We start from the raw sequence: 230,686 nt of genomic DNA, 5'->3' as shown, positions 1-230,686 counted from the left end.
ATAGCCGTGGTGTTGAGCACGGCGTCGTTGTAGATGGTCAGAATGCCTGGCAGATCATCCGGCAGCGCATCGCGAATCACGTCTTGCATGATCATTCCTTCAGGCAATCGGCTGGTGCACGGTGACGAGTTTGGTGCCGTCCGGGAAGGTGGCTTCCACCTGAATCTCCGGGATCATTTCCGCAATACCTTCCATGACCTGATCGCGGCTCAGCAGTGTCGTGCCGTAGTGCATGAGATCGGCAACGGTCTGCCCGTCACGCGCACCTTCCAGCAGTGCCGCAGAGATGTAAGCCATGGCTTCCGGGTAATTGAGCTTCACGCCGCGCGCCAGACGCCGTTCGGCAACCAGTCCGGCGGTGAAAATCAGCAGCTTGTCTTTTTCGCGTGGCGTCAGGTCCATAGGTTTTCCGCTTCTTCATATTCGGTGGTTGATCGTTCCCGAGCTGGCGCGGGAATGCCGCCCTGGACGCCATGCGTCCAGCCATCATGTATTCCAGATTCTCGGCGTTACCGCCTCTCGGCCCAACAAGGCAGGGCGCAGTCGTTTCCAGACTTCTATCAGCCAGGCCCTTGCATGCAGCGCTTCGTCTGCCAGGCAGCGCGCCACTACAAGCCCCGGCAATTGGGTCAGGTCGCCCTGGACCGGGTTGAGCATCGCCAGCGACCGGCAGGCTTCAAGCAGATCACTGCCCGGCTCGCCCGTCATAAGCAGGGTAGCGAACACCGTTTTACCGTTCAGGCCGATGGGCGAATCCAGCAGCCCGTCGCCACCGATAATGCGTTGCCGCTCATGCCAGAGCAATGCGCCGTCGCGATGGATATCCAGGTGCGACTGAAAATGTCCGTGCTCGAAGCGCTCGCCACTGGCTGGCCTGCCCAGTGCCACAACATCCCAGTAGCATAGCTTCGCATCACCGTGCAGTTCTATGCGAGTGGTCAGTTCGGCCTGGGCATTGCTGAATACGATGGTTTCCTGCGGCAGCCACTCCAGCGTTGCACCGGGCTGCACGTGCAATTCCAGTTGCTGAAAGGCCGGGCTGGCGGCGCGATACCATTTGGCCGCACCGGGGCTGGTCAGCTGTGCCCAGGCACCGCCACCGACATTGGCTGAAATATCCAGCCGGTCACCCCCGGCGATGCCGCCCGGTGGATGAACGATGATGTGTTGGCACACTTCAGGCCCTTCGGCGTAGAGATGCTTCTGGACCCGCAGCGGCCCCTTGTGACGACGCTGCGTCGGGCGTGTGCTGTCATCGAAACGGCCGTAACCCAATTCCAGCTCGGCATGCCAGTTGGGGGTGAAAAGGGCGGTGTTGGCAGGCAGATTCATGATGTCTTCATTGGCTTGTCGAGTGCTGCACGATAACGGATTGGCGCATCAAATAGTGACCAGACCGCGAACCCCTTCGCTCTCCATGTTTTCGCCACGGCCGTGCTGAACGATTTCTCCTCGCGACATCACCAGGTACTGATCGGCCAGTTCTGCCGCAAAGTCGTAGAACTGCTCGACCAGCAGAATCGCCATGTCGCCCCGTTCGGCCAGTTTTTTGATCACCGCGCCTATCTCCTTGATAACCGAGGGCTGAATACCTTCGGTGGGCTCGTCGAGAATCAGCAAGCGGGGACGGCTCGCCAGCGCCCGGCCTATCGCCAGTTGCTGCTGCTGGCCGCCGGACAGGTCGCCGCCACGACGATGCTTCATCTGTAGCAGCACCGGGAATAGCTCATAGATAAAGGCCGGCACTTCCTTTGCCTCGGAGCCGGGAAAGCGTGACAGGCCCATCAACAGGTTTTCCTCGACCGTCAGCCGGCCGAATATTTCCCGGCCCTGCGGCACGTAAGCGATCCCGGCATGCACCCGCTGATGTGTCTTGAAGTGGGTGATCGCCTTGCCTTCCCAGTGCACCGAACCTTCCTTCGACGGCAGCAGGCCCATCAGCACGCGCAGGAGCGTGGTTTTGCCCACGCCGTTGCGCCCCAGCAGGCAGGTGACTTCACCGACCTTCACGTCAAACGACAGGCCGCGAAGAATATGGCTGCCGCCGTAGTATTGGTGGAGTTGGCTAACAGTGAGCATGGGAGCCTCATAAATTGCAATTGAGCTTCAAGCCGCAAGCTTCAAGCTTCAAGAAAAAGCAGACGTTGTTCCAGCTTGCTACTGATCGCGCTAGCGCCCCAGATACACTTCGATGACGCGTTCGTCGGCCTGCACGTCGTTCAGCGAGCCTTCGGCCAATACGCTGCCCTGGTGCAGCACGGTGACGTGGTCGGCAATCGAACCGACGAAGCCCATGTCGTGCTCGACCACCATCAGCGAATGCTTGCCGGCCAGGCCTTTGAACAGCTCGGCGGTGAATTCGGTTTCGGCGTCGGTCATGCCCGCCACGGGTTCATCGAGCAGCAGTAATTGCGGGTCCTGAACCAGTAGCATGCCGATCTCCAGAAACTGCTTCTGGCCATGGGACAGCAAGCCCGCCGGGCGGTGCATCGAATGGGTCAGGCGGATCGTTTCCAGCACCTGATTGATGCTGTCCTGCTGTTCCCCGTTCAACCGTGCACGCAAGCTGGCCCATACCGATTTGTCGGTCTTCTGTGCCAGTTCAAGGTTTTCGAACACGCTCAAGGCCTCGAATACCGTCGGCTTCTGGAACTTGCGGCCTATACCGGCCTGGGCGATCTGCACTTCGCTCATCTGCGTCAGGTCCAGCGTTTCGCCGAACCAGGCCTTGCCGTGGCTGGGCCGGGTTTTGCCGGTGATGACATCCATCAGCGTGGTCTTGCCTGCGCCGTTGGGCCCGATAATGCAGCGCAGCTCACCCACGCCGATGTACAGATTCAGGTCGTTCAGTGCCTTGAAACCGTCGAAGCTGACGCTGATATCTTCCAGGGTGAGGATTGTGCCGTGACGGGTGTTAAGGCCCTTGCCAGCGCTTTTACCGAGCCCCACAGCGTCGCGGCTGGTGCCCGCATCGGAATTGGGTGCCAGAATCGGTTCAAGCATGAACGACGGGGTCGGGGTGGTTTTCATTGCTCGCTCCTTTTCTTCAGCAAGCCGATCACGCCCTTGGGCAGGTACAGCGTGACGATAATGAACAGCGCGCCGAGGAAGAACAGCCAATACTCCGGGAAAGCCACGGTGAACCAGCTCTTCATGCCGTTTACCAGGCCCGCGCCCAGCAACGGTCCGATCAACGTGCCACGGCCGCCCAAGGCTACCCACACAGCGGCTTCGATGGAGTTGGTCGGCGACATTTCGCTGGGGTTGATAATGCCGACCTGCGGCACATACAAGGCTCCAGCCAGGCCGCACAGCACGGCGCTCAGAACCCAGACGAACAGTTTGAAACCGCGTGGATCGTAACCGCAGAACATCAGGCGGTTTTCCGCGTCGCGCAGCGCTGTCAGCACCCGGCCAAACTTGCTCTGCGCCAGGCGCCAGCCGATATACAGACTGGCCACCAGCAATACGACCGTCGCCAGAAACAGCGCGGCTCTGGTCCCTTGTGCACTGATGCTGAAGCCCAGAATGCTGCGAAAGTTGGTGAATCCGTTATTGCCACCGAAGCCGGTCTCGTTGCGAAAGAACAGCAGCATGCCGGCAAAGGTCAGCGCCTGGGTCATGATTGAAAAGTACACACCCTTGATCCGCGAGCGGAAGGCGAAGAAGCCGAACACCAGCGCCAGCAGCCCGGGTGCCAATACCACCAGACACATTGCCCAGAGGAAGTTGTCGGTGCCTGCCCAGTACCACGGCAGCTCGGTCCACGACAGGAAGGTCATGAACGCAGGCAAACCCTCGCCTGCCGCCTGGCGCATCAGGTACATGCCCATGGCATAGCCACCCAGCGCGAAGAACAGGCCGTGGCCCAGCGACAATAGCCCGGCGTAGCCCCAGACCAGGTCCAGCGCCAGGGCAACAATGGTGTAGCAGAGGATCTTGCCCACCAGTGTCAGGGTGTAGGCCGATACTTGAAAGCTGTTGTCGGCAGGCAACAGCGACAGCAGCGGCAGTGCCAGCAGCACTGCCAAAATCAAAATGCCTGCGGTCAGCGTGCCTTTCGGGCCGGCTTTTTGCGCGGCAGTTACGATCAATGGCTGGCTCATCAGTCGATCACCCGTCCTTTCAATGCGAAGAGGCCTTGCGGACGTTTCTGGATAAACAGAATGATCAGCGCCAGAATCAGGATCTTGCCCAATACAGCGCCGATTTGCGGTTCGAGAATCTTGTTGGCAATACCCAGCCCGAAAGCCGCCATCACACTGCCTGCCAGTTGCCCGACACCACCGAGCACCACCACCAGGAACGAGTCGATGATGTAGCTTTGGCCAAGATCAGGGCCCACGTTGCCGATCTGGCTAAGGGCGACGCCTCCCAGCCCCGCGATACCTGAGCCCAGACCGAAGGCCATCATGTCGATGCGTCCGGTCGGCACGCCGCAGCAGGCTGCCATGTTGCGGTTCTGGGTCACCGCCCGTACGTTCAGGCCCAGTCGGGTTTTGTTCAGCAACAGCCAGGTCAACACCACCACGAACAGTGCAAAAGCAATGATCACGATGCGGTTGTAGGGCAGTACCAGGTTCGGCAACACCTGCAGGCCGCCAGACAGCCATTGCGGGTTGGCGACTTCGACGTTCTGCGCACCAAAGGCCAGACGCACCGCCTGAATCAGCATCAGGCTGATGCCCCAGGTAGCAAGCAGGGTTTCCAGTGGGCGGCCATACAAATGACGAATCACCGTGCGTTCCAGGGCCATGCCGATAGCCGCGGTGACGAAAAACGCCACCGGCAGCGCGATCAGCGGGTAGAACTCGATGGCACCTGGCGCGTAGCGCTGCAGCATCAATTGCACAACGTAGGTTGAATAGGCGCCCAGCATCAGCATCTCGCCATGGGCCATATTGATCACGCCGAGCAGACCGAAGGTGATCGCCAGGCCCAGCGCCGCCAGCAGCAGGATCGAGCCCAGTGACATGCCGCTGAACGCCTGGCCAAGGATTTCGCCGATCATCAGCTTGCGTTTGACCTGCGCCAGACTGGTTTCAGCGGCCACGCTTACCGACGCGTCGGTTTCAACGCCCGGTGTCAGCAATGATTCAAGGCGGGTACGCGCCAGCGGGTCGCCGGTTTCGCCCAGCAGTCGTACCGCGGCCAGACGCACCGTCGGGCTGGAATCGACCAGTTGCAGGTTGGCCAGCGCCAGGGTGAGTGCGCTTTTAACACTGGAGTCGGTTTCGCTGGCGACACGTTCGGTCAGCAGTTCCAGTTGTGCAGGGCGAGCGCTCTTTTGCAACTGCAGCGCGGCCGACATGCGCAGGCGCGTATCGGCTGCCAGCAACTGGTGGCTGGCCAACGCCGTTTCAACCAGGCCGCGCAGCCGGTTGTTCAAGCGCAATTTGCGTGGTTCGTCAGGTGTCGGTGCGTCGGCGGCAGCAGGGGCCTGTGCATCGACGGCCACGTATTGATCGTTGTTTTCGATCCAGGCGCGCTTGCTGCTGTCGGCGGCAACACGGCCATCGCGCAACGCTTCGAGCAGCTCGACGCGCTCCGGTGCGGGTTTGGCTGCCCAGGTCTCCAGTAGTTCTGCCTGTTGCGAAGAACTGGCTGCTACAAAATCACTGGCATCGCCGGCTTGAACGGTTAAGGGTAGCAGCAGGCTGATGGCGAAGGTCAAACGGTAAAAATAAGAAGGCATATCAATATGGCCTTGATTCAGTGTGGTGCCGCCTGCTCTCTAAATCGTTCTCACGCTCCACGCTCAGCGTGATACACACGCCCGGATGGGGCTGGAAAGCAAGGCCGGGTGGGAGCGGACAAGTCCGCTCCTGCAAAATCGTTCTCACGCTACGCTCAGCGTGATACACACGCCCGGATGGGGCTGGAAAGCAAGGTCGGATGGGAGCGGACAAGTCCGCTCGTGCAAAATCGTTATCACGCTCCACGCTCAGCGTGATACACACGCCCGGATGGGGCTGGAAAGCAAGGTCGGGTGGGAGCGGACTTGTCCGCGAAGGCGGTGTCATGAGCGCTAGATCCTCTGCGAATGTAATGCTCTCTTCGCGGACAAGTCCGCTCCTACAAAAAATGCGTTCCACCCTGAGGTCGAGCGAGCGTGTGCGTAACGACTAGCGCTGGAGCGTAGGGGCGAGAGTTAATGTGCTTTCAGCCCCGTCACATCAGTTGCTCTTCGCCGGTGAGTCCGGCTTCTTGTCGTTGCCAGGGATGTACGGGCTCCAAGGCTGCGCGCGGATCGGCTCTTTGGTCTGCCATACGACGTTGAACTGGCCGTTGTCCTCGACTTCGCCAATCATCACCGGCTTGTGCAAGTGGTGGTTGGTCTTGTCCATGGTCAGGGTAAAGCCTGACGGTGCGGCAAATGTTTGTCCGGCCATGGCTTCACGTACTTTGTCCACATCGGTGGATTTGGCCTTCTCGACTGCCTGAGCCCACATATGGATGCCGACGTAAGTGGCTTCCATAGGGTCGTTGGTTACGGCTTTGTCAGCGCCTGGCAGGTTTTTCTTTTTGGCGTAGGCAGTCCAGTCAGCGACGAACTTCTTGTTGACCGGATTTTCCACCGATTGAAAGTAGTTCCAGGCAGCCAGGTGGCCTACCAGTGGTTTGGTGTCGATGCCGCGCAGCTCTTCTTCGCCTACCGAGAAAGCGACAACCGGTACGTCAGTGGCTTTCAGGCCCTGGTTGGACAGTTCTTTATAGAACGGTACGTTGGAGTCGCCGTTGACAGTCGAAATAACGGCTGTCTTGCCACCTGCAGAGAACTTCTTGATGTTGGCCACGATGGTTTGATAGTCAGAGTGACCGAACGGGGTGTAAACCTCTTCGATATCGGTATCTTTCACGCCTTTGGAATGCAGGAACGCGCGCAGAATCTTGTTGGTGGTGCGTGGGTAGACGTAGTCGGTACCCAGCAGGAAGAAGCGCTTGGCCGAACCGCCATCTTCACTCATCACGTATTCGACGGCAGGAATGGCCTGCTGGTTAGGCGCAGCACCGGTATAGAAAACATTGGGCGACATCTCTTCGCCTTCGTACTGCACCGGGTAGAACAGCAGGCCATTGAGTTCTTCAAACACCGGTAATACGGATTTGCGCGACACCGATGTCCAGCAGCCGAACACCACGGCAACCTTGTCCTGAGTCAGCAACTGACGGCCTTTTTCTGCGAACAAAGGCCAGTTGGACGCCGGGTCCACAACCACTGGCTCCAGCATCTTGCCATTGACGCCGCCTTTGGCGTTGATTTCATCAATGGTCATCAGCGCCATGTCTTTGAGCGAAGTCTCGGAGATGGCCATGGTGCCAGACAACGAATGCAGGATGCCGACCTTGATGGTCTCGGCAGCCTGAACGGTCCAGGTCAGCCCCATGGCTGCGATCGATGCGGACAAGGTGAAGGCTTTGATTAGGCTGCGACGCTTCATTGACTGGCTCCCTTAGTACATTTTTTTGATGGTTCTGCGGTGGTGCGTACGTTGCTCTATTCAAGCGTAAGCAAGGTCGGGCCAATGCACGGACGTCGCAAAATGGAACGAATGTGTCGCGCAGCAGAGAGGCTGCGCACCACGCTGGATCGGCATGAGGCGAGGGGTGCATCGGATGCGCTGCAATGGTGCGTAGGGTGAAAGTCTAGCGTTGCCTGTGCGGGCTTTGATCGGGTGGTCAGCTGTCCCATGCCTGACGCTCCTGCGTTTTCGAGCGCGCGACGCTGATTCGTGCGCCGGATAAACGATCCGCTGAAGGCGTAGGCCAAGTGTTTGATTTGATGGCGTCAGGGGTGACGAAGCAGCGCTATCCAGGCCAAAGCCGGTCGATGAATGCAGCAAGGCGATCCGGAACGGAGGAGGTATCGATTACACGAGCGATATAAGGCAGGACGGGGCCTGAAACCGGGTATGAGGAGGAATTCATCACAACGCCACTCAGTGGTCTCAGGCCCCGCAGGAAGCAATCTAAGCTGTTGCCGCTGTTTTGGCAAAGCGTGAGAGCACTATTCGATCAAGCACCCAGACAATCAGCATCGAAATACCTACCAGAGGGAATATCACGCCCAGGGCAATCATCACCACGGTCGCCATTTTCCAGCGGGGCAGGTCGTGACGCAATGGCGGTACGCCCAGCCCGCGTTGAGGCCGACGCTTCCACCAGATCACCAGACCGCTGACCGAACTGAGCAGTACCATCAGGCAGACCAGCAGAATCAACAACTGGTTGACCCAGCCGAAAAACTTGCCTTCATGCAGCATCACGCCCAGCTCGGTGGCCTTGGATACCGCGCTGTAATCGACGTAGCGTACATCGGCCAGCACTTTGCCGGTGTACTGGTCGATGTGCAGCGTCGCGTCATCGCGCGGATCGTCAGCGAACACCGACACCGTGAACACGCCATCAGCGGTCTTGGGCTGGGTGATGCTATAGCCCGGGACGATCTCTCTGGCGCGAGCAATGTCGACGATGCGCTGTAATGACACTGTCGGCGCTGCCGGTGCGCTGGACATATGCATGTGGTCCATGTGCTCGGCATGTTCCCCGGTTGAAACCGGCATCGGCGTGTTTTCCATGGCCCACGGTACCGTCTGCACGCTGGCATTGTTCAGCTCACCAGCCTGCTTGTCGGACGTGGGTACGTCGGTCCACATGGCTGCCGGGAAGGTATTCCATACCGCTGCATATTGCTTGCCCCACAGTCCGGTCCAGGTCATGCCACTCAACAGCATGAACAGCAGCAGCAACGCGCCCCAGAAGCCGGTAACCGCGTGCAGATCACGCCATAGCACGCGTCCCTTGGCGGTCAGGCGCGGCCAGAATACGCCCGCAGCCGAACGGCCTCGGGGCCACCATAGATACAGTCCGGAGACCACCAGCACGATGCCCCAGCCTGCCGCCAGCTCGACAAGCCGGTCACCCAGCGTGCCGATCATCAGTTCGCCATGCAGGGCGCGGGCAATTGCCTGGAGGTTCTTTTTGGCGTCCTGAGTGCCAAGAATCTCGCCGCGATAGGGATCAACAAAAATATTCATCTCCCGGCCCTGCTCGCTGACCACAAACTGCGCGCTGCCCTCGGCGCTCAACGGCGGGAAATACTTGCCGATGCTGGCTTGCGGGTAAGCAGTCAGCACCCGCTGTTGCAGCTCGTCGGCAGTGAGGCGGTGCTCGGCCGGTGCCACGCTCAGCAGATCGCGGTACATCAGGTTGTCCAGTTGCGGTTTGAACAGGTAGACGATGCCGGTCAGCGATAACAGGATCATGAACGGTGCTACGAACAGGCCTGCGTAGAAATGCCATCGCCACGCAAGGTTGTAAAAAGAGACATAGGATTTGGACACGATAAACGCTCCCCAGTCAGGGATAACACAGCACGAATGGCGCGCAGCCTTGAGCTGCGCGCTGTCGTGGAATCTTTTTCGGGTTATGCCGTGGTGAGCGCTGGCGGTGCCCGGCTTCGGGCATTGGGGAAGATGGCCTTGTGTGCATGCCCTTGCAGGGGCTGCAGGGCGAAGAAGTCACCGGGACGTGGGGGCGGGGCGGCGATCAGCTCCAGTACGTGGGGCAGCGCCGGGCAACTGAACAGCAGTGTGCAATAACCGCATTTCGCCCACAGCGCGTGATCGCTCATGCCTGCGTCGGCGGGCATGGCGTGCTCGCCGCCGTGATGGGCATGGCTGTCGGCCGACATGTCCATGCTGGCCGGCATGGACATCGACATGCCGGCGTGCTGATCCATCGGCATCGACTGGGAAACCAGTGGGCCGATAAAGATCATCAACATGGCGAACAGACTCAGCCATGCACCCTTTCTGTTGCAGGGGGCTGGTCTGTGGCGAACGTGGCGCAGGGTGCTCACTCTGTAAAACTACTCAGTGCTGGTGCTCCGGAGCCTGCTTTTGTACCACGACCTGCACCTCTACATCTCCCGCCTTTTCAAAATGCAGGGTCATCGGGAAGCGCTGCCCGACGACCAGCTTCGAGCGGTCTTTCAGGTTCAGCAGCATCACGTGCCAGGCCATCGGCGCAAAACTCACCTTCGCACCGGCCGGGATGTCCACCGCCTGAACGTGCTGCATCTTCATCAGCCCGTCGGCGTGCACATGCTCATGCAACTGCGCTTGTCCGGCGATGGGTGTTTCGACGCTGATCAGACGGTCGGCGCTGTCACCCTTGTTCTCGATAGTGAAATACGCCGCCACCGTCGGTGCGTTGGGCGGTAGTTCCATTGACCAGGGGTGGCCAATCAGCAATGGCCCTGCCTTGTACTCATGGGCCTGGACAAAGCTGGCTGAGACCATTAATGCGGCCAGCAGGAGTGCTTTTTTGAGCATCGAGGGGGATTCTCCGAAGGATTCTAAAAAGGAGTGACAAGTAGCTCGCCTGGACATCCGCAATACGCAGGCAAACCTTCAAGCACTACTGAGTGGGCCGGTTTTTTAGCGCCGTTCTTCCAGCCCCAGCGCCTCAAGTACCTCACCCACCGTCCAGAATACCCGGTCCACATCAGCCAGCAGCGGGCGTTTCAGGATCAGGACGGGCAGGCCCAGGTCGCGGGCGACTTCAAGTTTGGGTTCGGTGGAGTGGCCGCCACTGTTTTTGCTGATCAGTACATCGATCCGGCGTTGTTCGAACAAATGGCGTTCGTCTTCGAATACGAACGGGCCGCGTGCGCCAATGACCGCGCAGCGGTCGTTGCCGGGGTAGCTGTCCAGGGCTCTGAGTGTCCAGAACTGGTGTGCCGGAATTTCACTCAGGTGCTGCAAGGGCTCACGACCCAACGTGAACAGCGGACGCTTGAACGGGGCCAGTGCAGTGGTCAGTTCTGCCCAGTCGGCCACTTCGCGCCAGTCATCACCCGCACCGGCCTGCCAGGCACTGCGGCGCAAGGCCCAGCAGGGAATGCCAGCCAGCCTGGCCGCACGCGCCGCGTTGTGGCTGATCTGCGCGGCATAGGGATGGGTCGAGTCCAGCAGTAAGTCTACGCCCTGTTCGCCAATGTACTGCGCCATGCCCTCGGCACCGCCATAACCGCCGACCTTCAACTGACAGGTCAGATCCGACGGCACCCGTCCCACGCCCGCCAGGCTGTAGATATGCTCAGGCCCGAGCGTTCTGGCAATCGCCAGGGCCTCGGTAATGCCGCCCAGCAGCAGAATTCGTTTCATGCGTGTTTCCCCTCTTGCAAGACGCCCGCCTGACCGACGATTCCACCCTGGCGGTCGATGGCAAAGACCTCGACCCGGACCTGCGCAGGCACCACGCTGCGGGCAAACGCCAGCGCATGACGACACACTTCATCACCCAGCGGCACACCCGCCGCAGCGCTCATCGCCAGCGCCTGCTGACTGGTATTGGCATCGCGAATCTGCAGTTGCAGGCCTGCGTCCGCGCCGATATCCGCTGCCCACCGGGCCAGTTGCGGCAAATCGATGCTCGAGTGGCGGCTGTGCAGGTCCATGTGGCCGGCTGCCAGCTTGCTGATCTTGCCGAAGCCGCCACACAGGCTCAACTTATCCACAGGCACCTTGCGCAGGTGCTTGAGCACTGCGCCGACAAAATCGCCCATCTCGATCAGGGCGATATCGGGAATGTTGTACACGCGGCGCATGGTGTCTTCGCTGGCGTTGCCGGTGCAGGCGGCAATATGCCGGTAGCCGTTGGTGGTGGCGACGTCGATACCCTGGTGGATTGACGCGATGTAGGCCGCGCAGGAGAAGGGGCGAACAATTCCGCTGGTGCCGAGAATCGAAAGCCCTCCGAGAATGCCGAGGCGCGGGTTCATGGTCTTGAGCGCCAGTGCTTCACCACCCTCGACACCGATCGTGACCTCGAAACCGCCGCTGTAGCCTTGTTCTTCAGCCAGCCGCAGCAGGTGCTCGGTCATCATGCGCCGGGGCACCGGGTTAATGGCCGGCTCACCCACCGCCAGCACCAGGCCAGGGCGGGTCACGGTGCCGACGCCGGTGCCTGCGATGAAGTGCACACCAGGTGCGTCTTTCAGCCTGACGCGCGCAAATACCAGCGCGCCGTGGGTCACGTCAGGATCATCGCCGGCGTCCTTGAGCGTTCCGGCTTCGGCAACGTTATCCACGACCCGGCAGAACTCCAGACGCATCTGCACCTGTTTGCCCTTGGGCAACACGATCTCCACCGCATCGCTGACCTGCCCACTGAGCAACAGTCGCGCCGCCGCGAGGCTGGTTGCGGTGGCGCAACTGCCAGTGGTCAGGCCACTGCGCAATGGCGCAGGCTGTTCGGCGGTTTCTTCGCGCATCAGGGTTTGACTACGTCCAGCAGAGTGATCGGCAAGGCCTGGCGCCACGTGTCGAACTCGCCAAGGGGTTGCGCGTGGGCGACGTGAATACGCGTCAGTTCGCCGCCATGCCGCTCGCGCCAGGCCATGAGTGCAGCTTCGCTTTGCAGGGTGACGGCATTGGCGACCAGCCTCCCGCCGGAGCGCAACTGCTCCCAGCAGGTTTCCAGTACGCCGATACGGGTCACGCCGCCGCCGATGAAAATCGCATCCGGTCTTTCCAGACCGTTCAGCGCCTGTGGCGCGCTGCCACGTACCAGTTGCAGGCCGGGCACGCCCAATGCGTCGCGATTGAATTCGATCAGTTGCTGACGGCCCTCGTCCGCTTCGATGGCCATGGCCCGGCAGGTCGGGTGCGCACGCATCCATTCGATGCCGATAGAACCGCAGCCCGCGCCGACATCCCACAGCAGCTCGCCCGGTACTGGCGCGAGGCGGGCCAGGGTGATAGCCCGCACGTCGCGTTTGGTGAGCTGACCGTCATGCTCGAACGCACTGTCCGGCAGGCCCGCCAACGTGCTCAGGCGCAGTGCGCTGGCGTCGGCGCGGCAATCAATGGCAACCAGGTTCAGCGCAGCAATATCGGGATTACCCCATTCACTGGCCAGCCCTTCGACGCGCCGCTCGGCTTCGCCACCCAGATGCTCGAGGACGCTCATGCAGCTCGGGCCAAAGCCTCGCTCGCGCAACAAACCGGCGATCATTGCGGGGCTGCTGCCATCATTGCTCAGCACCAACAGACGCACGCCATGATGGAAGTGCGCGTTCAGCGCGGCCACCGGTCTGGCAACCACCGACAGGGTGACAACGTCCTGCAGCGGCCAGCCCAGACGGGCGGCAGCCAGTGAAAAGGAGGAGGGCGCAGGCAGAATGCGCATTTCATCAATGGCGACCACGCGTGCAAGGCTGGCTCCGACGCCGAACAGCATGGGATCGCCACTGGCCAGCACGCAGATTTCGGCACCGCGTTGCTCCAGCACCGGGTTCAGCGAGAACGGACTGGGCCACGCACGCCGTTCTGCACGGATGCACGGCGGCAGCAACGCCAGCTGGCGCGGACCGCCGAACACCTGATCGGCGTGCAGCAGGGCGTGTCGGGCGTTCTTGCCCAGGCCCTTGTAACCGTCTTCTCCGATTCCCACGACTGTCAGCCACGGTGACATGTAACTACCTCAATCCGAACTTCCGACAGAGCGCCTTTTCATGCCTGCGGACAAAGCAGGCATAATACCGCGCCCGACGGGGTACAAGTGCTCTAATCCACGTCCAGTTCATACCGGGTGATCCATTTGAACGAGCCGCAGTCCGCTCGCACATCCTCTGCAACGCTACGCCCCTCGGCCTGTCCGGGGTTGCTGCGTATCGTCCCGGCACTGGACGGCGGGATCTGCCGGATCAAGCTGGCGGGCGGAGTTATCACCAGCGCTCAGGCCACGGCGGTCGCCGAATCTGCGCAGACTTATGCGCAGGGTATTATCGAAGCCACCAACCGCGCCAATCTGCAGATTCGCGGCATCGGTGCCGATCACGACGGGCTGATAACATCGCTGATGGCGGCCGGGCTTGGCCCGGCCAACCCTGCCAGCGACGATGTGCGCAACCTGATGCTCAGCCCGACCGCCGGACTGGACCCGCAGATGCTGTTCGATGCCCGGCCGCTGGCGGCGCAGATTCTCGATGTGCTGGAAAGTCACCCGCGTTTTCATGAGCTGTCACCCAAATTCGCGTTGTCGCTGGATGCAGGTGAAGCACTGATAATGCTGGAACACCCACATGATGTATGGCTGTCGGCGTTGAAACTCGATGACGAGGTGCTGCTGGCGTTCGGCCTGGCCGGTTGCCCGGCCCATGATCAGCCAGTTGCCGCTGTGCCTCTGGCTCACGGAAAGAAGCTGGTGATCGCGCTGCTGGAGCTGTTTCTCGATCTGGCCCGTCCACAACACACGCGTATGCGCCATCTGCTGGCCGAGGTAGCGATCGACGATGTGTTGCGCCGGCTTTCGACCCGACTCGACTGTACGTTGCGGGTTGATCACGCGATCACCCGGTGGCGGCGTCCGGCAACTCAGGGCAATCGCCATATCGGCGTTTATCCACAGGCACAGCCGGATCAAGTGGCAGTGGGCGCTGTTGTACCGTTAGGGCGCCTTGATGCGTCGACGCTTTCCAGTGTCGCGCAACTGGCTGCCGATCAGGGCGACGGCACCTTGCGCCTGACGCCCTGGCAGAGCGTGTTGTTGCCCAATGTGCCGGTCGAGCGAGCGGCTGTGGTGATGGATGCGTTGCAGGCTGCGGGTCTCCTGTGTTCGGCCCGGCAACCGCTGGCGCAGATGCTCGCGTGCACCGGCTCTGCCGGTTGCGCAAAAGGACTGGCCGATACCAAGGCTGACGCACTGCAACTGGCTGCCGGTCTGACGGCCAGCCAGGCCGTCCATCTGAGTGGCTGCACGCGCTCCTGTGCCGCGGCCCACGTCGCGCCAGTCACCCTGCTGGCCGTCTCGCCCGGCCGTTACGATCTTTATTTTCGCGACGTAGCGCATTCCGGTTTCGGTGTGCTGCGCGCGCGTGACCTTACTATTGAAGCAGTCGGTGCGCAGTTGAACGCCGACTCACGGAGCAGCATTGCATGATTGATTACATCCGCGATGGTCAGGAGATATATCGCAACTCCTTCTCGATCATTCGCGCCGAAGCGCGCCTGGACACGATCCCCGCCGACCTGGAAAAACTCGCCGTGCGCGTGATCCATGCCTGCGGGATGGTCGAAGTCATCGAAGACCTGCGCTTCTCGCCAGGTGCCGGTACGGCCGGGCGCAATGCCCTGGCGGCGGGTGCGCCGATCCTGTGCGATGCGCGCATGGTCTCCGAAGGCATCACCCGTACCCGGCTGCCCGCTAACAACCCGATCATCTGCACATTGCATGACGACGGTGTACGCGAAATGGCCCTTGAACTGGGCAACACGCGCTCCGCCGTGGCGCTTGAACGGTGGCGTCCGCACCTGGAAGGCAGCGTGGTAGTGATCGGCAACGCACCCACCGCGTTGTTCTACCTGCTGGAAATGCTTGATGCCGGAGCGCCGAAACCTGCCTTGATTCTTGGCTTTCCGGTCGGCTTTGTCGGTGCTGCCGAGTCCAAGGCCATGCTTGCCGCAGACAGCCGGGGTGTACCGTTCGTGATCATGCAGGGCCGTCGTGGCGGCAGCGCTATGGCTGTGGCCGCTGTCAACGCATTGGCCACGGAGATCGAATGATGCAGGCTCGCGGTCGATTGATTGGCCTGGGCGTCGGTCCCGGCGACCCGGAACTGATCACCGTCAAAGCTCTGCGTCTGCTGCGTGAGTCGCCCGTGGTGGCGTACTTCGTGGCCAAGGGTAAAAAGGGCAATGCATTCGGCATTATCGAAGCGCACCTGCAGGACGTTCAGACCCTGATGCCGCTGGTCTACCCGGTTACCACCGAAGCATTGCCTGCACCGTTGTCCTACGAAAAAGTCATCAGCGACTTCTACGACGAGTCCAGCCTGCACATTGCAGCACACCTGGACGCCGGACGTGATGTGGCGGTGATCTGCGAAGGCGATCCGTTTTTCTACGGTTCTTACATGTACCTGCACGATCGTCTCGCCGAGCGCTACGAGGCGGAAGTGATCCCGGGCGTGTGTTCGATGCTGGGGGGCGCTTCGGTGCTGGGTGCGCCACTGGTGTATCGCAACCAGAGCCTGTCGGTGCTGTCCGGCGTGCTGTCCCATGACGACCTGAAACGCAAGCTGGCCGACGCCGATGCGGCGGTCATCATGAAACTGGGACGCAACTTCCACAAGGTACGCGAGGTTCTGACCGAACTGGGCATGGCCGGGCGTGCGCTGTATGTCGAGCGCGCCACGATGGCCAATCAGAAAATCGTGCCACTGGATCAGGTAGACCCGATGTCTTCGCCGTATTTTTCGCTGATTATCGTCCCTGGCGACAGGTGGCAAGGCTGATGACTCTCAATACTCCGGCCATCGTCATCCTCGGCAATGGCAGCCTTGCTACTGCGCGGCGCATTCAGCAGATGTTTCCCGATGCGCTGATTCATGGCCTGGCCGAGCGCGTGCAGGGTGCCGACAGCACTTACAGCGAGTTTGGCGCGCTGCTGCGTCAGTTGTACCAACACAACACTCCCATCATTGCCCTGTGCGCTGCGGGCATCGTGATCCGCACGCTGGCCCCGTTGCTGCTGGAGAAAGGTGCCGAACCGCCGGTCCTCGCCGTCGCCGAAGACGGCAGCGCCGTGGTGCCCTTGCTGGGCGGCCTTGGCGGGGTGAATGTCCTGGCGCGCAGTATCGCGAGCGGGCTGGGTGTTTCGCCCGCAATCACTACCAGCGGCGAGTTGCGTTTCGGCACCTGCCTGCTCAACCCGCCGAGCGGCTATGCACTGGGCGATCTGGAGCTGGGCAAACGTTTTGTTTCCGACCTGTTGTCCGGCGAGCCCGTGCGCATCGAAGGCGAGGCTCCGTGGCTGGCCCAGGCGCAATTGCCCGAGGATCCACACGCCGCGCTGGCGATCCATGTTGGCAGTATGGTGCGCGAGCCTTCGGCCAATGAATTGCTGATCTACCCGCGAAATGTACTCGTTGCAGTGACTGACATTACCGATGAACTGGCTGACAGCGTACGCTCGGCCCTGCGCGACGCACGTATTGCGCCTCAGTCCCTGGCCTGCCTGCTGGCCGCAGAGGAGCAGATGGCCAATGGGCATTTGCATCTGGCCGCTGCCGAGTTGAATGTGCCTGTGCGGTTTGCCACTGCCGGCTCGGCCCGCGAGATGGCGATGAACGCTGTACCGCAACTGCTGCCACCGGTCTGCGTCAACGACAGCCTGTCGATTGCCGTGGCCACTCAACCGCTGGACGTGCAGAGCATCGGACGCAAGCGCGGCCGGCTTGCCGTCATTGGTCTGGGCCCCGGTGCGGCAGACCTTATGGTGCCTGCGGTCAAGACTGAGCTGGCCGGTGCCAATGATGTGCTGGGGTATGAAACCTACGTTCGCATGGCGGGGCCGTTTCGTGCCGATCAGGTGCTGCACTGCACCGATAATCGTGAGGAAATGATGCGTGCCCGGCATGCCTTTGAACTCGCCGCGCAGGGCCGCTCGGTGGTCGTGGTGTCGTCCGGTGATCCGGGCGTCTTCGCCATGGCTTCGGCGGTACTTGAAGCGCTGCATGAGTCAGACAACGAGCACTGGCATGCCGTCGAGCTGGAAATTCTGCCGGGTGTCTCGGCTTCTCTGGCAACGGCAGCCCAGGCGGGCGCTCCGTTGGGGCATGATTTCTGCGTGCTGTCGCTCTCCGACAACCTCAAGCCCTGGGAAATCATCGAAAAGCGTCTGGACCTCGCCTGTCAGGCAGATCTTGCGCTGGCCTTCTACAACCCGATTTCCCGCTCCCGACCCTGGCAACTGGGGCGGGCGCTGGAGATTGTCCGCCAACATCGTACTCCTGAAACACCCGTTACGCTGGGGCGCGACATCGGCCGACCTGGCCAGACACTGCGCGTCATTACGCTGGGTGAACTGACACCGGAACAGGTGGACATGCGAACCATGGTGTTGATCGGCTCTTCTCTGACGTGCACGTTTCCTCGCAGTGAAGGTGGCAAGTGGGTCTACACGCCGCGTTGGTATGGCGAAAAACCTACAGCATGAGCCCGGTGGGCTGTCATGCATGCGTTGGATTTGTTGTGAGAAAGTTCTGAAACCCCTAAGCGGTACAGGCATTCAGGCCGTACATTTTGGCTTGGGTGCCTGAGTGAATTGGCGCTGTTCAAACTGCCAGGCTTGTGGCCAATTTCCCTGTCCTGCCATCGAATTTTCTCTCCTCCGCGATTTACCGGGCGCGGCACGCTGGTTGAATTTTGAGCACGTTATCGGATGAAGCCCGACCCGTCTTGACGACGTCAGTGTGTCGTCTGCATGTGCTTGAAAAACAGCCTGATTTATTTCGTTAGTCTCGTTTCGGTCTCTCAGGACTCATGAATTAAAGGACTAATGAAATGAACCAGGAAAATACAATGAGCACTACTGACAATCTTGATTACCTTGCCGCCTGTGAGCTGGCTGAATGCCCAGCATCGTTGATCGCGTACGCAGCTTCCAGACAGCCCGAATTGCTGCGGGCAAGCGACGTGACTGATTCCGTCTCCGACGATGAACGTTCCCAGGGCGCAGTGGTTGCGAGCAATCTGGTGGCGTTTGCCGAGGGTATGTCGCGCCAGAGCAAGGAAGACGTCATGGACTCCTTTCTGTTCGCCACCCTTGCGGCCAACAAGGCGTTCAACGCTGAAACCCAGGCCGAGAAGTGGTATGGCAAATTCAACGAAGCGCTCTCGAGGGCTGGCTGGCTCTCCACCCGCTGGAACTATGCCCGTTATCGCGCTACCCAGCAGCGTTTCACCATGGACGAAGTCGGCCTCGAGATCCTCGGCTCGGCCGTTACGGCTGCCGCATTACCAGGGCCTGCATCGTTGCTGATGCTCAAAGTCGCTGCGGATGCCGTCGCTGCGCTGAAAGCCAGAAAAGAGCCTCTGCGCCTGTTCGAAGGCCAGACCAAAACACACCGCGGTGGCAGTTTCCGGATTGCCTCTTGTATCGAATCCGATGACAAGGCCGTGAACCTGGCCATGGGTGCGGTCAGTTTCCAGGCCGACAGTGATGTCACCAATGTCCTGTTCTGGGAGTGGCAGGATACCCATGTCAATACCTGGAAGGGCGAGGACAACCTGGTGCTCAATGCGAGGCTGTATGCGCGTCATCGTGATCTGATCCAGAAAATGCTGGGCGACAGCGCCAGGCGCGCGATCGCAGAGTTTGAGCTCTGATTTTTTTGCGGAGGCACAGGTTGCCTCCGCGTTCGGGATAAAAGGAATTTTCCCATGAAGCAGGAACTGGATGCCGTTGTCGTCAACGCAGGCTGCGTGTTGTTTTTTTCCGCTGCTCAGCAGGCTGCCTCGAAAAACGATGTGCTGGATTCGCTGCTGTATGTGCAGTTGGCCGCATCAAAGCAGCACCCCAAGTTTGCCGAATTCGAAAAATGGAATGAAACCCGTCTCGCTGCGGCCCTGCGTTTCGGCTGGGTATTGAATGCCAGCGAACATGTCAGCGAGCCCTTGCGGGTCGGGGATGCCTGGACAATATGGAGTTGCATGGCGCAGGCTCTCACACCGAGCTTGCCACCGGAGGTTCTCCAGCGCGCAGAGGTCTTGATGCGCAAGGTTTGCAATCAGCGGGTCAGTGATACAGCACTTCGGTTGTTACGCAATCAGACGCTACAGAGCGGCTTGAATCATGCGGGAAAGTTGCAGGTCAACGTGGTACTGCAACTGGGTTTTGTCGATGCTCAGCGCAACCTGACGCTGGCGCAGCTTAATGTCGCCACACGCCAGCCGTTGTCATCCGGCTTTCTTTTCGAGGTGCTTGAGCCGCAAAGTATCTATGGCAACGTCGCTGTGACCGTGTATGCCATGCAACTGCTCGAACAGCTCTATTCACGGTTTCGCGAAAGTATCGACACGGCGCTTTCGAGCAAGCGTGCGGGTCTGATCATGTCGCTTGGGGGGCAACCCTGATGTCTGATCCGGATGACACTCTGCTGGCAGGCTCCAGCCTGCTGACCTTTGCCCGGAACGTCGAGCCTGATTTGCGCGAGGACATACTGAGCTGTCTGCAATACGCCCGGCTTGTCGCAACGGATCGCTACTCCCCTGTCAGGACTTGGCGTGCATGGCTGAATGCTTACCAGCACGCCATTCTTGCCAATGGCGGGCGGCGCAGCGCAGCGCTCAACGACGTACATCTGAAAATTCACAGTTTCAGAGATGTTGGCAAATTGCAGCTTCCAGTGATCGATAGCACTGTTGAGCTTGGCCAGTTATACCGCAGTTCGTTCGACAGGCTACTGAGCAGTGATCACGCGAAAACGTTTTTCAGCAGTTGGTTTACGTCTGGACGTTCTGAAAGCTTTGAACTCATGCCCTGCTTAATGCACAGCGAAGACGAAGTGACGATTCTCATGTGCAGTCTGCAGATGACAACATTGGCGTTGAGACCTGCGCTTCATTTCTGGCAGGTACTTGCAGGGGAAATGCGCGTGCATGCGGTCGGTACGGCGTTCCGGTTCAGTCGCCAGAGCTTCGAACCTTTTCGCCAGACTGTTCAGGACGCCCTGACTGATCGTGCCGTAGCCGAAATAATCAGGCTCTAGCAGTGTGGCCAGGCGCCCAAGGAAGGGAGTAACGCAAATGAATGCAGAAGCAGGCAATGCAGCGTATCTAGGTGATATCCCCAGTATGGTGGCATTTCTTCCGGGGCTTTCGAGCGAGGAGCGCACGGACATTCAGGATGTACTTCTGGATGCGCAATTGTTCGCAGGCAGGCAGTTTGATTTCAAGACGCAGTGGAACAGCTGGATGCATTACTACCGCAGCCGACTCAAGGCTCGTGGCATACAGCAAAGAGGTTTGGTGCTGGGCGACTCACTGGTCGTGAGCAACGTCGACGATCTGTTGCAGGCGACCTTCAGCGTCAGCAATCCTGCAGATCGCAAGCGAGTCGGCAGCCTGGTACAGCGTGCCGTCAAGGCGATGGGGGTGAATCAGGCGGCAGAGTCCTACTTTCAAAACGGTTTCGATAAGGGGCGTCTGGGCAGTTTTCAGGTAGTGCCCTGTGAAAAGTATGAGCCTGACCGGATCCTTCTGCTGCTTTGCAGCCTGCATCTGAGTGTCGACGAGCGCGCGGCGGGCAGTCGACGCTTGCTCTTTCACTTCAAGGGCGGCAGTTACACCTTTGACAGCAAGGGTTACGCGGCACATCGCGATGACGTCATGCGTTATCTGGATGGCAGAGCACAAGGCCTGGTGCGGGCTGCGCTCATCTGAGCCGGTCAGGGCAGCAGATAGCCTCTGATACCGGTGAAAATGATTTGTGCGGCCAGCGCACAGACGAACAACCCCATCAAGCGGCTGACAATCTGCAAACCCTGATCGCCGAGGATCCGTTCGATACGGTTGGACAGGTAAAGCACTACTCCAACCGTGAGGCTGGCCAGCGCAATACTCAGGATGGCGGCGAGCTTGTCGTCCCAATGGGGCTGACTGACGCCCATGACCAGTAACGCGCCGATGGTGCCGGGGCCAACGGTAAGGGGAATGGTCAGCGGAACAATGGTCACATCCTGCTGAACAGAGTCGGTCTGGACGGCCGACTTGCCCTGAGCCATGCCCAGCGCCGAGATGAACAGCACGCTGCCAGCACCGATCCTGAATGCATCGACGGTGATTCCGAAGACATCGAAAATCACTCTTCCGAACAGATAGAGCAGTACGCTTGACACCAGCGTTGCAAGCGCGACCTTCCAGGCTAGGCGCCGTTGCTCCTTGCGCGAGTGACCACGGGTCAGACTGATGAAGCAGGAAAGAACGAAAAACGGGCTGTAAAGCACCAGCATTTTCAGATAGACGCTGAACAACACGTGAAGCATGGCTTCGACTCGACAGCAGGTGGATGGCATCGTCAGTCTATCAGGCCACTCGCTGCCTTTCCCGTTGCTGTCATTTGTGCCGATACTGCTCGCCGCTCGACGCAATACCGCGAGCCTTGTCTCGGTGAGCTACCCAGTGTTCGACCAGCTCGCGCAGTTGGGACAGTTCGATGGGTTTGGCCATATGGCCGTCCATCCCGGCCTGGCGTGCGCGGTCCTTGTGCTCGGTGAGAATATGCGCGGTCAGTGCAACGACCGGTGTGCGCACCCGCTGGTTGCCGACCTCCCAGGCACGTAATTGCTCGGTGGCCGAGAACCCGTCAAGTATCGGCATTTCACAGTCCATCAATACCAGGTCGTAACGTTGTGCCTTCATGGCACGCAGCGCTTCTTCGCCATTGCTTGCCGTATCGGGGTTCAGGTTGAGCTTGCCGAGCATGCCGCGAATCACTTTGGTCGAAATACTGTTGTCTTCGGCCACCAGAATCCGGAAGTCGCCGGGCACACTTACCGGTGTATTCATTACCGGACCCGGTTTGTGCAAGCCAACGCCCTTGTTCAGTTGGGTCAGTTCGTCTGCCAGCGTCGTCTTCAGCGTGTAGCCCGCCACCGGTTTCGCCAGAATGCGTTTGATGCCGGAGTTGCGAGCGATGATCTTGCTGGGCGCATTGCTGATGCCGGTGAGCATGATCAGCAGAATATCGTGATTCAGGCTCGGATCTTCCTTGATCTTGGCGGCCAGTTGCATCCCGGTCATGCCGGGCATGTTCTGATCGAGAAGGACCACGTCGAAATAGTCGCGTAAATGTGCCTTGGTCCTGAGCAACGCCAGCGCCTCTTTGCCGGACGCCACTGCACTGACGTTCAGGCCCCAGGCGCTGCATTGCTGAACCAGCACTTTGCGGCAGGTATCATTGTCATCGACCACCAGCACCCTGGCATCCTTCAATGGGCTGTCCAGATCGATGGTCGGCTGTTCCAGCAACTTTGCATCCAGAGGCAGGTTCAGCCATAGCGTGTTGCCCTGGCTGCCACTGTTCTGAATACCGAATTCGCCGTCCATAAGGACAATCAACTGGCGGGCGATGACCAGCCCCAGATGGCCGCCAAGTCTGCTGCTGGCGAGGAAGTTGCGGCTGTGCAGTTCGGCGTGCAGCAATTCTTCACGCTCTTCGTCGGAAAGCGATTCACCGCTGTCCTGCACCGAAATCCGCAGGCGGGTCTTTCCGTTTTTCGAGGACTCAAGGGCGACGGCCAGCAGAATCTCGCCTTCGTCAGTCTTTTTCAGGGCATTTTCCAGAAGGCTCAACAGCGTCTGACGCAGGCGAGTCGGATCACCATTGATGACGCGCGGCACCTGGGGCTGGATCTGGCTGATCAGCTCGACCTGTTGCTGCTCGGCCTTGGCGCGGAAGATGTTCAGGCAGTCCTCGACCAGCGCACCGATATCGAACTGCACGTCGTCCAGTTCTATCTGCCCCGATTCGAGCTTGGTGATGTCCAGAATCTCGTTGATCAGCGTCAGCAGTTCATTGCCGGCGCTGTGAATGGTCTGCACATAATCGCGCTGCTTGACGGACAGTGGCGTGCCGAGCAGCAGCTCGGTCATGCCCAGCACGCCATTCATCGGGGTACGGATCTCGTGGCTGATCTTGGCCAGAAATTCGGCTTTGGCGTTGATTTCGGCGGTGCTGGCAGCCTGATCGCGGCTGATGCTGAAACGGTCTTCGGTGATGCTGCGATGGCGTTCACCGAGGGCCAGGCTCATCAGCACCCCGCTGATGCAGAACACGCTGAGCAGCGCGAGTATCAGCCATTGCGGCGGCACCAGGCTCAGCCAGAGCAGACCTGGCAGAACTACCATGTAACCAATATTGAAGGTGATCATCCCGAGCACAAACAGGCGCGCCGAACGATAGCCCTTTTGCCAGTGCCACATCGACACCGCCAGAATGCTCAATGTGGTCAGCGAAACCAGGCCAAAGGTCAGGATGTTGATCGGCAGCCTGTCGTTCAGCAGTACCAGTAACGTACCGATACCCATGAGCACGGCGTTGCCCAGCAACAGACGGTCCAGCTTGCGGGCATTGCGGTGGACGAAGAAGCAATAGGTGTAGATCAGGCCTGCTACTGCCGCCAGCAGCAACGCAATATGCGCGCTTGGGGTCTGTGAAATATTCCACGGGTCGATCGGGCGGAGCAGGTTAAGCAGCAGCAGGGCGCTGAGCCCGAGCAGTGCTTCGCAGGCGGCAAGCCATAGATTACTGCGCGACCGTGTGTGCCCGTAGCGCGTCAGGTTCTGCACGATCAGCATCGCCAGAGCGCCAAAAAGCAGGCCGAACAGGAACGGTTCGGTCTCGTTGGCAGCACTTTGGATGGCGGGCTCCAGGGTAATGCTGGGGCGCATTTTCTGGGTGGAGACCAGCTTCAGATAGATGTCCAGCGAGGCCGAGCTTTGCGGGATCGGCAGCAGGAAGTCGTTGGAGGGCAGGCGCTGATCGTCCTTGGGCACCTCGTTGCCGGTGCGCAGATGATCGATCTGCTGATCGCCGTCCATGACGTACATGTCCGCACTGGCGAGGTCCGGGGCGAATATGCGCAGAAGCTGTTCATGCTGGGTAGGTTGCAGGTGGTAATGCAACCACACCGCGCTGTCGCGATCGGCAGCAGAAACACGTTCCAGTTCGATGGGGCTGAATTGATTCTGATAGCGCGCCGAACGAATTTCATCCAGCGTCAGGTGAGCCTTTTCGTCGAGCAGCGTAGACCAGCCTGCGCCATGCTCGGCCTGCGCCGAAAGCATGAACAGCAGGGTCAGCAGTCCAGCGATTGAGGCTATGGCAATCCTGAGCCAGCGCACAATGAAATCCCTTCGTGAGTGAATGCCTGGTAAAACCGCGAATGCCGGGTCAATGGGCCTGCCCCGATTGAAAGGCTGGCCCGGTCGATTATTCCTGGTCTTCGCCACGCTCGCGGGCAATGGCACGATAGCCAATGTCCTTGCGGTAAAAACATCCTTGCCAATCAACTTTAGCGGCCAGCGCATAAGCATTTTGCTGCGCATTGTCGACGCTGTCACCCAGTGCTGTGGCACACAGTACACGACCGCCGCTGGTCACGACACGATCATCCTGCAAGGCCGTGCCCGCGTGAAAGACCTTGCCTTCCAGCTGCGCAGCAGCGTCCAGGCCTTCGATGACTGCGCCTTTGGTGTAATCGCCTGGGTAGCCACCGGCAGCCAGGACGATACCCAGGCTCGGACGCGGGTCCCACTGTGCTTCGACCTTGTCCAGTGCCTGCGCCAGCGCTGCCTCGACCAGCAGAACCAGGCTCGATTGCAGGCGCAGCATGACCGGCTGGGTTTCCGGATCGCCAAAGCGGCAGTTGAACTCGATGACTTTCGGATTACCCGCCTTGTCGATCATCAGACCAGCATAGAGGAAGCCGGTGTAAACGTTGCCTTCATCGGCCATGCCTCGGACGGTCGGCCAGATAACCAGATCCATGACACGTTGATGAACCTCGGCGGTAACTACCGGAGCAGGGGAGTAGGCACCCATGCCGCCTGTATTCGGTCCGGTATCACCGTCGCCGACGCGCTTGTGGTCCTGGCTGGTGGCCATTGGCAGCACATTCTTGCCGTCGACCATGACGATGAAGCTGGCTTCTTCGCCATCCAGAAACTCTTCGATGACGACGCGCGAACCGGCTTCGCCAAAGGCGTTGCCAGCCAGCATGTCACGTACGGCGTCTTCGGCCTCTGCCAGCGTCATGGCAACGATCACGCCCTTGCCTGCCGCGAGGCCGTCGGCCTTGATGACAATCGGAGCGCCTTTTTCACGCAGATAGGCCAGGGCAGGCTCGATCTCGGTGAAGTTCTGATAATCGGCAGTGGGGATCTTGTGGCGCGCCAGGAAATCCTTGGTGAATGCCTTGGAACCCTCGAGCTGCGCCGCGCCGGCGGTCGGACCGAAGCAGTCCAGGCCACGGCTGCGGAACAGGTCGACCACGCCTGCAACCAGCGGTACTTCAGGGCCGACGATGGTCAGCGAAACGTTCTTCTCGGCGAAATCCGCCAGTTGTTCCAGTGCCAGAACGTCGATTGCCACGTTCTCGCATTTGGCTTCGATCGCCGTGCCCGCATTGCCCGGTGCGACAAATACCTTCTGCACGCGTGGGTCCTGAGCGACTTTCCACGCCAGAGCGTGTTCACGACCGCCGCTGCCAATGATCAAAACATTCATTTCAAAAACCTCGATGACGCTGATTCTGGAGTACGCGGTGTGTCTGAAAAGATCAATACCGCAATACGAGGTCGTAATGGCGTAGGTGTATGCAAGGCGGGTGGGGCTTCGCTGAGCGGAGTTGCCTCCTGGCAATGAGCATCAGCGGAGCCCCACCCAACGCAGCAGACGCCTGCGACAGTGCGGCCGTTTTTCTGTTTAGTGCCTGAAGTGGCGCATGCCGGTGAACACCATCGCAATGCCCGCTTCGTCTGCCGCAGCGATTACTTCGCTGTCACGCATCGAACCGCCGGGCTGGATGACGGCAGTGATGCCAACCTTCGCCGCGTTATCAATACCGTCGCGGAACGGGAAGAAGGCATCGGAAGCCATGACCGCACCCTGCACCTGCAGTCCGGCGTGCTCGGCCTTGATGGCGGCAATGCGTGCCGAGTTAACGCGGCTCATCTGGCCTGCACCGACGCCGATGGTCTGACGATTGCGGGCATAGACGATTGCGTTGGACTTGACGTACTTGGCGACTTTCCAGGCAAAGATCAGGTCATGCATTTCGTGCTCGGTAGGCGCACGCCGGGTGACCACCTTGAGATCGGCCGAGGTGATCATGCCGATGTCGCGGCTCTGCACCAGCAGACCGCCATTCACGCGCTTGTAGTCCCAAGCAGGCAGGCGCTCGCTCCACTGACCACTGGTCAGCAGGCGCATATTGGCTTTGCTGGCCACAATGGCGCGGGCTTCGGCGCTGACGCTCGGTGCGATGATCACTTCGACGAACTGACGCTCGACGATGGCCTTGGCCGTTGCGGCGTCCAGCTCGCGGTTGAAGGCGATAATGCCGCCAAATGCCGATTCGGAGTCGGTGGCATAGGCCAGTTCGTACGCCTGACGAATGCCGCCTTCATCGTCCGGGCAGACCGCTACACCGCACGGGTTGGCGTGCTTGACGATCACGCAGGCCGGTTTGACGAAGCTCTTGACGCATTCCAGTGCAGCATCGGTATCGGCGACGTTGTTGAACGACAGTTCCTTGCCTTGCAGCTGGGTTGCCGTGGCAATGCCGACTTCGGCAGGTCTGGCTTCAACGTAGAACGCCGCACTCTGGTGCGGGTTCTCGCCGTAGCGCATTTCCTGAGCCTTGACGAACTGGGTGTTGAAAGTACGCGGGAACTGGCTGCGGCCTTCGGTGCTCAGGGTTTCAGCTGTCTGGTCGACGCTACCCAGGTAGTTGGCGATCATGCCGTCGTAGGCGGCGGTGTGCTCGAACGCCTTGAGCATCAGGTCGAAACGCTGTGCGTATGTCAGGCCGCCGGCCTTGAGGCTTTCCAGCACCTGGCCGTAATCGCCGGCATTCACCACGATTGCGACGTCCTTGTGGTTCTTTGCTGCGGAGCGGACCATGGTCGGGCCACCGATATCGATGTTCTCGATGGCGGTCGGCAGATCGCAGCCAGGTTTGGCAACAGTTGCTTCAAACGGATAGAGATTGACTGCAACAAGATCGATCGGCTTGATGCCGTGTTCGCTCATGATGGCATCGTCGGTGCCGCGTCGACCCAGAATGCCGCCGTGGATCATGGGGTGCAGGGTCTTGACCCGGCCATCCATCATTTCGGCGAAGCCGGTGTAGTCGGCCACTTCGACTGCCGCAACGCCGTTGTCCCTGAGTAGCTTGAACGTACCGCCAGTGGAGAGAATCTCGACGCCCAGCGCTTCAAGCTCACGGGCAAATTCAAGGATTCCTGTCTTGTCGGATACGCTGATCAGAGCGCGGCGGATCGGCAGGCGGGTAGTCTGGTCGGTCATCTCGATTTCCATCAAAAGCAAAAGAAGTCAGCAAAAAAAAGCGACCGCGGTGCAAGGTCGCCTTTTCTGTTTTGAATGCTTTAAAGCAGATCGTACTGTTTGAGTTTCTTGCGCAGCGTGCCGCGATTCAGTCCCAGCAGCTCGGAGGCCTTCGTCTGGTTGCCCTTGACGTAGTTCATCACGCTTTCAAGAAGCGGAGCCTCGACTTCCGACAACACCAGGTTGTAGACGTCAGTGACGGATGCGCCTTCGAGGTGGGCGAAATAATTGTGCAGCGCCTTCTCGACACTTCCGCGCAGGGTCTGACCCTCTTCGCTCGGCGTGTTGAGGTGCTGTTTCAAATTGACGTTGTCGCTCACGGGTGTTGTTCCACTCACTAAAGTCTCGGTCATCATCGTCATGCGGCCACCTCTTTATCATTCTCGTTATCCGGGCCCTTGCAGCCTTGGCTGAAGAACTCCCGGACGTTGGCGCACTGTGCATCCGTATCTTCCAAACGATTGAAGTGGGCGCGAAACTCTCTGGCGCCCGGCAGGGTTGCGAGATACCAGCTGACATGTTTGCGCGCAATGCGCACGCCCATCACATCTCCATAGAAAACGTGGAGCGCTGCCAGATGCTCAAGCAGAATACGTTCCACTTCACTCGACTGCAGGGCCGGGAGTGTCTCTCCGGTACGCAGAAAGTGTTCTATCTCGCGAAAAATCCAGGGACGCCCTTGGGCGGCCCTGCCAATCAGTAACCCGTCCGCGCCGGTGGCCTGTAGCACGCGCCGGGCTTTTTCGGGTGAATCGATGTCGCCATTGGCAAAGACCGGTATCGACACTGCCTGTTTGATCATGGCGATGGTGTCGTACTCGGCTTCACCGGTGTACAGGTCGGCACGAGTTCGTCCGTGTACCGCCAGTGCCTGAATGCCTGCCTGTTCGGCGATTTTCGCTACCGTCAGGCCATTTCGGTTGTCGCGGTCCCATCCGGTGCGGATCTTCAGCGTAACGGGTACATCAACCGCAGCCACCACGGCCTGCAGGATGTCGTTCACCAGTTGCTCATCTTTCAACAGCGCCGAGCCTGCCGCCTTGTTACAGACTTTCTTGGCCGGGCAACCCATGTTGATGTCGATGATCTGGGCGCCCAGTTCGACATTGGCACGTGCTGCGTCTGCCAGCATCTGCGGATCACCACCGGCGATCTGTACCGAGCGTGGCTCGGGATCACCTTCGTGGATCATGCGCAGACGCGATTTGCGGCTGTTCCACAGGCTCATGTCACTGGTGACCATCTCCGACACCACAAGTCCGGCACCGAGTCGTCGGCACAGCTGGCGGAAAGGCTGATCGGTGACGCCCGCCATCGGGGCGAGAACCAAGCCGTTTTGCACTGTATATGGGCCGATGCGTACTGCCGACATAGCCTTACCTGTTGTGGAGGCCAAATCATCCGCAGGCCATGTAAAAAAACGTTTCACCCGGTCTGCAACGGCCCGTCCTGCCAGCCGCGTGCGCCACCGTCAGATCGAACCGAGAGTTTGAAAAAGGGTTGGCATGATACCCGCTCTCGATGACTGGATAAAGGCTGAATTGGATAAAATCTGAACAACTCTTGCTGCGTTCGCTAAAGACGAATGCGCGGTGTTCGATCTGCTATTTTCCGCGATCATGCAGCGTTCTATAGCTTGAAAAGCCTGTATTGCATCAATTAAGGCCAACGCTGCGGCAGCAGCGTTGTCATTCCGGCGAACGGAAGTTCAGGCTGTAGTTCACAGCCTTGGCACCTGGATCAAGGATATCCAGCGCAATATGGATCGGCGTCTGGGGCGGCATCTCTTCCTTGCCGGCCATTTCGCCACTCAGGTATTCACCTGGCTTGAACCGACGACTGGCGATCAACTGACCGCTGGTATCGGAAAAACGTAATTCCAGCAGGGGGAATGGCTGCGAAAACGAGGCGCGGTTGTAGATGATCGCGTCTACCACCAGAGCTCCCTGAAACTCGGGATGACTGCGCACCACCAGGTTGCTGCTCTTGAGCTGGGATATATCGACCTTGGTCGGCACCTTGCAGCCAATTTGCGGGCAGATCTGCTGGAACCACGGACGATACTGGTCCTGTCGCGCCAACTGATCGAAATGGTACCAGACGTACTGGCCCGCCAGGCCTGCCAGCGCCAGCAGAATCAACAGGCCCCACGCGAAGCGTCGGCCCCAGCGCGGTTTCGGGCGTTGCCAGTCCAGTTGCAAAGGATCGTCAGTCAGGTCAAGAAGTGCCTGATCGCGTACTGCCGGTTCGTTACGGCTGCGTCTGCCGCGCGGTTCGGGTTCAGGCTCGTGGTCCTTGTCCCGATCATCCTCGTCGTCCACGGCTGACCAGCGTTCCGTTTTCTCGGCAGGCAGGCTTTTGCGTGATGGGGTAACAAGTACTACGGGCTCGTCATCGTCCAGGTGCTTGACAAGGGACAGCGACGGCTCGGTACGCTTGTCGTCCGACACAGGCTGCGGTTCGTCATGCAAGTCGGTGTCCGGGACGACCTCGGCATGCAACTCCGGCAAACGTTCGACATCATCGTTATGCAGCGTGTCGACCCACGCAGCCTCGTCGGTCTGGCGATTGTCGCGCTTCGCCGTCAGGCTTGTATCGTCATTGCCGATATCACTGGCCGGACGGCTAAAGGTGTCGGGACGTCGGGCTTCGCGCTGTTCGAGGCGAGCCAGTTCTTCGTCCAGATTCAGGTTGTCCAGATCCAGCTCGCTGACCTGCCAGGGGTCATCGTCTTCCGGCGTCTTGTCCGGCCCTGATTTCGGCTCGGGCTCGTGCGTCGACAGGAGCTCTGGTTCGGGCCTGTCGGCGACGACCGGCAAGGGGGTCCGGGCCTCCTTTTCGGAGTCGTCGATGGCGCGCTGCTCGAGCAGCTGTCGGGCCGCGTTGAAAACCTGCAGGCAGGCTCCGCATCGCACCACGCCGCGGGCCACGCTCAGTTGGGCGTGGCTGACTCTGAAACTGGTCTGGCAGTGCGGGCACTGGGTGACGAAACTGTCGGTCATGCGGCTGTCCGGTTGAAGCGGCGGTTAACGGCGGCGCCCCGTGATGCGTACCCAGCCATCTCGGTTTGCGATCGGGTCCAGATCAAAGCTGTCAGCATAGGCCGCAGCGACTTCCTCGCCCTGTTCGGCCAGAATGCCTGACAGTGCCAGGCGACCTCCGGTCCTGATCAGTGTGGCCAGTTGCGGTGCCAGGGAGACCAGCGGGCCAGCCAGAATGTTGGCGACCAGTACGTCGGCCTGCTGGTGCGGGAGGTCCTCGGGCAGGTACAGCGGGAAGCGTTCGGCAGCAATATTGTTGCGCCCGGCGTTGTCACGAGAGGCTTCCAGTGCCTGCACGTCGATGTCGGTGCCGACGGCCTGCTCGGCACCCAGCAACAAGGCCGCGATCGCCAGGATGCCCGAGCCACAACCGAAATCCAGCACGTTGCAGCCTGTGAGGTCCTGGCCATCCAGCCACTCGAGGCACAGCGCAGTGGTGGGGTGGGTTCCGGTGCCGAATGCAAGGCCCGGATCAAGCAGCAGGTTCACGGCGTCCGGTTGCGGCGCGGCATGCCAGCTCGGCACGATCCACAGGCGCTTGCCGAAACACATCGGCTGGAAGTTATCCATCCAGCTGCGTTCCCAGTCCTGATCTTCGATGACCTCGGCGCTGTGCTCGGGCAGTTCTTCTCCCGTCAGCAGGCTCAGGTGGGCCAGGGCCATCTCGGCGTTGGTGTCGGCTTCGAACAGCGCGAGCAGGTGGGTGTGTGCCCATAGCGGCGTGGTATTGAGTTCTGGCTCGAAAATCGGCTGGTCTTCGGCGTCCATGAATGTCACGGACACTGCACCGACTTCGAGGAGGGCGTCTTCGTAGGTTTCGGCTTGTTCTGGGCTGATGGCGAGACGGACTTGCAGCCAAGGCATGGCGGATTACCTTCGATCTTGAAATAAGTGCGACTTGAACGGCCGGTGCGGCCGCAGGAAGCGGGCAAGTTTACTGCTATGTGCTGCAAACAACAAAGCCGCATCACTGCGGCTTTGTCGTTCTGAAACACACTGGCTTATTGATTGGCCAGTTTGTGCTCCAGGTAGTGGATGTTGACGCCGCCTTCGCAGAAGCCTTCATCACGGGTCAGATCACGGTGCAGCGGGATGTTGGTCTTGATCCCGTCGACCACGATTTCGTCCAGGGCATTGCGCATGCGTGCCATGGCTTCTTCGCGGGTTGCGCCCCAGGTGATCACCTTGCCGATCAGCGAGTCGTAGTTGGACGGCACCTTGTAACCGCTGTACAGGTGCGAATCAACCCGTACGCCGTTGCCACCCGGTGCGTGGAAGTGCTTGACCAGGCCAGGGCTCGGGACGAAGGTTTTCGGGTCTTCGGCGTTGATCCGGCATTCCAGCGCATGACCCTTGATGACCACGTCATCCTGGGTGTACGACAGTTTGTTGCCGGCGGCGATGCTGAGCATCTCCTTGACGATGTCGATACCGGTGACCATTTCCGATACCGGGTGCTCCACCTGAACACGGGTGTTCATCTCGATGAAGTAGAAACGACCGTTCTCGTACAGGAACTCGAAAGTCCCCGCCCCGCGATAGCCGATATCGATACACGCCTTGACGCAGGCCGCCAGAACATCCGTACGCGCCTGTTCGTCGATGAACGGTGCCGGTGCTTCTTCCAGAACCTTCTGGTGACGACGCTGCAGCGAGCAGTCGCGGTCGCCCAAGTGGATCGCCTGGCCCTGGCCATCGGAAATCACCTGGACTTCCACGTGACGCGGGTTGGTCAGGTATTTTTCCAGGTAGACCATCGGGTTGCTGAACCAGGCCGCGGCTTCGGCGCGGGTCTGGGAGGCAGCTTCGATCAGGTCTTCTTCGCGATGAACCACACGCATGCCGCGACCACCACCGCCACCGGCGGCTTTGATGATCACCGGATAACCGACTTCACGACCGATGCGCAGAGCGGTTGCTTCGTCTTCCGGCAGCGGGCCGTCGGAACCCGGAACGGTGGGCACGTTGGCCAGCTTCATGGCGTCCTTGGCAGACACCTTGTCGCCCATCAGGCGGATGGTGTCTGCTTTCGGGCCGATGAAGGCAAAACCCGACTTTTCAACCTGTTCGGCGAAATCGGCGTTCTCTGCGAGAAATCCGTAGCCAGGGTGGATCGCGGTGGCGCCGGTCACTTCGGCAGCCGAAATGATCGCCGGGATGTTCAGGTAGGACAGATTGGCCGGTGCCGGACCAATGCAGACGGTTTCATCCGCCAGGCCCAGGTGCATCAACTCGCGATCTGCCGTGGAGTGTACAGCGACGGTCTTGATGCCCAGTTCTTTACAGGCACGCAAGATGCGCAAGGCAATTTCGCCGCGGTTGGCGATTAGAACTTTTTCCAACATCGCAGGCTCTCCCCGGGTCAAACGATTGTGAACAGCGGCTGGTCATACTCAACCGGCTGACCGTTTTCTACCAGGATGGATTCGATCACACCGCTGGCTTCTGCCGTGATGTGGTTCATCATTTTCATCGCTTCGACGATGCAGATGGTGTCGCCTTTCTTGACGGTCTGGCCGACTTCGACGAATGCAGGCGAAGTAGGTGCCGGGGTGCGGTAGAACGTACCGACCATTGGCGACCTGACCACAAAGCCGTTCAGTTTCGGAGCCGATGGCGCTTCTGCAGCAGCAGGCGCTGCAGCCGGAGCCGGTGCGGCAACTGGCGCGGCAACCGGGGCAGGGGCGTAGTAAGGCTGCGCTGGCGTCTTGCTGTGACGGCTGATCCGTACGGACTCTTCGCCTTCACGTATTTCCAGCTCGTCGATGCCGGACTCTTCCAGCAGTTCGATCAGTTTCTTGACTTTGCGAATATCCATCAATCATCAACTCCCAAGGTTCTGTCAGGGCATTTAGGCTGTAAGTTCAAACCGTGGGCCGGCGCGGAGCCGGATCACTCATGGCTTGGCATTTACGGCCAGTTGTTCCAGGGCGGCCTCCAGGGCCAGTCGGTAACCGCTGGCGCCAAGGCCGCAGATCACTCCTACAGCGACATCTGAAAAGTAGGAGTGATGGCGGAAAGGTTCGCGTTTGTGCACGTTTGATAAATGCACTTCGATGAATGGGATGCTCACTCCCATCAGCGCGTCACGTATTGCAACGCTTGTGTGCGTAAAAGCGGCCGGGTTGATCAAAATAAAGTCCACACCCTCACCGCGAGCGGCGTGAATGCGGTCGATCAGTTCGTACTCGGCATTGCTTTGCAGATACATCAGATGGTGACCGGCATCGCGAGCGCGTTGCTCCAGATCCTGATTGATCTGAGGCAGGGTGATAGTGCCGTAGACCCCGGGTTCCCGAGTGCCCAGCAGGTTCAGGTTGGGTCCGTGCAGGACCAGGATAGTCGCCATTGCGTGTTCCTTTTATTGTCTGCGAGCGGTTTACGCCCGGCGACTATGCCGGAAGGGCAATGGACTGTCCAGTTAACAACAGTAGCCAGCACGATGAGCGATATTCGCGCAAAGTTTGTGACTCAGGCTTTAGTTTTGGTCATTTGCCCTGTTCAGGCGCTCGATCAGCCCCGCTGCGTCGATTTCGCCGACAACCCGAACTGTTTGCAGCTCTTCGCCGTTTTTAGCGAAAAACAGCAGCGCTGGCGGACCAAACAGCTTGTAGCGATCGAGCAAGGCACGTTGCTCCGCATTGCTGTCGGTCATGTCGAAGCGGATCAGGCTGTAACCCGACAAGCCGGCGACGACCCCCGGATCCGGCAGAACTTCATGTTCGATGACCTTGCAACTGATGCACCAGTCGGCATACCAGTCGAGCAGCAGCGGTTTACCCGCGTCCCGGGCTTCCTGCATCACACGGTCCAGTTCGGCGGATGTGCTGATCGTCTGCCACTGACTCGGGTTCGAGGCGACTGTGCCATTGTTTGCCGCCAGGTATTCCCGGCCCAGCGGACGCATGGGGTCGGTCTGCCCGGACAGCGCGCCATACCAGCAGGCCAGCGCATAGACCAGCAGCGCCAGACCAAGCAGTTGGGCGAGTTTCTGTCGTGTGGTCTTTTCGGCGAATTCCAGTGCACCGAGAAACAGCGCGACGCCAGCCGACAGCAGACCCACCAGCAGTAACGTGATCTGCCCTGGCAGAACGCGGCTTAGCAGGCCGATTGCCAGTGCCAGCAGCAGCACGCCGATGGCGTTTTTGACGGTCACCAGCCAGGGGCCGCTTTTCGGCAGCCAGGTGGCACCACCGGTTGCGATCAGCAGTAACGGCGCGCCCATTCCCAGACCCAGAGCAAACAGTTTCAAGGCCCCGCCGACAGCATCGCCGCTGGCGCTGATGTACAGCAGCGCGCCGGCCAGAGGGGCCGACACGCACGGCGACACCAGCAGGCTGGAGACTACGCCCAGCACCGCCGCCCCCCACAGTGATCCGCCTTCGGTCTTGCCTGCGATACGGTCCAGACGAGAACTGATCGACTGCGGCAGGCGCAATTCGAAAGCGCCAAACATGGCCACGGCAAAAATCACGAAGAATGCCGAGAATGGCACCAGCACCCATGCGGATTGCAACCGTGCCTGAAGATTCAGGCCCGCGCCGAATACGCCCATCAGTGCACCCAGCAGGGCAAAACAGGCCGCCATCGGTAACACATAGGCCAGTGACAGGCTCAGCCCGCGCAGGCCGCCAACCTGTCCGCGCAATACAACGCCGGACAGAATCGGCAGCATCGGCAGCACACAAGGGGTGAATGTCAGGCCTACGCCTGCGAGGAAAAACAGCGCCAGTTCTTTCCAGCTCCAGGCTGCTGCGGTGGTTGTGGTGTTTGCAGATGCCGGTGCGGCCGGGCTTGCCGCCACATCACCAATGCTCAGGCGCTCGGTTTCAGGTGGGTAGCACAGGCCTTTGTCAGCGCAGCCCTGGTACGTGACTGCGAGTGTGAAAGGGCGTTGCTCGCCGGGTTTGCGTGGCAGGGTGATGTCGAGAATGCCGTGATAGACCTCGACATCGCCAAAGTACTCATCGTGTTTCTGTTCGCCTTTGGGCAGTTGTGCTTCGCCCAGACCAACATCGGCAGGCTCTGTGCGGAACTGGAAACGATGGCGATACAGGTAATAGCCATCGGTAGCGACCAGTCTCAGCATGATCGATTCAGGTGTGGTTTCGATCAGGCTCAGTTGAAAGGCCTGACGCACAGGCAGGAAGTCCTTGCTGTTATCCAGCGAGCCGCCGCCGAGGGTTGGCGACGGGCGGCTGTCCAGCAGTCCGGCACCGGAAGCGGGCAGGGCCAGGATCAATAACATCAGGCAGAGCAAACGGCGCATGGCAATCTCGAATCTCGAAAGTCCGCGCATGATAACGGAGTGTTCCACAGCCTGCTGATACGAGGTTTGTAAGGGGCAGTGTCAGTCGGGTCACGGAACAATCCAGCGAGGCTACTTGCTACCCGATGAGAAGTTGCCGCCAGCCTCCTGTTCGTAATGCTCGGGGATTGCGTACTTGTAGGTTTCAAGCCAGCGCTGCAGGCTCAGGTCACGCTCTACGGCGGTGTTTACCTGAGGCGTCGTCGAGGCGGCCTTGCCGCTGGCCTGCAGTTGCAGCCAGGTTTCGGTCTGTTTCTGCGCAGAAGGTAATTGCTCGTCGCCCGCGGCCCAGGCACTGCCGGCTATAAGCAGCATGACCATGCTGCCGATGGTTACACCTTTCATGGTTGGACTCCTGTTGTCCTGACGGACGCGAGCGGGTTGGCCGGTGTTTTGCCGATTTTCTCGGCTCGCGCCTGGGCCTCGGTGACCTGCTCGGGCGTCAGCCCGGCGCGCGATGCCAGTTCGGCGGCTTGTGTCCATTTGTTCTGGTAGATCAGCAAGGTGGTCAGATTGATTGCCGCCAGCGGATCGGACTGTTTGAGCTCCATGGCCGTCAGGAACTGAAAACGCGCCTGTTCCAGCTTCAACTGATTGAGGTACACAACGCCCAGATCGTTGCGGATCTTTTCATCAGTCGGTTGCAGCTTGCTGGCCGTCAGCAGGTGTTGCTGAGCCAGTACATTGTCGCCGCGGGCTGCGGCCAGTTGTCCCAGCCCATGCTCACCCTCGGCGGCCCGACAGGTGCCAAGCAGACTGCGATACAGCGGCTCGGCTTCACTGCTGCCCAGAAGCCGCAATACCCGCGCCTTGCGCAGGCGGACCTCGCCCAGACTGTCCGGCAGGCTTTCCAGGTTGGCGAGGCTGGCATGCAGGCGTCCTTCGTCAGCCATGTTCTGGGCCAGGTTCAGAGAGAACTCCTGATCCGATGTCAGTTTTGGGCACTGGCCGGGTCTGGCCGTGGCCTGCGTCCATAACGCACTCCCATCACTGGCACATCCGCCCAGCAAGAGTAGCCCGAGTAGTGCGATCACTGGTTTCATTGCAACGCGTCCTTTCGTGCGCGGGCGACACCGGGGTTCAACTGCCCAGTGCGCGGCTTATGGCGATAAATCCCGGCCCGGCCAGTACGATCAGCAGGGCTGGAAACAAAAACACCATCATGACCACCGACATCTTTGCCGACAGCTTGGAAATGTATTCCTGCAGGCGTGTCAGACGTCGGTCGTCAATCAATTGTTTGAGCGTGAGCAGGGACTTCAATGCGCCACCGCCCTGATGAATCAGTTGGTTGAGGATCACACAGGTGTCGCTCAGCTCGTCCACGGCCAGCAGGGCAGCGGTTTTTCTGAGTTCTTCGCCCAGTTCCAGGCCGGAATCGACCCGCATCAGCACCACGCGGATCTCTTCGGACAGCACCGGCAGCAGCTCCTTGCCTTCATCGCTCAGCACTCGCAGCGCCTGCTCGACCGCCATGCCGGACTCGAAAAGGATGCGCAGCAACGGGATAAATGTGGAAATTTCCACCACCACTTTTTTCTGTCGACGCTTCGCGACGGCCGCGAGTATTCGCTTAGGCAGCAGATAGCCGATTCCCAAGGCAAATATCGGCGCAATGAACGGCTGCTCTATGTCTTTGAAAAACAGCAGTTGGACCAGAATGATCATGGTCATCAGGCCGATTGGCACGCCGACCTGACACGCGGCAAACAGTGAGCGTTTGCTGGCACGTCGCCAACCGATGCGGTTGAGCAGCACCTGGGTTTCCGAATCCAGGCTGATACTGCGCTGACCGATGCGAGTATCGCCGAGTAACCGCAACAGGCTGCCGATACGGCTTTCGTGTATCACCCGTCCGCGCAACCGTTGAGCAACCAGGCGTTCGTTGCGTCTTTGGCGAGCCATGCCTGACAGCAGCAAAAATGCCGCAGCGGCGAGCATCAGGGCAGCGAATAGCAGCTCCATCTCAGATGCTCCTCAGCATGCGCCACAGCACCACACACCCTGTTGCCTGCAGGCCGAACGCCATGCTCAACATGACCTGTCCGCCGCCATCGCTCCACATATTCAGCAGGTAGTTGGGGTTCACCGCCAGAAAGTAACCGGCCATACCCACTGGCAGCAGCGCCAGCACTATCGCGGTCATGCGGGTTTCACCGGTCATTGCGCGCAATTGGCGACCGGCCTGTTCGCGGTCGCGAATCAGTTTGATCAGGTTTTCCATCAGCTCGCTGGCATTGCCGCCATATCGATGATTGACCCGCAGGCCAAGGGCAAACAGGTGAAACTCGTCGCGCTCATACAGCTCGGCAAAGTCCCGTGCGGCATCCGGCAAGCTGACCCCCAGTTGTACGTTACGCTCGATACGGCTCATGCCATCCTTGAGTGGCTGGTCCGTAGCGTCGATGCCGTGCAGCACGGCGTCGGCCAGGGTTCTGCCGGATTTCAGGCTGCGCACGGTATGGTCGAGCAACTGCGGCAATTGCTGGATCATGCGACGCACGCGTACTTCATAGCGCCACGAAACGAATATGCGCAGGATCACAGGCACCGCCAGCAGCGCGCTGACCGCGCCGACGACGCCGCCCAGCCCATAGCCGATCAGGATCAGCAGCGCATACAGCGACAACGCCAGGCCGATGCGTTCGGTCGGCTGGCCCAGCCCCGCACGCAAAAAAGTCCGATCCAGGTAAGTCCATCCCGCTTTCCTGGCCACTGGCTGGACTTGCCCGGCCGTCAGGCGCTGCCTGACCCGTTCACGGGCGCCCTGATTGAGCGCGAGGTAGAACATGCGAATGGACACCATCAGCAGCAGCAGGGCAATCAGACCGAGCACCATTGATGCGTTCATGCGGCCTCCCGGGTCACGTCAGTAGCCAGGCCGCAGCTTGTCGCCGGCGGCGTGGGCGGCTTCGCGCATGAAGCCGACGCCGGTGCGACGATCAAGGCGGAACAGGGTATTGGTGACATAGATGTCATCGCGCATGCCGACCACTTCAACCACTTCGCTGACACAGCGCCGACCGTCCGGCAGGCGCGCCAGCTGGATAATCACATCCAGCGCCGCGCAGACCATCTGGCGCAGGGTTTTTTCCGGGATCAGTCGTCCGGTCAGGCCGACCAGCGTTTCCAGACGCAGCAGCGCATCCTGGGCATTGTTGGCGTGAACGGTACTCATCGAGCCGTCATGACCGGTGTTCATCGCCGTCAATACATCCAGCACTTCGACGCCACGGATTTCGCCGAGGATGATGCGGTCCGGGCGCATCCGCAGCGAGTTGCGAATCAGGTCGCTGGCGCGTACCTCGCCATGCCCCTCGGCATTCGGCGGGCGGGTTTCCAGGCGAACCACGTGCGGGTGGCTGAGCTGCAGTTCGGCAACGTCCTCGATGGTGACCAGGCGCTGATTGCTGTCGATCAACTGGCTCAACACGTTGAGCATGGTGGTCTTGCCTGTGCCCGTGCCACCGCTGACTAGAATGTTGCAGCGCTTGCCCACGGCCTCCTGAAAGAATTCGAAAATCGACTGATCGATGGTTTGCATCGCTACCAGATCGGCGCTCTTGAGCATGTCCTTGCGAAATTTCCGGATCGACAGGCAAGGGCCGTCCAGCGCAATCGGCGGAATGATGGCATTGACCCGGCTGCCGTCGGGCAGGCGGGCATCGACCATGGGCGAGGACTCGTCCAGTCGCCGTCCGAGGGGCGCGAGAATGCGCTGCATCACGCGTTCGACATGGTGCGAATCGATAAAGCGCAGGTCGGTGTGGTGCAGCACGCCATCGCGCTCGACAAACACCTTGCCTGGCCCGTTGACCAGAATTTCCGTGACCGACGTGTCGCGCAGCAACACTTCCAGCGGGCCGAAGCCGGTCAGTTCATCGACCAGCTCTTCAGCCAGGCGCTCCATTTCGTAACGCGAGATGGCCAGTCGCAGCCGTGCAACGTATTCGGCCACCTTGTCGATGACAAATTGCGCCAGTGCCGGTCGCGAGCCTTCAAGCAGGTTTTTGCCGCTTTCTTCGATGCCATCGATGATGTAACGGTGCAGCACCAGTTTCAGGCCCTGCCCGTCGTCGGCCTTGCCTTGCGTGCGTGACGAGACGCCAAACAGTTTTTCCGGCATTACCTGTTCCCCCACAGTCGAGCGAGCCAGCCCTGATCAGGCTTGTCGTGAGCCTCGGCATGACGCGCCAGATGCTCGCCAAGCCGCCGCAGCCCGGTGCACAGCGCATCGCGTGACGCCAGCTCGAACAGCGTCACGCCCTGGTTCTTGGCGTTGAGGCGCAGTTCCGGGGCAAGCGGCAGTACGGCAAGCACCGGCAGGCCAAACGTTTTGCCCACGGTTTCCGAATTGGGGGCGACCGACCGCTGATAGCGATCGACCAGCAGGCCGGCGTGCTGCATCTTCATGCCTTTTTCGCGCCAGTTATTGAGTACCGTGAGGTTGCGTCGACAGCCCAGCACGCTCTGGTCGGTGTACCACAGCAACTGGTCGCAATGACTGACCAGCGAGCGCAGCGCCTCACTGTCCGGCTGCCCCACAAGGTTCACGACCACATGCTGAAAATGCTGGCGCAGGGCGCTGAGCAGCATGTAAAGCTCTGCTGCGCTGGACTGCTCCAGATGATCGTCGGCTTCGCTGTACGCCAGAATGCGCAGGCCGCTTTCGCTGGTGGTGAACGCACTGTCGATCAGCGTGGCATCCAGCCTGCGCAAGTGGCGCAACGCATCGCCGAAGCTGAAGGTTGATTCAAGGCCAAGCATCAGCAGGCTGTCACCGCGAGGCAGACCGAGGTCCAAAAGCAGCGTGCGTTGCCCGGCCTTGTGCACCACCATTGCCAGGTGCGTTGCGATCAAGGCCCCGTCGTCATCGCTTTGCGCGCCATACAGCACCGACAGGCCACTCATGTTCGGGTTGGGCGTCACGGCGGGCAGGCGCTTGCTCAGACGTCTGACCAGACCGGCAACCTCACTGGAACGAGAACCGTAGGCGACAAAATCCCTGGCCCCGGCGCGCATGGCGTTGAGCACCAACTGGTTATCCATGCCATCGCCGAGCGCAACGATGGCCAGCATCGGCTTGGCTTCCAGCGCGCTTTCGATCAAGGCGCTCTGCGTCATCAAATGCTCACGGTCCAGCCCGACGAACACCACGCTGGCGAAGGTCACGTCGACCAGCGCCAGCAGATCGTCCAGGCTGCCCGTTCCGGCACTGACCACTTGGCCCAGTGAGCCCAGTGCACTTTGCAGCCATTCCAGATCAGTATTGTTGCGGGTGATTGCCAGGAAGGTCTGGCTCAGGCTCTGACTCATTTGGATAACCCATCGCGGCGGTCGAAGTCGCCGTTTTCCAGAAAATACAGGCGTGGAAAGCTTGGGTCGTACGTGCGCAGTCCCTCACCCGGCAGCGAGGGCAATCGGGCGTTGGCAGCCAGCGGTTGAACCAGATGCGGGGTAACGATCATCAACAGTTCGCGTTCGTCGCGCTGAATTTGCGAACTGCGAAAAAATGCACCGAGAATCGGGATGTCACCCAGGCCGGGAAACTTGTCTACCGAGCCGCTGTTGCTGGAACTGACCAGCCCGCTGACCACGAAGCTTTCTCCGTCGGCAAGTGCGATGCTGGTATCGGTGCGCCGGATGTTGAGCGCGGGCACGGTAGTCCCGGCGATGGTGATACCGGCAGAGAAATCCAGTTCGCTGACTTCCGGTGCGACTTTGAGCAGAATCCGGTCCCGGCCTACGACGGTAGGGGTCAGGGTCAGGCGTACGCCGAATTCCTTGTACTCAATGGAAATACCATTGCTCTCGCCATTGGGCACCGGTACCGGGAATTCCCCTCCGGCCAGAAAGCTCGCGCTTTGCCCGTTGAGCGCGACCAGGCTGGGACGTGCCAGAGTGTACGCGTAGCCGCTGTTTTCCATGGCGTTGATCATGCCCAGCACCTTGCTGCTGCCACCGCCCCAGACAATATTGAAATTGCTGTTGCTCAGCGGAATGCTCGGCCTGGTGCCGCTTACGGTGCCGGGTGTGACATTGACGCCGGGCACCGTGCCAGGTGCGCCGAACAGAAAGTTGTTCGAGCCCTTGCCGAATATCGAGGTGCTGGCCTCCTTGAGCTTGGTGCGGCTGACTTCGATAAAGCGGATGTCGGTCTGCACCTGGCTAGGTAGTTGAGCATCGGCAGAGGGCGCGGTGACGCTCTCGACCATCGACGTCGTCGCCCGGCCGCGCACGAAAACCATGCTCTGACGCGGGGCGCTTGCGCAGGCCGTCCAGACCATCAGACTGGTCGTGCCCTGCGCCACGCCGCTCAACAGAAAACCGGCACTGCCGTTGACGTGCACGTCGGCGATTTTCGGGTCTCCCACCGCAATTCGGGTGATGGCTACCGGAGAGCGCACTTCCTGCTGAATGCCTTGATCGATTTCCATCGCGGCAGGCATGGCCGCAAGCCCGGCACAGTTGCCGGAGGCTCCCCAGGCGGAAGGCGCAGACAAGGCCGCGAAGGCTAACGCCAGCAATCCGGGTTTTGTAACTGGCACGGAACAACAGCTCATCAAATGCAATCCTTGCTCAATCAGGGAGTTTGTTGCGTGATCTGGTTGCCGCGTATGACTTCGACTGCGCGAGGCGTACGAGCGGTTGCGCCAGGCGTTGGCGAACTGGCCGGGCTCAGGCTCAACTGCCTGAAGCTCACCAACTGGCGGTTGGCGGTGTCCAGCCGTTCGGCAACATCACGGCTACTGGCTTCGTTCGCCCAGTAAGCCTGGAGATTGCCTTCGTCGGCACTGCGTACAGCCAGGCGCAGGACACCGGTCTGCGAAGCCAGCATCAGCCGCGCTACAAGCGCCTCCGGCACCGCAACGGTGACTGTTCGGGCGTTGAGCCGTTGCTGCTCCTGTTTAAGGCGTTCGTCAGCGTTGATGTCCTGCACTGGCTTACCGTTGCGATCCGGGCCGAGCAGTGCGCCAACACCGAGAATTCGCAGGGCGGGCACGGCCACCTGGCTGGAGCGATTCGGGTTACTTGTGTCCTCAGGCAGGTAAAGCAGTACATCCACGAAGTCGCCAGGGCTGAGTTGCCCGGCTGCGCCGATCACTTCATCGACCTGCAATGCCAGCGCCCGCTCATGTGGCCGAATCATCCGCGCCAACGTACCGCCGGCTTCAAAACTGCTCTCACTGAGCCAGGTTCCGGCGGTCAGCGTGCGCCAGCTGCTGCGGCCAACGACCTTGTCGATGTGCTCGAAGCCTCCAGGCGGGGCGACCTTGAGGCGTTCAATGGTCAGGTCGTCAGCCGTAATCGGGGTGTAGGCCGGTACGTCGCGGGCTATAACCACAACACTGTGGCGCAGTGCCTCCTCGACTGGCGGAGTCACGGGCGTTCGAGTCGTTGTTTCGGGGGTGACAGGCACCGTGGGCTCATTAACAACTGCAGGCGCCTCGGCCGGTTTGCTGACGGCGATGCCCAGATACCCGGCAATCAACGCCCCCAGCAGAAACAGGACCGCAAGCACCATGGTAATGCGACTGCTCATGGCAACTTTCCCTTTGTCATCGCAGGACAACCTCAACCCGGTGCGGCAACGTCGCAAACAGTGGCTGACGGACGACTTACCCGTCCGTTATGTGACGGTAGCTCATGGCATCCAGAACGCCATTATGCGTTGGTATAAAAATGCTGTTGAGTGAATGACATAGCGTTTGGCCGAGCAACGACGGGGGCTGCCGGACCTATAGCTTTCCGGTTAATGCTTTATTGAGATTGTGGGTTTTTTGATTGAAGGCAATGCTGGTATTGCAAGGGGATCCATGCGCAAGACGGTTTATCGGCGCCTTGAAGGCGCAAGGAGAAATGAGATGTTCCTTACCCAGTTGTACGTCAGCGTCTACACTCGTATTCAGTCGTTTATCAAAGATAAAGAGGCCGCTTCAGCCATTGAGTACGCCATTATCGTTGCGATGGTGGCACTGGTGTTGTTTGCAATGGTGACGCCAATGGGGACCGCGATCAAAGCAAGGTTCAATGAAATTATCACCGCACTGGGTGGCACGGCGGCGAGTTAGTTTATAATCGTGCCCTGAGTTCATTCCTGTCGAGATAACTAAATGGCTGTCCATCCTACCCGCCAACAACTGCTGTTGGTTGATGACGAAGAGGACGCAAACGAGGAGCTTGCAGAACTGCTCGAAGGCGAGGGGTTCTGTTGCTTTACGGCCTCTTCCGTGAAGGTGGCCCTGCAACAGTTGACGGCCCATCCGGATATCGCGCTGGTGATCACCGATCTGCGGATGCCGGAGGAAAGCGGCATCCAGTTGATCCGTCATCTGCGCGAACACACTTCGCGCCAGCACCTGCCGGTGATCGTGACTTCCGGCCATGCCGACATGGACGACGTCAGCGATCTGCTGCGCCTGCACGTGCTGGACCTGTTCCGCAAACCGATCTACCACGTCCGCCTGCTGGAAACCCTCAACAACCTGTTCCCCGAGCCGAAAATCTTTCAGGTCCAGTGACGGCAGGTACCGGCCCGACTGGGTCGCGGCCTGGAGCCAAATGCAGAACATCCGCACATTGCTGCCTCCAGGCGGGATGCGCAATTGTTGAAGTCGGGCTTACTCCATCACGCTGAACTCTACCCTCGCGGTCTGACCGCTTTCATCCAGCACACTTAACTGATAACGACCCGGTTTGCTCAGGGTCGGGATGAAGTCTTGCCGGGTGTCGGTGTCCGCCAAGGGGGCGCCATCGATAAACCACCAGCGGCGTCCACTGCCACCCAGGGCCGAGAGTTTCAGGCGTAAAGCCTGGCGGCTGTTGGCGGGCAGACGCAGGTTGTCGCCGTCGCGCACGCCGACGATGCTCAGGGGGGGGGCCAGGTTCAGGTTCTGTGGCGGGCATTCCGGGTCGGCGGGCGGCAGCCTTGCTTCGCGACGCTCGGCCTTCGGCAGCCAGGGTTCCAGAGGTGCAGGCCAGAGAGCGATCTCCTGTGCCTGAGCGTCCGGGCAACTGGCAGCCACGCGTAATCCCTTGGCATTCACCCAGATACGTTCCTGCAAACCCAGCCCGAGCGGTTGATCGGCTGCTTGCAGGGTGGGTGGTGTGGCGCTGTCCAGTGTCCAGGCGAAGCGTTGGCGGCGGCAATCAGGGTTGCTTTTGTTCATGGACTGCCCCAGCGGCCAGCAGATCGCCGCTACGCCGACATTCAGTGGCACCGGTTGAACCGCTGCGGCGATACCGCGCTGGCTGTCGCGATTGACCAGCACGTCGTGAACCTGAAGCATCAGTGGCGCTGCCGAGGCCAGCCCGAACTGCCCCGGCACCGGCGTGCCGTCCGGGCGCCCGATCCATATACCGACCAGAAAACGCGGCCCCACGCCAATCGCCCAGGCATCACGGAAGCCATAGCTGGTGCCGGTCTTCCAGGCCAGTTGCGGGCGCTGCACCAGCTCGGCGCGCGGGTCGATATCCGGACGCGACTGGCCGCTGAGAATGCGCCGGATGATCCATGCGGCTCCTGGCGACATCATCCGCCGCTCGCGCAGCCGGTCTTGCGGTTGCAATCGAACATCGGCGCTTCGTCCACCGCGAGCGAAAGCGCTGTACCCGGTAACCAGATCCTCCAGCCGACTGCCCGCGCCGCCGAGAATGAGTGCCAGATTCGGCTCGGCCAGCGGCGGCAGGGTCAGCGGTACGCCACCATTGCGCAGTTCGGCAGCGAAGCGTTTCGGCCCATAGACTTCCAGTAACTGCACGGCAGGCAGGTTGAGGGACATCGACAGCGCCGAGCTGGCCGCCACCGGGCCACCGAAACCGGTCGAAAAGTTGCCCGGCCGGTAGTCTCCGTAGCGTCGCGGCACATCCTGCATCAGTGACTCGGAGTGGATCAGCCCGGCGTCCATGGCCATGCCGTACAGAAATGGCTTGAGCGTCGAGCCCGGCGAGCGCAGGGCTGTCACCATGTCTACATGCCCGAAACGCCTGGCATCATTGATATCCACCGAGCCTGCGTAGGCGCGCACCGCCATGTTTTCCGCCTCGACCACCAGAATCGCTGCCGACGTGCGTTCCGGAAGGCGCGCGCGCCAGCCCATGAGCAGGTCTTCCATGCGTCGTTGCAACGATGCATCCAGCGTAGTGCGAATCAGCGGCGGGCTGTCCGGCCGATTCAGACGACGGGCGAGCAGGGGCGCAAGGCTGGGTTCCTGTCGCGGTGCCAGCCATAACGGTTCTTCCAGTGCCTCGTCCACGCTGGACTGCGGCCACACCTGAAACTCGGCCAGACGCCTCAGGACCTTGTCGCGGGCAAGCTGCGCGCGTTGCGGATGTCGATCCGGACGCAGACGGCTCGGTGCCTGTGGCAACACGGCCAGTAAGGCAGCCTCGGCGCGGGTCAGGTTTTGCGGTGATTTGCCCAGGTAGGCCCAACTGGCGGCAGCCACGCCTTGCAGCGTACCGCCAAACGGGGCGCGATTGAGATACAGGCTGAGGATCTGATCCTTGGACAAGTGCCACTCAAGCTGCAATGTGCGCCACAACTGGCGAAATTTGCCGGATAACGTGCGCGAATGAGGGTCGAGCAGACGCGCTACCTGCATTGATAGCGTACTGCCACCGGATACCACGCGAGCGCCGTGGAGGTTTTGCCAGGTGGCGCGTACCAGCGCCAGCGGGTTAACGCCGGGATGACTGTAGAACCAGCGGTCTTCGTAGGTCAGCAGGGCTTCGAGGTAATAGGGCGAAACCTGCTCGTTGCTGACCGGGTAGCGCCACACGCCGTTGGCGTCGGCAAAACGCCACAGCGGCGTACCGTCCTCGGCCAGCACGACGCGGGCCAGATCGTCTTTGGGCAGCGGTAACGGCCACAGTCGATCCGCCAGCCAGAGCAAGGTGATGATCAGCAGGATCGCGCCTGTCAGCCACGTGAGTTTTTGCCGCAGATGCAGAAGAAATTCAGGTTTCAACGCAAAGAGCCTTTATGATCCACGGAACCTGAAACGCCTTGCGACGGCCAAAGCGGACAGATCATTTTCCTCACGACCCCAATCAGGACGTACATATGCAGGTAGAAGGCTTTTTTGAATGGCTCGGGCAGGCCATCGGCGCAGTGATTCGCTTCTTCGTCGACGGTCTGGCGTGGTTGTTCAACGGGTTCACCCATGCTGGAGGAAATTTTGTCGATGGCCTGTCTCGCACATTGGGCATGGACACTTCGCTGATCAGTATCGTCGCACTGATCATCGGCCTGATGCTGCTGTACTCGGCCGTGCGGGCATTCATGCGGGCTTCGATCATCCTCGGGATCATCTGGCTGGCGCTGGGCCTCTGGTTGCTGAGCTGGATCATTCATTGATGTGCTGACTCCGTCTCCACCTGCGGGAGCGAAAGGAGCGACGCTTCGCCTGTTCGCGAAAGGAGCGACTCGGTTGGTATTTGTGGGAGCGAACTTGTTCGCGAAGGCTTTATTTCTGACGATACATCTTCAGCGGATGTACCGGCCCCTTCGCGAACAAGTTCGCTCCCACAGGTACACATTCCAACCAGCCAACCAGCCAACCAGCCAACCAACCAACCAGTCAGTTAGCGATCATTTGCCTTTCACCACCATCTGTGCGGGTGCATCACCCAGAGCCTGCCAGTTCGGGCGGTACATCGATTCGACCTGAGGCGGCGGCACCCGGTATGTACCTGGCGTGACTGCGCGCGCCAGGTAGAGCAAGTGCACGGTGCTGCTGCCGTCGATGTCCAGCGCGGCCACGTACCGATCACCGCGATATTCCTGGTGCTTGATCCCGGCATTCTCCATCGATTCACGGATCGTCTTCACCTCCTCGCTGGCGTCTTCCAGGCTGGCCGAGCTTTGTGCCAGGTTCTGGTTTTCCAGCTCAAGGCCCGCAGGCAGCAAGTCCACCACCAAGGCATCCGGCACGCGCTGTTTTGCACCGATCTCCAGATGCACCAGCAGCAGTTGCCCGGTTTTCAATGCGCCCACGTTGAGCGGTGCGCCGCTCAGGCTCAGGTATTCGCGACGAATGCTCAGGTTTTCGCCACCTGCTGCCGGGGCCTGGGCTGGATAGCCGGAGACGGTCAATTGCTGGTAAAGCGTTTCGCTGCCCTGGTTGCGCACCGAAAGCGGTGAGGCCAGCAGCGCACCGTCGAGCTTGAGGCCCGGTTGTTTGTTGCTCAACTCGCGGGTTTCAGTGCCGCTGGCGATGCTCGCGGTCCAGTCCTTCTCAGGCTTGCCCAGCAGGTTACGTCCGGCGAGGAACAACGAGTTGCTTTCCTGCGTGGACAGGTAACGATTGGCAGCCACTTCATCAGCCAGGGCAAACAGACGCTCATCGCGTTTGTCTCGAGCGATATCGTTCTCCTCCAGCAACGCCAGAATCAGCGCCTGATCCCGCAGCGAACTGCCGTAGTCGGCCAGCCACTCATTTTTGCGGCTGACTGCCAGGCCTGCCGTCAGGGCCAGATCGGCCCGCGGTTTGTCGCCCATTTTCTCCAGCGCGACCGCCAGTTGCACCAGCGGCAGGCCGGAACGCGCATCGCTGCGTCGGTCGAACAGGCTGCGCAAGGCCGCCAGCGGAGCCTGCTGACTGCGTGACAGCACCAGCCCGGCATAGGCTTGTACGGCAAAGCGCGTGTGTTCGGCGTTCTGGCTGTAATTGACCTGAATCTGACCTGCATCCTGCAAGTAGCGCAGCAGGCGTTCACTGGCTTTCTTCAGCGCGTCCGGTGGCACGGCAAAGCCCTGATCGCGAGCGCGCAGCAGGAAGTCAGTGACATAGGCCGTCAGCCAGTATTCCTCGTCGCTGTCCGAGCCCCACAGACCAAAGCTGCCGTTGTAACGCTGCATGCCCAGCAGGCGCTCGATGCCGATCTCGACCTTGCGCCTGCGTTCGGTATCCGCTTCACCGGTCAGACCAAGCCGCTTGAGGGTTGCTGCGTCGGCATAAAGCGATGGGTACAGGCCACTGGCGGTCTGCTCCAGGCAGCCGTAAGGGTAGGCCTTCAAGGCACGAATCTGTTCGCCAAGGTTCAGTGGCGGACGGCTCGACAGCGATAGCAACGCCTCACGACCGGCGGGCTCGAACGCGTCGAGCGCGCCTTCCGGCAGGTTCCAGGTCTGCTCATTGAGGGTGGCGCGGTAGTGCCTGAGCATGGCCGGGTAAGCGGGGCGCACACCGACAGTCCACTCGCGAGTGAAGGGCGGCAGACTTTCGCCGGGCAGGTCCAGGCCTTCGACCAGGACTTTGATTTTGCCCTGACCCAGCCCGCCTTGTGCCGATACCGGCACCTTCAGGGTAATGCGCTGGCCCTGCTTGAGTTGCAAGGATTTGCTCTGATCACCGCCAGGAATGCTCAACTGGCCTTCGGCGCTGATCTTCACGTCCAGCTTCTGCGCTTCGCCCGACAGGTTCGAGACATCCAGTGCGACGCTGGTCTGGTCGCCGCCAGCGAGGAAGCGCGGCGTGGACAGTTCGGCAATGATCGGGGCCGCCACAACGGTTTTCGCCTCGGCCATTCCGTAGCGGTCGTCGGTCCAGGCCTGGGCCATGACCCGCAGTTCACCGTTGAAGTCTGGAATGTCGACACTGACTTCACCTTCGCCCGCGTCGTTCAGGGTCACTGGTGCACTTTGCAGCGCCACGATGGTGACGCTGGTGTCCGGACGCTTGCCGCCTTTGGCCAGCGCATCGCCACCGAACGCCATGCTGGCCAGACGGCCCTGGCCGGCTTCGATCAACTGACCATAGATGTCCAGTTGGTCTGCGCCATACTGTTTACGGCCAAACAGGCTGGCAAACGGATCGGGCGTGGCATAGCGTGTGATATTGAGAATACCGACGTCCACCGCCGAAACCAGCACATGGACCTGTCCGGGTACGCTGCCATCGGCGTTTTTGGCGACAACCTTGAGTTTAAGCGGTTGTTTGGGGCGCATCTTTTCCGGTGCCGTTACGGTCAGCGCCAGCTTGCGTTGCGTGCGGTCCAGCGGCAGATGCAGCACGCCCACAGCGCGTTTCGGTGTGATATTGGCCTTGCGTTCGCCGGGGCGTATCACCAGGGCGGTGACGTACAGATCGTGGCGCGCCCACTTTTTGTCCAGCGGGATTTCGTACGACTTGCCTTCTGCGGGCACGTCGATCTCCTTCCACCACAGCGGACCTTCACTGGACTCGACCAGCAGATAGCCCTTGCCCGCAGCAGGCGGGGTGACAGTGACATTAGCGGTGTCGCCATCGTTGTAAGCCGGTTTGTCCAGCGCCAGCTTGACCTGATCCGGCCTGACCGCGCCGCCGTCGGTGTTGTCCTGCCAGTGATAGCCGGCCCAGAAACGCAGACTGCTCACCATGCCGGTGGACGGATCTTCCACTTCTACGCGGTACGGGCCCCACTCGACCGGGAAGCTGATTTTGGCCGTGGAGTCCTTGGTGATGTTGAGGGTTTCCTCGTTCAGGTTGAGGAATTTCTCGTTGAAGTGGTAGCTCCAGCCATCGTTGGCCGAGTAGTTCCAGTAATAGTCGCGGCGTTCGCGAATCAGACGGACTTTCAGATTCTCAGCGGCCAGCTTGTTGCCGGCGGCATCGGCCATGACGATTTCAAACTCGGCCGGGCCGTCACCGTTGGTCTGTGCTTCGCCCTTGCCGGCCTCATCGTCGTAGTCATCATTCCCCGCACTGCTGCCGAACAGCGGGCGCAGGCCAGGCAGTTGTTCGGCAGGCCAGATGGGTTGTACCAGACGGCGGGTGATCGGACGCCCGCCGGACTCTTGCAGGCTGGCCTGGAGAATCAGTTGCAGCGGCGATCTGGCTTGTGTCCATTCGCTCTTCACGGCCAGCGTCGCGTGGCCTTCGGCATCGAGCGTCACGGGCTCAAGCTCCAGGTCATGCTTGAGGTCTTCTTCGGTGATCGAGCCGAACTGGTAACCCGGCAGTTTCGCCACTGCTTCGCGCAGCGGGCGGACGTAGACCTGACCGGCAAGGGTATTGCCCGAGGCAGGCGCGCCGTACAGGTAGCGGCCGGTGATATCGAACTCGGTATTGTCGGCAGACGCAACCGGCACGTCGCTGCCCTTGAGTTCCAGGGCCAGACGCTCGGGCAGGAAGTCTTCTACCTTGAACTCGTAAAGTTGGGGCTTGCCGTCGCCCAGGTCGAAAACCAGCTGCCAGCGTCCGGTGGGCGCTTCGTCGGCAAGCTGCAATGGGTATTGGTAGAAACCGTTGCTGTCGGCTTCCCAGACGAACTTGCGGCTGACCTGATCATCGGGGCGGCGCACTTCGACGGTAATGGGCTGAGGCTTGACCTTGTTGCCGTCGCTGTCGCGCAGCAGACCGTTGAGCAGCACGGTTTCGCCGGGACGATACAAGTCCCGCGGGCCGAAGATAAAGAATTGCAGCGGATGGGCCTGAGGGCCGGAGATGGCGAACTCGGCCAGGTCCAGCGCCGAGCTGTTCAGGCGCAGCATGCTGGTCTGTTCGTCCTTGTGTGCCAGTACTACCGCGGCCTTGGCCGGCAACGGCAGTTGGGCATGGCCGTCACTGTCGGTCTTGCCTTGTGCGACGACCTTGCCGCTGTCGTCATACACGTCGACGCTCACATCGCTCAGGGCCTTGCCGCCCTCGAGCGCCTGAGTGAAGGCATCCAGACGGTTGCTGTAACGGTGTACCGACAGACCGATATCACTCAGGGTGAACAAGGTTGCCGGCTGCGAGTAGCTGTAGGTGCCCGAAGCGCGCATGACCGCCAGATAAACGCCTGGCTGCTGCAGGGGTTTGATACCGGCAATCGGCAGCAGCAGGGTTTCACGCGTATTGCGCGCAGGCTTGAGGTCGAAGCGGCCGCTGTAGACCAGCTCGGCCATGGGCAGCAGTTCTTCGGAACTGTAGCTGGACAGGCTCGACGCACCGTCCCATTGGGCGAGGAAGTTCGGCATCGAGTCGGGTTTGACCCGGAAGAATTCGACATCCACTTTGTCAACGTTCAGAGCGATGACCGGCAGGCCCTCGGCCAGACGCGTCGGCAACAGGCTGCCACGGCTGGCGAAGCCGACAGTGGCTTGCAGATCGCGGGTTTCCAGACGGCTGATGTATTCGGTGGCGAGCGCAGCCTTGTTGACGGCCTGCAGCCCGGCATCGACGGTCAGCACCAGTTTGCGCTGCGGCTCCAGGTGCCGCAGGCGCAATTCCATGAGGTTATCCGACAGCTCCCAGGCACCGTCGACCTTGCCGTTCTTGCTGTCCACCAGATGAAGTTTTTCGGCGAATGCCTGTTCCGGGTCCATCGGTACGGAAAAACTCACCGACAAGGCGCTTGCCCCGTCGATCTGGATTTCCGATACGTCGATGACCGTCAGCGCTCGTCCTGCATAGCGTTTGCTCAGCGCGGCGAGGTCGACGGCGGGTTTGGGTTTTGTGTCGGTAACCGCTGCCTGAGTCGTGGCTGCTGCGGCTGGCGCGGGTTTGTCTGTGGAGGAGGAATCACAGGCGCTCAGCAGCGCAAGCGCGCAAGCCAGAAACAATCCTTTGTTGAACATGGGGGCACTCATCGGCAACGGTAGAGAGGGGGCGACTATATAACAGTCGTGATGACAAGTATTACTGTCAGATAGGACAGGTCATCTCGGGCTACGCCTCGCCTGTTGGCGAATACGGTCTTTCAGGCGAAGCATTTTCGGTGAATATGCAGCCCTTTCGCGAACAAGCGATGCATCGCCCGGTTCGCTCCTGCGGCTTTTGGCCAGAACAAAAGGCTGACCTGTGTATAACGCTGAGCGTGGAGCTCAGGCATGAGAGTCGTTCTCCGGGACACCCCTCGTTTGATCTGGCTACAATGCCCGCCTTGCCGGGAGTCCTCATGTCCACGTTGCTCAACGATTGGCGTCATCGCTCAACCCATCGTCGTGTCTGGGCGCTGGCCGCGCCGATGATTCTTTCGAATATTTCCGTTCCGCTGGTGGCGCTGGTCGACAGTGCAGTGATCGGTCATCTGCCGCACGCCCATCAGTTGGGTGCCGTCGCGGTAGGCGCGACGCTTTACACCTTTCTGGCCTGGGCCATGGGCTTTCTGCGCATGGGCACCACCGGTTTTGCCGCGCAGGCGGCAGGGCGCAATGACAGTGCGGCGCTGCGCCGGATCCTGTTGCAGGGGCTGTTGCTGGCCGTCGGACTGGCGTTAGTGCTGGGGGTGATCGCCTTGCCGTTCAGCCACTTGGCGCTGGAGATGATGCAGCCGTCGGCCGATCTGCAGCAAATGACACTGGACTTCTTCCATACCCGGCTGTTCGGACTGCCTGCGGCGCTGGCCAGTTATGCGCTGGTCGGCTGGTTTCTCGGCGCGCAGAACGCCAGAGCGCCGCTGGCCATTCTGCTTATCACCAATCTGGTCAATATCGTGCTCAACCTGTGGTTCGTCATTGGCCTCGACTGGGGCGTGGTCGGTTCGGCCCGTGCCTCGGTGCTGGCAGAATGGACCGGCGTAGTCCTCGGTCTGCTGCTGGCCCGCAAGACCCTGCGTGCCTGGCCAGGCCGCATCGTCTGGCCGGCCCTGAAATCATGGAGCAACTGGCGTCCTTTGCTGGCGGTCAACCGCGACATCTTCCTGCGCACGCTGGCACTGCAATCGGTGATGTTTCTGATTACCGTACAGGGCGCTCGTCTGGGCGACGCAACGGTTGCCGCCAACGCGTTGCTGCTCAACGGCCTGCTGTTGACCGCCCATGCACTGGACGGGCTGGCGCATGCGGTCGAAGCGCTGTGTGGCCATGCCATTGGTGCGCGCGACCGGGAGACGCTGCGGCGCTCGATGGTGGTCGCGGGCGGTTGGTCGCTGATCGCCAGCGTAGCGTTTGCGCTGTTTTTTCTGCTGGGCGGGCAGGGGTTCGTCAGCTTGCAGACCGATATTCCCGAGGTTCGCGCAACCGCAATGACCTATCTGCCGTATCTGGCGTTGATGCCATTGCTGGCCGTGTGGAGTTACCTCCTGGACGGCCTGTTCATCGGGGCCACCCGTGCCCGCGAAATGCGCAACGCGATGCTCTTCAGCGCGGCAGGCATCGCGCCGGTGGCGTATCTGGCTTCCAGTCACGGCAACCACGCCCTATGGCTGACGTTTTTAGCCTTTACCCTGCTGCGCGGCCTGAGCCTTGGGGGCATTGCCTGGCGATTGACGCGCAGGGACGGCTGGTTCGTTCACTGAGCCTTTGCCGGAGTGTGCTTGACGAACATGTCGACTTCGTCGACCACGGGTGCCAGGCTGCTTAACAGTCTGGCGAATGCGCCGACCAGCGTGCCATGGTTGGTGCGCGAGAAATACAGATCGCGTACGGGCACACCTGCCTCGCGCAACGCCCTGGCCAGACCGCCGGTATTGCGTTTGGGGTTGACCACCGAGTCGGTACGCGAGGCCATCAGCAACGCAGGCGGTGCGCTGGCGCTGACGTGATTGATGGGTTGCGAGTCAAGTGGCGAGTTCGGGAAAAAGAAGACCGGTTTCACCTCCGGCTCCTCGATGGGCAGGAAATCGTATGGTCCGGCCAGCCCGATCCAGCCGCTGAGGATGGACGGAGACAACCCTTCGCGAGCCAGCCAGCGCGGGTCGAGTGCCAGCATTGCGGCATTATAGGCACCTGCGCTATGGCCCATCACGTATAGCCGACCAGGGTCGCCACCGTAGGCCTTGGCGTGCGAGTGTGCCCACGCAAGGGCCTTGGCGGAGTCCTCCAGGAAACCGGGGTAGCGCACTTGCGGATACAGTCTGTAGTCGGCAATCACAACGACCATGCCACGCGCAGCCAAGGCTTCGCCGATGAAAGCGTAATTGGCTTTCGAGCCGGTGTTCCAGCTGCCACCATAGAAAAACACCACCACCGGAGCATTGGCCGGTTTCGCCTGCGGGGTGTAGATGTCCAGCCTATTGCGGGGATCCGGTCCGTAGGCCAGGTCATAGACGTGATCGACAGGGCCGGCCGGATTCAACGTGTTGAGCAGCTTCAACGGAGAGCAACCGGACAATGCTGCCAGTAAGGCACCGCTCATCAGTGTGAGGAAAATAACTCGGATCATGGGGGAAGGGCTCCGGCGGGTGATTCGGACGTGCATGAGACCATCGTGCTTCGATTCAGTGCCGCACAGGGACTGCTACGTCACTCAATGGCGTCCGGATCACCCGAGTCGCCATTCGCCTGGCTGGCAAAACCGATAAGCGGGCTGCTCAGCGTCAGACCATCGTCGTCGATCTGTATTGTGCTACAACCGGCATCTACTGTGATTTTGCTGCCTTCGTCGAGATAGATAAGGGGCCCGTCTGCCATTTGCAGGCGCCGCTCGGCCCCCGAGAACGTCTGCCAGTCGAGGTGCATCCGAACATTATCGACAGGCTCTGGATCACTCTCGCGGCTCGCGTCTGGAGTCTGCGCCGACAGGCACCCGGCGATCAGCGGTGGCTGGGCGTCGTCCGCAGAAAAACTCACCGCCACACCCATGCCACCCCGACATTCGATAGCCAGTCCCGGTGCCAGATGCAGCCAGCAGCCGCTGTCGGGGTGATTCGTGCGCTGCCATTCCCATTCCAGCCAAACATGTACTCTGCCTGACGCATCAAGCCTTGCCGGCTCACCATGGGTGCCGACGACCTGGCCCCGCTGCAGTTGCGCGATGGGGGGGCGCGGCACCGGGGCAGGTGTCCTGAAGCCGACTTCCCACGGTATGGCCTTGAACTGGTTCGAGTAGCGATCGGATGCCAGGGCGTGGCCGTCAACGGTGCCGAATCGGTGCCGGACTTCGGTGATCAGCCACATGTGGTTCCAGTTCTTTTCCGGATGGCCGGCCAGTGGCAGCAGGCGTCCGCTGGTCACGAACGGCAAGCTGCTGTGCCCCGATGCATGTTGGCCTGCACGGTTGCCTGGAATGTCTGCTTCATGCCCGGTGACGGCAAACTGCGTGACGCCGGGTTGTTGCGCAAACTGACGCCACGGCGCGACAGGGCTGCGCGCAAACCCGTGCAGGTTGGTACCGAATACCAGTTCGTGGCGACGTCGTGAATGAACAAAGTGGTAGTGGATGCCTTCTTCTGCGCACAGGCGCTGGACCAGTTGCAGGTCGGATTCCTGATATTGCACGCAATGCTCACGTTCGCGGCATTCGGTCTGCCGGTCAAAACGGAAGCAGCCCTTCAGGCCATGTTCTTCCAGCACCTGAGTGATGATCCGGATCGCGGTCATGTGCTGAAACAGGCGTGAGTGGCAGCGCAGTTCCAGGCAGGCCAGTCGGGGTCCCATTGTCAGCGTGTAACATGCCGGGCCGGGCTGGTAATGCTTGCGTGCTGCCCCCTGAATCTGGCCATGAAAACTCTGCCCCTGAACACCCTGGCCCCCGGCGAAGCTCAGCAGGGCAGGTTCGTACATCAGGCTGGTGAGGTCCAGATCCAGGCCGTCACCGTGGATTTCCAGTTCAAAGGCAAAGGGCTGACTGATCGCTTCGGTTGCGCTGAACGATACGACGGGGAAGTGGCGCTGCAGACGGGCAATCTCCAGACGAAAGAGCGGCGCGCTGGCGGGATCGGGCATGGAGGGCTTCTCTGGCAGAAATGCGGCTGTGCATTCTGGCGCAGAAGTCGGGCAGGGCAGAGAGCAGCAAGCAGAACAGGACATTGCCTACAGCAGGTATTGGTGGGGGATTACGTTGCGTGCGTGATGATTGTCCCTTTTCGAAGCGCTCCCGCGTCGACTGTGCATACATGGCCCCGATGGGAGTGAGCGGGAGCATGAGCACGGCAGTGATCGCCGATGGTGCCCATTGCAGGCACCATCGCGATTCCTGGCATCAGGACGAGAGGTACGAAGAGCGCGTGAGGCCCAGGCGCAATGCGTCGAGGAAGTAGGTGCGTTCGCGTGGGGTGATCCTGGCGCTGGCGACCTTGTCCCGGTAGTGGGTCATCAGTTCTTCGGGCGACAAATGCACGTAGCGCAGCATGTCTTCAATGGTGTCGTGGGTTTCGATACCGGCGTGGTAAACGCTGCCGTCCGGGTTCTGGTAGATGTTCACCGAGTCGGTATCACCGAACAGGTTGTGCATGTCCCCCAGAATTTCCTGATAGGCACCCACCAGAAAGATCCCCAGCAGATAGTCTTCGCCTTCGTTCAAGGAGTGCACCGGCATGCTGGTCTCGATGCTTTGCTCATCGACGTATTGCTTGATCTTGCCGTCGGAATCACAGGTCAGGTCCTGAAGCACTGCGCGGCGCACCGGTTCTTCGTCCAGACGGTGCAATGGCAGGATCGGCAACACCTGACCGATTGCCCAGGTGTCCGGCAGGCTCTGGAACACCGAGAAGTTGCAGATGTACTTGTCGGCCAGCTTGTCGTTGAGTTCGTCCAGCACCTGACGATGCGAGCGTTGACGCGCTTTCAGCGAGTTGTACAGGCGACGGCAGACGGCGAAGTAGCATTGTTCGCCCAGAGCCTTCTCCGCCAGGCTGATTTTGCCATCGGCATACTGCGCAGCGATGTCGCTCATGTAGTGCGTGGCGCGCCAGTAGGTTTCGGTGACCATTTCGATATCGGTCGGACCCAACAGGTCCACCAGCCATTGAACGGTTTCCGGCAGGCTTTCCTTGTCGGCGATTTCCGGCACTTCGTCGTTATGCTTTTCGACGTCGGTTACCTGAACCACCAGCATCGCGTGGTGGGCGGTCAGCGAGCGGCCGCTTTCCGAGAAAATGTGCGGATGCGGCAGGCTTTGCGCGTCGCAGAATTCCTTGAGCATACCGACCACGACACCAGCGTAATCGTCCATGTCATAGTTGATCGAGCTGGCATTGCGCGAGTGTGTGCCATCGTAATCGACGCCCAGGCCGCCGCCGACATCGATGTAGTCCACCGGCAGACCCAGTTTGCGCAGTTCGCCGTAGTAGCGGATCGCTTCCTTGAAACCGTGTTGGTAGTCGGCCAGGTTGGCGATCTGCGAGCCCATGTGGAAGTGCAGAAGGCGGATGCCCTGGTCCAGGCCCGCTTTGCGGAAGCGCTCTACCACCGACAACAACTGTGCGGCCGAAAGTCCGAACTTGGATTTCTCGCCGCCGGTGTCCGCCCATTTGCTCGACGCCAGGGACGACAGGCGAACGCGCAGGCCGACCTGAGGTGCAACCTTCAGCTCGGCAGCTTCTTCAATCACCAGCTCGACTTCGGATTCTTTCTCGATGACGATGAATACATTGTGGCCCAGCTTCTGGCCCATCAGCGCCAGGCGGATGAATTCACGGTCCTTGTAACCGTTGCAGACAATGGTGCCGCCTTTGGGCGCCAGTGCCAGCACAGCCATCAGTTCAGGTTTGGAGCCCGCCTCCAGACCGATGGAAACGTTCTGCGTTGCGATGATGTTTTCCACCACCGCTTCCTGCTGGTTGACCTTGATCGGGTACAGCGCAGTGTATTTGCTCTGGTATTCCAGACGCGCAATGTTGCTGTCGAATGCACCGGTCAGCTGACGCACACGGTCTTGCAGGATGTCGGGGAAGCGCACCAGCAAGGGCAGCGACAGCCCGCTTTTGCGCAGGTTGTCGACCTGTTCGTAAAGATCGATGGGCGAACTGTCCGGCCCATTGGGGCGGACTTCGACGCGACCTGCTTCGTTGATTGCAAAGTAACCCGCGCCCCAATGGCGAATGCCATAAACGCTACGGCTGTCCGCAACTGTCCATTGGCTGCCATCGTCTTTGCGTGTGCGTCGTACGGACATCGAAGTCCCCTATAAGAAAGTCTTAGCGCCAGCCAGTAACCGGCTGGGCGCATTGTAATGAGTTGAAATGACGATTTGATTCGCCGTCCGGTACGCGGGTTCAGCCGCCGGACTTTTTAGCCTTGAAGCCTTTTTTGATCAGTTCGGCCAGTAGCAGTTCGACGTGATCGCCCTGAATCTCGATCACACCGTCCTTGAGCGAGCCGCCTGTGCCGCAGCGCTGCTTGAGGGCTTTGGCCAGCTCCTTGAGTGGCTCTTCGGCCAGCGGGACACCGCTGATGGTGGTCACGGTCTTGCCGCCACGACCCTTGCTTTCACGGCGCACGCGGGCAATACCGTCCCCCTCGGGGATGGCCGTCTGTTTGCAGGTGCAGTCGGCAACGGGCTGGCGACAATCGGGGCAGTGACGCCCGGCGTCAGTTGAAAACACCAGGCCGCCCAGGGCGGCGAAGGAAGCGGCTTTTTTAGCCACGCAAAAATCCTCTTGTTGAGGACTGAAGATGGGTCGGGCTCCTACGAGCCATCGACCGCGAAGCCCCACTCTGGCAGGGGCAGCGCTACTGGAACGGCAGGGCCGGCCCAGTTTGAAAAGGTCGCGCAGTGTAACGGCAAACAGGCCGGTTGCTAAGGGGCTGGATACGCCAATTTCTGAACACTCGCTTACTGATCGTTCTCGACCTGTTCAAGGTAGCGTTTCAACGCTGCCAGAGAGTCCGGGCACCAAGAGCCGTTTTCAGACTGACGCAGCACTTCGTCGAGGGGCATGAAGCGCGCTTCCAGCACCTCTTCGGGTTGCAGTTTCAAAGGCCCGTCCCACACTGCCGAAAACACGGCGCACCAGAGCCGGTTGCCCGGCTGGTCGAAGAAGAACCGTTCGTGCGCCTGCAATGGCACTCCACCGACGCCCAGCTCTTCCTCCAGCTCGCGGGCAGCGGACTCGGTGTAGCTTTCGTCGGCTTGCACCATCCCGCCTGCAGCTACATCCCAGTAGCCAGGATAGATGGCTTTGCTCAGGGTGCGTCGGTGCACGCACAGCTCTCCGGCACTGTTGAACAGCAGAATATAGGTGCCTCGCCCGATCAGCCCGCGTTCACGCAAGTCGGCGCGGACCTGCGAACCGAGCAGCCGATCCTGTTCGTCGACCCAGGCGATCTGCTCGGCATCCGAGGCGGCGCGGTGCGCGGCCTCGTTGACAGGAATGGACATCAGCCCTGATTCAGCAGATGGCGCAGGTCGATGACCGCGGCGTTGGCACGCGAAATGTAGTTGGCCATGACCAGCGAATGGTTGGCGAACACACCGAACGGGCTACCGTTGAGAATCATCGGGCTCCACAGCGGTTCCTGAGAGGCTTCCAGCTCACGAATGATCTGACGCACGCTCACAGTTGCGTTCTTCTTGGCCAGTACATCGGCGAAGTCGACTTCGATGGCCCGTAACAGATGCGAGAGTGCCCAAGCCTGACCCCGTGCTTCGTAGAACACGTTATCCACTTCCAGCCACGGTGTTTCGACGATTTCCTCGTCTACCTGTGGCACTTCGCCGGGTTTGACCGAAGCAGCGGCTTCGGTTTTCAGCGTGCTGTTGAGTTTGACCCGGCCAACGCTGGCCGAAAGGCGTTGCGACAGCGAGCCCAGGCGCGTGCCGACATCGCCCAGCCAGTTGTTCAGATTGTCGGCGCGGGCATAAAACAGTGCGCCTTTCTGGTTTGGATCGGACAGACGAGCCTGATAACGGCTCAGGGAGTTGATCCCCTCGGCATATTGCGACTCGCTGGAAGGCAGAATCCAGCTGCGATTGTTGAAGTTGAACAGCGGCTCGGCGCGAGCCAGATCGCCGTCTTCCGCCGATTGGGATTGAGAACGGGCAAAGTCCTTGCGCAGCGCCCGGCTCAGGTCACGCACCTGCACCAGTACGCCGTATTCCCAGCTCGGAATGTTGTCCAGCCACAAGCCCGGTGGCATGCGGTCGTTAGACAGGTATCCACCCCGTTTATCGAGCAGCGTGCCAGCCACCGTCTTCAGCGTTTCGACTGTCGTATAGCCGATAACCATCTGTTTGCCTTCGCGCTCGGCGGCGGCTTGCGCGTTCTGTTGTACCGGGAACAGTGCAGGCTCCTTGCTCCAGTACCAGCCGACTACCAGCGCAACCAGCAGGTAAATCAAGATCAAGGCGCCCAGAGCGCGACTATAGAACAGGTTACCCAGGTAACCGCGACGTTTGACCGATGAGGTGTCAGCGGTGCGCTCACCCGCGCTGCCTGCGCGGTTCTTCCAATCCAGCATGGTAGGGTCCTTTCGATCTTGAGTTGAATGCTTCACGAGGCGTTCGACCGCAACCTTACCCTAAGGTGCGATTGAAGCAGCAGCAAGCCACAAGCCATAAGCGTAGAGCAAACCGCTGTCAGCTTGCAGCTTGAGCCTTATAGCTGCTATCTATCAGTCGATTGATTTTGAGTAATGGCTAAGCGCCATCAAAATGTTGTCAAATAAGTGACTTACGGCGCTGTTGTGTCGTATCGGAGGTGCTAGCATAGCGCCATCAGCCGTATCGCTCAGTAAAACCACAGTAGTCTCAATATGACCGAGTCAGAAGACCCTAGCCGAGATCGCCTGAAGCATCATTTTGCCCAACGGGTCATCCATCAGGCGCGCCAGATTCTGGAGACGTGGCAGCGCCTGCAAAAGGCCGAGTGGTCGACTGGGGACATGGCTGAGCTCAAGGAGTCGACGCTACGCCTTCTGCGCTTTGCCGAGCGCTTCGAGCAGGCGGAGCATATTTCCCTGGCGCACGACATCAGCCAGGCACTCGACGCCGTCGAAGCCAATCGGGGTCGCCTCAACAGCAGCCTCATCACTGATCTCAATCGTTTGATGCAGCGCCTTTCGCGTACCGGCCTGCGGCATGGCGACCGGCTGGAGCAAACATCGCTGCCACCGTTGCGCAAGCCAGTCTATGTGGTACTTCAGGATCATGAGCGGGCAGAGCGCCTGGCCAAGCAACTGGAGTTCTTCGGCCTGGCCGCCCTGTCGCTGCACAGTGTCGCCGAGTTTCAACGTGCAATGGCCCAGCGGCATCCGGCGGCGATTGTCATGGATGTCGATTTCAGCGGCGCGGGTCAGGGCCTGAAACTGGCATCGCAGGCTCAGGAAGGCCTGGAACAGAAGCTTCCGCTATTGTTTTTCAGTGTCAGCGAAACCGATACGCCAACCCGTCTGGCAGCGGTTCGGGCCGGTGGCGAGGAGTTTCTGACCGGCGCGCTGGAGGCGTCGAGCCTGCTGGAAAAAATCGAAGTCCTGACCTGCGTGGCTCAATACGAGCCTTATAAAGTGCTGATCATCGACGATTCACGTGCTCAAGCGATGCATACCGAGCGTGTTTTGAATGCAGCCGGAATTGTTACACGGGTTCTGCTCGATCCGATTCAGGCAATGTCCGAACTGGCCGAGTTCCAGCCGGACCTGATTATCCTCGACATGTACATGCCCGGTTGCACCGGTACCGAGCTGGCCAAGGTCATTCGCCATAACGACCGCTACGTCAGCGTGCCGATCATTTACCTGTCTGCCGAGGATGACCAGGACAAGCAGCTCGACGCCATGAGTGAGGGCGGCGACGACTTCCTGACCAAGCCGATCAAGCCTCGCCATCTGATCACCACGGTCCGCAACCGCGCTGCCAGAGCTCGCAGCCTCAAGGCGCGCATGGTCCGTGACAGCCTGACCGGGCTGTACAATCACACGCACATCCTGCAACTGCTGGAAGATTGCAGTTTTCGCTCGCGACGTGAAGGCAAACCACTGTGTTTTGCCATGCTCGATATCGACCATTTCAAGAAGGTCAACGACAGCCACGGTCATCCGATGGGCGACCGTGTGATCAAGAGCCTTGCACTGTTCCTCAAGCAGCGCCTACGTAAAACCGACTTCATCGGCCGTTACGGCGGTGAGGAGTTTGCCATCGTCATGCCGGACACCGACATTCAGAGTGCCCATAAAGTGCTCGATGAGATTCGCCATCGCTTTGCGGAGATCCATTACCCCGCGCAGCCCGCCGATCTGTTCTGTACCTTCAGCGCTGGGGTGGTTTCTCTTGGAGCGCATGACGACAGCCTGAGCCTTGCGTCCCAGGCTGATACGGCGTTGTATTGCGCCAAGCATGCGGGCCGCAATCAAGTGCATTCGGCCCTGGTCGATGTGCCCTATCACGTCGTATTGACGGAAATCGAGGCCTGAGTTCTTTTCAGTCCTGGCTTTCGATCAGCTTTTGCCGCGCCGTCGACTTGGCAGGCGAAAATGCCAATGCCAACTGGGTGCGGTTATGCATGTGGGTCAAGCGCAGTACTTGCGATACATAGAGTTTTACGGTGTTTTCGGTAATGCCCAGTTCGCAGGCAATCTGGTAATTGGTCAGCCCGGTGCTGACCAGACGTGCCACGTCAAGCTGGCGGGGTGACAGCTTCGCCAACGCCACAGGCATCTGTGGGTCACGGTCGACGCTGGTTTTACGCTCCGGCTGTGGCCTGTTCTGAACACTGTCCAGATTCTGATAGAGGTCGTCTATGGAGGCGGCGAGGAACTGAAGCTTCTCATTGAGCAGGCCCAGTTGCTGACGGTTTTTTTGCCGTTCGTTCAGCGCTTCCACTTGCAATTGAACGCCCTCGAGTAACTCTTCGAGGTTGACCGGCTTCTGGTAATAATCGGCAATACCGGCTCTAAGGGCTTTGATGACATCCTTTTTCTCGGCTTGTCCGGTCAGCATGATGGCTTCGAACAGATGCGTCTTGCCGCCCGCCATTTTCATCGTTTCAACCATCTCGATGCCGTTCATGCCGGGCATTTCCAGATCGCACAGCACGATTCCGATGGCGCTGTCGTTGCTGAAATGCTCGATGGCTTCGAGGCTTGAATAACAGCGCACACATTCGTAACCGCTGCCCTCCAGAAACTCGCAGAGTTCTTCGACTATAAGAGGCTGGTCATCGACCACCAGAACTTTCGTGACCGGGTAGTTATCCACATGCAACTCCATGCTGTTAAGGCCGGCAGACCGGAACCTTTATCCATTCAGCAAAACATGATTCAGCGTTGTTTGATTCGTGTCAGAGGTCCCTGACAGTACGCCAGAGCAATGTGCTAACCGTAGTCGTACTTTCCGACTATGTACATAGTATTAAAGTTTTCAATCGGCCGCGTGCCGACTAATGAACGAAACATACCGTTATCAGTAAGCCTGCCAGTAAGAAAGGTGAAAAAGGATATTTATCCGGCGTGTCGGGGGTTCCAGGGAAATCACGCCGTGCACCCCCTTGGTTTCTATGAGCCCGGCCGCTCTTCAGGAACAGCGCCCCGATCAGCATGGCGATGCCTGCGCCCATAAATGTGCACAGTAGATAGACGCTGTTCGAGGCGAGCGCGAGTGCCGCCATCAACTTGACGTCCCCGGCACCCAGCTTGCCGAGCGCGTAGCCAGGCAGTGTCAAGCCCAATGCGAGGGCCAGTGCGAGCGCAGCTTCGGACGGTGCAGCGCCCAGCCAGGTAGTGCCTGTGCATGACAGATAAACGGCAGCCAGTGTTGCCGCGCCCAGTGTCAGCCAGTTGGAAATCTGCTTGTGTCGCGCATCCTGTTCGGCACAGATTGCAAACCAGACCAGCAGAAAAAATAATTTCACCACGCAAACACATCCTGTTGTGCGGAAAGAATCTATGCTGTGCTGAGGCCGTAAGTGTCAGGGTAGACGTTGATATGAAAACCGTTCTGCAACCTTCCTTTTCTCGTCGGCAACAGGGTGCCGCCGCTATTGAATTTGCCGCGGTGTTCGTTGTTTTCTTTGCAGTGTTCTATGGCGTGGTGAGTTATAGCCTGCCGTTGCTGATGATGCAGTCCTTCAATGCTGCGGCCAGTGAGGCCGTGCGCCGAAGTGTTGCCCTCAGTCCGACGGTGACTGACTACAACACGCTATTGAAGAGCCAGGCTCAGAGTGTTGTCATGAACCAGTTGTCATGGATGCCGCCTGCGCTGGGTTTCAGCGCCAGTTATACCAGCGTGACGTACAGCGCCGGTGTTCTGACAGTGACTATTCAGTACCCTAAGGCCCGATTGACCCAGGTGCTCCCGTTACTGACGCTCCCCGTAATTGGTGAGATCCCGCGCTTGCCCACCAACCTTACTGCACAAGCGAGCCTGCAACTTGTCCCTTGAAAAAAATCGTCTGAGCCGTTGGCTTGGCCGTGGTGAAACACCACAGGTGCAGCAGGCCGTGCCCGTTTCCAGTGAGCCCGGTCCTGTCGGTGCCGACTTGTATTTGCTGCTCGATGATGAGGGGCGGATACAGAGCATCAGCCCGCAGCTGCTTGCTCGATTGGGCATTGCTGCTCCGCTGGCGGCTGCGCAGCGATTGATGAACTTGTTGCTGCCCAATAGCGCGCTGGTCATCGAAGGCGTGCCGCCTGACTGGCTGGGTCATATGCTGGATCTGGACTTCAAGAGTGCCGATGCGCATACCTTGCACGCCCGTGGCTGGGTGCAGGCGCATGGCAAGGGCTGGCTGTTGCAGTTGCTGGATATCAGTGACCTGATGGAAGAAGCCAGCGCCGCTCGCAGCCGTCAGCAGTGCCTGCGGTTTGCCGGGCAGATGGCCGAGCGTGTACGTGTGTGCAATGTGGACCGGTTGACGGCCGTGGTGACCGAGCAACTCGAAGAGCTGGCGCAACTGTGGCACGTACCTTGTGTGGCGCTGGTATTGCCGGAAGTCAGCGGCGTTGGCTGGCGTGTCTACTGTCAGTACAGCGCGCATACTGCGCCGGAGCTGTGGCAGGTGGGGCAGCGGCTGGGTACTGCGCCGGATCGGTTCGATGCCAATATCACGCATCAACTGAGGTTTGGCGGCAGCGTCGATCAGGGGCCGCTGCAAAGTGCCTTTGGTAACGCCGACGGCTTTCTGATCCCTCACAGTCGCGATAACGTCGCCAAAGCCTGGCTGATGTTCGGCTTCTATAATCCGCAACAACAGGCCCCGGACCTCGGAGAGCGCGAGTGGCTCAACCTGTGCTCGGCGCTGGCCGGGCCGGTACTGTTCCGTTTGTCCGAGCAGCACAATCGCCACCATGTCGAGCGTCTGGCGGTGCTTCAGGACCTGTTGGGGACCGGCTGGTGGGAGCTGATACCGGCGAGCGACGAGATCCTGCTGGCACCTCAGCTGGCGCGCAGCCTGCGTCTGGGCGACAGGGTCGAGAGCCTGTCGCGTCAGGACTGGCTGGCGCTGATTCATCCGGCGGATCGACAGGAGCTGTCCAGTCGGCTGGCGCAGTTGCGCGACAAAGGCACGCCACTGATGCTGTGCGTGCGCCTGGCGCAGGGCGATCCCGCTCAGGAAATCCTCTGGTTCCGCATTCAGGGTCAGGCACTGATCAGTGGGCAGGTAAAGCGGGTACTGGGTTTCATGCTCGATGTCAGCGATATCAAGAATCAGGAAACCGAAGCGGCGGCGGCTCACGCCCGGCTGGACAACCTGATTGCCAGCTCGCCGGCCGTGATTTACGTGCAGCGCTACGACCACGGCAACCTTGAGCCGACCTTTTTCAGTGACAGCCTGACGCCCTTGCTGGGCTGGACGCTGGCCGACTGTGTAGACGGTCAGTTGGCGGAATACATTCACCCTGAAGACCGCGACATCTGGTTCGAGCGTAACCGGCAATTGCTGCGTGAAGGATTCGTCAGCCGCCGTTTCAGGTTGCGCAACAGGAACGGCCAATACCACTGGCTGCTGGACGAGGCGCGAGTGCTGCGTGACGACCTCGGCATGCCGGTGGAGGCGGTGGGGCTGTGGCTCGACGTGACCGAGGCCACCCTGGCGGCCGAGCATATACGGCGTAGCGAGGAGCGTTACCGCATTCTGGTCGAAGATTCGCCGGCAATGATCTGCCGCTACACGCCGGACCTGGTCTTGAGTTTCGGCAATCGGCCGCTGGCCAACTATATGGAGTGCACGCCAGAACAACTGACCGGGATCAACCTGGGAGACTGGCTGTCGGACGAGCAGCGCGAGGCGTTCATCAAGCGTATCGGCCAGCTGACTCCGGAAGCGCCGGTGAGTACCGAAGAAATCTGTATCGAGCTGCCGGGCCGTGAGTATGCCTGGTGGATATGGGCCGACCGGGGGGTATTCGATGAGCACGGCAAGCTGGTCGAAGTGCAGGCGGTGGGCCGCGATAATACAGACGTGCGCCGTTCGAGGATGCAGTTGAACCAGAGCGCCAAGATGGCCACGCTGGGTGAAATGTCCACAGGCCTTGCCCATGAGATCAATCAGCCACTCAACGTTATGCGCATGGCGGTGGTCAACGTTCTCAAGCGCCTGGGGCGCGGTGATGTGGACATCGAATACCTCACTGAAAAACTCAATCGCATCGATACGCAGGTGCAGCGTGCTGCCCGGGTGGTCGACCATATGCGTGTGTTCGGTCGGCGTTCCGAAGTGGAGGAGCAATTGTTCGACCCGGCCCAGGCGGTGGACGGCACAATCTCGATGCTGGCCGAGGGCATGAAGGGCAAGGGTGTGCAGTTGCGGGTGGGCAGCATGGTCGACGCCGTGCAGGTGCGCGGACATGTCGATCAGCTTGAGCAGGTGCTGATCAACCTGATGGTCAACGCCCGCGATGCCTTGTTGTCGCGTCGGGAAAAAGACCGTGATTTTGAACCATGGATCAGTGTCGAGGCCGAGCGGGATGAAAACATCATCCGGCTGGCGGTTCAGGACAATGGCGGCGGAATTGATCCCCGTTTGCTGGAGCGCATTTTCGAGCCGTTCTTTACCACCAAGCCCGTCGGCGTCGGCACCGGACTGGGCTTGTCCGTCAGCTACGGCATTGTCGATCAGATGGGTGGCCAGCTCAGCGTCGCCAACCTCGGCGAGGGTGCTCGTTTTCAGATCGAGCTGCCGATATTCAATGCCGGCTAGATAACCAGCGTTGCCTGACCCAGGTTGCAGCTCAGGTTGGCACCCACATCTGCGGGTGCCAGGCTCAGGCCCAGCGACTGGAACAGAGGGTCTACCACCAGGGTCAGCAAGCGTGTCAGCGAATCGTCGACGATGGCGTCCAGTGCCGTGGTCAGGCTGCTCAGTATCGATGCCGCTCCGGTGATGACGTTGCCAATCACAGTGCTGGCCGACGGTTTATAGACATCGACCTTAACGCTTGAAACCAGCCCGGTCAGTACGCTGCTCGGCTTGCTGGCCGCGACCCCGGTCAGAAAATACGGGGCGCTATTGATTTCCGGCAGGTTGGGTGAACTGAACGTTGTGCTGGTCGCGGTGGCGCTCCCCAAAGGCGACTGGTTGGCCGAGTTGAAGCTGAGGCCGATTCCGCCGCCGCCAAAAGGAAGGCGTGCGGTGCAGTTACCCAGTAATCCGAGTATTTTCTGGCAGGTCAGGGTGCCGATATCGAGCACCGGTATGGGCATCGCAATGATTGCCGACGGGTCCGTACTGGCGGGGAAGGCGTTGCTGTCGCTGATCAGGCCGACCTTGCTGCTCAGCAGAGCGGCATCGGTTTGAATGGTCAGGGTCTTGTTGGTGTTGCTGGTGCAGGTAAAACCGGTGACGTAACTGTCGGCGCTGGCCAGTGACAGGCTCAGATCGATTCTGGGACCGGTGCCGGACGACGTGCCTGAGGTCAGAAACCTGAAGTCGGTGACCATGCAACTGGTCAGCCCCAGCGCGCAGGTGGTAGAACCGAGCAGGCCGGCAATATTGAGGCTCAATGCATTATTGAGGATCGGTGTCAGGCTGCCCACGACCGAGCCTGCGGTATTGGCCAGCGAGGTAATCGTGCCCAGCACAGGCAGGTTGATCGACACCAGTGCGCGCATTTGTGCGGTGCGCACGTAAATCCGGTTGGCACCGTTTCTGGGGTTAAGCGGGTCGATTCTGCTCGGGTCGCCAATGGCTGACAGTTGAGGCGGCTCGATCACCTGAATTCGCGTGGTGACTTGAGCCAGACTGCCTACGTTGATCTGTGTCGCGGCCGAGACACCGTTCTTGTCATTGGCCAATTGCGCGAGGCCCTGAACCAGATCCATCAGGCGCAGATTAGTGTTCAGGGCGGTGAGGTCCGCACCGCCTTGAATCGCCAGTAAATCACCCAGCAGCACGGTGGTCGTTCCAGTGGCCAGTTTCAAGAGCTGCAGGCCCTGAATGGCAGCGGCCCCGCTCAGGGTGGAGTTCGAACCGAGTACATTGATTGCGCTCTGAACCAGCTGGCTGACTGAAACGGTGGTGTTGAGTACGTCGCTGTAACCCACGGCCGTAAGGTTGAGGTCGGTTTTGAGCCTGTCCAGATAACTCAGCAGGCTCAGGTCGGTGTCGGCCAGACCTTGCCAGTTGGCAACGCTGAGGTTTAGCGCGCCGCCCAGCAGACTGCCAATGACCGGGTTGAGAATGGCTGCCCGGGTGCTGTCCACGGTGACCGCTGCACTGCGGATGGTCAGTGCCGCGAGCGGCGCTGCAGTGGCGGCCACGGCTGTGGCGCTGATCGTGACATTGGCAGACGAGGGTGTTTTTTCGAACAGTGCACCAATGCCTGCGGCAATACTTCGCGGCACAGGGTGTGCTGCCACCACCTGAATGGCCAGGGCCTGGGTGGAATCCGCGACAAATACGCGCTGGCTCTGGAGGCCTGTTGTGAGGGTGCCACAGCGAGTCATCAGTGTCCGGCCATCGGTGTTCGGGGTGAAACCGTTACGCGTGGCGCTCTGAGTGGCGAAGGAGGGGGCCGTGGCCGCACCGCTGCACGTTCCTCTACGGCCCGCAGCTTCAAGGGCGGCGATGTCCGCAACCCGCTGCAAGGAGCGTTTTTCCAGATACAGCCTGCCGCTGTCGACCACCACCAGCGTGCACAGCAGCGCCAGCCCTAATGTCAGCGCGGCCACCAAGCCGATTGCGCCGCGTTGCCGGGCGGGCATCGACGTATAACCATCCAGTGGGGACATCAGCACTCCTTCGACTACGCCGTCGCTCACTCACCTGCTTGAGGGGAGTGTAGTCAACGCCTCGAAAGAGCACTGGCAAGGTGCCAGATTTGAGGGGCATCGCACCCGTTTTTTTACAGGCGCGATCAGGCCTGTCAATCAGTACTGATAGCGCAGCACCGCGTGCGAAAGCGCGCGCACCGCGAAGATACCAAGCAGCGCGGTCATTGCTGGCACAACGAGCCACCACACCCGGACCGACATGGCGGGCAAAGGGGCGTTGCGCTGAATGAACGCCAGGCTGGCGGCACAGACGCAAAATGCCAGGAGCATTCCGGCAAGAATGTCCGTCGGCCAATGAACGCCCAGATAGACCCTCGACAGCGCAATGGCCAGTGCCGGAATGCCGCCGACCAGCATCCAGGTCAGACGCAGCCGGACGGGTTGTCCACGCCCGGCCAGCACCGCCAGCGTCATGAACAGCGCAAAGGCTGCAGAACTGTGGCCACTGGGCATGCTGTAAGTTGTCAGCGGTTCTACCAGTACGTCCGGACGGGCGCGGGCGAAGAACGTTTTCAGGGTACCGTTGGCGATCGCGGTGCCCAGTGTGGCTGCCAGGGCGAAAGCTGCGTGACGCCATTGTCTGGCAACGGCCAGCACGATGATCAACAGCGAGGCTGCCAGTAATTGGGCCTTGAAGTCACCGATGCTGGTGACGAAGATCACGATATTCTGTGCGGCCTCGCTGCGATGCTCCTGGACAAGCGTCATCAGGCCGTTGTCGAAGTCCGCCAGATAGGGCCAGCCGATGAACAGCGCGGCGACCAGCGTCAGGCTGAGCGCGGAAATCAGTCTGGTCGCATAGCGCTTCTGGCGAATACTGCTCTGAATGCTCAATCCGAACAGAATCGCCAGGCCTGTACCGACCACTGCCGCCTCTGGCCAGAAGCCTTCCGGCAATGGCAGGCGAATGGCAGCACCCGCTGCCCAGCCAGGCATCAGGTAGGCAATCGACCAGCCTGCCGCAGCCAGTACGCTCACTGCCGCAAAGCGCGGCAGGGGCATGTCGCACATGCCGGCAATCATTGGCAACATCGGCCGTAGGGGGCCGATGAAGCGCCCGACCAGCAAGCTGGCGATGCCGTAGCGGTGGAAGTATTTTTCCGCACCGGACATCCACTCCGGGTGCGTGCGCAGGCCGGGCAACTGGCGGATGTTCTGATGAAAGCGGCGACCGATGAAATAGGACACCGCGTCACCCAGCAGCCCGCCCAGAAAACCCAGTAGCAGGACTTCGCCTAATGGCAGAATGCCGCTGCCGGCCAGAGCGGCGATGGCAAACATGATGACCGTACCGGGCACAACGATCCCGACAATCGCGACACATTCAGTGAAGGCCACTAAAAAGATCGCGGCGGCTACCCAGGAAGGGTTTGCCGTCAGCCAGCCGGTCATACCATTGAGCAGATCGCCCATCGGTCAGTTTCCTTGATCGAGAAGTAGGTAGTCGCGGCCTTCGACCTGACCGCGCCTGAGAGGGTTCCGTGTGCAGAAGCGGGCATAACCCGCATCCACGAATCGATACATCAGGTGCTCATCGCGTCCGACGGGGATGCCGAGGCGGGTGGTCTGAATAATACGATCAGGGGTCTGTCCGATATCTTCGACCAGCAACCTCTGCGGATCGAAGCGCTTGGCGTCCCACATGGGGACCTTCAGGCCGAGCGCTTTGCACAGCAGCGTCTGGCCAGCGCAGAGCCGCTGTGGTGGGCGGATTGCGCCGCTGGCATCAGGGTTATTCAACTGCATCTGCGCCAGAGCGTTTTCATCGCTGGTCGCGTCGGTCCAGGGGTACGCCGATTTGATCAGCACCGCATTGCCCGGCCCCTCGGCGCTGAAATTCAGCGAATCGCCGCCGCGTGCGTAATACATATAAATGTGGCCGCCGTCGAGGAACAGTGCCTTGCGTTTTTCGGTGTAGCCCAGTGAGGCGTGGCTGCCTTTTTCTGCGCAGTAGTACGCTTCGGTTTCGATGATGCGGGCGGCCAGCCACAGGTCGCCCACTTTGTGCCGGATGACCTTGCCCAGCAGATCGCGGGCCAGTAACCGTGCATCGCGATGGAAAAAATGGTCGGGAAGGGCTGCGGGCATAATCAGGCGGGTACGTTGAGAAGGTGCCCGATAATAACAAGCGCAACTTTAATTGCAGCTGAATGTGTCTGGATTGACAGCTTTGTTGTTTCTGAACGTGACTGAATCATGACAGGTCGGTTAACCCGTGCGAGCGCTCTGTGCGTGCGTCTTCCTGCGACGCTGGTCGAGAGGGCGCGCAGGCTGAGCGCTCATCATTATGCACAAATCCTGAAGAGCCCGGAAAATGGGGGCGTTTAGGCTTCTGCCCGCAGGGCGTGGGAGCGAACTTGTTCGCGAAAGCTTTGTTTCGGGCGATACATCTCCTGCGGATGTCACGGCCCTTTCGCGGACAAGTCCGCTCCTACGGCTATCGGCCAGAATCAAAAGCGGACTTGTGTATAACGATGAGGGCTAAGGGGGACGGGCATCTGCCTGCGCAAGAAATCTGCGCACCTATATCGACCATCCGCCTGTCTGCGCTGTCGTTCGTGCGGCACGACAGCTATAATCAGCCGCTTTCCTCTTTGCCAAGACCTCTGAGACCATGACTGAGTCCGTTCTTGACTACATGACCCGCCTGGGTCGCGCCGCCCGCGAAGCTTCGCGAGTGATCGGTCGTGCCAGCACAGCGCAGAAGAACCGCGCCCTGCAAGCCACTGCCGCCGCTCTGGACGAAGCGCGCGCCGAGCTGTCTGCCGCCAATGCGCTGGACCTGGCCAACGGTCAGGCCAACGGGCTTGAGCCGGCCATGCTTGAGCGTCTGGCCCTGACCCCCGCACGCATCGACAGCATGATCGTAGGGTTGCGTCAGGTGGCCGGTCTGGCAGATCCGATCGGTGCGATCCGGGACATGAGCTATCGGCCATCCGGCATCCAGGTCGGCAAGATGCGTGTGCCGCTGGGTGTTGTCGGAATCATCTACGAGTCACGTCCGAACGTGACCATCGACGCCGCCAGTCTGTGCCTGAAGTCCGGGAACGCGACCATCCTGCGCGGCGGCTCCGAAGCCATTCATTCCAATCGTGCCATCGCCGCCTGCATCGAGCGTGGTCTGGCTGAGGCCGGGCTGCCCGCTGCCGTGGTGCAAGTGGTCGAAACCACCGACCGGGCAGCGGTTGGTGCGCTGATTACCATGCCCGAGTACGTGGACGTCATCGTGCCGCGTGGCGGCAAGGGCCTGATCGAGCGGGTCAGTCGCGACGCGCGAGTGCCGGTCATCAAGCACCTGGACGGCATCTGTCATGTGTACGTCAGCGCCCACGCCGATCTGGCCAAGGCACAGAAGATTGCCTTCAACGCCAAGACCTACCGCTACGGAATTTGCGGCGCGATGGAGACGCTGCTGGTCGATCAGACCATCGCTGCCGACTTCCTGCCGCCGATGGCCGCGCAGTTCCGCGAGAAGGGCGTCGAGTTGCGTGGCTGTGAGCGCACCCGCGACCTGATCGACGTCATGCCGGCCACCGAAGAAGACTGGCACACCGAGTACCTGGCCGCGATTCTGTCGATTCGCGTCGTGTCCGGGCTGGATGAAGCCATCGAACACATCAACCATTACGGTTCGCATCACAGCGATGCCATCGTTTCGGACCACCAAGGTCAGATTCGCCGCTTCATGGCCGAGGTCGATTCCAGTTCGGTCATGGTCAACGCGCCGACCAGCTTCGCCGACGGGTTCGAATACGGATTGGGTGCCGAAATCGGCATTTCTACTGATAAGCTGCACGCCCGCGGGCCTGTCGGGCTTGAAGGGTTGACCTGCGAGAAGTACATCGTGATCGGTGATGGTCAATTGCGCGGACAAGCCTGACTTGAACAGCCCCACGACAACGCTGCCCAGACGTATCGGCATGCTTGGGGGCACGTTCGACCCGGTTCATATCGGCCATTTGCGCGGTGCGCTCGAAGTGGCCGAGCTGCTGGAACTCGATGAGTTGCGCCTGACGCCCAGCGCCAGGCCTCCGCATCGTGACATGCCGAGCGTAACTGCCGAAGACCGTCTGGCGATGGTTCGGAACGCGGTTGCGGGCGTGTCGCCCCTGACGGTGGATGACCGTGAACTGAAACGGGACAAACCGTCGTATACCCTTGACACACTGGAATCGATGCGCGCCGAGCTGGCGCCTCATGACCAGTTGTTCCTGCTGCTGGGTTGGGATGCCTTTTGCGGGCTGCCGACCTGGCACAGGTGGGAAGAACTGCTGGAGCACTGCCATATCGTGGTGCTGCAACGCCCGGACGCAGACAGCGAGTCGCCGGATGCCATGCGCAATCTGCTGGCGGCGCGCGCGGTCAGCGATCCCAAGGCCCTGAAAGGGCCGGGTGGACAGATTACATTCGTCTGGCAGACGCCTTTATCGGTGTCTGCCACCCAGATCCGTCAACTGCTGGCCAGCGGTAAGTCGGTACGTTTTCTGGTGCCAGACGCGGTACTGGCCTATATCGATGCGCGCGGGCTTTACCGTGCGCCGAACACTGATGGGTCGTCCTGAAACTGCTTTGATCGACAAGCGTCTGGACGGTCCCACACATACGAGCTGAATGAGTTTTATATGACAAAGCAAAAAATGAGCAGTGAAGAAGTCATCAATGTTGCGATTGCAGCCCTTGAAGAGGTCAAGGGTGCCGACATCCTGACCATCGACGTGCGCGACAAGACCAGCATCGCTGACTACATGCTGATCTGCACCGGTACGTCCAATCGCCAGTTGAACGCACTGGTCGATAACGTCCGTGACAAGGTCAAGGCTGCCGGCCTGAAATCCCTCAGCGAAGAAGGCAAGGGCGACAGCGACTGGGTCCTGCTGGACCTGGGTGACGTTATCGTTCACGTGATGACCGCTGCGGCACGCCAGTTCTACGACCTGGAGCGCTTGTGGCAGGGTGCCGAACAAAGCCGTGCCGCCAGCGCTGCTCACCATACCCCGGGCAACGAATAAGGCCTTGATGTGCGTCTGCGTCTGATCGCTGTGGGTTCGCGCATGCCCAAATGGGTGGAAGAAGGTTGGCATGAGTACGCCAAACGGATGCCCTCCGAGCTTGCGCTTGAACTGGTGGAAATCCCGCTCAATACCCGAGGCAAGAACGCCGATGTCGCTCGCTTCATCCGTCAGGAGGGCGAGGCGATGCTGGCGAAGGTGCAGCCGGGAGAGCGGATTGTCACGCTTGAAGTGCACGGTAAACCGTGGAGCACCGAACAGTTGGCGGTCGAACTCGATCGCTGGCGCCTCGATGCGCGTACGGTCAACCTGATGGTCGGCGGCCCCGAGGGGCTGGCGCCTGAAGTCTGTGCCCGCAGTGAACAACGCTGGTCTCTGTCGCCGCTGACCCTGCCGCATCCACTGGTGCGCATTCTGATCGGTGAGCAGATGTATCGCGCCTGGACAGTCCTGTCCGGGCACCCTTATCACAAGTAGCATCGTTTTTACTGTGAATCCGGCCTAAATGTCTCAACCGATCCGCCTCAAAGACCACGAAAAGGACGCACGCCTGGTGCGCGGCAGGGTCGTGTTCGGTGCCGTGGCGGTCGTGTTGCTGGTGTGCGTGCTGATTGCACGGCTGTATTACCTGCAGGTCATCCAGTACGACTATCACTCCACACTTTCGGAAAATAACCGCGTCCACGTTCAGCCGATTCCGCCCAGCCGAGGGTTGATCTACGACCGTAACGGCGTGGTAGTGGCGGATAACCGGCCCAGTTTCAGTCTCAGCATGACCCGCGAGCGTGCCGGCGAGTGGTCCGGCGTGCTCGACACTATTGTCGAGATTTTGCAACTGACGCCCGACGACCGCATCATTTTCGAGAAGCGCATGAAGCAGGGGCGGCGGCCATTCGAGCCGGTGCCGATCCTGTTCGAGCTGAGTGAAGAGCAGATCGCCCTGATCGCCGTCAATCAGTTCCGTCTGCCGGGTGTCGAGGTGGTTGCGCAACTGGTCAGGCACTACCCGCAAGGGCCGCATTTTGCGCACTCGGTCGGCTACATGGGGCGGATCAACGAGAAAGAGCTCAAGAGCCTCGATCCGATCAATTACAGCGGCACGCACCATATCGGCAAGACCGGTATCGAGCGCTTTTACGAGCCCGAGCTGCATGGCCAGGTCGGCTATGAAGAGGTCGAGACCAATGCCCGTGGGCGCGTGTTGCGTGTCCTCAAGCGTACTGACCCGATCCCCGGCAAGGACATCGTCCTGAGCTTGGACATCAATCTTCAGGAAGCTGCCGAAGCCGCACTGGGCGGGCGTCGCGGTGCAGTAGTCGCGCTGGATCCGGCCACCGGAGAAGTGCTGGCGATGGTCAGTGCGCCCAGTTTCGATCCGAACCTGTTTGTAACCGGCATCAGCTTCAAGGCCTATGCCGAGCTGCGCGACTCCATCGACCGGCCACTGTTCAACCGCATCCTGCGCGGTCTGTATCCGCCGGGCTCGACCATCAAACCTGCGGTGGCGATCGCCGGGCTGGATGCCGGTGCGGTGACGCCTGGCTCAAGGGTGTTCGACCCAGGGTATTACCAACTGCCCAATTACGACCACAAGTACCGGAACTGGAACCGCACCGGCGATGGCTGGGTGGATCTGGATACCGCGATCATGCGTTCCAATGACACGTACTTCTACGATCTGGCACACAAACTGGGCATCGATCGGCTTTCCACCTACATGAACAAGTTCGGCATCGGACAGAAAGTCTCGCTGGACATGTTCGAAGAGTCGCCCGGTCTGATGCCGTCCCGCGAATGGAAGCGCGCGACCCGCCGTCAGGCCTGGTTCCCCGGCGAGACCCTGATTCTCGGTATCGGTCAGGGCTACATGCAGGCAACGCCATTGCAACTGGCCCAGGCGACCGCGCTGGTGGCCAACAAAGGCGTGTGGAACCGTCCGCATCTGGCCAGAACCATCGAAGGCAAGGCACCTGTGGACGAAAACCCGATGCCGGACATCGTTCTGCGTGATCCGGCCAACTGGGGGCGAGTCAACCACGGCATGCAGGAAGTCATGCACGGTGCGCGCGGTACGGCGCGCAAGGCTGCCATCGGCGCGCAATACCGGATCGCGGGCAAGAGCGGAACGGCTCAGGTGGTCGCCATCAAGCAAGGCGAGAAATACGACCGCACCAAGGTTCAGGAGCGTCACCGTGACCATGCCTTGTTTGTCGGCTTCGCGCCGGCCGATAACCCGAAAATCGTTGTTGCAGTCATGGTCGAGAACGGTGAGTCCGGCTCCGGCGTTGCTGCACCCGTCGTGCGTCAGGTGATGGACGCCTGGCTGCTCGACGAAAACGGCCATCTCAAGCCTGAGTACGCCGGTTCCCTGAATCTGGAGGCTGCGGCCCGTGAAGAGTAATTTCGACCGCATCCTGTCCAGCGAAGACGTGATGCGCCGCCGTGCCACGTTTCTGCAGCGCATTCATATCGATGGTCCCTTGCTGATCCTGCTGCTGACGCTGGCGGCTGGCAGTCTGTTCGTTCTGTATTCAGCCAGCGGCAAGAACTGGGACCTGCTGATCAAGCAGGCTAGCTCGTTCGGTATCGGTCTGGTGGCTATGGTGGTGATTGCCCAGCTGGAGCCGCGCTTCATGGCGCGCTGGGTGCCTGTTCTCTATGTGGTCGGCGTCCTGCTGTTGGTGGTGGTGGATGTCATGGGCCACAACGCCATGGGCGCAACGCGCTGGATCAATATTCCCGGCGTGATTCGTTTCCAGCCTTCCGAGTTTCTCAAGATCATCATGCCGGCGACCATCGCCTGGTACCTGTCCAAGCGCACGCTGCCACCACATCTCAAGCACGTCGCCGTCAGCCTGGCCCTGATTGGCGTGCCGTTCATACTGATCGTGCGTCAGCCCGATCTGGGTACGTCGCTGCTGATCCTGGCGTCCGGGGCCTTTGTGCTGTTCATGGCCGGCCTGCGCTGGCGCTGGATTCTGAGTGTGCTGACGGCTGCCGTGCCTGCGGCGGTGGCCATGTGGTTCTTCTTTATGCACGACTATCAGAAGCAACGCGTACTGACGTTTCTCGATCCGGAGAGCGACCCGCTTGGTACCGGCTGGAACATCATCCAGTCAAAGGCGGCCATAGGTTCGGGCGGCGTATTTGGCAAAGGCTGGTTGCTCGGCACCCAGTCGCACCTCGACTTTCTGCCTGAAAGCCATACCGACTTCATCATCGCGGTGCTGGGTGAAGAGTTCGGCCTGGTAGGCATCTGTGCGCTGCTGATCATCTACATGCTGCTGATCGGTCGCGGGCTTGTGATCACTGCACAGGCGCAGACATTATTCGGCAAACTGCTGGCCGGTGCGTTGACCATGACGTTTTTTGTTTACGTTTTCGTCAACATCGGTATGGTCAGTGGCCTGCTGCCAGTGGTGGGGGTTCCGCTGCCCTTCATTAGCTACGGCGGAACTTCGCTCGTAACCCTACTGTCAGCGTTTGGGGTTTTGATGTCGATCCATACACATCGTAAATGGATCGCTCAAGTTTGATTAAGGTGAACTATTCAATGCACGCAATGCGTAACTGGGCTCGATATGCTCCGGTGGTCGGTCTGGTGGGCATCCTTGGATCGGTGCAAGAGGCGCTGGCTGGCGATTATGAAGGGTCGCCCCAGGTGGCGGAATTCGTCGGAGAGCTGACCCGTGATCACGGTTTTGCCGGCGAGCAACTGATGAGCCTGTTTCGTGAGGTCGAGCGCAAGCAGGCCATTCTCGATGCCATTTCCCGTCCGGCCGAACGGGTCAAGCAGTGGAAAGAGTATCGGCCGATGTTCATCACCGATACGCGCATAGCCCGCGGTGTGGACTTCTGGCGTCAGCATGAGGCTGCACTGGCCCGTGCCGAGCAGGAATACGGCGTACCCGCGCAGATCATTGTGTCGATCATTGGCGTAGAGACCTTCTTCGGCCGCAATACCGGTAATTACCGGGTGATCGACGCCTTGTCGACCCTTGGCTTCGATTACCCGCCGCGCGCCCAGTTCTTCCGCAAGGAACTGCGCGAGTTTCTGCTGCTGGCCCGCGAACAGCAGGTCGATCCGCTGACCCTCAAAGGTTCCTACGCCGGGGCGATGGGGCTGCCGCAGTTCATGCCGAGCAGTTTCCGCGCGTACGCCGTGGATTTCGACGGGGACGGTCACATCAACATCTGGACCGACCCGGACGATGCCATTGGCAGTGTGGCCAGTTATTTCAAACGGCATGGCTGGGTGGCCGGGCAGCCGGTGGTCAGTCGTGCCACTGCACGTGGCGACCGGGTGGACGAAGGGCTGAGCCCTGCGCTTGATCCGGTAATGTCGGTCGGGGAGTTGCGACAGCTGGGCTGGGCGAGTCATGATGCGCTGCGCGATGACATGCCGGTGACGGCGTTCCGTCTTGAAGGCGACAATGGTCCTGAATACTGGCTGGGTCTGAACAATTTTTATGCAATCACCCGTTATAACCGCAGTGTGATGTACGCCATGGCCGTGTATCAGCTGTCTGAATCGTTGGTTCAAGCTCGAGGCGTCAAGTAATGCGGGCATTGCCGATTCTTCAAACATTCAAGCTTCTGGCGTTGACCGGCCTGGCAGTGCTGATTGCCAGTTGCTCGTCGCCGTCACGCACAACATCGTCGCAGTCGCCGAAAGGCGGTGCGGTGGTGCGCGCCATGCCGGGGCTGGACATCAACCGTGCCCACAAGGACGGCGCGCCGTGGTGGGACGTTGATGTCTCGCGTATCCCCGACGCAACGCCAACCCTGCACACCGGGGCCTACAAGGCCAACCCGTATACGGTGCTGGGCAAGACCTATTTCCCTATGAGCGATTCGAAGCGTTATGTTGCTTCGGGCACCGCCTCCTGGTACGGCACCAAGTTTCATGGCCAGAACACCGCCAACGGCGAGGTGTATGACCTGTACGGTATGAGTGCTGCGCACAAGACCTTGCCGCTGCCCAGCTATGTCAAGGTGACCAATCTGGACAACAATCGCACGGTGATCCTGCGCGTCAACGATCGCGGGCCGTTCTATTCTGACCGGATCATCGACCTGTCCTACGCCGCCGCCAAAAAGCTGGGCTACGCCGAAACCGGGACTGCTCGGGTGAAGGTAGAAGGTATCGACCCTCAGGAGTGGTGGGCACAACGTGGCCGCCCGGCACCGTTGATGCTCAATCAGCCGCAAGTGATGGCCCAGGCCACGCCGCCCGCGCTGTCCACCTCGACCGGAACCGTCGAACAATACACGCCACCCCCGCAGCAGCACGCAGCACCTGTTGTGCCGTTGCAGGTTGACGCAAAAAAAAACGCTTCAGGACAAGTCGCTGGGCTGTTTCTCCAAGTGGGAGCCTTCGCCAACCCGGACGCTGCGGAGCTCCTGAGGTCGAAACTGAGCGGGATGGTCCGCGCACCGGTGTTCGTCAGCTCGATAGCGCGCAATCAGCAAACGCTCTATCGGGTGCGGATGGGACCGATCGACACGCCGGGTGAAGCCCAGCAACTGCAAAACAGCGTCAGGTCGGCCAATCTGGGCCAGCCCAGCGTAGTGACATCGGATCAGTAAGTTTTTCGACTACCGTTCTCCGGCAATAATGGAGGACAGTATGCAGTCGCAGGCGGCGCACATTTGCCATCAGGGCAGGCGTTGCAGGTAACTGCCCACAAGGTCGTGTGTCGAACAGGCGACTTTGTCAGCCAGGGTTACAGCCTGGCGCCACGAGCCGTACCGAGGCGTTTTCGCTTCGCCGGTCTGTTCAGTTTTGCCCGCAAGGGCATGTTTGCCCATTAGGATTCTCGAGAGACGGATGAACATCACCACCTTTGCAAAACGTTTATGCCTGCTTGTTCCACTGATCATCACCCCGACTGTCTGGGCGGCAGAGCAGATGACGCCTGCTGCACCGCAACTGGCAGCCAAGTCCTACGTACTGATGGACGCCACCAGCGGTAACGTTCTGGTCGAGAACAACGGCGATCAGCGTCTGGCACCTGCCAGTCTGACCAAGCTGATGACTGCCTATATCGCGACCCTGGAAATCCGTCGTGGCCAGATCGGCGAAAACGATCCGGTGACGATCAGTGAAAACGCCTGGCGCACGGGCGGTTCGCGGATGTTCATCAAGGTCGGCAGCCAGGTCACGGTCAGCGACCTGCTGCACGGCATCATCATCCAGTCGGGTAACGACGCCAGTGTCGCGATCTCCGAGCACATCGCCGGCAGCGAAGATGCATTTGCCGACATGATGAACAAGACCGCCGGCGATCTGGGCATGACCAACAGCCACTTCATGAACCCGACCGGTCTGCCGAACCCCGAGCACTACTCGTCGGCTCACGACATGGCGATCCTGGCGCGTGCCATCATCCACGAAGACCCGGCTCACTATGCGATCTACTCGCAGAAAGAGTTCTTCTGGAACGGCATCAAGCAGCCTAACCGCAACCTGCTGCTGTGGCGCGACAAGACCGTCGATGGCCTAAAGACCGGTCACACCGACGAAGCCGGCTACTGCATGGTGTCCTCGGCTGTGCGTGACGGCATGCGTTTGATCGCAGTCGTATTCGGCACCAACAGCGAACAGGCTCGTGCGGCTGAAACCCAGAAGCTGCTGACTTATGGCTTCCGTTTCTTCGAAACCCAGAACTTCTATCAGAAGGGCACCGAGCTGGCTCAGGCGACTGTCTGGAAAGGCACCGAGCGTCAGGTCAAGGCCGGTCTGGCTGAAGATCTGAGCATGACCATGCCAAAAGGCGACATGAAGAAGCTTTCCGCCAGCATGACCATGAACCCGCAACTGGTTGCGCCAATCGCCAAGGGCGACGTGATCGGCAAGGTCGAAGTCAAGAAGGACGATCAGGTGGTTCACACCGCTAATCTGATTGCGCTTGATGCCGTTGAGGAAGGTGGCATTTTCCGCCGCGTGTGGGATAGCATCCGCCTGTTCTTCTACGGCTTGTTCAACTGACCCTCCAGTAACTACTGCCGACCTTCTCGCGGCCTGCTCATGATCTGAGCGGGCTGCGTGTCCGTCGTCACGGCTTGTGAGACCTTTACTGCCATGACTGATACCGACATCAAGTCGCACAAAATCGAATTTCCCTGCAATGACTACCCGATCAAGGTGATCGGCGACACCAGTGCGGGTTTTACTGCTGCCGTGATGGAAGTGCTTGAAAAGCACGCCACGGTCGATCTAAAGACGCTTGCCGAGCGCCAGAGCAGCAACGGTAAATACACCACCGTCCAGTTGCACATTGTCGCTACAGGCGAAGATCAGTTGCGCGACATCAATAGCGCGCTTCGCGCTACGGGTTTCGTGCACATGGTGCTCTGATGACGGGGACGCTGGGTTTTCGTGATCTGGGTCTGACGGATTATGAAACCGCCTGGCATGCCATGCAGCGTTTTACCGATGGGCGTGGCCGCGAGGCTGCCGACGAGGTCTGGCTGGTCCAGCATCCACCGGTTTTCACTCAGGGGCAGTCCGGCAAAGCCGAGCATTTGCTGCTGCCGGGCAATATTCCTGTCGTACAGGTCGATCGTGGCGGCCAAGTGACTTATCATGGGCCGGGCCAACTGGTGGCTTACCTGATGCTGGACGTCAGACGCCTTGGTTTCGGCGTTCGAGATCTGGTAACCCGGATCGAGAACACGCTCATCGCCTTGCTCGCCGACTACGGCGTCAAGGCCGCCGCCAAGGCTGATGCACCGGGTGTATACGTCGACGGCGCGAAGATCGCGTCGCTCGGTCTGCGCATTCGCAACGGCTGTTCGTTTCATGGTCTGGCGTTGAACGTCGACATGGACCTGGAGCCGTTCCGCCGCATCAACCCGTGCGGATACGCCGGGTTGGCCATGACCCAACTGAGCGATCAGGCAGGGCAGATAGAATTTTCCGAGGTTAGTGCCCGACTGCGTGCGCAGCTCGTCAAACACCTCGACTACGCTGAGCAGGCGACCCTTACGGGCGGAATAAACCATTATGACTGACACCGTGCAAACCCTTATCCCGACGCTGGATGTTTCCGAGCGTGTGGCCCGTCCGAAAGTCGAAGCGGGCGTCAAGCTTCGCGGAGCGGAAAAGGTTGCGCGCATCCCGGTCAAGATCATCCCGACAGTAGACCTGCCGAAGAAACCCGACTGGATTCGCGTGCGCATCCCGGTCTCTCCGGAAGTCGACCGTATCAAGCAATTGCTGCGTAAGCACAAATTGCACAGCGTCTGTGAAGAGGCTTCCTGCCCGAATCTGGGCGAATGCTTCTCCGGTGGCACCGCGACCTTCATGATCATGGGCGACATCTGCACCCGTCGCTGCCCATTCTGCGACGTGGGTCATGGCCGTCCGAAGCCGCTCGACGTCAATGAACCGAAGAGCCTCGCCATCGCGATCGCCGACCTGCGCCTGAAATATGTGGTGATCACCTCGGTAGACCGTGACGACCTGCGTGATGGCGGTGCCCAGCACTTTGCCGACTGCATCCGCGAAATCCGTCTGCTGTCACCGGGCGTTCAGCTTGAAACGCTGGTGCCTGACTACCGTGGTCGTATGGATGTTGCGCTGGAAATCACTGCCGCCGAGCCACCGGATGTGTTCAACCACAACCTGGAAACCGTACCGCGTCTGTACAAGGCTGCGCGTCCGGGGTCGGATTACCAGTGGTCGTTGACCCTGCTGCAGCGCTTCAAGCAGATGGTCCCGCATGTACCGACCAAATCCGGGCTGATGCTCGGGCTGGGCGAGACCGACGAAGAAGTCATCGAAGTCATGCAGCGCATGCGCGAACACGACATCGACATGCTGACCCTGGGGCAATACCTGCAGCCGTCGCGTAATCACCTGCCGGTTCAGCGTTTTGTGCACCCCGACACCTTCGCCTGGTTCGCCGAGGAAGGTTACAAGATGGGCTTCAAGAACGTCGCTTCCGGGCCGTTGGTACGCTCTTCGTATCACGCCGACGAGCAGGCCAAGATCGCCAAGGCGATGCTCTGAAAGCACCCTGCAAAAACAAGAAGGGCCAGGTAGCGATACCTGGCCCTTCTTTTTGTGGTTGATTATTGTGCCGGCGCTCCGCGTTGGCATGCCGTTTGTGAAGCTGCGCGTCACACTCTTCGCCGCATCGTAAGTCGAGATTGGACGCGGAGCGTCCGGAAATGCATTCCCACGCTGGAGCGTGAGGAACGATAGGCATCCCCAAGAACACCATCGTGCCGGCGCTCCGCGTTGGCATGCCGTTCTGGACGCTCTGCGTCCTCCCGATTACTGCCCGACAGGCTTGCGCAGGGCTTCCAGCAATTCGTGCGTCGGATAGCCATCAGCCGGCCAGCCGAACGACTGCTGAGCGCTGCGGATGGCTTTGCGCGTATTGGCGCCGATAATGCCGTCGGGCGCGCCTGCGTCGTACTGACGTGCCGAAAGCAGGGTTTGCAGTTCGATGCGCTCAGAGCGGCTTAGCGGCAGATCTCCGCGCGGCCAGCTGCCGACTACATACCCCGCACCCTTGAAGCGGTCGGAAAGCAGGCTGATCGCCAACGCATAGGAAGTCGAGTTGTTGTACTTGAGAATCGCGCGGAAGTTGTCCAGCACCAGAAAGGCTGGCCCGCGATAACCGGCTGGCAGCAACAAGGCGGCTTGCTGCTGGCTGGCCGCGACCGGGATCGCCGAACCGTCTGGCTGTTTCAGGCCCAGTTGCTGCCATTCAGCGAGACTCTTGCGCGTGGTCGAATCTGCCAGCGAGTAATCGAACCCCGAGCCGAGCACTACTTCAAAGCCCCAAGGCTGACCCCGCTGCCAGCCAGAGCTTTGCAGGTAATGCGCGGTCGAGGCCAGTGCATCGGCCGGGGTGTTCCAGATGTCACGGCGGCCATCGCCGTCAAAGTCGACGGCATGGGTGTTGTAGGTGGTCGGGATGAACTGGGTCTGGCCCATCGCACCGGCCCATGAGCCCAGCATTTTGTCCGGGGTGATGTCGCCATGCTGGATGATATCCAGCGCCGCCAGCAACTGGCTCTGCGCAAAGCCGGGACGACGGCCTTCATACGCCAGGGTTGCCAGCGAGCGAATGACCGATTGCGAGCCCTGAAACTGCCCGAAATTGCTCTCCATGCCCCACACCGCAACCAGCGCCTGGCGGTCCACGCCGTATTGCTGTTCGATCTTCTGCAGGTCATCAGCGTACTGCGAAAGCAACGCCTGACCCTTGCGCACGCGTACAGCAGAGATGGCACCGTCCAGGTATTCCCAGACCGGACGGCTGAACTCAGGCTGGCTGCGGTCGGCCTTGACCACGCTCATGTCGGGAGTGACGCCGGCGAATGCCAGATCGAACACATCGGCCCGGATACCTGCCTTCAACGCCTGAACACGAAAGCCGGCCTGCCATTCGCTGAAGCTGACGGCGGGTTGAATCGTAAGGTTGTCATCGACGACCAGTGCTGGCGTAGGGGCTACGGCAGGCGCGTTTGTCTGTGCTTTGCTGGATTGAAGAGGCGTGGCATCGGCTGCAGTGGGTTTTTCTGCGCAGGCTACCAAGGCAATAAGGCTGGAGGCAGCGATGAGTTGGCGCAGCTGCGGGCGATGGGTAAAACGAGAAGGCATGCTTGAGTCCAAGGGTATTACCGTTAGGTGCAGACCATAACACGGCTAAGCGGTTGAAAGCGCCTCGGAGATGTTGCTCGATATCAGGCCGCCATAAAGCAGGAAGCCTCCCAGCTTTTAGACTGGAAGGCTTCGCGGCGGTAGCTGCCTTTGCCCTTGGAGGGTTGTTCCTGACGACTGCGGAACAAGGGCTGGGCGATGATGGATTTGGCCTTGTTCGGCCGCTTTGGCTTGCTCATGGCGGGGTGCTCCTGATGGGGGTTGTGAAACGCTGCAAATCATCGGGCAGAAAGGCGGTTGTGTCTAATAGTTGTGTGCTATGACGCGGTAGCCAGCCGCAGGCTGAGTGAACGTTTGTGGGGACGAGCTTGCTCGCGAAGAGGCCGGTGCAGGCCCTCGCTTTGATCAAAAATCAAACTGATGGAGTAGCGCCATCATGAGGATGGCAAGGGTGGCAACACCCATGCCTGTCGCCCAACTTGCTGCCGGGGTTTCGGCGAACCAGGAGCCCTTTGCAGGGTATTTGCCAAGCGTCAGGAGTTTTACGATCGGCCATCCGACCGGATAGAAAACGGCACGAGCGGCGACTTCAAACAGGCCAGTAGGTAGGTCGCACATGAGGCCTACTCCGCAGGCAATGCCAGCCGTTGTCCCGCCATCAGCAGCGCCAGTCGGCTCAGGCTGCTCCACGGCGAACCGGCGGCCTGGCCTTTGATTTGCGCGTCGATGCGTTGTGCGTCCATCAGCAGCTGGCTCCAGCGTTTCGCAGAGTGGCGTTGCAGGGCTTTGCTCATCAGTGGTTTACGCTTGTCCCAGATCGGCGGGCGCGCCGAGCTGAAGATCTTGTCCAGCGGCACGCCCTGGCTGAACTGCTGGGACATGTTGGCCAGCGCACGCAGCTCGCGGGTCAATGCCCAAAGGATCACTGGCGTTTCGACGCCTTCGCCGCGCAAGCCTTCCAGCATGCGTAACGCATGGGCTGCTTCGCCATTGAGCACGGCATCGGTCAGGCCGAAGACATCGAAGCGGGCACTGTCGGCCACCGCCGCCTGGACCGTTTCGACGGTGATCTGGCCTTCCTCGGCCATCAATTTGAGCTTTTCGATTTCCTGTGCGGCAGCCAGCAGGTTGCCTTCGACCCTTGCGGCGATCAGCTCGACAGCGTCCTGAGTCGCAGCAAGGCCCGCCTGGGAAAGGCGCTGGCGAATCCATTGCGGCAATTGACCAATGTCCACGGGCCAGATTTGTACGAACTGGGTTTGCGCACCGTCAACCAGTGCCTTGCCCCATTTGGTCTTCTGCGCGCTACCGTCGAGCTTGGGCAGGCTGATCAGCAGCAAGGTGTCTTCTGCAGGTCTGGCGCAGTATTCCATGAGTGCCGCAGCACCTTTGTCACCGGGTTTGCCGGACGGCAAACGCAGTTCCAGAAGGCGACGTTCGGCAAACAGGGACATGCTGGCACCTGCCTGAAGCAACATGCCCCAGTCGAAGCTGGCGTCAGCGCTGAATACCTGCCGCTCATCGAAACCTTGTCGGCGCGCAGCAGCACGCACGGCATCGGCGGCTTCCTGGCAAAGCAACGGGTCATCGCCGCTGATCACGTAGACGGGCGCGAGCGTACCTTGCAGGTGTTTACCCAGTTGGGCAGGGGCGAGTTTCATGAGTCAGAGCATGTCGGGGCCGGAAAACCGGCCCCGAACACTTACCTGCCCGGAACTTCGACAGGCGACTGCTGAGGCGTCTCGTCGCGGATACGCTGCGCGGCTTCCAGGGCGTCGGCTTCAGCCTTGGCCGCTGCGTCCGCCTTGGCCTGCAGCTCGTCCAGACGCGACGGTGTCATTTGCTGCAAACGGGCCATCATTTTCTGAATCAGGTCATTGCGCATTTCCTGACGAACCTGTGCGGCTTCCTGGTCGGAACCGGTCAGGTTGTTGCCATCGTGCACGTACGAGCGGTCTGCGGTGACTTTATCGCCGAGCAGGAAGCGATCTCTGTCGCCGTGCACTTCATAGGTCAGGGTGGTGGTCAGCTGGTATTCAGCCGAGCGGCCCGAGCCGGAGTAGCTGATGGCACGCTGGGTTTCGGCTTCGTTGGTCAGCATGAGTTTGTAAGGCGCTCCGGTATAGACCTTGACGCCGGAACTGGTCAGCAAACGAGTGAGTTGAGTCACGGTTTCGCCGTAGGCGTTACGTGCACTGACATCCAGCTCCTTGATCGCCAGCTCGGTTGTGCCGGTGCCACGCAGCTGGAAGCCACAGGCACTCAACAGAACAGCCAGGCCCATCACCAGCAAATTGCGTTTGATCATCTTGATGCTCCCCTTGAATCCGTTTGGGCCGACGCTGCGAACCCTGGAAATATGTTCGGCGCCCGGCATCTGCCAGGCGCCCGATCCAATCAGCTTGCGACGATGTTGACCAGCTTGCCAGGCACGACGATCACCTTGCGAATAGTCAGGCCATCAGTGAAGCGCAATACGTTTTCGTTGATGCGTGCGGCCGCTTCGACTTCTTCGCGGCTGGCGCTGGCGGGCATTTCGATATGGCCGCGCAGCTTGCCGTTGACCTGAATGACCAGTTGCAGACTGTCCTGTACCAGCGCATTCGCATCGAATGCAGGCCAGCCAGCATCGATGACCGGTTCATTGTGGCCCAGTTGCTTCCAGAGCTCGTGGCTGATGTGCGGTGTGATCGGTGCCAGCAGCAGGGTGACTGTTTCCAGGCCTTCCTGAATCAGGGCACGATCCTGTGGTGTGGCCTGCGGAGCTTTTTCCAGCACATTCATCAGGGTCATCACTTGCGCGACAGCCGTGTTGAATTTCTGGTTCTGGCCAATATCCTGACTCGCCTGTCTGATCGCCTGATGAATCGAGCGGCGGATGGCCTTCTGGTCATCCGTCAGTGCCGCAATGTCCAGGCCGGTCGATACACCCTGACCGACATGCGCCTGAGCCAGGCGCCACACGCGGCGCAGGAAACGATGCGAGCCTTCAACGCCCGAGTCGGACCACTCCAGGCTCATGTCAGGCGGGGAGGCGAACATCATGAACAGGCGGCAGGTATCGGCACCGTACTGATCAATCATGGTCTGCGGGTCGATGCCGTTTTTCTTCGACTTCGACATTTTTTCGGTGCCGCCGATTTCCACCGGCAGGCCGTCGCTGGTCAGCGTGGCACTGATCACCTTGGCCTTGGCATCTCTTTCGAGGGTCACATCGGCCGGGTTGATCCAGGTCTTCTTGCCGCTGGTTTCCATGCGGAAGTAGGTCTCGGCGTTGACCATGCCTTGGGTTAGCAGGTTCTTGAACGGTTCGTTCGAGGTCACCAGGCCTTCGTCGCGCATCAGCTTGTGGAAGAAGCGGGCGTACAGCAGGTGCAGAATCGCGTGCTCGATGCCGCCGATGTACTGGTCCACTGGCAGCCAGTGGTTGGCAGCGTTCGGCTCGACCAGACCACCCTCGTAATGCGGCGACGCATAACGGGCGTAGTACCACGAGGACTCGACGAACGTGTCCATGGTGTCGGTTTCACGCTTGGCCGGTGCGCCGCATTTCGGGCAGCTGCATTCGTAGAACTCGGGCATACGCGCCAACGGCGAGCCAGCACCGTCTGGCACTACGTCTTCAGGCAGGACAACGGGCAACTGGTCTTCAGGGACTGGCACGTCGCCACAGGTGTCGCAATGCACGATAGGGATCGGGCAGCCCCAGTAGCGCTGGCGGCTGATGCCCCAGTCACGCAGGCGGAACTGGGTGCGGGACTGGCCCAGCGATTTCTTGACCAGTGCGGCTTCGATGGCATCGAACGCGTCCTGGAAATTCAGGCCGGTAAACTCGCCGGAATTAATCAGCTCGCCATGCTCACCGTAGGCCGCTTGCCATGGAGCAGGCGTTTCGTCGCCGGCGCTGGTGCGTACCACGGGCTTGATCGGCAGACCGTACTGGGTGGCGAATTCGAAATCACGCTCGTCGTGCGCCGGTACGGCCATGACCGCGCCATCGCCGTAGTGCATCAGCACATAGTTGGCGACCCACACCGGCAGCTTCTCGCCGGTCAACGGGTGCTCGACGAACAACGAGGTCGGCTGGCCTTTCTTTTCCTGAGTGGCAACATCGGCTTCGGCAACGCTGCCGCCTTTGCATTCATCGATGAACGCCTGCAACGCAGGGTTGCCCTGAGCGGCCAGGGTTGCCAGCGGGTGTTCTGCGGCTACCGCGACATAGGTCGCGCCCATCAGGGTATCGGGGCGGGTGGTGAAGACTTTCAGGGCACCGGCTTCGCCTATCGACGTCTGGTCGTATGGAAACTGCACTTCCATACCGCGCGATCTGCCGATCCAGTTGCGCTGCATGGTCTTGACCTGTTCAGGCCAGCCCGGCAACTCGTCGAGGCTTTCCAGCAGCTCGTCGGCGTAAGCGGTGATCTTGAAGTAGTACATCGGGATTTCGCGCTTTTCGATCAGCGCGCCCGAGCGCCAGCCGCAGCCATCGATGACCTGCTCGTTGGCCAGCACGGTCTGGTCGACCGGGTCCCAGTTCACGGTGCCGTTCTTGCGGTAGATCACGCCTTTTTCGAACAGGCGGGTGAACAGCCATTGTTCCCAGCGATAGTAGTCAGGCTTGCAGGTGGTGACTTCGCGCGACCAGTCAACTGCCAGACCCAGGCTCTTGAGCTGGGTCTTCATGTAATCGATATTTTCGTAGGTCCACTTCGCCGGCGCGACGTTGTTGTCGATGGCGGCATTTTCGGCCGGCATGCCGAAAGCGTCCCAGCCCAATGGCTGAAGGACATTCTTGCCCAGCATCCGCTGGTAGCGGGAGATCACGTCACCAATGGTGTAGTTGCGCACATGACCCATGTGCAGCTTGCCGCTCGGGTAAGGAAACATGGACAGGCAATAGAAAGTGTCCTTGCCTGGCTGTTCACTGACTTCAAAAGACTTTTGCTCATCCCAGAACGTTTGGGCGGCGGCTTCGATTTCGCGGGGCTGATAGAGTTCGTGCATGGCTACTTTTTACTAAAGATTAGTGACCCTTGACCTCTTCATTGCTTCGCCGAGTCAGTTCCGCACCGCGTGGCGGACAATTGCAACTGTCTGTGCGGTGCGTTCGGGCTCAAGAGCGCGGAAGTGGAATTACAGGAAGCGCAGTAGCATACATGAGGGCCGTCTATCGAGGGAAACCCTGTTTTTGCCTTGTCTCGCCTTCGCACGTCACGTTTTTACACGGCTTGTGTGCTTGTCAAAGCCCGGTCGGCAACCCTGTCTGGCCGTTGGTCGCAGTTCCATGCCGGTTTGTGCAGCAGCGCTAAGCTCAATCGCGAGGGTGATGATTATCTTCGATGAGGTGAGCGGATGACAGAGTTGCAGCATGTTGTAAGCCTATCCGAACTGTATGAGCGTCTGATCGACCGCCTCGGGCTGGCGCTCGAGACGGCGAGTACATCGGTCCGGCTCCGAAACGAGTCGCCTGCAGAGCTTGAACTCAAGGGGTTGAGCAGTGCCGAGTTCCTATTGATAGAGGCCTATCTGGAGAAAGGTGCTGGAGCCACAGATGTCGTTACCAGCGACCGCGTTATCGTCCCGCCGGAGCACGGCCGGCCGTCCAGGGCGTCAGCCACGATTATCTGGCTGAAAGACAGGCGACGAGGCAGGGCGTCGACCCGTATGGGGCGCAACAGTTAGGTCATTGGGTCTGGTCTGAAGGCTCGCCTGCGCGCAAGCTGACGGGCTTTGCATCGCTGGCCATGCACTTCTGCCCTCTGCTGCGCACATTGTCCAGGAACATTGTTGTCTGACTTCAAACATTCTAGGCTGCGGACATCCATGGAGATGTTCCGATGCCTTTGCGTTACCTGCTCAAAACCCTCCTTTTGCCGCCCGGCATTCTATTCGTTCTGCTGATTCTTGGCTGGTGGTTGCGTCGATCCTCCCCACGCCTGGCGACGGTATGTTTTGCCATCGGTTTGGGCGGCCTGTGGCTGATGAGCCTGCCAGTGGCCGTGGAGTATGCTGCCCGTAAAATGGAGCAGGTCCCGCCCTTGCCGCAGCAGCAGTGGGAGACGCTGGCGCAGCAGGCTGACGCTATTGTGGTGCTGGGCAATGGGCGTGAGCGCAATTCTCCGACCTGGGGCGCAGACACCCCGACCGGCCTGGGCCTGGAACGACTGCGTCTGGCGGCACGGTTGTCGAAGGCGTCCGGACTGCCCATACTGACCAGCGGTGGTTTGCACTTTGATCAGCCGCCCAGCGAGGCGTCGATTATGGCGCAGTCGCTGCAGGATGATTTTGGTGTGACAGTGCGCTGGCAGGAAGGGCGAAGCCGTACCACGTGGGAAAACGCGACAATGACCGCTGCGGTTCTGCAATCGCAAGGCATCAAGCGCGTGGTGCTGGTCACCCAGGCCTGGCATATGCCAAGAGCACGCTGGAGTTTCGAGCAGTCGGGTTTCACCGTGGTGAGTGCGCCGGTCGGCTTCCTTGGCGTCGATAACGCCCGGCCTTTTGGCGGCTGGCTGCCTGAAAGTCGGGTGTTCACGCAGAGCGGTGTGTTGCTTAACGAAGCGGCAGGCTTGCTGATTTATCCGTGGATCTATCCGGACAGCCGCTGATTCTGGTGCCGGTCCCGCCTGGCTGCGGGCGAAACCGGCTTCCTGCAATCAGACGGTTTTGGAAATCCGTGCAGCCATCAATGCCCAGCCGAACAGCAGCAGGCAGACAATCCCCAGTGGCCACGAACGCCAGCGCAGGTAAGGCGTGAGTTCGTGCATCGGAACCACTTCGCCATACAGCACGCCGCGTTCGAACTGCGGAATCTGTACGGTAATTCTGCCGAACGGATCGATCAGCGCAGTCACGCCATTGTTGGTTGCCCGGATCATCCAGCGGCCGGCTTCCAGAGCGCGCATCTGCGCCATCTGCAAGTGTTGCAGTGGACCAATCGAGGTGCCGAACCAGGTATCGTTGCTGACTGTCAGTAACAGGTCGCTTTGCGCCGACAGGCCTGCGGCGAACTCCGGATAGACGACTTCGTAGCAGATGAACGGTGCAATGTGATAACCCTTGGCCTGCAACAGTGCCTGATCGTTCGGGCCGCGCGCGAAGTCCGACATCGGCAGGTCGAAAAACGAGATCAGTCCGCGTAACAGGTCCTGCAGCGGTACGTACTCACCGAACGGAACGAGCTTTTGCTTGTAGTAGGTGCCATCGCCCTGACCGGTAACCGTAATGCCATTGTAGTAGCGATACTCGCCGCGCCCGGTCGGCTCACGCACCGGCACGCCCGTGATCAGTGCAGCGCCGCGGTCCGACGCAAACTTGCCCATCATCGACAGATAACCTTCTGCGCTTTCCTTGAGCACTGGTACGGCGGTTTCCGGCCAGACGATCAGGTCCGCCTGCTGCGAACGGAAGGTCATGTCACGATACAGTGCAAGCTGATCGTTGAGCTTTTGCGGGTCCCATTTCATGCTCTGTTCGATGTTGCCTTGTATCGCCGCGACTTTCAGCGGCGCGCCGGACGGTGAGGTCCAGGCATGATCCTTGAGCGCCAGGCCTGCAATCCAGGGGGTCAGCAACAACAGCACGCCCATGGCCAGAAACGATTTGCGTGCCCGCAAGCGGTGCAGGTTGCACAGCAGTGCAGCAGTCAGGCCCAGCGAAAACGAGATCAGCCATACGCCACCGACGGGTGCGAGCCCGGCAAGCGGTCCGTCAAGCTGGCTGTAGCCGGAATACAGCCACGGAAAGCCGGTAAGGAACCAGCCGCGAAACGCCTCCTGCCAGAGCCACAGCGCCGCAAACGCCAGCGCGTCGGCCAGCGGTGCCTCATTGCGACGAAGCCAGCGCGCCCAGACCCAGGCGGGCAGGGCGAAGAACAGCGCGATAGCCGCGATGAACAGCAGCATCAGCAGCCCGGCCAGCAGCGCAGAAGCACCGCCGTAGGTATGGATACTGACGTAGATCCAGCTGGTGCCAGCGCCATACAGGCCGAACCCGTAGCACCAGCCGCGGGCCAGTGCCTGGCGCGGGCTGAGCTCGCGCAGCCCCAGATAAAACATCGCCACCGCCACCAGCACCAGAGGCCAGAGGTCGAAGGGTGCCAGGGCGAGGGTCGTGAGCCCGCCAGCCGCCAGGGCCAGCAGGTTACCGGGCCAGCCGGGGCGGGTTATCCAGCGCATGTAGATTCCTTAAAGCAGCATCAAATGTTTACGGACGTGAAATGGGGGTCACGCGCAGCAAATGAATGCGGCGGCTGTCAGCGCTCAGGATGCGGAAACGATAGGCACCGATTTCGGTGATTTCGTTGCGCTTGGGCAGATGACCAAAGGCATTCATCACCAGGCCGCCCACTGTATCGAACTCGTCATCGGAGAACGCACTGTCGAAGAATTCGTTGAAGTTCTCGACCGGCGTGAGGGCCTTGACCAGGAAGTCACCGCTGGGCAGCGGTTTGATGTAGCTGTCTTCCTCGACATCATGCTCATCTTCGATATCGCCGACGATCTGTTCCAGCACGTCTTCGATGGTCACCAGACCTGCCACGCCGCCGTATTCGTCAATGACGATGGCCATGTGGTTGTGGTTGGCGCGAAACTCGCGCAGCAGCACGTTGAGGCGTTTGGATTCGGGCACGAACGTGGCCGGACGCAGCAGTTTCTTGACATCGTCAGTGTCGCCGTCGGCCTTGAGGATCAGCGGCAGCAGATCCTTGGCCAGCAGCACGCCGAGCACGTCATCGTGGCTCTCGCCGATCACCGGGTAGCGCGAATGCGCAGCATCGATGACCGCAGGCAGAAATTCACGCGGTGTCTGGGTCGCCTTGATGCTGATCATCTGCGAGCGCGGCACCATGATGTCGCGTACTTGCAGGTCAGCCACCTGAATGGCTCCCTCGACGATGGCCAGCGCTTCACTGTCCAGCAGTTTGTTCTGATGGGCTTCGCGCAGCAGCTCAAGCAGCTCCTGGCGGTTTTTCGGCTCATGGACAAAGGCCTGGGTCAGTTTACCCAACCATGACTTTTGCCCGTTGCTCGATCGGTCTTCGCTCATAGCCCTTACTCGTGGTCCTTGCTTGGTGTGTCTGAATGGGGAAGGTCGGCACTTTCGTCGTTTGCATAAGGATCGGGGTAGCCCAGCTCCTCAAGCAACGTTCGTTCCAGTGCTTCCATTTCTTCGGCTTCTTCATCATCGATGTGGTCGTAACCCAGCAGATGAAGGCAGCCATGAATGACCATGTGTGCCCAGTGTGCGTCGACGGGCTTGCCCTGTTCAGCGGCTTCGCGGTTGACCACCGGAACGCAGATGACCAGGTCGCCCAGCAACGGGATGTCCAGCATGTCGTCTGGAACATCCGCCGGGAATGAAAGCACATTGGTTGCGTAATTCTTGTGTCGCCAGGTGTGATTGAGCTCACGCCCTTCGGCTTCGTCGACAAGACGGATAGTCAGCTCGGAATCGGCACTGCGCTGGCGCAGGCCCAGCTCACACCAAAGGCGGAACCGGGCTTCGCTGGGGGCGTCTGTTTTGCTTGCAATCTGCAGGTCCAGCTCAAGCATCGCGGTTCTTGTCCCGTGGGTAACTGTTGTTGCCCGACGGGCCATCGCTGAGGCGGTCGTCGAAGCGCTCGTAGGCCTCGACAATGCGCTGTACCAGCGGGTGGCGCACCACGTCCTTGGGTTTGAAGTGCGTGAAGCTGATGCCCGGCACGTCCTTGAGCACATCGATGACATGCGTCAGGCCCGAGCGCGTGCCTTTGGGCAGGTCGACCTGAGTGATGTCGCCAGTGATCACGGCGGTGGAGCCGAAGCCGATTCGGGTCAGAAACATTTTCATCTGCTCGACGGTGGTGTTCTGACTTTCGTCGAGAATGATGAAGCTGTTATTAAGGGTGCGTCCGCGCATGTAAGCCAGCGGTGCCACTTCAATGACCTGCTTCTCGATCAGCTTGGCGACGTATTCGAAACCGAGCATCTCGTACAGCGCGTCATACAGCGGGCGCAGGTACGGGTCGATCTTCTGCGCCAGATCACCGGGCAGGAAACCGAGCTTCTCTCCTGCCTCGACGGCCGGGCGCACCAGCAGGATGCGACGAATCTGCTCGCGCTCCAGTGCATCCACTGCGCAGGCGACCGCCAGGTATGTCTTGCCAGTACCCGCCGGGCCGATGCCGAAGTTGATGTCGTTGCTGAGGACTTCCTTGACGTAACGCTGCTGATTCAGGCCGCGCGGGCGAATCGTGCCCTTTTTCGTGCGCAGCGACACGCCGACTTCGGCGGCAGGGTGGTTGTCCAAGCCGTCCACGCCTGATTCCTGAAGGAACAGGTGAACCATGTCCGGCGTCAGCTCGGTACCTTTGGTTTCCCGGTACAGACGACGCAGAAGATTCTCGGCGGAGTGATTTTGTTTTGAGTCGCCAATAAGCTCGAACTGATTGCCGCGGTTGCGGATCTCGATGTCCAGGCGTTGCTCGATCAGGCGCAAATGCTCGTCGAGTTGCCCGCACAGATTGGCGAAACGATGGGCCTCGAAAGGCTCGAGGGTGAAGCGATGAGGTTCTATGGGTGCGTTCAAGGTCGTTAATGGCCGTCCGGCGGCAATTGAGATGTATTGAAGAATACCCCTGGCGGTGGTTGTGCGAAAGCTTTGCCTCGTTAAAGGCTGCGTCAGGGATTCACCGTGCTCAATGGTAGGGATCGCGCAGAACCGAATTCATTCGGCGATTCGTTTCTGCGGCGACGCTCAAGATTTACTGTAGCAGCGAGCCACGCAATGAGTGAGGCTGCGCATCGTCGATATGTACGTCGGCAAACTGCCCGATCAATTTGGGATTGTTGCAGCGGAAATTGACAATCCGGTTGTTCTCGGTGCGGCCCTGCAGTTCGCCGGGGTCTTTCTTCGAATAATCGGTCACCAGGATGCGCTGAACACTGCCCACCATCTGGCGGCTGATCTCGAAACCCTGCTGGTTCAGGCGATGCTGAAGCGCAGCCAGGCGCTCTTTTTTCAGGGCTTCCGGAGTGTCGTCCTTCAGGTCTGCGGCAGGCGTACCCGGACGCGGGCTGTAGACGAACGAGAACGAGAAGTCGAAGCCCACGTCTTCAATCAGCTTCATGGTGTTGTCGAAATCTTTTTCGGTTTCGCCGGGGAAGCCAACGATAAAGTCCGAGCTGATGCTGATCCCCGGTACCGCTGCCCTGAGTTTGCGCAAGCGAGACTTGTATTCCAGCGTGGTGTGGTTGCGTTTCATGGCCGCCAGAATGCGGTCAGAGCCCGACTGAACCGGCAAATGCAGGTGTTTGACCAGTTCCGGGACTTCCGCGTGGGCCTGAATAAGGCTGTCTGAAAACTCCAGCGGGTGCGAAGTGGTGTAGCGAATACGGTCTATGCCATCGACCGCGGCAACCACTCTGATCAGATCTGCCAGATCGGCAACCCGGCCGTCGTGGGTGGTGCCCCGGTAGCCATTGACGTTCTGACCCAGCAAGGTGACTTCGCGCACGCCGTTTTCGGCCAGGTGGATGACTTCGCTCAGCACGTCATCGAACGGGCGGCTGACTTCTTCGCCACGCGTATAAGGCACCACGCAGAACGTGCAATATTTGCTGCAGCCTTCCATCACCGACACATAAGCGCTCGGGCCATCGACGCGCGGCTCGGGCAAATGGTCGAATTTTTCGATTTCGGGGAACGAGACATCGACCTGCGGCAGGCGGGTGACACGTGCGGCGTCGATCATTTCCGGCAGGCGGTGCAGGGTCTGCGGGCCGAATACCACGTCCACGTACGGTGCGCGGTCCCGAATGGCTGCGCCTTCCTGGCTGGCCACACAGCCGCCGACGGCGATCACCATCTCGGGGTTGGCCAGCTTCAGCTCACGCCAGCGGCCGAGCTGGGAATACACCCGGTCCTGGGCGCGCTCGCGAATCGAGCAGGTATTGAGCAGGATCACGTCGGCGTCTTCCGCACGAGCGGTGACTTCCAGAGCCTGATGTTCGCCCAGCAGGTCGACCATTCGCGAGCTGTCGTACTCGTTCATCTGGCAACCGTGGGTTTCGATGTAAAGCTTCTTGGCCATGCGTGATCATCAACCGATTCAGTTAACCGAGCATTATAAGGATGAAGCGCTCCGGTTCCTAGCGTTGGCTGTCTGATGGACATGCTATAGTCCGTGCCCCTTTTTCATCTCTGATCGTTACCCGCCCGTTATGACCAAACGCGAAGCTCCAATCTACAAGGTGATTTTCCTCAACCAGGGACAGGTGTTCGAGATGTACGCCAAGCAGATCTATCAAAGTGATCTGTGGGGCTTTCTGGAAGTTGAAGAATTCGTCTTCGGCGAACGCACGACGGTTGTAGTGGACCCGAGCGAAGAGAAGCTCAAAGCCCAGTTCGAAGGCGTAGTGCGCAGTTTCGTGCCGATGCATTCGATCGTGCGCATCGATGAGGTCGAGCGTATAGGCACGCCGAAGATCAGCGAAGCACGCGGCTCCAGCAACGTGATGCCGTTCCCCATGCCGATGCCCGAAAAGTAAGCCTGAATCGCGATTGCCCTGAGGTGTTCCTGATCAGGGCAGCGGAGAGAAAGGACTGCGACCTTCAGCGGTCTGCAGTTCAAGCAGGTATTTACGGAAGATCTGCCCCAATACCTGGGTAGCAACTTCCAGCTCGTCGCGCTGCATCTTTGCCGAGACCTCGTCGGCAGCGTCCAGCGCGTCTTCCGAACCATTGACCGCAGCCATCTTCAGTACGATATACGCCTGAATGTTATTGGCCTGCACCCCTTCGCCACGGCTGAACATCAAGCCCAGTTGGTACTGCGCCTGGGCATGGCCCTGCAATGAGGCCTGCTCGAAGTAATTCAGCGCCTGCGGCAAATCGCGAGGTGCATTTCTGCCCTCGTAATAGAACTCACCCAACTCGTACTGCGCCTGCGCATCCCCACCCTTGGCGGCCTGCTGGCAGGCTTCGAGCGCAGCGGGCAGGTTCTCTGGCTGGGTATTGAGGGTGCAACGACCCATCGCCGGGATTAACAACGAGTTGCCGCCGGCAGTCGCCAGCAGGGGATAGACAAGCAACAGGCAGCCCAATACAAGGGTGCGGCCGGTGCGGTTCATGGGAGTCGACTTACCTCTGAAAAAGGTGCGGGCATGCCCGACCAGCTAAACGTGCCGGCTGCGCATTATGAAATAAGCAGAGCCAACCTTACAAAGTCTTTACGGATTTTCTGCTGCACGGCTTGAAAACGCCCTTCTTTACGGGGGCATTACCCGAAACAAAACTTCCAGTGGCCTGTATCTGCAGCGTTCGCACTGCATTGTAGAAGCAAAATACGGACTTAACGTTCCGTTTCATTCACAGACATCACTTGCGCCGGTTCAATGACACCTTGCGCAAGTGAGTCTGACGAGCTTATTTCAGCGCAGCAAACGCTTTTTCTGCGGCATCCAGTGTCAGTTTCAATTCGGCTTCGCCGTGGGCGATGGAAGTGAAGCCAGCTTCGAATGCGCTCGGCGCGAGGTATACGCCGCCTTCCAGCATCAGGTGGAAGAAACGCTTGAAGCGCTCGGCATCGCTGGTCATCACGTCTTCGAATGTCACGATTTCAGGTGCTTCGCTGAAGTACAGGCCGAACATGCCGCCCGCCTGGGTGGTCACGAACGCAATACCTGCAGCGTCGGCCCGTTGTTGAAGGCCTTCGAGCAGGCGACGGGTGTAGTCGCTCAGTTCATCATGGAAGCCCGGGCGGCTGATCAGACGCAGGGTGGTCAGGCCGGCAGCCATCGCCAGCGGGTTACCCGACAGGGTGCCCGCCTGATAGACCGGGCCGAGCGGGGCGATGTGCGACATGATTTCGCGCTTGCCGCCAAAGCAGCCAACCGGCATGCCGCCGCCGATGATCTTGCCAAAGGTGCTCAGGTCGGGCTTCACATCGTAGTAAGCCTGTGCACCGCCAAGGGCTACGCGAAAACCGGTCATCACTTCGTCGAAAATCAGCACCACGCCATGTTCGTCGCACAGGGCCCGCAGCCCTTGCAGGTAGCCAGGCGCAGGCGGGACACAATTCATGTTGCCGGCCACCGGCTCGACGATGATGCATGCCACTTCCTGACCCACTTCGGCCAGCAGGTCACGCACTGCGTCGAGGTTGTTGAAAGGCACGGTGAGTGTGTGTTTCGCAAACGCCGCCGGTACGCCGGGCGAGCTGGGCACGCCCAGCGTGAGCGCGCCGGAGCCGGCCTTGACCAGCAGGCTGTCGGAATGGCCGTGGTAGCAGCCTTCGAATTTGATGATGCTGTCGCGGCCGGTGAAGCCTCGGGCCAGACGGATCGCGCTCATGGTCGCTTCGGTGCCCGAGCTGACCATGCGGACCATTTCCATGGACGGCACCAGTTCGCAGACCAGATCGGCCATTTGGGTTTCCATGGCGGTCGGTGCACCATATGAAAGACCGTGTTCGAGCTGGCTGCGCACTGCATCGAGCACTTCAGGGTGGCTGTGGCCAAGAATCATCGGCCCCCATGAACCGACGTAATCTACATAGCGCTTGTCGTCTTCATCAGTCACGTAAGCGCCCGCAGCATGCTTGAAGAACAACGGCGTACCACCGACGCTCTTGAAAGCGCGAACCGGTGAATTGACACCACCGGGGATGTGTTTTTGGGCGTTGGCGAACAGTGTTTCGGAACGGGACATGATCGGGTCTCTGCTTTGAAACGGGGAATTCGTGTCTACGCTGGGGTCAGCCGAGGCGGGCAGCTTTATACCGGGCTGCTTTGTTGGGTGGCATGAGCCAGAGCAGGCGCAGGAACCCGCACTATATCAAATGCTGCACGGCTGCGGATGAGGACCCATGGACTTGTGGGCGAGCTTGCTCGCAGGCGGATTAACCGTCATCGGCGATCTGCGTGGCTGCAATGGCGTTTTGGTGAGCACGCTCACTCCCACACTATCGGGATTTTCAGATTGCAGACGTTCTGCGGGTACACCGCAGAACGCTGCTCTACAGCAATGCCGTAAACGCTTTCGCCCTGCGGGTCACTTCCTGCGCGGTTTCAGCGCCGAACAGGCCGTGTACCACGGCCAGCAGGTCAGCGCCGTGCTCGACCAGCTGCGGGGCGTTTTCCAGGGTGACGCCGCCGATCACCGCAATCGGCAAGTGAACCCTGGCGCGAACCTGGGCGATCAGGTCCAGCGGCACTGCGGGCGCGCCGGGCTTTGTCAGGGAGTTGAAGAATCTGCCAAACGCTACATAGGTCGCGCCGTCAGCCTTGGCCTGCTCCGCCAGCGCCAGGCTGCCGTGACAGGTGGCACCGACAATCGCCTTGTGCCCCAGCAGGGCGCGGGCATCGGGCAATGAACCGTCGGTCTGCCCAAGATGCACACCCACGCCCAGACGCGCCGCCAGTTCGGCGTCATCGTTGATGATCAGCCGCGTCTTGTAGCGTTCACAAAGTTTGAGCAGTTCGGTGGCTTCGCGCAGACGACGGGACTCGTCGCTGGTTTTGTCGCGGTATTGCAGCAGCGTCACGCCGCCATCCAGCGCAGCTTCGACATAGGAAAGAAATTTGCCGGACAGCAACTGGCTGTCGGTGATGGCATACAGGCCACGTAGTTTCATGAATCGAGCCTCATGCGAAGTGTTACGAGCAAAAATCCAGCGGCAGCCGACGAGGCACAAATTGCCCCCGGCCCAGCTGTTCGGCATCTCTCAGTGTTCGCCAAGTGTAATCCAGCGCCGACTTTACAGCGCTGACCCGTTCCTCCCCCTGGGCAATACGCCCGGCCAGTGCGCTGGCCAGTGTGCAGCCTGAACCGTGGTAGCTGCCGGGTAAGCGTTCGCACACAAAGGTATGGGTCTGACCGCCTCGCACATACAGGCGATTGTGGATTTGTTGTTCATCACCATGACCGCCAGTGATCAGCAGGTATTCACAAAACAGTAGTAGCTTGTCGGCGCATTCGTCCGCAGTACCCTCAGGCAGTTCCGCCAGAATGCGTGCTTCCGGAAGATTGGGGGTCGCAATGGTCGACAGTGGCAGCAGGCGTTCGCGCATGGCGTAGCCGACTTCATCCTTGCCCAGCCTTCCGCCACCGCCGGCACGCAATACCGGGTCACAGACCATTGGCAAATGCGGGTGGGCAAGGAGCAGGTCGACCACCGTATCGACCATTTCAAGCGAACCCAGCATGCCGAGCTTGACGGCTGCTACGCTCGAATCATTGAGGACTGCGTTGGCTTGTGCCATCACCCATTCGCGATCCAGCACGCGGAAATCACTGACATTCACAGTGTCTTGCACAGTGAGCGCGGTAATGACCGGGGCGGCGTGGCAGCCTTGGGCGAGCAGGGCTTCTATATCGGCCTGCATACCGGCACCGCCACTAGGGTCGTGGCCGGAGAGGCAAAGGACAACGGGGCGGGAGCTATAGATATTCATGGTGCGCGAGCTTATCACTAAACCTTTCGCGGGCCGCTCGGGGTGCCGGGTTTTTCTTGTTGATGAGGTGCAATCGGCGACTCCCGCAGGCCCGACAGAACTGCAAAAAAATCTCATGTTTGTCCTGAAACGACCGATATAGAGCTATTGCCTTGATTTTTATCGCGATACTGTCTTTAAGCTATTAGCGGCTATGCTTGTGTGGTCAGACCGATTACCGACGGTCTGCATCGGTTTTCATACCGATGCCTGCCGGTGTATCTCCACGTTCAATGGTCTGTTTGAATCATTAGCCTGTTTCAAGGACAGAAATTTGCGGGGCGTCGTCATCAATGGATGGATTGAACGCGACGACCTACCTTGGGGCTTCAATGCGCTATCTGTTGATCATTCTGGCTCTTTGGCTGCCGTTGCAGGGTCATGCAGTCGAGTTTGATGAAAACACTCGTTTTCTGCCGTTGGGCCGTGCCATTCAGGTGTTCGAAGACCCGACCGGCGAGGCGACCATTGAAAGCGTCAGCTCCGCAGCCGGGGCCAGCGCCTTTCGACCTGTGCCTGCCGGAACCTTCAATGCCGGTTATTCCCGCTCTGCTTTCTGGCTGAAAGTCGAGCTTGTCTACCGCCCCGTCGATGCCGACATCCATAACGACTGGCTGCTGGAACTGGCCTATCCACCGATGGATCACGTTGATTTCTATGCGCCGGATGCCAATGGGCAACCCACACTGGCCTGGCAGACCGGCGACATGCTGCCGTTCTCCAGCCGCCAGTTCGCTCAGAACAACTATCTTTTCCAGTTGGATCTGCCGCCGGGCCAGACGCGAACCCTGTACATGCGCCTACGCAGCGAGGGGTCGGTCCAGGCACCGCTCAATCTCTGGTCTACGCACGCCTATCTCGAAGCGCAGCCGACCAAGGTGTATGTCTTCGGTCTGATCTACGGCGTTTTGCTGGGTATGCTGGTTTATAACCTGTTCATCTACCTCAGCGTTCGCGAGGTGGATTACCTGTATTACCTGCTGTATGTCGCCTCGTTCGGGCTTTACCAGATGTCGATCAATGGCGTCGCTATCGAATACCTGTGGCCCGACAGTCCTTGGTGGGCAAATGCGTCGACCCCCTTCCTGATGTCCCTGGCTACATTGTTTGCGTGCCAGTTCTCGCGCAGCTTTCTGGGCACGGCGCAGTTGGGGCGCTGGCTTGACCGCTTGTTGCTGATGATCATAGGCGCTGCGGTGCTGGTGATGAGCATGGCCCTGTTTCTGGGATACGGACCCGCGTTGCGGGCAGCCACTCAACTGGTCATGGCCGGAGCGTTGACGATATACCTGGCGGGCATTGTCGCGGTCATGAAAGGCGAGCGGGTGGGGCGCTATTTCGTGCTGGCCTGGTCGGTTTTCATGGTCAGCGGGCTGATCTTCGGGCTGATGCTGCTTGGCTATCTGCCCAACACGTTCCTGACCATGTACGCCTCGCACATCGGCACGGTACTGGAAATGGCGTTCCTTTCCATGGCACTCGCCGACCGCATCAACCATGCCCGTTGCCAACAGGCGCGAACGCTGCTGGCAGCGGGTCAGGACCTGGAGCGTCTCAACCAGCAACTGGCCAACAGCAACCGGCTGAAGGATGAGTTCCTGGCCACGCTTACCCATGAGCTGCGCACGCCGATGAACGGCGTGATCGGGTCGCTGGAGGTGATGCAGACGCTCGACATGGACGACGAAGTGGAGATGTATCAGCAGACAGCCGCCAGCTCCGCGCGGGACATGATGAGCATGATCAACGGCATTCTGACCCTTACCGAGCTGCAGGCCGGTGTGCTGTATGCCGACTGCGACGTTTTTTCGCCTGAGGATCTGGCGGAGAGGTTGCGCGAGCGCTTCAGCGGTGCGGCTCAGTCAAAGGGGTTGATCCTGACGTTTGATCTGGACGATAAGCTCCCGCCAGGCTTGCGTGGCGACGTCGGCAAGCTCTACCAGTGCATCGAGTGTCTGATGGACAATGCGATCAAATTCACGCGCAAGGGCGCAGTGCAAGTGCGCTTCAGCGGTCATCCACAGGACCTGGAGCGCATGTACCTGCGGGTGGAGGTGATGGACAGCGGTATTGGTTTCAGCCGGTTGGACGAAGCCCAGTTGTATCAACACTTCTTTCAGGTGGATGGCTCCATGACCCGCGAATACGGTGGGCTGGGCATCGGTCTGGCGATCTGCCGGAAACTGGTCGAGTTGCAGGGTGGCGAGCTGAGTCATCGTTCCGAGCCAGGCAAGGGCAGCTGCTTTACGCTGAGCGTTCCGATGCTGATGGTCGTTCCGGGCGCCGTGCGCAAGGCCCCGCAACTCAAGGCCCAGTGGGGTATATAGGCCGCCTCTGCAAAGCGGCACGAGCAAAAGGCACCGACATTTCGGCGGCTACGACACTTTTGCAAATGCCGGGTGCATGATTCACTGTCTACACGTTGCGCGTGCATGCAGGATGACTCATGAACCTGAATCAGTTTGCCGAAACCCACGAAGTCACCAATCAACCTCCGCCTCTGGACGGGGTAAACCTCTACCGCATCGATGTACCGCTCCAGGAATGGAGCACGCGATTCGGTGCAGGCTGGGCGCAGCCGCGCATAGATGCCTGCGGCGCACTGGCAGGCGGACCATTGATGGAGGCGGGCTTTCTGGCCAACCAGAACAAGCCGGTGTTTGCCAGCCATGACCGCTACGGACACCGCATCGATCTGGTCGAGTTTCACCCGGCGTATCACCAACTGATGAACACGGCCATCGAGCATGGCATTGCGTCGCTGCCCTGGACTGATCCCCAGCCCGGCGCTCATGTGGCGCGTGCGGCCATGAGTTATCTGCATACGCAGGCAGAGCCCGGTAGCGGTTGCCCGTTGACCATGACCTTCGCCAGCGTTCCTGCACTCAGGCTACAGCCGGATCTGGCTGAAATCTGGCTGCCGAAAGTGCTGTCTACGCATTACGATCCGCGCAATGTGGGCGTTGCGCACAAGCGCGGCGTGACCATCGGCATGGCCATGACCGAAAAGCAGGGCGGCACCGACGTGCGCGCCAATACCACACGTGCGGTCCCGGTGGGCGCAGGCGGCCCCGGCCAGGCGTATGAGCTGGTCGGGCACAAGTGGTTCTGCTCGGCACCGATGTGCGACGCGTTCCTGACCCTGGCGCAGACCGAAAAAGGGCTCAGCTGTTTTCTGCTGCCACGCCATCGACCTGACGATACCCGCAACGAGTTCTACATCCAGCGGCTGAAGAACAAGCTCGGCAACTGGTCCAATGCGTCGAGTGAAGTCGAGTTTCGTGGCGCGCTGGCGTGGATGGTCGGTGAAGAAGGGCGCGGCGTGCCGACCATCATCGAAATGGTCGGCATGACCCGTTTCGACTGCATGATCGGCTCCAGCGCCTTGATGCGTCAGGCGCTGACGCAGGCTACGCATCATTGCGCGCACCGGTCGGTCGGTGGCCGGTTGCTGGCCGAGCAGCCGTTGATGCAGAACGTCCTGGCTGACCTGGCGCTGGAAAGCGAAGCCGCGCTGGCCCTGACCCTGCGCATGGGGCGTGCGCTGGATCATCTGGATAATGACCACGAGAAACGTTTCGTGCGGCTGGTCACGGCGGTGGGCAAATACTGGATCTGCAAGCGCGCCCCGGCCATGATCAATGAAGCCGCCGAGTGCCTGGGCGGTGCCGGCTATGTCGAGGACAGCATCCTGCCCCGGCTGTACCGCGAGGCACCGGTCAACTCCACGTGGGAAGGCTCCGGCAACGTGCAATGCCTGGACGTGCTGCGGACTCTGTCAAAAGAACCCGGCGCGTTCGATGCGCTGTTCGACGAGCTGGGTGACGGGCACGGTGATCGGCATCTGGCAGCGCATATCGCCAGGTTGAAAAGTGCGTTTCAGGACACCCGCGACATTCAGTACCGCGCCCGACAACTGACCGAAGACATTGCCGTCGCCTTGCAGGGCAAGCTGTTGCTGGAAGCGGGCAATGCCGCGGTCAGCGATGGTTTCATTGCAGGGCGGATCGCCTCTGGCGGGCGCGTGTATGGCGCATTGCCGCAGGGTGTCGATGTAGAAACATTGTTGCTCAGGGCCTCACCACAGGTGGCATGAGCACGCGAACCCGTTACGATGCACGTCTGCAAGATCAGACAGGACATGAATCGTGACCCAAGCCTTTGTTGTTGTCGACACCGCCGAGCAGGCCGTAGAGCGGCTCGCCGAGCTGCATGAACGTGCGACCGGCGCGCTGAGTCAGGCGCTCAAGCGCTATCTGAAAGACCGCGTCGAGCCCACCGCCGAGGAGCGTGCGCAGTTTCGCTACCCTCAACTGCGCCTGGTGTACAAGTGCCACGGTGAAGTGCCGCTGACCACCCGCGCCTATGCCAAGGTCCAGTTGCCCGGCACCTACAGCGTTACCGTCACGCAGCCGAAAGCGTTCAAAAAGTACCTGCTGGAGCAACTGGTCCCGCTGATGAGCGATTTCACCGTAACGGTTGAAGTCGGCATCAGCGAGCAGAACATCCCTTATCCCTACGTGGTCGAGCAGGGCGACGAGCTGGCTGGCACCGGCGTGACTGCTGCGGCGCTGGCGCGGGTGTTCCCGAGCACCGACCTGTCTGCTGCGACCGATGGCATCGCCGACGGCCTGTATGACTGGGCCAATGTCGATCCGCTGCCACTGGCGTTGTTCGATGCCGCGCGGGTGGATTTCTCGCTGCGCCGCCTGGTGCATTACACCGGCAGCGACTGGCGTCATGTTCAACCGTGGATTCTGCTGACCAACTACCATCGTTACGTTGACCAGTTCATCCTGCATGGCCTGGAAAAACTCCGTGAAGACCCGCGTTTCGTACGCATGGTCCTGCCGGGCAATGTGGTGGTCGACAAGAGCATGAGTCTCGACGAGGCCCAGGCCATCGTTGCCAGTGTGGTCTGGCACCGCTATCAGATGCCGGCTTACCACCTGATCGCCGAAGACGGTCATGGCGTGACGCTGGTCAACATCGGCGTCGGCCCGTCCAATGCCAAGAACATCACGGACCACTTGGCGGTACTGCGTCCGCATTGCTGGCTGATGATCGGTCACTGCGGTGGCCTGCGTCAGTCGCAGACCATAGGCGACTACGTACTGGCGCACGCCTATATGCGCCGCGACGGGATTCTCGACCGAGTGCTGCCACCGCACATCCCGATCCCCGCCTTGGCCGAAGTGCAACTGGCCTTGCAGGAATCGGCGGCGCAGATTACCGGCGAACGCGGCGAAGAGCTCAAGAAGCGTCTGCGCACCGGTACGGTTCTGACCTACGACGACCGTAACTGGGAATTGCGCTGGGCGCAGGAGCGCCCGCTGATCAATCTGTCGCGCGCCGTGGCAGTCGACATGGAAAGTGGCACCATCGCCGCTCAGGGTTATCGCTTGCGTGTGCCTTATGGCACCTTGCTTTGCGTGTCCGACAAACCGTTGCACAGCGAAATCAAACTGCCGGGTTCGGCCAATGCGTTCTACGAGCGTGCGGTCAGTCAGCACTTGAAGATCGGCATCGCCGCGCTGGACCTGCTGCGTACCGAGCTGAACTCGCTGCACTCACGCAAACTGCGCAGCTTCGATGAGCCGCCGTTCCGTTGATGGCCTGCCGTTAATAGATTGGTATTTGCACGAAGGGCCACTAAAGTGGCCCTTTCTGTTTTCCGATTGCCAAATTCTCATGTCCCGCATTCAACGCCCTGTTTCTCGCCGTCCCGTTTCCAACCCCGCAGGTGCTGGCCGGCGTGTCGCCAAAGCGCCACCGGCTGAGCCTAAGCTGTTTCTGTTCAATAAGCCGTTTGACGTGTTGACCCAGTTCAGTGACGAGGGAGGTCGCGCAACGCTCAAGGACTTCATCAAGATCCCCGGTATCTATCCGGCTGGCCGCCTTGACCGCGACAGCGAAGGCTTGTTACTGCTGACCAACGATGGCCAGTTGCAGGCGCGCATTGCCGATCCGAAACACAAGCTGGCCAAGACCTACTGGGTACAGGTCGAGGGCGAGCCGACGGATGAGCAACTGCAGCAGTTGCGCTACGGTGTCCAGCTCAACGACGGCCCGACCTTGCCCGCCGAAGCGCGGCAACTGCAAGAGCCGCAGCTCTGGCCACGCAATCCTCCCGTGCGCTTTCGCAAGAGCGTGCCGACAAGCTGGCTGGAACTGGTGATCAAGGAAGGGCGTAATCGGCAGGTGCGGCGCATGACGGCTGCCGTCGGGTTGCCAACCCTGCGGCTGGTGCGGGTCAGGATTGGCGACTGGACGCTGGAAGGCCTGGATCAGGGCCAATACCGGGAAGTCGCCGCAAAACTGTGAGGCCGAACCGACTCAGTTGCGCAGATGGGTCAGCGGCATTTCGGTGCTCGCCAGCACCTGGTTGAGCACAAAGCTCGACTTGACGCTGGTCACGCCTTCGATCCGGGTCAGGTGGCCCAGCAGCAGTTTCTGGTAGTGATCCATGTCTGGCACCACCACTTTCAGTTGATAGTCCGCGTCCATGCCGGTCACCAGGCTGCATTCCAGAACCTGAGGCAGGTTGCGGATTTGCTGTTCGAAGTTCTCGAAGCGTTCGGGCGTGTGCCGGTCCATGCCGATCAGCACGTAGGCGGTCAGGTTCAGGCCCAGTTTCTTGCGATCCAGCAGGGCAACCTGACGCACGATGTAACCGTCGTCCTCGAGTTGCTTGACCCGGCGCGAGCAGGGAGATGGCGATAGACCAATGCGTTCGGCCAATTCCTGGTTGGATATGCGTGCGTCCCGTTGCAATTCAGCCAAAATGCTCAGGTCGTATCTGTCGAGCTTGCTCACGATGCACCCCTTTATCAATTCAATTGCGCTGGATTATTCATCTGAAGTCAAAAATTGCGCAAGTAATGTTTTAATCCGCAATATTAGCAATCCTTTGCCTTAGCCTCAGGTCTATTCTTTTAACCAGAATCACTGCCCGGACACAGCGTCCAGCGCGACCCGCCGAATCAGGCCAGTCGCGGCCTCCCATCCAACAGGGTGTGCCAGGCCCCCGGGCTACATACTGTCCAGAAGACGGCATGAGGTGAGCCAGCGTCAAAAGCGTTGCGCCAGGACGAAGTATCTCAAGGGGGCCATCTGGCCCCCTTTTCTTTGTCTGCTGATAAAGTGCGCAGAACGGCGCTACGCTTAAACAGTCTTAATGACGTCAACCTGCGCTCTAGTGAGGAAAGCATGAAATCTGGCATCTGGCAGTTTGCGGGTGTAAGTCTGTTGTGTCTGAGCATCAGCGCTCACGCACTGGCCGACGAACGTGATGATTCGCCGCGCAATCCGCTTTACGGCAGCCCCGGCGATAACGGGCAACAACGTCAGCAGCAACAGCAGCGTGCTCAAGAGCAGAACAATCAGCAGCGTCAGATTCAACAGCAGCAGAATCAGCAGCGCCAGGTCGAGCGTCAGCAGCAACAACAGATCAACCAGCAGCAGATCAATCAGCAACGCCAGATTCAGGAACAGCAGAACCAGCAGCGTCAGGTCGAGCGTCAGCAACAGCAGCAGATCCAGCAACAGCAGATTCAACAGCGCAACGTCGAGCGCCAGCAGCAACAGCAGATCGACCAGCAACAAAGGGATCAGCAGCGTCAGATTCAGCAGCAGCAAAACCAGCAGCGTCAGCAGTTACGCCAGGCTCAGGACAACCTGCCGATCCAGAGTGGCCCGAGGGAGGCCTGGCAAACCCAGCAGCCGCGTCAGGGCTATTATCAAGACATCCCGCGCGGCAATAACCGCAATTGGCAGGCTGGTAATGGCCGCCCCAATGACCGCTGGGAAGGGCGCCCCGACGGCCGTGGCAATGGCTGGGGACCAGGCCCGCAATATCGGCCCGGCTATGCGATAGACCGTGTACCGGGCGGCTATTCGCGAATTCCCTATCGTGGTCAGGATTATTACTACTCGGGTGGCTACTGGTATCGCCCGCAAGGCCCACGCTATGTGGTGGTGACACCGCCTTATGGCGTTCGGGTCAGCAGGCTGCCGTCCTATTCTCAGGAAGTATGGATCGGTAGCAGTCTGCTGTTTCTGGCGGCGGGTACTTATTACGCTTATCAGCCCGACAGTCAGGACTACGTGGTGGTCAATCCGCCGCAGAACGAGGCGGTGTATCAGCAGGCCCCGGCTGAACAGCAGAGCAATGGTTACGATCCGGTTGCCTACCCTGCCAATGGCCAGAGCCCGCAACAGGTCGAGCTGGACCATTACCAGTGCTACCGTCAGGCGGCAGATCAGAGCGGCTTCGATCCGGCCAACGTCGCCGGCCAGCCTCCGCCTGAACAGGTGGATGCCTATCGTCGCTTGATGGGCGACTGTCTGGCCGGGCGTGGCTACAGCGTCAATTGACGCTGATCAGGCGTCAGCCTGCCTGACCACTTCCTGGGGATCGGCGTGCACCAGCACTTCGGCCTTCGGGAATTGTGCGTGAATGGCGTCGGCGACCTGATCGCAAAGCGCATGGGCGACTGACAGGGTCAGCGCTCCCGGCAATTCCAGATGCAGCTGCACGAACCATCGATTACCCGAAATTCGTGTACGCAGGTCATGCGCCCCAAGTACCCCCGGTACTTCGCACGCCAGCGCCAGCATGCGGGTGCTGACATAGGCGGGCAGCTCTTCATCCATCAAGACCGACACTGTTTCGCGGGCGATCTGCAATGCGCTCCATAAAATGTAAAGCGCGATACCCAGACCAAAATAGGCGTCCAGTTGCTGCCAGCCGAAAAACGCCAGGGTCAGCGCCACCAGAATACTGGCGTTAAGCAGCAGGTCCGAACGGTAGTGTAATGAATCGGCGCGGATGGCCGCCGAGCCTGTCGCCTTGATCACCCGGTATTGCAGGGTGAGCAGCGCCAGGGTCAGTGCGATGGAAACTACCATCACGACCATCCCCAGCAACGGCGCGCCCAACGGTTCCGGATTCTGAATGCGCTCGACTGCCTGAACCGCGATCAGCACGCCGCTGACGGTGATGAACAAGGCCTGTGCCATGCCCGACAGTGCTTCCGCCTTGCCATGACCATAGCGATGATCATCATCGGCAGGACGTAGCGCGTAATGCACCGCCAGCAGGTTTAGAAACGAGGCTGCACCGTCAAGCAACGAATCGGTCAGACCGGCCAGCAGGCTCACCGAGCCGCTCAGCCACCAGGCCACACCCTTGGCCAGAATCAGCGTCACGGCAACCGCCAGCGAGGCCCGCGTCGCCAGACGCAGCAGTCGGGTATGTTCGGCAGTGGTGCTCATGACGCTTCCTTGAACCGTGTCCATATCAGGCTGCCGGGACCAGCCCCAGTGCTGCCAGTTGTTCCACACTGCCTTTGTGCTGGATCAGGCGTGGGTCGTTCAACGGCAGGGAACGACCCAGCTCGGTTTCAATGATGGCTTGCAGCTTGGTGTTGTCGACGCTGCCATCAGCCTTGAGCGCTTTTTGCAGCTTTTGCGGATCAATCTGCGCGTGCTCGCCAGGAGCGTAATAAATCGCGCCCGTCGCGAAGTCCACTGCAAACGCAATGACGCCGGGAACGATATAGAACAGCAGTGCAAACGCATCCAGCGCGGCAATGGCCGGATCAACCTTGCCATCAATCTGGCCACGACGGTCAGGGTAGAAAATACTGCCGCAGGCGGAAATCTGGGTCAGCAACGTGGCGACCAGAACGCCACCAATCAAGCGAGAAGGAATGCGCATGGAAAGCTCCTGAGATGAAGAGGGCAACTATACAAGGCAATGGCTGCAAGGCTAAGACTATTGAGTGATGGGGTGGTTCTGCGTCCGTGAAGTTAAACCAAATGGGATGCAGAGCACTCTGAACTGCAGAGTCGCAGGGGGCTGGGCGGGCGCTGAAGATTATCGAATGTGAGATCGGCCAGGAAAACAGCTCTATCGCCAATGCCTCTTACCGACCACGATTAACATCTGGTTTACTGTGCCGCACGATAACTACAAAAACTCAGGAGTCATGTATGCAACCGATTCGTCTCGGTCTGGTGGGCTACGGCAAGATTGCCCAGGATCAGCACGTTCCCGCGATCCACGCCAATCCCGCGTTTGAGCTGGTGGCCGTGGCTACGCAGGGGCGGCCGTGCGCCGGGGTAGAGAATTTCAAATCCCTTGGCGAACTGCTTGCGAGCGGGCTGAAGGTCGATGCGATTGCGTTCTGTACGCCCCCGCAAGGTCGGTTTGCCCTGGTGCAAGAGGCGTTGGCGGCCGGTAAACACGTGCTGGTCGAGAAACCGCCGTGTGCGACGCTTGGTGAGGCGATGGCGTTGGTGGAGCAAGTGTCGGAGCAGGGCGTCAGCGGTCTGTTCGCCTGGCATTCGCGCTACGCGCAGGGTATCGAAGCGGCGCGTGACTGGCTGTCTACCCGCACCCTGCAGAGCGTTCGGATCGACTGGAAAGAAGACGTGCGCAAGTGGCATCCAGGCCAGGCGTGGATCTGGCAGCCCGGTGGCCTTGGTGTCTTCGATCCGGGCATCAATGCTTTGTCGATCGTGACCCATCTGCTGCCACGGCCATTGTTTATCGAGTCTGCCGAGTTGCGCGTGCCGAGCAATTGCCAGTCACCTATTGCCGCGTCGATCAAAATGTCCGACACGCGCCAACTGGACATCCGCGCCGAGTTCGATTTCGACCATGGCCACGATGAACTCTGGAGCATCGAGATTCGTTGCGCCGAAGGCACCTTGCGCCTGGACAACGGTGGCGCACTATTGAGTATCGACGGTGTGCGTCAGGCGGTATCGGAGGAGGGCGAGTACGCAGCGGTGTATCGGCACTTTCAGCAACTGATCGGTGGCAACGCCAGCGACCTGGACTTGCAACCGCTACGGCTGGTCGCAGACAGTTTTTTTGTCGGCAGTCGAGCGTCTGTTGAACCGTTCCATGACTAATAGTCTCTCAGGTATCAGGTGGGGCGAGCGTTTTGCCGTCCCCCACATACGTCGGCCTGACAAGAGAGCAGAAATTGGACATTGAAAAGCGTTGGCCTGCCAGTGAACAAGAGTTGGTGGAAGTACGACGGTTCAATAAAACCCTCGCGCGGATGCCGCGTTTCCAGATCCGCAACCGCATTACACCCCGGCTGATTCAGGCTTTATTGCGCGCCGCTCAGATTGGTAGCGCTTTCAAGCCGGGAGGGCATGGCCTTCATATCGAAAAAAGGACGGTCAGCCCGGATAACGTGCCTGTACCTGTGCGCATCATCAGGCCCAGAGGCAAACCCAAGGGCGTGGTGTTCGATATTCACGGTGGCGGATGGGTGATCGGCAACGCTCAGATGAACGATGACCTCAACGTAGGAATGGTTAACGCCTGCAACGTGGCGGTCGTTTCGGTCGATTACCGACTTGCGGTAACGACTCCCATTGAAGGCCTGATGGAGGATTGTTTTTCTGCCGCTTGCTGGCTTTTGGGGGACTGCGAAGAGTTTGCCGGTCTTCCCGTTATCGTCGTTGGCGAATCGGCCGGTGGGCACCTCGCTGCCGCGACCCTGTTGAAGCTGAAAACCAGACCAGAGTTGCTTGGGCGTGTAGCGGGCACGGTCCTGTACTACGGCGTTTACGACCTGACGGGGACGAAAAGCGTCCGTACGGCTGGCCCTGACACGCTCGTTCTGGACGGGCCGGGCATGGTCGGTGCCATGCGTTCGCTTACCCCCGACAGAAGCGACGACAAACGTCGCGAGCCACCACTGTCACCCTTGTATGGCGATTTGACCGGCCTTCCGCCCGCACTGATGTTCGTCGGAGAGATCGACCCGCTGCTGGATGACACACTGCAAATGGCCGAGCGCTGGGCCAACTCGGCAGAGGTCGAAATGCACCTCATGCCCGAGTCGCCCCATGGCTTCATCCACTTCCCGACCGCGTTGGCGCGCAAGGCTCTGGCGCGCAGCCGCGAGTGGATCAATGAACGGATCGAGGCGGTGGGTTAGGCGAATAGCCTGGCCCCGCACGGGGCCACACTGAACGCTATCGTTTCGAACCTGCCAGACATTCCTTGCCATAGCTCTAATGGCATGGAGCCCCTTTCACCCACGCATGGCCCTAATGGAACGCCCTGTTGCCCGACGGCGAGATCGGGAAGGTTCGGTGGCAGCAGAAGATTATGAAACCAGACGGTTATTTTTGACCACGCAATGCTGTGATTTCTACGCGGACGCTCTAGTGAAAAACGCATTTGACCTTTTAATTGACCGCCTGGCGAAAGATTACAAGATGCCTGAACTTCCTGTTAAGCAACACGAGCATGAAGTTTATTGTTTTGACTTCAAGGAAGTGTCGATAAAAATTTATCAGGACGCCTTCAAATGGGTGTATTTCTTATCCGATATTGGGGTTGTCGACACCCTGGACAGCCACACTTGCCAGCGCCTCCTTAGGCTTAACGAATTCAACCTCAGCACACCATTTTTTACCGTAGGCCTGACGGAAAAAAATGGCGGAGTCGTGCACACGCGAATCCCTTTTCCTCATCTTGATAACGTAGAAATGCGCCGCGTTGTCGAAGCGTTATTGAATGTGTCGGGCGAAGTAAAAAAACCTTTGGGTTTGTCTGATAGCCCGGTCTGAGCAGCCATTGATTCTGGCTTGGAACGTTGTATCTCAATCCATCTGGAGAACGTTTAAATGGGCAATCTCTGCAGTAAGGGGGGCGTCGGTCGAACCTACAGCCCTCCGGCAAGTCCCGTGTATGGATCGGGCGGAAGCTCACCCCCGCGGTTCGTTGGGCAATACACGCTGACCTCCATTCGCCAATTGTCCAGCCAAGAGAGGGAAAAATTTCTCGACGCGCATGATCCTGTGAGGGTTTACGACTTAAACCGGGAAACGCCAGTTTATCGCACGACTCCGAGAGAATTCGTGTGCAATGGATATGCAGCCGGGAACCCAAATTCAGGTGCTATCATCGCACTTCATGAATAATTACAAGAAAGCCCATATGCCCAGCATATTGGAGCGAGGCCTGATCAGGCGGATGCCTACAGGCCTCGGATAGCACATGCATCCTCTTTGAATACGCCGTCCTTGAATGTCATGACAGGTCCGGGCGCGCTCGGGGCTCTCAGGCGTTACGCACGTTCCGATCATGTAACCACTGAAATGAGACTGGGCGACTTTTTGGATCAAGGAGGCAAGGTGTACAGTGACAACTCTGCGATGAGCGCAGGGGGTGACAGGGTAGAGGCTCTGATTGTGACATTGCCTGAAGGTCGTACGGTGCCGGTCAATATCCTCGATTAGTGCATTTTCATGTTCCAGTCAGGCCGCGCAGTGTGCGGCCTGACTGCATTCCGGAACGCATCAGCTTGCTTGGGCAATTTCCGACACCCACTTCGATACTGGGTCGCCACTGCTCAAGCCCGGCTGCACAAGACCGTCGATCATGAAGGTCGGCGAGACGTGTATGCCGTTCTGGCGAGCATATTTGGCGTGCCATTTTACGGCCTGTTCAAGCTCGGGATCGGCGAATGCCGCCGCCAACGCGAGGCCGCTGTAACGCTCGATGCGCGCGATGATGTCGTTGGGCGTCGCGTCCATATTCGGGCCGCTGGCGTGGTGTTCAAACTCGAACTCTTCACGGTGCGATGCTACTGCCGTCATGACAGCCTTGGCGCTTTGCTTGCCGTCCTCAAGGGTCGCAGCCGCCAGAATGCAGCGCACGATGACACCCGAAAACATGTGCCATGGCTGGGATTGCAGACGAATTTTGACGGTAATCCTGTCTTCTCCTGACTGAGCCAGCAGCTCATCGAGCTTGAAGAAGGCCTTGACCGAAAAAGGGCAGGTTGGCTCAAGGAAGACTTCGAACAGGCGAGGCCCGTGGCCCCAGGAAAGTGCGTCTGAGTGCATGGTCGTATTGCTCCCGTCGAGGGTTATGCAGAAGGCGCGGGGCGCACAGGCACAAGAAGTGTTCTCCCGAACCTCTCTCGTCCTCATGCTCCGCGTCACGTATTGGAGCGTTGCGCCTGATTCAGGCTGTACCAGAGCAGGCACCTTTAAAGCCTGAACTGCGGATCATGCGGGTTTGAGAGCAGGTTCGGGCATGAGTTCGATTTTCAGGCCAGCAACGCGTTAATCCACCGGACCTGTTGTGCAACCTCCTGCAATTTCTCTTCGCTCACGGCTTTCTGCGCACGTTCGAAATTACTCAGCGTTTTTTGTTTTTTGCCTGACAAGCGCTGCCACTTCAGCAGAAACGCCGGGCTGCGCGCCTGCATCTGAAGCGGGCCGAAATACAGTTCCTCGGCGGTGTACTCCACGGGGCCCGTGTGCTCGGCAACGATGATTTCGTAGTCGAAACGATTTTCCCGCAGCACTTCTTCGCTGACGATGCGGTAATCATGTTCCATAAGCCAGAGACGCAACGGCTGCTCGCCGCCGTTGGGTTGCAGGATCAAGCGTTCCTGACCGCTCAGGCGCGCCTTGCCCGCTTCAAGGATGTCGCGAATCGTCTCGCCGCCCATGCCGCAGAGACTGATCGCCGTGATCGCGTCTTGCACTTCTATCGCTGCCAGACCATCGGCCAGGCGCACGCTGATCTGATCCTCCAGATCGTTCTCGCGCACGGTGCGCTCGGCTGCGCAGAACGGTGTCAACGCGACTTCGCCAGCCACTGCCGACGCAATGACGCCACGGTTCAGCAGCGCCACCGGCAGATAGCCGTGGTCCGAGCCGATATCGGCCAGCCGTGCACCGTGTGGCACATACGTCGCCACACGCTCAAGGCGCATGGACAATCTCTGTTCGTTCAACGGTAACCCCTTTCACCACGAGCGTCCGGCAGCATGGCCGGGTCCGGGCGCGATTCTGTAGAGCAACGCGGCGCATTTCAACTTTGCGTGACAAAGCCCACCGCTCGACCCCTACCGGACGCTCGCGTAGGCTTGGTGTTTTCCATCCTCAAAGCAGATATCCCATGGCGAACGCAGACATCACCTTCACCCCGGATCCCGATCCGGAATCCATCTCCTCGGACGTCGCCGACTTCAACGGTGTGCTGGTCAGCACCCAAATCCCCACTCGTCCCGATGGCAGCCTGGAGCTGGGCGGCATCACCGAGCAGAGCGAATGCACCCTGCGAGCCCTGAAAGACGCACTCGAACGCGCCGGCAGCTCGATGGACCGGGTCATGCACCTGACCATCTACCTGACCGACATGGCTGATCGCGCCGCATTCAATGATGTGTACAAACGCTTCTTCAGACAACCGTGGCCCGTGCGCGCAGCAGTGGGCGTGGCGGCGTTGGCGGTTGAAGGGATGCGGGTTGAAGTGACGGCGATGGCGGCCAAGGCGGGCTGAATGCAGTCGCTTCATAACATGCTTGTCATGAATAATGAGGCTAAGCACGTCTGTCAGCCTCCAGCAGCACTAAACATAAGGAGATGTATGTGAGACCGGGTCGTAGACTGTTGATGATCGCGGGAGGGCTGGCCGTGCTGGGTTTTGTTGGACATGCCGTATATGAAGCTCTGCCCGGTGATATGGGTAATGATCATATCAATGTCGTATGCGAGGAGGTTGTTAGCGGGCGCTTCAACGGAGACGGGACCATTGATGATTCAAAAAAGAAGACACGAAAGTGTTCTTCGGCTCTTCGTGCTCTTTCTGCCCATTACGTGGTGCTTGACGACGACGTCTATTGGATGAACCAGGTACGTTATAAAGAGAAACCCTGCATTACTGGTGCCGGTGATGCGTCAGGAGCGATTAGTAATTTTTCGTTTTCATGCCTGTTATCAAAACAAGGTCAGATCAACTCGATCGAGACGCGCGAGCTTAACTTAGTGGCACATTACTCGCCTGCCTTCAAGCCGCTGGAGGGTAGCCTTCAGGGGATTGCTGACTGGCAGACTGATCAGCTTGCCTATTACGCCAAAGATGATATTTCTGTTTACTATGGGGGGCGAAAGATAAAGGGCGCAGATCCACATATGTTCTCGGTGGTTTTTCCCTTGGGTGATGACAAGAAGTGGCGCAGTATTAGTGTCTCTATGAGCGGCAACGAGATGTTCGTCGGCGGTTTGAGTATTGGCGACATTGATTTATACGATTTTCGTCCGTTGATCCCTGTTGATTGTCCTGAACACGGCCTTTCTGAATGTGCGGGGCATAGAGAGTTAGAAGATTTTTTAAAGTATGATAATTGGGGCCAAGGCCTGCTGGGGCTGGTAGGCAATGATCTCGTCTTTCTGCATACCTCTGGCGCTGAACGATTTTCTGATATGGCGTCTTCCGACACATTTATGTTCGCGACCAGCAAGAAAATCTATGTTTACACCAAAGCGAAATTTTATGAACTCAGCGGTGAGTGTTCATTTAACAAAAAACTGGTGCCGATGGACGTGAGTGACTTTACAACTAATCGTTGGTGATTCGATTTTTGCGATGGCGGCCAAGGCGGGCTGACCATAAGGAGATGGAATGCTACAGATACTGGGCAAAGCCTCATCAATCAATGTCCGCAAAGTGCTCTGGACCTGTGCAGAGTTGGAAATCCCGTTCGAACGGCAGGACTGGGGCTCTGGTTTCAGGGAAACGAACACGCCTGAATTCATGGCACGCAACCCTAATGCGGTGGTTCCAGTCATTGAGGATGATGATTTCGTTCTGTGGGAGTCGAACACGATCATCAGGTACCTGGCGAACCGCGAAAACGCCGTGCATCTCTATCCAGCCGACGCGATAGCCAGAGCCCGAGTGGATCAATGGATCGACTGGCAGGCCACAGACCTCAACAAATCCTGGGGTTATGCCTTCATGTCGCTGGTCAGGCACAGCGTCGCCCATCAAGACCCTGACGCGCTTGCTGCCGGATGCCGTCAATGGAACAGACACATGGAGATCCTGGATCGACAGCTTGATGCCACCGGGGCGTATGTAAGCGGCAGCGAGTTTTCGCTGGCAGACATCCCGATAGGCCTTTCAGTAAATCGCTGGTTTGAAACCCCGTTAAGTCATCCGGACTTCCCGGCAGTGAAGGCCTATTACGAACGACTGAGCGAGCGCCCCGGCTACCGCTTGCATGGCCGAAACGGAACGCCGTGAGCCCTGCGCTTGAGAGCTCAGCGTTATGCATAAGTTTGCTTTGGCGGACTCACATTGAGCATAAATCTTCGGCGGTCATGAGGGTCTCTTCGTGAGCAATGCGGATCGCCGCCCCGGTCATACAGGGTGTCAGTACTCCGGCTGATGCTGCTGCGGTTTTAGCCCCACTTTCCGGACTCGTCAGGACTTTTTGTATAACCCTGAGCGCTTGAGCCCTGCATCGAATATTGACTCGCCCGTGGAACCGGATCCCGTTGCTTGCCACCAAGACGACAATGAGTTCCCGGGAAAGCATATGATCAACCTCACCAGCATTGCATCCTCGTTGGCGCGTGTAGCGCTCAGCGATTCGGCAAAGCCAACGATAGACCGCGCGATGAACGTCGTTAGCCATATCGCTGGCAAAGTGGCGTTGCAGGTCAATAGCTCATTGCTGGAGCAGAAAGGCCGGCTCAACGAGCGTCAGCAGAAAGGCCTCGCGGTAATCCTGGACGCATTGCGCGGCAAGGAACCGGTGACCAATGTCGAGACGCACGAAGGCGGAGGCCGATTCAATCTGGCACGAGCTGCCTTCGACGTAGCCAGCGTTGTCTGGGAGCGCGACAAGTCGATGCATAACGTGATGAGCTTTTTGGGCGTCAGCGACAGCCAGGGCAAGACGTTGTTCTCTCTGGGCAAGAAGCTGGCCGACGCGATGGCCAAGCCTGAACCCGCGCAGGGCAAGGACAACTGTGAGGCGCACCATGCGTTCTTCTCCAGCAACCTGAAGCTGAACAAACTGATGAACGACATCGCTGACCAGCTGATCAACGAGATTCGTCAGTCGAACAGCGATCGCGTGCGACGACCCACACCGGGCCCATCCTGGAGACCTGAAAGCGCTCAACAGCAAGCACGTCCGGAAACGCCTCCACGCACTCGCCCCCAGGCCAACAGCGCGCCGCCACCACCACCGAAAGCAAAGCCCAATGCAGGCGCTGAGCGGCCGTCAACGCAACGGCCCCACGACACACCAGCCGCTGACGCTTCCGCGAAGGTGAGCGATTCCGCCCCCGCCAAGTCACCCGTCAAGCCGCTGTACGAGCACCTGGGCCTCTCGGACATGACGGCAGACCTCTCCGCAGTCAAAACGGCTTACAAGAAAGCCGCGTTGAAGAACCATCCTGATAAAAACGCGGGCAACGTGGAGGAGGCGACTGAGCGTTTCAAAGTGATTTCAAATGCGTTCAGGATTTTGTCCGATCCGCAATTGCGCAAGGATTATGACAATGGACTTATTGATGAGAAAGGCGACAAGGTTACGCCTGATTCTCCAGCGTAAGGTACGCTTGCGGCTGCGCTATATCAGCAGCGGGCACCTTGCGTAAGCAGACCAGATAACTAAACGCTGCTCTTCGTCGATCACACAGAAAAGTGTTCTTCTATCGCCTCGGAAAAATGTGTGCAGTTGATTCGCGCAAAACGCTGGTAGTCGCGCGACACCGAGAACGCCGAGCCTGGCATCAGCAGGATCTTGTGTTGTTCAAGTTTCTTCATGAAGGGCTCCAGGTTAGGGATGTCCGGGTGATAGGCCCAGATGAACATGCCGCCCTGTGGCGCTATGTCGAACTGCCATCCTCTTGCACGCAAGGCGCGCTGAGTCTGGACCTGTTGACTGATCAGCCTTTGCTGAACATCCTGCATGTGCCGTGCGTAGGTACCATCTGCCAGAATGGTGTTGACGAACCGTTCGCAAAACGCTGGAACGGCGACGCACGTCAACAGCTTCAGGCGGGTCAGGGGTTCTATGAGTTCTTGCGAGCAGGCGATATAGCCCACGCGTAGCGAGGCGGAGAGGCACTTGGAAAAGCTGCCGATGTAAATCACCCGATCCAGATTGTCCAGTTCCGCAAACGTCTGGCGGACAGTAGGGCTGAAGTCGCCATAGACATCATCCTCGACCACAAAGAACTCGTGCTCTACAGCAAGGCGCAAAACCTTGAAAGCGTTGTGCGGGCTGATGTTACTGCCGGTTGGGTTGTGAAAAGTGCTATTGCAAAAGAACGCTTTGACGGTGTGTTTGGCCAAGTAGCTTTCCATCTCAGCGATATCTGGCCCGTCCTGAGTCCTCCTCACGCCAACAACGTGTCCGCCTGCCAACTGGATCAACCTGATCAGGTTTCCATTGCCCGGCTCGTCTACGAATACATGATCGCCCGGCTTGATCAGCAGTCTGGCGACCAGATCCAGCCCCTGTGTCGCCCCGAGAGTGCTAAGAACCTGACTCGGTCGAATATCGATACGGGTCAGCCGCTTCATGTGCACGCACAGCTGTTTGCGCATGGGCAGATACCCCGAGATGTCACCGTACTCGGCCAGCGAACTCTGCTCCAGCCGCGCCGTGCGCCGAATGGCCTTGGCCAGCAATTCGGTGTCTCGCCATGCCGGTGGCAGCCAGCCACATCCCAGCTTGGTGTAGTGCGGTCCGGCTTGCAGAAGCCTGAACAGCGGGTCGGCGCTCATGCACGCCGGTTCGCGCGGATTCACCGATTGCGACGCACTGCTGGTTACAAAGTAACCACGTCCTGGAGACGCCGAGAGCAGCCCCTCGCTCACCAGACGCGCGTACGCCGACACCGCATCGTGATAGCTGGCCTCAGACGTCGAGGCCAGTTTTCTGATTGAAGGCATGCGTTGCCCGGCAAGCCACTCGCCTGATTCAAGGCGTTGTTTCAGGGAGTTATAGAGGGCATTGAGGCTCATGAGGGTATCGGCAAGCTGATAGAAAAAACACCCTAACAGTTAATCGGAAAGCCTGTCGACTGTGTGCCTGCGGACTGTGAGCAAATGCCAAAATCCGTCCGTCGGCTTCAAAAGGGCCGGTAAAAATGACCCCTTAAAGTCACCGGAAACCAGAAAACTGGATATCGAGACAATGCCACATTTTGACATACAGTCAGCAATCACTTCCACGTGTTCTGCTGCATACGATCAGGAGTCATTTCAGCTAGTTAGGAACCTTGTCATCGCCGCATTGCTTGAGTGCTGCTCGGTCGATGAATTTAACAAATTGAAAGATACACCCCTCATTGAAAGCGTTAGCGATCAGGCTCATGAAGATTTACTCATTTTCGCGAACAAAGACCCTGCTGCGGGCTCCGATCCTTTGTTTATTGCAAAGACTTATACATCGTATGCCGCCGTAATGCATTACCGTCTTGCGCATCGTGTGCATCTCACTACAACTAAAAACTGTAATTCCCGCGAGCAATCACTCGCCGCTATTATTTCCAGAAGGGGGAAAATTCTTTCTGGTGCTGAAATTCATTTTCGTAGTTGCATTGGTGCCCGGCTTATCATCGATCATGGTTTCGGCACAGTAGTTGGTGAAACCTCAATCATTGGCGATGATTGTTATATTCTCGGTGGCGTTACATTGGGTGCTCGGGGTATTGGCAGTAATTTCGCCGTGCCGCGTCATCCCAGAATTGGTAATCGCGTGCAGATCGGTGCATTTTCGAGTGTGTTAGGCCCTGTGTCTGTGGGTGATGACGTTTTCATAGGGCCCGGTTGTATCGTGACCAAAGACGTTCCGTCCGGTGCTCGGGTACAGGTCAAGACCTCGTTACAGGTGGTATTGGAAAATGAATAATATGGCTATGGATTACGGCGTGCTGCGCAATACGGAAAAGCTGTACTACAAAGATAAGTATTTAATGTCCGCAAGTACCAAGGTCACACGAGTACATTCTGAGGCCATTGAGTTGGACAGGACAGTGGCTTACCCCGAAGGGGGTGGTCAGGAGGCAGACGTTGGCACTATCGAACTGTGCATCGGTGTTGTACGATTCGTTTGGGTTAAGAAGCTCTACGGCACGCCGATTCGCTTAGAGGGTTTTAAAGGGGGAAAGGTAGGCGGAATTATCCTCCATATGATCCATCCAGACGATCTTTACTTGCTGGATAAAATCGATGAGGGTATGACTGCTCAAGTTAAAATCGATATTTTGCGTCGTGAGCGACTGACCCTTTCACACAGTGCCAGCCATTTTTTGTATGCCGCAGCGACGAGCCTTCGAGTAGGTCTTGAACAGTGGACGACAGGTTGCCATATTAAAGAAAAGTCGGCACGATTTGACTTTCTTGTAGATGAGCCTCTTAGCGCTGACGATGTCGCTGAAATAGAGCTGCGAGCAAATGAGTTGATTGTCCGCAATGAGTTGATCGAGAGTCACTCAGTCCAAGGTCTTGAGGACGCACGCATGTGGGTCTACCAAGACATCGAAATCCCCTGCGGCGGTACTCACCTAGACACTCCCCAAGCAATAGGGTACTTGAGCGTTCGTCGGAAGCGGCTAGGCAAAGGTAAAGAACGACTTATTTGTGAGTTTCCTGACGCGGTAATTGACTTGTCCCTCTATCATGAGAACATCTTATGATAAGTAGTCTTCCCCGATGTACATACCTATATTTCAGCGCACAATCTGTCAATCTAACTACAGCAGTGATGTCAGTGACTATGGCAGCCATCGTGGGTTCGGCGCTCACGCCCGACGCCAGGTTTTCAACATTGCCATATGGGTTCCAGTTTTTGTTTCTGATGCTAGCGACATACCCTGCCTCAAAATTGATGAGCCGGATCGGCAGAAAAAAAGCCTTCATGTTGGCCTCCATCCCGCTGGCGTTCTCCGGTATTAGTGGCTTTTGGGCAGTTAACAACCAGCATTTTTCAATGTTGGTGGTCAGTCATTCTGCGCTCGGAATTTACATCGCGTTTGCCAACTTCAACCGTTTTGCTGCAACCGATAATCTAGATCAAAAGCTAAAGCCCAAAGCTCTCTCGCTTGTCGTGGCAGGAGGGGTCGTTGCCGCTGTAGTCGGGCCTGCACTTATTGAGTTGCTAAGGGATCTGGGTGGATATCCTCTGTTTTCTTTGTGCTACGCGTCATTTATTGGACTGGCAGCACTTTCGTTATCTATTGCCGCTTTTTTACCTAGCGATTCCGTAATGCCTGCAATGATAAAACCAAATGGAAGGCCTGCCAAAGAACACGCCCATTCAATTACCCCGTCGTTAATGGTCGCGATGGCTGTCGCAGCAGTAGGCTATGCGATTATGAATTTGCTAATGATTCAGGCTTCTATGCATATGAAGCATATGCATCAGGATTTCTCGGATGTTCGCCTTGCGATTCAGTGGCATGTGATTGCGATGTTCGCCCCCTCTTTTTTTACAGGCGCGATAATCCAGAAACTCGGTGTAAAAATTACCATCTGCTTCGGATTGGTCATGTTGATTGGTTGCGCAGCTATAAACATGCTTTCAAGTAGTTATGGGTTAATGATCGCTTCACTGATTGTTCTTGGTCTGGGCTGGAATCTGACTTATGTCGGAGGGGGAGCTTTGCTGGCCCATGCTCTAAATAATAATCCTAGGTCCATTCAGCTTCAGGGGAAAAATGATCTTGTTATTGCTGTTTTTGCAACAATTGGTGCCTTTACTCCCTCGATTCTTATGAGTAGTGTGGGGTGGTTTGGTTCCAATGCCATATGCATAGCGCTGTCCATAATGTTGTTAGCGGTGACTGTCAGCTTGCTGAGTCTAAAGCTGCAACCGGATTATTCATGAAGGGAAGCAGCAAGTGAGCAAGCTCATCAGAACATGTGATCGAATTTTTACCAAACTGGAGATGAACAATCCTGGGGGTAGTCATAAATATCGTGCCGCAAGTTTTATCATTAAAAACGCACTGCACAGCGGCAAAATCATCCCCGGTATAACGACTGTGATTGAAAAGACCGGTGGCAATTTTGGATTCGGTTTGATCTCCGCTTGCCACAAGCACGGTGTTCCGGTTGAGTTGGCAGTAGGCCTTGGTTTCAGCCAAATTAAGAGAGATCTACTTGAGTGCTTTGGCGCTAAACTGATTGGCAAGGAGATGTTGGTTGCTGGTGCATCGCCGAAAGAGGTTGTCACCTATCATTTGAAGCACCAATCCGAAATGGGCAAGTCTTACTATTACACTGACCAATTTAACAATGAGGTCGGGATTGAAGCCCACCGGTACCAGACTGCCCCTGAGCTCGCATGCCAGCTTGCGGAGGTTGGTGTTGGCGAGCGATTGTTGTTCATCGGCTGCGCGGGTACAGGTGCAAGCTTTACCGGTATAACCTTGGGCCTGAAGGACTACGGCTTTGACGTTTCGACTGTATTCGTTGACCCTTCCGGCTGCGACTCTAAAGAAGGTGTTTTTTTGGATCATCGTCTTGAAGGCATGGCGGTTGGTGTCTGTCCGCCTTTTCTGGACTGGTCTTTAGTGAACGCTCGAAGCCATGTAGAACATGCTGAGATGCTAGCTGCACAGCGATGGTTCTATATGCAAAGTGGCACTTTCGTTGGTAATACCTCCGCTGCTTGTCTGTCAATTGCTCGGAGTTTGGCCAGGCGTCCTGAGTATTCTGATACAACTCTGGTAACCATTGCCTACGACGCAGGGCTTTGGTATCCAGATTTGCAAAAAAACTGTGAGGCTGACCGCTGCTTGACTGCACCGTAGCTGATGCTCAATGAGTCCGATTGAATTACAGTGCATTGGCTCGTGTAGGCGGGACGTTAACAGGAATCTGTCATTCGCCCGCTTTTGTTTTTTACTTTCCCGTTAGCGGGCTACTCGCTCCCCCAGAAACCCCACCCCGGTATACTCCCCGCATCTCTCCGGGAGCCCCCATGATCTCGTTACCCATCGATGCCGTCCTGCCAGCACTGCGCCAGGCCCTGACCACGCGCCATGAAGCCGTACTCGAAGCACCTCCCGGCGCGGGCAAGACCACGCGTGTGCCGCTCGCGCTGCTTGAGGAAACCTGGCTGGCCGGGCAGACCATTCTGATGCTGGAGCCTCGGCGACTGGCGGCAAGAGCAGCCGCCGAACGATTGGCCAGTGAGCTGGGCGAGAAGGTCGGCGAGACGGTGGGTTATCGGATTCGTCTGGAAAGTCGCGTCGGTCCGAAGACGCGTATTGAAGTGGTGACTGAGGGGATTCTCACGCGTCGCTTGCAGGACGACCCTGCGCTGGAAGGTGTGGGGCTGCTGATTTTCGATGAGTTTCACGAGCGCAGTCTGGACGCCGATCTGGCATTGGCCCTTAGCCTCAATGGTCGTGAGCTGTTTCGTGACGATCAGCCGCTGAAGATTCTGCTGATGTCGGCCACGCTGGAAGGCGAGCGGCTGGCGGCGTTGCTGGACGATGCGCCGGTAGTGCGCAGCGACGGGCGGATGTTTCCGGTGACGATGCAGTGGGGGCGTCCTTTTCAGCCGGGTGAATTCATCGAGCCGCGTGTCGTGCAGACGATACTGGATGCGCTGGGCAGCGAGTCCGGCAGCCTGCTGGTGTTTCTGCCGGGGCAGGCCGAGATTCGTCGGGTCAACCAGCAACTGGCAGGAGCGCTGGGCGAACGCGCCGACATTCTGCTTTGCCCCTTGCATGGTGAGCTTGATCTCAATGCGCAACGCGCCGCCATCGAGCCTGCCCCCAAAGGCACGCGCAAGGTGGTGCTGGCGACCAATATTGCGGAAACCAGCCTGACCATCGACGGCGTGCGTGTGGTGATCGATGCCGGTTTGGCGCGGGTGCCGCGTTTCGATCCGGGCAGCGGCATGACGCGTCTGGAAACCCAGCGTATCTCCCGTGCCAGCGCCACCCAGCGTGCCGGACGTGCAGGGCGGCTGGAGCCGGGTGTGTGTTACCGGCTGTGGTCAGAAGCGCAACACGATCAACTGGCCGCCTACGGCGCGGCAGAAATTCTTCAGGCGGACCTTGCCGGGCTTGCGCTGCAACTGGCGCGCTGGGGTGTCACACCTGCGCAACTGGTCTGGCTCGATGTACCGCCAGCGGCGGCTTATGCACAGGCGCAGGATTTGCTGGTGCGGCTTGAGACGCTGAGCAATCAGCCGGGCCAACCGCCAGCGCTGACGCCCCACGGTCAGGCGATGGCCGAGCTGCCCGCCCATCCGCGCATCGCGCACCTGCTGCTGCGCGGTCATGCATTGGGCTTGGGCGAACTGGCGTGTGACGTGGCCGCACTGTTGGGCGAGCGCGATATTCTGCGCGGCGGTGGTGCCGATCTGCACAGCCGCCTGACCTTGCTGGCGGGCACCGAGCGTGCTGCGCGTGGCGCACAGGGCGGCGTGCAGCGAGCTAAACAGCTAGCACGGCAATATCGCGGATACCTCCGCGGCACCGCGAAAAGCCTGGTCAGCGATCCCGATCACTCTCGCTGGTTGGGCGCTCTACTGGCGCTGGCCTACCCGGATCGCGTGGCACAGCAACGTCGCCCGGGTGGTGCTGAATATCGCTTGGCCAATGGTCGCGCGGCGCTTTTCGCCGAGGCTGATGCGCTGATGAAACAGCCATGGCTGGTCATCGCGGATTTAGGCAGCCGTCAGGGGCAGCGTGAGGAGCGGATTTACCTCGCTGCCGAATTCGATCCAGCGCTGTTCGACTCTGTGCTGGCCGAGCAGGTCATCACCGTGGACGAAATTGACTGGGATGAGCGCGAAGGCGTGTTCCGCGCAGAACGGCAGCGCAAAGCGGGCGAGCTTATTATCAGCCGCGAACCGCTGATCGGCCTCGATGACGCAGCCCGCAGCCAGGCATTGCTGGCGCTGGTGCGTCGTAAAGGCCTGGAACTGCTGCCGTGGACGCCCGAACTGCGCCAGTGGCAGGCGCGTATCGCGCTGCTACGCAACCTGGACATCGACAAAAGCGCAGCAAGCGAATGGCCCGACATGAGTGACGCGCAACTGCTGGCGACACTCGAAAACTGGCTGATGCCCTACCTGGGCAAAGTCACCCGGCTCAGCCATTTCAGCCAGCTCGACCTGTCCTCCATCCTGCGCAACCTCCTGCCGTGGCCAATGCCGCAACAGTTGGAGGCGCAGGCACCCCAGGCTATTCACGTGCCGTCAGGCTCGAACATCCGTATCGACTATTCAGAGCACCCGCCGATTCTGTCGGTCAGGCTGCAAGAATTGTTTGGGCTGTCCGACACACCACGCATCGCCAATGGACGGCAGGTGCTGAAACTGCACTTGCTGTCCCCGGCACGCCGCCCTGTGCAGGTGACGCAGGATCTGGCTAATTTCTGGCGATCTACCTATCTCGATGTGAAGAAGGACTTGAAGGGGCGCTATCCCAAGCATTACTGGCCGGATGATCCGCTGGTGGCGGAGGCTACTGCGCGGGTGAAACCGAGGGGGACTTGAAGTCGGGGAGCATTCGGCAGGTTGTCGGTGGGCTTAAGAGGAGGGCGATTGATGCTGTCTTAGAGGCCTGCCGTTCAACGCGTCCGGTCTGGAACACCTGATCAGCTATTGCGTAACCAACGCAACAGACCCAGAGAGCGCCAGGGCGCAAAGCCCTGGCAGGCAGCAGGTGTCACTTTTTCTTTTTAGCCGGTTTTTCAACCTTGTCTGATTTCTTGGCCTTTTCTGGCTTGCTATCAGCTTTTTTGGCAGCTTTCTTTGGCTCGGCGTCTTTTTTCTTGTCTTTCTTTTCGGAAGACTTGGAAAGCGTCGAGGCCGCTTCAGATTTCTTTGCCGGTGATGCCTTCTTGTCTTTCAGATCCTTACTGGCTTTCGAGGCTTCGCCTTTGCTTTTCTTGTCGTCTTTAGCCACGTTGATCATCCTTTGGGGTATGCCGGTATTGGCACATAGCCTGTGGAAGTATCCACAGGCTAATGATTAGGCGAGCGCGTCCAGAAACGGTTCCCACTATTTTGATCATATCGGCCGTGAAGGACGCCATTCGGAAGTTGGGTGGCTAGCCAGAATATTGAAACCTGAATGCCGCTTTGCCCCTTCAAGGCAAAACCGGCAACAAAAACCGGCCGATCACCGGCAGGTGATCGGAGATCAACAACGTGTCATCCCTACGCACCCGCGCACTGACCCGTTTCAGGCTCGGGCTGTAGAACAGATAATCCACGGTCCGGTCCGGCCCGTTGATGCGGCTGTCGTTGGGGAAGTGCGTCAGCCATTTGCTGCGATCGATACCGCTGGATTCGGCGTTGTTGGGGATCATCGGGTATTTTTCCCACAGCTCGTGCAGTTCGCTGTCGGCGGCGTAGCCCAGGCGCTGTTGCTCAGGAAGGCGCTGGTATTGGCCGAGGGGCAGCAGGTTGAAGTCGCCGCCAATCAGCCAGGGCGTGCCGCCGCCTTCCAGCTTGTCCAGTAGCGTTTCAGTGGCCGCGACCTGTTTTTGTGCGGTGTCGCTGGCGTGTCTGGCGGTGGTCAGGCTGGTGTTGATGACCGCCAGCCTCCCGCCGTCACGCAGGGGCAGGTAGCTGACCAGCAAGGCATCCCTTGGCTGGAACTGACGGCTGATGATGTTGGCGTCGGGCACCGGCAGTTGCACGCGTTCGGCACTGTCGATGTGGAAGCGGCTGAGGGTCGCCAGTTTTCTGCCGACGCTGCCCCAGATATGCGGGTTGGGTACAAATTCTGCCTTCCAGTAGAACGCCTGCGTGCTGCACGGATACAGATCGGCTACACGTTCCTTGATCAATGCCAGTTGGTCCTCGTAATCGGAGTTCTTGGCTCCGTCGTCGACCCCTTGAAGCAACACGATATCCGGCTGTTCGTCACGGATGACCCGCGCCATCTCATCCAGGTTGTAGGCTAGGTCTTCATGCGTCGGGCGCTCGTCCGGACCGCTGCCGTCGGCCATGTCATACCAGAACACATAGCGTTTGCCCGCCAGGTACTGGATGTTCCAGGTTATGACTTTCAGGGCCTGTCCGGGCACCAGCGTGGGGGCCTGGACCGCAGGATTGCAGCTGGCCGGGAGTAACTCATGGGCTGGCGGACGCCAGGTCAGTTGGTAAACCATTACCAGCAGGATGGCGACCAGCAGCAGGGCGTACAGGCCCAGGCGTAGCAGTAAGCGGGACATCGGCTCGACTTGGAGCGCCTGGCGCTCAGTGAGGGATTCGGCACTGAGCATACCGAATCGGTGCGCCTGACGTCAGCCCTCGGTTCAGGCCCGGTGCGCGGGCTCGTTGATCAGCATGAACAGACGGAACGTCACGATGGTGGTGAACAGTTGCAGGAAGCTGCCGATGCTGTCGGTGATCACGGAAACCGCTGCGCTTTGCGGTTCCGGAAACAGGTACAGGCTGGCACCCTCGAGCAGCCACAGCGGAATGTATACGCTCAGCACGCACACCAGAATGCGCGTGAAGTGTCCGGTGGTCATCAGCATGCTTTCGCGCATGGCCATGAACGGTGTGAGTTTGCGCAGGACCAGCAGGTATTCGCAGAACGCCAGTTTGATCATCACCCACAGGCCGGGTATCACGAACAGGGAAAGGCCGAACATGATCAGCAGGGTGCTCATTGCCGAGAGCACCGCGAAAGTGGGCCACAAGCGCAGTGCCATGGCCAACAGGTCGCGCGTGTAAACCTCTTCGCCACGGCTGCGTGCGTCGAGGAACAGGATCAATGCCGCCGTGTAGATCGGGTAGAAAAACAGCCCGATGACCAGTTCGTAGGCCGGCGAAGCCTCGGCGGACATGGCGTTGCTCAACGCTTGTTTGGCCAGCACTTCGAGGACCACGACAGGCAGGCACAGCAGCAGAATGCTGCCCAGATTGCGCCGAAAGAAATAAAGCGAATCCTGGATGACGGTCAACGGGTTCATGTAGATAGATCGCAGGCTAAAAGCAGGCGCACACTTTAGCCCATGGCCTTGGTCGAACCAAGCACAGCGGTGTCGGCCTCACATCTTCTTATCTTTTTCTTCATGTCATTGAAGCGCGTTGATGAGGCCCCATTTTCTGAGCATGGTCCTGCCATTGCGGCGGGGAAGAGTTCCAGTGGCAACTCAGTGAGGTGGTCATGAACAGCGAAGAGCAAACCCTGATCGATGGTCTTTTCTCGAAACTGAAAGACGCTGAAACGGCATCCGCCCCGCGAGATGCTGCGGCCGAGGCGCGCATCAAGGAGCATCTGGCCCGTCAGCCCGCCGCGCCGTATTACATGACGCAAGCGATTCTGGTCCAGGAGGCTGCGGTCAATCAGCTCAATCAACAGGTCAAGCAGCGCGACGAGCAGATTCAGCAGTTGCAGGAAGAGCTGCAGCAGGCCAAGGGGCAATCCTCAGCAGCGCCGGCCAGTGGTGGTTTTTTGTCGAGCATCTTTGGAAGCAGCGCCTCGCGTGCGCCGCAGCCGAGCCAGCCGTCCAGTGGCGGCTGGCGTGACGGCGCCGGTTTCAACCCGGCACCGGCGCCCGCGGCGTCACAGGGCGGTTACGCTGCACCTGCCCCGGCCGCAGGCAGCGGCTTTCTTGGCGGTGCGCTGAAGACGGCGGCCGGTGTAGCGGGCGGCGTGTTGCTGGCAGAGGGCATCAGCAGCATGTTCAGCCATCACAGCCAGCCGCAGGAGATCGTCGAGGTCATTCATGACGCGCCACCGGTTCAGGACACCGGCTCGTTCAATGATCAGGGCGGTTGGGGACAGCCGGATCAGCAGTACACGGCTGACGACAACTTCGACGATGGCGGCGACATGTTTTCGGACGATGATTCGTTTGTGTGAGCACGCAGTGGTCGCTCCTCATGCTCCAGAACAGACAACTATCGTTCCGCACGCTCCAGCGTGGAATGCCCTGGGTGGCGCCCCGCGTCACAGGTCTGCGCCGCGCCGCCTGTTCAAGATCGGACGCGGAGCGTCCAGAAATGCATGCGACGCCGAGCGTCGTACGATAGTTGAAGCTCAATTCCGTTCTCAAGCTGGCATACTGGGCGCCGATTCACATTCCGGATCGCTGTAACCAGTGGGCGTGTTGCCCGCCATGAGGAATTGCGGTGAAGAAGATCGCGGTGTTCGCCGACGTGCAGAACCTGTATTACACCGTGCGCCAGGCGCACGGTTGTCATTTCAATTACGCCGCCTTGTGGGCGGATATCAGCAAGCGTGGTGAGATTGTTCACGCGTTTGCGTACGCCATCGATCGTGGCGACAGCAAGCAACAGCAGTTTCAGCAGATCCTGCGCAATCTGGGCTTTACCGTCAGGCTGAAGCCGTATATCCAGCGCAGCGACGGTTCGGCCAAAGGCGACTGGGATGTCGGCATCACCATCGATATCATGGACTTCGCGCCGCAAGTGGACGAAGTTGTGCTGGCGTCCGGTGATGGCGATTTCGACATGTTGCTCGAGCGTGTGATCAGCAAGCACGGCGTTGAGGCAGTGGCCTATGGCGTGCCTGGCCTGACGGCGAACTCTTTGATCCGCGCAGCCAGTCGTTACGTGCCTATTGAAGGCACGTTGTTGTTGAAATGAATTTACAGGGTCAGGCCAGTGTTGGAACGTATTGCAGTCATCGACTTTGAAACCACCGGCATCTCCCCCGGCCACAGCTGCCGGGCGACCGAGATTGCGGTGGTCATCATGGAGCAGGGCCGTATCGTCGAGCGTTTTCAGAGCCTGATGAATGCCGGCGTGCGTATTCCGGCGTTCATCGAAGGGCTGACCGGCATCAGCAACAACATGATTCGTACCGCGCCCAGTGCAGAGCGGGTAATGGGCGATGTGGCGGATTTCGTGGGTTCGACGCCGCTGGTCGCGCATAACGCCTCGTTCGACCAGAAGTTCTGGGATTACGAGCTGTCGCGTATTCAGCGCACGCGCGAACAGAGTTTTGCCTGTTCACTGTTGCTGGCCCGACGCCTGATGCCCGGCGCACCGAACCACAAGCTCGGCACGCTGACCCGCTATGCACGCCTGCCCGACACAGGCAAGGCTCACCGGGCGATGGCCGATGCGGAAATGGCCGCCAACCTCACCGTGCACCTGACCAATGAACTGCGTCAGACCCACGGCATCTCTGCCATTTCCCACCAGATGCTGTGCTCACTGCAGAAAGTCCCGGCCGCGAAGATCAGCGAAACGCTGAAGCGTCAGCGCGGCTGTTGAACTGTCAGTGCTCCTGCTTGCCGTTGCCGATCAGGTAATCGGCCGGCAGACTGCGCTCCACGGCTGTCGACAGCACGATGGACGTTTTACTGAAGCCGAACTTGGCAATCCGGTTGATCAAATCCTCCAGGTGCGGCATTGAATCGACCGCTGCCCTCATGATCACGCACGGGTCTCCCGTCACGCGATAGCACTGGATCAGCTCCGGGACCTGCCACAGATCCTTGTAGGCCTGCTGATTGCCATGGCTGCCCATGCGCAGCTCGATGAGGCATTGAATCGGCAAACCGACTTTTGACAGGTCGACTTTCGCCTCGTAACCGGTGATCACGCCGCTTGCCTCCAGCTTGGCAACCCGTTCGGCCACGGCGGGGGCGGACAGGTTGACGAGTTTCGCCAGCTGCGCAAAAGACGCACGGCCATTTTTCAGCAGCTCATCGAGCAGAATCCGATCGTATTTATCCAGCGTCATGGCGTTCCTCGTGTAGCGCGACAGATTTTTTAAATAAAAGGCCGGCAGGGCTTATAAGCGTTTAATCATAGGTTTTTAGCGGATTTAAACAGGTTTGTCTGCTTAATATCCGGTTGTAGCCTTCATACAATAGGCTAACCATAACAATGATCCCAGAGCCTTGCCATGCCTCAATCCGTTCGTGTTTCGCCGTTACTCATCGGTGCTTTTCTGGCCTTGTACCTGATTTGGGGCTCTACCTATCTTGTGATCCGCATTGGCGTGGAATCGTGGCCGCCGCTGATGATGGCGGGTGTGCGATTTCTGATCGCCGGGTTTCTGATGTACGGATTTTTGCGCTATCGCGGTGTACCTGCACCGACCTGGAGCGAGTGGAAAGCGGCGTTTGTCATCGGCTTTCTGCTGCTGGCATGCGGTAATGGCGGTGTCACCCTGGCCGAGCACGCAGGCGTTGCATCGGGGGTCGCAGCGCTGGCGGTGGCGACCATGCCGCTGTTTACCTTGCTGTTCGGTCTGTTCTGGGGCAATCGCACGACGAATCTGGAGTGCGCGGGCATTGTGCTGGGCCTGATCGGCATCGGCCTGCTGAACCTGGGTTCCAATCTGCAAGCCAGCCCCTACGGCGCGGCGCTGGTGGTTTTTGCTGCTGCAGCATGGGCGTTTGGCTCGGTGTTGAGTAAGCATTTGCCGTTGCCGAAAGGACCGATGGCGAGTGCTGCGGAAATGATCACTGCCGGCGCAACACTGCTGATCGGCAGCGCCTTGAGTGGCGAGCGGCTGGCGCATATGCCGACGGCGGCGGGCTGGGGCGCGCTGCTGTATCTGGTGGTGTTCGGCTCTATCGTCGCATTCAGTGCCTACATGTACCTGCTCAAGAACGTTCGCCCGGCGGCTGCCACCAGCTACGCCTACGTCAACCCGGCCGTGGCAGTGATGCTCGGTGTGGTGTTCGCTGGCGAAACGATTGGTGCCGAAGAGTGCATGGCCATGGTGGTGATTATCAGCGCCGTCGTGCTGATTGGCCTGCCGCAATGGCGCAGGTCGCCGCTACGACAGGTCGGATCGACGCGCACAAGCTAACCGAGGCGGGCCGGACAGGTTAAACTGCGCGCCTTGCGTTGAATCTTTCCTACGGTATTTCCATGACATTCGCCTCTCTCGGCCTGATCGAACCCTTGCTGCGCGCCCTTGAAGCGCTCGGTTACCAGACTCCGACGCCTGTACAGACCCAGGCAATTCCTCCGGTACTGGCGGGCCGCGATCTGATGGCAGCTGCGCAGACCGGCACCGGCAAAACTGCAGGTTTTGCATTGCCGCTGTTGCAACGGCTGACCATGGAAGGCCCGAAAGTTGCACCTAACTCGATTCGCGCACTGGTTCTGGCACCAACCCGCGAGCTGGCCGATCAGGTTCACGAAAGCATTCGCCAGTACGCCGAGCACCTGCCGTTGAGCACTTACGCAGCCTACGGTGGCGTGAGCATCAACCCGCAGATGATGAAGTTGCGCAAGGGCGTGGACGTGCTGGTTGCGACTCCCGGTCGCTTGCTCGATCTGCATCGCCAGAATGCGGTCAGGTTCTCCCAGTTGCAGACCCTGATCCTCGATGAAGCAGACCGTATGCTCGATCTGGGCTTTGCCGAGGAGTTGCGCGGTATCTACGCCGTGCTTCCCAAACAGCGTCAGACCTTGTTGTTCTCGGCGACCTTTTCCGACGAGATTCGTCTGCTGGCTGCGCAGATGCTGAATGATCCGCTGACCATCGAAGTCAGCCCGCGCAACGTGGCGGCGTCGTCGGTCAAGCAATGGGTCGTGACCGTGGACAAGAAACGCAAGGCTGATCTGTTCATCCATCTGATGAAAAAGCATCGCTGGGGTCAGGTACTGGTGTTCGCCAAGACCCGGGTCGGCGTTGATCAACTGGTGGATCGCTTGCAGGCACTGGGCATGAATGCCGACGGCATTCACGGCGACAAGCCGCAAGCTACCCGCCAGCGTGCGCTGGACCGCTTCAAGAGCAACGAAGTGAAGATTCTGGTTGCGACCGACGTGGCGGCACGCGGTCTGGACATCGATGATCTGCCGACCGTGGTCAACCTGGACCTGCCGATTGTGGCCGAGGATTACATCCACCGTATCGGCCGCACCGGTCGTGCGGGGCTGACGGGCGAGGCGATTTCACTGGTGTGTGCCGATGAAGTCGAGCTGCTGTCGGCCATTGAGGTGCTGACCCGCCAGACCCTGGAACGCAAGGAAGAGCAAGACTTCGAGCCGGAGCATCGCGTACCGAGTACGGATGCCAGCGGCCAGATACTGAAAAAGCCCAAGAAACCGAAGAAACCCAAGGTATCGGGCAGCAAGCGCAACCTGGGCAAGTGGGTCGACAGCGGCGAGTCCGAGCCTGCGCCAGCGGTCAAACCAGTACGCAAGGTCCCGGTCTTCAACACCGGGCCGCGCAAGAAGAAGCCTTGAGGCGAAGTGCGCTTTCAGAGGCGGACGTGGTGAGTGTAAGGACGCCTATCGTTCCTCATGCTCTGCGTGGGGGTGGTCATCACGCGCCAGAGCGGGCGAGTGATTGCAGCCATTCGACCATCCCCAGCCCCGCAGCGCGGCCGCTGGCGAAGCAGGCGGTCAGCAGATAGCCGCCTGTAGGGGCTTCCCAGTCGAGCATTTCACCTGCGCAGAACACCCCGGGCAGTTGCCTGAGCATCAGGCGCTCGTCCATCGCCTCGAAAGTCACGCCGCCCGCCGTGCTGATGGCCTCGTCGATGGGGCGCGGTTTGATCAGGACAAGTGGCAACGCCTTGATGGCCTCGCTCAACAGCAGCGGATCGGCAAACGCTTCACGCGGCGCAAGCTCGCGCAACAGTGCTGTCTTAACCCCGTCCAGGCCCAATTGGCTGTGCAGGTGCTTGGACATCGAGCGCGAGCCGCGTGGCTTGCTCAGGGCTTTTTGAACGTCTGCCAGCGTCTTGCCGGGCAGCAGATCAATATCCACAATCGCTGAGCCGCGACGATTGATCTGTTCACGAATCTGCGCCGACAGGGCATATACCAGGCTGCCTTCGACACCGGTGACGGTCAGCACACATTCGCCCAGACGCAGGGCATGGCCATGCAGGCCCATCGCGATGTTCTTCAACGGCGCACCGGCAAACTTGTCGCGCAGCAGCTCGCTCCAGGCGCTCACCTCGAAACCACAGTTGGCGGCCTGCAAAGGCGCAATGTCTACCTGCTTCGCCTCGAGCCACGGCAGCCAGGCACCATCGGAACCCAGTCGGGCCCAACTGGCACCGCCCAGTGCCAGCAAGGTGGCTGCCGGTGTGAGTGCCTTTTCGCCATCCGCGCTGGTGATGCGCAGGCTGCCATCAGTGTTCCAGCCGAGCCAGCGGTGACGGGTATGGATCGTGACGCCTGCGTCACGCAGGCGCTTGAGCCAGGCGCGTAGCAGTGGCGCGGCTTTCATGTCAGCAGGGAAGACACGGCCCGAGCTGCCGACAAATGTCTCGATGCCCAGTGCATGAATCCAGCGACACAGTGCATCGGCATCAAAACTGCGCAAAAGCGGCGCTATCATCGGCGAACGTTCAGCATAGCGCGACATAAAGGCCGGATAGGGCTCGGAATGGGTAATGTTCATGCCGCCCACGCCGGCCAGCAGAAACTTGCGCCCCACTGAAGGCATGGCGTCGTAGAGGTCGACTTTCAGGCCTGCCTGGCTCAGCACCTCGGCTGCCATCAGTCCCGCAGGGCCGCCTCCGATAACGGCGACGGTTCGGGCAGCAGGGAAGGCGAGGTCAGTCATGGTCAGCGAAATATCGATAGCGGAGGAGGTGGGCATTCTACCCGAGCGACCTTTCAAGGTGTGCTGCAACTCGGGATGCAAAGCGTGGTTACAAGCCCATGTCGTCCCAGACCCGTTGTGCGCTGTGATGCAGGATCCCGTGGCGTCTTGCCAGTGCCTGGCGGTCCTTGCTATAGCCGCCGCCGATCACGCCCATGACCGGAATGTCACGGCTCAGGCAATGACGCAGCACTGCTTCGTCGCGATTGGCCAGCCCCTGATCGGTAAGCTGCAGATACCCCAGTGCATCATCTTTGTGAACATCCACGCCCGCGTCGTATAGCACCAGATCCGGCTTGTAGAACGGCAGCAGATAATTGAGCAGATCGTCGACTACGTTCAGGTAATCGGCGTCGCCCATCCCCATTGGCAGCGGGATGTCCCAGTCGCTTTGGGCCTTGCGCGCCGGGAAGTTCTTTTCGCAATGCAGCGAGACGGTAATGGCCTCCTCGGTATCGGCCATAATGCGCGCGGTGCCGTCACCTTGATGTACATCGCAGTCGAAGATCAGCACCTTGTCCACCCGGCCGCTTTGCAACAGGTACTGACTGATCACGGCAAGGTCGTTGAAAATGCAGAAACCGGCGGGGTAGTCATAGTGCGCATGGTGAGTGCCGCCCGCCAGATGGCAGGCCATTCCGTGTTTCAAGGCCTGTTCGGCAGTCAATAATGAGCCACCTACAGCACGAACCGTGCGGCGCGCCAGCGCCTCGCTCCAGGGCAGGCCCAGACGCCGCTGATCTTCACGCGACAGATCGCCATCGAGGTAGCGACGGATGTACGCCGGGTCGTGGGCCAGCGCCAGAATGTTCGCCGGGCACAACTCGGGCCGCATTAATTGAACGTCACTGGTCAGCCCGCTGTCGATCAGGTAATCGCGCAACAAACGAAACTTGTCCATCGGGAAGCGGTGATCCGCCGGGAATTCCGGGCTGTAGTCTTCGTGGTAGATAAGCGGTAGGGACATTTTGCGTCCGTTGAAGGGTCGAAGTCCGATAGTGCCAGCAAAGCGTCCTTACGCCCACTCACGTCTCGTAATACGGGGGAATCGATGGAACCGATACTCAAGCTTGACAGCGCCCGGCTGCTGATGCGGCAGTGGCGTGACGATGACTTGCCAGCCTTCGCTGACATGTGCGCAGACGTGCGTGTCATGCGCTATTTCCCCGACCCCCTTAGCCGTCTTGAGAGTGCCGCCATGATCGGGCGGCTGCGTGGTCACTTCGCCGAACTGGGCTTCGGCCTGTGGGCGCTGGAGCGCAAGGACACCGGCGAATTCATCGGTTTTACCGGGTTGCACGTTGTGGGCTTCAAGGCGCCTTTTACACCGGCTGTCGAAATAGGGTGGCGACTGGCTTATGACCACTGGGGCCTGGGCTTCGCCAGTGAAGCGGCCTGGACCGCGCTGGGCTGTGGTTTCGAGCGGCTGGAACTGAAAGAGATCGTGTCGTTCACCCCGGTAAACAACCAGCCATCGCAAAAAGTGATGCAGGCAATCGGGATGCAGCTCGACGAGTCCGGCAACTTTGAACATCCCGATCTGGCGGACGGGCACCCGCTCAAGCCGCATGTGCTGTACCGGATCAGCCATGATCAGTGGCTCAAGACGCTGAAGCCCTGATTTGATAAGGGTATAGATTGGATTAAGGCCGCCATCCTAAATCTGTATCATTCCATTCCAATGAGGCAGGCTTGAGGTCTGCCAGCAACTGCAGCGGCCGCCGTTGTCTTGCGAGTGCAGAGTCGATGGGCGAGAGGAGTGAGAATGAGCCAAGTGCTGGATAATCTGGTTGAGTTGCTGACGCTGGAAGTCATTGAAGAAAACCTTTTTCGCGGCCACAGCCAGGACCTGGGTTTCCGCCAGCTGTTCGGTGGACAGGTACTGGGGCAGTCGTTGTCCGCCGCCAGCCAGACCGTTGAAGAGGACCGCCACGTCCACTCGCTGCACGGCTATTTTCTACGCGCTGGCGATGCCGGCTTGCCGGTGGTCTATCAGGTGGACCGCGTACGTGACGGCGGCAGTTTCAGTACGCGTCGCGTCACGGCCATTCAGAAGGGCAAGCCGATTTTCACATGCAGCGCCTCGTTTCAGTACGACGAAGAGGGCTTCGAGCACCAGACGACGATGCCGCAGATTGTCGGTCCGGAAGACCTGCCGTCCGAGCTTGAGCTGCTGACTCGCCGTGCGCACCTGATTCCCGAAGCGATGCACGACAAGTTTCTGCGCCCCAAACCGATTCAATTCCGCCCGGTGACGTCCGAAGACCCTTACGATCCCAAGCCTGGCGATCCGGTGAAGTACGTATGGTTTCGCGCCGATGGCAGCCTGTCGGACGTACAGGCGCTGCATCGCTACATGTTGGCCTATGCCTCCGACTTCAACCTGCTGACCACCTCGCTGCGCCCTCATGGCAAGACGGTCTGGCAGCGCGATATGCAGGTCGCCAGCCTTGACCACTCGCTGTGGTTTCACAACGACCTGCGCACCGATGACTGGCTGCTCTACGCCATGGACAGCCCTTGGGCAGGCAACTCCCGCGGCTTCTCGCGCGGCAGCATCTTCAACCGCGCCGGGCAACTGGTTGCATCGGTCAGCCAGGAAGGGCTGATCCGCCACCGCAAGGACTGGGCATGACACTCGACGGCATACGGCACTGGGTGTTCGACATGGACGGCACCCTGACGCTTCCGGTCCACGACTTTCCGGCGATCAAGCGCGAACTGGGCATCCCCCAGGACGATGACATTCTAGGGCATCTTGCAGCATTGCCTGCGCAAGAGTCAGCGGCCAAACATGCCTGGCTGCTGGAGCATGAGCGCGAGCTGGCACTGGCTTCGCAGCCTGCCGGCGGTGCTGTCGAGCTGGTTCGCGAGTTGTCGGCGCGAGGCTACCGACTCGGAATCCTGACCCGCAACGCTCAGGAGCTGGCGTATATCACCTTGCAGGCGATCGGCCTGGCTGATTGCTTTGCTGCCGAGGATGTACTGGGCCGTGACGAAGCGACCCCCAAGCCGGATCCGGCGGGGTTGCTGAAGCTGGCTACTCGCTGGAATGTCGAGCCGGAGCAGATGGTCATGATCGGCGACTACATGCATGACCTGAACTGCGGCCGTGCGGCAGGTGCCAGGACCGTTCTGGTCAATCTGAAGGACAACCCCTGGCCTGAGCTGACCGACTGGCATGCGGTGGATTGCACAGCGCTACTCGGGATGCTGGGGTGATCCGAGCTGGCTCTCGTGCGACCATCGTTCCTCACGCGCCAGCGTGGTAATGCCTTGGGTGACGCTCTGCGTCACAAACCTGCGCCGCACCGCACGCTCAAGACAGGAGGCAGAGCGTCCAGAAATGCGTTCCTGCGCGGAGCGCAGGAAAGATATTCACGTTCTGCGTCCAGATCCATTCAAAACGGTTTGAAAAGTACCGCCTGGCCTTCGGGTGAGGTGAAAATCCCGTCGCCGTTGTGACCGACCTTCTGCACGATCACCAGTCGTTGGTTCAGCCCCTCTGGATGGCGCTTCTGCAGGTAGTTGAAGTAGTTCTGGCCACGAATCAGGCGATAGGGGCCTTGTGCTTCGGCCGCGCAGGTCTTGTCCAGTGCGGGGTGATTGCGGTCAGTGTCCAGCTCGCCCATCAGGTAGGTGATGTCGCGCTTCACGTAATTCTTCTCGATATCCGTCGGCTTTTCCTTGCCTGAATAGAACGGCATCTTGTTCAGGCCGTATTTCCAGTCATCGAAGTTCGGGCAGCTCTGCGCCGTGACCGGCTCAGGCCGTTCGGCATCGAAATAGGCGAAGGATGACGGGTTGGCGATCACGTAGCGCAGCTTCACACCTTCGCGTTGCAGCAGGGCGTCTTCCTTGCCGCCGATCATTGCGTAGCGCTGCACCACCTGCGCACCACCGGAATGCCCGGCGATAACGATTTCCTTCAGGTTAGGGAACAGCTTGCTGTCGCTCAGGCGCTTGAGGATGTGGTCCAGCACCAGAAACGAGCTGACCGGTTTGGGGCCGCTTGCAGTGGCACCTTCCATCCAGCTGTTCTGGTGCCAGCGCAGGATAGACTCCGGCAAGTGATGCGCAACGATATCCTTTTCATCCAGAAATTGCGGAGCGATCAGCAGTGTTTTGCTGCGCTCTCTGGATTGATTGGCGGCACGTTCGATGCTGCGCAGGTAGGTTTGTGCATTGCGCAGACGACCGTGCAGGGCGATCACCACGCGCTCGATCTTGGGCTTGGGGTGTACCCACTCCTGGCTCAGCCCGAGTGTCGCCTCTGCGCCATTGATGGCCAGGCGATCCGGGCTGATGGACGTAACCACTTGATCCTCGGCATGCGCCCCGAGGCTCGCGAAGGCAGTGCTCAACAACAGGACCAGAAGCGGTTTAATCATGTGCTCAGAGACTCTTGGCGGCGAATGTATCGCATTGATTGATTTGGCCTTGGGCAAAGCCTGCCTTGAACCAGCGAACACGCTGTGCAGACGTCCCGTGAGTGAAAGAGTCCGGAGCGACTCGACCACTGCTTTGCTGTTGCAAGCGATCATCGCCGATAGCGTTGGCCGCGTTCAACGCCTCTTCAATATCACCCGGCTCGAGCCAGTTTAAACGATTTTGTGCGTTGTAGGCCCAAACACCTGCAAAGCAGTCCGCCTGGAGCTCCTGACGGACCAGTAAACCGTTAGCGCCTTCCATTTTCTGCCCGGCCTGACGAGCCTTGTCGACCTTGGCAGAAATGCCCAGCAGGGTCTGCACATGGTGCCCGATTTCGTGGGCGATCACGTAAGCCTGGGCGAAGTCGCCAGCAGCGGAAAAGCGTTGCGCCATTTCGCGGAAGAAATCCATGTCCAGATAGACCTGCTGGTCAGCCGGGCAATAGAACGGGCCGGTTGCCGAGGTGGCGCGACCACAGGCCGAGTTGACCTGACCGCTGAACAGCACCAGCGTCGGGTCCTTGTACTCGCGACCGTTCTGAGCGAACACGGCGCGCCAGGTGTCTTCGGTGTCACCGAGGATGCTACGCACGAATTCGGCTTGCTGGTCGTTGGCCGGTGGCGCCTGACGCGTTTGTGCGCTGGGTGGAGCGCTTTGCTCGGTGCCTTGCCCGGTCAACTGCCCAAGAATCTGCATCGGGTCCTGGCCAGTCAGCAGGCCGATGGCGACAATAATCACAATGCCGCCCAGACCCAGCCCCTTGCCGCCGATGCGCATGCCTCCGCCGCCACCACTGCTGCCGCCATCGCGCGCATCGACTACGTTGTCGCTACGTCGGCCTTTTTTCCAGAGCATGTCGGATCCCTCTTTTTGTCGTGCAATGAGTGTCGCTGCTGATACAGGTCTGCGCCAGTCCGGCGTTCCGGCCAGCATGTGCAGGATGCGAGGGTATAGAGGTGCAATAGGGCTGATTGGTTCGCGCAAGCGCAGCCCCGGTCTTGTTTTCCCGGTGTCTGACGCTGTCAGGCCTGTTTCACGGGATGTGTCTTGAGCGTGTCCGGTGGCGAGGCATCGGCAAAACGGTCGACCTGGCGCAGTGATTTGAAACCCGCCATCCACGCGCCAACCACTCCCAGGGTGCAGACGCCACCCATGATTGCCGCAGGGATTGCGCCGACCAGCGAGGCGCTGGTGCCTGCCCGGAACTCGCCCAGCTCGTTGGAGGAACCGATAAACAGCATGTTCACGGCGTTGACCCGACCGCGCATGTTGTCTGGCGTCGAAAACTGCACCAGCGCCGAGCGAATATAGACGCTGACCATGTCCGCGGCGCCCGCAATCAACAGCGCCATGCATGACAGCCAGAACAGTGTCGACAGCGCAAATACCAGGTTTGCCACGCCGAACAGGCCGACGGCAAGGAACATGGTCATGCCGACGTTGCGGTCCAGCGGGCGCATGCTCAGGTAAATACCGACGCCCAGTTCACCCAGGCTCATTGACGCACGTAGCATGCCCAGCCCTTGTGGCCCGAGGTGCAGCACCTCGTGGGCGTAGATCGGCAGCAGCGCCACGACGCCACCGAGCAGCACGGCGAACAGGTCCAGCGAAATAGTACCGAGTATGATCGGCCGCGAGCGAATGAAGGCAATGCCTGCTGTGAACCGCCCCCATGCGCTGGAGCCCGGTTCCACCGGCTTGCCGACAAAGGGCGTAGCGACCGGCGCGAGCAGCAGGACCCCGGCGATGAACGCCGCCACGCAGACGGAATACGTCAGCTCTGCGCCGCCCAGCCAGTACAGATAGCCACCGATCAGCGGGCCGCCGACGGTCGAGCAGCGCATGATCACACTGTTGGTGGCGATGGCCGACGCCAGTTGGTCACGCGGGACAATCTGCGGCAACAGGCTTTGCAGGGCTGGACCGGTAAAGGCGCGGGCGCAGCCGTACAGCATCAGAGCACCGTAGATCAACCGCAGGTCCTGCAGCTTCAGCACTGAAAACACGAACAGAATGACGCCGCAGACAGCTTGCACGCCCCAACTGATCATCAGGATAACCTTGCGGTTGTAACGATCGATCAGGTCTCCGGCGGGCATCAATAGCAGCAACATGGGAATGAACTGAGCAAGACCGACATAGGCCAGCGCCATCGGCTCGCGGGTCATGTCATAGACCTGCCAGGCAACGACCACCGCCTGAATCTGCATGGCAAACACTGCCATCAGACGCGAAAGGATAAAACTGACGAAACCGGGCTGACTGGACAACTTGACCGGGGCAGAAGAAGCGGAAGACTCAGAGCTCAAGAAAGGGATCCCATCGAAGCGGCTAATTCACGTTTTCGGTTTATACCTCAGCGTATCGATAGGAAGCTAATAAATATTCTGACAGTTTCGTGGGAGGGCACGATAACCGTACGGTCGGGTAATTATCGTTCCTCACGCTCCCGCTTGGGGAATGCCTTGTGTGACGCTCTGCGTCACAGATCTGCGCTGCGCTGCACATTCAAGACCGGACGCAGAAGAACGGCATGCGACGCGGAGCGTCGCACGATAGTCAGTCAGACAAGTCTCAGCGCCGAACCAGCAGCACCCCGGATTCCATGTGGTGGGTATACGGAAACTGATCGAACAGGGCGCAGCGTTCGACCCGGTGGGTGTCGTGCAACTGGGCGATGTTGGCGGCCAGGGTGTCCGGGTTGCAGGAGATGTACAGAATCCGTTCGAAGCGGCGGGTGAGTTCGCAGGTATCAGGGTCCATGCCGGCGCGGGGCGGATCGACGAACACGCTGCCGAAATCGTAGCTCTTCAGGTCCACGCCCTGCAGACGGCGGAACGGCCGCACCTCATTCAGTGCTTCGGTCAGTTCTTCGGCCGACAGGCGCACCAGGGTGACGTTACCCACGCCGTTGTCATCCAGATTGCTCAGCGCGGCATTGACCGAGGTCTTGCTGATTTCGGTCGCCAGTACTTTGCGCACCCGGGTGGCCAGCGGCAGGGTGAAGTTGCCGTTGCCGCAGTACAGCTCCAGCAGGTCGTCCTGTCGCTCGCCGAGCGCATCAAAGGCCCAGTTGAGCATTTTGCCGTTCACGGTGCCGTTGGGCTGGGTGAACGCGCCCTCCGGTTGGCGATAGCTGAACGTACGGCCAGCCACATCGAGCTTCTCGATCACGTAATCATGGCCGATGACCAGCTTCTGACCCTTGGAACGGCCAATCAGGCTGACCTCCAGTTCGGCAGCCAACTGTTCGGCCGCGGCTTGCCAATCAGCGTCGAGCGGGCGGTGATAGCACATGGTGATCATCGCGTCGCCCGCCAGCGTGGTCAGGAAGTCCACCTGAAACAGCTTGTGATTAAGCGTCGGGCTGGCTTCCCAGCGCTCGCGTAGCACCGGCATCAGTGCGTTGATGCGCTCGCTGGCAATCGGCAGACCGTCCAGCAGGATCGGTGTTCTGTTGTCGCCCGGCGCGAACATCGCGTAATAGCGCTTCTGATCTTCACGCCACAGGCGAAACTCGGCGCGTAGCCGATAGCGTTCGCGTGGCGAGTCGAACACTTGCGGTTCTGGCGCATCGAATGGGGCCAGCAGTTCGCGCAGGCGGACGGTTTTTTCTTCGAGCTGACGGTCGTAGCTCGCAGGGTCGAAGGGAACACTCATGCGTTGAACCAGCCCAGCTTGATCACGAACAGGATCGACAGGATCACCAGCGCAGAATTCAGCTCGCGCCAGCGGCCCGACAGCAGTTTGATCGCGGTCCAGGAAATGAAGCCAAAGGCGATGCCGTTGGCAATGGAATAGGTGAACGGCATTGCCAGGGCGGTAATCACCACCGGTGCTGCAACAGTAATATCGTCCCAGTCGATTTCAGCCATGCCGGATGCCATCAGCACCGCGACGAAGAGCAGCGCCGGGGCCGTCGCGAAGGCCGGTACGCTGCCAGCCAGCGGGGCGAAGAACAGTGCCAACAGGAACAGCACGGCGACCACCACAGCGGTCAAACCTGTACGGCCACCGGCACTCACGCCTGCAGCTGACTCGATGTAGCTGGTGGTGGTCGAAGTGCCCAGCAGGGAACCGGCCATTGCGGCAGTACTGTCGGCAATCAGCGCACGGCCCATTTTCGGCATGTGTCCGTCCTTGCCCATCAGCCCGGCGCGTTTGGCCACACCGATCAGTGTGCCGGAGTTATCGAAGATATCCACAAACAGGAAGGCGAAGATGATGCTGACCAGGCCGACGTCCAGCGCGCCCATGATGTCCAGTTGCATGAAGGTCGGTGCCAGCGAAGGCGGCATCGATACCAGGCCGCCGAATGGCGTGAAGCCCAGCGCAATGGAGACCAGCGTCACGGCCAGAATGCCGATCAGTACGGCGCCACGCACCTTGAGGTGGTCCAGCGCGACGATCAGAAAGAAACCCAGCGTGGCCAGCACCGGAGCGGGTTGCTTGAGGTCGCCCATGCCGATCATGGTGGCCGGGTTGCTGACCACGATTCCGGCGTTGTGCAGGGCAATCAGCGCCAGAAACAGACCGATACCAGCGGCGATGGCCGAGCGCAGGGGCAGGGGGATGCTGTTGATGATCCATTCGCGGATGCGGAAGATCGACAGAATGAAAAACATCACCGCCGAGATGAACACGGCCCCCAGTGCAACTTGCCAGGTATGGCCCATGTGCAGGACCACGGTGTAGGTAAAGAAAGCGTTCAGGCCCATGCCCGGCGCGAGCGCGATCGGGTAGTTGGCGATCAGGCCCATGACCGTCGAGCCGATGGCCGCGGCCAGACAGGTGGCGACGAACACCGCGCCCTTGTCCATGCCGGTTTCGCCAAGGATGCTCGGGTTGACGAACAGGATGTAAGCCATCGCCAGGAAAGTCGTGACGCCCGCAAGAATCTCGGTCCGCACGTTGGTGTTATGTGCCTTGAGTTGAAACAGCCTTTCCAGCATGTCTGGCTCTCCGTGACGCGGCGTGCGTCGTGAATGATCGACTCCAACAGCAAAGCACAGGCTGCGAGGCAGCCCGTCTGACTTACGGCGGGTCGGAAAAAGCCGCGCATCATACCAGCAGCTTGCCGGGATGGCTGCCTGTGGATGAGTGCATTTTGATCATCTGCACGCTCATCCATAAAGCGTGAACGTTGCAAACCTCGCGAAGTCCCACCCCTTAAGACGCATAAAAGTGCGCTAAGTGAGTACCTACCGTGAGGTTTCCATGAGTGCAACGACCCCGAACCCCCAGGACTTCGCAACCCATGCGATTTCCCTGACCCTGAACGGCCAGCCACGCCAGCTGGACGTGCTGTCCTGGACCACCTTGCTGGATCTGTTGCGTGATCAGCTTGATCTGGTCGGCACCAAGAAAGGCTGCGACCACGGCCAGTGTGGTGCGTGTACCGTACTGCGCGACGGCACGCGCATCAATGCCTGTCTGACGTTGGCGATCATGTGCGACGGTGCCGAGCTGATCACCATCGAAGGCCTTGCCGACGGCGACACGTTGCATCCGATGCAGCAGGCGTTCATCAAGAACGATGCGTTCCAGTGCGGCTATTGCACCCCCGGGCAGATCTGCTCGGCCGTGGGGCTGGCCAACGAAGGGCGCGCCAGTACGCGTGCCGAGATCCAGGAACTGATGAGCGGCAATCTGTGCCGCTGCGGTGCGTACAGCAACATCCTGGCCGCTGTCGAAGAGGCCTTGCCACAGTTTCACAATGCGGCAGCCAATCCGGAGGTGAACGCATGAACCCGTTTACCTACAGCAAGCCGACCGATGTCAGCGCCGCCGTCAATTTGAGCGGGCCCGCCACACGTTTCATCGCGGGTGGCACCAACCTGCTCGACCTGATGAAAGAAAACGTCGCTACGCCGGAACACTTGATCGATATCACCGGCCTGCCGTTGAGAGACGTCAGCGAAACGGCTTCTGGCGGGCTGATGATCGGTGCGCTGGTCAGCAACGCCGATCTGGCTTACCACCCGCTGATCGAGGCGCGTTATCCGCTGCTGAGCAAAGCCGTGCTGGCCGGAGCCTCGCCGCAACTGCGCAACATGGCCAGCACCGGTGGCAACCTGCTGCAACGCACCCGTTGCTACTACTTCTACGACACCGGTGTGCCGTGCAACAAGCGTGAGCCTGGCAGCGGCTGCCCGGCGCGTGAAGGTCTGAATCGCATTCACGCGATTCTGGGTGCCAGTGACGAGTGTGTCGCCACTCATCCGTCTGACATGTGCGTGGCGCTGGCTGCGCTGGAAGCCGTGGTGCATGTCGAAGGACGCGCCGGTCGCCGCACCATTGAGTTCGCGGATTTCCACCGCCTGCCGGGCGACGCGCCGCAACGTGACAATCAACTGGCCGATGACGAGTTGATCATCGCGGTCGAGCTGCCGGCACAGGGCTTCGTCAGCCACAACGCTTACCTGAAAATCCGTGACCGCGCATCTTATGCGTTTGCCCTGGTATCGGTCGCGGCTGCAATCGAACTGGACGGTGAAGTGATACGTGACGTGCGTCTGGCGCTGGGCGGTGTCGCGCACAAGCCATGGCGCGACAAGGCGGTCGAGGCGTTGTTGATCGGCAAACCGGTCACTCGCGAGAACTTCGCCGCTGCGGCTGACGCCATGCTTGAAGACGCGCAGTCCCTTGAGCACAACGGTTTCAAAGTCAGGTTGGCCCGCCGCGCGATTATTCGTGCCCTGAGCGACGCCGCAACAGGAGGGAGCGCTCAATGAATCAGCCATTTTCGCCATTGGGCAAGCCAGTGGACCGCGTCGACGGTCGACTGAAAGTGACAGGCGGTGCGCGTTACGCCGGTGAGTACCCTGAAGAAGGCCTGCTGTATGGCAGCGTGGTCTCCAGCACGATCGCCAATGGCCGCGTTGTCAGCATCGATACCCGAGAAGCATTGAAGGTGCCGGGCGTCGTTGCCGTTATCGACCACACCAATCGTCCCTCGCTGGCCAGCTACGACGAGAATTACGAAGACGCCGATTCGGCCGACGGTTCGCCGTTTCGCCCTTTCTACAACGACAATGTGATGTACAGCGGCCAGCCACTTGCGCTGGTTGTCGCCGATACGCTGGAGCTGGCGCGGCATGCGGGCTCGCTGGTGCGTATCGAATACGAGCAGCAAGCGCACGAGACTGACCTGCAGACGATGCTCGACACGGCGTACGACGCGCCTGCCGAACTGCCGCCTGCGCGTGGCAACTTCGAAGGTGAGCTGGCGAGTTCCGCGCTGAGCGTCGATGTGACGTACAGCACGCCCAGCGAATACCACAATCCTATGGAGCCGCATGCTTCGACCGTGCTGTACCAGGCTGACGGCAGTTTGCAGATTCATGACAAGACGCAGGGCACGCAGAACTGTCAGGACTATCTGCACAAGATCTTCGGTCTGGAAAAGGACAGGATTCGCGTGCTGGCTGCCTTTGTCGGTGGTGCCTTCGGTTCAGGCCTGCGCCCGCAATACCAGTTGCCGCTGGCGGTGATGGCGGCATTGCATCTGAAACGCTCGGTGCGCCTGACCCTGACGCGGCAACAGATGTTCACTTTCGGCTATCGCCCTCGCACCATTCAACGTCTGCGCCTGGGCGCTGCTGCCAACGGCCGTCTGCTGGCTGTGGGCCACGAAGCCATTGGCCAGACGTCACGTTTCGAGGACTTCAGCGAGCACGTTGTGGAATGGAGCGGCATGCTTTACCACTGTGACAACGTGCAGTTGACCTACAAGCTGGTGCCGCTGGATGTGTTCACGCCTTTGGACATGCGTGCCCCGGGTGCCGCGCTGGGCATGATCGGTCTGGAATGCGCAATGGATGAACTGGCCTGCGCACTGGCTATCGACCCGGTGCGTCTGCGTCTGACCAATTACGCTGAGCGCAATGGTGACGAGGACAAGCCGTATTCCAGCAAAGAGTTGCGCGAGTGCTACAAACAGGGAGCCGAGCGCTTTGGTTGGGACAGTCGCAACCCTGAGCCGCGCAGCATGCGCCAAGGCCGCCAGTTAGTGGGTTGGGGCATGGCGGGCGGTGTCTGGGAAGCCATGCAGATGAAAGCCAGCGCCAAGGCGCGTCTTGAGGCAGATGGCAGCCTGGTGGTCAGTAGCGCCACCACGGACATCGGCACCGGTACGTATACCGTCATGACGCAGATCGCCGCCGAAGCATCAGGTATCGATGTAGAGAATGTCACCTTCCTGCTGGGTGACTCTTCGCTGCCGACCGCGCCTTTGCAGGGCGGCTCCTTTACGGTTTCCTCAGTCGGCACCGCGGTCCAGCAGGCGTGTCAGGCCTTGCAGCGTCAGGTACTGGAAGTGGCCAAGGGGCTGCACCCACAGCTTGTTTCAGCCACGCCGGACGACGTCCGTTTCGAAGCCGGCAGGCTGTATGTGGGCGACCAGGCGCTGTCGATGGCGGAGCTGGCAGCGTCCCAGACCAACGGCGTGATCGAGGTGCAGGTTGACGCCGAACCCGACAAAAAGCGTGAAGCCTATGCAGCTGCGACGCACTCGGCGGTGTTCGTCGAAGTGCTGGTCGACGAGGACCTGGGCACTATCAAAGTCAATCGGGTGGTCAGCGCTGTAGCCGCGGGTCGGGTAGTGAACCCGAAAATGGCACGCAGCCAGATTCTGGGCGGCGTTGTCTGGGGAATGGGCATGGCGCTTCAGGAAGAAGCCATGCTTGACCACACGCTGGGTCGTCCGATGAACCACAGCCTGGCCGAATACCACATTCCGGTTAACGCCGACATCGGGGACATTGACGTGCTGTTCGTCGAAGAAAACGATGACATCGTCAACGCGCTGGGTTCCAAGGGGGTCGGCGAAATCGGCATTGTGGGTGTGCCGGCAGCGATTGCCAACGCCATCTACCACGCCACCGGCAAACGGATACGCGAGTTTCCGATCACGCTGGACAAGCTGTTGTAACCGCGCGCGTAAATCCAACTGTTTATCGTGCCAACGCTCTGCGTTGGCATGCGGTTCTGGACGCTCTGCGTCCTCTTGCGTAGGTGGAGCGGCGCAGGTGTGACGCAGAGCGTCACGAACGGCATTCCCACGCTGGAGCGTGAGGAACGATAGGCGTCTGCAAGTGCTCTACCGGTGAGACAACTCGCCACGCGACAAAAGACCACACGACTTCAACGGCTGAACAGGACTACTCTTTCATGGTCGATTGATCTGCATCATTGCATTAAGGCAGTGATCAGTGCGTCGACCAGCGTTTTCGCCATTGAGAACGCCAGAATAAAGAAACATAAGCACTCATTACCGTGGGGGCAATAGCTGTTGGCTCGCTGCCGGCAGCAGGTTTCATCTGAGAGAGGAACATCTTATGTTCGGTTTAGAGGCTATAGATCTCGCCCGAATCCAGTTCGCATTCACCATTTCGTTTCATATCCTGTTTCCTGCCATCACCATTGGTCTGGCAAGTTACCTGGCTGTGCTCGAAGGGCTGTGGCTGAAGACCCGCGATGACGTCTACCGTGACCTGTACCATTTCTGGTCGAAGATCTTTGCCGTCAACTTCGGCATGGGCGTGGTCTCCGGGCTGGTCATGGCCTATCAGTTCGGCACCAACTGGAGTCGCTTCTCCGATTTTGCAGGTGCTGTCACCGGCCCGCTGCTGACCTACGAAGTGCTGACCGCGTTCTTCCTTGAAGCAGGCTTTCTCGGGGTGATGCTGTTCGGCTGGAACCGGGTCGGGCGCAAGCTGCACTTCTTCTCCACGGTGATGGTTGCCATCGGTACGCTGATCTCGACGTTCTGGATTCTGTCGTCCAACAGCTGGATGCAGACACCACAAGGTTTTGAAATCATTGACGGTCGTGTCATTCCGACCGACTGGTTCGCGGTGGTTTTCAACCCTTCGTTCCCTTATCGCCTGACGCACATGGCAATCGCCGCGTTCGTGGCCACGGCTTTTTTTGTCGGCTCGTCGGCGGCCTGGCATCTGTTGCGGGGTCGAGACACACCCGCCGTGCGCAAAATGCTCTCGATGGCCATGTGGATGGCGCTGCTGGTGGCCCCGATTCAGGCGGTTGTCGGCGACTTTCATGGTCTTAACACGCTCAAGCATCAGCCTGCGAAGATTGCCGCCATTGAAGGCCATTGGGAAAACATCGGTGACGAACCGACCCCGCTGATCCTGTTCGGCATTCCCGACATGAAGGAAGAGCGCACCAGGTTCGCGGTGGAAATTCCGTACCTGGGCAGCCTGATCCTGACCCATAGTCTGGACAAGCAAGTGCCGGCGCTCAAGGAGTTCAAACCCGAGGACCGCCCCAACTCGCTGATCGTGTTCTGGTCGTTCCGGGTCATGGTTGCTCTCGGCATGCTGATGATCTTTACCGGCCTGTGGAGCCTTTGGCTGCGCAAGCGCGGCACGCTGTATAACTCGCGTCCGTTCCTGTACATGGCGCTATGGATGGGGCCGTCCGGCCTGATCGCCATTCTCGCCGGCTGGTTCACCACCGAAATCGGCCGTCAGCCTTGGGTGGTCTATGGTCTGATGCGCACCGCCGATGCTTCTTCCGGACACAGTGTGGCGCAGATGAGCATTACCCTGATGCTCTTCGTGGTTGTCTACTTCGTGCTGTTCGGCGCAGGTCTTGGCTACATGATGCGCCTGGTTCGCAAGGGGCCCAAAGCCTACGTCGAACATGTGCCGCACGGTGGCCCCGGCCAGCAACGCACACCGGCCCGTCCGCTCTCCGCTGCTGTTGAAGGCGAAGAAGATGGCGACAATCTTGACCGTCTCGGCAAGGGGATTTAAGCCATGGGTATCGATCTTCCGCTGATCTGGGCCATCATCATCGTCTTCGGCATCATGATGTACGTGGTGATGGATGGCTTCGATCTGGGTATCGGGATTCTCTTCCCGTTCATGAAAGACAGTTCCGACCGTGACGTGATGATGAACACCGTCGCGCCGGTCTGGGACGGCAACGAGACCTGGCTGGTACTGGGCGGCGCAGCGTTGTTCGGTGCGTTCCCGCTGGCGTACTCGGTGGTTTTGTCTGCGCTGTACCTGCCGCTGATGTTCATGCTCATGGGTCTGATCTTTCGCGGCGTGGCGTTCGAATTTCGCTTCAAGGCAACGGAAGAAAAACGCCACCTGTGGGACAAGGCTTTCATCGGCGGTTCGCTGGCGGCAACCTTCTTTCAAGGTGTGGCACTGGGGGCTTTCATTGAGGGCATTCCAGTGGTCGACCGCCAGTTCGCTGGCGGTTCGCTGGACTGGCTTGCGCCGTTCCCGATGTTCTGTGGCCTGGCCTTGATCGTCGCCTATGCGCTGCTGGGCTGCACCTGGCTGATCATGAAAACCGAAGGGTCGTTGCAGAAGGCGATGCACGATCTGGCCCGTCCTCTGGCCCTGGCCGTGCTCGCGGTGATGGGCGTGGTCAGCCTCTGGACACCGCTGGCCCATGCGGACATTGCGCATCGCTGGTTCAGCATGCCCAATCTGTTGTGGTTCATGCCTGTGCCGGTTCTGGTGCTGGTGACCATGTACGGGCTGTTCAAGGCTGTCGCCCGTAATGCGCACTACACGCCTTTCCTGCTGACCCTGTTGCTGATCTTTCTGGGTTACAGCGGACTGGGCATCAGCCTGTGGCCAAACATCATTCCGCCGTCGGTATCGATCTGGGCAGCCGCCGCGCCGCCGCAGAGCCAGGGTTTCATGCTGGTCGGCACGCTGTTCATCATTCCGTTCATCCTGGGCTACACCTTCTGGAGCTACTACGTTTTCCGCGGCAAGGTGACAGCCGCAGACGGTTATCACTAGTCCGAACCGAGGAGATTGGCGATGTCTGGTAAAAATCCCATGCACGATCCCGATCCAGCCCTGAGCAAACCGCTCTGGCAACGACTGGCCTGGCTGGTCGGTATCTGGGCGGGCAGTGTCTTCGCGCTGTTCATCGTGGCCAGCCTGATGCGCATGTTCATGAGCGCTGCGGGCCTGACGACGCACTGATTCTGAATTCCCGTTCGTGTCCCCGGACACGTTTTGCGACCCTCTTGCCACCTGCGGTGACAAGAGGGTCTTTTTTTGGGCCGTAGATTATTTGCGCGCTTTCAGAATCACGAATTTTGGAGTGGCCGCGACCTGCTCGACGCCCCGGAACAGACGCGACAGCTTGGTGTGATAACCCAGGTGGCGATTGCCGACGATGTACAGCGCACCGCCTGTCACCAGTGCGGCACGGGCCTGGAGGAACATGCGCCAGGCGAGAAAGTCACCCACCACCTGCTGCTGGTGGAAGGGTGGGTTGCACAGCACCACGTCCAGCGAGTCGGGCTCCTGCGTGTCCAGCCCGTCAGCCGCCCGAACGACCACCTCGCGCTCGCCCAGTGTTGCGCGCCAGTTTTCGGCTGCCGACTGCACGGCCATGAACGACTCGTCGACCAGCGTGTACTGCGCCTGCGGGTTGTCCAGCGCACTGGCAATGGCCAGCACCCCGTTGCCGCACCCCAAGTCTGCGACTCTTGCTGTGCCGAGGTTTTTCGGCAGATAAGGCAGGAATGCACGAGTGCCGATGTCCAGTCCGTCCCGGCAGAACACGTTGGCGTGGTTGAGCAGTTCGATGGCCGGCTCGTCCAGACGGTAACGGGTCGGATAAGGTGAAAGGCGCACCTCTCTGGTCTGCGGCGTGGCGAACAGCAGCCGGGCTTTTTTCACCGCCAGTGACGCTTGCACCGGCCCCACATACTCCTCCAGCAAGTCGCCGGCCGAGCGTGGCAAATGCTTGACCATGGCTGCTGCGATAACCCGCGCACCGGGGGCCAACTGACCTTGCAGACGTATCAACTGCTCTTCCAGCAACGCCAGGGTCTTCGGGACCCGGATCAACACCCAGTCAAAAGGCCCGTTCAACGGCTCGCTGGCTGGAATGTGCGGCACTGCGTCGTAACTCATGCCGTTGCGCGCCAGGTTCTTTTCCAGACCTTGCGCAGCCAGGAACGAGTCGCTGCTGCTGATCACGGTGGCATGGGGTGCCAGGCTCGCAGCCAGCGCGCCGAAACTGTCATTGAGCACCAGAACCCGGCTTTGCAGGCTCAGGCCCGTTTCTGCAACATGATTGAGCAGGTACTCGTCAGCGGCATCGAATGCCTGCAGCGGCTCATCCTGTTGCTCGGGCTGGCGAATGAGATCAAGTTCAGCGAAGGGACTGATGAGCAGGGGCATTGGCGGGAGAACTCTGTGCAATCGAAGGTATGTCAGTGAGCCCGATGATGGGTGGGCTCGCTGAGGCAGACGATTTTACGTATTTTTTTGCTTCGATACCTGTTTGATTGCAGTCTAACTGACGGCTTCAGTCAGAACATGCCGCTTAGCGCGGCCTGGACCGCAGCAGCGGTCTTGTTGCAGACCCCCATTTTTTGAATGGCACTGGCAATATGGAAGTGAATGGTGCGCTCCTTCAGGCAGAGAATCATTGCAATGTCGCCAGCTGTCTTGCCTTCGGCAGACCACTTGAGGACTTCTATTTCTCTCTGAGTCAGGCTTTTTGCTGGCGAGGGCTGCGAAAACTTTATGTCCATTGTGTTCATGTGGCCTCCTTGCATGACGTATACAGACCTTGCTGTTCGTTTATCCAGTCTAGGAACAAATACACGGCAATCTGCGCTTTGGAGGGGCACCCGGACGGATGGGCTGATGGCACTTGGCAATGCGTTATCGGCCTTTTGGCTGGAACGCCTGTGCAAGAGAGGTCGAGACAATTTGCCCTGTTCATGTTCGATCATGCATTGGCTGATTCAAGAACCAAATACTCTAAGTCGCAGGGCAGGCCGCCGGGTAATTCAACACAAACAGCCGGTGTTTATCGAGCCCGCTTTGCGGGACACTGAGTTCTGCTTTTCATATTCGGGAGTTCAAAGCACACCATGACCGTCAGTGATGACAAATTCACCCGACAGACATTGCAGCGTGTCACGCCGCTGACCACGAGTCTGTTCACTCTGCGCACCACACGTGATCCCGGCTTTCGCTTTCGGGCAGGGCAGTTTGCGCGCCTCGGTGTGACCAAAGCCGACGGCACCACGGTATGGCGTGCCTACTCGATGGTTTCATCACCGCACGACGAGTTTCTGGAGTTCTTTTCCATCGTGGTGCCGGACGGCGAATTCACCAGCGAATTGAGTCGGCTGCGTGAAGGTGACGAACTGATGGTGGAAAAGCAGGCATTTGGTTACCTGACCCTGGACCGCTTTGTCGACGGACGCGATCTGTGGTTGTTGTCCACCGGTACGGGAGTCGCCCCGTTTCTGTCGATCCTGCAGGATTTCGAAGTCTGGGAGAAGTTCGAGCGGGTCATTCTGGTATACAGCGTCCGTGAGTCACGCGAGCTGGCCTATCAGCAACTGATTGGCGAACTGATGCAGCGTGAATACCTGGTCGAGTACGCGGACAAGTTTCTGTTCCTACCGACTGTGACCCGCGAACAGCATCCCGGTGCACTGAATGGCCGCATTACGCAGTTGATCGAAAACGGAGAGCTTGAGCGCGCGGCAGGTATCGCACTGACACCGGAGCATTCGCGGGTGATGCTGTGCGGTAACCCGCAGATGATTGACGACACACGCGCATTGCTCAAGCAGCGTGACATGCGCCTGAGCCTGTCACGCAAGCCGGGGCAGGTTGCGGTGGAGACGTATTGGTAGGGGGATGGCAGGCCCGTCTGCGTCACACGGCGGTTCTGTGGTCCCAGGGGGATTTGGGTTCGACTCGGATCAGCATCAGGACTCAGCCGTCACTTACGTCGCACTTGGCGTCGTTTGTGCGATCACGGTTGAAAAGCGTTTTTAGAGCAGTGTGGTTAAAGGCACGGGGCGAAAGCTGATGACTATCGTGCCGATGCTCCGCGTCGGAATGCAGTTCGTGACGCTCTGCGTCACTGCACTTAACGCTAGACGCAGAGCATCCGGAAATGCGTCCCCACGCGGAGCATGGGGACGATAGTCCTCAGGTCTTACTCAATCAAAGTGAACGAGCAGGGTCCACAGTGACTGGCGCTGACGGTGTGTTCTGTTCCTTAAGCAGGTCACGAATTTCGCTCAACAGGACTTCCTGCTTGGAAGGCGTCGGTGGCAGGGTAGGGGCCTTGGCCTCTTCGCGCTTGAGGCGGTTGATGGCCTTGACGCCCATGAAGATTGCGAATGCAACAATGATGAAGTCGATGACGGTCTGGATGAACTTGCCGTATGCCAGCAGCACAGCCGGGGCAGTACCTTGCGCAGGACGCAGGGTAACGGCCAAGTCACTGAAGTCAACGCCGCCAATTAAAAGGCCCAACGGCGGCATGATGACATCGCCGACGAACGAAGAAACGATCTTGCCAAATGCCGCGCCGATGATGATACCGACGGCCATATCGACTACGTTGCCTTTGACCGCGAATGCCTTGAATTCCTTAAGCACGCTCATGGGGTAATTCCTTGTAGCAGATAAATTTGATCCGAATGAGTGTAGCCCAGACGCACTAATGCCGCCCGTGCCACGTTCAATCGACCGGAGTCGTCCGCGTAAGTTTTATCCGGTTTTCAAAAGCAGTTGTCGCCCAGCGACTGGCAGGTGCCGCAACCTGCGTTATCATGGGCGTTTTTTACGACTGGGGTTGTCATGGCCAAGGCCAAACGCTTGTACGGCTGCACCGAGTGCGGCGCGACATTTCCCAAGTGGGCGGGCCAGTGCGGCGAATGCGGTGCGTGGAACACACTGGTCGAAACCATGCTTGAAAGTGGTGCCGCCGCGCCACCCAGCGGGCGTACCGGCTGGACCGGTTCTCAGGCGCAGATCAGGACTCTGGCGGAAGTCAGCGTTGAAGAAATTCCGCGCTTTTCCACCAACTCCACCGAACTGGACAGAGTGCTGGGCGGTGGTCTGGTCGATGGTTCGGTGGTGTTGATCGGCGGCGACCCCGGCATCGGCAAATCCACGATCCTCTTGCAGACGCTGTGCAATATCGCCCAGCGCATGCCTGCGTTGTATGTCACCGGTGAGGAATCCCAGCAGCAGGTGGCCATGCGCGCCCGTCGTCTGGGGCTGCCGCAGGACAAGCTGCGGGTCATGACCGAAACCTGCATCGAGACCATCATTGCCACGGCAAAGGTCGAGAAGCCCAAGGTCATGGTGATCGATTCGATCCAGACAATTTTCACCGAGCAATTGCAATCCGCACCGGGCGGCGTGTCTCAGGTTCGTGAAAGCGCCGCCTTACTGGTGCGTTACGCCAAACAAAGCGGTACTGCGATCTTCCTGGTTGGTCATGTCACCAAGGAAGGCGCCCTGGCCGGCCCGCGTGTGCTTGAGCACATGGTCGACACCGTATTGTATTTCGAGGGCGAGTCGGATGGTCGCCTGCGGCTGCTGCGGGCGGTGAAGAACCGCTTTGGCGCGGTAAACGAGCTGGGCGTATTCGGCATGACCGACAAGGGGCTTAAAGAAGTCTCCAACCCGTCGGCGATTTTTCTTACTCGTGCGCAGGAAGAAGTGCCGGGCAGTGTGGTCATGGCTACCTGGGAAGGCACGCGGCCGATGCTGGTGGAGGTTCAGGCACTGGTCGACGATAGCCACATGTCCAATCCGCGCCGTGTGACGCTGGGCCTGGATCAGAATCGCCTAGCCATGCTGCTGGCGGTGCTGCATCGACACGGCGGTATTCCGACCCATGATCAGGACGTGTTTCTCAACGTGGTGGGCGGTGTGAAAGTGCTGGAAACCGCATCCGATCTGGCCTTGATGGCGGCAGTGATGTCCAGCCTGCGCAATCGTCCGTTGCCGCACGACTTGCTGGTGTTTGGCGAAGTAGGGCTGTCCGGTGAGGTCAGGCCGGTGCCCAGCGGGCAGGAGCGCCTCAAGGAGGCCGCCAAGCACGGCTTCAAACGTGCCATCGTGCCTAAAGGCAACGCGCCGAAGGAAGCACCACCCGGCCTGCAGATCATCGCCGTCACGCGCCTTGAGCAGGCACTCGATGCGCTGTTCGAGTAGACCGGTCTAGAGTTCGATCAATGCTGCCAGTTCGCGGTCCAGTTCGGCCTGATCCGCAAGATTGAGCTCGATCAGTCGCCGCAAATGGCTGATCGACTCCAGCCCGATATGCCGGCAGACAAAACCAAGTTGCCGGTTATTATCGTGGGTCATTTCGACGTCCATTTTCACGTGCGCATCATTGCTCAGGCGTATATCGACCTCGAAGGGCCGGGCCTGATCGCCCGTCCATGACTCAGGTCGTTCGATCAGCAGACCTTTCAGGGAAAGGTCGATCAGTTGAACCTTCCAGGTCTGGCTGCCCTGGTTCAAATCGGTTTTGGCGTCGAAGGCAATGCGCTTGAAACGACGGCGATCCGCATGTGAGTCGGTCATCGAATGAACTCTCTTGTTGACCGCACCCGAGGTCAGCGGGCAGGTCGTTATCTGATCGATTCTGTTGTCCATGCACGATAGACCTGAAAGCCATTGCGCAACAGTTCTGTGTCACGGTTTTGTGACCAGGCAACCATCTGTCGAGTCCATTCCAGCCCTCTATGCCGGGTATCTGCCGCAATTGATCTAATTTCGGTCTAGACCATGGTTGGGGGTGGCCTTTCGCTGATCCGGCGCTAAACTCGCACTGCTTGCCTTCTAGTCAACTCTGCTGGAATAAAAAAAATGAAAAATAATAATAGTCTGATGCGCCATGTTCCCTGGCTCATCGTCGCAATTGTCGGGGCATGTGCCCTTGGGGTCGTGGCCTTGCGTCGCGGTGAGGCGATCAACGCCTTGTGGATAGTGGTTGCTGCGGTGGCCATTTATCTGGTTGCTTATCGTTACTACAGTCTGTTCATCGCCACCCATGTCATGCAGCTCGATCCGTTGCGCGCGACACCGGCGGTGGTCAACAACGACGGTCTGGACTATGTGCCGACCAATAAACATATTCTTTTCGGTCACCATTTTGCGGCCATCGCTGGCGCAGGTCCGCTGGTCGGCCCGGTGCTGGCAGCGCAAATGGGTTATCTGCCCGGCACGCTCTGGCTGATTGCCGGCGTGGTGCTGGCGGGTGCGGTGCAGGACTTCATGATCCTGTTCCTTTCCACGCGTCGCAACGGTCGCTCGCTGGGCGACATGGTGCGCGAGGAAATGGGCCGTATTCCCGGGACCATCGCCTTGTTCGGCTGTTTCCTGATCATGATCATCATCCTGGCGGTGCTGGCGCTGATCGTGGTCAAAGCCCTGGCCGAGAGTCCGTGGGGCATGTTCACGGTCATGGCGACGATCCCGACGGCGATGTTCATGGGCATCTACATGCGCTACATCCGTCCGGGCCGCATCGGTGAAATCTCCATTATCGGTGTCCTCCTGCTGCTGGCTTCCATCTGGGTAGGCGGCGCGGTGGCGGCCGATCCGACCTGGGGCCCGATGTTCACTTTCACCGGCGTGCAGATCACCTGGATGCTCGTGGGTTATGGTTTTGTCGCCGCAATGCTGCCGGTCTGGCTGCTGCTTGCGCCACGTGACTACCTGTCGACCTTCCTGAAAATCGGCACCATTCTGGCACTGGCAATCGGCATCCTGATTCTGGCGCCCGAGCTGAAAATGCCGGCCCTGACCCAGTTCACCAACGGCACAGGCCCGGTCTGGAAGGGCGCATTGTTCCCGTTCCTGTTCATCACCATTGCCTGCGGTGCGGTATCGGGTTTCCACGCACTGATCTCGTCGGGCACGACGCCCAAGCTGCTGGATAACGAAAAGAACGCCCGCTACATCGGTTACGGCGGCATGCTGATGGAATCCTTCGTGGCCATCATGGCAATGGTTGCCGCTTCGGTGATCGAGCCGGGTGTGTACTTCGCCATGAACAGCCCTGCTGCGGTGGTCGGCAGTGACGTGGTAACTGTCGCGCAGACCGTGTCCAGCTGGGGCTTTGCCATCACGCCGGAGCAACTGACCGCTGTGGCGAAAGACATCGGTGAAAACACCGTGCTGGCCCGTGCCGGTGGTGCTCCGACGCTGGCCGTCGGTATCGCGCAGATCCTCCATCAGGTGCTGCCGGGTGAAAACACCATGGCGTTCTGGTACCACTTCGCGATTCTGTTTGAGGCGCTGTTCATTCTGACTGCGGTCGACGCCGGCACACGTGCCGGCCGCTTCATGCTGCAGGACCTGCTCGGCAGCTTCGTGCCGGCCCTGAAACGCACCGAGTCATGGACGGCCAATGCCATCGGCACCGGCGGCTGCGTGGCGCTATGGGGTTATCTGCTGTATCAAGGCGTGATCGACCCGCTGGGCGGCATCAATACCCTGTGGCCGCTGTTTGGTATCTCTAACCAGATGCTTGCCGGTATCGCCCTGATGCTGGCCAGCGTTGTGCTGATCAAGATGAAGCGTCAGCGCTATGTATGGGTGACCATGCTGCCTGCCGCCTGGCTACTGATCTGCACCGTGACCGCCGGCCTGATCAAGCTGTTCGACGCCAACCCCGCCGTCGGCTTCCTGGCGTTGGCGAAAAAATACAGTGCAGCGGCCGATGCCGGTCAGATTCTGGCCCCGGCCAAGACCATGGATCAGATGCAGCATGTGATCTTCAACGCTTACACCAACGCCGGGCTGACCGTGCTGTTCCTGTTCGTGGTGTTCAGCATCCTGTTCTACGCCATTAAAGTCGGCCGAGCGGCCTGGAGCACCAAGGAGCGCACCGACAACGAAGCTCCGTTCCAGGCCATGCCGCCAGCGTCGCAGGTGTGACCATGCTTACCCATAGAGGATTTGCCCATGTTCAATGACCTGAGTCGCCTCGGCAAATACCTCGGTCAGGCCGCGCGCCTGATGGTGGGCATGCCGGACTACGACACTTACGTAGAGCACATGCAGAACACCCACCCGGACAAGCCGGTGATGACCTATGAGCAGTTCTTTCGGGAGCGGCAGGAGGCGCGTTACGGCGGCAAGGCCGGTCCGAAATGCTGTTGATCCGCTGATCTGCGTTATTGTTTGATCCGACGCGCCGCAGGCCATCACCTGTGGCGCGTTTTCATTTCAGCTGAATGCCTCGCCAGGAGCCTTATGACTGAGCTGCAACCCATCCCCGTGACCGTGCTGACCGGCTTTCTGGGCGCCGGCAAGACCACCTTGCTGCGCCACCTGCTCAAGGCCGAACACGGCCTGAAAATCGCCGTGATCGAAAACGAATTCAGCGATGCAGGCATCGACAGCCAGTTGCTCGGCACCGACCCGGTGCAGATCATGACCCTGTCCAACGGTTGCGTCTGCTGCACCATCCACACTGACCTGACCAAGGCGCTGTACCTGCTGCTGGAGCGTCTGGACAGCGGCGAGATCGTGTTCGACCGGCTGGTAATCGAATGCACCGGGCTGGCCGATCCCGCGCCGGTCGCGCAGACCTTTTTCATCGATGAAGAGCTGCGCGAGCGTTACATCCTCGACGGCATCATCACCCTGGTCGACGCCGCGCACGCCGATACTCACCTGGCGCAAACCATCGCCCAGGCGCAGATCGGCTTTGCCGACCGGTTGCTGGTCAGCAAGCGTGATCTGGTCGACGATGCAGCCTTCGATGCCCTGAGCGCGCGCCTGACCCGCATCAACCGCCGCGCGCCGATCCGTATCGTCGAGCACGGCAGGATCGACCTCGCCGAACTGCTCGACGTACGCGGCTTCAACCTCAACGCCGACCTCGGCGGCGGCATGATCCTGCGCCCACTGGCCCCGACCGGCAATTCCGCTGACCGCATCAGCAGCCTGGTCCTGCGCAGTGAAAAACCGCTGAACCTGGACCGCCTCAGCGAGTTCATGAACGAGCTGCTCGAAGACCACGGCAAGCAACTGCTGCGCTATAAAGGTGTGCTCAACATTGAAGACGAGCCCCGCAAGATGGTGTTCCAGGGCGTCCTCAAGCTGTACGGCTTCGACTGGGATGCGGAGTGGGCCAAAGGCGAGCAGCGCGAGAGCGTGATCGTATTTATTGCCGATGAGTTGCCGGAGGAGAAGATTCGGGCGGGGTTTGCGGCAATGGTGGGGTGACAGGGGGCGCGCAGGCTCGATTTATTACTCATGATTTGCACCGGGCCCTGCGAAGTCAACTACCGCCGAAGCTGTCCTGGCTTCCGGTAATGAGGGTGCCACCATGGCTGCCGAGGCTCCCCATGTGAGCCATGGGGCGTCCGTCGACGAGTATGTTGGTGAAGCCGGAAACAATGACGGCCCCGCAAGCGGCCCGGTCGCCTGTCCGGGCGACCGGCAGGCCATTGACGAGAACGGTGGGGCTGGCGGAGACCAGAGATGTAAGTCCGTGGCCGGGTATCGGGCAGGCATGTGGGTCGGTGAGTCTGGCGACAGGAATCATGTTCACGCTCGTGTATGCAAGCCACGCATGCTTGCGCATTTGATGCTGATGTTCTGTAGGAAATTGCTGCAGTTCAGGAAAGAAAGGACTGATATCTGGCTTGGAAATGCTTTGAGCACGCAGCAAAAAGCCCCGGCTCTCACGAGCCGGGGCTTTTTGGTACTGCGTTTAAACCAGGCTTATCAAGCGCCGTAAACCGGCAGCTTCGCGCAGATGGCCTTGACCTTCTCGCGAACGGCGTCGATCACGGTGTCGTTGTTCAGGTCAGCCAGGATGTCGCAGATCCAGCCCGCCAGTTCCTTGCACTCAGCTTCCTTGAAGCCGCGAGTGGTCACTGCCGGGGTGCCGAAGCGCAGGCCGGAGGTGACGAACGGCGAGCGTGGGTCGTTTGGAACGGAGTTCTTGTTGACGGTGATGAAGGCGCGACCCAGGGCGGCGTCGGCGTCTTTACCGGAGATGTCCTGCTTGATCAGCGACAGCAGGAACAGGTGGTTTTCGGTACCGCCGGAGACGACGTCGAAGCCACGCTCGATGAACACACCGGCCATGGCCTTGGCGTTCTTGACCACTTGCTGCTGGTAGGTCTTGAACTCAGGCTGCAGCGCTTCCTTGAAGCACACGGCCTTGGCTGCGATGACGTGCTCCAGCGGGCCGCCTTGGGAGCCAGGGAATACCGCGGAGTTCAGCTTCTTCTCGATTTCGGCGTTGGCGCGCGCCAGGATCAGGCCGCCACGTGGGCCGCGCAGGGTCTTGTGGGTGGTGGTGGTCACGACGTCAGCGAATGGCACCGGGTTCGGGTAGACGCCTGCGGCGACCAGACCGGCTACGTGAGCCATGTCGACGAACAGGTAGGCACCGACCTTGTCGGCGATTGCGCGGAAGCGCGGGAAGTCGAGGATCTGCGAGTAGGCAGAGAAGCCTGCGACGATCATTTTCGGCTTGTGCTCGACGGCCAGGCGCTCGACTTCGTCGTAGTCGATCATGCCGTTGGCGTCGATGCCGTACTGAACGGCGTTGTACAGCTTGCCCGAGGACGAAACGCTGGCGCCGTGGGTCAGGTGACCACCGTGAGCCAGGCTCATGCCCAGAATGGTGTCGCCGCCTTGCAGCAGGGCCAGGTAGACCGCCGAGTTGGCTTGCGAACCCGCGTGTGGCTGGACGTTGGCGTAATCAGCGCCGAACAGCTCCTTGGCGCGGTCGATGGCCAGTTGTTCGATAACGTCGACGTACTCGCAACCACCGTAGTAGCGCTTGCCCGGATAGCCTTCTGCGTACTTGTTGGTCAGGGCCGAGCCCTGAGCTTCCATGACGGCCGGACTGGTGTAGTTTTCCGAGGCAATCAGCTCGATGTGTTCTTCCTGACGCAGAGCTTCTTGCTCCATGGCGGCAAACAGATCGGCGTCGTACTTGGCGATAGTCAAATCACGGCTGAACATGGCAGTCCTCAAGGGGGCATGGCGGAAAAGGCGGCTATTCTACCCCATCGGGTTTTATCTGGCATATGAAAGGCAGTCATCTTGACCAGTGACGCCGTTCACGCGGGTTTCGACAAGGTCTGAAATCATGGATGTGCCGCAGGCGCAAGGCTCGTTCTGTAGGGGGCTCGCCCACATGAGAGGGTCGAGATCGATTTAGTCATCGGCGGCGTGAACCGGGCACATCCACTCGAATTTCCAGCGATCACGCATCTATTTACCTTCAACTGCCGGAACCGTTCCGGGCCGGACGACACTCAGTGGTCTGTTGCCCATACCCACCGACAGTAGGTAAAAACGCCATGATGCCCTCTCAGATCACGCGCTCCTCTCATTCCTCATTGCCGGAGGTTGCTCCTGCGTCCGGCGATGCAACCGGCGTTAGTGAGCAAACTCCGCAGCAGGTTCGTACCGTAGCGTTTTTTACCTCCGGCGAACTGGCCGTGGCATTTGGTCGCACCTCGGCTGCGCCAGCGCAGGACTCTGTGCGTCTGTTGTCTGCTCTTCAGCGTGAGCTGGATAAACAGCATCCGTCCTGGCACACCGTTGCTCAACTCTGTCAGAGCCTCGCCGAGGTCGGCACGACCGAGCAGGGCTGGCATCAACTGGCAAGCGAGGATCAGATGCCGGCGCTGAGAGAACTGCTTGACCGTTGTACTCACCGGCTGGCCGATATGCCGGCTTCTCACGCATCTCACGACTCGCTGTCGCTGGCCTGTGAAGGGCTCAGGACGGCACGGCTGCACCAATCCGTCGCTCGTTTGACCGCCCGACCGTCCGCCCTGGCCCGTGCGGTTCCGGATCTGCTGACGTTGACTCATCTGGATCCCGAGACGCTGGGCGCAGAGCCCCCCGTTGTTTCGTCTTACACGCTCTTCAGTCATTTCGTTCGCACGGCCAAGCAGCGTACGGCGGATTTGAATGACAGCCTCCAGCGTCAACCCGACGCGGTCGTCAGTCTGCTGCGCTCACATGCCGACACGCTCAATGATCTGGAGATGTTGCCGGGCGCATTGCAGGCATTGACCGAAAATTGCCAGGACGCGCCAGCCTGCAATGAATTGCGCGAGCTGGCGGAAGTGGCGGGGGCGCTGCTGCAGCTATTGCGCGAACACGATCTTTTGCCGAGGCTGGAAGAAATCTCCATCGAGCCAGGCGAAGCACCTGCACCTGGCCACGAGCCTGCCGAGCCCAGGCTGACCACACGCCAGGCATTGCTCAAGGCCGGCGGCAATCTGGTGCGCAAGTTTGATGCCTACGGGGCGCTCGCGCCGATGGATGACAAGGCGTTGCTGGCTTTGATGCGCACCCCGGCGCCACACCTGTCGCCCGATCAGATGCATGCCTTCCTGAACAAGCATGTGCTGCATCTCACGCAAGAACAACGCGATATCGTCAGCAATACCCCGCTGCCCTTCGCCCCTGAAGAAGACATCGAGGCTAGGTTCGGCATGGGTTTCGATGAAAAACTGCGGTTGGCGCTGGCCAACGGTTCGCTGGTGTTGAGCGAGGAGCAACTGGCCCGTCTTGGTGATTTGCCAAGTGCCGCTACCACGACGTCCGACGTTGTGAAGACGCTGCTGGAAAAGCCATCGTCTGCGCTGAGCGAAGCCGAGCGTGACATGTTGGGCGCAATCGTTCAGGCCAATGGTCAGGGGCAACTCGACGCCTGGCGCGCTCACAACGAACAGTTGCCTGCAGTCTTGAGCCGCTCGGGGCTGCCCTCTGATGTGAAAGAAGAGTTGCTCAGCCTCAACAAAAGCATGAATGCCGAACTGGGCACGCTCAAGAACGGCGCCTCGCTCAAGAGTCGCGTCCTTGCAAGCCCGGCGATGCTGCTCGCGCTGGCACCCTTGCCACTGGCCGTGGCGTTCGTCAGCAAGGACAACTCCTACAGCTCATCGCTGGTTGCCCACTTCACCAAGAACGCGGTGTTCATGGCTGGCCTGATGATGAACGAGCTGACCAACGCGCGGACCAATGTCGATCACGGCCTGAACCGCTACTTCGTCACCGTGCTGGCCAACGCCATCGTGGCGCAGCCCACCTTTGCCAGGAACGAACACCTGCTGGAGCAGGTGGGCTTCGGTATCGCAACGGCCGTGGCATCGGGCGCAGCCACGCTGGGCGTCTTCAACCGTGAATCGATCGTCGCTGCCTTCAAGCTCGCCAAGAGCAAGCTTTCCAGGCAAGACACCGGGAACGCCCGCATCCCGGAGGAAGACCATCTGGCCGTGGTCAAGCATTTCGACGTCAGCGAGCATTTTGCCCAGCAGATGAAAGTGGCGACCGAATTGTACAAGCAAGACAAAAGCATCACTGACATCATGAACTCGAGCCTGACATACCTGGGCACCAAAAGCAGCGAGTTCCAGGCCAGGTTCGAAGTCGCCGATGCCCTGCGGGCAGGGCTGCAACTGGCCGAGGGGGAGCGCAAGGCGGACCCTGACTTCTACACCAAGCTGGGCCTGGTGGCCTTGACGGCGAGTATCGGTGCGGCGCTGGTGATGTTGATGAAAAGCATGGTCGGCAAAGCCGATTACGCGGCGGATGGCGTCTGGTGCGTATCGGAGATGCTCAAACTGGCCATGAACCCTGAAGTCGATATGCAAAAGGCGGTTCAGGTCTTCAAGGAAATCGTCGGTCTGAATCTGGTGATGACGGGGTTTCTGGGCGTCAACAAAGTCTGGAATTTTCTCGACAAGGGGATCAAAGGCTACGCCTCCGGTGCTGCGGTCCTGACCGCAGCCAACCTCACACTTCCCGGTATGGTTGGAGAAGTGGCTGGCGCAGCGGCCGGCAAGGGGTTGAGCTACCTGACTGACAAAGGCAAGGCGGCGCATCAGGCCGGCAGGGCGGCAGCGTCCTGGGCCGGAGATTACGTCAGCACCTCGCGTTTGGGGAGCGCGGTCGGCACCCTGCAAACGGCAATTCCGGGCAGGATTGCAGGCGGGCAGGTCGTGGCGGGTCTCTACGACCGCTTCCGGTACCTGACCTGGTCGCACCCGGCGCCTGCACCGCAAGCGGCTGGCGAGCCATAAGCCTGTAGCCGGTAGACCACCGCCAGCAAGGCAGGCGGTGGTCTTGCCTGGCTTACCACCATCACCGCCAATAATCCCTTCGCATCAACCCGCGCAAGCGTTTAACGGCGGCCTGCGTGCGGCCCACGGCTGGGCGCGCTCCAGTTGCCCGGCAAGGCTCAGCAAGGTCAGTTCGTCGCCAAACCGCGCGGCAAAGTGAGAACCCAGCGGCAGCGAATCGGCTGTCCAATAGAGGGGCACGGACATGGCTGGCTGGCCAGTCGCGTTGAAGATCGCCGTGAAGGGCGAGTAGCTGTGCGAAAGCGCGATGAAGTCCTGCAGGGACCGGCTGTCGTCATCGAAGACCAGTTCTCCCAGGCGGGGTGGCGCGCGGTTGAGCGTCGGGGTGAGAACAATATCGTACTCTTCGAAGAAACCGGCCATCGTCCGGCCCAGTGCATGCATCGACTCGACCGAGGAAATGTAGCGTGTCGCAGGCAGTTGCCCGCGTTCGCGCAGAATGACACGGGTGCGCGGCTCCAGTTCGTCCATGGCGACCGGGAAGCCGCGCATTTTGCCCAGCAGATCGAGGTAGCCTTGGGTGTGTGAACCGATGATGTCGAACGTCGCGTCGAGGAATTCAGGCAGCCGGACCGGCAACGTCGCCGGGACCACGTAATGCCCGAGCGCCTCCAGCAAGGCCGCAGTGTGTTGCAGTGCAGCCAGGGCCTCCGGTTCTGCCGGCCACGGCGATATTGCCGAGGTCAGGGCGATTTTCAGACGCTTGGGATCGCGTCCTGCGGCGTGTGCAAAGGGCGTCGCTGGCATGGGCGCGGCGTAGGGAGCCCCCAGGTCACTCCCGGCAGTGGCGTCGAGCAGGGCGGCGCTGTCGCCTACCGACAGGGTAATCGCGTGAGCGGTGCTCAGGCCTGCCCAGCCCTCGCCGACCATCGGGCCTGAAGGCAGCAGGCTGCGTGATGGCTTGAAGCCGAATACGCCACAGCAGGAGGCCGGTACGCGAAGCGAGCCGCCGCCATCGTTGCCATGCGCGAAAGGGATGGCGCGTGCCGCAACCAGAGCGGCTGCGCCCCCACTGGAACCGCCCGCGCTGTGTTGCGGATTCCAGGGGTTGCGGGTCGCGCCGAAGCGTTGCGATTCGGTGCTGTAGGACACGCCGAATTCTGGAGTGGTGGTCGTGCCGATCAGTTGGCAGCCTGCATGACGCAGCCGACTGACGATTTCGCAGTCGATGTCTGAGCGAAACTCGCCCAGCACATGCGAGCCACTGGTCATCCGTGCCCCGGTCATCGGGGTGAACATGTCTTTCACCAGGGTCGGTACGCCTGCCATGACGCCCTGTCTGACGCTACTCCCGCTCGCTTGGCTGCGCGCCTGATCGTAAAGCCTTTCGCTGACGGCGTTCAGGCTGGGCTCGACCTGCTCGCCCCGTGCGATGGCGGTTTCCATCAGCTCGCCGGGGCTCACCTCGCCATTGCGTAACAGTGTTGCCAGGCCACGGCCGTCCAGCGTATTGAATAATTCGTGCAGGTCTTTCATCGATGGTCTCCAGGATTGAAAGCGTGTCGTCGCGTTACGCGCGCCACTTAGAAGCTGATGCCGGTACGCAGCGCCACGGTGTAGCCCTCGGCACGGTTGTGGGCGTCGAACTCCTTGTAGGCGTGCAACCAGATGGGGGGCAGCCCGGCGCCGGGTTTGAAGTAACTTACTGCAGGGCCTGCGGCGATTACCCGGGCGCGATTGCCGCGGGTCAGCCCCGGCGCGTCGTCGTCCGACAGCTGCCGGTAGTAGTAGCCGCCCACGCCGACGGTCCAGTCGCCGACATGCTGGCCCACTGCAAACTCATGTCGGTACTCAACGCCACTGCGGTAATCGGTGTCGGGGTTACGCGCATTTATATCGATCTGGAAACTCGAGGAAACCTCGAAGCCGCCGGGTGAAATGTAGGTCGCATTCAACAGCGGAGAAACCGTCCAGTGATGGGTGCCAGGGCTGACCAGACGGTTTTTGTCGTAGTCCCCCGTGGGCGCCTGAATCATCAGTTGGGTATTGATGCCCAGCCCCGGCGCGAGCTTCCAGTCCAGGATGATCGGCACCACTTGCAGGTCCGCCTGACGAAACAGCGATGCACTGTCGCTGAATACCCGCTGCCCCCCCCCCCGACGTTCACGCCCAGGTCGGCATCCATCTTGAAAAAGACCGGCACCACCGCGAAACCATAGCGGGCACCCAAAAACTCCTGCTCGGTCATTCGCAAGTAGGCGAGGCCGATCGCCAGGACGTTGATCTGGAAGTCGTTGGGGCTGTCATTGCCGTGGCTGTCCTTAATGACATCCGCGTGGTAGTTGCTGATGCGCAGGCCGACGGTGCCATTGGGGGGGGTGGGCGGCATGAAGCCTGCGCCAAAGTCGAAAACGCCAGCAGCTGTCGTGGGCGCAGCATTTTCGGTGGCACAGGCCGTGGACGATAACCACAGGATTGCCATGGCGAGCCCTGAAGCGCTAAGGAAGTGGTTTTTTAATGACATCGGTAAGTGCCTTGTTATTTTTATGGGCGAGCACAGCCCTCCCTTGCGGGGTGGCAGTCATTGGAAAAACCGGAAATGGGGTAGAGCGCGTTGGCGTCAGCCGTCAGTCAAATGCAGTAACTGGGCGATCTGCGCTTTACGGGTGACACCGAGCTTGTTGTAGATCTTTCTCAAGTGGTGCCGGACGGTGCAGGGGGATACACCGATGTTGCGCGCGACTTCCTTGTACGTCTGTCCGACCGCAAAGCCTCGGGCAACCTGAAGCTCGCGCGTGCTCAACAGCTCCAGACTGCTGCGTCGCCGCGCCGTCAATAGAACGAGGTCGCCCACCGGCTGCAACGTGATGTGCAGGTTATGACTCGAATAGCCCTCTTGAGGGTTGCACTGTCGGGGTAGACGATTGGACGGTCTGTCGGGCCATTCCGAGCCCAGCATTGACGAGAACGCAGGCTCCATGGAAAGCAGCACGCCGTAACGATTGCTCACCGCCATGGCGGTCTCATCGTAGGCGCCCTGAGTTTCCCGCAGAGTCGTGAGCGTACGCAGATAACTGGCCTGTTCAGCGGCGATCAGATGCGGCATCAGCCACTCGATCAGGCGTTTGTCCAAGGGCGAGAAGGGCGTGTGACCAGCCGAGCGAAACAGTGTCAGATGCACGCCCTGCTGGGTGTGAGGGTCGGTCAGGACAATGCCCAGCGCGAAGCAAAGATCGTATTGGCGACCGAGGTCGGCAAGCGCAGGAGGTGCATCCGCTGCCGTGCAGTGAATGACCTGACAGACGCCCTGGGTCTGATGCATTCTGCCGACGCTGGCGTCCGAGGTCTTGAGTTGCTCCCACTCGGCGGCGTAACCGTTGGGCAGGCCCAGCAAAAAGGAACTGTGCTCGACGGGCCAGTTGTCACGCCAGGTAGATCTTCCCCACCAAGCCTTGTCGAACTGCACCAGTGCGCGCACCCGTTCAAGCGCCTGTTGATGGAATGTAGAGATCGACGCGCTGCTGACCTCGGTCTGAAGCTCGAGAATCACCTTGTTCAAGGCTTCGACGACCTGACAGGAAACACTGTGCAGGGACGTTGTATCGCTGATCATGCTACCCCCTTGTGTTCTTTGTTATGGGTAGAGCGCTCGCTGTCATTGACGCTGTGCGAGGCAGTGGCTCAAGTCTACTCATATTCAAGGGTTCGGCTATCGTTCAAATGGACGATGGCCGGGGAGCGAGGCTCGCCCTCAATCCAGCATGAACAGCGCATCGTTGCTGAATTGCGCTTCGAACTGGCCAGGCGGCATCGGGCGGCCGAACAGGTAGCCCTGGACTTCGTCGCAGCCATGCTCGCGGAGAAACTCCAGCTGCTCGTGGGTTTCAACGCCTTCGGCAATGACCGAGAGGTTCAGGCTGTGGGCCATGGCGATGATTGCGCGGGCAATCTGGGCGTCCTGCTCGCCGGACGGCAGGCCGTCCACGAAAGTGCGGTCGATCTTCAGCACATCGATCGGGAACTGTTTGAGGTAGTTCAGCGACGAGTAGCCGGTGCCAAAGTCATCAACGGCGATACTCAGGCCAAGGTTTTTCAGACCGTCGAGTATTTGCATGGCTTCGTTGACCTCGCGCATCAGGATGCTTTCAGTCAGCTCCAGCTCCAGACACGCAGGTGACAGGCCGGTCTGCTCCAGAATGTTGGCGATGCGCTTGCCAAGCTGGCCGTCCGAGAACTGTCGCGCCGAAATGTTGACCGACACTTTGGGGACCCGGACCCGCGCCTGATGCCAATGCTTGAGCTGACGACACGCTTCGCTGAGTACCCAGTCGCCGACTTCCACAACCAGCCCGAGCTCTTCGAGCACCGGGATGAAGTCGTTGGGCGGAACCAGCCCGCGACGTGGATGGCGCCAGCGCAAGAGGGCTTCCGCGCCTGTCAGGCGTTTGCCGTCACCGCTGAACTGCGGCTGGTAATAGAGGGTGAACTCCTGCTGTTCCAGCGCGTGACGCAGATCGCTTTCCAGCTCCAGGCGTTCCAGCGCCGTCGCGTTCATGTCCGCCTGATAGAACTGGAAGTTGTTCTTGCCGCGTTCTTTGGCGTGATACATCGCGGTATCGGCGTTCTTCATCAACTGGCTCAGTTCATTGCCGTCCTGCGGGCTGAGCGCGATGCCGATACTGGCGGTGACAAAGAACTCGCGGCCTTCAAGCACAAACGGCGTTACCAGGCTGGTCAGAATTCGTTCGGCCACGTGAATGGCGCGAGTCAGTGCGGCCTCGCGCGAGGTGTCAGGCTGCAGCAGCAGGGTGAATTCATCGCCGCCCATACGTGCCACGGTGTCGTCGGAAGACACGCAGGCGAGCAGCCGCGTGGCCATCTCCTGAAGCATCCGGTCGCCGGCAGCGTGGCCCAGAGAGTCGTTGATCGGCTTGAAGCGGTCGAGGTCGAGGAACATCAGCACCACCCAGGCCTGTTGGCGCTCGGCCTGCTGCAGCGCCGAATGCAGGCGATCCTGAAACAGGGTGCGATTGGGCAGATGCGTCAGGGCGTCATAATAAGCCAGGCGGTGAATACGGTCCTCGCTGGCCTTGCGCTCGCTGATATCGCTGAAAAAGCACACATAACTGGCCAGATCGCCTTCGTCATCGAGCACTGCGGTAATGCCGACCCAGGCCGGGTAATGTTCGCCGTTGCGGCGCTTCAGCCTGATTTCGCCCTCCCATGTGCCCTGGCCGTTCAATTGCCTGAGGATATAGCGCAGATGGGTTTCCTGATCGGACTCCACCGTGAGCATGCCCGGCAGCTGGTCGAGTACCTGGGCCACTTCGTAGCCGCTGACGCGGGTGAACGCCTCGTTGGCCTGCACGATATAGCCAGCGGGGTCGGTGATCAGAATGGCCGATGTCGAGTGTTCAAATACCGTGGCCGCCATGCGCAGGTCTTTTTCAGCCCGCCGCTGCTGACTGATGTCCCGCCCAACACCGAATATGCCCTCGAAATGACCGTGTTCGTCCCACACCAGTACCACTCGCAGCTCCACCGGGATCTTGCGACCGTCTGCCCGCAGGCAGTCGAACAGAAACATTCTGGTCGTCACCTCTTCGCGCAGTCTGGCGAGCTCCTGAGGTTTGTGAAGCACCTTGCCGATGCGGCTGATGAGCGCGTCGAAACCAAGCACTTGTTGCGGGTTGGCAATGGCGGCGGACCAGCCGTTGCGGATAATCCATTCGGCGCTGTAACCCAGCGCGCGTTCCACCGAGGGGCTGACGTAATTGACCACCAGTTGGCCGTCGGTGGAAAAGATCACATCGCTGATGCTTTCGGCGAGCATGCGGTAGCGCTGCTCACTGTCACGCAGCGACTGGCTGGATGCAACCTGTTCGGTGATGTCCTTGGCAATGCCGATGATGCGGGTGACCAGGTGTTCTGCGTCCCAGGCCAATGCCTGCTCGCGAACATCGAAACACCGCCAGTTATTCTCGCGATCCTTGAAACGCAACACGCATTGCAATAGCTCGTTATGACCGTGATGGCGCTGACGCAGGCGCATGTCCTGATAGCTTCGGGCGTCGTCAGGGTGCAGCAGAATTTCCCAGAAAAACTCGCCCATGACGCGCAGCTCGGACTTGCTGTAGCCCAGCGTGTGGCCGAAATGGTGATTGCTGTAGATCACACGCTGGCTGAGCACGTCCTGAACGTACAAGTGGTCCGGTACGGTCCGCACCACATCGGACCAGAAGCTTTCACGGTCCAGCAATGACAGCTCGATCTGTTTGCGGCTGGTGATATCGCCGATGCTTAGAATCACGGCATCGAAGTCGCTGCGTGCCTCGGGCAGGCGCATGACCAGCCAGAGGTGCTGATCCTGTCCGCTTGCGCGGGTCAGGCAGATTTCCAGTTCCAGCCGTGGCTGCCCGGCCAGAACAGCCTGAATCACCTGAACGCCGATGCCGGGGCGCGACCGCGATTCACCCTCGATCAGCGGCTGCCACGCTTGTTCACTGTGTTCGATTTCCAGCAGGCCCAGGGCAACTTCGTTGAGTTCGCTGATTCGCAACTGCTGCAACAGTCTTTTCAGCGAGGCTGGCTGGCTTTTAAGCAGGCGATCAAGGTCTTCGTCAGTCCTGACCTCAAGTGCTTCCAGTTGCTCCTGCAGTCCGGACATGTCCATGACACAGATTGCAACGCCCGCACCTTCGAAGATATCGCGATAGCGGCGCCGGCTTTGCAGCATCTGGCGCTGGCGTTTGCGCAGACTCATCAGGGCGATCAGCGGCAGGATCGACAGCAGCAGGCCGATCAGGCACTTGCCGATCAATGGCGCAAGCAGTTCACTGCGCGCCTTGTAGGTATCGAACAGGCCTCGCAGTTGCCAGTCACTGTTGCTCAGCGGCTGAAGCAGGACGGTTTCGGACAGGCCACTGTCCGCATCGTTGGAGGGTGCCGGTTCGCGGAGGATAACCCGCTGGGTCTTGCGCTGTTCGAGGCGCCATACATGTTGAAAGTCCTGAGCCGGCTGGCTGGCCAGGTCTTTCAATGCCTCGGGCGCCATGCGCAGGGCCCAGTAGTCGCCGCTAACGCCGCCGCCCTGACGAATCAGTACATAAACCTGTTTGCCGTCCTCGGTGCCCGTGTAGAAATAGGGGTTGCCTTGCGCCTTTTTCATGGCCTGCTTGAGAAATTCCCCGTCGCGGGATGCCTCGGCGCTGTCACTGACGATGTCACCCGCGGGGTTCAGCCGGGCCGCGCTGCGCAGAGCGGGCAGGGCCATGCGCAGGCTGGCCAGCGCCGTCGGCTGCTCCAGCCGGTCGCCGGCGGATTGCGCTTCGTCCAGCAGGTTCATGGCGATTTGCGCCTTGAGCGCCATGTTCAGGCTCATCCGGTCGGAAAGCTGGACGCTGTATTCCAGGCTGCGCTGACGCTGGCGCTCCTGAGTCTGATGAAACTGCTCGATCAATTGCCAGAGCAACAGGGCAAGCACCACCAGTACCAGCGCCGCCAGTACACCTTTTACTGAGTCACGCAAAGGCCTGGTCGCACTGTCTGTAGCGACACTGGATGACGGCAGAGGCGTTGAAGTGGGCAAATCGTTGTTCCTGACTGCTGGACTGAAGCAGCGATGCTTTATGTAAAATAAGCGGGTCGCCCAAAGAGGGCGGCTAGCATGCCTTTACTTGTGGCAGAGTGCCAGCCTCATTGGGCCGGATCGTTTGCCCTGCACGCTGCATTCGGGTAGCTTTGCGCAACGCGCGGTATCCACCGACTCCTGCATGAGTGACTCCACTTTTTGCAATATCGACCAGGCTTTATATTTGCCAGCACGGCCCCGATCTGTTCCGCCTGGGTTAATTCAAGGCTTGGAACGGTCTCGCGGCAAGTCTTACGGACAAATAAAAGCTTTTTTCCGGCCGGAGCTTTAAGCTCGCGCTTCAAATCGGTCCTCATCACAGACGCTAGGTTTTCATTCCATGGCTCAATACGTCTACACCATGCATCGGCTGAGCAAAGTTGTGCCGCCGAAGCGTGAAATCCTGAAAAACATCTCTCTGTCTTTCTTCCCGGGTGCCAAGATCGGCGTGCTGGGCCTCAACGGGTCGGGCAAGTCCACGCTGTTGAAGATCATGGCGGGCGTCGACACCGAATTTGACGGCGAAGCGCGCCCGATGCCGGAACTGAACGTGGGTTATCTGCCGCAAGAGCCACAACTTGATCCGGAAAAGACGGTTCGTGAAGTGGTTGAAGAGGCGGTCAGCGTCATCAAGGACGCCCAGGCGCGTCTTGATCAGGTTTACGCTGAATATGCCGAGCCGGACGCTGATTTCGACAAGCTGGCTGCCGAGCAGGCCAAGCTTGAGTCGATCCTGCAAGCCAGCGACGGTCATAACCTGGAGCGCCAGCTGGAAGTCGCCGCCGACGCGCTGCGTCTGCCCGCCTGGGATGCGAAGGTTTCGGTCCTGTCAGGCGGTGAAAAGCGTCGTGTTGCGCTGTGCCGCCTGCTGCTGTCTGCACCGGACATGCTGCTCCTCGACGAGCCGACCAACCACCTGGATGCCGACTCTGTCGCTTGGCTCGAGCATTTCCTGCACGATTTCCCGGGTACTGTGGTTGCCATCACGCACGACCGTTACTTCCTGGACAACGTGGCCGGCTGGATTCTGGAACTCGACCGCGGTGCGGGCATTCCTTACGAAGGCAACTATTCTGGCTGGCTGGAAGCAAAGTCTGACCGTCTGGCTCAGGAATCCAAGCAGCAGACAGCCCATGAAAAGGCCATGAAAGACGAGCTGGAATGGGTCCGCAAGGGCGCCAAGGCACGTCAGTCCAAATCCAAGGCGCGTCTGCAACGCTTTGAAGAAATGCAGTCGCAGGAATTTCAGAAGCGCAGCGAGACCAACGAGATCTACATCCCGGCCGGTCCGCGTCTGGGCGACAAGGTCATCGAGTTCAAGAACGTCACCAAGGGTTACGGCGACCGTGTGTTGATCGACAACCTGTCGTTCTCCATGCCCAAAGGCGCCATCGTTGGCGTGATCGGCGGTAACGGTGCCGGTAAATCGACCCTGTTCCGCATGCTGATGGGCAAGGAGCAACCGGATTCGGGCAGCATCGAAGTTGGCGAAACCGTGCAATTGGCCTGTGTAGATCAGAGCCGTGATGACCTGGACGGCAGCAAGTCGGTGTTCCAGGCGGTTTCCGATGGCTCCGACGTGATCCGTATCGGCAACTATGAAATCCCGTCGCGCACCTACGTCGGTCGCTTCAACTTCAAGGGTGGCGATCAGCAGAAGTTCGTCAAGGACCTGTCCGGTGGTGAGCGCGGTCGTCTGCACCTGGCGTTGACCCTGAAAGAGGGCGGCAACGTGCTGCTGCTCGACGAACCGTCCAACGACCTTGACGTCGAAACCCTGCGTTCGCTGGAGGAAGCGCTGCTGGACTTCCCGGGCGCCGCCATTGTGATCTCCCACGATCGGTGGTTCCTTGACCGCGTGGCCACGCACATTCTGGCGTACGAAGACGATTCGCAAGCGATTTTCTTCGAGGGCAACTACACCGAGTATGAAGCGGATCGCAAGAAGCGTCTGGGCGAAGCTGCTGCCCAGCCGCACCGCGTGCGTCACAAGAAACTGGCCTGATCAGCCCCGGCAGCGCTGTTCCCGTTCGGGAGCGGCGCTGCCGTTGTCGGCCTTAATGATCGGGTTCGATCAGCAGCACTTCAATCGTCTGGTCCCCCGCCGGGCGCTTCCACATCACCTCATCGCCTTTCTGCGCGCCAATCAAGGCGCGGCCCAGTGGTGAACCCCAGTTGATCAGCCCCTTGGCCGCATCAGCCTGATCTTCACCAACCAACTGCACACGCTGATGGTTGTCGTCTTCGTCCGCAAACGTGATCCAGCTGCCAATCTGCACCGTCTCGGTCGACAGGGCCGGCGCAACTACCTGCGCGCTTTGCAGGCGCTGGTTGAAGTAACGCAGGTCACGTTCCAGGTCGGCGAGGCGTTGTTTGTCAGAGGCCTCGCCCAGTGCATTTTGCGCGCTGTGCTGTGCCTGCAGGCTGCCGACGTGTTCTTTCAGTAACGTCAGGCCGTGCGCTGTGACGTAATTGGTCTGTGCGCTGACCAGCCGCTCTACCGGTTGTTCGGCATCGGCGGCAGCGTTGTCTTCGTTTACGAATGCGCGACTCATGAAATGTCCTCCCTAATCAGGGTTGGGCCGCACGAGAAGGGCATTGGTTTCGTCAATCTTGCAGAGTGCCGACCGTCAGTTCGGACGATAGGCCTTGGCCGCGCTGCGGGTTTTTTCCCGTTCCCAGGCCCGGTCGCGATCATTGAAGACCTGGCCGGGGTCGAGGCGGTCACGGTTGTCCTGTGACGCCTGGCACTGACGGAAGCCGTCGGTCCAGCCTTCGGCGTACAGCTTGTCCTTCAAGTAGCGGGGCACGTTCTTTTTGAATTGGCCGGTGCTGGCACCTGCGGCGTCCCGGCCACTGCCGCAGCCGTCCTGATAACCCTCGGCAAACCCCGGTGGATAACCCTCGGCCAGCATCTGGTCGCGGGTGGACTGACAACCCGCCAGCACGATGGCCAGCGACAACAACAGCCAATACTGCTTCATGGTGGTTTCCTCTTATAAAAAGAGTCTAGAAGCAAATGTGTTGGTTATTTGTAAAAGCGACGTAGGGAATGTGTGATGTCACGATAGCGGCTTTTTTCTCCCGCCGAATGCCACGGTAGCTTGACGCTTTGATTTGGAACCGGACGAGGCTTTTTACCACTCAATGGAAAGTTCTTATTGCCAGGTATTAATGTCATGAATGCGTTCGCAACCGGTCAGCTTGAATACAGCCTGAAAAAGCTGGGATACGATGCCGCCGCTTTGCAGGCCCTGCGCGAAGAAGGGTACTTGCTGTGGAAAGGGAAAAACGACCAGACCAGTTTGCTGGTGCCCTCGGCCGATCTGGATGCACTTTTCGTGATCAACACGTTGAGCTATATCGACCCCGAGCATGACGGACGTCTGCTGGCGCTCGCATTGCACCTTAACCTGTCCCCTGTCCATACGATGAGCGCCTGCATAGCCCTTGATGTCGAGCAAAACACGCTATGCCTGCGCTACACCCATGACCTTGGCGGAAGCGGGGCAGACACCCTGTTGCTTGCGCTCGAAAACGCTCAGGCGCTGGCTGAACAGGTCAGGCAGGTGATCGAAACCTTCAGGCGTGACCAAGGGCGCCCGTCCGGGCAAACGTCTTTGTCCCGGCAATCCAGTGCTCTGATGCGATAAGAAGAGATTGGTATGAAAATATCCGGCTCCACATCGCCTGCAAACACCTCAACGAATTCCGCGCAGAAGTCCTCTTCAAAAGGGCTGCTGAGTGGTTTGGCCAAGCATTTCAAGGGGATGCTCGTTTCGGGCAACACTTCTGGTCATTCGGCGCTCGGGCATTATGCGTCATCCAGTAGTGGCTCTAAAGGCAAGGCGCCAGTACGGGGCGATTACAGCAACGAGCCACAAACACGCCTTAACGACACACCGCTGAAACGGGCGCTGGCTCGAGAGCTTGATCGCTTTGGCTACGGGTCATCGGCGACGGAGTCTTTTGACCGCTCATTGCAGCGTAAGGATCAAAATCCAGCGCTTAATCATCTTGATGATGACGAGTACCTGGCATTGCGGATGTACACCACGCCGTTCTATAAGGCCGTTAGTCATCAGCTTCGCGACGGTAAGCCGTCCGAAGACATGAAGGTGGTCGTGCAGGCCATGAATAACGGCTTGAAACGCTTGGCAGAGCAGCCTGGCAATGTCTTCCAGGAGACGCTTTATCGCGGCATTAATAAAGTAGTGGATGACAAGTTCATACATAAAAATTTCAAGCTTGGGCAGGTATACCGCGACAAAACGTTTCTCAGCGCCACGCCCGATCTGTCGACGGTTAATGCAACGTTTACCCAGCACTCCGTAAAGAGTTCCAAGACCAGCACATCAGGATCGACGTATCAACGCAGTCCATTGCTGGAGATTGAGAGCCATTCTGCGGTACGCGTCAGACAGGTGTCGCTTTCGAGCGCTGAAGACGAGGGGATTTTTGCTCCTGATACCCCTTTTCTGGTTTCGGACAAGAACAGGACTGACTCGGGTCGATGGCACATAAAACTCAAGGAAATCGACGAGAGCAACGAATCTTCCTGAATATAAGAGGCGCTGTGTATGAATATCAGTCCTGTATCGGCTGCCCACGGTAGCAGCCATATGCCAGCTCTATCCAAAGCATCGTCGGCCTCAAACGGTCCTTCCACGGCTACGCTTTCTTCCAGTCATGAACACGCGCTGAGCCAGAACTGTGCCAGCAATTAAAATGGAAATTGCGCCCCAGTCTCCCCAAAGGCCCGTCGCCCAGACTTTCTCAGGCGCTGTCTTCGATGATCGTGCAAGGTGTGAAGTGGCTTAAAAGTCAACTCAAGTCACTGTTTTCGGATGTGGAGCCTCCAAACAGTATGATCAAAAAGGCGCTTGGTGAAAAAGACGGCCACCCTTTTGTCTAGCGCTTTTCAGACGACGAATTTCTTGCGATCCCTCTCTATACACGTTCTCTTCGCAGACCGATCAACCATCACCTGCGGGGTTCCCCGAAAAATGATGTCGTGCCTTTTGTCGAGGCACTGAAAAGCGGTTTGGCCACGCTTGCTCAAAACCCTGATTATCGGGTGCCTGGTCAGTTGAACAGAGGCTCAAGAAAAAGATGACTGATGGTGACGTCATGAGCCGTTTAGCGCGCGACCGACGAGCCAGTCGAGCACTCATCCGCTGATCGGGGGCTTGCCCCATCAGTAGTGATACCACTTCACATCAAGCATCACTTCGTTCTGTGGGTCGATCATCTGGCCGAATTCGCGTTAAGCGCTCAGGCGCAGGTTGCTGATTAAGGCTGACGCTGCGGCGCAATTATCCGTTGGTTAAGTAGTAGCCCTTGGCTTCCAGGCCGAGTTTTGTGGTGGATTGCGCCACTGCATGTCGGTTTTTAAGCCGGCGGCTGTGGAGGTGAACTTGGCCCCTGCTCCCAAGCACGATCGCGCTTATGTGTTGGATATTTGTAAAAGCGAAGTAGGGAATGTGTGATATGAGCATAGTGGCTTTTTCGGTGGCGTCGCCGGAACCCCTGCGCGTCCAGCGCCACTCAGTGACAGGACTCACTGCAAGGTACTTATGCCATGATCGCGTTCGCAACCGGACTGCTAGAACACAGCCTGAAACGGCTTGGATACGACGACGCAGATTTACAATCTCTTCGGGATGAAGGGTATTTGCTGTGGCACGGAAACAACGGTCACACCAGCCTGTTGGTGCCCGCTGCTGGCGGGGATGCGCTTTTTGTCATCAGCACGCTGAGCTACATCGATCCTGAACAGGACGGGCGGCTGCTGGCGCTTGCGCTGCATTTGAACTTGTCGCCAGCCCATACCCTGGGCGCCAGTATCGCGCTGGATATCGAACAAAATACCTTGTGCCTGCGTTACACGCACGACCTCACCGGGCACGGCACAGACAGTTTGTCCCGCGCGCTTGAAAGCACTCAGGCACTTGCCGAGCAGATCAAGCAGGTCATCGAAACCTTCCGGAGTGAATTCGGACGCCCGCCAATGCCCGCCCACACAGCCCGACGGCCAGATGCCGTGGCGCTTTAGCCGGAGAGGTCCTCGTGAAAAAGTCTGGCGCTGGAACTCAAGCCTATACGTTGTTCGCCTCTGCGACGGGAAGCTCGTCGAAGGGCGTTTTAAGTACCCTTGCCAGGCATCTGACGGGATGTTTTGCGCCCAACAAGGCTGCGCTTTATTCAGCAACAGCCGTTGCGCATGAAACATCACCGGGCAGTTATTCTGTCGCCGCCAGTGTGCATGCCTTGTCGGTTGATCACCGTCAGCCGGCGCTGACGCGGCTCAATAACGTGCTGTTCAATCAGGCACTGGCGCTGGACCTGGAGCGTTTTGACGAGGTCGCGTCAGCCGACGAAATGTTCCGGCCTTCGCTGAAACGCAAGGGCACCCATCCCCGATTGGTCGACTCACTGGATGACGAGCATCTAGCTGTGCAAACCATGGAGAAGGGCCTTAAACGGCTGGCAGAGGATCCTGCGCAGTCCTTTGCGCGATGCCATTGCGTTTTTTACCCGATCAGTAGTGATACCACTTCACCTCAAGCATCACTTCGTTCTGTGGCGAGCTCATCTGGCTGAATTCGCGTTGGGCACTCAGGCGCAGGCCCAGGTTGCGCGACAGCTCCCATTGCTGATTGAGGCTGACGCTGCGGCGCACTTCGCCGTTGGTGAAGTAATCGCCCTTGGCTTCCAGGCTCAGGTTGCCCAGCGGGTTGCGCCACAGCACGCCGGTGTTGAAGCCGGCGGCGGGGGAGATGAACTCGGCAAAATCGTTGTTGTGCTCGACACGCACCGTGCCCAGCGCAAAGCCCAGCACTTCGTCACCCAGTTGCCAGGTGCCGCCACCGCCACCGTTCACATGGCTGACGAGGTTTTCGTCGCCATGCTTGCCTAACACACGCTCCAGCCCGCCAGTGACTTGCCATGACCAGGGTTTGAGCAGTTCGGTGCGCGGTGTCAGGGAGCGGATGGTGGCAAGATCCAGTTGCTGCACTTGCCAGTCGTTGCCTTCGTATTGGCGCACCTTGAGCTGCAGAATCTCGATTTGTGCACCCAGCGGAAAACCATAGGCATTGTCGTTGAGGTCGTGATAGGCCATGCGCAGCCCGTATTCGGCAAACGCCTTGTCACCCCGTGTTCCGGCCCCCAATTGCCAGGTACGTGATTCATGACCTTCTTCCGGCAGGCCGGGGCGCGGGATGTCCAGTTGTGGTGGCGGGTTCTGATTGATCGCCTGCAGCAGCTCGAAACTGCGTTGCGAGCGCTGTGTGTCGCGTTCAAGCCCATTGGCTCGGTAGCGCTCCAGGCGATAGGCCGCGTCTTGAATCAATGCGCGACGTTCTTTCGGCTGGGCGAGGTACTGGCTGTCCTGCAACTGTTTCTGATCGGCACTGACTTTCAATACCCATTGTTGCTCATCGGCATCGAGGGGCGCGGCGCGGCTCAGCAGTTCCCGCTCGCGGGACGGGCGATAGTCGATCTTCTCCACCAGTCCTGCGGCCTTGATCGCCTTGACCGTATCGGTCGGAATCGCGGTCAGACCGAACTGCTCGGTAAGATTCAGTCCCGGACGGGCGACCTGCAGCAATTCCAGCAGGCGGTATGAGCAGTTTTCGTCAAAGAAAAAATAGCTGAAGCGGATCTGTTTCAGTTCCCAGACATGCTCGACCATACGCCCGGTTTCTTCCGGGGTCAGGTTCAACCGGTATTCCCACAGGTCACGGTTTTCCAGGCTGCGGTATTCCGACAGTTTTTCCTGATAGGGCACCAGCGCAAACAATCCTGGATAACCGCCCGCCAGGCCTTTCCAGGCATACAGAATGCTGTTGTCCATCCCCTCGATGTAGGCACCGAAGTTGATTGCATAGCTCAGTAACGTGGTGTTGTTGGTTTTCGCGCTGGCCGGGTCGATGCGCAGCAACGTATGACCAAACATCGAGGAGGGGCTGTTGAGGTACGCGGCCGGGAAGATCAGTACGGTGCTGTCCGGGGCCACATCCTTGTACCAGGCCTTGAACTCCTTGCAGTCCGGCGTCGGCAGGCCGGTCAGTTGCAGTTGGTCGCGCAGCCAGCGGGTACGGGCCGGGTACACGCACTGAGCGTGGGTCTGTTCGTTGGTGACGGGAGCATAAATGGCATCAAGTGTTGCGCTCAGTTCCGCCTTCGGGTCGTGGGCACCGTTGGCAGAAAGAAAAAATTTCGGGTCTGTCACATAGCTGCGCCAACCACCGAGCTTGCCTGCCTCGTAGTGACCCAGTGAAATCCAGAATGGCTCGTTGGCCAATTGCTGCAAACGGTCAGCGGTGGCATGGGGTGCCGCAGACAAGGGGGCACAGACAAACAGCGCCAGCGATACAAGACGTTTGAGCATAGAGGGCAACTAGTCAGGGGAGGTCAGGAAAGGTGGTCCCGCCCTTTGCGAGGAAAGGGCGGGCGAACGACTTTAAGCCTGGGTAGCGTACTTGGCCAGCGTCGGATCGTTTTTCAGCACGTTGACAGTGTTGGTGTGAACGTCTTCAGCGGTGGCGTCGGCCTTGCTGAAGATTTGCGAGAAGTGCTCGTGAGTGACCGCAGCGAAGTGCTGGCGATCTTCTGGTGCAACGCCCAGTACGACAGCGTAGGTAGTCAGTGCTTCACCCTGACCCATGGCCATGTCCTTGGAGAGTTCATCCATCATGCCGTTCATGGCAAGCCAGGATTTACCGCCGTAGGTCAGTGCGCTGTTGGTCGAACAGCCGTTGGTGCCGGAGGTCATGCCGAAAGTGGCATTGCCCGAAGTACCGTTGGTGGTTGAAGCCAGGAAGTGAGCTGGTGTACCGCGCTGGCCTTCAAACAGCATGTTGCCCCAACCGCAGTCAGGACCGCCTGGGGCTTGAGCCATAGCGTTGATGGATACAGCGGCGAAGAGCGTTCCAAGAAGAATCCGTTTCATAGCTTTTTCTCTTTTTAATTCAGCCAAGGGTCGAGTTTCTTGAGTAGTCACATCAAGACAGGCGGCTAACCAGCAACCACCTGTGCAATTTGGAGCTTAGGCGGGTTCGAAGGGTTCCGTGAGCTATTACAGATTATTGCCGGAAATAGATTTTTTTTCGTGTAGCAAGCGATGGCTTCACGGCTGTAAGCGCCTTTGAGATCTTTCCTGCCTTGCAAGTCTTGTACGGCGAGCGCCAGAATGCCGACATCTGCCCCGCCTGATGTAAGGATTACTGATGCCCGATTCCGTCGCAGCCAACCTACGCCTGGCACCACATGCGCTGACCCGTCCGTTTTCCGCTGAGCAGTTCAGCTTTGCGACCACTCACGAGCTCGAACCCTTTCGCGGTGTCCTTGGCCAGGAGCGTGCCGTAGAGGCCCTGCAGTTCGGCGTTGCCATGCCGCGCCCCGGTTACAACGTATTTGTCATGGGCGAACCCGGCACTGGCCGCTTTTCGTTCGTCAAACGCTACCTCAAGGCCGAAGGCAAACGGATGCAGACGCCTTCGGACTGGGTCTACGTCAATAATTTCGATGAGCCCCGCGAGCCGAAGGCCCTGGAGCTGTCACCGGGCACTGCTCATGAGTTCACGGCCGACATCGGCGGTCTGATCGACAACTTGCTGGTGACGTTTCCGGCGGTTTTCGAACATCCGTCCTATCAGCAGAAAAAAAGCTCGATCGACCGTGCTTTCAATCAGCGCTATGACCGTGCACTGGATGTGATCGAGCGCCTGTCGCTGGAGAAGAACATCGCGCTGTATCGCGACAGCTCGAACATTGCCTTTACTCCGATGGCCGATGGCAAGGCGCTGGACGAGGCCGAGTTTTCGCAGCTGCCCGAGGCGGATCGCGAGCGTTTTCACGAAGACATTTCCGCCCTCGAAGAGCGCCTGAATGAAGAACTGGCCAGCCTGCCGCAGTGGAAGCGCGAATCCAACAATCAACTGCGTCAGTTGAACGAAGAAACCATCACGCTGACCCTGCAACCATTGCTGGCACCGCTCTCGGAAAAATACGCCGAGAACGCGGCAGTCTGCGCCTACCTGCAAGCCATGCAGGTGTACCTGCTCAAGACGCTGGTCGAGCAACTGGTCGATGACGCCAAGACCGACGCGCAGGCACGCAAGCTGCTGGAAGAGCAGTACAGCCCGAGCCTGGTAGTCGGTCACAACCGCGACGGCGGCGCGCCGGTGGTTTTCGAGCAGCATCCTACGTACGACAATCTGTTCGGACGCATCGAATACAGTACCGATCAGGGTGCCCTGTACACCACCTATCGCCAGTTGCGGCCCGGCGCGCTGCATCGCGCCAATGGCGGCTTCCTGATTCTTGAAGCGGAAAAAATGCTGGGTGAGCCGTTTGTCTGGGACGCACTCAAGCGCACCCTGCAATCGCGCAAGCTGAAGATGGAATCGCCGCTGGGCGAGCTGGGTCGCGTCGCCACCGTGAGCCTTACACCGCAGGTGATTCCGTGGAACGTCAAGATCATCATTATCGGTTCGCGTTCGCTGTATTACACCTTGCAAGACCTGGATCCTGACTTTCAGGAGATGTTCCGGGTACTGGTCGATTTCGACGAAGAAATTCCGATGGTCGACGAGACCCTCGAGCAGTTCGCTCAGTTGCTGAAGACCCGCACCTCGGAAGAGGGCATGGCGCCTCTCACCGCCGATGCGGTAGCGCGACTTGCGACCTACAGCGCCCGACTGGCGGAACACCAGGGGCGTTTGTCGGCGCGCATCGGCGACCTGTTCCAGCTGGTCAGCGAGGCAGACTTCATCCGCCAGCTGGCCAACGACGACAAGACCGACGCCGGGCATATCGAGCGTGCGCTCAAGGCCAAGGCCACCCGCACCGGGCGGGTCTCGGCGCGTATTCTTGATGACATGATGGCTGGCGTGATCCTGATCGACACTGACGGTGCGGCGGTCGGCAAGTGCAATGGCCTGACGGTTCTGGAGGTGGGCGATTCGGCCTTCGGCGTGCCAGCACGCATTTCCGCCACCGTTTATCCGGGCGGTAGCGGAATTGTCGACATAGAGCGCGAGGTCAATCTTGGTCAGCCGATTCACTCCAAGGGCGTGATGATTCTCACCGGCTACCTCGGCAGCCGCTACGCCCAGGAATTCCCTCTGGCAATATCCGCGAGTATCGCGCTTGAGCAGTCCTACGGTTACGTGGATGGCGACAGTGCCTCGCTGGGCGAGGCCTGCACGCTTATTTCAGCGCTGTCACGCACGCCGCTCAAGCAGTGCTTCGCGATTACCGGTTCCATCAATCAGTTCGGTGAAGTGCAGGCGGTGGGCGGGGTCAACGAGAAGATCGAAGGTTTCTTCCGTCTCTGTGAGGCACGTGGCCTGACCGGCGAGCAGGGCGCAATCATTCCGCATGCCAACGTCACTACGTTGATGCTGGACGAGCGTGTTGTGCAGGCTGTGCGTGACGGGCAATTCCATATCTATGCGGTGCGTCAGGCCGACGAAGCCTTGAGCCTTCTGGTGGGCGAGCCCGCCGGTGCGCCTGACGAGAATGGTGAGTTTCCGGAAGGCAGCGTGAATGCGCGTGTGGTGGAGCGCTTGCGCGACATCGCGGAAATGCTCAGCGACGAAGACCTCAAGGAAGAGCTGGAGAAGGAGCCGGCGCAGTTGCAGCCTGAGCTGAAGGTCTGACAACAGCGCTGTCCGGGCGGTATTGATGCCGCTCGGGTTGCGCTTGTCAGGGCTCCGTTCATCAGGGACATATTCGCTCGGGGCACACTTCTTCTAACCTTGATCATGACCGCAGTGACCAATGGGATTGGCGCGTATCCTGCTTTGCGAGCAGGATGAATACTCTTGCCGATCAGGAGCGCATCATGCAGCGTAGCCTTTGCCTTACCCGAGAATGCATGGGACTGATGACCCGCATCGAATGTGTCATTCGACCCCTTCCCCATGATGGCGGACAATGGATGGTGCTTTTCGCCGCAGGCATGGCCGATGAGCAGCCTTCCGCGATCAAGTCCCAAGGGCCTTTCAAGGGCCTGCCGGCAGCGCAGGCGGTATTGACGAGCATTCTGGAGAGCCTGTCATTGCATGGTTACCAGTGCGCCGATGATGTACCGATCTGGACTTTGCACGTTCAAGCCGAGTTGCGACGTATCAACAGCGATATGCTGGTGTGTGAACGCTCATCGCCTTTCTAGCCGGTCTCGGTTGCGCAATCGCGTTACGCGACAGTGCATGCCTGCTGGCTGTGCGATATTTTGTCGCACCTCCAGAGCCGTGCGTTACCGCTGATATACTCGCCCGCTCCTTCAAAACACCTTGCGAGTATCAATGGAACGTTTTTTTGAAAATGCCATGTACGCATCGCGCTGGCTGCTGGCGCCGATCTATTTCGGTCTTTCTCTCGGGCTGCTGGCGCTGTGTCTGAAATTCTTTCAGGAAATCTTTCACGTCATCCCGAACATTTTCTCTCTGGCTGAAGCTGACCTGATCCTGGTGTTGCTGTCGCTGATCGACATGGCGCTGGTGGGTGGCCTGCTGGTGATGGTGATGATTTCCGGCTACGAGAATTTCGTATCGCAGTTGGACATCGATGAAGACAAGGAAAAGCTGAACTGGCTGGGGACGATGGATTCGTCCTCGCTGAAGATGAAAGTTGCGGCGTCCATTGTGGCAATTTCTTCGATCCACCTGCTGCGGGTGTTCATGGACGCCACCAACATCAAGACCGAGTACCTGATGTGGTACGTGATTATCCACATGACGTTCGTGATATCCGCGTTTGCGATGGGCTATCTGGACAAGCTGACCAAGCACTGAGGCGATGAAGGATAAAAGGGGCGGGCGGTTTCGTGTCTGGCATGTCGCCTCCGTGTGTTGTAAAACGTCTGTTCCGATGCATTAGACGTTGCGCAGGAGAGTCGACCATGAATTACCAGGAGTTTACCGATCACGCCCGGGCCGGTCGGGTCGATGAGCTGAACCTGATCTCCATCGAAGGTGGCATCTACCTGCTGGATGTACGCATGAACGGCACCTCGGTGATGCTCAAGGATCCGGCAGGCAAGACGCTGCATCTTCGCTCTGTGGAGCATGCCCGGGAGTTGCTGAAGGACATGCCGGTGGTGCCGTTCTATCTGGTGCATTGTGTGGTGCATGACGAACTGTGCGGCATGCCGGTGAACGATCGCTCCGAGATGCGTATGCCGATCTCCTTTCATTCATCGTGGTCCTGACCGTCAGGGGCAAATCGCTAGTGCGGTAGGGACCGTGAGGGCAATTGTGCTAGGCTGCTTGCCCTTTTGGTTCGGGGCGCATCAGGGTGTAGCGTGATTGCCGTTCAGGTTTTACGCGATTATCGACTGCGCGCCCCTCTGCGGAGCAGTGTCATGTCCGAAGTCAATCTGTCCACCGACGAAACCCGCGTCAGCTACGGCATTGGCCGTCAGTTGGGCGACCAGTTGCGCGACAACCCGCCACCGGGCGTCAACCTGGAAGCCATCGTGGCAGGTCTGCGCGATGCGTTTGGTGGCCAGCCAAGCCGTGTGGGTCAGGAAGAAATGTCCGCCAGCTTCAAGGTCATCCGTGAAATCATGCAGGCCGAAGCCGCCGCCAAGGCTGAGCAGGCTGCCGGGGCTGGCAAGGCCTACCTGGCTGAGAACGCCAAGCGCGAAGGCGTGACCACGCTGGCTTCGGGTCTGCAATTTGAAGTCCTGACTGCTGGTAATGGTGCCAAGCCAGGCCGTGAAGATCAGGTGCGTGTTCATTACCACGGCACTTTAATCGACGGTAATGTCTTTGACAGCTCCTACGATCGTGGCGAGCCGGCCGAGTTTCCGGTCAGCGGCGTGATCGCGGGCTGGACCGAGGCGCTGCAACTGATGAACGCTGGCAGCAAATGGCGTCTGCACGTACCGAGCGAGCTGGCTTATGGCGCTCAGGGCGTTGGCAGCATCGCACCGCACAGCGTGCTGGTGTTCGACGTGGAACTGCTGGACGTTCTGTAATCGACGTGTTCGATACAGAAAAACGCTGAACGAATCACGCTGATTCGTTCAGCAGCGGGATTGTGCTGTTGCTTCATTCTCAGTGCAACTCACCCATGGGGCGCAACGCTCGCGCATAGCAGAACAGAAACAGATTTCTCACCAGCTCCTTGAGCACCAGTGGCTCGCTGGAGCTCAGGCTGCACACATCCAGATCGCCCTGATCGCGTAACTCCTCCAGTGCTTCCTCTTCCAGAACCGCACACACTTCGCCTGTCTCGCGATGGAGAATTCTCAGGTAAGGGTGGGGCCGGTCCAGCCATGCATCGATCAAATAGGTCATGTCTCATCTCCTGTCCAAGTAAGATGAGAATAATTCTTATCGGGATAATAGCAAGGCACTATTGAGATTAATTCTCATTTTGCGCCGAATGGTTGATCCAAGTCAGTGAATGTTCCGGGAGGATTGGACGCAGAGCGTCCAGAACGGCATGCGACGCAGAGCGTCGCACGATAGTCGCCGTTGAGATTATCGTTCCTCACGCTCCAGCGCGGGAATGCCGTTCCCGACGCTCTGCGTCGCACGATAGCCTGGATTATCAATGATGCTCGCGGGTGGCGCGGAATTTCACGTCTGGCCAGCGTTCTTCCATCAGCGCCAGGTTCACGCGGGTAGGGGCGAGGTAGGTCAGGTGACCGCCACCGTCTACTGCCAGGTTTTCCACGGCCTTGTTCTCAAACTCCTCGAGCTTCTTCTTGTCGTCGCAGTCGATCCAGCGGGCAGACCAGACAGTGATCGGCTCGTAAGCGCATTCGACCTTGTATTCTTCCTTCAAACGGCTGGCGACCACATCGAACTGCAGCACACCGACGGCACCGAGAATGATGTCGTTGCTGCGCTGCGGGAAGAACACCTGTGTGGCGCCTTCTTCGGCCAGTTGCTGCAGGCCCTGACGCAATTGCTTGGATTTGAGCGGGTCCTTCAGGCGCACGCGGCGAAACAGCTCCGGGGCGAAGTGCGGAATACCGGTGAAACCCAGTGCTTCGCCTTCGGTGAAGGTATCGCCAATCTGGATGGTGCCGTGGTTGTGCAGGCCGATGATGTCACCGGCATAGGCTTCTTCCAGTTGCTCGCGTTCCGACGAGAAGAACGTCAGCGCGTCGCCGATCCGCACATCCTTGCCCAGGCGCACATGGCGCATTTTCATGCCCTTGTCGTAACGTCCCGAGCAGATACGCATGAAGGCGATACGGTCGCGGTGCTTGGGGTCCATGTTCGCCTGGATCTTGAACACGAAACCGCTGAATTTCTCTTCGGCTGGCTCGACGGTCCGCTCGTTGGCCACACGTGCCAGCGGCTTGGGAGCCCAGTTCACTACGGCATCGAGTACATGGTCGACGCCGAAGTTGCCCAGCGCAGTGCCGAAGAACACCGGGGTCAATTGGCCGTCGATGAATTCCTGCTGGTTGAACTCGTGGCAGGCGCCCTGTACCAGCTCCAGTTGCTCGACGAAACGATCGTACTCGTCGCCCAGGTGGGCGCGGGCTTCGTCCGAATCGAGCTTTTCGATGATTCTGGTTTCGGTACGCTCGTGGCCGTGACCTGCGGTATAGACAATGATGTAGTCATCGGCCAGGTGATAGACACCCTTGAAATCCCGGTAGCAGCCAATCGGCCAGGTGATCGGCGCAGCCTTGATCTTGAGCACCGCTTCGATTTCATCGAGCAGCTCGATCGGGTCGCGGATGTCGCGGTCGAGCTTGTTGATGAAGCTGACGATGGGCGTATCACGCAGACGGCAGACATCCATCAGCGCAATGGTGCGTGGCTCGACGCCCTTACCGCCGTCGAGGACCATCAAGGCCGAGTCGACAGCCGTCAGGGTACGGTAGGTGTCTTCGGAGAAGTCTTCGTGGCCCGGCGTGTCGAGCAGGTTGATCATGTGATCGCGATACGGAAACTGCATCACGGATGTGGTGATGGAAATACCGCGCTGCTTCTCCATTTCCATCCAGTCGGATGTAGCGTGACGGTCGGACTTGCGCGACTTGACCGTACCGGCGACGGAAATGGCCTTGCCCATCAGCAGGAGTTTTTCCGTGATGGTGGTTTTACCCGCATCCGGGTGGGAAATGATGGCGAAAGTGCGGCGTTTCGCGACTTCGGCGGCCTGTTGGGTCATGGGAAATCGCCTGGTACGGGATTGAAAAAGGGCGCAGATTATAGCTCAACTCGCGGCAATAACCGAACCGTTCAGACAATAAACGATGGCCAGATAATGTCTCGTGTGGGAACCTTTCAGGTCGTGGAGACGTCCACTCCCCCGTCAAGGCTCGCAACGAAGCCAACGCACGGGGCTGATTCATCAGCATGTTGGCTTGACGAAGCTGCGCTTATGGCTTGTGTTTTCGCCGAGGTTAAACCCTTACCGGCGACCCACCCGCTGCTCTTCGCGAACGTTATTGCCGACGTCTTTTCCGGACGTCCAGGTCAACGCGTTCGCCGACTGAAATAAGGAGTCCGCCTGTGGCAAATCGCTATGGCAAGGGGCTATTGGGAGGTGCGGTTGTGATCGCACTCCTGGCCCTGCTGATCCACTGGATCGGCATCAGTACTATCAAGCAATACCAGGATGACCTGTTGTTCTACCTTCAGGCTCACCTGATTCTGGTTCTGGTTTCAATGTTGGCGGCCCTGGTGGTCGGTATTCCTGCGGGCATTGCCCTCAGCCGACCAAGTATGGTTGGCCGGGCCGAACGCTTCATGCAGATATTCAACATTGGCAACACCGTTCCTCCTCTCGCCGTTCTGGCCATTGCCCTCGGGATTCTCGGGATTGGCAGCGGGCCTGCGATCTTCGCGCTGTTCCTCGCCTCTTTGTTGCCTATCGTGCGTAACACTTATGAAGGCTTGAAAAACGTTCAGGGTTCACTCAAGGAAGCTGCCGTCGGTATTGGCATGACTCCGCGCCAAGTGCTGTGGCGTGTCGAGTTGCCCAACGCCGTGCCGATCATTGTCGGTGGTGTGCGTGTCGCGCTGGCGATCAATGTCGGGACGGCGCCGCTGGCGTTTCTCATCGGTGCCAACAGCCTCGGCAGCCTGATTTTCCCCGGCATCGCGTTGAACAATCAGCCGCAACTGGTGCTGGGTGCGGCGTGTACCGCGCTGCTGGCGCTGCTGCTCGATGGGTTGGTGACACTGGCCAGCCGTCTCTGGCTGGAACGCGGTCTGGCTCGTTGAGCGAAGGAATTAACATGAAAAGAATATGCTTGTTTTTAGGCTTTGCCTTGTTGCTTCCGGCATTTGCCCAGGCTGCGGAAAAGCCGCTGCTACGCGTCGGCGCACGGGTGTTCACCGAACAGACCATGCTGGCCGAACTGACTGCGCAATACCTGCGGACCAAGAACTACGACGTACAGATCACAGGCGGTCTCGGCAGTAACCTGGCGCGCAGCGCACAGGAAAGCGGCCAGCTGGATCTGCTGTGGGAATACACCGGTGTGTCGCTGGTTGCCTACAACCACATCGATGAGAAACTCGACAGCGCACAGACTTATGCGCGCGTGAAAGAAGTCGATGCGAAGAAAGGCCTGGTCTGGCTTGCGCCGTCAAAATTCAACAACACCTACGCGCTGGCACTGCCGCAAAAAGTGGCTGACAAGTACCCGCAGGTCAACACCATGACCGACCTGACTAAAGTGCTCAAGGATGAAGCCAAAGAGGGTCATGTCGTAGCGCTGGACACCGAGTTTGCCAACCGTTCCGACGGCCTGATCGGCATGGTCAAGCACTACGACATGAATCTCGGTCGTGAAAACACCCGGCAGATGGACGCCGGGCTGGTCTATACCGCGTTGCGTAACGGTCAGGTGTTTGCCGGTCTGGTGTACACCACCGACGGTCGTCTCAACGCGTTCAAGCTGAAGGTGCTGGAAGACGACAAGCACTACTTCCCGGACTACACCGCGGCGCCGGTGATCCGTCAGGAGTACCTGGACAAGCATCCGGACATCGCCACGCTACTCAAGCCGCTGGCTGATCTGCTGGACAACCAGACCATGATCGACCTCAACGCTCGCGTCGACGTCGGCCATGAAAGCCCCACCACGGTTGCCGCAGATTTTCTGCGTCAGCATCCATTGAACTAAGGAAGGAGACGATATGAGTTTCTTGAGCGCCTTCTCCCATCTGGACTGGGCTCAGGTCCTGCAACTGACCTGGCAGCACATCACGCTGGTCGGCATTGCCGTGACCCTGGCGATTCTTGTCGGCGTGCCATTGGGCGTCCTGATGACGCGTTTTCCGGCACTGGCTGGTCCATTGCAAGCCAGCGCCACGGTGTTGTTGACCGTGCCGTCCATTGCGCTGTTCGGTCTGTTGTTGCCGTTCTACTCCAAATTTGGTCAGGGCCTTGGCCCGATGCCGGCCATCACAGCGGTGTTTCTCTATTCGCTGCTGCCGATCATGCGCAATACCTACCTGGCGCTGACCGGCGTCGAGCCGGGCATTCGTGAAGCTGCCAAGGGCATCGGCATGACCTTCGGCCAGCGCCTGCGCATGGTCGAGCTGCCCATCGCGGTGCCCGTGATCCTCGCCGGTGTGCGCACCGCCGTGGTGATGAATATCGGTGTCATGACCATCGCCGCGACCATCGGTGCCGGTGGCCTGGGTGTACTCATTCTTGCTTCAATCAGCCGCAGCGATATGTCGATGCTGATCGTCGGCGCGCTACTGGTCAGTGTTCTGGCCATCATCGCCGACCTTCTCCTGCAATGGCTGCAACGTACGCTGACTCCAAAAGGATTACTGAAATGATCGAACTCCAGAACCTCTCCAAGACTTTCCAGAGCAACGGCAAAGAAGTGAAGGCTGTCGATTCGGTCAGTCTCACGGTCAACGAGGGCGAGATCTGCGTCTTCCTCGGCCCGTCGGGCTGCGGCAAGAGCACCACGCTGAAAATGATCAACCGCCTGATCATGCCGACCTCCGGCAAAGTGCTTATCAACGGCGAAGACACCACTGATCTGGACGAAGTGACCCTGCGTCGCAACATCGGTTACGTGATTCAGCAGATTGGTCTGTTCCCGAACATGACCATCGAAGAAAACATCGTGGTGGTGCCCAAGCTACTTGGCTGGGACAAACAGCGTTGCCATGACCGTGCCCGCGAACTGATGAGCATGATCAAACTGGAGCCCAAACAGTACCTGCATCGCTACCCGCGTGAACTGTCCGGTGGTCAGCAACAGCGAATCGGTGTGATCCGTGCCCTCGCGGCTGACGCGCCGTTGCTGCTGATGGACGAGCCGTTCGGTGCGGTCGACCCGATCAACCGCGAGATGATCCAGAACGAGTTCTTCGAAATGCAGCGCGCGCTGAACAAGACCGTGATCATGGTCAGCCACGACATCGACGAAGCCATCAAGCTGGGCGACAAGATTGCGATTTTCCGTGGCGGCAAGCTGCTGCAGATCGATCATCCGGACACCTTGCTGGCGCACCCGGCGGACGACTTCGTCAGCAGCTTCGTTGGCCAGGACAGCACGCTCAAACGCCTGCTGCTGGTCAAGGCCGAGGATGCTGCCGACAACGCACCGTCGGTCAGCCCGGAAACCCCGGTCGCCGATGCGTTGGACGTGATGGACGAAAACGACCGTCGCTACATCGTCGTTACCGACGGCGAGAACAAGGCGATGGGCTATGTGCGTCGTCGTGACCTGCATCGTCAGCAGGGCACATGCGCCCAGTTCCTGCGCGAGTTCAACGGCACGGCAGCGTACGACGAGCACTTGCGCATCCTGCTGTCGCGCATGTACGAGTTCAACCGCTCGTGGCTGCCGGTACTGGATGCCGAAAATGTGTTCCTGGGTGAAGTGACGCAAGAGTCCATTGCGGCTTATCTGAGCTCGGGCCGCTCGCGAGGCATGAAGACCAGTATTGTTTCCCCGGCTGAAACGGCTGCAGCAGACGCACAGGCTTGATGTGACAACGTTAGCCCGGTCCTGCAAAGGCCCGGGCTGGCGCAATGACGCGTCAATCCGTGTGAATGACGGTAAGGGATCGGCTACCGTGGGCACCCACGTCCAGCATGAACAAGGCTACGCAAAGAACCGCTATAGATCGTCTGCATCGCATTGAGTCACATTGCTGTCTGGCGACGCTAGTGCAGAAAACGAGTCTTCGATATCGGTTTCGTAGAGAAGATGGCTGACTCCGTTGTACTCGATCAGGACCTTGCAATTGTCGCCGTTTTCAAACTTCCTGCTGCTGGTCCATAGGCCATTCGACACGCTGGAATAATAGGCTTTGCCTTGGGTTATTTCAGAGGCATAGTCATGATTGACGAACAGTTTGTAGTTGTGCTTGACGAAGGTATCACCGTCAAAATAAACCTGAAGGGTATTGGCTGTCCTGACGATGCGCAGGATGGTTCGCTTGAGTAATAGGGCTTGAGCGGTATTCAGATAGAGTCTGTAGGTGGCGCGATTGATGACGTTGATCTGAAAGTTGCCATTTATCTTTTCATCAAGGTCGTTAAGCACGGGCTGATCAACGAAAGCAGCCAACTGGGTCATTGCCTCATCGGTGAACAGCGTTCGCACTTCTGAGTGGATGTCGTCCTGTAAGGGTGATTTTGAAAACAGCGTATAGGAGGGCTCGGCGACCGCAACGGCGGTTAACGCAACCTCCGAAGTGGGCGAGAGGCTACCCACCCAAGTCCAGACATTACCAACCAGTTGTGAGCCACTGGCTTGCCCGTTTTCAAGCGTCGAGAGCGTCGAAGAACCGTCCATCAATGCATACTCGTTATCCTTGAAGCTTTGATTCACAAAGGTGACAACCACTCTGTTGAGGCTTACAGCAAAGCTTTTCACCATTGATTCCAGGTACAGACGCTGAGCGCGGCGCAGCAAGCGAATCGCCACGCCTTGTTCGTCAGGGAAAAGAGACCATAGAAAATAAAGGTCATTAAAATGGGACACTGTGAACCCCGGGCTCAGCTCGACACAGCGCTCATCTGTAAACAGATCGGTTATGGGTGACAGATCGCTACCTGACCCGGCTCCAGCGAGTAAGGGTTTGAAATTACCGAACACCGCGACAATGCTTGTTCTGTCAAAGAAGCCAACCTGAGTATTGCTGTTGACGTGGGCCACATTGCCTTCAAACAAAACTTCGCAATTTTGACGGATGTCATGATCGGCTGATGCCACGACGACGCCGTTTACCACTATCTCGAAATGGTGGGTCAAGTAAAGTTGCTTGTCTATATAAAATCCGTGTTTCCCGTCACGCCCGCCTAACCGAGCGCTGGACCGCAAGTGCGCCAGTGCAGGTATATAGGAGGGTATCGGCAGGGGTAACGTATAGGTCGTGGTTGCATCCGTGTCCCAGATAGGCTTCTCAAGTGTTGGCAAATCCGAGATCTGCCGAAGCGTTTCTGGCGTTGGATAAATTCCCCAGCGGTCAAAAAACACCGAAAGGTTGGTATGGGTGAGCAATGATGTCTCGACCATAAAGCGCTGATCCTTGCCAATGTCCAGACGCGGTGGATCCTGCATGAGTCTGTAACGTTGATGCAGTTGAGGGTAGAACGCCGGGCCGAACGTAAGGTGGAGTTGCCAGAACATGGCGACCCTCTGGGAATGCTCCGGCAGATTGTGAAAGATCCTGTGCGGGCTGTTCAGGTATTTTTTGATCGAGGGGTACACACTATCCAGGCCCGACGCATGGCACTCCAGTCTTTCCTGCGTGGCGAGTGAATACACGTTGACGGTCACCTCCGTCATGTTAGCCCATGTCATGGAAGACAGCTGGCGCTGATGACCGCTTTCATGCCAAGGGCCCCAGCCAGTTGCAGTGTCGCTGGACAGCAAGCGACGAAGTGCTTTTTCTCCATGAAAACCCATGTGTCCGTGATCAGCAAACATGTAGCCGCTGTCGGCTTCTACGTAAAAATTTTTATTAGGGTCGATCGCCCATTCGGTGTCGTCTGTACCCGCTATTCCTGAAATGGCGTCTTGACTTCGAATGACGTCATCGTAGTAAAGCATTAACCGATTCACACTGCCGGTGAGGTAGTTCTTGGCACTGTCGTAACGGACTACTATCATGGCCCGTTCACTCGTCAGCACCACAACAGGTGCATTTTTGTGCTGTTGCATTTGCGCCAGCCACTGTGCGTCGCTTGTCTCATGCAATGTAAACGCGGGCACGTAGCTAAAGGAGCCCTTTATAAAGGCTAGTCCAGTGCCTCCCGGGGTTTGGTAGATGAAGCTCAACAGGCCTGATTGAGGGGCATCAATGATGTTGTCCCCGTCGATCAAATCGATGACGACGGGGGTATCAATTTCCGGAACGCCGATAACGGCAGATACTTTTCCCGTTACGAATGCGTAACTGATTTGCAGGCGCTCGCCTCGGGTGACGTAAATATTGGTGGGTTTGTAGTCACTGTGTCTTCGGGCTCGCGCTTGCCTCACCCTGTTGAGTTCGGCAGAGGACGTTCCTTTAAGAGTAACGACTGTTTCAAATTGCGCAGTACTCGCAGGCTCTGAGCCAGCGGCTTCAGCGTATTTATCGTCCATGATCGCTACCTGGTGGTTGGCCAAGGCATTATTGGGCGCGCTGCTGGCAGCTCCGTCTACTGTCAAAAATATCAGGTCAGCCAACCCTCAGGGTCGCTGATTCCCGTCACAGGGGAACATCTGCCTGTCATGCAGGTCGGTTAAACAGGTCCTTGGGAAGGCAACTCAAGAGCCCTGTGCAAAAACGCGACATTTTTTGTTGATATCCGGCCCCTCAGGTCCTAAAGTTCGCGCCGAACGTCCATGCTGGAAACGATCCATCCGGCTCAAGTACTGACGACGAGACAGCAAGGCCAGGAAGGCAGCCCTTCAGGGCCTTTTTGCTTTCGGCGACATGCCTTGGGAAGTAGGCGAACCAAAGTGGGGATACGGAGGGCGTTCATTTGTACCCATTGACCAATACCGTTTGCCAATAGGAGTTCCAGCAGCATGCCGATCAATGTCGAAGACTACTACTCAGCCGAAACCTTCAAGAAAATGAAGGCCTTCGCTGACAAGCAAGAAACCCCGTTCGTGGTCATTGATACTGACATCATCAGCAAGGCATATGACGACCTGCGTGCGGGCTTCGAATTTGCCAAGGTCTACTACGCGGTCAAGGCCAACCCTGCCGTTGAAGTCATCAATCTGCTCAAGGAAAAGGGTTCGAGCTTCGACATCGCGTCGATCTACGAGCTGGACAAGGTCATGGGTTGCGGCGTTGGCCCTGAGCGCATCAGTTACGGCAACACCATCAAGAAGTCCAAAGACATCCGCTACTTTTACGAGAAGGGCGTGCGTCTGTTTGCAACCGATTCCGAAGCCGACTTGCGCAACATCGCCAAGGCCGCACCGGGTGCCAAAGTCTACGTGCGCATTCTGACCGAAGGTTCGACCACTGCCGACTGGCCACTGTCGCGCAAATTCGGCTGCCAGACCGATATGGCAATGGACCTGCTGATCCTTGCCCGCGATCTGGGCCTGATGCCTTACGGCATCTCGTTCCACGTGGGTTCTCAGCAGCGCGACATCAGTGTCTGGGATGCTGCCATTGCCAAGGTCAAAGTGATCTTCGAGCGCCTCAAGGAAGAAGATGGCATCGTTCTCAAGCTCATCAATATGGGTGGCGGCTTCCCGGCCAACTACATCACCCGTACCAACAGCCTGGAAACCTATGCCGAAGAGATTATCCGCTTCCTGAAGGAAGACTTCGGTGATGACCTGCCGGAAATCATTCTGGAGCCAGGCCGCTCGCTGATCTCCAACGCCGGTATTCTGGTCAGTGAAGTCGTGCTGGTCGCGCGCAAGTCGCGCACGGCGGTCGAGCGCTGGGTCTACACCGACGTGGGCAAGTTCTCCGGTCTGATCGAAACCATGGATGAAGCCATCAAGTTTCCGATCTGGACAGAGAAAAAGGGCGAAATGGAAGAAGTGGTCATTGCCGGTCCGACCTGCGACAGCGCCGACATCATGTACGAAAACTACAAGTACGGCCTGCCACTCAATCTGGCCATTGGTGACCGCATGTACTGGTTGTCGACCGGTGCCTACACCACCAGCTACAGCGCAGTGGAATTCAACGGCTTCCCACCACTGAAGTCGTTCTACCTGTAAAATTCCCGAGTCAAAAAAAGCCCACGGAAGTGGGTTTTTTTTTGTTCCAAATATTTATATAAATCTCCCGATATTGAAGCGTGCAGCAAGCAGTAATGCTGCTGTTAACGTTCTCCTCCGGGATGTCATTGTGTGCCGTTTATTCCTACGGGCACCGTCCGCTCTACTCGCTGTTTAAAGTCGATACCCTCTGTTAATTTTCAGGGCTCCTGAAGCGCCCGTTTATAACGCTCGTACTGCAGGAACCCGATAATAAGGAAGTTAATCATGGCAACGACCGTAGCGTTACAACTTACAGATGGCAAAGAGCATACCGTTGAGGATGTCAGCCGTGTCAGCAAGGATTTAATGGATGCCCTGACCCGTCAGGGAGCAGATGTTGTACGTGCACCGGGCTTGATTACCAATGATGATGTTCGCCGTATCAGGCGCTATGTCAATACGGGTCTGGAACTGCCCACCACACTGGAAGAAGTCAGTCAGTTGACAGGAGGGCAGGATAACGGCATTCCCGGCCTTGGAGCAGCAGCGATTGCCGAGTTGTACGTTGCTATTCAGGCTCATGCAAGAAGCTGGTCGGAGGTGGAAACCGCGATGCAGAAGGTCGGTAGCGACCTGTATGTCTTTTCGGGCAACCTGATTACTATCGCAACAAATGTTGTGGATTTCATCAAGGGCCTTGAGTCCTACCAGACCCTGCAAGTGGGTGACTTGTCCCCGTCACAGATCGATGAGATGCCGCCGGTCGCACTGATGGACCAGGACAGCAGAAAGCTGCCTGGGCTGCTGTCGCTGGTCGATGAACTCAAGGTGTACATCAAGGAGCACAGCGCCAGCACTACGCGCACCAGAGTCGGGGTGACCGACTTCAAGCGTCGCCTCCAGGAAAATATAGCGCCTGGCGTGGCGCTGAAAATAAGGCTCGCCGGCTCTGTCAGCGGTGACGAGGAGATTGCCCGGCTCGTCGCCGACGTTGATCAACTCAACAGACGCATCAATCAGAAGCTCGCCGAATACGAAGAGTATTCCGAATACAAGTGGATCGGTTTCTGGTGGGGACCTGTAGGCGGGGCTGTTTCCCTGTCTATTTTTGGTCCCAAAGCGTCGATGGCACTCGCTGAAAAAGATCATTTGATCGGGGAGAAACGTCAGATAGAGCAGAAGATAAAACAATTCAATGCGCTGTTGAGCGATTTGCTGGCGTTCGAAACCAGCCTCCAGGATTTGAAAGCCAGAGTGTCGGGCGCTGCCAGCGGTGTCAGCAATATAGAAAGCCTGTGGGTGTTGTTGGAAGAGCTGGTCGACTCGTCTTACGATCGCATCAAAAATACCAATAACGCTTTGTACCTGGTGAGTTTTGTTTCCCGCTTTCAAACACTCATGAGCAACTGGAAAGAGATTCAGGTCCAGGCGTTCGATCTGCTGACAGCTTTTAATAATGTTCTCGATGAACCGGTTGTCTGAGCGTCACCTAACTTATATTTAAAGAGAAACCTGTTATGAATGTTCATGTATTGGGTACGCCCTTTCAATTGCCCACACCTGATATGGAAGTCATTGTTTCCAGTCGTGAAGAACTGAGGCGCAAAGCCGATGCGCTCGGCGATATCTATTTGCCCGTGATGAAAGAGACTTTACGCAGCCTGATCAGTGAGCTGGGTCATGTCGACAAGGAAGTACTGGATACGCTGACGCTTGTTCCGCATATGTACAACAGTGCAGAGATGCTGCCTTTTCTTGAGGCCGTCGAGAATCTGAGAGGCCAGGCCGAAGACGCAAAAAGCAGCGCCGCGATTGCTGATTTCAATGAAGAGATCAGCCAACTGCTGAATGCCCGTACGACCTCTTTGACCATCCAGGCCAAGGCGCTGGATAAGGCGCTCATCAACCTGGACGCGGTGCAGGTCGATGGTGTAGATCATCTGGTGCCTGCCCTTGACCAGGAAATAGCGGTGTTGGAGGTCAGGCTTGCAAAGGAGCGTGCGCCCTTGGAGGAGGCACTGCAACAGGCCGCGGTGGTCAACGCTCTGATTACGGATGTCGAGAGCCTGAGTCTTTTCGACAAACTGAAACCGCTGGTCGCTTCACTGGAGCGGCTTGCTGACGTCGATCCCGAAAATCCCTTGATCGGGTCTATCAAGGCGGGTATCGCGGGAGTGTCCAATATCCTGGATCTATTGGATGCTGCGGTTGGCTATGATCATTTGACTGCTTTGAGGGAAAGGTTGCAGACGCAGCTGACAGGCCTGCAGCAAAAGGTCGATGCGGCTCGCACAACGCTGGAAGTCGAAGTGAGCAAACGCGAGCAACTCGCGGGCCTCGCTTCTGTTGAGGCCTGCAAGATCAATTACGTTCGCGAGATGAGTAAGTTGCTTGAGGCGTTGAGGCATGTTTTGCGCAACAGCCGCCTGCCCGAAACCGAGGAGATCGAGAAACGTGTCGAGCATTTCACCCGCCAGGCGGATGCACTGAATAATTACCTTGTCGACCTGCGTAGAAGCTGGCGGAGTTGATAAGCAAGCAGTGCACCGCTTGCCATGCCATGACGACAAAGACACGTTACAGATGGACACGCTATAGCCGTCGGTGCATTAATTGCGCCGCGCAATATGAGTGAGAGTGGCGAGCGTGTTGAAGAAAGTCCTGTTTCAGTTGCACTGGTTCTTCGGGATCACGGCAGGTCTGGTGCTGACCCTCATGGGGATAACCGGTGCGCTGTATTCGTTCGAGGACGAAATTCTCGATGCACTGAATCCGAATGTGCTGTTGGTCGAGTCGCATGGTGCCACGCTGCCCCCCGTTGAACTGGTGCGCAGGCTGGAGGCCGAGACCGGCCTGACGGTCGCTATCCTGCGTGTCGAAACCACCGGCAACCGTGTCGCTCAGGTATTTTTCACGCCCAAGGCAGGTGAGCGTCGAGGCCCCAAACGCAATTTCGACCCGTACACGGGTGAGCTGAAAGGCAATGCGGTGGGGGAGGGTTTTTTCGACTTTGTCCTGAAGCTGCACCGTTATCTGGCCATGGGCGAGGCGGGCAAGCAGGTCACGGCGGCCTGTACGCTGATTCTGGTGTTCTTTTGCCTGTCCGGGCTCTATCTTCGCTGGCCTCGCGCAGCGCGAAACTGGCGAGTCTGGCTGACCGTCGACTGGGCGAAGAAAGGCCGCAGTTTCAACTGGGACCTGCATTCGATCTTCGGTACCTGGTGCCTGTTGTTCTACCTGTTGTTCGCCATCACGGGGCTCACGTGGTCCTATGACTGGGTGAGCAACGGCCTGAGCAGACTCATCGGGGATTCGCCGCTTGAGGAAGGCATCGCTGCGCCAGCCAAGGCTGCTGGAAGACTGCCGCTGGTGGTCGATTACGTGGCGGTCTGGGACAGTATCCAGAAGGCCGCAGGACCGGACTTGCGGTCTTACAACCTGCGCCTGCCCGGTAGTGGCGGTCAACCTGCCACCGTGTTTTACCTGCTTAAGGATTCTCCGCACCCGCGTGCATTGAACACCATCATCCTTGATCCGGCCAATGGTCAGGTCAGTTCGGTCGTACGCTATGCCGAGCGCAGTTTCGGCGCGCAATTGCTGGCCAGCAATTACGCGCTGCATGTCGGTAGTTACTTCGGGCTCGCCGGTCGAATCATCATGACTGGCGCATCGTTGCTGATGCCGCTGTTCTTTATTACTGGCTGGTTGCTGTACCTGGATCGACGTCGCAAGAAGCGTGAGATCGAGCGTGCACGCGGCGAGGTTCAGGGTGATGACCACGACGATGACGCATCCTGGCTCATCTGTTTCGCCAGTCAAAGCGGTTTCGCCGAACAATTGGCCTGGCAGACCGCTGGCCAGTTGCAGGCTTCGGGATTGTCGGTACGCGTGAAGCGGCTGGGCGATCTGAGGGAAGAAGAACTATGCCGAAGCCGCAATGCCTTGTTCGTTGTCAGTACCTTTGGTGACGGGGAGGCGCCGGACAGTGCCCGACGTTTCGAGCGTAAGCTGCTGGGTAGTCCGCTTTCACTGAACCAGCTCGATTATGCCGTTCTGGCGCTGGGCGATCGGCAGTACCCGCATTTTTGCGGCTTTGCCCATCGGTTGCATGACTGGTTGACCGAGCAGGGCGGGCGCAGCCTGTTCCCGCCCGTTGAGGTGGACAGCGCCGATCCCGCAGCCCTGCAACACTGGCAACAGCAATTGGGGCAGTTGACCGGTTCCGTGCTGGCAGCGCACTGGCAGACACCGGTTTTCGAGAACTGGACGCTGACTCGGCGCGTGCTATTGAACGCTGGCAGCAGTGGCTCGATGGTCTACCTGCTGGATCTGACGCCACCAACCTCTGCGCACTGGCAGGCGGGGGATCTGGTCGAGGTGATGCCGCGCCACACGCTGCGGGTCATCGAGCCGTTTCTCGCCGGGCTGGGTGTCGATCCGGACGCATTGGTCAGCGTGGATGGCTTGCAGGAGCCGCTCGCGCAGGCGCTGGAAAGCCGTCAGTTACCGCAGAGCCGTTCGCATCTGGTGGGGCTGCATGCGCAGGCGTTGATCGACGCGCTGGTGTCGGCCTCCGTTCGCGAATACTCGATTGCCTCGATTCCAGAGGACGGCTGTCTGCAGCTCATCGTGCGCCAGGAAGTGCATGCCGACGGCAGCCTTGGGCTTTGCTCGGGGTGGCTTACCGAACATTGTGCCGTTGGCGGTGCCGTCAGCCTGCGCTTACGTCGCAACAGCAGCTTTCACCTGCCTGCCGAGCCGGTCCCGTTGATTTTGCTGGGCAATGGCACGGGGCTGGCCGGTTTGCGCAGCTTGCTCAAGGCGCGTATCGCTCAAGGGCAGGTGCGCAACTGGTTGTTGTTCGGCGAACGTAACCGCGCGCAGGATTTTCATTGCGGCACTGAACTGCAGGGCTGGCTGGCGTCTGGCCACCTGACGCGCCTGGACCTGGCTTTTTCCCGGGATCAGGCAGAAAAAATCTACGTGCAGGATCGCTTGCGTGAGGCCGCCGATGAACTGCGTATGTGGATCGAGGACGGTGCAGCGATTTACATCTGCGGGAGCTTGCTGGGTATGGCGACGGGCGTGGATCAGGTGTTGAACGAGGTGCTGGGGGAACGGGCAGTCAGCGAATTGATCGAGGAAGGGCGTTATCGGCGGGACGTGTATTAAGCATCGCACGACAGTTGAGATTATCGTTCCTCACGCTCCAGCGTGGGAATGCCCTGAGTGACGCTCTGCATCACAAATCTGCGCCGCACCGCACACTCAAAATCGGACGCGGAGCGTCCAGAACTGCGTGCCCACGCTCGAGCGTGGGCACGATAGTCTTTAGTCTGTAGCTAGGCCGCTACGAATTGCTCGGCGTAATGGCAAGCCACCTGGCGGTTATCCACCAGACGCAGCTCCGGCACTTCGGCTGCACAACGCTCGGTCGCATAAGGGCAGCGCTTGTGAAAGGCACAGCCGCTTGGCGGATTGAGCGGATTGGGCAGCTCGCCGACGATCTTGATCTTCGGTTTGAGCGGATCCGGGTGGATGGTCGGGGTCGCCGACAGCAGCGCCTGGGTGTAGGGGTGCAGTGGGCGGTTGTAGATCTCCTCCTTGGGCCCCATTTCTGCCGGCCGGCCCAGATACATCACCAACACCGTATCAGCGACATGACGCACCACCGACAGGTTGTGAGAAATGAACACATAAGCGGTGTTGAATTCCTGCTGCAAATCCATGAACAGGTTCAGCACCTGCGCCTGAATCGACACGTCCAGTGCGGAAGTGGGTTCATCCGCTACCAGCACTTTCGGCTGCAGCATCATCGCTCGGGCCAGCGCGATACGCTGACGCTGGCCACCGGAAAACATGTGCGGGTAGCGTTGATAGTGCTCAGGGCGCAAACCGACCTGGGCCATCATTGCCTGCACTTTTTCACGGCGTTCGGCGGCCGACAGGCTGGTATTGATCAGCAGCGGCTCGCCGAGCTGATCACCGACTTTCTGCCTTGGGTTGAGCGAGGCGTAAGGACTCTGGAAGACCATCTGCACGTCTTTGCGCAATTGCTTGCGCTCGGACTTGCTGGCACCGGCAACTTCCTGGCCTGCGATTTTCAGCGAACCGGATGAAGGCTCTTCAATCAGCGTCAGCGCACGGGCCAGTGTCGACTTGCCGCAGCCTGACTCACCGACCACGGCCAGGGTCTTGCCGGCTTCGAGTTCGAAGGACACGCCATTGAGCGCGCGCACCAGCGCTGTGCCTTTGAACAGGCCACGGGAAACTTCGTAGTGACGGGTAAGGTCGCGGGCGGTAAGTACGACGCTCATTACGCGACCTCCTGGTTCAAGGGATAGAAGCAGCGCGCCAGACTATGCGCCTTGGGATCGAGGGCAGGGCGCTCGGTTCGGCAATTGTCGCGCACATACGGGCAGCGCGGCGACAGCAGGCAGCCCTGTGGACGATCATAGCGCCCCGGAACCATGCCCGGCAGGGTGGCAAGGCGTTCGGCACCCATGCTGTGCTCCGGAATGGCGGCCAGCAAGGCTTCGCTGTACGGGTGAGCAGGGACCTCGAACAAGCCGGGCACCTGACCCACTTCGACGGCCTGGCCCGCGTACATCACGCAGACGCGCTGTGCAGTTTCAGCGACCACAGCGAGATCGTGAGTGATCAGCACCAGTGCCATGTTCTGCTCTTTCTGCAGGCTCAGCAGCAGTTCCATGATCTGCGCCTGGATGGTCACATCCAGCGCGGTGGTTGGTTCGTCGGCGATCAGCAGTTTTGGTTCGCCGGCAATCGCCATGGCAATTGCCACACGCTGGCTCATGCCGCCCGACAGTTGATGCGGGTAGGCATTCAGACGCGCCGCGGCGCCAGGGATTTCGACCTTTTCCAGCAGTTCCAGTGCACGCTGGCGTGCAGCCTTGCCCGACATGTTGAGGTGCTGGCGCAGCACTTCCTCGATCTGGAAGCCCACGGTATAGCTGGGGTTCAGAGCGGTTATCGGGTCCTGAAAGACCATGGCTAGGTCCTTGCCGATGATGCGGCGGCGCTGCCGGGCGTTGAGCTTGAGCAGGTCATTGCCGTCAAAATTGAGCGCATCGGCGGTGATGATGCCGGGGGAATCGATCAGCCCCATCAGCGCCATCATGGTCACGGATTTACCTGAGCCCGATTCGCCGACAATGGCCAGTACTTCACCCTTGTCGACGCTCAGGGACAGGCCGTCCACAACAGGTACGGCCTTGGTGTCGCCGAAGCGGACGTTGAGATTCTTGATTTCAAGAAGTGACATGCGAATCTCCTCAGGCGGCGTTCTTGAGTTTCGGATCCAGCGCATCGCGCAGCCCGTCGCCCATCAGGTTGATTGCCAGCACGCTGAGCAAAATGGTCAGACCGGGCAGGCTGACGACCCACCAGGCACGTTCGATGTAGTCGCGCGCCGAGGCGAGCATGGTGCCCCACTCAGGCGTGGGTGGCTGTACGCCCAGACCCAAAAAGCCCAGCGCTGCGGCGTCTAGAATCGCCGACGAGAAGCTCAGGGTCGCCTGAACGATCAGCGGTGCCATGCAGTTGGGCAGTACGGTGATGAACATCAGGCGCGGCAGGGTGGCACCGGCCAGACGCGCAGCGGTCACGTAGTCGCGGTTCAGTTCGCCCATTACCGCAGCACGGGTCAGACGAACATAGGAAGGCAGCGACACGATGGCGATGGCGATCACGGTGTTGATCAGGCCTGGGCCGAGGATCGCCACGATGGCCACAGCCAGCAGCAGCGAAGGCAGGGCCAGCATGATGTCCATCAGGCGCATCACCGAAGGACCGAGCACGCGAGGAAAGAAGCCAGCCAGCAGGCCCAGCAGAATGCCGGGGATCAGCGACATGACCACCGAGGCCAGACCGATCAGCAGCGACAGGCGCGAACCCTGGATCAGACGTGACAGCAGATCGCGGCCCAGTTCGTCGGTGCCGAGGATGAATTGCCATTGACCGCCTTCGAGCCACACCGGAGGCGTCAGCAGGAAGTCGCGGTATTGCTCGCTCGGGTCATGGGGGGCAACCCATGGCGCGAACAGGGCGCAGAACACGATCAGGATCATGAACAGCAGGCCGGCAACCGCGCCTTTGTTTTTCGAGAACGCTTGCCAGAATTCTTTGTACGGGGATGGGTAAAGCAGGCTTTGATCGACTGCTACCGCAGGAGTAGGGGTGCTCATATCGATGATCTCAGCGCTGATGACGGATGCGTGGGTTGGCAAAGCCGTAGAGGATGTCCACCACGAAGTTGACCAGGATCACCAGACAGGCGATCAGCAGAATGCCGTTTTGCACGACCGGGTAGTCCCGGGCGCCAATGGCTTCGATCAGCCACTTGCCGATACCGGGCCAGGAGAAGATCGTTTCGGTCAGTACCGCACCGGCCAGCAACGTACCGATTTGCAGGCCAAACACGGTCAGTACCGGAATCAGCGCGTTGCGCAGGCCGTGAACGAATACCACGCGAGCAGGCGACAGGCCTTTGGCTCTGGCGGTACGTACATAGTCTTCCCGCAGTACTTCGAGCATCGACGAGCGGGTCATCCGGGCGATCACCGCCAGCGGGATGGTGCCCAGCACGATGGCCGGAAGGATCAGGTGATGCAAGGCATCGAGAAACGCACCTTGTTCATCACTGAGCAGGGTGTCGATCAGCATGAAACCGGTGACTGGCGGAATGTCATACAGCAGGTCGATCCGCCCGGAGACTGGCGTCCAGCCCAGCGATACCGAGAAAAACATGATAAGAATCAGGCCCCACCAGAAGATGGGCATGGAGTAGCCCGCCAGGGAGACCCCCATGACCCCATGGTCGAACAGGGACCCTCGCTTGAGTGCTGCGATCACCCCGGCCAGCAGGCCGAGGATGCCCGCGAAGATCAGCGCTGCCAGCGACAACTCCAGAGTTGCCGGGAACAGCGAAGTGAATTCGGTCCAGACACTGGTGCGCGTGCGCAACGATTCACCGAGGTCGCCCTGAGCGAGCTTGCCGATATAATCGATGTACTGGGCATAAAGCGGTTTGTTCAGGCCAAGACGTTCCATGGCCTGAGCGTGCATTTCCGGATCGACCCGGCGCTCACCCATCATGACTTCGACCGGGTCGCCCGGAATCAGACGAATCAGGGCGAAGGTCAATAAGGTGATGCCGAAGAAAGTGGGTATCAGCAACCCCACTCGGCGGGCGATAAAACTAAACATCTTGGTGTGTACCTCATCAGCCGGTTAGGCGTGCTCCGGCGAGTCTCGGGTTATGAGCTCGCCGGATTATTTTTCTACTTCACCTGGGTAGTGGCGAAGTTGTTGGTTGTGAGCGGGCTGATTTGATAGCCCTCCACGTTTTTACGCATGGCCGTGAACATTCTGGTGTGAGCCATGCTGATCCACGGCTGATCCTTGTTGAATATCGCCTGGGCCTGTTCATAGAGCGCGGCTCGCTCCTGCGGGTTCACTGTTTCACGCGCCTGATCGATCAGCTTCTGGAAATCGGCGTTGCACCAGCGGGCGTAGTTCTCGCCGTTTTTTGCCGCTTCGCAGCTAAGCATCGGGGTCAGGAAGTTGTCCGGGTCGCCATTGTCGCCTGCCCAGCCGGCAGACACCATGTCATGTTCGCCATTCTTGGCACGTTTGAGCATTTCGCCCCATTCCATTACACGAATGTCGATCTTGATGCCGACCTTGGCCAGGTCGGATTGCATCATTTGCGCGCCGAGCATCGGGTTGGGATTGGTCGGGCCGCCGCCATTGCGGGTGAACAGGGTAAACGTAGTGCCTTCCGGCACACCCGCTTCTTTCAGCAAGGCGCGTGCCTTGTCGAGGTCAACCGGCGGATTCTTCAGGCTGTTGTTGTAACCCAACAGGGTCGGCGGATACGGGTTGACCGCTACCAGAGCGTTGCCCTTGCCGAACACTGCGTTGACATAAGCGTTCTTGTCGAACGTCATGTCAATGGCTTTGCGGACCCGCACGTCGCTCAGGTACTTGTGCGTTGTGTTGATCGCAATGTAGCCGGTGGTCATGGCCTCCATTTCATCGATTTTCAGATTCGGGTCTTTCTTGATGCTCGGCACGTCGTCCGGCTTCGGGTACAGCGCGATCTGACATTCGTTGGCCTTGAGTTTCTGCAGGCGCACGTTGTTGTCGGTGGCGATGGCCATAATCAATGCTTCGGCAGGCGGCTTGCCTCGGAAGTACTCAGGATTGGCCTTGAAGCGCACCTGCGCATCCTTGGCATAGCGCTGGAAGATAAACGGGCCGGTGCCGATCGGCTTGCTGTTGAGGTCGTTGGTCTTGTCGGCTTTCAGCAGTTGATCGGCATATTCGGCCGAGTAGATCGAAGCGAAGGCCATCGCGATGTCAGCCAGAAATGGTGCTTCGCGACGGGTCAGGGTGAACTTGACGGTGTAGTCGTCAGTTTTCTCGACGCTTTTCAGCAGCTCTTTGAAGCCCATGCTTTCAAAGTAAGGGAAGCCGACGCTCGACTTGTCATGCCACGGGTGTTTCGGGTCCAGCTGACGCTGAAAACTCCAGAGCACATCGTCGGCGTTCATATCGCGGGTCGGTTTGAAGTAATCAGTGGTGTGGAACTTGACGCCTTTGCGCAGGTGGAAGGTGTAAGTCAGGCCGTCGTCGCTGATTTCCCAGGAGTCAGCCAGTGCAGGAATCACTTCCGTGGTGCCGGGTTTGAAATCGGCCAGTCGGTTGAACACGGTTTCAGCTACGGCATCGGCCGTCACTGCTGTCGTGTATTGCACCATATCGAAGCCTTCAGGGCTGGCTTCGGTGCAAACCACCAGCGGTTTTGCCGAAACACTGACGGCGACGCTGAGCAGGGCCAGGGCGATCGAATTGCGTAGCGATAACAGTTTCATTGTGAACCCTCCATAGAGTTGACGCCGATGGTGATGTTCGGTCGCAAGGCTATTGCCTTGCGACCGAACGGTTTTCAGCGAATCAAAGAATGTTGAACGGAATGGTGGTCACCAGACGGAATTCGTTGATGTTGCCATCAGCCTGATTCTCGCTGGCGCGATGCGTGGTGTAAGTGGCGCGGATGGCTGTTGCCTTGAGCGGGCCTGACTGCACAGAGTACGACGAACCGATGCCGTATTCGTAGTGGGTTTCGCCATCCATTGCCAGTACGTCGGTGTAGCCGGTGCCTCTGTAGTGCGTACCGTCGATGTCCCAGCCACGTGCCTGGTAGATATTGAACTTCAGGCCCGGCACGCCGTATTCAGCCATGTTCAGCACATAGGCGATCTGCAGCGACTTCTCGTTCGGTCCGTTGAAGTCCGAAAGCAGGGAGTTGGCCAGAAAGATCGCGTTGGTATCGTGGGCGTAGTCGAAGTACTCGTTACCGTTAACTTCCTGGTAGGCGAGGCTGATGCTGTGAGCGTTGTGGGTACCCGTGAAGGAAAGGCTGTAGGTATCGTTGTCGATCGCACCCAGCTTGCTCTGGCCTGCATCCTTGGTTTTGTAGTAGTTCAGGTTGGTGCTGAGGGCGAAGACCTTGCTGTCACCCAGTTCGTGGGTGAAACCGAAGTAGTACTGGTGCCAGAAGTCTTCCAGGTTGGACGCGTAGAAGCTGGCGGTCAGGCTGTCGGTCGGTTTGTAGTCGCCGCCAAACATGTCCAGACGGTCGGCTGTCTGGCTGCGGTCACCGTATTCGGAGCGGAATTTGTCCAGGCTCTGTTCCATACGTGGCGAGACGCGGTCAAAGCTGCCGGCCTGCAGAGACAGGTTGTTGAACTCGTCACTCTGTACCGCAAAACCCTGGAAGCTGGAGGGCAGTGCGCGGTTGCCGATGAAGGCGATGACCGGGGTATTCACCGACTGGCGACCCATGGTCAGGACGGTATTGGAAATCCGCGCCTTGACGTTGCCCAGGCCCATTTTGCTCCACTGACCGACGGCATCGCCGTCACTGTGAGCAAGGGTCCGGTTGGAGTTGCCTGCGAAGTCATCGGTGTCACGGTCCAGCGCAATCGCGTTGTACAGCGCCAGTTCGGTGGAGAAACCTACAACGCCCTGCGTGTAGCCAGAGGTGTAGTTGACGATGGTGCCCTGCTGCCAGTTGATACGACGCGAGGTCTGCTCGGCAACGCCGTTGTCGTTGTAGCGGAATACCTCGCCACGACGTTTCAGTTCGTTGGCATACCAGTTGCGGGTGGTCCCGGTCAGGTGCTGGTCCTCAAAAAAGCCGTTGGCGTCGGCCTGTGCATTCTTGGTGCTCAGCTCGGTCGGTGTGAATGTCTGGCTGGCTGGTTCTGCCTGAACCAACGCGCCGAACGACGAGAGAGATAAGGCCAATAATGCTGTGCTGGTTGTTTTCACGATGTGCAGCTCCCTTTATCACTTTTATAGTTGCCAGTTCTTTAAGGTCTGGCTTTTGGTGGTGCAGGGTTTACGGCCCTGCGTTGTTATAGGTATCGACGCGCAAGTGCTGGCTCTCGCCGTGAATCGGGACGGCGAGGGCGTGCGGAGTTTCTGATCAGTCGGCGATGCTGACGCCTGAAAAGTTGTTGCGACCGAACGGGCTGACGTGGAAGTCCCGGACCTCGGCGCGCAACGGCTGATTGACCGTCGAGTGGGCAATCGGGGTGATCGGAACCTGTTCCTTGAGGTAGCGTTGCGCCTGTTTGTAGAGGTCGGTGCGCTGAGTGCGGTCAGTGACAGCGACAGCGGCTTTGACCAACTGGTCGTATTTTTCGTCGCACCACATCGAATAGTTGTTACCGCCAATGGCGGCGCAGCTGTACAGCGTGCCGAGCCAGTTGTCCGGGTCCCCATTGTCGCCCGTCCAGCCGATCAGCGAGATATCGTGCTCGCCGTTCTTGGTGCGCTTGAGGTATTCGCCCCATTCGTAACTGACGATCCTCACCTTGATGCCGACCTTGGCCCAGTCGGCCTGCAGCATCTCGGCCATCAGTTTGGCGTTGGGGTTGTAGGGGCGCTGGACCTGCATGGCCCAGAGGGTCAGTTCGGTGCCTTCCTTGACACCCGCCGCGCGCAGCAGGGTTTTGGCTTTTTCCGGGTCGTAGGGCGCGTCCTTGATGCTGTCATCGTAGGACCACTGGGTCGGCGGCATGGCATTGACGGCCAGTTGCCCCGCACCCTGATAAACCGCATTGATGATCGCCTTCTTGTTGACGGCCATGTCCAGCGCCTGACGCACTTCCAGCTTGCCTAGCGGCTCATGGCGTACGTTGTAGGAGATGTAACCGAGGTTGAAGCCCGGTTTCTCGATGATCTGCAGGCTTTTATCTTCCTTGAGGCCGGTGAGGTCCGCCGGGCGCGGGTTGACCGACACCTGGCACTCGTTGGCCTTGAGTTTTTGCATGCGCGCGGAGGCATCAGTCACGATTGCGAAGATCAACTGGTCGATCTTCACCCGACTCGGGTCCCAGAACTCCTTGTTGCCCTTGTAGCGGACCTGCGAGTCCTTCTGGTAACGCTGAAACACGAATGGCCCTGTACCGATAGGCTGCTGGTTGATGTCGCGCACATCACCCTTGGCCATCAGTTGTTCGGCGTACTCGGCGGACAGAATGCCGGCAAAGTTCATCGCGATGTTCTGGATGAACGCCGCATCGACCGTATTGAGAGTGAACACCACGGTCAGCGGGTCGGTCTTTTCGATGGATTTGATCTTCTTGTTCAGACCCATGCTGGTGAAGTACGGAAACTCGGTCGGGTAGGCTTTGCGAAACGGATGGTCGGGGTTGAGCATGCGGTTGAAGGTGAACAGCACGTCGTCGGCATTGAAATCACGGCTGGGTTTGAAGTTCTTGTTGCTGTGGAACTTCACGCCTTCGCGCAGATGAAACGTGTAGACCAGACCGTCTTGCGAGACATCCCATGAAGTCGCCAGGCCCGGAACCACGGAGGTATCGCCTTGCTTGAATTCGGTCAGGCGATTGTAGATCGGCTCTGATGCATCATTGTCAGTGGAAGAGGTGTATTGCGCACCGTCGAAGCCAGCCGGGCTTGCTTCGGAGCAGAACACCAGGTTGCTTGCCGCCTGGGCAAACGGGGCCAGTGCAAAGAGCCCCAGGCACGACGTCATCGCAAGAGTTTTACGCATGATGATCCCTATCCTCAAAGGACGAGCCGAGGCTCGAATGTCTAACTGGCCTGAAAGCGTTGATCCCTACGTATCCGAACGGTATGCCCGGTATGCCTGAATGCGAAGGCCACTAAGCGGCCAGCGTCCTGCCGATTGCCGCAATCTTTTGACGTTAAATCGCCAAGATCGCGCGGTATATAGGCTCGCAGGCAGCAAAGTGCGTAGGAAATATCTTAGTGATAGTCGAGGAGTGCCGATAACGACACTTTTCACCCAACCCGCTCGGGGCTCATATTCAAGTAGAGCAGGAAGCTGCGCCGGGTGAGCGGCGCAGCATGCCGCTGTTACTTCACGCTCACACCGTAAAAGGAGTTCAAGCCAAACGGGCTGATCTTGAAGTCCTGTACGCTGGTGCGCATGGGTTGATAGACAGTCGAGTGCGCGATAGGGGTCATCGGCACTGCGTCTTTCAGGAGGTGTTGCGCCTGTTTGTACAGTTCGGTGCGCTTGGCCTGGTCAGATGTTTCCTTGGCCTGATGGATCAGCGTGTCGAACGGCTTGTCGCACCATTTGGCAAAGTTGTTGCCATTCAGTGCGTCGCAGCCGAACAGGGTGCCGAGCCAGTTGTCCGGGTCACCGTTGTCGCCGCTCCAGCCAATCAGCATGGCACCGTTCTCGCCATTCTTGGCACGCTTGATGTACTCGCCCCATTCGTAGCTGACGATTTTGGCGTTGATACCGATCTTCTTCCAGTCGGACTGGAGCATTTCGGCCATCAATTTGGCGTTGGGGTTGTAAGGACGCTGAACCGGCATCGCCCACAGGGTGATTTCGGTGCCTTCCTTGATACCGGCTTCCTTGAGCAGCTCGCGAGCTTTCTCGGGATCGTACTTGGTGTCCTTGATGGTGGTGTCATAGGACCACTGGGTCGGCGGCATGGCGTTGACGGCCAATTGACCTGCACCCTGATAAACCGAGTCGATGATCTGCTGCTTGTTGACCGCCATGTCCAGCGCCTGACGTACTTTCAACTGGGCCAGCGGATTCGGGCGGTCTTCACCCTTGATCTTGTCCATCACGTTGTAGGCGATGTAGCCCAGGTTGAAGCCAGCCTGGTCAGGCATCTTCAGATTCTTGTCGGCCTTGAGCGGTTCAAGGTCGGCAGGGCGCGGGTAAGCGGTGATCTGGCATTCGTTTTTCTTGAGCTTCTGCATGCGCACCGACGCGTCGGTGGTGATGGCGAAGATCAGGTTATCGACCTTGACGTCCTCAGGCTTCCAGTAATCCTTGTTGCCGGTGTAACGGATATTGGAGTCTTTCTGATAGCTCTTGAACACGAACGGGCCGGTGCCGATCGGCTGCTGGTTGATCAGTTCCGGTTTGCCTTCCTTGAGCAGCTTGGCGGCATATTCAGCGGACTGGATCGATGCGAAGCTCATGGCCATGTTCTGGATGAATGCGGCGTCGACTTTGCCAAGTACGAATTTAACGGTGTGGTCGTCGATCTTTTCGATTTTGGTGATATTGGTGTCCATCGCCATATCGGTGAAGTACGGGAATTCGGTCGGATACGCTTTGCGGTAAGGCATGTCCTTGTCGATCATGCGATTGAACGTGAACAACACGTCATCGGCATTGAATTCACGGGTGGGCTTGAAGTAGGACGTTGTGTGGAACTTGACGCCTTCACGAAGGTGGAAGGTATACGTCAGGCCGTCTTCGGAGATGTCCCACTTGGTTGCCAGGCCCGGCACAACGGCGGTGCCGCCGCGTTCGAACTGGCTCAAGCGGTTGAAAATGGTTTCTGCTGAGGCGTCGAAGTCAGTACCTGTGGTGTATTGACCTGGATCGAAGCCGGCAGGGCTGCCCTCGGAGCAGAACACCAGATTCGAAGCCGCGTGAGCGAAAGGAGCACTGGCGAGCAGGCTGGCGCCGACCAGGAACGGAATGACCGCGTGTTTGAGCATGGTTGCCTCAGTTGTTGTCATTTTTGAGTAGAGGAACGACCTCGTGAGCCGATCCGTCCGATACTTATGCAGGGGCCATACCCAAAGCAAGGCGATGACGCCAAAGAAGCGACAAAGAGTGGCACGATCGTACAGGAATGTCGCGAAAGTGTAATTTTCTACACAGTTGATCGTTTGCGCGAGGTTTTTTGAATGGTTTAGCGCACCGTTAAAGCGCAACCGGGTGAGAAAAATGCACCCGGTTGGGGCTGCAGGCTGTTACCGGCTCATCACTTGCTCAGGCTTACGCCGTAAAAGGGTGTCAGGCCAAAGGGGCTGATCCTGAAATCCTGAACTTCCTGGCGCATCGGCTGAAACACCTTCGAGTTGGCAATGGGGGTAATCGGCACCTGCTGCTTGAGAATGTGCTGGGCCTGCTGATAGAGCTTGATGCGTTCGTCACGGTTGCTGGTCAGTTTGGCCTGCTGCACCAGCTTGTCGTAGGCCGGATCGCACCATTTAGCGTAGTTGCTGCCTTTGACGGCTGCACAGCTATACAGCACACCGAGCCAGTTGTCGGGGTCGCCATTGTCACCGGTCCAGCCATAGATCATCGCGTCATGCTCGCCTGCCTTGGCGCGCTTGATGTATTCGCCCCACTCATAACTGACGATATTGGCCTTGATGCCGATTTTTTCCCAGTCGGACTGGATCATCTGTGCCGACATACGCGCGTTGGGGTTCGACGCGCGCTGGACGGTCATGGCCCACAGGTCGATTTTCGTACCTGGCGCTACGCCCGCTTCCTTGAGCAGTTGTCTGGCCTTGGTCAGGTCGTGAGGGGCGTCCTTGATTGTCGGGTCGTAGCTCCACTGACCCGGCGGCAGGGCATTTTCGGCCAGTTGACCGGCACTCTGGTAAACCGCTTTGATAATCGCCGGTTTGTCGATGGCCATGTCCAGCGCCTGACGGACCTTGAGCTTGTCCAGCGGCGCATGGGTAACATTGTAGGCGAGGAAGCCGAGGTTGAAGCCCGGCTGGCTGAGGACCTTCAGCTTCGGGTCCTTCTTCATTTCTTCGATATCCTGCGGACGCGGGTAGCCGCTGACCTGGCATTCGCCAGCCTTGAGCTTCTGCATGCGCACGGCAGCATCGCTGCTGATCGAGAAGATCAGATTGTCGATCTTCACGTCCTCCGGCTTCCAGTAGTCGGTGTTGCCGACGTAACGGATCTGCGAGTCTTTCTGGTAACGCTTGAAGATGAACGGGCCAGTGCCGATCGGCTTCTGGTTCAATTCCTCGGCCTTGCCTTCCTTGAGCAACTGATCGGCGTACTCGGCAGACTGGACGGAGGCAAAGCTCATGGCCAGGTTCTGCACGAACGCAGCGTCGATGTTGTTCAGTGTGAACCTGACGGTTTGCGCATCGACTTTTTCGACGCTCTTGATCGTTGTATTCAGGCCCATGTCAGTGAAATAGGGCGACTCGGACGGATACGCCTTGCGGAACGGGTGGTTGGCGTCGAGCAGGCGATTGAATGTGAACAGTACGTCATCAGCGTTGAACGTGCGGGTCGGGGTGAAATAGTCCGTCGTGTGGAACTTCACGCCTTCGCGCAGATGGAACGTGTAGGTCAGACCATCCGGCGAAACGTCCCAGCTAGTGGCCAGGCCCGGCTCCACTTCCGTGCCGCCCCGCTTGAACTGGGTCAAACGGTTGAAGACGGTTTCGGCCGAGGCATCGAAGTCGGTGCCGCTGGTGTATTGGCTGGGGTCAAAACCGGCCGGGCTGGCTTCCGAGCAATACACCAGGGTGCTGGCCGCCTGGGCCAATGGTGCGCAGGCCAGCAGCGCGGTGGTCAGCAGCAGCGGTTTGAAGAGTGTGTGTCCCATGGATCCCTCGCGTGGTACGGCAGTAACCGTGCTTGAAAGTCGACAGTCAGGTAGACAACGGATAGTGCCGTACTTGGTCAGGGTGGGACAATACGCTTACTTGCCGGTAATCCTTGCCCACAAGTCTGCCAACGAGACACTTTCGAAAAATATGTCCAGAAAGTCACCGCCTGCAAGGCTGAAACGCTGCAGATCCTTTTTTGTGCTGTGCTGCAATTGGTTCTGAAACTGGTCCAGCTCGCTCTTGAGCGCCGCACGCTCGACCTGTTCCGGGTTGGCCTCGGCCCATTGACGGACAATCGTGTCCTGCCAGTCGCGGTCCATCGGGTGAGCAAAGAACGTCGCGGCGATGTGGGCCGGATCTTCGGCACCTCCCTTGCCGTGCCACTGGTCCAGAACGGCCTGACCCACCTGCAGGACTGCCTCTCTGGCGAGCATTGCGGCGAGCGCATGAAGAGGGTGTTGTGCATGATCCTTGGCCAGTTGCGAGTGTGACGGGTCAGTCGAGCCACTGGTGTTTGGATCTTCGTCGAACAGGGTTTGCAGGTCGTCGATGCTGTTGCCGAGCCACACGGCAAGGCTCTGCATGACGATACCGAAAGCGTTGCCAAGCAATCGCCCCGGCGTACCGATGAATGCATAGAAATGCTCTACCTGTTCGGAGAACGGCAGACTGGCCCATTGGTCGCGCGCTTCAAGGAAGGTCTCGTAACCTGAAAGCAATCGCTCATCGGGGTGCTCGCCGAGGATGATCTGCATAATCTGGTCGCGCTCGTAACGCTCTCCAGCCTTGAATGCTTCGAACGGCTTTTCGTCTGTCGAAAAAAGAATCCTGCCTAGCGGCTCTGCGAGGCTGGCGATGATATCGCTGCCGCCGAACGTACCTGTCACCAATGGCAGCCGGTGCTTGCAGTCTGCTTCGGACGTCCAGGGCAGAACGCGGGTATGGCCGAGCTTGATCAGGCTCAGTTCGGCGAAATTGGAGTGGGCGAAGAGGTCCTCCAGGATATGCAGCGCCGCACCCATGTCACGCAGGCCATCAGTGGATTCGGGGCCTTTGTTCACCGCTGACTGCAGACCTGCAGCCATGATCCCGACCGAGCGCTGAATGTAGCGTTTCATCGACGTGTCATGGTCTACCTGTAAAGTCGGGTCGTCGGGTAGCACCCAGTTATCAAAGTCGGCGTCTCGCAGTTTCGGGTTGTCTGGTTTGGGGGCAACGGTTTTAGGATTGTCGATGTGTTCAGCGGGACGGTAGACACCTAGCCGCTCTGGCGTTACGACGAAGCGCGCGCGGTCTGTTTTCATCAGGTCGGTGAATTCCTTCACAGCCAGCACGTCAACCAGTCGGGTCAGGGCGTCGCGGGACAGCAGGTCGGGGAAGCTTTTCGGCATGCTCGTCGCCCTGACTATCTTCGGATCGAGTAGTTGCGAATAGTCGCGCAGCCAGTTGCCATAATAGATCGCGCGGATTTCGTCAGGTCTGAAACCGGCCGCTTCGAGAACAGTCTCGATAGCACCATGAGTCTGTCTGTGTTCGTCGCCGTCCCCGGCTTCAAATTTCAAAGGGGCAGCAAGCGGTTCGCTGTTGTTCTTGCGCTGATTGACGACGGTGGGATTCATCCTTGATTCCTTGGTAATAAAGACGGGCTGGTCGCGGTTCTGAGCCACTGCGGCTTTGTTCAACGGGGGGGACAAGTTTCGCGGGGTGCCAGGCTGCCGACAATCAGGCGAAGCCTCGGCGAAGGTAGGAGATTACCGGAGCGAAGGGGAGATCAAGGATTGGACAGGGTGGAAAGTGGCGGCAGTCGAAACTGCCGCCATTCCATTCAGGGGATCGCGATTTCAATCACACCATCGGCGGCGACGCTCACCTGGCTGGTGCCCGCTTCGACATCAGGTGTCGGTGCGGCGTCTTCACGCGAGGACTTGGCCATCATCATCACCGGTGCGCGCAGATAAGGCTGCGGGTAGCCTGAGGTGTTCAGGTTCAGGTTAACCAGCTTGTAACTCGTGCCACCCAGCGCCTCGGTAACCAGTTGCGCGCGGGCCTTGAACGCGGTTACGGCGTCCTTGAGCAACGTGTCTTCACTGGCTTTGCGGGTCGAGGGCGAAATGGAGAAGTCCATGCCGCCCATCTTCAGATCTGTCAGCAGTTCGCCGGTCAGCCTGGACAGGACGGCAAAGTCGGCACTTTCCAGACGCAGTTCGGCGCGCTCACGCCAGCCGGTGATTTTCTGACCTTTATCGTCGTAGACCGGATAGCTGTTGCGGCTGCCCTGACGAATCTTCACATCCTTGACCTGCCGCGCCTGGCCCAGCGCCTTGTTCAGGGTTTCAGTGATCTGCGCCGCCAGTTTGGCCGGATCGCTGTCCTGCGCTTCGGTGTACAACGTGACAAGCATCAGGTCGCGCTGGACCTCCTGATTGACCTCGGCACGCAATGAAATCTGGTTGTAGCGGGCTTCTTCAGCCATGACCGGCAGGCTGGACAGTGCAGCGGCCAACGCGACGAATGTGGCAGCAGGGCGAAGATTGAACATGGGAGCTCCTTGTTATAAAACGGCCTTCGACAAGTGTCGGACGGCGCAAAGCTTTCAGACTGTAGCGGTTTGGCCCGGTTCCTGCGATGACGGACTGTTCCGGTGTGCGGTGCGTTGACGCACTTTTCCAGTTTTGCCTCTCGCTTGGTTATACTTGCTGCGATCCGCCTGGAGCACTCATCAGGAGAGCTCATGCTCGCCCCCGTTCAAATGCTTTCAGCCACACGGCAAAACCTGTGGCGCCTGACATTCATCCGCATTCTGGTACTGGCCGCGCAAGCGGGCTCGGTAGGGATGGCCTGGCTGTTCGATTTTCTGCCGCTGCCGTGGCTGCAACTGTCGATCACCCTGGGCTGTTCGCTGGTGCTGTGCGGGCTGACCGTCATCCGTCTGCGCACGTCTTTGCCGCTCACCGAACTCGAGTATGCGCTGCAACTGGCGCTGGATCTGCTGATCCACAGTGCTTTGCTGTATTACTCGGGCGGCTCGGCCAACCCGTTCGTTTCTTATTATCTGGTGCCGCTGACCATTGCCGCCGCCACGCTGCCGTGGCGTTACTCACTGATTTTGTCCGGCTTCGCGCTGACCATGTACACCTTGCTGATGGTGCGCTCGTATCCGCTGGAAACCGACTCCATCGCCCGGGAAAACATGCAGGTCTACGGCATGTGGCTGAGCTTTGCGCTGGCTGCGGCAGTCATTACCTTCTTTGCTGCGAAGATGGCCGAAGAGCTGCGTCGTCAGGAGCAACTGCGTGCCGAGCGTCGCGAAGAGGGCTTGCGTGATCAGCAATTGCTCGCCGTTGCGACCCAGGCCGCCGGTGCCGCCCACGAACTGGGTACACCGCTGGCAACCATGAGTGTGCTGCTCAAGGAAATGCGCCAGGATCACAGTGACCCGGCATTGCAGGACGACCTGTCGGTGCTGCAGGAACAGGTCAAGCAGTGCAAACAGACCCTTCAGCAACTGGTCAGGGCGGCAGAGGCCAATCGGCGCATGGCCGTGGAGCATCAGACTGCCACGCGCTGGCTGGACGAATCCCTCAACCGCTGGCATTTGATGCGTCCGGAAGTGAGCTATCGCTTCTACCAGTTGGGCAAGGGCGAGGTGCCCATGCTGGCTCCACCTCCGGACCTGACCCAGGCGCTGCTCAACCTGCTCAATAATGCTGCCGACGCCTGTCCCGATGGCCTTGAAGTCAACCTGAACTGGGACAGCACAGAAGTCTGGATCAGTATTCGCGACCACGGCGCAGGTGTGCCGCTGGCAATCGCCGAGCAGATAGGCAAACCGTTCTTTACTACCAAGGGCAAGGGCTTCGGCCTGGGTCTGTTCCTGAGCAAGGCCAGCGTTACCCGTGCGGGTGGTTCGGTAAAGCTCTACAGTCATGAAGAAGGCGGTACGCTCACCGAGTTGCGCCTGCCCCGAGACACGCGAGGAGAAGAAGCATGAGTGACGATGACATCCAGGTTGAAGGCGAAGAACTGCCGCACCTGTTGCTGGTCGATGACGACGCGACGTTCACCCGTGTAATGGCGAGGGCCATGAGCCGTCGCGGTTTTCGCGTGAGCACCGCCGGCTCTGCCGAAGAAGGCTTGGCGCTGGCGCAACAGGACATTCCTGAATACGCCGCGCTTGACCTGAAAATGGACGGCGACTCAGGGTTGGTGCTGTTGCCCAAGCTGCTGGAAATGGACCCGGACATGCGCGTGGTGATCCTTACCGGTTATTCGAGCATTGCCACCGCAGTCGAAGCCATCAAGCGTGGCGCGTGCAACTACCTGTGCAAACCGGCCGATGCCGATGATGTGCTGGCGGCGCTGCTGTCCGAGCACGCCAACCTCGACACGCTGGTCCCCGAGAACCCGATGTCGGTGGATCGCTTGCAGTGGGAGCACATCCAGCGTGTGCTGACCGAGCATGAGGGCAACATTTCCGCTACCGCGCGGGCGCTGGGCATGCATCGCCGGACCCTGCAGCGCAAGTTGCAGAAGCGCCCCGTGCGGCGTTGATGAAGGTTTTTTCATAGTGGTCGTGTAGGCGTTTTTTTGCTTCATTGTGCTCAGGCATCGTACTTTCAAAGAGAGCGAGCCTGACCCACATGAATCGCAATGCTGAATATTCTGCCGTCAACGATACTGTGAAAGGGGCGTTTTTACGCCGCGTCTGGAAGCTGATAACGCCGTATTGGCGCAGTGAAGAAAAGACCATTGCCTGGCTGTTGCTGGTTTCGGTGATCGCGCTGTCGCTGTTCAGCGTGCAGGTGTCGGTGTTCTTCAACAGCTGGTACCGAGATTTTTACAACGCCCTGCAGAACAAGGATCTCGCTGCGTTCACCCACCTGATCCTGTATTTCAGCGGCATAGCGGCGATTGCCATTCTGGCGGCGGTCTATCGCCTGTACCTGACCCAACTGCTGACCATCCGCTGGCGTCGCTGGCTGACCGAGCAGCACTTTGCCCGCTGGCTCTCTGACAAGAATTACTACCACCTGGAGCAGGGCGGTTATACCGATAACCCGGACCAGCGTCTGTCCGAAGACCTCAACGAGTTCACTACCAGCACCCTCAGCCTGGGGCTCGGTCTGATGAGTTCGGTCGTCAGCCTGGTATCGTTTTCGGTCATTCTCTGGGGCGTGTCGGGCAGTATCGAGCTGTTCGGGATCACGGTCCCCGGTTATATGTTCTGGGCGGCCATGCTCTATGCAGTGACAGGCAGCCTGTTGACTCACTGGATCGGCAAGCGGCTGATCCCGCTGAACAACCAGCAGGAACGTTTTGAGGCGGACCTGCGTTTTGCCTTGGTGCGCGTGCGCGAGAACGCAGAGAGCATTGCCTTGTCCGAGGGCGAGCGCAATGAAAACCAGCGCCTCAGCGGACGCTTCATGATGATCTGGAATAATTTCCGGGCCTCGATGAAAGTCCAGAAGCGACTGACCTTCTTCACGTCGGGCTATTCACAGATTGCCCTGATCTTTCCCTTCATCGTGGCTGCGCCACGGTATTTCGCCGGCAAGATCGAGTTGGGTGATCTGATGCAGGTCAATTCGGCATTCGGCAATGTGCAGGAGAACTTCAGCTGGTTCATCAGCGCCTACAGCACGCTGGCGTCCTGGCGAGCCACGTGTGACCGTCTGTTGAGTTTCCGTCAGGCCATGACCGATCGCGAGGCATTGCAACCTGCCATCGAAAGGGTTCACGCCGACGACACGCTGGATCTGCGTAATCTGGGCCTGAGCATTGCCGGAGGACGTCAATTGTTGAGCGATGCCAGTCTGCATATCGACCGGGGAGAGCGGGTGATGCTGAGCGGTCGCTCGGGCAGTGGCAAAAGCTCGTTGCTGAGAGCCTTGGGCGGTCTCTGGTCACATGGCTCGGGCCAGATCCGCCTGCCCGGCACGACGGCGCTGTTCCTGCCGCAACGGCCTTACTTGCCCATCGGCACCTTGCGTGAAGCAATGAGTTACCCACAGCCTGCGCAGCATTACCCGGCAGAGCGCTTTGCAGAGGTACTGAATCAGTGCCGTCTGGAACATTTGATACCGCGACTGGATGAAAGCAATCACTGGCAACGCTTCCTGTCGCCCGGTGAGCAGCAGCGGGTAGCGTTTGCTCGCGCCTTGCTGGTCGCGCCGAGCTGGCTGTATATGGACGAAGCCACGTCAGCCATGGACGAAGATGACGAGGCGGCAATGCACCGTGCAATCATCGACGGGCTGCCAGGTCTGACGCTGGTCAGTATCGGGCACCGCAGCAGCCTCAAACGCTTTCATGGCCGGCATGTGCGTGTCGAGGGCGGAAAACTGATCGAGCAACCGGCATCTTCAGCGATTTAAGGTTGCCGCTGTAGAGTAGGGTGGCGCTTTTGAGGGTGTGATCATACAACCGCTGAGCTATGATTAGCCCATGTTTAGCAGTCCAGAGATCAATGTTGGATGGAAAATCAAAGCGCTCCGCCCCGCGCCCGTAGAAAACACCGCAGCCTCGCGCAGGAGCTGGTGACTGAGCTGTCCGAGCGTATTCGCAGCGGTCAGCTCAAGCGTGGCGACAAACTGCCCACCGAGTCCGCAATCATGGAAGAGCAGGGCGTCAGCCGGACGGTAGTGCGCGAGGCGATTTCGCGTCTTCAAGCCTCCGGTCTGGTCGAGACCCGCCACGGGATCGGCACCTTCGTTCTCGATACACCAAGCCCCAGTGGCTTCCGGATTGACCCGGCCACTATTGTCACTCTGCGTGATGTGCTGGCCATTCTCGAGTTGCGGATCAGCCTGGAAGTCGAGTCGGCAGGGCTGGCAGCCCAGCGCCGCAGTGACGAGCAACTGGCGGCGATGCGCTCGGCGCTGGACGCGCTCAATGAAAGTGCAGCACACGCAACGGATGCAGTGGCGTCGGACTTCCAGTTCCATCTGCAGATCGCACTGTCGACCGGCAACCGCTACTTCACGGACATCATGACTCACCTGGGCACCAGCATCATCCCGCGTACACGTCTGAACTCGGCGCGTCTGGCCCACGATGATCAGCAGCATTACATGGACCGACTGAGCCGCGAGCATGAAGAAATCTTCGACGCCATTGCCCGCCAGGATTCCGATGCGGCACGTGCCGCCATGCGCCTGCACCTGACCAACAGCCGCGAACGCCTGCGCCATGCGCATGAAGAGGCTGAATCGCAGCGGGCTTGACGTTAAAAAAGCAGCCGCAGAGCGTCCGGAACGGCGTGCCCACGCTGGAGCGTGGGCGCGATGGGTGTTTCCCTGACATCTGTCGTTCCTCACGCTCCAGCGCGGGAATGCCTTTCGTGACGCTCCGCGTCACAAATCCATGCCGCAGCGCAAGTCAAAACCTGACTCCCTCCTTTCCCTCTGAAAAAACCCGAAATCCCTGTTGAGTGATTTTATTATCAGTTGTACGATGACTTACGACATCGGCACTGACCCGGTGATCCTCTAACAATTATGTCCTCCAGGGTGTTCGAATAATGAATCCACAAGAACTGAAGTCCATCCTCTCATCCGGTCTGCTGTCCTTCCCGGTTACCGATTTCAACGCTCAGGGCGACTTCCATCGCGCGGGCTACATCAAGCGTCTTGAGTGGCTGGCTCCCTATGGTGCCAGCGCTCTGTTTGCCGCGGGCGGCACAGGTGAGTTCTTCTCCCTCGCAGCCAGTGAATACTCCGAAATCATCAAGACTGCCGTCGACACTTGCGCCACCAGCGTGCCAATCCTGGCCGGTGTAGGCGGCCCGACTCGTCAGGCCATCGAGTACGCTCAGGAAGCCGAGCGCCTGGGCGCCAAAGGTCTGCTGCTGCTGCCGCACTACCTGACCGAAGCCAGCCAGGACGGTGTTGCCGCGCACGTTGAAGCGGTGTGCAAATCGGTCAAGATCGGTGTGGTTGTTTACAACCGTAACGTCTGCCGCCTGACGCCAACCCTGCTGGAACAACTGGCCGAGCGTTGCCCGAACCTGATCGGTTACAAGGACGGGCTGGGTGATATCGAGCTGATGGTTTCGATCCGCCGCCGCCTCGGCGACCGTTTCTCGTACCTGGGCGGCCTGCCGACTGCCGAGGTCTACGCCGCTGCCTACAAAGCGCTGGGTGTGCCGGTTTACTCGTCTGCGGTGTTCAACTTCGTGCCCAAACTGGCGATGGACTTCTACCACGCCATTGCCCGTGACGATCACGAGGCCGTCGGCAAGTACATCGACGATTTCTTCCTGCCTTACCTGGACATCCGCAACCGCAAAGCCGGTTACGCCGTGAGCATCGTCAAGGCGGGCGCAAAAATTGCCGGTTACGACGCAGGCCCGGTGCGTGCGCCATTGACCGACCTGACGCCGGACGAGTGCGACATGCTCGCCGCGTTGATGGACAAGCAAGGCAAGCAGTAACACTTTCGAAGACGCAACCGCTGAGCGATCAGCGGTTTCGCCGTTGGAACGCATGACCCTCACAGGTGGGAGCTGTTGTCGCCGCGACACTTCCAAGGGGCCTGTGACGCTTCACCCAAAAAACAGCTTTACCCGCGTAAAAAAATAATCAGTGGGAGCTCTACCATGCAAAAGTCCAAGCCGACGCACGTCCGCTATTTGATTCTGTTGATGCTGTTTCTGGTCACCACGATCAACTACGCCGACCGTGCCACCATCGCTATCGCTGGTTCCAGCATCCAGAAAGACCTCGGCATCACTCCGGTCACTCTGGGCTATATCTTTTCCGCATTTGGCTGGGCCTACGTGGCCGGTCAGATTCCCGGTGGCTGGCTGCTCGACCGTTTCGGGTCGAAAAAAGTTTACGCCATGAGCATTTTCACCTGGTCGCTGTTCACCCTGCTGCAAGGCTACGTAGGGGAGTTCGGGATTTCCACGGCAATCGTCGCGCTGTTCATGCTGCGCTTTCTGGTCGGTCTGGCCGAAGCGCCTTCTTTCCCGGGCAACGCCCGTATCGTCGCCGCCTGGTTTCCCACCGCTGAACGCGGCACGGCCTCGGCAATCTTCAACTCGGCGCAATATTTCGCCACCGTTCTGTTCGCTCCGCTGATGGGCTGGATTGTCTACACCTACGGCTGGCAGCACGTGTTCGTGGTCATGGGCGCAGTCGGTATTGTGTTCTCCATGATCTGGATGAAGGTCATCTACGGTCCACGCAATCACCCGATGATCAATGAGGCCGAGTTCGAGCACATCTCCAGCAATGGTGCGCTGGTCGACCTGGATCAGGACAAGGGTAAAGGCAAGGAAAAAGCCGCCAGCAGCGGACCGAAGTGGGATTACATCCGCCAGTTGCTGACCAACCGCATGATGCTGGGTATCTACCTCAGCCAATACTGCATCAACGGCATCACCTACTTCTTCCTGACCTGGTTCCCGGTGTACCTGGTTCAGGAACGCGGCATGACCATCCTCAAGGCGGGCATCATCGCCTCGTTACCGGCTATCTGTGGCTTCATTGGCGGCGTATTGGGCGGAGTCATTTCCGACTACTTGCTGCGCAAGGGCCACTCTCTGACCTTCGCCCGCAAGGCGCCGATCATCGGTGGCCTGCTGCTGTCCACCTCGATCGTGACCTGCAACTACGTCGACATCGAATGGGTGGTGGTGGGCTTCATGGCCCTGGCCTTCTTCGGCAAAGGCGTCGGTGCACTGGGCTGGGCTGTGATGTCCGATGTTTCGCCCAAGCAGATTGCCGGTTTGAGCGGTGGTCTGTTCAACACCTTCGGTAACATTGCATCGATCACCACTCCGATCGTGATTGGTTACATCATCAGCAGCACCGGCTCGTTCAAATGGGCACTGGTGTTCGTGGGCGCCAACGCGCTGCTGGCGGTGATCAGTTACATTTTCATCGTGGGTGAAATCAAGCGTGTGGAATTGAAAGAGCCGCCTGCCAAAGGGGCCATTGCTGAACGACTCGGTCAGCGACCTTTCCGAAGCAAAATCCTGAGGAAACCGTGATGAACCTGATTCAACATGCCGATTCGCCGCGCTATATCCGGCTGCATCCGCTGGATAACGTCGTGGTCGTGGTCAACGACCAGGGTGTGCCGGCCGGAACCGAATTCGATAACGGCCTGGTCACTGTCGATAACGTCCCGCAGAGCCACAAGGTCAGCACCGTCGACCTGGCAGTGGGCGAGGCCGTGATTCGCTACGGCCACACCATTGGCTATGCACTGCAACCGATACCACGTGGCAGTTGGGTCAGGGAAGACCAGTTGCGCATGCCGTCGGCACCTGCGCTGGACAGCCTGCCGATGTCCGACGCGGTGCCCGAGAAACAGGCACCGCTGGAGGGTTACACCTTCGAGGGCTACCGCAACGCCGACGGTACTGTGGGCACCCGCAATATTCTGGGCATCACCACCACGGTGCAGTGTGTGACCGGCGTGCTTGACCATGCGGTCAAGCGCATCCGGGACGAGCTGTTGCCCAAGTACCCGAACGTCGATGACGTCGTGGCCCTGACCCACAGCTACGGCTGCGGCGTAGCCATTACGGCCACCGATGCCTATATCCCGATTCGTACTGTGCGCAATCTGGCGCGCAACCCGAACCTGGGCGGTGAAGCGCTGGTGATCAGCCTGGGGTGCGAGAAATTGCAGGCCGGGCAGGTCATGCACGAAGGTGACAGCTCGGTGGACCTGAGCGAGCCTTGGTTGTACAGGCTTCAGGACTCCAGTCACGGCTTCAACGAAATGATCGAGCAGATCATGGAGCTGGCCGAGACGCGCCTGCAGAAGCTGAATCTGCGGCGTCGCGAAACAGTCCCGGCGTCGGAGCTGATTCTTGGCATGCAGTGCGGCGGCAGTGATGCGTTTTCCGGCATCACCGCCAACCCTGCACTGGGTTACGCCTCTGACCTGCTGTTGCGTGCCGGTGCGACGGTGATGTTTTCCGAAGTGACCGAAGTGCGCGATGCCATCTATCTGTTGACCTCCCGCGCGCAGGATCAGGAGGTTGCACAGGCACTGGTGCGGGAAATGGACTGGTACGACCGCTATCTTGCCAAAGGCGAGGCCGATCGCAGCGCCAACACCACGCCGGGCAACAAGAAAGGCGGGCTGTCGAATATTGTCGAGAAGTCTCTGGGTTCGATCGTCAAGTCGGGCAGCAGCGCCATCAATGGCGTGCTCGGTCCTGGTGAGCGGGTCAATGGCAAGGGGCTGATCTTCTGCGCCACGCCAGCCAGTGATTTTGTCTGCGGTACGTTGCAACTGGCCGCTGGTATGAACCTGCACGTGTTCACCACCGGACGCGGCACGCCGTACGGTCTGGCGATGGCCCCGGTGGTGAAGGTCTCGACCCGCACCGAGCTGGCTCAGCGCTGGCCCGACCTGATCGACATAGATGCCGGGCGCATCGCAACCGGACGCGCAAGTATCGAGGACCTGGGCTGGGAGCTTTTCCACTTTTATCTGGATGTGGCCAGCGGCAAGAAAAAGACCTGGACCGAGCATTACCGGCTGCACAACGACATCACCCTGTTCAACCCGGCACCGATTACCTGACAAGGTGTGATGCAGAGGGTTGCGCGTTGCTATCCTCTGGACGCTCTGCTTGCGATCTCGAACATGACGCGCAATCGGAAAGATTCTCTGAACTTTAGGCCGCTTTCTGGCCTCTTCTACAGTAGGGCAGCCGATCTGGCTGCCTTCGTTGATGGTGCAGGAGATTTCAAATGGGTTGGATATCGGAAAATCATTTGTGGTTGTTCGCAGCGCTGACTGCCCTGATCGTGATTTCGGACATCTGGGCGGTAATGCGTATTCGCAAGAGCAAGACACAATCCAGCAACAAGCTGATGTGGATCATTGTCGTTGTTGCCGTGCCGATTATCGGCGTCCTGGCTCTGCTGGTCGCTGGCCCGCGCCATGTGGATACGCCTGCCAGACCTGAGCAGCAAAGCACCAAGTACTGACCTCGCCTTCTGGAAATACCCCGTCTGCGGGCGTGGGTATTTCTCTTGTAGATCGCTCATTCCTGTTTCGCAGACTCTCTTTTCACAAAGAGGTGCTGACGGCTGGCAAAAACAAAAATCTCTGCAATCCTTCTGTCATGGTGAGGTGGTTATATGCTCGCCATCCAGACCCGGACAAGGAGAGAGCACATGTCGATCATTACCAAGTGGGCGCTGCAGGCGGTTGCATTGTTTGTATTGGGCTGGGTGGCAACGACGACAGCGAACTGGAGCAATACCACGGCCAATGGCACGGGCAGTGATCGTCTGGCAGAGCTGAGCGCCGGCGTACTGAGCAGCCCGGTTGTGACCGCTGCTTCATCGCAAACAGTGCGAAGCGAATAATCCTGCCTGATCGATGGATGGAGGAGTGCCGGCACTTTTCCCCAGGCAAAAAAATGGCCCACAACGGGGTGGGCCAAATGGGATTCATCAAAGGAGTAGGGTCAATTTACGCAGCCGGACGTGAAGAGGATGTGAAACGGATGTCATGGAAACGAGAAGGGAGTTAACAGGAGAAAGGTATCGCGTCGGGATGAAACAACGTTGCCAGTCGCCTGACAACGCGGTCTCGAATGATTCGGGGAGGATGTTTCGAGTCTAGCGGGCCATCGCGCTTGCGCTTCTTTCAGGTGTTGCGCGCAGCGCTGGATGAGGCAGTGAATGAGGCGCGTCGATCCTGGATTTCATGCGATCGGCAAATTCTCTGGCTTCCTGCCAACTCCGGCATTTGACCGGGTAGTCGTCCAGTTTTACAACCCAAGCAGCCCCATATACACCTTCTTCAATTCGGATGAGCATTGTTGGCATCTCCTGTCAGTGAGGGTAAGTCTGTGCCGGGTCATCGGCGCGAAAGCAGACGCACGAAATCCTGCGCCGAAAATCGGTGTCGAGCTACAAAAAATTTACACTTCCCGATGAATGCGCGCCGCCTGCAATGTTGCAGGTGCGGACGCCTTTTCACGTGTGTGGCATGTGGTCAAGCCTGACGCAGAAATATGACAAGCTGACGGGGCTGAGGATCAGAACGCCAGCTTGAAGCCGATCATGCCCAGCATAATGGCCAGAAAGGGCCGCAGCAGATCGTCGGAAATGCGCCCGGCCATATGGCTGCCCAGGTAAATCCCGGGCAGCGAACCCATCAGCAGCCAGCCCAGTAGCTCCCAGTTCATGTTGCCCATGCTTGCGTGGCCCAGACCTG

203 protein-coding genes and 5 pseudogenes (2 of these 208 cut by a window edge) are annotated in these 230,686 nt (G+C 59.2%); 97 read left to right on the top strand and 111 right to left on the bottom strand.

The features are described 5' to 3' along the window. The 14 genes from MME58_RS22725 to MME58_RS22660 all read right to left on the bottom strand — a co-directional run. On the bottom strand, positions 1-89 hold the beginning of the coding sequence (locus MME58_RS22725; RefSeq protein WP_055004775.1) for a GNAT family N-acetyltransferase. 454 nt of this gene lie to the left of the window's left edge; only the first 89 of its 543 coding nucleotides appear in the window; the start codon lies at positions 87-89; the stop codon falls past the left edge of the window. Between the two features lie 10 nt (positions 90-99). Then, the gene (gene ureA / locus MME58_RS22720; protein ID WP_054986614.1) at positions 100-402 is read right to left on the bottom strand and encodes an urease subunit gamma; all 303 of its coding nucleotides are present in this window, start codon (positions 400-402) and stop codon (positions 100-102) included. 84 nt (positions 403-486) lie between these two features. After that, complete coding sequence (locus MME58_RS22715) at positions 487-1,332, bottom strand: urease accessory protein UreD (protein WP_055004774.1); 846 nt, start codon at positions 1,330-1,332, stop codon at positions 487-489. Between the two features lie 48 nt (positions 1,333-1,380). Continuing rightward, complete coding sequence (gene urtE / locus MME58_RS22710) at positions 1,381-2,079, bottom strand: urea ABC transporter ATP-binding subunit UrtE (protein ID WP_054986612.1); 699 nt, start codon at positions 2,077-2,079, stop codon at positions 1,381-1,383. A gap of 90 nt (positions 2,080-2,169) precedes the next feature. Next, on the bottom strand, positions 2,170-3,030 hold the full coding sequence (gene urtD / locus MME58_RS22705) for an urea ABC transporter ATP-binding protein UrtD (RefSeq protein ID WP_054986611.1): 861 nt from the start codon (positions 3,028-3,030) through the stop codon (positions 2,170-2,172). After that, a complete protein-coding gene (gene urtC / locus MME58_RS22700; protein ID WP_055004773.1) occupies positions 3,027-4,106 on the bottom strand; it encodes an urea ABC transporter permease subunit UrtC in 1,080 nt (359 codons plus the stop codon). The genes urtD and urtC overlap by 4 nt, the downstream gene beginning before the upstream one ends. Further along, positions 4,106-5,695 carry an urea ABC transporter permease subunit UrtB gene (gene urtB / locus MME58_RS22695; protein WP_055004772.1) on the bottom strand — a complete coding sequence of 530 codons (1,590 nt, stop codon included), beginning with the start codon at positions 5,693-5,695 and terminating at the stop codon, positions 4,106-4,108. Before urtB ends, urtC begins: the two co-directional genes overlap by 1 nt. 481 nt (positions 5,696-6,176) lie before the next feature. Next, positions 6,177-7,442 carry an urea ABC transporter substrate-binding protein gene (gene urtA / locus MME58_RS22690; RefSeq protein WP_054986608.1) on the bottom strand — a complete coding sequence of 422 codons (1,266 nt, stop codon included), beginning with the start codon at positions 7,440-7,442 and terminating at the stop codon, positions 6,177-6,179. A gap of 528 nt (positions 7,443-7,970) precedes the next feature. Then, positions 7,971-9,344, bottom strand: a complete 1,374-nt coding sequence (locus MME58_RS22685) for a PepSY-associated TM helix domain-containing protein (RefSeq protein WP_055004771.1) — start codon at positions 9,342-9,344, stop codon at positions 7,971-7,973. An 83-nt stretch (positions 9,345-9,427) separates the two neighbouring features. Beyond that, entirely contained in the window at positions 9,428-9,802 is a 375-nt protein-coding gene (locus tag MME58_RS22680) for a DUF2946 domain-containing protein (protein ID WP_371904921.1), read from the bottom strand. Between the two features lie 73 nt (positions 9,803-9,875). Beyond that, a complete protein-coding gene (locus MME58_RS22675; protein WP_054986605.1) occupies positions 9,876-10,337 on the bottom strand; it encodes a copper chaperone PCu(A)C in 462 nt (153 codons plus the stop codon). A gap of 105 nt (positions 10,338-10,442) precedes the next feature. Next, entirely contained in the window at positions 10,443-11,171 is a 729-nt protein-coding gene (locus MME58_RS22670) for a cobalt-precorrin-6A reductase (RefSeq protein WP_055004770.1), read from the bottom strand. After that, a complete protein-coding gene (locus MME58_RS22665) occupies positions 11,168-12,280 on the bottom strand; it encodes a cobalt-precorrin-5B (C(1))-methyltransferase (protein WP_055004769.1) in 1,113 nt (370 codons plus the stop codon). Before MME58_RS22665 ends, MME58_RS22670 begins: the two co-directional genes overlap by 4 nt. Next, on the bottom strand, positions 12,280-13,482 hold the full coding sequence (locus tag MME58_RS22660; protein WP_055004768.1) for a bifunctional cobalt-precorrin-7 (C(5))-methyltransferase/cobalt-precorrin-6B (C(15))-methyltransferase: 1,203 nt from the start codon (positions 13,480-13,482) through the stop codon (positions 12,280-12,282). Before MME58_RS22660 ends, MME58_RS22665 begins: the two co-directional genes overlap by 1 nt. A 126-nt stretch (positions 13,483-13,608) precedes the next feature. Here MME58_RS22660 and cobG point away from each other — a divergent pair, with 126 nt between their 5' ends. From cobG to MME58_RS22620, 8 genes are all read left to right on the top strand, one after another. Beyond that, positions 13,609-14,949: a precorrin-3B synthase gene (gene cobG / locus MME58_RS22655; protein ID WP_082427001.1), complete on the top strand. Its 1,341-nt coding sequence runs from the start codon at positions 13,609-13,611 to the stop codon at positions 14,947-14,949. Continuing rightward, positions 14,946-15,572: a precorrin-8X methylmutase gene (locus MME58_RS22650; RefSeq protein ID WP_054986600.1), complete on the top strand. Its 627-nt coding sequence runs from the start codon at positions 14,946-14,948 to the stop codon at positions 15,570-15,572. Before cobG ends, MME58_RS22650 begins: the two co-directional genes overlap by 4 nt. Next, positions 15,572-16,303 carry a precorrin-2 C(20)-methyltransferase gene (locus MME58_RS22645; protein WP_054986651.1) on the top strand — a complete coding sequence of 244 codons (732 nt, stop codon included), beginning with the start codon at positions 15,572-15,574 and terminating at the stop codon, positions 16,301-16,303. Before MME58_RS22650 ends, MME58_RS22645 begins: the two co-directional genes overlap by 1 nt. Then, positions 16,303-18,006, top strand: a complete 1,704-nt coding sequence (cobJ, locus tag MME58_RS22640) for a precorrin-3B C(17)-methyltransferase (RefSeq protein ID WP_055004767.1) — start codon at positions 16,303-16,305, stop codon at positions 18,004-18,006. Before MME58_RS22645 ends, cobJ begins: the two co-directional genes overlap by 1 nt. A 347-nt stretch (positions 18,007-18,353) precedes the next feature. Further along, positions 18,354-19,178: a hypothetical protein gene (locus tag MME58_RS22635; RefSeq protein WP_055004766.1), complete on the top strand. Its 825-nt coding sequence runs from the start codon at positions 18,354-18,356 to the stop codon at positions 19,176-19,178. A gap of 54 nt (positions 19,179-19,232) precedes the next feature. After that, positions 19,233-19,925, top strand: a complete 693-nt coding sequence (locus tag MME58_RS22630; protein ID WP_055004765.1) for a hypothetical protein — start codon at positions 19,233-19,235, stop codon at positions 19,923-19,925. Next, positions 19,925-20,560: a hypothetical protein gene (locus MME58_RS22625; RefSeq protein ID WP_055004764.1), complete on the top strand. Its 636-nt coding sequence runs from the start codon at positions 19,925-19,927 to the stop codon at positions 20,558-20,560. Before MME58_RS22630 ends, MME58_RS22625 begins: the two co-directional genes overlap by 1 nt. 37 nt (positions 20,561-20,597) lie before the next feature. Then, on the top strand, positions 20,598-21,233 hold the full coding sequence (locus MME58_RS22620; protein ID WP_054986595.1) for a hypothetical protein: 636 nt from the start codon (positions 20,598-20,600) through the stop codon (positions 21,231-21,233). A 5-nt stretch (positions 21,234-21,238) separates the two neighbouring features. Here MME58_RS22620 and MME58_RS22615 read toward each other — a convergent pair whose 3' ends face one another. The 20 genes from MME58_RS22615 to cpaB form a co-directional block, all read right to left on the bottom strand. Further along, positions 21,239-21,835 (bottom strand): MarC family protein, encoded by a 597-nt coding sequence (locus tag MME58_RS22615; protein ID WP_054986594.1) that lies wholly within the window; start codon positions 21,833-21,835, stop codon positions 21,239-21,241. A 70-nt stretch (positions 21,836-21,905) separates the two neighbouring features. After that, positions 21,906-24,695, bottom strand: coding sequence for a hybrid sensor histidine kinase/response regulator RetS (gene retS / locus MME58_RS22610; protein ID WP_054986593.1), 2,790 nt, complete (start codon positions 24,693-24,695; stop codon positions 21,906-21,908). Between the two features lie 88 nt (positions 24,696-24,783). Next, a complete protein-coding gene (gene purD / locus MME58_RS22605) occupies positions 24,784-26,079 on the bottom strand; it encodes a phosphoribosylamine--glycine ligase (protein ID WP_055004763.1) in 1,296 nt (431 codons plus the stop codon). 198 nt (positions 26,080-26,277) lie between these two features. Further along, the gene (purH, locus tag MME58_RS22600; RefSeq protein WP_055004762.1) at positions 26,278-27,882 is read right to left on the bottom strand and encodes a bifunctional phosphoribosylaminoimidazolecarboxamide formyltransferase/IMP cyclohydrolase; all 1,605 of its coding nucleotides are present in this window, start codon (positions 27,880-27,882) and stop codon (positions 26,278-26,280) included. Between the two features lie 80 nt (positions 27,883-27,962). Further along, positions 27,963-28,283: a DNA-binding transcriptional regulator Fis gene (fis, locus tag MME58_RS22595; protein WP_002555375.1), complete on the bottom strand. Its 321-nt coding sequence runs from the start codon at positions 28,281-28,283 to the stop codon at positions 27,963-27,965. Then, on the bottom strand, positions 28,280-29,293 hold the full coding sequence (dusB, locus tag MME58_RS22590) for a tRNA dihydrouridine synthase DusB (protein WP_054986590.1): 1,014 nt from the start codon (positions 29,291-29,293) through the stop codon (positions 28,280-28,282). The genes fis and dusB overlap by 4 nt, the downstream gene beginning before the upstream one ends. A gap of 316 nt (positions 29,294-29,609) precedes the next feature. Beyond that, positions 29,610-30,923 carry a DUF3426 domain-containing protein gene (locus tag MME58_RS22585; RefSeq protein WP_055004761.1) on the bottom strand — a complete coding sequence of 438 codons (1,314 nt, stop codon included), beginning with the start codon at positions 30,921-30,923 and terminating at the stop codon, positions 29,610-29,612. 24 nt (positions 30,924-30,947) lie between these two features. Beyond that, positions 30,948-31,826, bottom strand: coding sequence for a 50S ribosomal protein L11 methyltransferase (prmA, locus tag MME58_RS22580; RefSeq protein ID WP_054986588.1), 879 nt, complete (start codon positions 31,824-31,826; stop codon positions 30,948-30,950). Positions 31,827-31,963: 137 nt separating this feature from the next. Continuing rightward, positions 31,964-33,307 carry an acetyl-CoA carboxylase biotin carboxylase subunit gene (gene accC, locus MME58_RS22575; RefSeq protein WP_055004760.1) on the bottom strand — a complete coding sequence of 448 codons (1,344 nt, stop codon included), beginning with the start codon at positions 33,305-33,307 and terminating at the stop codon, positions 31,964-31,966. Positions 33,308-33,324: 17 nt separating this feature from the next. After that, entirely contained in the window at positions 33,325-33,780 is a 456-nt protein-coding gene (accB, locus tag MME58_RS22570; protein ID WP_054986586.1) for an acetyl-CoA carboxylase biotin carboxyl carrier protein, read from the bottom strand. 78 nt (positions 33,781-33,858) lie between these two features. Continuing rightward, positions 33,859-34,311 carry a type II 3-dehydroquinate dehydratase gene (gene aroQ / locus MME58_RS22565; RefSeq protein ID WP_054986585.1) on the bottom strand — a complete coding sequence of 151 codons (453 nt, stop codon included), beginning with the start codon at positions 34,309-34,311 and terminating at the stop codon, positions 33,859-33,861. Positions 34,312-34,440: 129 nt separating this feature from the next. Beyond that, complete coding sequence (locus MME58_RS22560; protein ID WP_267898489.1) at positions 34,441-36,231, bottom strand: protein-disulfide reductase DsbD; 1,791 nt, start codon at positions 36,229-36,231, stop codon at positions 34,441-34,443. 111 nt (positions 36,232-36,342) lie between these two features. Next, positions 36,343-36,615 carry a DUF3613 domain-containing protein gene (locus tag MME58_RS22555; RefSeq protein WP_054986583.1) on the bottom strand — a complete coding sequence of 91 codons (273 nt, stop codon included), beginning with the start codon at positions 36,613-36,615 and terminating at the stop codon, positions 36,343-36,345. Then, positions 36,612-37,313 carry a tetratricopeptide repeat protein gene (locus MME58_RS22550; RefSeq protein WP_054986582.1) on the bottom strand — a complete coding sequence of 234 codons (702 nt, stop codon included), beginning with the start codon at positions 37,311-37,313 and terminating at the stop codon, positions 36,612-36,614. Before MME58_RS22550 ends, MME58_RS22555 begins: the two co-directional genes overlap by 4 nt. Before the next feature lie 37 nt (positions 37,314-37,350). After that, positions 37,351-38,235: a type II secretion system F family protein gene (locus MME58_RS22545; protein ID WP_055004758.1), complete on the bottom strand. Its 885-nt coding sequence runs from the start codon at positions 38,233-38,235 to the stop codon at positions 37,351-37,353. 1 nt (position 38,236) lies between these two features. After that, positions 38,237-39,121, bottom strand: coding sequence for a type II secretion system F family protein (locus tag MME58_RS22540; RefSeq protein ID WP_054986580.1), 885 nt, complete (start codon positions 39,119-39,121; stop codon positions 38,237-38,239). A gap of 18 nt (positions 39,122-39,139) precedes the next feature. Next, positions 39,140-40,396 (bottom strand): TadA family conjugal transfer-associated ATPase, encoded by a 1,257-nt coding sequence (locus MME58_RS22535; protein ID WP_054986579.1) that lies wholly within the window; start codon positions 40,394-40,396, stop codon positions 39,140-39,142. Next, on the bottom strand, positions 40,396-41,586 hold the full coding sequence (locus MME58_RS22530; protein WP_054986578.1) for a CpaE/TadZ family protein: 1,191 nt from the start codon (positions 41,584-41,586) through the stop codon (positions 40,396-40,398). The genes MME58_RS22535 and MME58_RS22530 overlap by 1 nt, the downstream gene beginning before the upstream one ends. Beyond that, positions 41,583-42,833: a type II and III secretion system protein family protein gene (locus MME58_RS22525; protein WP_055004757.1), complete on the bottom strand. Its 1,251-nt coding sequence runs from the start codon at positions 42,831-42,833 to the stop codon at positions 41,583-41,585. The genes MME58_RS22530 and MME58_RS22525 overlap by 4 nt, the downstream gene beginning before the upstream one ends. Before the next feature lie 20 nt (positions 42,834-42,853). Then, positions 42,854-43,813, bottom strand: a complete 960-nt coding sequence (gene cpaB, locus MME58_RS22520) for a Flp pilus assembly protein CpaB (protein ID WP_055004756.1) — start codon at positions 43,811-43,813, stop codon at positions 42,854-42,856. On the opposite strand from cpaB, the gene MME58_RS22515 reads away from it, so the two are divergent. The 3 genes from MME58_RS22515 to MME58_RS22505 all read left to right on the top strand — a co-directional run bounded on the left by MME58_RS22515 (position 43,812) and on the right by MME58_RS22505 (position 44,792). Further along, on the top strand, positions 43,812-43,967 hold the full coding sequence (locus MME58_RS22515) for a hypothetical protein (protein ID WP_158506036.1): 156 nt from the start codon (positions 43,812-43,814) through the stop codon (positions 43,965-43,967). The genes cpaB and MME58_RS22515 overlap by 2 nt on opposite strands. Before the next feature lie 168 nt (positions 43,968-44,135). Beyond that, a complete protein-coding gene (locus MME58_RS22510) occupies positions 44,136-44,342 on the top strand; it encodes a Flp family type IVb pilin (protein ID WP_054986575.1) in 207 nt (68 codons plus the stop codon). 42 nt (positions 44,343-44,384) lie between these two features. Further along, positions 44,385-44,792, top strand: coding sequence for a response regulator (locus MME58_RS22505; protein WP_054986574.1), 408 nt, complete (start codon positions 44,385-44,387; stop codon positions 44,790-44,792). Between the two features lie 99 nt (positions 44,793-44,891). On the opposite strand, the gene pbpC is transcribed toward MME58_RS22505, so the two are convergent. Beyond that, a complete protein-coding gene (gene pbpC / locus MME58_RS22500; protein WP_055004755.1) occupies positions 44,892-47,240 on the bottom strand; it encodes a peptidoglycan glycosyltransferase PbpC in 2,349 nt (782 codons plus the stop codon). A 95-nt stretch (positions 47,241-47,335) separates the two neighbouring features. Between pbpC and MME58_RS22495 the strand changes: the two genes are divergently transcribed. Beyond that, positions 47,336-47,629: a hypothetical protein gene (locus tag MME58_RS22495; protein WP_002555356.1), complete on the top strand. Its 294-nt coding sequence runs from the start codon at positions 47,336-47,338 to the stop codon at positions 47,627-47,629. Positions 47,630-47,863: 234 nt separating this feature from the next. Here the strand turns inward: MME58_RS22495 and MME58_RS22490 are convergent, their stop codons facing one another. After that, positions 47,864-52,813 (bottom strand): alpha-2-macroglobulin family protein, encoded by a 4,950-nt coding sequence (locus tag MME58_RS22490; protein ID WP_055004754.1) that lies wholly within the window; start codon positions 52,811-52,813, stop codon positions 47,864-47,866. Positions 52,814-53,133: 320 nt separating this feature from the next. Here MME58_RS22490 and MME58_RS22485 point away from each other — a divergent pair, with 320 nt between their 5' ends. Beyond that, positions 53,134-54,474, top strand: coding sequence for an MATE family efflux transporter (locus MME58_RS22485; RefSeq protein ID WP_055004753.1), 1,341 nt, complete (start codon positions 53,134-53,136; stop codon positions 54,472-54,474). Here the strand turns inward: MME58_RS22485 and MME58_RS22480 are convergent. The 6 genes from MME58_RS22480 to MME58_RS22455 form a co-directional block, all read right to left on the bottom strand. After that, positions 54,468-55,340, bottom strand: coding sequence for an alpha/beta hydrolase (locus tag MME58_RS22480; protein WP_055004752.1), 873 nt, complete (start codon positions 55,338-55,340; stop codon positions 54,468-54,470). The two genes, MME58_RS22485 and MME58_RS22480, sit on opposite strands and share 7 nt — an antisense overlap. Before the next feature lie 80 nt (positions 55,341-55,420). Next, positions 55,421-56,842 (bottom strand): type VI secretion system Vgr family protein, encoded by a 1,422-nt coding sequence (locus MME58_RS22475; protein ID WP_055004751.1) that lies wholly within the window; start codon positions 56,840-56,842, stop codon positions 55,421-55,423. Between the two features lie 256 nt (positions 56,843-57,098). Beyond that, entirely contained in the window at positions 57,099-59,012 is a 1,914-nt protein-coding gene (gene speA, locus MME58_RS22470; protein WP_054986567.1) for an arginine decarboxylase, read from the bottom strand. A gap of 100 nt (positions 59,013-59,112) precedes the next feature. Further along, a complete protein-coding gene (locus MME58_RS22465; protein ID WP_054986566.1) occupies positions 59,113-59,484 on the bottom strand; it encodes a translation initiation factor Sui1 in 372 nt (123 codons plus the stop codon). 188 nt (positions 59,485-59,672) lie between these two features. Further along, the gene (locus MME58_RS22460) at positions 59,673-60,218 is read right to left on the bottom strand and encodes an NUDIX hydrolase (protein ID WP_055004750.1); all 546 of its coding nucleotides are present in this window, start codon (positions 60,216-60,218) and stop codon (positions 59,673-59,675) included. Continuing rightward, entirely contained in the window at positions 60,218-61,297 is a 1,080-nt protein-coding gene (locus MME58_RS22455) for a DUF2333 family protein (RefSeq protein ID WP_055004749.1), read from the bottom strand. The genes MME58_RS22460 and MME58_RS22455 overlap by 1 nt, the downstream gene beginning before the upstream one ends. Positions 61,298-61,591: 294 nt before the next feature. Here MME58_RS22455 and MME58_RS22450 point away from each other — a divergent pair, with 294 nt between their 5' ends. Beyond that, positions 61,592-63,247 carry a response regulator gene (locus MME58_RS22450; RefSeq protein WP_054986563.1) on the top strand — a complete coding sequence of 552 codons (1,656 nt, stop codon included), beginning with the start codon at positions 61,592-61,594 and terminating at the stop codon, positions 63,245-63,247. 7 nt (positions 63,248-63,254) lie between these two features. On the opposite strand, the gene MME58_RS22445 is transcribed toward MME58_RS22450, so the two are convergent. Beyond that, on the bottom strand, positions 63,255-64,031 hold the full coding sequence (locus MME58_RS22445) for a response regulator transcription factor (protein ID WP_054986650.1): 777 nt from the start codon (positions 64,029-64,031) through the stop codon (positions 63,255-63,257). 181 nt (positions 64,032-64,212) lie between these two features. Then, complete coding sequence (locus MME58_RS22440; RefSeq protein WP_055004813.1) at positions 64,213-64,683, bottom strand: prepilin peptidase; 471 nt, start codon at positions 64,681-64,683, stop codon at positions 64,213-64,215. 74 nt (positions 64,684-64,757) lie between these two features. On the opposite strand from MME58_RS22440, the gene MME58_RS22435 reads away from it, so the two are divergent. Next, positions 64,758-65,213 carry a TadE/TadG family type IV pilus assembly protein gene (locus MME58_RS22435; protein WP_054986562.1) on the top strand — a complete coding sequence of 152 codons (456 nt, stop codon included), beginning with the start codon at positions 64,758-64,760 and terminating at the stop codon, positions 65,211-65,213. Continuing rightward, a complete protein-coding gene (locus MME58_RS22430) occupies positions 65,203-67,971 on the top strand; it encodes a PAS domain-containing protein (RefSeq protein WP_055004748.1) in 2,769 nt (922 codons plus the stop codon). Before MME58_RS22435 ends, MME58_RS22430 begins: the two co-directional genes overlap by 11 nt. Here the strand turns inward: MME58_RS22430 and MME58_RS22425 are convergent. From MME58_RS22425 to MME58_RS22415, 3 genes are all read right to left on the bottom strand, one after another. Continuing rightward, positions 67,968-70,001: a pilus assembly protein TadG-related protein gene (locus MME58_RS22425; protein WP_055004747.1), complete on the bottom strand. Its 2,034-nt coding sequence runs from the start codon at positions 69,999-70,001 to the stop codon at positions 67,968-67,970. The genes MME58_RS22430 and MME58_RS22425 overlap by 4 nt on opposite strands. A 138-nt stretch (positions 70,002-70,139) precedes the next feature. Then, a complete protein-coding gene (locus tag MME58_RS22420; RefSeq protein WP_054986559.1) occupies positions 70,140-71,456 on the bottom strand; it encodes a bifunctional DedA family/phosphatase PAP2 family protein in 1,317 nt (438 codons plus the stop codon). A 3-nt stretch (positions 71,457-71,459) separates the two neighbouring features. After that, positions 71,460-72,131, bottom strand: a complete 672-nt coding sequence (locus tag MME58_RS22415) for a DNA-3-methyladenine glycosylase (protein ID WP_055004746.1) — start codon at positions 72,129-72,131, stop codon at positions 71,460-71,462. 526 nt (positions 72,132-72,657) lie between these two features. On the opposite strand from MME58_RS22415, the gene MME58_RS22410 reads away from it, so the two are divergent. The 12 genes from MME58_RS22410 (at position 72,658) to lipA (ending at position 84,068) form a co-directional block, all read left to right on the top strand. After that, positions 72,658-73,923 (top strand): glutamate-5-semialdehyde dehydrogenase, encoded by a 1,266-nt coding sequence (locus MME58_RS22410; protein ID WP_054986557.1) that lies wholly within the window; start codon positions 72,658-72,660, stop codon positions 73,921-73,923. Between the two features lie 22 nt (positions 73,924-73,945). Beyond that, positions 73,946-74,605 (top strand): nicotinate-nucleotide adenylyltransferase, encoded by a 660-nt coding sequence (nadD, locus tag MME58_RS22405; protein WP_162491434.1) that lies wholly within the window; start codon positions 73,946-73,948, stop codon positions 74,603-74,605. A gap of 60 nt (positions 74,606-74,665) precedes the next feature. Continuing rightward, positions 74,666-75,052: a ribosome silencing factor gene (rsfS, locus tag MME58_RS22400; RefSeq protein ID WP_002555337.1), complete on the top strand. Its 387-nt coding sequence runs from the start codon at positions 74,666-74,668 to the stop codon at positions 75,050-75,052. 9 nt (positions 75,053-75,061) lie between these two features. After that, a complete protein-coding gene (rlmH, locus tag MME58_RS22395; protein ID WP_002555336.1) occupies positions 75,062-75,529 on the top strand; it encodes a 23S rRNA (pseudouridine(1915)-N(3))-methyltransferase RlmH in 468 nt (155 codons plus the stop codon). Between the two features lie 28 nt (positions 75,530-75,557). After that, a complete protein-coding gene (gene mrdA, locus MME58_RS22390; RefSeq protein ID WP_054986555.1) occupies positions 75,558-77,453 on the top strand; it encodes a penicillin-binding protein 2 in 1,896 nt (631 codons plus the stop codon). A gap of 31 nt (positions 77,454-77,484) precedes the next feature. After that, complete coding sequence (gene rodA, locus MME58_RS22385) at positions 77,485-78,588, top strand: rod shape-determining protein RodA (RefSeq protein ID WP_054986648.1); 1,104 nt, start codon at positions 77,485-77,487, stop codon at positions 78,586-78,588. Between the two features lie 17 nt (positions 78,589-78,605). Continuing rightward, positions 78,606-79,613, top strand: coding sequence for a lytic murein transglycosylase B (mltB, locus tag MME58_RS22380; protein WP_054986554.1), 1,008 nt, complete (start codon positions 78,606-78,608; stop codon positions 79,611-79,613). Then, positions 79,613-80,641, top strand: coding sequence for a septal ring lytic transglycosylase RlpA family protein (locus tag MME58_RS22375; protein ID WP_054986553.1), 1,029 nt, complete (start codon positions 79,613-79,615; stop codon positions 80,639-80,641). The genes mltB and MME58_RS22375 overlap by 1 nt, the downstream gene beginning before the upstream one ends. A 241-nt stretch (positions 80,642-80,882) precedes the next feature. Then, entirely contained in the window at positions 80,883-82,043 is a 1,161-nt protein-coding gene (locus tag MME58_RS22370; RefSeq protein WP_002555330.1) for a D-alanyl-D-alanine carboxypeptidase family protein, read from the top strand. A 93-nt stretch (positions 82,044-82,136) separates the two neighbouring features. After that, positions 82,137-82,412, top strand: coding sequence for a DUF493 domain-containing protein (locus MME58_RS22365; protein WP_054986552.1), 276 nt, complete (start codon positions 82,137-82,139; stop codon positions 82,410-82,412). Further along, positions 82,412-83,068: a lipoyl(octanoyl) transferase LipB gene (lipB, locus tag MME58_RS22360; RefSeq protein WP_054986551.1), complete on the top strand. Its 657-nt coding sequence runs from the start codon at positions 82,412-82,414 to the stop codon at positions 83,066-83,068. Before MME58_RS22365 ends, lipB begins: the two co-directional genes overlap by 1 nt. Further along, positions 83,061-84,068, top strand: a complete 1,008-nt coding sequence (gene lipA, locus MME58_RS22355; RefSeq protein ID WP_002555327.1) for a lipoyl synthase — start codon at positions 83,061-83,063, stop codon at positions 84,066-84,068. The genes lipB and lipA overlap by 8 nt, the downstream gene beginning before the upstream one ends. A gap of 267 nt (positions 84,069-84,335) precedes the next feature. Here the strand turns inward: lipA and MME58_RS22350 are convergent, their stop codons facing one another. The 6 genes from MME58_RS22350 to leuS all read right to left on the bottom strand — a co-directional run bounded on the left by MME58_RS22350 (position 84,336) and on the right by leuS (position 90,677). Further along, positions 84,336-85,673, bottom strand: coding sequence for a lytic murein transglycosylase (locus MME58_RS22350; protein ID WP_054986550.1), 1,338 nt, complete (start codon positions 85,671-85,673; stop codon positions 84,336-84,338). Between the two features lie 83 nt (positions 85,674-85,756). Then, on the bottom strand, positions 85,757-85,912 hold the full coding sequence (arfA, locus tag MME58_RS22345; protein WP_003376569.1) for an alternative ribosome rescue factor ArfA: 156 nt from the start codon (positions 85,910-85,912) through the stop codon (positions 85,757-85,759). A gap of 166 nt (positions 85,913-86,078) precedes the next feature. Beyond that, a complete protein-coding gene (locus tag MME58_RS22340; RefSeq protein ID WP_055004745.1) occupies positions 86,079-86,291 on the bottom strand; it encodes a hypothetical protein in 213 nt (70 codons plus the stop codon). A 5-nt stretch (positions 86,292-86,296) separates the two neighbouring features. Next, complete coding sequence (gene holA, locus MME58_RS22335) at positions 86,297-87,334, bottom strand: DNA polymerase III subunit delta (protein ID WP_054986549.1); 1,038 nt, start codon at positions 87,332-87,334, stop codon at positions 86,297-86,299. 41 nt (positions 87,335-87,375) lie between these two features. Continuing rightward, entirely contained in the window at positions 87,376-87,981 is a 606-nt protein-coding gene (locus tag MME58_RS22330) for an LPS-assembly lipoprotein LptE (protein ID WP_054986647.1), read from the bottom strand. 89 nt (positions 87,982-88,070) lie between these two features. Next, positions 88,071-90,677, bottom strand: coding sequence for a leucine--tRNA ligase (gene leuS / locus MME58_RS22325; RefSeq protein ID WP_055004744.1), 2,607 nt, complete (start codon positions 90,675-90,677; stop codon positions 88,071-88,073). A 348-nt stretch (positions 90,678-91,025) separates the two neighbouring features. On the opposite strand from leuS, the gene MME58_RS22320 reads away from it, so the two are divergent. Both MME58_RS22320 and MME58_RS22315 read left to right on the top strand, forming a co-directional pair. Continuing rightward, on the top strand, positions 91,026-91,355 hold the full coding sequence (locus MME58_RS22320) for a hypothetical protein (RefSeq protein ID WP_055004743.1): 330 nt from the start codon (positions 91,026-91,028) through the stop codon (positions 91,353-91,355). 155 nt (positions 91,356-91,510) lie between these two features. After that, the gene (locus MME58_RS22315; RefSeq protein ID WP_054986546.1) at positions 91,511-92,281 is read left to right on the top strand and encodes a YdcF family protein; all 771 of its coding nucleotides are present in this window, start codon (positions 91,511-91,513) and stop codon (positions 92,279-92,281) included. 48 nt (positions 92,282-92,329) lie between these two features. On the opposite strand, the gene lnt is transcribed toward MME58_RS22315, so the two are convergent. From lnt to miaB, 5 genes are all read right to left on the bottom strand, one after another. Next, entirely contained in the window at positions 92,330-93,850 is a 1,521-nt protein-coding gene (lnt, locus tag MME58_RS22310; protein WP_055004742.1) for an apolipoprotein N-acyltransferase, read from the bottom strand. A 28-nt stretch (positions 93,851-93,878) separates the two neighbouring features. Further along, positions 93,879-94,721, bottom strand: a complete 843-nt coding sequence (locus tag MME58_RS22305) for an HlyC/CorC family transporter (protein WP_054986544.1) — start codon at positions 94,719-94,721, stop codon at positions 93,879-93,881. Positions 94,722-94,726: 5 nt separating this feature from the next. Then, complete coding sequence (gene ybeY, locus MME58_RS22300) at positions 94,727-95,227, bottom strand: rRNA maturation RNase YbeY (protein WP_055004741.1); 501 nt, start codon at positions 95,225-95,227, stop codon at positions 94,727-94,729. Then, on the bottom strand, positions 95,220-96,242 hold the full coding sequence (locus tag MME58_RS22295; RefSeq protein WP_055004740.1) for a PhoH family protein: 1,023 nt from the start codon (positions 96,240-96,242) through the stop codon (positions 95,220-95,222). The genes ybeY and MME58_RS22295 overlap by 8 nt, the downstream gene beginning before the upstream one ends. Before the next feature lie 175 nt (positions 96,243-96,417). Next, the gene (gene miaB / locus MME58_RS22290) at positions 96,418-97,746 is read right to left on the bottom strand and encodes a tRNA (N6-isopentenyl adenosine(37)-C2)-methylthiotransferase MiaB (RefSeq protein ID WP_054986541.1); all 1,329 of its coding nucleotides are present in this window, start codon (positions 97,744-97,746) and stop codon (positions 96,418-96,420) included. A 130-nt stretch (positions 97,747-97,876) separates the two neighbouring features. Between miaB and MME58_RS22285 the strand changes: the two genes are divergently transcribed. Beyond that, positions 97,877-98,203 carry a DUF1820 family protein gene (locus tag MME58_RS22285; protein ID WP_054986540.1) on the top strand — a complete coding sequence of 109 codons (327 nt, stop codon included), beginning with the start codon at positions 97,877-97,879 and terminating at the stop codon, positions 98,201-98,203. A 33-nt stretch (positions 98,204-98,236) separates the two neighbouring features. Here the strand turns inward: MME58_RS22285 and MME58_RS22280 are convergent, their stop codons facing one another. The 4 genes from MME58_RS22280 to MME58_RS22265 all read right to left on the bottom strand — a co-directional run bounded on the left by MME58_RS22280 (position 98,237) and on the right by MME58_RS22265 (position 102,109). Next, positions 98,237-98,785: a tetratricopeptide repeat protein gene (locus MME58_RS22280; protein WP_055004739.1), complete on the bottom strand. Its 549-nt coding sequence runs from the start codon at positions 98,783-98,785 to the stop codon at positions 98,237-98,239. Positions 98,786-99,080: 295 nt separating this feature from the next. After that, entirely contained in the window at positions 99,081-100,364 is a 1,284-nt protein-coding gene (gene hemL, locus MME58_RS22275; protein WP_054986538.1) for a glutamate-1-semialdehyde 2,1-aminomutase, read from the bottom strand. A 307-nt stretch (positions 100,365-100,671) separates the two neighbouring features. Continuing rightward, positions 100,672-101,289, bottom strand: coding sequence for a thiamine phosphate synthase (thiE, locus tag MME58_RS22270; protein ID WP_054986537.1), 618 nt, complete (start codon positions 101,287-101,289; stop codon positions 100,672-100,674). A gap of 22 nt (positions 101,290-101,311) precedes the next feature. Then, the gene (locus tag MME58_RS22265; RefSeq protein ID WP_054986536.1) at positions 101,312-102,109 is read right to left on the bottom strand and encodes a hydroxymethylpyrimidine/phosphomethylpyrimidine kinase; all 798 of its coding nucleotides are present in this window, start codon (positions 102,107-102,109) and stop codon (positions 101,312-101,314) included. 371 nt (positions 102,110-102,480) lie between these two features. On the opposite strand from MME58_RS22265, the gene MME58_RS22260 reads away from it, so the two are divergent. The 4 genes from MME58_RS22260 (at position 102,481) to MME58_RS22245 (ending at position 108,472) form a co-directional block, all read left to right on the top strand. Beyond that, the gene (locus MME58_RS22260) at positions 102,481-104,475 is read left to right on the top strand and encodes a sensor histidine kinase (protein WP_054986535.1); all 1,995 of its coding nucleotides are present in this window, start codon (positions 102,481-102,483) and stop codon (positions 104,473-104,475) included. Positions 104,476-104,594: 119 nt separating this feature from the next. Further along, positions 104,595-106,244: an acyl-CoA dehydrogenase family protein gene (locus MME58_RS22255; RefSeq protein ID WP_055004738.1), complete on the top strand. Its 1,650-nt coding sequence runs from the start codon at positions 104,595-104,597 to the stop codon at positions 106,242-106,244. A gap of 52 nt (positions 106,245-106,296) precedes the next feature. Next, positions 106,297-107,760 carry an AMP nucleosidase gene (gene amn / locus MME58_RS22250; RefSeq protein ID WP_054986533.1) on the top strand — a complete coding sequence of 488 codons (1,464 nt, stop codon included), beginning with the start codon at positions 106,297-106,299 and terminating at the stop codon, positions 107,758-107,760. A 79-nt stretch (positions 107,761-107,839) separates the two neighbouring features. After that, positions 107,840-108,472: a pseudouridine synthase gene (locus tag MME58_RS22245; protein WP_055004737.1), complete on the top strand. Its 633-nt coding sequence runs from the start codon at positions 107,840-107,842 to the stop codon at positions 108,470-108,472. A gap of 12 nt (positions 108,473-108,484) precedes the next feature. Here MME58_RS22245 and MME58_RS22240 read toward each other — a convergent pair whose 3' ends face one another. After that, on the bottom strand, positions 108,485-108,964 hold the full coding sequence (locus MME58_RS22240; protein ID WP_002555305.1) for an Lrp/AsnC family transcriptional regulator: 480 nt from the start codon (positions 108,962-108,964) through the stop codon (positions 108,485-108,487). Between the two features lie 348 nt (positions 108,965-109,312). Next, the gene (locus MME58_RS27620) at positions 109,313-109,804 is read right to left on the bottom strand and encodes a hypothetical protein (protein ID WP_310886331.1); all 492 of its coding nucleotides are present in this window, start codon (positions 109,802-109,804) and stop codon (positions 109,313-109,315) included. Between MME58_RS27620 and MME58_RS22235 the strand changes: the two genes are divergently transcribed. Continuing rightward, on the top strand, positions 109,685-110,524 hold the full coding sequence (locus MME58_RS22235) for a DUF6515 family protein (RefSeq protein WP_325049347.1): 840 nt from the start codon (positions 109,685-109,687) through the stop codon (positions 110,522-110,524). The genes MME58_RS27620 and MME58_RS22235 overlap by 120 nt on opposite strands. 6 nt (positions 110,525-110,530) lie before the next feature. Here MME58_RS22235 and MME58_RS22230 read toward each other — a convergent pair whose 3' ends face one another. Together MME58_RS22230 and MME58_RS22225 are read right to left on the bottom strand one after the other, a co-directional pair. Further along, positions 110,531-111,424: a cation diffusion facilitator family transporter gene (locus MME58_RS22230; RefSeq protein WP_055004736.1), complete on the bottom strand. Its 894-nt coding sequence runs from the start codon at positions 111,422-111,424 to the stop codon at positions 110,531-110,533. 25 nt (positions 111,425-111,449) lie between these two features. Beyond that, positions 111,450-111,869, bottom strand: a complete 420-nt coding sequence (locus MME58_RS22225; RefSeq protein ID WP_054986530.1) for a hypothetical protein — start codon at positions 111,867-111,869, stop codon at positions 111,450-111,452. Between the two features lie 275 nt (positions 111,870-112,144). Here MME58_RS22225 and MME58_RS22220 point away from each other — a divergent pair, with 275 nt between their 5' ends. The 4 genes and pseudogenes from MME58_RS22220 to MME58_RS22205 all read left to right on the top strand — a co-directional run bounded on the left by MME58_RS22220 (position 112,145) and on the right by MME58_RS22205 (position 115,423). Next, positions 112,145-113,071, top strand: a complete 927-nt coding sequence (locus tag MME58_RS22220) for a Gfo/Idh/MocA family protein (RefSeq protein WP_055004735.1) — start codon at positions 112,145-112,147, stop codon at positions 113,069-113,071. 74 nt (positions 113,072-113,145) lie between these two features. Then, positions 113,146-114,114 carry an alpha/beta hydrolase gene (locus tag MME58_RS22215; protein WP_055004734.1) on the top strand — a complete coding sequence of 323 codons (969 nt, stop codon included), beginning with the start codon at positions 113,146-113,148 and terminating at the stop codon, positions 114,112-114,114. 232 nt (positions 114,115-114,346) lie between these two features. Next, positions 114,347-114,751 (top strand): CesT family type III secretion system chaperone, encoded by a 405-nt coding sequence (locus MME58_RS22210; protein WP_054986645.1) that lies wholly within the window; start codon positions 114,347-114,349, stop codon positions 114,749-114,751. A gap of 57 nt (positions 114,752-114,808) precedes the next feature. Next, positions 114,809-115,423 (top strand): annotated as a pseudogene (locus MME58_RS22205) (AvrPphF family type III effector). A gap of 60 nt (positions 115,424-115,483) precedes the next feature. Here MME58_RS22205 and MME58_RS22200 read toward each other — a convergent pair. Together MME58_RS22200 and MME58_RS22195 are read right to left on the bottom strand one after the other, a co-directional pair. Beyond that, positions 115,484-116,032, bottom strand: a complete 549-nt coding sequence (locus tag MME58_RS22200) for a DsbA family protein (RefSeq protein ID WP_055004733.1) — start codon at positions 116,030-116,032, stop codon at positions 115,484-115,486. Positions 116,033-116,238: 206 nt separating this feature from the next. After that, on the bottom strand, positions 116,239-116,934 hold the full coding sequence (locus MME58_RS22195) for a tRNA (adenine(22)-N(1))-methyltransferase (RefSeq protein ID WP_282956156.1): 696 nt from the start codon (positions 116,932-116,934) through the stop codon (positions 116,239-116,241). Between the two features lie 164 nt (positions 116,935-117,098). Here MME58_RS22195 and MME58_RS22190 point away from each other — a divergent pair, with 164 nt between their 5' ends. The 4 genes from MME58_RS22190 to MME58_RS22175 all read left to right on the top strand — a co-directional run bounded on the left by MME58_RS22190 (position 117,099) and on the right by MME58_RS22175 (position 120,549). Then, entirely contained in the window at positions 117,099-117,482 is a 384-nt protein-coding gene (locus MME58_RS22190; RefSeq protein WP_055004731.1) for a RidA family protein, read from the top strand. Positions 117,483-117,565: 83 nt separating this feature from the next. Next, positions 117,566-118,555, top strand: coding sequence for a DKNYY domain-containing protein (locus MME58_RS22185; RefSeq protein WP_082426992.1), 990 nt, complete (start codon positions 117,566-117,568; stop codon positions 118,553-118,555). A gap of 49 nt (positions 118,556-118,604) precedes the next feature. Beyond that, a complete protein-coding gene (locus MME58_RS22180) occupies positions 118,605-119,228 on the top strand; it encodes a glutathione S-transferase family protein (protein WP_055004730.1) in 624 nt (207 codons plus the stop codon). Between the two features lie 295 nt (positions 119,229-119,523). Then, the gene (locus MME58_RS22175; protein WP_055004728.1) at positions 119,524-120,549 is read left to right on the top strand and encodes a J domain-containing protein; all 1,026 of its coding nucleotides are present in this window, start codon (positions 119,524-119,526) and stop codon (positions 120,547-120,549) included. Between the two features lie 80 nt (positions 120,550-120,629). Here the strand turns inward: MME58_RS22175 and MME58_RS22170 are convergent, their stop codons facing one another. Then, a complete protein-coding gene (locus MME58_RS22170) occupies positions 120,630-121,970 on the bottom strand; it encodes an aminotransferase-like domain-containing protein (protein ID WP_055004727.1) in 1,341 nt (446 codons plus the stop codon). A gap of 172 nt (positions 121,971-122,142) precedes the next feature. Between MME58_RS22170 and MME58_RS22165 the strand changes: the two genes are divergently transcribed. The 5 genes from MME58_RS22165 to hrpB all read left to right on the top strand — a co-directional run bounded on the left by MME58_RS22165 (position 122,143) and on the right by hrpB (position 128,469). Further along, on the top strand, positions 122,143-122,859 hold the full coding sequence (locus MME58_RS22165) for a serine O-acetyltransferase (RefSeq protein WP_055004726.1): 717 nt from the start codon (positions 122,143-122,145) through the stop codon (positions 122,857-122,859). A gap of 1 nt (position 122,860) precedes the next feature. Continuing rightward, positions 122,861-123,646: an alanyl-tRNA editing protein gene (locus MME58_RS22160; protein WP_122239317.1), complete on the top strand. Its 786-nt coding sequence runs from the start codon at positions 122,861-122,863 to the stop codon at positions 123,644-123,646. Beyond that, the gene (locus MME58_RS22155) at positions 123,643-124,836 is read left to right on the top strand and encodes an MFS transporter (protein WP_055004724.1); all 1,194 of its coding nucleotides are present in this window, start codon (positions 123,643-123,645) and stop codon (positions 124,834-124,836) included. Before MME58_RS22160 ends, MME58_RS22155 begins: the two co-directional genes overlap by 4 nt. Before the next feature lie 13 nt (positions 124,837-124,849). Further along, positions 124,850-125,764 carry a pyridoxal-phosphate dependent enzyme gene (locus MME58_RS22150; RefSeq protein WP_055004723.1) on the top strand — a complete coding sequence of 305 codons (915 nt, stop codon included), beginning with the start codon at positions 124,850-124,852 and terminating at the stop codon, positions 125,762-125,764. A gap of 170 nt (positions 125,765-125,934) precedes the next feature. Then, the gene (hrpB, locus tag MME58_RS22145) at positions 125,935-128,469 is read left to right on the top strand and encodes an ATP-dependent helicase HrpB (protein WP_055004722.1); all 2,535 of its coding nucleotides are present in this window, start codon (positions 125,935-125,937) and stop codon (positions 128,467-128,469) included. 172 nt (positions 128,470-128,641) lie between these two features. Here the strand turns inward: hrpB and MME58_RS22140 are convergent, their stop codons facing one another. From MME58_RS22140 to MME58_RS22130, 3 genes are all read right to left on the bottom strand, one after another. Continuing rightward, entirely contained in the window at positions 128,642-128,890 is a 249-nt protein-coding gene (locus tag MME58_RS22140; RefSeq protein ID WP_055004721.1) for a hypothetical protein, read from the bottom strand. Between the two features lie 175 nt (positions 128,891-129,065). Next, positions 129,066-130,208: an endonuclease/exonuclease/phosphatase family protein gene (locus tag MME58_RS22135; protein WP_055004720.1), complete on the bottom strand. Its 1,143-nt coding sequence runs from the start codon at positions 130,206-130,208 to the stop codon at positions 129,066-129,068. A gap of 33 nt (positions 130,209-130,241) precedes the next feature. Next, the gene (locus MME58_RS22130) at positions 130,242-130,904 is read right to left on the bottom strand and encodes a YciC family protein (RefSeq protein WP_055004719.1); all 663 of its coding nucleotides are present in this window, start codon (positions 130,902-130,904) and stop codon (positions 130,242-130,244) included. 197 nt (positions 130,905-131,101) lie between these two features. On the opposite strand from MME58_RS22130, the gene MME58_RS22125 reads away from it, so the two are divergent. The 3 genes from MME58_RS22125 to MME58_RS22115 all read left to right on the top strand — a co-directional run bounded on the left by MME58_RS22125 (position 131,102) and on the right by MME58_RS22115 (position 133,179). After that, complete coding sequence (locus MME58_RS22125) at positions 131,102-131,800, top strand: DUF2076 domain-containing protein (protein ID WP_055004718.1); 699 nt, start codon at positions 131,102-131,104, stop codon at positions 131,798-131,800. 269 nt (positions 131,801-132,069) lie between these two features. After that, on the top strand, positions 132,070-132,546 hold the full coding sequence (locus tag MME58_RS22120) for an NYN domain-containing protein (protein WP_054984783.1): 477 nt from the start codon (positions 132,070-132,072) through the stop codon (positions 132,544-132,546). 21 nt (positions 132,547-132,567) lie between these two features. Next, positions 132,568-133,179: a 3'-5' exonuclease gene (locus tag MME58_RS22115; protein WP_170286825.1), complete on the top strand. Its 612-nt coding sequence runs from the start codon at positions 132,568-132,570 to the stop codon at positions 133,177-133,179. Positions 133,180-133,183: 4 nt separating this feature from the next. On the opposite strand, the gene MME58_RS22110 is transcribed toward MME58_RS22115, so the two are convergent. Then, positions 133,184-133,651 carry an Lrp/AsnC family transcriptional regulator gene (locus tag MME58_RS22110; RefSeq protein WP_054984785.1) on the bottom strand — a complete coding sequence of 156 codons (468 nt, stop codon included), beginning with the start codon at positions 133,649-133,651 and terminating at the stop codon, positions 133,184-133,186. Positions 133,652-133,816: 165 nt separating this feature from the next. Here MME58_RS22110 and yedA point away from each other — a divergent pair, with 165 nt between their 5' ends. Next, the gene (gene yedA, locus MME58_RS22105) at positions 133,817-134,731 is read left to right on the top strand and encodes a drug/metabolite exporter YedA (RefSeq protein ID WP_055004717.1); all 915 of its coding nucleotides are present in this window, start codon (positions 133,817-133,819) and stop codon (positions 134,729-134,731) included. A gap of 62 nt (positions 134,732-134,793) precedes the next feature. Continuing rightward, positions 134,794-136,122, top strand: a complete 1,329-nt coding sequence (locus MME58_RS22100; RefSeq protein WP_054984787.1) for an RNA helicase RhlE1 — start codon at positions 134,794-134,796, stop codon at positions 136,120-136,122. A gap of 79 nt (positions 136,123-136,201) precedes the next feature. Here the strand turns inward: MME58_RS22100 and MME58_RS22095 are convergent, their stop codons facing one another. After that, a complete protein-coding gene (locus tag MME58_RS22095) occupies positions 136,202-137,455 on the bottom strand; it encodes a TIGR03862 family flavoprotein (protein WP_162491431.1) in 1,254 nt (417 codons plus the stop codon). Positions 137,456-137,543: 88 nt separating this feature from the next. Beyond that, complete coding sequence (locus MME58_RS22090; protein ID WP_055004715.1) at positions 137,544-138,461, bottom strand: histone deacetylase family protein; 918 nt, start codon at positions 138,459-138,461, stop codon at positions 137,544-137,546. A gap of 84 nt (positions 138,462-138,545) precedes the next feature. Here MME58_RS22090 and MME58_RS22085 point away from each other — a divergent pair, with 84 nt between their 5' ends. The 3 genes from MME58_RS22085 to MME58_RS22075 all read left to right on the top strand — a co-directional run bounded on the left by MME58_RS22085 (position 138,546) and on the right by MME58_RS22075 (position 140,716). Continuing rightward, positions 138,546-139,115, top strand: a complete 570-nt coding sequence (locus MME58_RS22085) for a GNAT family N-acetyltransferase (RefSeq protein WP_054984790.1) — start codon at positions 138,546-138,548, stop codon at positions 139,113-139,115. A gap of 144 nt (positions 139,116-139,259) precedes the next feature. Further along, a complete protein-coding gene (tesB, locus tag MME58_RS22080) occupies positions 139,260-140,129 on the top strand; it encodes an acyl-CoA thioesterase II (protein ID WP_054984791.1) in 870 nt (289 codons plus the stop codon). Then, positions 140,126-140,716, top strand: coding sequence for an HAD family hydrolase (locus tag MME58_RS22075; RefSeq protein WP_054984792.1), 591 nt, complete (start codon positions 140,126-140,128; stop codon positions 140,714-140,716). The genes tesB and MME58_RS22075 overlap by 4 nt, the downstream gene beginning before the upstream one ends. Positions 140,717-140,895: 179 nt before the next feature. On the opposite strand, the gene MME58_RS22070 is transcribed toward MME58_RS22075, so the two are convergent. The 5 genes from MME58_RS22070 to MME58_RS22050 all read right to left on the bottom strand — a co-directional run bounded on the left by MME58_RS22070 (position 140,896) and on the right by MME58_RS22050 (position 146,877). Further along, positions 140,896-141,885, bottom strand: a complete 990-nt coding sequence (locus tag MME58_RS22070) for a hypothetical protein (RefSeq protein WP_055004714.1) — start codon at positions 141,883-141,885, stop codon at positions 140,896-140,898. A gap of 4 nt (positions 141,886-141,889) precedes the next feature. Then, positions 141,890-142,780: a KPN_02809 family neutral zinc metallopeptidase gene (gene ypfJ, locus MME58_RS22065; protein ID WP_054984794.1), complete on the bottom strand. Its 891-nt coding sequence runs from the start codon at positions 142,778-142,780 to the stop codon at positions 141,890-141,892. Between the two features lie 167 nt (positions 142,781-142,947). Next, the gene (locus MME58_RS22060) at positions 142,948-144,234 is read right to left on the bottom strand and encodes an MFS transporter (protein ID WP_055004713.1); all 1,287 of its coding nucleotides are present in this window, start codon (positions 144,232-144,234) and stop codon (positions 142,948-142,950) included. Between the two features lie 265 nt (positions 144,235-144,499). Beyond that, positions 144,500-145,585 (bottom strand): tRNA (uridine(54)-C5)-methyltransferase TrmA, encoded by a 1,086-nt coding sequence (gene trmA, locus MME58_RS22055; protein ID WP_054984796.1) that lies wholly within the window; start codon positions 145,583-145,585, stop codon positions 144,500-144,502. After that, the gene (locus MME58_RS22050; RefSeq protein ID WP_054984797.1) at positions 145,582-146,877 is read right to left on the bottom strand and encodes an NCS2 family permease; all 1,296 of its coding nucleotides are present in this window, start codon (positions 146,875-146,877) and stop codon (positions 145,582-145,584) included. The genes trmA and MME58_RS22050 overlap by 4 nt, the downstream gene beginning before the upstream one ends. A gap of 265 nt (positions 146,878-147,142) precedes the next feature. Here MME58_RS22050 and MME58_RS22045 point away from each other — a divergent pair, with 265 nt between their 5' ends. From MME58_RS22045 to MME58_RS22020, 6 genes are all read left to right on the top strand, one after another. Next, entirely contained in the window at positions 147,143-147,673 is a 531-nt protein-coding gene (locus tag MME58_RS22045; RefSeq protein ID WP_054984798.1) for a (2Fe-2S)-binding protein, read from the top strand. Then, positions 147,670-148,659 (top strand): FAD binding domain-containing protein, encoded by a 990-nt coding sequence (locus MME58_RS22040; RefSeq protein WP_055004712.1) that lies wholly within the window; start codon positions 147,670-147,672, stop codon positions 148,657-148,659. The genes MME58_RS22045 and MME58_RS22040 overlap by 4 nt, the downstream gene beginning before the upstream one ends. Then, positions 148,656-150,857: a xanthine dehydrogenase family protein molybdopterin-binding subunit gene (locus MME58_RS22035; RefSeq protein ID WP_055004711.1), complete on the top strand. Its 2,202-nt coding sequence runs from the start codon at positions 148,656-148,658 to the stop codon at positions 150,855-150,857. Before MME58_RS22040 ends, MME58_RS22035 begins: the two co-directional genes overlap by 4 nt. 406 nt (positions 150,858-151,263) lie before the next feature. Then, a complete protein-coding gene (locus tag MME58_RS22030; RefSeq protein ID WP_055004710.1) occupies positions 151,264-152,703 on the top strand; it encodes a cytochrome ubiquinol oxidase subunit I in 1,440 nt (479 codons plus the stop codon). A 3-nt stretch (positions 152,704-152,706) separates the two neighbouring features. Further along, entirely contained in the window at positions 152,707-153,714 is a 1,008-nt protein-coding gene (gene cydB, locus MME58_RS22025) for a cytochrome d ubiquinol oxidase subunit II (protein ID WP_054984802.1), read from the top strand. Positions 153,715-153,735: 21 nt separating this feature from the next. Continuing rightward, on the top strand, positions 153,736-153,903 hold the full coding sequence (locus MME58_RS22020) for a DUF2474 domain-containing protein (RefSeq protein WP_061447419.1): 168 nt from the start codon (positions 153,736-153,738) through the stop codon (positions 153,901-153,903). An 87-nt stretch (positions 153,904-153,990) separates the two neighbouring features. On the opposite strand, the gene MME58_RS22015 is transcribed toward MME58_RS22020, so the two are convergent. Next, entirely contained in the window at positions 153,991-155,115 is a 1,125-nt protein-coding gene (locus MME58_RS22015) for a methyltransferase (protein ID WP_055004709.1), read from the bottom strand. A gap of 131 nt (positions 155,116-155,246) precedes the next feature. Beyond that, positions 155,247-155,480: a helix-turn-helix domain-containing protein gene (locus tag MME58_RS22010; protein ID WP_082426990.1), complete on the bottom strand. Its 234-nt coding sequence runs from the start codon at positions 155,478-155,480 to the stop codon at positions 155,247-155,249. Positions 155,481-155,816: 336 nt separating this feature from the next. On the opposite strand from MME58_RS22010, the gene MME58_RS22005 reads away from it, so the two are divergent. Beyond that, entirely contained in the window at positions 155,817-156,593 is a 777-nt protein-coding gene (locus MME58_RS22005) for a ferredoxin--NADP reductase (protein ID WP_054984804.1), read from the top strand. Positions 156,594-156,909: 316 nt separating this feature from the next. Here MME58_RS22005 and mscL read toward each other — a convergent pair whose 3' ends face one another. Continuing rightward, positions 156,910-157,356, bottom strand: coding sequence for a large-conductance mechanosensitive channel protein MscL (mscL, locus tag MME58_RS22000; RefSeq protein WP_054984805.1), 447 nt, complete (start codon positions 157,354-157,356; stop codon positions 156,910-156,912). Positions 157,357-157,551: 195 nt separating this feature from the next. Between mscL and radA the strand changes: the two genes are divergently transcribed. Beyond that, complete coding sequence (radA, locus tag MME58_RS21995) at positions 157,552-158,919, top strand: DNA repair protein RadA (RefSeq protein ID WP_054984806.1); 1,368 nt, start codon at positions 157,552-157,554, stop codon at positions 158,917-158,919. 6 nt (positions 158,920-158,925) lie between these two features. Here radA and MME58_RS21990 read toward each other — a convergent pair whose 3' ends face one another. Then, positions 158,926-159,294, bottom strand: a complete 369-nt coding sequence (locus MME58_RS21990) for a PilZ domain-containing protein (RefSeq protein WP_054984822.1) — start codon at positions 159,292-159,294, stop codon at positions 158,926-158,928. 285 nt (positions 159,295-159,579) lie between these two features. On the opposite strand from MME58_RS21990, the gene MME58_RS21985 reads away from it, so the two are divergent. The 3 genes from MME58_RS21985 (at position 159,580) to yjiA (ending at position 162,951) form a co-directional block, all read left to right on the top strand. After that, positions 159,580-161,655: a carbon starvation CstA family protein gene (locus MME58_RS21985; protein ID WP_054984807.1), complete on the top strand. Its 2,076-nt coding sequence runs from the start codon at positions 159,580-159,582 to the stop codon at positions 161,653-161,655. 27 nt (positions 161,656-161,682) lie between these two features. After that, positions 161,683-161,880, top strand: a complete 198-nt coding sequence (locus MME58_RS21980; protein ID WP_003313802.1) for a YbdD/YjiX family protein — start codon at positions 161,683-161,685, stop codon at positions 161,878-161,880. Positions 161,881-161,973: 93 nt separating this feature from the next. Then, entirely contained in the window at positions 161,974-162,951 is a 978-nt protein-coding gene (gene yjiA / locus MME58_RS21975; protein WP_054984808.1) for a GTPase, read from the top strand. A gap of 58 nt (positions 162,952-163,009) precedes the next feature. Here the strand turns inward: yjiA and MME58_RS21970 are convergent. Together MME58_RS21970 and glyA are read right to left on the bottom strand one after the other, a co-directional pair. After that, positions 163,010-163,273: pseudogene (locus MME58_RS21970) on the bottom strand (PAAR domain-containing protein); the annotation flags it as partial. A gap of 182 nt (positions 163,274-163,455) precedes the next feature. After that, positions 163,456-164,709 (bottom strand): serine hydroxymethyltransferase, encoded by a 1,254-nt coding sequence (glyA, locus tag MME58_RS21965; protein WP_054984810.1) that lies wholly within the window; start codon positions 164,707-164,709, stop codon positions 163,456-163,458. Positions 164,710-165,050: 341 nt separating this feature from the next. Here glyA and MME58_RS21960 point away from each other — a divergent pair, with 341 nt between their 5' ends. After that, positions 165,051-167,789 carry a HopW family type III effector protein gene (locus tag MME58_RS21960; RefSeq protein WP_055005162.1) on the top strand — a complete coding sequence of 913 codons (2,739 nt, stop codon included), beginning with the start codon at positions 165,051-165,053 and terminating at the stop codon, positions 167,787-167,789. An 84-nt stretch (positions 167,790-167,873) separates the two neighbouring features. On the opposite strand, the gene MME58_RS21955 is transcribed toward MME58_RS21960, so the two are convergent. The 4 genes and pseudogenes from MME58_RS21955 to MME58_RS21940 all read right to left on the bottom strand — a co-directional run bounded on the left by MME58_RS21955 (position 167,874) and on the right by MME58_RS21940 (position 175,377). Further along, complete coding sequence (locus MME58_RS21955) at positions 167,874-169,325, bottom strand: amidase (protein WP_055005163.1); 1,452 nt, start codon at positions 169,323-169,325, stop codon at positions 167,874-167,876. A gap of 47 nt (positions 169,326-169,372) precedes the next feature. Beyond that, positions 169,373-170,313, bottom strand: a pseudogene (locus MME58_RS21950) (SphA family protein). A gap of 96 nt (positions 170,314-170,409) precedes the next feature. Next, positions 170,410-171,402, bottom strand: coding sequence for a helix-turn-helix transcriptional regulator (locus tag MME58_RS21945; RefSeq protein WP_054984812.1), 993 nt, complete (start codon positions 171,400-171,402; stop codon positions 170,410-170,412). 138 nt (positions 171,403-171,540) lie between these two features. Next, a complete protein-coding gene (locus tag MME58_RS21940; protein WP_082427550.1) occupies positions 171,541-175,377 on the bottom strand; it encodes a sensor domain-containing protein in 3,837 nt (1,278 codons plus the stop codon). Positions 175,378-175,759: 382 nt separating this feature from the next. Between MME58_RS21940 and ettA the strand changes: the two genes are divergently transcribed. Beyond that, positions 175,760-177,424 (top strand): energy-dependent translational throttle protein EttA, encoded by a 1,665-nt coding sequence (gene ettA, locus MME58_RS21935; RefSeq protein WP_005620563.1) that lies wholly within the window; start codon positions 175,760-175,762, stop codon positions 177,422-177,424. Between the two features lie 52 nt (positions 177,425-177,476). Here ettA and MME58_RS21930 read toward each other — a convergent pair whose 3' ends face one another. Beyond that, positions 177,477-177,974 (bottom strand): GreA/GreB family elongation factor, encoded by a 498-nt coding sequence (locus MME58_RS21930; protein WP_024658800.1) that lies wholly within the window; start codon positions 177,972-177,974, stop codon positions 177,477-177,479. Between the two features lie 75 nt (positions 177,975-178,049). Next, complete coding sequence (locus tag MME58_RS21925) at positions 178,050-178,403, bottom strand: hypothetical protein (protein ID WP_003379727.1); 354 nt, start codon at positions 178,401-178,403, stop codon at positions 178,050-178,052. Positions 178,404-178,598: 195 nt separating this feature from the next. Here MME58_RS21925 and MME58_RS21920 point away from each other — a divergent pair, with 195 nt between their 5' ends. The 3 genes and pseudogenes from MME58_RS21920 to MME58_RS21910 form a co-directional block, all read left to right on the top strand. Then, the gene (locus MME58_RS21920; protein ID WP_005770157.1) at positions 178,599-179,072 is read left to right on the top strand and encodes a CesT family type III secretion system chaperone; all 474 of its coding nucleotides are present in this window, start codon (positions 178,599-178,601) and stop codon (positions 179,070-179,072) included. 12 nt (positions 179,073-179,084) lie between these two features. Continuing rightward, positions 179,085-179,981, top strand: coding sequence for an ADP-ribosyltransferase domain-containing protein (locus tag MME58_RS21915; protein WP_082427551.1), 897 nt, complete (start codon positions 179,085-179,087; stop codon positions 179,979-179,981). Between the two features lie 230 nt (positions 179,982-180,211). Further along, a pseudogene (locus tag MME58_RS21910) lies at positions 180,212-180,558 on the top strand (ADP-ribosyltransferase domain-containing protein); the annotation flags it as partial. Positions 180,559-180,616: 58 nt separating this feature from the next. On the opposite strand, the pseudogene MME58_RS21905 reads toward MME58_RS21910, so the two are convergent. Beyond that, positions 180,617-180,841, bottom strand: a pseudogene (locus tag MME58_RS21905) (DUF4105 domain-containing protein); the annotation flags it as partial. Between the two features lie 159 nt (positions 180,842-181,000). Between MME58_RS21905 and MME58_RS21900 the strand changes: the two are divergent. Further along, positions 181,001-181,474: a CesT family type III secretion system chaperone gene (locus MME58_RS21900; protein ID WP_054984813.1), complete on the top strand. Its 474-nt coding sequence runs from the start codon at positions 181,001-181,003 to the stop codon at positions 181,472-181,474. 260 nt (positions 181,475-181,734) lie between these two features. Further along, positions 181,735-182,022: a type III effector gene (locus MME58_RS27615; protein WP_162491465.1), complete on the top strand. Its 288-nt coding sequence runs from the start codon at positions 181,735-181,737 to the stop codon at positions 182,020-182,022. Here the strand turns inward: MME58_RS27615 and MME58_RS21890 are convergent. Continuing rightward, the gene (locus MME58_RS21890) at positions 181,961-183,814 is read right to left on the bottom strand and encodes an Lnb N-terminal periplasmic domain-containing protein (RefSeq protein ID WP_055006675.1); all 1,854 of its coding nucleotides are present in this window, start codon (positions 183,812-183,814) and stop codon (positions 181,961-181,963) included. The two genes, MME58_RS27615 and MME58_RS21890, sit on opposite strands and share 62 nt — an antisense overlap. Before the next feature lie 72 nt (positions 183,815-183,886). Continuing rightward, entirely contained in the window at positions 183,887-184,375 is a 489-nt protein-coding gene (locus MME58_RS21885; protein WP_007252444.1) for a DUF3015 domain-containing protein, read from the bottom strand. Positions 184,376-184,652: 277 nt separating this feature from the next. On the opposite strand from MME58_RS21885, the gene MME58_RS21880 reads away from it, so the two are divergent. From MME58_RS21880 to MME58_RS21860, 5 genes are all read left to right on the top strand, one after another. Next, positions 184,653-187,088, top strand: a complete 2,436-nt coding sequence (locus tag MME58_RS21880) for a Lon protease family protein (RefSeq protein ID WP_054984815.1) — start codon at positions 184,653-184,655, stop codon at positions 187,086-187,088. A gap of 185 nt (positions 187,089-187,273) precedes the next feature. Continuing rightward, positions 187,274-187,603, top strand: a complete 330-nt coding sequence (locus MME58_RS21875) for a PA4575 family protein (RefSeq protein ID WP_054984816.1) — start codon at positions 187,274-187,276, stop codon at positions 187,601-187,603. A 133-nt stretch (positions 187,604-187,736) separates the two neighbouring features. Beyond that, positions 187,737-188,225: a TIGR00645 family protein gene (locus MME58_RS21870; RefSeq protein WP_054984817.1), complete on the top strand. Its 489-nt coding sequence runs from the start codon at positions 187,737-187,739 to the stop codon at positions 188,223-188,225. A 107-nt stretch (positions 188,226-188,332) separates the two neighbouring features. Then, positions 188,333-188,641 (top strand): DUF6482 family protein, encoded by a 309-nt coding sequence (locus MME58_RS21865; protein WP_054984818.1) that lies wholly within the window; start codon positions 188,333-188,335, stop codon positions 188,639-188,641. A gap of 153 nt (positions 188,642-188,794) precedes the next feature. Further along, positions 188,795-189,412 (top strand): BamJ family beta-barrel-assembly machinery protein, encoded by a 618-nt coding sequence (locus MME58_RS21860; protein ID WP_054984819.1) that lies wholly within the window; start codon positions 188,795-188,797, stop codon positions 189,410-189,412. Positions 189,413-189,491: 79 nt separating this feature from the next. On the opposite strand, the gene MME58_RS21855 is transcribed toward MME58_RS21860, so the two are convergent. Together MME58_RS21855 and MME58_RS21850 are read right to left on the bottom strand one after the other, a co-directional pair. Next, positions 189,492-189,734 carry a PA4570 family protein gene (locus tag MME58_RS21855; RefSeq protein WP_002555214.1) on the bottom strand — a complete coding sequence of 81 codons (243 nt, stop codon included), beginning with the start codon at positions 189,732-189,734 and terminating at the stop codon, positions 189,492-189,494. Between the two features lie 256 nt (positions 189,735-189,990). Continuing rightward, the gene (locus MME58_RS21850) at positions 189,991-191,574 is read right to left on the bottom strand and encodes a peptide chain release factor 3 (protein WP_054988435.1); all 1,584 of its coding nucleotides are present in this window, start codon (positions 191,572-191,574) and stop codon (positions 189,991-189,993) included. Positions 191,575-191,918: 344 nt separating this feature from the next. Between MME58_RS21850 and MME58_RS21845 the strand changes: the two genes are divergently transcribed. Genes MME58_RS21845 through MME58_RS21830 form a run of 4 tightly spaced genes read left to right on the top strand, consistent with a single transcriptional unit; the run spans position 191,919 to position 195,373 of the window. Then, positions 191,919-192,632 carry an ABC transporter permease gene (locus MME58_RS21845; RefSeq protein WP_024675938.1) on the top strand — a complete coding sequence of 238 codons (714 nt, stop codon included), beginning with the start codon at positions 191,919-191,921 and terminating at the stop codon, positions 192,630-192,632. Between the two features lie 14 nt (positions 192,633-192,646). Then, the gene (locus MME58_RS21840; protein ID WP_054988434.1) at positions 192,647-193,540 is read left to right on the top strand and encodes a glycine betaine ABC transporter substrate-binding protein; all 894 of its coding nucleotides are present in this window, start codon (positions 192,647-192,649) and stop codon (positions 193,538-193,540) included. A gap of 13 nt (positions 193,541-193,553) precedes the next feature. Beyond that, complete coding sequence (locus MME58_RS21835; protein WP_054988433.1) at positions 193,554-194,207, top strand: ABC transporter permease; 654 nt, start codon at positions 193,554-193,556, stop codon at positions 194,205-194,207. Beyond that, positions 194,204-195,373 carry an osmoprotectant ABC transporter ATP-binding protein OsmV gene (locus tag MME58_RS21830; RefSeq protein ID WP_054988432.1) on the top strand — a complete coding sequence of 390 codons (1,170 nt, stop codon included), beginning with the start codon at positions 194,204-194,206 and terminating at the stop codon, positions 195,371-195,373. The genes MME58_RS21835 and MME58_RS21830 overlap by 4 nt, the downstream gene beginning before the upstream one ends. A 132-nt stretch (positions 195,374-195,505) precedes the next feature. On the opposite strand, the gene MME58_RS21825 is transcribed toward MME58_RS21830, so the two are convergent. After that, on the bottom strand, positions 195,506-197,980 hold the full coding sequence (locus MME58_RS21825) for a M60 family metallopeptidase (protein ID WP_054988437.1): 2,475 nt from the start codon (positions 197,978-197,980) through the stop codon (positions 195,506-195,508). A 429-nt stretch (positions 197,981-198,409) separates the two neighbouring features. Here MME58_RS21825 and MME58_RS21820 point away from each other — a divergent pair, with 429 nt between their 5' ends. From MME58_RS21820 to MME58_RS21805, 4 genes are all read left to right on the top strand, one after another. Further along, positions 198,410-199,573, top strand: coding sequence for a type III PLP-dependent enzyme (locus tag MME58_RS21820; RefSeq protein ID WP_055006676.1), 1,164 nt, complete (start codon positions 198,410-198,412; stop codon positions 199,571-199,573). Between the two features lie 267 nt (positions 199,574-199,840). Further along, on the top strand, positions 199,841-201,037 hold the full coding sequence (locus MME58_RS21815; protein ID WP_054988430.1) for an alpha-xenorhabdolysin family binary toxin subunit A: 1,197 nt from the start codon (positions 199,841-199,843) through the stop codon (positions 201,035-201,037). A gap of 35 nt (positions 201,038-201,072) precedes the next feature. Next, positions 201,073-202,086 (top strand): alpha-xenorhabdolysin family binary toxin subunit B, encoded by a 1,014-nt coding sequence (locus tag MME58_RS21810; protein WP_055006677.1) that lies wholly within the window; start codon positions 201,073-201,075, stop codon positions 202,084-202,086. Positions 202,087-202,204: 118 nt separating this feature from the next. Next, positions 202,205-204,727, top strand: a complete 2,523-nt coding sequence (locus MME58_RS21805; RefSeq protein ID WP_055006702.1) for a PepSY domain-containing protein — start codon at positions 202,205-202,207, stop codon at positions 204,725-204,727. Between the two features lie 170 nt (positions 204,728-204,897). Here the strand turns inward: MME58_RS21805 and MME58_RS21800 are convergent, their stop codons facing one another. From MME58_RS21800 to MME58_RS21750, 11 genes are all read right to left on the bottom strand, one after another. Next, positions 204,898-205,872: a peptide ABC transporter ATP-binding protein gene (locus tag MME58_RS21800; RefSeq protein ID WP_054988546.1), complete on the bottom strand. Its 975-nt coding sequence runs from the start codon at positions 205,870-205,872 to the stop codon at positions 204,898-204,900. Continuing rightward, the gene (locus MME58_RS21795) at positions 205,872-206,840 is read right to left on the bottom strand and encodes an ABC transporter ATP-binding protein (RefSeq protein ID WP_055006678.1); all 969 of its coding nucleotides are present in this window, start codon (positions 206,838-206,840) and stop codon (positions 205,872-205,874) included. Before MME58_RS21795 ends, MME58_RS21800 begins: the two co-directional genes overlap by 1 nt. A 10-nt stretch (positions 206,841-206,850) precedes the next feature. Further along, the gene (locus MME58_RS21790; protein ID WP_002555194.1) at positions 206,851-207,762 is read right to left on the bottom strand and encodes an ABC transporter permease subunit; all 912 of its coding nucleotides are present in this window, start codon (positions 207,760-207,762) and stop codon (positions 206,851-206,853) included. Between the two features lie 10 nt (positions 207,763-207,772). Then, positions 207,773-208,783, bottom strand: coding sequence for an ABC transporter permease subunit (locus tag MME58_RS21785; protein ID WP_054988548.1), 1,011 nt, complete (start codon positions 208,781-208,783; stop codon positions 207,773-207,775). 74 nt (positions 208,784-208,857) lie between these two features. Continuing rightward, entirely contained in the window at positions 208,858-210,453 is a 1,596-nt protein-coding gene (locus MME58_RS21780) for an ABC transporter substrate-binding protein (protein ID WP_054988549.1), read from the bottom strand. A gap of 82 nt (positions 210,454-210,535) precedes the next feature. Continuing rightward, positions 210,536-211,915, bottom strand: coding sequence for an OprD family porin (locus tag MME58_RS21775; RefSeq protein ID WP_055006679.1), 1,380 nt, complete (start codon positions 211,913-211,915; stop codon positions 210,536-210,538). A 157-nt stretch (positions 211,916-212,072) separates the two neighbouring features. Further along, on the bottom strand, positions 212,073-213,665 hold the full coding sequence (locus MME58_RS21770) for an ABC transporter substrate-binding protein (RefSeq protein ID WP_055006680.1): 1,593 nt from the start codon (positions 213,663-213,665) through the stop codon (positions 212,073-212,075). Between the two features lie 326 nt (positions 213,666-213,991). Further along, complete coding sequence (locus tag MME58_RS21765) at positions 213,992-215,614, bottom strand: ABC transporter substrate-binding protein (RefSeq protein WP_054988551.1); 1,623 nt, start codon at positions 215,612-215,614, stop codon at positions 213,992-213,994. A gap of 269 nt (positions 215,615-215,883) precedes the next feature. Beyond that, positions 215,884-217,485 (bottom strand): ABC transporter substrate-binding protein, encoded by a 1,602-nt coding sequence (locus MME58_RS21760; RefSeq protein ID WP_054988552.1) that lies wholly within the window; start codon positions 217,483-217,485, stop codon positions 215,884-215,886. 96 nt (positions 217,486-217,581) lie between these two features. Next, positions 217,582-219,108, bottom strand: a complete 1,527-nt coding sequence (locus tag MME58_RS21755; RefSeq protein WP_055006681.1) for an HET-C-related protein — start codon at positions 219,106-219,108, stop codon at positions 217,582-217,584. Positions 219,109-219,314: 206 nt separating this feature from the next. Continuing rightward, the gene (locus MME58_RS21750; protein ID WP_054988554.1) at positions 219,315-220,028 is read right to left on the bottom strand and encodes an SIMPL domain-containing protein; all 714 of its coding nucleotides are present in this window, start codon (positions 220,026-220,028) and stop codon (positions 219,315-219,317) included. Positions 220,029-220,220: 192 nt separating this feature from the next. On the opposite strand from MME58_RS21750, the gene MME58_RS21745 reads away from it, so the two are divergent. The 9 genes from MME58_RS21745 (at position 220,221) to MME58_RS21705 (ending at position 229,830) form a co-directional block, all read left to right on the top strand. After that, positions 220,221-221,480, top strand: coding sequence for an ATP-binding protein (locus tag MME58_RS21745; RefSeq protein WP_054988555.1), 1,260 nt, complete (start codon positions 220,221-220,223; stop codon positions 221,478-221,480). Then, positions 221,477-222,040 (top strand): response regulator transcription factor, encoded by a 564-nt coding sequence (locus tag MME58_RS21740; protein ID WP_003395104.1) that lies wholly within the window; start codon positions 221,477-221,479, stop codon positions 222,038-222,040. The genes MME58_RS21745 and MME58_RS21740 overlap by 4 nt, the downstream gene beginning before the upstream one ends. Positions 222,041-222,129: 89 nt before the next feature. Next, complete coding sequence (locus MME58_RS21735) at positions 222,130-223,863, top strand: ABC transporter ATP-binding protein/permease (protein ID WP_055006682.1); 1,734 nt, start codon at positions 222,130-222,132, stop codon at positions 223,861-223,863. Between the two features lie 99 nt (positions 223,864-223,962). Then, on the top strand, positions 223,963-224,712 hold the full coding sequence (locus MME58_RS21730) for a FadR/GntR family transcriptional regulator (protein WP_002555183.1): 750 nt from the start codon (positions 223,963-223,965) through the stop codon (positions 224,710-224,712). Positions 224,713-225,008: 296 nt separating this feature from the next. Then, positions 225,009-225,920, top strand: coding sequence for a 5-dehydro-4-deoxyglucarate dehydratase (gene kdgD / locus MME58_RS21725; RefSeq protein WP_054988557.1), 912 nt, complete (start codon positions 225,009-225,011; stop codon positions 225,918-225,920). Between the two features lie 165 nt (positions 225,921-226,085). Then, complete coding sequence (locus MME58_RS21720) at positions 226,086-227,483, top strand: MFS transporter (protein ID WP_055006683.1); 1,398 nt, start codon at positions 226,086-226,088, stop codon at positions 227,481-227,483. Next, positions 227,483-229,036: a galactarate dehydratase gene (gene garD / locus MME58_RS21715; RefSeq protein ID WP_055006684.1), complete on the top strand. Its 1,554-nt coding sequence runs from the start codon at positions 227,483-227,485 to the stop codon at positions 229,034-229,036. The genes MME58_RS21720 and garD overlap by 1 nt, the downstream gene beginning before the upstream one ends. 170 nt (positions 229,037-229,206) lie before the next feature. After that, on the top strand, positions 229,207-229,446 hold the full coding sequence (locus tag MME58_RS21710) for a PLDc N-terminal domain-containing protein (protein WP_054988560.1): 240 nt from the start codon (positions 229,207-229,209) through the stop codon (positions 229,444-229,446). A gap of 189 nt (positions 229,447-229,635) precedes the next feature. Then, on the top strand, positions 229,636-229,830 hold the full coding sequence (locus MME58_RS21705; RefSeq protein ID WP_055006685.1) for a hypothetical protein: 195 nt from the start codon (positions 229,636-229,638) through the stop codon (positions 229,828-229,830). A 255-nt stretch (positions 229,831-230,085) separates the two neighbouring features. Here the strand turns inward: MME58_RS21705 and MME58_RS21700 are convergent, their stop codons facing one another. Both MME58_RS21700 and MME58_RS21695 read right to left on the bottom strand, forming a co-directional pair. Next, a complete protein-coding gene (locus MME58_RS21700) occupies positions 230,086-230,286 on the bottom strand; it encodes a hypothetical protein (protein WP_054988562.1) in 201 nt (66 codons plus the stop codon). Positions 230,287-230,507: 221 nt separating this feature from the next. Further along, positions 230,508-230,686: the 3' portion of a sulfite exporter TauE/SafE family protein gene (locus MME58_RS21695; protein ID WP_054988563.1), read on the bottom strand. It continues 607 nt past the right edge of the window; 179 of the gene's 786 nt are visible here — the last part of the coding sequence; its start codon lies beyond the right edge, outside the window; its stop codon occupies positions 230,508-230,510.

This window comes from Pseudomonas syringae pv. tagetis (assembly GCF_022557255.1).
Lineage (GTDB): Bacteria > Pseudomonadota > Gammaproteobacteria > Pseudomonadales > Pseudomonadaceae > Aquipseudomonas > Aquipseudomonas caricapapayae.
The sequence above is the reverse complement of the archived record's forward strand: the minus strand, read 5'-3'. Positions and strand labels throughout refer to the sequence as shown.

Coding starts and splice junctions, on each gene's coding strand:
- ureA (WP_054986614.1), bottom strand. CDS start 402: ATGGACCTGACGCCACGCGAAAAAGACAAGCTGCTGATTTTCACCGCC.
- MME58_RS22715 (WP_055004774.1), bottom strand. CDS start 1,332: ATGAATCTGCCTGCCAACACCGCCCTTTTCACCCCCAACTGGCATGCC.
- urtE (WP_054986612.1), bottom strand. CDS start 2,079: ATGCTCACTGTTAGCCAACTCCACCAATACTACGGCGGCAGCCATATT.
- urtD (WP_054986611.1), bottom strand. CDS start 3,030: ATGAAAACCACCCCGACCCCGTCGTTCATGCTTGAACCGATTCTGGCA.
- urtC (WP_055004773.1), bottom strand. CDS start 4,106: ATGAGCCAGCCATTGATCGTAACTGCCGCGCAAAAAGCCGGCCCGAAA.
- urtB (WP_055004772.1), bottom strand. CDS start 5,695: ATGCCTTCTTATTTTTACCGTTTGACCTTCGCCATCAGCCTGCTGCTA.
- urtA (WP_054986608.1), bottom strand. CDS start 7,442: ATGAAGCGTCGCAGCCTAATCAAAGCCTTCACCTTGTCCGCATCGATC.
- MME58_RS22675 (WP_054986605.1), bottom strand. CDS start 10,337: ATGCTCAAAAAAGCACTCCTGCTGGCCGCATTAATGGTCTCAGCCAGC.
- MME58_RS22670 (WP_055004770.1), bottom strand. CDS start 11,171: ATGAAACGAATTCTGCTGCTGGGCGGCATTACCGAGGCCCTGGCGATT.
- MME58_RS22665 (WP_055004769.1), bottom strand. CDS start 12,280: ATGCGCGAAGAAACCGCCGAACAGCCTGCGCCATTGCGCAGTGGCCTG.
- MME58_RS22660 (WP_055004768.1), bottom strand. CDS start 13,482: ATGTCACCGTGGCTGACAGTCGTGGGAATCGGAGAAGACGGTTACAAG.
- MME58_RS22650 (WP_054986600.1), top strand. CDS start 14,946: ATGATTGATTACATCCGCGATGGTCAGGAGATATATCGCAACTCCTTC.
- MME58_RS22645 (WP_054986651.1), top strand. CDS start 15,572: ATGCAGGCTCGCGGTCGATTGATTGGCCTGGGCGTCGGTCCCGGCGAC.
- cobJ (WP_055004767.1), top strand. CDS start 16,303: ATGACTCTCAATACTCCGGCCATCGTCATCCTCGGCAATGGCAGCCTT.
- MME58_RS22635 (WP_055004766.1), top strand. CDS start 18,354: ATGAACCAGGAAAATACAATGAGCACTACTGACAATCTTGATTACCTT.
- MME58_RS22630 (WP_055004765.1), top strand. CDS start 19,233: ATGAAGCAGGAACTGGATGCCGTTGTCGTCAACGCAGGCTGCGTGTTG.
- MME58_RS22625 (WP_055004764.1), top strand. CDS start 19,925: ATGTCTGATCCGGATGACACTCTGCTGGCAGGCTCCAGCCTGCTGACC.
- MME58_RS22620 (WP_054986595.1), top strand. CDS start 20,598: ATGAATGCAGAAGCAGGCAATGCAGCGTATCTAGGTGATATCCCCAGT.
- MME58_RS22615 (WP_054986594.1), bottom strand. CDS start 21,835: ATGCTTCACGTGTTGTTCAGCGTCTATCTGAAAATGCTGGTGCTTTAC.
- purD (WP_055004763.1), bottom strand. CDS start 26,079: ATGAATGTTTTGATCATTGGCAGCGGCGGTCGTGAACACGCTCTGGCG.
- purH (WP_055004762.1), bottom strand. CDS start 27,882: ATGACCGACCAGACTACCCGCCTGCCGATCCGCCGCGCTCTGATCAGC.
- fis (WP_002555375.1), bottom strand. CDS start 28,283: ATGACGATGATGACCGAGACTTTAGTGAGTGGAACAACACCCGTGAGC.
- dusB (WP_054986590.1), bottom strand. CDS start 29,293: ATGTCGGCAGTACGCATCGGCCCATATACAGTGCAAAACGGCTTGGTT.
- MME58_RS22585 (WP_055004761.1), bottom strand. CDS start 30,923: ATGACCGACAGTTTCGTCACCCAGTGCCCGCACTGCCAGACCAGTTTC.
- prmA (WP_054986588.1), bottom strand. CDS start 31,826: ATGCCTTGGCTGCAAGTCCGTCTCGCCATCAGCCCAGAACAAGCCGAA.
- accC (WP_055004760.1), bottom strand. CDS start 33,307: ATGTTGGAAAAAGTTCTAATCGCCAACCGCGGCGAAATTGCCTTGCGC.
- accB (WP_054986586.1), bottom strand. CDS start 33,780: ATGGATATTCGCAAAGTCAAGAAACTGATCGAACTGCTGGAAGAGTCC.
- aroQ (WP_054986585.1), bottom strand. CDS start 34,311: ATGGCGACTATCCTGGTCCTGCACGGACCCAACCTGAACCTGCTGGGC.
- MME58_RS22560 (WP_267898489.1), bottom strand. CDS start 36,231: ATGCGCCGTTTGCTCTGCCTGATGTTATTGATCCTGGCCCTGCCCGCT.
- MME58_RS22555 (WP_054986583.1), bottom strand. CDS start 36,615: ATGAAAGGTGTAACCATCGGCAGCATGGTCATGCTGCTTATAGCCGGC.
- MME58_RS22550 (WP_054986582.1), bottom strand. CDS start 37,313: ATGAAACCAGTGATCGCACTACTCGGGCTACTCTTGCTGGGCGGATGT.
- MME58_RS22545 (WP_055004758.1), bottom strand. CDS start 38,235: ATGGAGCTGCTATTCGCTGCCCTGATGCTCGCCGCTGCGGCATTTTTG.
- MME58_RS22540 (WP_054986580.1), bottom strand. CDS start 39,121: ATGAACGCATCAATGGTGCTCGGTCTGATTGCCCTGCTGCTGCTGATG.
- MME58_RS22535 (WP_054986579.1), bottom strand. CDS start 40,396: ATGCCGGAAAAACTGTTTGGCGTCTCGTCACGCACGCAAGGCAAGGCC.
- MME58_RS22530 (WP_054986578.1), bottom strand. CDS start 41,586: ATGAGTCAGAGCCTGAGCCAGACCTTCCTGGCAATCACCCGCAACAAT.
- MME58_RS22525 (WP_055004757.1), bottom strand. CDS start 42,833: ATGAGCTGTTGTTCCGTGCCAGTTACAAAACCCGGATTGCTGGCGTTA.
- MME58_RS22515 (WP_158506036.1), top strand. CDS start 43,812: ATGGCAACTTTCCCTTTGTCATCGCAGGACAACCTCAACCCGGTGCGG.
- cpaB (WP_055004756.1), bottom strand. CDS start 43,813: ATGAGCAGTCGCATTACCATGGTGCTTGCGGTCCTGTTTCTGCTGGGG.
- MME58_RS22510 (WP_054986575.1), top strand. CDS start 44,136: ATGTTCCTTACCCAGTTGTACGTCAGCGTCTACACTCGTATTCAGTCG.
- MME58_RS22505 (WP_054986574.1), top strand. CDS start 44,385: ATGGCTGTCCATCCTACCCGCCAACAACTGCTGTTGGTTGATGACGAA.
- MME58_RS22495 (WP_002555356.1), top strand. CDS start 47,336: ATGCAGGTAGAAGGCTTTTTTGAATGGCTCGGGCAGGCCATCGGCGCA.
- MME58_RS22490 (WP_055004754.1), bottom strand. CDS start 52,813: ATGTTCAACAAAGGATTGTTTCTGGCTTGCGCGCTTGCGCTGCTGAGC.
- MME58_RS22485 (WP_055004753.1), top strand. CDS start 53,134: ATGTCCACGTTGCTCAACGATTGGCGTCATCGCTCAACCCATCGTCGT.
- MME58_RS22480 (WP_055004752.1), bottom strand. CDS start 55,340: ATGATCCGAGTTATTTTCCTCACACTGATGAGCGGTGCCTTACTGGCA.
- MME58_RS22475 (WP_055004751.1), bottom strand. CDS start 56,842: ATGCCCGATCCCGCCAGCGCGCCGCTCTTTCGTCTGGAGATTGCCCGT.
- speA (WP_054986567.1), bottom strand. CDS start 59,012: ATGTCCGTACGACGCACACGCAAAGACGATGGCAGCCAATGGACAGTT.
- MME58_RS22460 (WP_055004750.1), bottom strand. CDS start 60,218: ATGTCCATTCCTGTCAACGAGGCCGCGCACCGCGCCGCCTCGGATGCC.
- MME58_RS22455 (WP_055004749.1), bottom strand. CDS start 61,297: ATGCTGGATTGGAAGAACCGCGCAGGCAGCGCGGGTGAGCGCACCGCT.
- MME58_RS22450 (WP_054986563.1), top strand. CDS start 61,592: ATGACCGAGTCAGAAGACCCTAGCCGAGATCGCCTGAAGCATCATTTT.
- MME58_RS22435 (WP_054986562.1), top strand. CDS start 64,758: ATGAAAACCGTTCTGCAACCTTCCTTTTCTCGTCGGCAACAGGGTGCC.
- MME58_RS22425 (WP_055004747.1), bottom strand. CDS start 70,001: ATGTCCCCACTGGATGGTTATACGTCGATGCCCGCCCGGCAACGCGGC.
- MME58_RS22420 (WP_054986559.1), bottom strand. CDS start 71,456: ATGGGCGATCTGCTCAATGGTATGACCGGCTGGCTGACGGCAAACCCT.
- MME58_RS22415 (WP_055004746.1), bottom strand. CDS start 72,131: ATGCCCGCAGCCCTTCCCGACCATTTTTTCCATCGCGATGCACGGTTA.
- MME58_RS22410 (WP_054986557.1), top strand. CDS start 72,658: ATGACTGAGTCCGTTCTTGACTACATGACCCGCCTGGGTCGCGCCGCC.
- rsfS (WP_002555337.1), top strand. CDS start 74,666: ATGACAAAGCAAAAAATGAGCAGTGAAGAAGTCATCAATGTTGCGATT.
- mrdA (WP_054986555.1), top strand. CDS start 75,558: ATGTCTCAACCGATCCGCCTCAAAGACCACGAAAAGGACGCACGCCTG.
- rodA (WP_054986648.1), top strand. CDS start 77,485: ATGCGCCGCCGTGCCACGTTTCTGCAGCGCATTCATATCGATGGTCCC.
- mltB (WP_054986554.1), top strand. CDS start 78,606: ATGCACGCAATGCGTAACTGGGCTCGATATGCTCCGGTGGTCGGTCTG.
- MME58_RS22375 (WP_054986553.1), top strand. CDS start 79,613: ATGCGGGCATTGCCGATTCTTCAAACATTCAAGCTTCTGGCGTTGACC.
- MME58_RS22370 (WP_002555330.1), top strand. CDS start 80,883: ATGAACATCACCACCTTTGCAAAACGTTTATGCCTGCTTGTTCCACTG.
- MME58_RS22365 (WP_054986552.1), top strand. CDS start 82,137: ATGACTGATACCGACATCAAGTCGCACAAAATCGAATTTCCCTGCAAT.
- lipB (WP_054986551.1), top strand. CDS start 82,412: ATGACGGGGACGCTGGGTTTTCGTGATCTGGGTCTGACGGATTATGAA.
- lipA (WP_002555327.1), top strand. CDS start 83,061: ATGACTGACACCGTGCAAACCCTTATCCCGACGCTGGATGTTTCCGAG.
- MME58_RS22350 (WP_054986550.1), bottom strand. CDS start 85,673: ATGCCTTCTCGTTTTACCCATCGCCCGCAGCTGCGCCAACTCATCGCT.
- arfA (WP_003376569.1), bottom strand. CDS start 85,912: ATGAGCAAGCCAAAGCGGCCGAACAAGGCCAAATCCATCATCGCCCAG.
- MME58_RS22340 (WP_055004745.1), bottom strand. CDS start 86,291: ATGTGCGACCTACCTACTGGCCTGTTTGAAGTCGCCGCTCGTGCCGTT.
- holA (WP_054986549.1), bottom strand. CDS start 87,334: ATGAAACTCGCCCCTGCCCAACTGGGTAAACACCTGCAAGGTACGCTC.
- MME58_RS22330 (WP_054986647.1), bottom strand. CDS start 87,981: ATGATCAAACGCAATTTGCTGGTGATGGGCCTGGCTGTTCTGTTGAGT.
- leuS (WP_055004744.1), bottom strand. CDS start 90,677: ATGCACGAACTCTATCAGCCCCGCGAAATCGAAGCCGCCGCCCAAACG.
- MME58_RS22320 (WP_055004743.1), top strand. CDS start 91,026: ATGACAGAGTTGCAGCATGTTGTAAGCCTATCCGAACTGTATGAGCGT.
- MME58_RS22315 (WP_054986546.1), top strand. CDS start 91,511: ATGCCTTTGCGTTACCTGCTCAAAACCCTCCTTTTGCCGCCCGGCATT.
- lnt (WP_055004742.1), bottom strand. CDS start 93,850: ATGCGCTGGATAACCCGCCCCGGCTGGCCCGGTAACCTGCTGGCCCTG.
- MME58_RS22305 (WP_054986544.1), bottom strand. CDS start 94,721: ATGAGCGAAGACCGATCGAGCAACGGGCAAAAGTCATGGTTGGGTAAA.
- ybeY (WP_055004741.1), bottom strand. CDS start 95,227: ATGCTTGAGCTGGACCTGCAGATTGCAAGCAAAACAGACGCCCCCAGC.
- miaB (WP_054986541.1), bottom strand. CDS start 97,746: ATGGCCAAGAAGCTTTACATCGAAACCCACGGTTGCCAGATGAACGAG.
- MME58_RS22285 (WP_054986540.1), top strand. CDS start 97,877: ATGACCAAACGCGAAGCTCCAATCTACAAGGTGATTTTCCTCAACCAG.
- MME58_RS22280 (WP_055004739.1), bottom strand. CDS start 98,785: ATGAACCGCACCGGCCGCACCCTTGTATTGGGCTGCCTGTTGCTTGTC.
- hemL (WP_054986538.1), bottom strand. CDS start 100,364: ATGTCCCGTTCCGAAACACTGTTCGCCAACGCCCAAAAACACATCCCC.
- thiE (WP_054986537.1), bottom strand. CDS start 101,289: ATGAAACTACGTGGCCTGTATGCCATCACCGACAGCCAGTTGCTGTCC.
- MME58_RS22265 (WP_054986536.1), bottom strand. CDS start 102,109: ATGAATATCTATAGCTCCCGCCCCGTTGTCCTTTGCCTCTCCGGCCAC.
- MME58_RS22260 (WP_054986535.1), top strand. CDS start 102,481: ATGCGCTATCTGTTGATCATTCTGGCTCTTTGGCTGCCGTTGCAGGGT.
- MME58_RS22255 (WP_055004738.1), top strand. CDS start 104,595: ATGAACCTGAATCAGTTTGCCGAAACCCACGAAGTCACCAATCAACCT.
- MME58_RS22245 (WP_055004737.1), top strand. CDS start 107,840: ATGTCCCGCATTCAACGCCCTGTTTCTCGCCGTCCCGTTTCCAACCCC.
- MME58_RS22230 (WP_055004736.1), bottom strand. CDS start 111,424: ATGAGCACCACTGCCGAACATACCCGACTGCTGCGTCTGGCGACGCGG.
- MME58_RS22225 (WP_054986530.1), bottom strand. CDS start 111,869: ATGCGCATTCCTTCTCGCTTGATTGGTGGCGTTCTGGTCGCCACGTTG.
- MME58_RS22220 (WP_055004735.1), top strand. CDS start 112,145: ATGCAACCGATTCGTCTCGGTCTGGTGGGCTACGGCAAGATTGCCCAG.
- MME58_RS22200 (WP_055004733.1), bottom strand. CDS start 116,032: ATGCACTCAGACGCACTTTCCTGGGGCCACGGGCCTCGCCTGTTCGAA.
- MME58_RS22190 (WP_055004731.1), top strand. CDS start 117,099: ATGGCGAACGCAGACATCACCTTCACCCCGGATCCCGATCCGGAATCC.
- MME58_RS22185 (WP_082426992.1), top strand. CDS start 117,566: ATGTATGTGAGACCGGGTCGTAGACTGTTGATGATCGCGGGAGGGCTG.
- MME58_RS22180 (WP_055004730.1), top strand. CDS start 118,605: ATGCTACAGATACTGGGCAAAGCCTCATCAATCAATGTCCGCAAAGTG.
- MME58_RS22175 (WP_055004728.1), top strand. CDS start 119,524: ATGATCAACCTCACCAGCATTGCATCCTCGTTGGCGCGTGTAGCGCTC.
- MME58_RS22170 (WP_055004727.1), bottom strand. CDS start 121,970: ATGAGCCTCAATGCCCTCTATAACTCCCTGAAACAACGCCTTGAATCA.
- MME58_RS22165 (WP_055004726.1), top strand. CDS start 122,143: ATGCCACATTTTGACATACAGTCAGCAATCACTTCCACGTGTTCTGCT.
- MME58_RS22160 (WP_122239317.1), top strand. CDS start 122,861: ATGGCTATGGATTACGGCGTGCTGCGCAATACGGAAAAGCTGTACTAC.
- MME58_RS22155 (WP_055004724.1), top strand. CDS start 123,643: ATGATAAGTAGTCTTCCCCGATGTACATACCTATATTTCAGCGCACAA.
- hrpB (WP_055004722.1), top strand. CDS start 125,935: ATGATCTCGTTACCCATCGATGCCGTCCTGCCAGCACTGCGCCAGGCC.
- MME58_RS22140 (WP_055004721.1), bottom strand. CDS start 128,890: ATGATCAACGTGGCTAAAGACGACAAGAAAAGCAAAGGCGAAGCCTCG.
- MME58_RS22135 (WP_055004720.1), bottom strand. CDS start 130,208: ATGCTCAGTGCCGAATCCCTCACTGAGCGCCAGGCGCTCCAAGTCGAG.
- MME58_RS22130 (WP_055004719.1), bottom strand. CDS start 130,904: ATGAACCCGTTGACCGTCATCCAGGATTCGCTTTATTTCTTTCGGCGC.
- MME58_RS22125 (WP_055004718.1), top strand. CDS start 131,102: ATGAACAGCGAAGAGCAAACCCTGATCGATGGTCTTTTCTCGAAACTG.
- MME58_RS22110 (WP_054984785.1), bottom strand. CDS start 133,651: ATGACGCTGGATAAATACGATCGGATTCTGCTCGATGAGCTGCTGAAA.
- yedA (WP_055004717.1), top strand. CDS start 133,817: ATGCCTCAATCCGTTCGTGTTTCGCCGTTACTCATCGGTGCTTTTCTG.
- MME58_RS22100 (WP_054984787.1), top strand. CDS start 134,794: ATGACATTCGCCTCTCTCGGCCTGATCGAACCCTTGCTGCGCGCCCTT.
- MME58_RS22095 (WP_162491431.1), bottom strand. CDS start 137,455: ATGACTGACCTCGCCTTCCCTGCTGCCCGAACCGTCGCCGTTATCGGA.
- MME58_RS22090 (WP_055004715.1), bottom strand. CDS start 138,461: ATGTCCCTACCGCTTATCTACCACGAAGACTACAGCCCGGAATTCCCG.
- MME58_RS22085 (WP_054984790.1), top strand. CDS start 138,546: ATGGAACCGATACTCAAGCTTGACAGCGCCCGGCTGCTGATGCGGCAG.
- tesB (WP_054984791.1), top strand. CDS start 139,260: ATGAGCCAAGTGCTGGATAATCTGGTTGAGTTGCTGACGCTGGAAGTC.
- MME58_RS22075 (WP_054984792.1), top strand. CDS start 140,126: ATGACACTCGACGGCATACGGCACTGGGTGTTCGACATGGACGGCACC.
- MME58_RS22070 (WP_055004714.1), bottom strand. CDS start 141,885: ATGATTAAACCGCTTCTGGTCCTGTTGTTGAGCACTGCCTTCGCGAGC.
- ypfJ (WP_054984794.1), bottom strand. CDS start 142,780: ATGCTCTGGAAAAAAGGCCGACGTAGCGACAACGTAGTCGATGCGCGC.
- trmA (WP_054984796.1), bottom strand. CDS start 145,585: ATGAGTGTTCCCTTCGACCCTGCGAGCTACGACCGTCAGCTCGAAGAA.
- MME58_RS22050 (WP_054984797.1), bottom strand. CDS start 146,877: ATGCTGGAAAGGCTGTTTCAACTCAAGGCACATAACACCAACGTGCGG.
- MME58_RS22045 (WP_054984798.1), top strand. CDS start 147,143: ATGAGTGCAACGACCCCGAACCCCCAGGACTTCGCAACCCATGCGATT.
- MME58_RS22040 (WP_055004712.1), top strand. CDS start 147,670: ATGAACCCGTTTACCTACAGCAAGCCGACCGATGTCAGCGCCGCCGTC.
- MME58_RS22035 (WP_055004711.1), top strand. CDS start 148,656: ATGAATCAGCCATTTTCGCCATTGGGCAAGCCAGTGGACCGCGTCGAC.
- MME58_RS22030 (WP_055004710.1), top strand. CDS start 151,264: ATGTTCGGTTTAGAGGCTATAGATCTCGCCCGAATCCAGTTCGCATTC.
- cydB (WP_054984802.1), top strand. CDS start 152,707: ATGGGTATCGATCTTCCGCTGATCTGGGCCATCATCATCGTCTTCGGC.
- MME58_RS22020 (WP_061447419.1), top strand. CDS start 153,736: ATGTCTGGTAAAAATCCCATGCACGATCCCGATCCAGCCCTGAGCAAA.
- MME58_RS22015 (WP_055004709.1), bottom strand. CDS start 155,115: ATGCCCCTGCTCATCAGTCCCTTCGCTGAACTTGATCTCATTCGCCAG.
- MME58_RS22010 (WP_082426990.1), bottom strand. CDS start 155,480: ATGAACACAATGGACATAAAGTTTTCGCAGCCCTCGCCAGCAAAAAGC.
- MME58_RS22005 (WP_054984804.1), top strand. CDS start 155,817: ATGACCGTCAGTGATGACAAATTCACCCGACAGACATTGCAGCGTGTC.
- mscL (WP_054984805.1), bottom strand. CDS start 157,356: ATGAGCGTGCTTAAGGAATTCAAGGCATTCGCGGTCAAAGGCAACGTA.
- radA (WP_054984806.1), top strand. CDS start 157,552: ATGGCCAAGGCCAAACGCTTGTACGGCTGCACCGAGTGCGGCGCGACA.
- MME58_RS21990 (WP_054984822.1), bottom strand. CDS start 159,294: ATGACCGACTCACATGCGGATCGCCGTCGTTTCAAGCGCATTGCCTTC.
- MME58_RS21985 (WP_054984807.1), top strand. CDS start 159,580: ATGAAAAATAATAATAGTCTGATGCGCCATGTTCCCTGGCTCATCGTC.
- MME58_RS21980 (WP_003313802.1), top strand. CDS start 161,683: ATGTTCAATGACCTGAGTCGCCTCGGCAAATACCTCGGTCAGGCCGCG.
- yjiA (WP_054984808.1), top strand. CDS start 161,974: ATGACTGAGCTGCAACCCATCCCCGTGACCGTGCTGACCGGCTTTCTG.
- glyA (WP_054984810.1), bottom strand. CDS start 164,709: ATGTTCAGCCGTGATTTGACTATCGCCAAGTACGACGCCGATCTGTTT.
- MME58_RS21960 (WP_055005162.1), top strand. CDS start 165,051: ATGATGCCCTCTCAGATCACGCGCTCCTCTCATTCCTCATTGCCGGAG.
- MME58_RS21955 (WP_055005163.1), bottom strand. CDS start 169,325: ATGAAAGACCTGCACGAATTATTCAATACGCTGGACGGCCGTGGCCTG.
- MME58_RS21945 (WP_054984812.1), bottom strand. CDS start 171,402: ATGATCAGCGATACAACGTCCCTGCACAGTGTTTCCTGTCAGGTCGTC.
- ettA (WP_005620563.1), top strand. CDS start 175,760: ATGGCTCAATACGTCTACACCATGCATCGGCTGAGCAAAGTTGTGCCG.
- MME58_RS21930 (WP_024658800.1), bottom strand. CDS start 177,974: ATGAGTCGCGCATTCGTAAACGAAGACAACGCTGCCGCCGATGCCGAA.
- MME58_RS21925 (WP_003379727.1), bottom strand. CDS start 178,403: ATGAAGCAGTATTGGCTGTTGTTGTCGCTGGCCATCGTGCTGGCGGGT.
- MME58_RS21920 (WP_005770157.1), top strand. CDS start 178,599: ATGAATGCGTTCGCAACCGGTCAGCTTGAATACAGCCTGAAAAAGCTG.
- MME58_RS21915 (WP_082427551.1), top strand. CDS start 179,085: ATGAAAATATCCGGCTCCACATCGCCTGCAAACACCTCAACGAATTCC.
- MME58_RS21900 (WP_054984813.1), top strand. CDS start 181,001: ATGATCGCGTTCGCAACCGGACTGCTAGAACACAGCCTGAAACGGCTT.
- MME58_RS21890 (WP_055006675.1), bottom strand. CDS start 183,814: ATGCTCAAACGTCTTGTATCGCTGGCGCTGTTTGTCTGTGCCCCCTTG.
- MME58_RS21885 (WP_007252444.1), bottom strand. CDS start 184,375: ATGAAACGGATTCTTCTTGGAACGCTCTTCGCCGCTGTATCCATCAAC.
- MME58_RS21880 (WP_054984815.1), top strand. CDS start 184,653: ATGCCCGATTCCGTCGCAGCCAACCTACGCCTGGCACCACATGCGCTG.
- MME58_RS21875 (WP_054984816.1), top strand. CDS start 187,274: ATGCAGCGTAGCCTTTGCCTTACCCGAGAATGCATGGGACTGATGACC.
- MME58_RS21870 (WP_054984817.1), top strand. CDS start 187,737: ATGGAACGTTTTTTTGAAAATGCCATGTACGCATCGCGCTGGCTGCTG.
- MME58_RS21865 (WP_054984818.1), top strand. CDS start 188,333: ATGAATTACCAGGAGTTTACCGATCACGCCCGGGCCGGTCGGGTCGAT.
- MME58_RS21860 (WP_054984819.1), top strand. CDS start 188,795: ATGTCCGAAGTCAATCTGTCCACCGACGAAACCCGCGTCAGCTACGGC.
- MME58_RS21855 (WP_002555214.1), bottom strand. CDS start 189,734: ATGACCTATTTGATCGATGCATGGCTGGACCGGCCCCACCCTTACCTG.
- MME58_RS21850 (WP_054988435.1), bottom strand. CDS start 191,574: ATGACCCAACAGGCCGCCGAAGTCGCGAAACGCCGCACTTTCGCCATC.
- MME58_RS21840 (WP_054988434.1), top strand. CDS start 192,647: ATGAAAAGAATATGCTTGTTTTTAGGCTTTGCCTTGTTGCTTCCGGCA.
- MME58_RS21835 (WP_054988433.1), top strand. CDS start 193,554: ATGAGTTTCTTGAGCGCCTTCTCCCATCTGGACTGGGCTCAGGTCCTG.
- MME58_RS21830 (WP_054988432.1), top strand. CDS start 194,204: ATGATCGAACTCCAGAACCTCTCCAAGACTTTCCAGAGCAACGGCAAA.
- MME58_RS21825 (WP_054988437.1), bottom strand. CDS start 197,980: ATGGACGATAAATACGCTGAAGCCGCTGGCTCAGAGCCTGCGAGTACT.
- MME58_RS21820 (WP_055006676.1), top strand. CDS start 198,410: ATGCCGATCAATGTCGAAGACTACTACTCAGCCGAAACCTTCAAGAAA.
- MME58_RS21815 (WP_054988430.1), top strand. CDS start 199,841: ATGGCAACGACCGTAGCGTTACAACTTACAGATGGCAAAGAGCATACC.
- MME58_RS21810 (WP_055006677.1), top strand. CDS start 201,073: ATGAATGTTCATGTATTGGGTACGCCCTTTCAATTGCCCACACCTGAT.
- MME58_RS21800 (WP_054988546.1), bottom strand. CDS start 205,872: ATGAGCGTCGTACTTACCGCCCGCGACCTTACCCGTCACTACGAAGTT.
- MME58_RS21795 (WP_055006678.1), bottom strand. CDS start 206,840: ATGTCACTTCTTGAAATCAAGAATCTCAACGTCCGCTTCGGCGACACC.
- MME58_RS21790 (WP_002555194.1), bottom strand. CDS start 207,762: ATGAGCACCCCTACTCCTGCGGTAGCAGTCGATCAAAGCCTGCTTTAC.
- MME58_RS21785 (WP_054988548.1), bottom strand. CDS start 208,783: ATGTTTAGTTTTATCGCCCGCCGAGTGGGGTTGCTGATACCCACTTTC.
- MME58_RS21780 (WP_054988549.1), bottom strand. CDS start 210,453: ATGAAACTGTTATCGCTACGCAATTCGATCGCCCTGGCCCTGCTCAGC.
- MME58_RS21770 (WP_055006680.1), bottom strand. CDS start 213,665: ATGCGTAAAACTCTTGCGATGACGTCGTGCCTGGGGCTCTTTGCACTG.
- MME58_RS21765 (WP_054988551.1), bottom strand. CDS start 215,614: ATGCTCAAACACGCGGTCATTCCGTTCCTGGTCGGCGCCAGCCTGCTC.
- MME58_RS21760 (WP_054988552.1), bottom strand. CDS start 217,485: ATGGGACACACACTCTTCAAACCGCTGCTGCTGACCACCGCGCTGCTG.
- MME58_RS21755 (WP_055006681.1), bottom strand. CDS start 219,108: ATGAATCCCACCGTCGTCAATCAGCGCAAGAACAACAGCGAACCGCTT.
- MME58_RS21750 (WP_054988554.1), bottom strand. CDS start 220,028: ATGTTCAATCTTCGCCCTGCTGCCACATTCGTCGCGTTGGCCGCTGCA.
- MME58_RS21745 (WP_054988555.1), top strand. CDS start 220,221: ATGCTCGCCCCCGTTCAAATGCTTTCAGCCACACGGCAAAACCTGTGG.
- MME58_RS21740 (WP_003395104.1), top strand. CDS start 221,477: ATGAGTGACGATGACATCCAGGTTGAAGGCGAAGAACTGCCGCACCTG.
- MME58_RS21735 (WP_055006682.1), top strand. CDS start 222,130: ATGAATCGCAATGCTGAATATTCTGCCGTCAACGATACTGTGAAAGGG.
- MME58_RS21730 (WP_002555183.1), top strand. CDS start 223,963: ATGGAAAATCAAAGCGCTCCGCCCCGCGCCCGTAGAAAACACCGCAGC.
- kdgD (WP_054988557.1), top strand. CDS start 225,009: ATGAATCCACAAGAACTGAAGTCCATCCTCTCATCCGGTCTGCTGTCC.
- MME58_RS21720 (WP_055006683.1), top strand. CDS start 226,086: ATGCAAAAGTCCAAGCCGACGCACGTCCGCTATTTGATTCTGTTGATG.
- garD (WP_055006684.1), top strand. CDS start 227,483: ATGAACCTGATTCAACATGCCGATTCGCCGCGCTATATCCGGCTGCAT.
- MME58_RS21710 (WP_054988560.1), top strand. CDS start 229,207: ATGGGTTGGATATCGGAAAATCATTTGTGGTTGTTCGCAGCGCTGACT.
- MME58_RS21705 (WP_055006685.1), top strand. CDS start 229,636: ATGTCGATCATTACCAAGTGGGCGCTGCAGGCGGTTGCATTGTTTGTA.
- MME58_RS21700 (WP_054988562.1), bottom strand. CDS start 230,286: ATGCTCATCCGAATTGAAGAAGGTGTATATGGGGCTGCTTGGGTTGTA.